Annotated in this window: 205 protein-coding genes, 2 tRNA genes and 1 pseudogene; 118 read left to right on the top strand and 90 right to left on the bottom strand. The window is 66.5% G+C overall.

What is annotated here, in order from left to right; translation table 11 throughout:
• The first annotated feature begins 173 nt into the window (after positions 1-173).
• From AZH51_RS17075 to AZH51_RS17060, 4 genes and pseudogenes are all read left to right on the top strand, one after another.
• Positions 174-1742: a hypothetical protein gene (locus AZH51_RS17075; RefSeq protein ID WP_291526056.1), complete on the top strand. Its 1569-nt coding sequence runs from the start codon at positions 174-176 to the stop codon at positions 1740-1742.
• A gap of 895 nt (positions 1743-2637) precedes the next feature.
• Positions 2638-3921, top strand: a pseudogene (locus AZH51_RS17070) (IS3 family transposase).
• An 84-nt stretch (positions 3922-4005) separates the two neighbouring features.
• Positions 4006-4824 carry an RDD family protein gene (locus AZH51_RS17065; protein WP_291526055.1) on the top strand — a complete coding sequence of 273 codons (819 nt, stop codon included), beginning with the start codon at positions 4006-4008 and terminating at the stop codon, positions 4822-4824.
• A 63-nt stretch (positions 4825-4887) separates the two neighbouring features.
• Positions 4888-6735, top strand: a complete 1848-nt coding sequence (locus AZH51_RS17060) for a 5'-nucleotidase C-terminal domain-containing protein (protein ID WP_291526054.1) — start codon at positions 4888-4890, stop codon at positions 6733-6735.
• A 2-nt stretch (positions 6736-6737) separates the two neighbouring features.
• Here the strand turns inward: AZH51_RS17060 and AZH51_RS17055 are convergent, their stop codons facing one another.
• Complete coding sequence (locus AZH51_RS17055) at positions 6738-7298, bottom strand: isochorismatase family protein (RefSeq protein WP_291526053.1); 561 nt, start codon at positions 7296-7298, stop codon at positions 6738-6740.
• A 1-nt stretch (position 7299) separates the two neighbouring features.
• Positions 7300-8607: a nicotinate phosphoribosyltransferase gene (locus AZH51_RS17050; protein WP_291526052.1), complete on the bottom strand. Its 1308-nt coding sequence runs from the start codon at positions 8605-8607 to the stop codon at positions 7300-7302.
• Positions 8608-8667: 60 nt separating this feature from the next.
• On the opposite strand from AZH51_RS17050, the gene clpS reads away from it, so the two are divergent.
• The 6 genes from clpS (at position 8668) to AZH51_RS17020 (ending at position 12093) form a co-directional block, all read left to right on the top strand.
• Complete coding sequence (clpS, locus tag AZH51_RS17045) at positions 8668-8949, top strand: ATP-dependent Clp protease adapter ClpS (RefSeq protein ID WP_291526051.1); 282 nt, start codon at positions 8668-8670, stop codon at positions 8947-8949.
• Entirely contained in the window at positions 8949-9560 is a 612-nt protein-coding gene (locus tag AZH51_RS17040) for a DUF2017 domain-containing protein (protein WP_291526050.1), read from the top strand. Before clpS ends, AZH51_RS17040 begins: the two co-directional genes overlap by 1 nt.
• 12 nt (positions 9561-9572) lie before the next feature.
• A complete protein-coding gene (gltX, locus tag AZH51_RS17035) occupies positions 9573-11099 on the top strand; it encodes a glutamate--tRNA ligase (protein ID WP_291526049.1) in 1527 nt (508 codons plus the stop codon).
• Positions 11096-11824 carry an HAD family hydrolase gene (locus AZH51_RS17030; protein WP_291526048.1) on the top strand — a complete coding sequence of 243 codons (729 nt, stop codon included), beginning with the start codon at positions 11096-11098 and terminating at the stop codon, positions 11822-11824. The genes gltX and AZH51_RS17030 overlap by 4 nt, the downstream gene beginning before the upstream one ends.
• A 48-nt stretch (positions 11825-11872) precedes the next feature.
• Positions 11873-11944, top strand: a tRNA-Gln gene (locus AZH51_RS17025).
• A gap of 76 nt (positions 11945-12020) precedes the next feature.
• Positions 12021-12093 (top strand) — tRNA-Glu (locus AZH51_RS17020).
• A gap of 58 nt (positions 12094-12151) precedes the next feature.
• Here AZH51_RS17020 and AZH51_RS17015 read toward each other — a convergent pair.
• The 3 genes from AZH51_RS17015 to AZH51_RS17005 are packed head-to-tail and all read right to left on the bottom strand — an operon-like array spanning position 12152 to position 14372.
• On the bottom strand, positions 12152-12577 hold the full coding sequence (locus AZH51_RS17015; RefSeq protein WP_291526047.1) for a cupin domain-containing protein: 426 nt from the start codon (positions 12575-12577) through the stop codon (positions 12152-12154).
• Positions 12578-12582: 5 nt separating this feature from the next.
• Positions 12583-13605 carry an aldo/keto reductase gene (locus AZH51_RS17010; protein WP_291526046.1) on the bottom strand — a complete coding sequence of 341 codons (1023 nt, stop codon included), beginning with the start codon at positions 13603-13605 and terminating at the stop codon, positions 12583-12585.
• Positions 13605-14372 (bottom strand): carboxymuconolactone decarboxylase family protein, encoded by a 768-nt coding sequence (locus tag AZH51_RS17005; RefSeq protein ID WP_291526045.1) that lies wholly within the window; start codon positions 14370-14372, stop codon positions 13605-13607. Before AZH51_RS17005 ends, AZH51_RS17010 begins: the two co-directional genes overlap by 1 nt.
• 101 nt (positions 14373-14473) lie before the next feature.
• On the opposite strand from AZH51_RS17005, the gene AZH51_RS17000 reads away from it, so the two are divergent.
• Both AZH51_RS17000 and AZH51_RS16995 read left to right on the top strand, forming a co-directional pair.
• A complete protein-coding gene (locus AZH51_RS17000; protein ID WP_291526044.1) occupies positions 14474-15379 on the top strand; it encodes a helix-turn-helix transcriptional regulator in 906 nt (301 codons plus the stop codon).
• 78 nt (positions 15380-15457) lie between these two features.
• Complete coding sequence (locus AZH51_RS16995) at positions 15458-15877, top strand: PPOX class F420-dependent oxidoreductase (RefSeq protein WP_291526043.1); 420 nt, start codon at positions 15458-15460, stop codon at positions 15875-15877.
• Here the strand turns inward: AZH51_RS16995 and AZH51_RS16990 are convergent, their stop codons facing one another.
• The 3 genes from AZH51_RS16990 to AZH51_RS16980 form a co-directional block, all read right to left on the bottom strand.
• A complete protein-coding gene (locus tag AZH51_RS16990; RefSeq protein ID WP_291526042.1) occupies positions 15878-16666 on the bottom strand; it encodes a formate/nitrite transporter family protein in 789 nt (262 codons plus the stop codon).
• Entirely contained in the window at positions 16660-17067 is a 408-nt protein-coding gene (locus tag AZH51_RS16985; protein ID WP_291526041.1) for a TIGR03667 family PPOX class F420-dependent oxidoreductase, read from the bottom strand. The genes AZH51_RS16990 and AZH51_RS16985 overlap by 7 nt, the downstream gene beginning before the upstream one ends.
• 67 nt (positions 17068-17134) lie before the next feature.
• Entirely contained in the window at positions 17135-17728 is a 594-nt protein-coding gene (locus AZH51_RS16980; protein ID WP_291526040.1) for a MerR family transcriptional regulator, read from the bottom strand.
• An 83-nt stretch (positions 17729-17811) separates the two neighbouring features.
• Here AZH51_RS16980 and AZH51_RS16975 point away from each other — a divergent pair, with 83 nt between their 5' ends.
• On the top strand, positions 17812-18306 hold the full coding sequence (locus AZH51_RS16975) for a DUF4188 domain-containing protein (RefSeq protein WP_291526039.1): 495 nt from the start codon (positions 17812-17814) through the stop codon (positions 18304-18306).
• A 24-nt stretch (positions 18307-18330) separates the two neighbouring features.
• Here the strand turns inward: AZH51_RS16975 and crcB are convergent, their stop codons facing one another.
• Genes crcB through AZH51_RS16960 form a run of 3 tightly spaced genes read right to left on the bottom strand, consistent with a single transcriptional unit; the run spans position 18331 to position 19941 of the window.
• Positions 18331-18708, bottom strand: a complete 378-nt coding sequence (crcB, locus tag AZH51_RS16970; protein ID WP_291526038.1) for a fluoride efflux transporter CrcB — start codon at positions 18706-18708, stop codon at positions 18331-18333.
• On the bottom strand, positions 18705-19178 hold the full coding sequence (locus AZH51_RS16965) for a CrcB family protein (protein WP_291526037.1): 474 nt from the start codon (positions 19176-19178) through the stop codon (positions 18705-18707). The genes crcB and AZH51_RS16965 overlap by 4 nt, the downstream gene beginning before the upstream one ends.
• Before the next feature lie 10 nt (positions 19179-19188).
• Entirely contained in the window at positions 19189-19941 is a 753-nt protein-coding gene (locus AZH51_RS16960) for an IclR family transcriptional regulator (protein WP_291526036.1), read from the bottom strand.
• A 97-nt stretch (positions 19942-20038) separates the two neighbouring features.
• Here AZH51_RS16960 and leuC point away from each other — a divergent pair, with 97 nt between their 5' ends.
• The 3 genes from leuC to AZH51_RS16945 all read left to right on the top strand — a co-directional run bounded on the left by leuC (position 20039) and on the right by AZH51_RS16945 (position 22987).
• The gene (gene leuC / locus AZH51_RS16955; protein WP_291526035.1) at positions 20039-21478 is read left to right on the top strand and encodes a 3-isopropylmalate dehydratase large subunit; all 1440 of its coding nucleotides are present in this window, start codon (positions 20039-20041) and stop codon (positions 21476-21478) included.
• 15 nt (positions 21479-21493) lie between these two features.
• Positions 21494-22090, top strand: coding sequence for a 3-isopropylmalate dehydratase small subunit (gene leuD / locus AZH51_RS16950; protein WP_291526034.1), 597 nt, complete (start codon positions 21494-21496; stop codon positions 22088-22090).
• Positions 22091-22369: 279 nt separating this feature from the next.
• Positions 22370-22987 (top strand): HU family DNA-binding protein, encoded by a 618-nt coding sequence (locus AZH51_RS16945; protein ID WP_291526033.1) that lies wholly within the window; start codon positions 22370-22372, stop codon positions 22985-22987.
• Between the two features lie 67 nt (positions 22988-23054).
• Here AZH51_RS16945 and AZH51_RS16940 read toward each other — a convergent pair whose 3' ends face one another.
• Together AZH51_RS16940 and cofC are read right to left on the bottom strand one after the other, a co-directional pair.
• The gene (locus AZH51_RS16940; RefSeq protein WP_291526032.1) at positions 23055-23267 is read right to left on the bottom strand and encodes a hypothetical protein; all 213 of its coding nucleotides are present in this window, start codon (positions 23265-23267) and stop codon (positions 23055-23057) included.
• A 1-nt stretch (position 23268) separates the two neighbouring features.
• Positions 23269-23922, bottom strand: coding sequence for a 2-phospho-L-lactate guanylyltransferase (gene cofC / locus AZH51_RS16935; RefSeq protein ID WP_291526031.1), 654 nt, complete (start codon positions 23920-23922; stop codon positions 23269-23271).
• Positions 23923-23982: 60 nt separating this feature from the next.
• Here cofC and AZH51_RS16930 point away from each other — a divergent pair, with 60 nt between their 5' ends.
• Positions 23983-24981: an NAD(P)H-dependent glycerol-3-phosphate dehydrogenase gene (locus AZH51_RS16930; protein WP_291526030.1), complete on the top strand. Its 999-nt coding sequence runs from the start codon at positions 23983-23985 to the stop codon at positions 24979-24981.
• Position 24982: 1 nt separating this feature from the next.
• On the opposite strand, the gene AZH51_RS16925 is transcribed toward AZH51_RS16930, so the two are convergent.
• Positions 24983-26050 carry a PLP-dependent aspartate aminotransferase family protein gene (locus AZH51_RS16925; protein WP_291526029.1) on the bottom strand — a complete coding sequence of 356 codons (1068 nt, stop codon included), beginning with the start codon at positions 26048-26050 and terminating at the stop codon, positions 24983-24985.
• A gap of 42 nt (positions 26051-26092) precedes the next feature.
• Between AZH51_RS16925 and AZH51_RS16920 the strand changes: the two genes are divergently transcribed.
• On the top strand, positions 26093-27208 hold the full coding sequence (locus AZH51_RS16920) for a D-alanine--D-alanine ligase family protein (protein ID WP_291526028.1): 1116 nt from the start codon (positions 26093-26095) through the stop codon (positions 27206-27208).
• A gap of 7 nt (positions 27209-27215) precedes the next feature.
• Here AZH51_RS16920 and AZH51_RS16915 read toward each other — a convergent pair whose 3' ends face one another.
• Both AZH51_RS16915 and AZH51_RS16910 read right to left on the bottom strand, forming a co-directional pair.
• On the bottom strand, positions 27216-27692 hold the full coding sequence (locus AZH51_RS16915; RefSeq protein WP_291526027.1) for a DUF3515 family protein: 477 nt from the start codon (positions 27690-27692) through the stop codon (positions 27216-27218).
• Positions 27674-27901 carry an Lrp/AsnC ligand binding domain-containing protein gene (locus AZH51_RS16910; RefSeq protein ID WP_291526026.1) on the bottom strand — a complete coding sequence of 76 codons (228 nt, stop codon included), beginning with the start codon at positions 27899-27901 and terminating at the stop codon, positions 27674-27676. Before AZH51_RS16910 ends, AZH51_RS16915 begins: the two co-directional genes overlap by 19 nt.
• A gap of 65 nt (positions 27902-27966) precedes the next feature.
• On the opposite strand from AZH51_RS16910, the gene thiL reads away from it, so the two are divergent.
• From thiL to AZH51_RS16895, 3 genes are read left to right on the top strand one after another with little or no spacing between them, the layout of a single operon-like run.
• Positions 27967-28938: a thiamine-phosphate kinase gene (gene thiL, locus AZH51_RS16905; RefSeq protein ID WP_291526025.1), complete on the top strand. Its 972-nt coding sequence runs from the start codon at positions 27967-27969 to the stop codon at positions 28936-28938.
• 42 nt (positions 28939-28980) lie between these two features.
• Positions 28981-30672 (top strand): sodium:solute symporter family protein, encoded by a 1692-nt coding sequence (locus AZH51_RS16900; RefSeq protein WP_291526024.1) that lies wholly within the window; start codon positions 28981-28983, stop codon positions 30670-30672.
• Between the two features lie 22 nt (positions 30673-30694).
• Positions 30695-30988, top strand: a complete 294-nt coding sequence (locus AZH51_RS16895; protein WP_291526023.1) for a hypothetical protein — start codon at positions 30695-30697, stop codon at positions 30986-30988.
• 11 nt (positions 30989-30999) lie between these two features.
• On the opposite strand, the gene AZH51_RS16890 is transcribed toward AZH51_RS16895, so the two are convergent.
• Positions 31000-31794: a class I SAM-dependent methyltransferase gene (locus tag AZH51_RS16890; RefSeq protein ID WP_291526022.1), complete on the bottom strand. Its 795-nt coding sequence runs from the start codon at positions 31792-31794 to the stop codon at positions 31000-31002.
• Between the two features lie 100 nt (positions 31795-31894).
• On the opposite strand from AZH51_RS16890, the gene AZH51_RS16885 reads away from it, so the two are divergent.
• Together AZH51_RS16885 and AZH51_RS16880 are read left to right on the top strand one after the other, a co-directional pair.
• Positions 31895-32716, top strand: a complete 822-nt coding sequence (locus tag AZH51_RS16885; RefSeq protein ID WP_291526021.1) for a CPBP family intramembrane glutamic endopeptidase — start codon at positions 31895-31897, stop codon at positions 32714-32716.
• 165 nt (positions 32717-32881) lie between these two features.
• Positions 32882-34207, top strand: a complete 1326-nt coding sequence (locus AZH51_RS16880; RefSeq protein ID WP_291526020.1) for an anaerobic C4-dicarboxylate transporter family protein — start codon at positions 32882-32884, stop codon at positions 34205-34207.
• A gap of 87 nt (positions 34208-34294) precedes the next feature.
• Here AZH51_RS16880 and rpmB read toward each other — a convergent pair whose 3' ends face one another.
• Positions 34295-34489, bottom strand: coding sequence for a 50S ribosomal protein L28 (gene rpmB, locus AZH51_RS16875; protein ID WP_109685549.1), 195 nt, complete (start codon positions 34487-34489; stop codon positions 34295-34297).
• Between the two features lie 193 nt (positions 34490-34682).
• Between rpmB and AZH51_RS16870 the strand changes: the two genes are divergently transcribed.
• The 11 genes from AZH51_RS16870 (at position 34683) to AZH51_RS16820 (ending at position 45348) form a co-directional block, all read left to right on the top strand.
• Positions 34683-36209, top strand: a complete 1527-nt coding sequence (locus AZH51_RS16870; protein ID WP_291526019.1) for a DAK2 domain-containing protein — start codon at positions 34683-34685, stop codon at positions 36207-36209.
• Complete coding sequence (locus AZH51_RS16865; RefSeq protein WP_291526018.1) at positions 36199-38418, top strand: ATP-dependent DNA helicase RecG; 2220 nt, start codon at positions 36199-36201, stop codon at positions 38416-38418. The genes AZH51_RS16870 and AZH51_RS16865 overlap by 11 nt, the downstream gene beginning before the upstream one ends.
• Complete coding sequence (rsmD, locus tag AZH51_RS16860) at positions 38418-38987, top strand: 16S rRNA (guanine(966)-N(2))-methyltransferase RsmD (RefSeq protein WP_291526017.1); 570 nt, start codon at positions 38418-38420, stop codon at positions 38985-38987. Before AZH51_RS16865 ends, rsmD begins: the two co-directional genes overlap by 1 nt.
• A complete protein-coding gene (gene coaD / locus AZH51_RS16855) occupies positions 38984-39487 on the top strand; it encodes a pantetheine-phosphate adenylyltransferase (RefSeq protein ID WP_291526016.1) in 504 nt (167 codons plus the stop codon). Before rsmD ends, coaD begins: the two co-directional genes overlap by 4 nt.
• Positions 39488-39589: 102 nt before the next feature.
• Positions 39590-40162 (top strand): DUF177 domain-containing protein, encoded by a 573-nt coding sequence (locus AZH51_RS16850; protein ID WP_291526015.1) that lies wholly within the window; start codon positions 39590-39592, stop codon positions 40160-40162.
• Position 40163: 1 nt separating this feature from the next.
• On the top strand, positions 40164-40358 hold the full coding sequence (rpmF, locus tag AZH51_RS16845; protein WP_291526014.1) for a 50S ribosomal protein L32: 195 nt from the start codon (positions 40164-40166) through the stop codon (positions 40356-40358).
• Positions 40359-40374: 16 nt separating this feature from the next.
• Positions 40375-41136, top strand: coding sequence for a ribonuclease III (gene rnc, locus AZH51_RS16840; RefSeq protein ID WP_291526013.1), 762 nt, complete (start codon positions 40375-40377; stop codon positions 41134-41136).
• Complete coding sequence (gene mutM, locus AZH51_RS16835; RefSeq protein WP_291526012.1) at positions 41129-42025, top strand: bifunctional DNA-formamidopyrimidine glycosylase/DNA-(apurinic or apyrimidinic site) lyase; 897 nt, start codon at positions 41129-41131, stop codon at positions 42023-42025. Before rnc ends, mutM begins: the two co-directional genes overlap by 8 nt.
• Complete coding sequence (locus AZH51_RS16830; protein ID WP_291526011.1) at positions 42022-43950, top strand: M3 family metallopeptidase; 1929 nt, start codon at positions 42022-42024, stop codon at positions 43948-43950. Before mutM ends, AZH51_RS16830 begins: the two co-directional genes overlap by 4 nt.
• Entirely contained in the window at positions 43947-44714 is a 768-nt protein-coding gene (map, locus tag AZH51_RS16825) for a type I methionyl aminopeptidase (RefSeq protein ID WP_291526010.1), read from the top strand. Before AZH51_RS16830 ends, map begins: the two co-directional genes overlap by 4 nt.
• 1 nt (position 44715) lies before the next feature.
• On the top strand, positions 44716-45348 hold the full coding sequence (locus AZH51_RS16820) for a nitroreductase family protein (protein WP_291526009.1): 633 nt from the start codon (positions 44716-44718) through the stop codon (positions 45346-45348).
• Between the two features lie 63 nt (positions 45349-45411).
• On the opposite strand, the gene AZH51_RS16815 is transcribed toward AZH51_RS16820, so the two are convergent.
• On the bottom strand, positions 45412-47016 hold the full coding sequence (locus AZH51_RS16815; protein WP_291526008.1) for a DHA2 family efflux MFS transporter permease subunit: 1605 nt from the start codon (positions 47014-47016) through the stop codon (positions 45412-45414).
• 129 nt (positions 47017-47145) lie between these two features.
• On the opposite strand from AZH51_RS16815, the gene smc reads away from it, so the two are divergent.
• On the top strand, positions 47146-50709 hold the full coding sequence (smc, locus tag AZH51_RS16810; RefSeq protein WP_291526007.1) for a chromosome segregation protein SMC: 3564 nt from the start codon (positions 47146-47148) through the stop codon (positions 50707-50709).
• Here smc and AZH51_RS16805 read toward each other — a convergent pair whose 3' ends face one another.
• From AZH51_RS16805 to AZH51_RS16770, 8 genes are all read right to left on the bottom strand, one after another.
• Positions 50710-52089, bottom strand: coding sequence for a GH1 family beta-glucosidase (locus AZH51_RS16805; protein WP_291526006.1), 1380 nt, complete (start codon positions 52087-52089; stop codon positions 50710-50712).
• Positions 52086-54050, bottom strand: coding sequence for a cellulase family glycosylhydrolase (locus tag AZH51_RS16800; RefSeq protein WP_291526005.1), 1965 nt, complete (start codon positions 54048-54050; stop codon positions 52086-52088). The genes AZH51_RS16805 and AZH51_RS16800 overlap by 4 nt, the downstream gene beginning before the upstream one ends.
• The gene (locus tag AZH51_RS16795) at positions 54047-54856 is read right to left on the bottom strand and encodes a carbohydrate ABC transporter permease (protein WP_291526004.1); all 810 of its coding nucleotides are present in this window, start codon (positions 54854-54856) and stop codon (positions 54047-54049) included. The genes AZH51_RS16800 and AZH51_RS16795 overlap by 4 nt, the downstream gene beginning before the upstream one ends.
• 25 nt (positions 54857-54881) lie before the next feature.
• Positions 54882-55814 (bottom strand): carbohydrate ABC transporter permease, encoded by a 933-nt coding sequence (locus AZH51_RS16790; RefSeq protein WP_291526003.1) that lies wholly within the window; start codon positions 55812-55814, stop codon positions 54882-54884.
• A gap of 1 nt (position 55815) precedes the next feature.
• The gene (locus tag AZH51_RS16785) at positions 55816-57126 is read right to left on the bottom strand and encodes an ABC transporter substrate-binding protein (protein ID WP_291526002.1); all 1311 of its coding nucleotides are present in this window, start codon (positions 57124-57126) and stop codon (positions 55816-55818) included.
• 136 nt (positions 57127-57262) lie between these two features.
• Complete coding sequence (locus AZH51_RS16780) at positions 57263-58291, bottom strand: LacI family DNA-binding transcriptional regulator (protein WP_291526001.1); 1029 nt, start codon at positions 58289-58291, stop codon at positions 57263-57265.
• Between the two features lie 111 nt (positions 58292-58402).
• On the bottom strand, positions 58403-59605 hold the full coding sequence (locus tag AZH51_RS16775) for a serine hydrolase (RefSeq protein ID WP_291526000.1): 1203 nt from the start codon (positions 59603-59605) through the stop codon (positions 58403-58405).
• 9 nt (positions 59606-59614) lie between these two features.
• Positions 59615-59911, bottom strand: a complete 297-nt coding sequence (locus AZH51_RS16770) for a hypothetical protein (RefSeq protein WP_291525999.1) — start codon at positions 59909-59911, stop codon at positions 59615-59617.
• Positions 59912-60030: 119 nt separating this feature from the next.
• Between AZH51_RS16770 and ftsY the strand changes: the two genes are divergently transcribed.
• Positions 60031-61470: a signal recognition particle-docking protein FtsY gene (gene ftsY / locus AZH51_RS16765; RefSeq protein WP_291525998.1), complete on the top strand. Its 1440-nt coding sequence runs from the start codon at positions 60031-60033 to the stop codon at positions 61468-61470.
• Here the strand turns inward: ftsY and AZH51_RS16760 are convergent.
• Entirely contained in the window at positions 61441-62424 is a 984-nt protein-coding gene (locus AZH51_RS16760) for an oxygenase MpaB family protein (RefSeq protein ID WP_291525997.1), read from the bottom strand. The genes ftsY and AZH51_RS16760 overlap by 30 nt on opposite strands.
• Positions 62425-62510: 86 nt before the next feature.
• Here AZH51_RS16760 and AZH51_RS16755 point away from each other — a divergent pair, with 86 nt between their 5' ends.
• From AZH51_RS16755 to AZH51_RS16730, 6 genes are all read left to right on the top strand, one after another.
• The gene (locus tag AZH51_RS16755) at positions 62511-63884 is read left to right on the top strand and encodes an ammonium transporter (RefSeq protein WP_291525996.1); all 1374 of its coding nucleotides are present in this window, start codon (positions 62511-62513) and stop codon (positions 63882-63884) included.
• Positions 63881-64219 (top strand): P-II family nitrogen regulator, encoded by a 339-nt coding sequence (locus AZH51_RS16750; protein WP_291525995.1) that lies wholly within the window; start codon positions 63881-63883, stop codon positions 64217-64219. The genes AZH51_RS16755 and AZH51_RS16750 overlap by 4 nt, the downstream gene beginning before the upstream one ends.
• Before the next feature lie 48 nt (positions 64220-64267).
• Positions 64268-66634 (top strand): [protein-PII] uridylyltransferase, encoded by a 2367-nt coding sequence (locus tag AZH51_RS16745; protein WP_291525994.1) that lies wholly within the window; start codon positions 64268-64270, stop codon positions 66632-66634.
• A gap of 48 nt (positions 66635-66682) precedes the next feature.
• Positions 66683-68284: a signal recognition particle protein gene (gene ffh, locus AZH51_RS16740; protein WP_291525993.1), complete on the top strand. Its 1602-nt coding sequence runs from the start codon at positions 66683-66685 to the stop codon at positions 68282-68284.
• A 361-nt stretch (positions 68285-68645) separates the two neighbouring features.
• Positions 68646-69047, top strand: a complete 402-nt coding sequence (locus tag AZH51_RS16735; protein WP_291525992.1) for a hypothetical protein — start codon at positions 68646-68648, stop codon at positions 69045-69047.
• A gap of 396 nt (positions 69048-69443) precedes the next feature.
• Positions 69444-70331 (top strand): hypothetical protein, encoded by an 888-nt coding sequence (locus AZH51_RS16730; RefSeq protein WP_291525991.1) that lies wholly within the window; start codon positions 69444-69446, stop codon positions 70329-70331.
• A gap of 2 nt (positions 70332-70333) precedes the next feature.
• On the opposite strand, the gene AZH51_RS16725 is transcribed toward AZH51_RS16730, so the two are convergent.
• Positions 70334-71356: a hypothetical protein gene (locus AZH51_RS16725; protein WP_291525990.1), complete on the bottom strand. Its 1023-nt coding sequence runs from the start codon at positions 71354-71356 to the stop codon at positions 70334-70336.
• Between the two features lie 88 nt (positions 71357-71444).
• On the opposite strand from AZH51_RS16725, the gene AZH51_RS16720 reads away from it, so the two are divergent.
• The 3 genes from AZH51_RS16720 to AZH51_RS16710 are packed head-to-tail and all read left to right on the top strand — an operon-like array spanning position 71445 to position 73990.
• On the top strand, positions 71445-71912 hold the full coding sequence (locus AZH51_RS16720) for a MarR family transcriptional regulator (RefSeq protein WP_291525989.1): 468 nt from the start codon (positions 71445-71447) through the stop codon (positions 71910-71912).
• Positions 71913-71939: 27 nt separating this feature from the next.
• Positions 71940-73028 (top strand): amidohydrolase family protein, encoded by a 1089-nt coding sequence (locus tag AZH51_RS16715; RefSeq protein ID WP_291525988.1) that lies wholly within the window; start codon positions 71940-71942, stop codon positions 73026-73028.
• Entirely contained in the window at positions 73025-73990 is a 966-nt protein-coding gene (locus AZH51_RS16710; RefSeq protein ID WP_291525987.1) for a GNAT family N-acetyltransferase, read from the top strand. The genes AZH51_RS16715 and AZH51_RS16710 overlap by 4 nt, the downstream gene beginning before the upstream one ends.
• Before the next feature lie 76 nt (positions 73991-74066).
• Here AZH51_RS16710 and aceB read toward each other — a convergent pair whose 3' ends face one another.
• Positions 74067-75740 (bottom strand): malate synthase A, encoded by a 1674-nt coding sequence (gene aceB / locus AZH51_RS16705; protein ID WP_291525986.1) that lies wholly within the window; start codon positions 75738-75740, stop codon positions 74067-74069.
• Between the two features lie 191 nt (positions 75741-75931).
• A complete protein-coding gene (aceA, locus tag AZH51_RS16700) occupies positions 75932-77227 on the bottom strand; it encodes an isocitrate lyase (RefSeq protein ID WP_291525985.1) in 1296 nt (431 codons plus the stop codon).
• A gap of 190 nt (positions 77228-77417) precedes the next feature.
• Between aceA and AZH51_RS16695 the strand changes: the two genes are divergently transcribed.
• A complete protein-coding gene (locus tag AZH51_RS16695; RefSeq protein WP_291525984.1) occupies positions 77418-78941 on the top strand; it encodes a helix-turn-helix domain-containing protein in 1524 nt (507 codons plus the stop codon).
• Between the two features lie 71 nt (positions 78942-79012).
• Here AZH51_RS16695 and phoA read toward each other — a convergent pair whose 3' ends face one another.
• On the bottom strand, positions 79013-80377 hold the full coding sequence (phoA, locus tag AZH51_RS16690; protein ID WP_291525983.1) for an alkaline phosphatase: 1365 nt from the start codon (positions 80375-80377) through the stop codon (positions 79013-79015).
• Between the two features lie 401 nt (positions 80378-80778).
• On the opposite strand from phoA, the gene AZH51_RS16685 reads away from it, so the two are divergent.
• Together AZH51_RS16685 and AZH51_RS16680 are read left to right on the top strand one after the other, a co-directional pair.
• The gene (locus AZH51_RS16685; RefSeq protein WP_291525982.1) at positions 80779-82389 is read left to right on the top strand and encodes a hypothetical protein; all 1611 of its coding nucleotides are present in this window, start codon (positions 80779-80781) and stop codon (positions 82387-82389) included.
• A 53-nt stretch (positions 82390-82442) separates the two neighbouring features.
• Entirely contained in the window at positions 82443-83534 is a 1092-nt protein-coding gene (locus AZH51_RS16680) for a peptidoglycan-binding protein (RefSeq protein WP_291525981.1), read from the top strand.
• A gap of 64 nt (positions 83535-83598) precedes the next feature.
• Here the strand turns inward: AZH51_RS16680 and AZH51_RS16675 are convergent, their stop codons facing one another.
• On the bottom strand, positions 83599-84114 hold the full coding sequence (locus tag AZH51_RS16675; protein ID WP_291525980.1) for a DUF4395 domain-containing protein: 516 nt from the start codon (positions 84112-84114) through the stop codon (positions 83599-83601).
• A gap of 216 nt (positions 84115-84330) precedes the next feature.
• Here AZH51_RS16675 and rpsP point away from each other — a divergent pair, with 216 nt between their 5' ends.
• The 4 genes from rpsP (at position 84331) to trmD (ending at position 86901) form a co-directional block, all read left to right on the top strand.
• A complete protein-coding gene (gene rpsP / locus AZH51_RS16670) occupies positions 84331-84867 on the top strand; it encodes a 30S ribosomal protein S16 (RefSeq protein ID WP_291525979.1) in 537 nt (178 codons plus the stop codon).
• Positions 84868-84869: 2 nt separating this feature from the next.
• Entirely contained in the window at positions 84870-85112 is a 243-nt protein-coding gene (locus AZH51_RS16665; RefSeq protein WP_291525978.1) for an RNA-binding protein, read from the top strand.
• 84 nt (positions 85113-85196) lie between these two features.
• Positions 85197-85709 carry a ribosome maturation factor RimM gene (rimM, locus tag AZH51_RS16660; protein WP_291525977.1) on the top strand — a complete coding sequence of 171 codons (513 nt, stop codon included), beginning with the start codon at positions 85197-85199 and terminating at the stop codon, positions 85707-85709.
• 1 nt (position 85710) lies between these two features.
• Complete coding sequence (trmD, locus tag AZH51_RS16655; RefSeq protein ID WP_291526062.1) at positions 85711-86901, top strand: tRNA (guanosine(37)-N1)-methyltransferase TrmD; 1191 nt, start codon at positions 85711-85713, stop codon at positions 86899-86901.
• On the opposite strand, the gene AZH51_RS16650 is transcribed toward trmD, so the two are convergent.
• A complete protein-coding gene (locus tag AZH51_RS16650) occupies positions 86882-87481 on the bottom strand; it encodes a TetR/AcrR family transcriptional regulator (protein WP_291525976.1) in 600 nt (199 codons plus the stop codon). The two genes, trmD and AZH51_RS16650, sit on opposite strands and share 20 nt — an antisense overlap.
• A gap of 75 nt (positions 87482-87556) precedes the next feature.
• On the opposite strand from AZH51_RS16650, the gene AZH51_RS16645 reads away from it, so the two are divergent.
• The 9 genes from AZH51_RS16645 to AZH51_RS16605 all read left to right on the top strand — a co-directional run bounded on the left by AZH51_RS16645 (position 87557) and on the right by AZH51_RS16605 (position 93997).
• The gene (locus tag AZH51_RS16645) at positions 87557-88603 is read left to right on the top strand and encodes an ABC transporter permease (RefSeq protein WP_291525975.1); all 1047 of its coding nucleotides are present in this window, start codon (positions 87557-87559) and stop codon (positions 88601-88603) included.
• On the top strand, positions 88600-89427 hold the full coding sequence (locus tag AZH51_RS16640) for an ABC transporter ATP-binding protein (protein WP_291525974.1): 828 nt from the start codon (positions 88600-88602) through the stop codon (positions 89425-89427). Before AZH51_RS16645 ends, AZH51_RS16640 begins: the two co-directional genes overlap by 4 nt.
• Positions 89424-90299 (top strand): ABC transporter ATP-binding protein, encoded by an 876-nt coding sequence (locus tag AZH51_RS16635; protein WP_291525973.1) that lies wholly within the window; start codon positions 89424-89426, stop codon positions 90297-90299. Before AZH51_RS16640 ends, AZH51_RS16635 begins: the two co-directional genes overlap by 4 nt.
• 144 nt (positions 90300-90443) lie before the next feature.
• Complete coding sequence (rplS, locus tag AZH51_RS16630; RefSeq protein ID WP_291525972.1) at positions 90444-90806, top strand: 50S ribosomal protein L19; 363 nt, start codon at positions 90444-90446, stop codon at positions 90804-90806.
• Between the two features lie 31 nt (positions 90807-90837).
• Positions 90838-91467 carry a signal peptidase I gene (gene lepB, locus AZH51_RS16625; RefSeq protein WP_291525971.1) on the top strand — a complete coding sequence of 210 codons (630 nt, stop codon included), beginning with the start codon at positions 90838-90840 and terminating at the stop codon, positions 91465-91467.
• Positions 91468-91478: 11 nt separating this feature from the next.
• A complete protein-coding gene (lepB, locus tag AZH51_RS16620; protein WP_291525970.1) occupies positions 91479-92192 on the top strand; it encodes a signal peptidase I in 714 nt (237 codons plus the stop codon).
• Positions 92189-92938, top strand: coding sequence for a signal peptidase I (gene lepB, locus AZH51_RS16615; RefSeq protein ID WP_291525969.1), 750 nt, complete (start codon positions 92189-92191; stop codon positions 92936-92938). Before lepB (AZH51_RS16620) ends, lepB (AZH51_RS16615) begins: the two co-directional genes overlap by 4 nt.
• Positions 92939-92948: 10 nt before the next feature.
• Entirely contained in the window at positions 92949-93689 is a 741-nt protein-coding gene (locus tag AZH51_RS16610) for a ribonuclease HII (RefSeq protein WP_291525968.1), read from the top strand.
• On the top strand, positions 93689-93997 hold the full coding sequence (locus AZH51_RS16605) for a DUF2469 domain-containing protein (RefSeq protein ID WP_291525967.1): 309 nt from the start codon (positions 93689-93691) through the stop codon (positions 93995-93997). The genes AZH51_RS16610 and AZH51_RS16605 overlap by 1 nt, the downstream gene beginning before the upstream one ends.
• Positions 93998-94004: 7 nt before the next feature.
• Here AZH51_RS16605 and AZH51_RS16600 read toward each other — a convergent pair whose 3' ends face one another.
• From AZH51_RS16600 to AZH51_RS16585, 4 genes are all read right to left on the bottom strand, one after another.
• Positions 94005-96422, bottom strand: coding sequence for a CHAT domain-containing protein (locus tag AZH51_RS16600; RefSeq protein ID WP_291525966.1), 2418 nt, complete (start codon positions 96420-96422; stop codon positions 94005-94007).
• A 102-nt stretch (positions 96423-96524) separates the two neighbouring features.
• Positions 96525-98120: a S8/S53 family peptidase gene (locus tag AZH51_RS16595; RefSeq protein WP_291525965.1), complete on the bottom strand. Its 1596-nt coding sequence runs from the start codon at positions 98118-98120 to the stop codon at positions 96525-96527.
• 46 nt (positions 98121-98166) lie between these two features.
• A complete protein-coding gene (locus AZH51_RS16590; RefSeq protein ID WP_291525964.1) occupies positions 98167-98628 on the bottom strand; it encodes a hypothetical protein in 462 nt (153 codons plus the stop codon).
• The gene (locus tag AZH51_RS16585; RefSeq protein WP_291525963.1) at positions 98625-99263 is read right to left on the bottom strand and encodes a sigma-70 family RNA polymerase sigma factor; all 639 of its coding nucleotides are present in this window, start codon (positions 99261-99263) and stop codon (positions 98625-98627) included. Before AZH51_RS16585 ends, AZH51_RS16590 begins: the two co-directional genes overlap by 4 nt.
• 135 nt (positions 99264-99398) lie before the next feature.
• Between AZH51_RS16585 and AZH51_RS16580 the strand changes: the two genes are divergently transcribed.
• The 3 genes from AZH51_RS16580 to AZH51_RS16570 all read left to right on the top strand — a co-directional run bounded on the left by AZH51_RS16580 (position 99399) and on the right by AZH51_RS16570 (position 101594).
• Positions 99399-99764, top strand: a complete 366-nt coding sequence (locus tag AZH51_RS16580; RefSeq protein WP_291525962.1) for a YraN family protein — start codon at positions 99399-99401, stop codon at positions 99762-99764.
• Positions 99765-99843: 79 nt separating this feature from the next.
• On the top strand, positions 99844-100089 hold the full coding sequence (locus tag AZH51_RS16575; RefSeq protein WP_291525961.1) for a DUF3311 domain-containing protein: 246 nt from the start codon (positions 99844-99846) through the stop codon (positions 100087-100089).
• Positions 100086-101594: a sodium:solute symporter gene (locus AZH51_RS16570; protein ID WP_291525960.1), complete on the top strand. Its 1509-nt coding sequence runs from the start codon at positions 100086-100088 to the stop codon at positions 101592-101594. The genes AZH51_RS16575 and AZH51_RS16570 overlap by 4 nt, the downstream gene beginning before the upstream one ends.
• On the opposite strand, the gene AZH51_RS16565 is transcribed toward AZH51_RS16570, so the two are convergent.
• Positions 101529-103049: a hypothetical protein gene (locus tag AZH51_RS16565; RefSeq protein WP_291525959.1), complete on the bottom strand. Its 1521-nt coding sequence runs from the start codon at positions 103047-103049 to the stop codon at positions 101529-101531. The two genes, AZH51_RS16570 and AZH51_RS16565, sit on opposite strands and share 66 nt — an antisense overlap.
• A gap of 173 nt (positions 103050-103222) precedes the next feature.
• Between AZH51_RS16565 and AZH51_RS16560 the strand changes: the two genes are divergently transcribed.
• The 5 genes from AZH51_RS16560 to AZH51_RS16540 are packed head-to-tail and all read left to right on the top strand — an operon-like array spanning position 103223 to position 105672.
• The gene (locus AZH51_RS16560; protein WP_291525958.1) at positions 103223-104284 is read left to right on the top strand and encodes a magnesium chelatase domain-containing protein; all 1062 of its coding nucleotides are present in this window, start codon (positions 103223-103225) and stop codon (positions 104282-104284) included.
• Positions 104281-104532, top strand: a complete 252-nt coding sequence (locus tag AZH51_RS16555; RefSeq protein WP_291525957.1) for a hypothetical protein — start codon at positions 104281-104283, stop codon at positions 104530-104532. Before AZH51_RS16560 ends, AZH51_RS16555 begins: the two co-directional genes overlap by 4 nt.
• Complete coding sequence (locus tag AZH51_RS16550) at positions 104532-104945, top strand: hypothetical protein (RefSeq protein WP_291525956.1); 414 nt, start codon at positions 104532-104534, stop codon at positions 104943-104945. The genes AZH51_RS16555 and AZH51_RS16550 overlap by 1 nt, the downstream gene beginning before the upstream one ends.
• Positions 104942-105514 carry a hypothetical protein gene (locus AZH51_RS16545; protein ID WP_291525955.1) on the top strand — a complete coding sequence of 191 codons (573 nt, stop codon included), beginning with the start codon at positions 104942-104944 and terminating at the stop codon, positions 105512-105514. The genes AZH51_RS16550 and AZH51_RS16545 overlap by 4 nt, the downstream gene beginning before the upstream one ends.
• Positions 105515-105519: 5 nt before the next feature.
• Positions 105520-105672, top strand: coding sequence for a hypothetical protein (locus AZH51_RS16540; RefSeq protein ID WP_291525954.1), 153 nt, complete (start codon positions 105520-105522; stop codon positions 105670-105672).
• A 135-nt stretch (positions 105673-105807) separates the two neighbouring features.
• On the opposite strand, the gene AZH51_RS16535 is transcribed toward AZH51_RS16540, so the two are convergent.
• The 7 genes from AZH51_RS16535 to AZH51_RS16505 all read right to left on the bottom strand — a co-directional run bounded on the left by AZH51_RS16535 (position 105808) and on the right by AZH51_RS16505 (position 108196).
• The gene (locus AZH51_RS16535) at positions 105808-106311 is read right to left on the bottom strand and encodes a hypothetical protein (RefSeq protein WP_291525953.1); all 504 of its coding nucleotides are present in this window, start codon (positions 106309-106311) and stop codon (positions 105808-105810) included.
• 11 nt (positions 106312-106322) lie between these two features.
• Complete coding sequence (locus AZH51_RS16530) at positions 106323-106676, bottom strand: hypothetical protein (RefSeq protein WP_291525952.1); 354 nt, start codon at positions 106674-106676, stop codon at positions 106323-106325.
• A 2-nt stretch (positions 106677-106678) separates the two neighbouring features.
• Positions 106679-106936: a hypothetical protein gene (locus AZH51_RS16525; RefSeq protein ID WP_291525951.1), complete on the bottom strand. Its 258-nt coding sequence runs from the start codon at positions 106934-106936 to the stop codon at positions 106679-106681.
• Entirely contained in the window at positions 106936-107211 is a 276-nt protein-coding gene (locus tag AZH51_RS16520; protein WP_291525950.1) for a hypothetical protein, read from the bottom strand. The genes AZH51_RS16525 and AZH51_RS16520 overlap by 1 nt, the downstream gene beginning before the upstream one ends.
• Positions 107208-107426 (bottom strand): hypothetical protein, encoded by a 219-nt coding sequence (locus AZH51_RS16515; protein WP_291525949.1) that lies wholly within the window; start codon positions 107424-107426, stop codon positions 107208-107210. The genes AZH51_RS16520 and AZH51_RS16515 overlap by 4 nt, the downstream gene beginning before the upstream one ends.
• 198 nt (positions 107427-107624) lie before the next feature.
• The gene (locus tag AZH51_RS16510) at positions 107625-107984 is read right to left on the bottom strand and encodes a hypothetical protein (protein WP_291525948.1); all 360 of its coding nucleotides are present in this window, start codon (positions 107982-107984) and stop codon (positions 107625-107627) included.
• Entirely contained in the window at positions 107981-108196 is a 216-nt protein-coding gene (locus AZH51_RS16505) for a hypothetical protein (RefSeq protein WP_291525947.1), read from the bottom strand. The genes AZH51_RS16510 and AZH51_RS16505 overlap by 4 nt, the downstream gene beginning before the upstream one ends.
• A gap of 518 nt (positions 108197-108714) precedes the next feature.
• Between AZH51_RS16505 and AZH51_RS16500 the strand changes: the two genes are divergently transcribed.
• From AZH51_RS16500 to AZH51_RS16465, 8 genes are all read left to right on the top strand, one after another.
• Positions 108715-109047 (top strand): hypothetical protein, encoded by a 333-nt coding sequence (locus AZH51_RS16500; protein WP_291525946.1) that lies wholly within the window; start codon positions 108715-108717, stop codon positions 109045-109047.
• Positions 109031-109978 carry a bifunctional DNA primase/polymerase gene (locus tag AZH51_RS16495; protein WP_367188069.1) on the top strand — a complete coding sequence of 316 codons (948 nt, stop codon included), beginning with the start codon at positions 109031-109033 and terminating at the stop codon, positions 109976-109978. The genes AZH51_RS16500 and AZH51_RS16495 overlap by 17 nt, the downstream gene beginning before the upstream one ends.
• Positions 109975-111228: an AAA family ATPase gene (locus tag AZH51_RS16490; protein WP_291525944.1), complete on the top strand. Its 1254-nt coding sequence runs from the start codon at positions 109975-109977 to the stop codon at positions 111226-111228. Before AZH51_RS16495 ends, AZH51_RS16490 begins: the two co-directional genes overlap by 4 nt.
• Positions 111228-111683: a hypothetical protein gene (locus tag AZH51_RS16485; RefSeq protein ID WP_291525943.1), complete on the top strand. Its 456-nt coding sequence runs from the start codon at positions 111228-111230 to the stop codon at positions 111681-111683. The genes AZH51_RS16490 and AZH51_RS16485 overlap by 1 nt, the downstream gene beginning before the upstream one ends.
• Before the next feature lie 14 nt (positions 111684-111697).
• Positions 111698-112093 carry a hypothetical protein gene (locus AZH51_RS16480; RefSeq protein WP_291525942.1) on the top strand — a complete coding sequence of 132 codons (396 nt, stop codon included), beginning with the start codon at positions 111698-111700 and terminating at the stop codon, positions 112091-112093.
• 511 nt (positions 112094-112604) lie between these two features.
• Entirely contained in the window at positions 112605-113012 is a 408-nt protein-coding gene (locus AZH51_RS16475; protein WP_291525941.1) for a hypothetical protein, read from the top strand.
• Between the two features lie 180 nt (positions 113013-113192).
• Complete coding sequence (locus tag AZH51_RS16470; RefSeq protein ID WP_291526061.1) at positions 113193-113768, top strand: recombinase family protein; 576 nt, start codon at positions 113193-113195, stop codon at positions 113766-113768.
• The gene (locus AZH51_RS16465) at positions 113765-114241 is read left to right on the top strand and encodes an HNH endonuclease signature motif containing protein (RefSeq protein WP_291525940.1); all 477 of its coding nucleotides are present in this window, start codon (positions 113765-113767) and stop codon (positions 114239-114241) included. The genes AZH51_RS16470 and AZH51_RS16465 overlap by 4 nt, the downstream gene beginning before the upstream one ends.
• On the opposite strand, the gene AZH51_RS16460 is transcribed toward AZH51_RS16465, so the two are convergent.
• Positions 114219-115859, bottom strand: coding sequence for a recombinase family protein (locus AZH51_RS16460; protein WP_291525939.1), 1641 nt, complete (start codon positions 115857-115859; stop codon positions 114219-114221). The two genes, AZH51_RS16465 and AZH51_RS16460, sit on opposite strands and share 23 nt — an antisense overlap.
• Before the next feature lie 26 nt (positions 115860-115885).
• Between AZH51_RS16460 and AZH51_RS16455 the strand changes: the two genes are divergently transcribed.
• Together AZH51_RS16455 and dprA are read left to right on the top strand one after the other, a co-directional pair.
• Entirely contained in the window at positions 115886-116494 is a 609-nt protein-coding gene (locus tag AZH51_RS16455; RefSeq protein ID WP_291525938.1) for an ATP-binding protein, read from the top strand.
• Positions 116491-117639, top strand: a complete 1149-nt coding sequence (gene dprA, locus AZH51_RS16450; RefSeq protein ID WP_291525937.1) for a DNA-processing protein DprA — start codon at positions 116491-116493, stop codon at positions 117637-117639. Before AZH51_RS16455 ends, dprA begins: the two co-directional genes overlap by 4 nt.
• Here the strand turns inward: dprA and AZH51_RS16445 are convergent.
• Positions 117636-118331, bottom strand: coding sequence for an HNH endonuclease family protein (locus AZH51_RS16445; protein ID WP_367188068.1), 696 nt, complete (start codon positions 118329-118331; stop codon positions 117636-117638). The two genes, dprA and AZH51_RS16445, sit on opposite strands and share 4 nt — an antisense overlap.
• A 95-nt stretch (positions 118332-118426) precedes the next feature.
• Between AZH51_RS16445 and AZH51_RS16440 the strand changes: the two genes are divergently transcribed.
• Genes AZH51_RS16440 through AZH51_RS16430 form a run of 3 tightly spaced genes read left to right on the top strand, consistent with a single transcriptional unit; the run spans position 118427 to position 121578 of the window.
• Positions 118427-119806, top strand: a complete 1380-nt coding sequence (locus AZH51_RS16440; protein ID WP_291525936.1) for a transaminase — start codon at positions 118427-118429, stop codon at positions 119804-119806.
• Positions 119807-119860: 54 nt separating this feature from the next.
• Positions 119861-120784: a tyrosine recombinase XerC gene (locus tag AZH51_RS16435; protein WP_291525935.1), complete on the top strand. Its 924-nt coding sequence runs from the start codon at positions 119861-119863 to the stop codon at positions 120782-120784.
• Positions 120781-121578 (top strand): DUF3152 domain-containing protein, encoded by a 798-nt coding sequence (locus AZH51_RS16430; RefSeq protein ID WP_291525934.1) that lies wholly within the window; start codon positions 120781-120783, stop codon positions 121576-121578. The genes AZH51_RS16435 and AZH51_RS16430 overlap by 4 nt, the downstream gene beginning before the upstream one ends.
• A gap of 20 nt (positions 121579-121598) precedes the next feature.
• Here AZH51_RS16430 and AZH51_RS16425 read toward each other — a convergent pair whose 3' ends face one another.
• The 10 genes from AZH51_RS16425 to AZH51_RS16380 form a co-directional block, all read right to left on the bottom strand.
• Entirely contained in the window at positions 121599-123233 is a 1635-nt protein-coding gene (locus tag AZH51_RS16425; RefSeq protein WP_291525933.1) for a fucose isomerase, read from the bottom strand.
• The gene (locus AZH51_RS16420) at positions 123233-124738 is read right to left on the bottom strand and encodes an FGGY-family carbohydrate kinase (protein ID WP_291525932.1); all 1506 of its coding nucleotides are present in this window, start codon (positions 124736-124738) and stop codon (positions 123233-123235) included. Before AZH51_RS16420 ends, AZH51_RS16425 begins: the two co-directional genes overlap by 1 nt.
• On the bottom strand, positions 124735-127212 hold the full coding sequence (locus AZH51_RS16415) for a GH116 family glycosyl-hydrolase (RefSeq protein ID WP_291525931.1): 2478 nt from the start codon (positions 127210-127212) through the stop codon (positions 124735-124737). The genes AZH51_RS16420 and AZH51_RS16415 overlap by 4 nt, the downstream gene beginning before the upstream one ends.
• On the bottom strand, positions 127209-128315 hold the full coding sequence (locus tag AZH51_RS16410; protein ID WP_291525930.1) for a glycoside hydrolase family 172 protein: 1107 nt from the start codon (positions 128313-128315) through the stop codon (positions 127209-127211). Before AZH51_RS16410 ends, AZH51_RS16415 begins: the two co-directional genes overlap by 4 nt.
• Positions 128312-129052, bottom strand: coding sequence for a hypothetical protein (locus tag AZH51_RS16405; RefSeq protein ID WP_291525929.1), 741 nt, complete (start codon positions 129050-129052; stop codon positions 128312-128314). The genes AZH51_RS16410 and AZH51_RS16405 overlap by 4 nt, the downstream gene beginning before the upstream one ends.
• Entirely contained in the window at positions 129049-129879 is an 831-nt protein-coding gene (locus AZH51_RS16400) for a carbohydrate ABC transporter permease (RefSeq protein WP_291525928.1), read from the bottom strand. The genes AZH51_RS16405 and AZH51_RS16400 overlap by 4 nt, the downstream gene beginning before the upstream one ends.
• Positions 129876-130808, bottom strand: coding sequence for a carbohydrate ABC transporter permease (locus AZH51_RS16395; protein ID WP_291525927.1), 933 nt, complete (start codon positions 130806-130808; stop codon positions 129876-129878). The genes AZH51_RS16400 and AZH51_RS16395 overlap by 4 nt, the downstream gene beginning before the upstream one ends.
• Entirely contained in the window at positions 130805-132130 is a 1326-nt protein-coding gene (locus tag AZH51_RS16390) for a sugar ABC transporter substrate-binding protein (RefSeq protein WP_291525926.1), read from the bottom strand. The genes AZH51_RS16395 and AZH51_RS16390 overlap by 4 nt, the downstream gene beginning before the upstream one ends.
• A 112-nt stretch (positions 132131-132242) precedes the next feature.
• On the bottom strand, positions 132243-133265 hold the full coding sequence (locus AZH51_RS16385; protein ID WP_291525925.1) for a LacI family DNA-binding transcriptional regulator: 1023 nt from the start codon (positions 133263-133265) through the stop codon (positions 132243-132245).
• 111 nt (positions 133266-133376) lie between these two features.
• Positions 133377-133862, bottom strand: a complete 486-nt coding sequence (locus AZH51_RS16380) for a M23 family metallopeptidase (RefSeq protein ID WP_291525924.1) — start codon at positions 133860-133862, stop codon at positions 133377-133379.
• 111 nt (positions 133863-133973) lie between these two features.
• Between AZH51_RS16380 and AZH51_RS16375 the strand changes: the two genes are divergently transcribed.
• Positions 133974-134771, top strand: a complete 798-nt coding sequence (locus AZH51_RS16375) for a tyrosine-protein phosphatase (protein ID WP_291525923.1) — start codon at positions 133974-133976, stop codon at positions 134769-134771.
• 4 nt (positions 134772-134775) lie between these two features.
• Here AZH51_RS16375 and AZH51_RS16370 read toward each other — a convergent pair whose 3' ends face one another.
• From AZH51_RS16370 to AZH51_RS16355, 4 genes are all read right to left on the bottom strand, one after another.
• Positions 134776-135639: a carbohydrate ABC transporter permease gene (locus AZH51_RS16370; RefSeq protein WP_291525922.1), complete on the bottom strand. Its 864-nt coding sequence runs from the start codon at positions 135637-135639 to the stop codon at positions 134776-134778.
• The gene (locus tag AZH51_RS16365; RefSeq protein ID WP_291525921.1) at positions 135629-136585 is read right to left on the bottom strand and encodes a carbohydrate ABC transporter permease; all 957 of its coding nucleotides are present in this window, start codon (positions 136583-136585) and stop codon (positions 135629-135631) included. Before AZH51_RS16365 ends, AZH51_RS16370 begins: the two co-directional genes overlap by 11 nt.
• Positions 136582-137934 carry a sugar ABC transporter substrate-binding protein gene (locus AZH51_RS16360; protein WP_291525920.1) on the bottom strand — a complete coding sequence of 451 codons (1353 nt, stop codon included), beginning with the start codon at positions 137932-137934 and terminating at the stop codon, positions 136582-136584. The genes AZH51_RS16365 and AZH51_RS16360 overlap by 4 nt, the downstream gene beginning before the upstream one ends.
• A 159-nt stretch (positions 137935-138093) precedes the next feature.
• Complete coding sequence (locus AZH51_RS16355; RefSeq protein ID WP_291525919.1) at positions 138094-139260, bottom strand: pyridoxal phosphate-dependent aminotransferase; 1167 nt, start codon at positions 139258-139260, stop codon at positions 138094-138096.
• A gap of 241 nt (positions 139261-139501) precedes the next feature.
• On the opposite strand from AZH51_RS16355, the gene rpsB reads away from it, so the two are divergent.
• Positions 139502-140404, top strand: coding sequence for a 30S ribosomal protein S2 (gene rpsB / locus AZH51_RS16350; protein ID WP_291525918.1), 903 nt, complete (start codon positions 139502-139504; stop codon positions 140402-140404).
• Positions 140405-140503: 99 nt separating this feature from the next.
• Positions 140504-141331 carry a translation elongation factor Ts gene (gene tsf, locus AZH51_RS16345; RefSeq protein WP_291525917.1) on the top strand — a complete coding sequence of 276 codons (828 nt, stop codon included), beginning with the start codon at positions 140504-140506 and terminating at the stop codon, positions 141329-141331.
• 178 nt (positions 141332-141509) lie between these two features.
• On the opposite strand, the gene AZH51_RS16340 is transcribed toward tsf, so the two are convergent.
• Positions 141510-142049, bottom strand: a complete 540-nt coding sequence (locus AZH51_RS16340; RefSeq protein WP_291525916.1) for a type 1 glutamine amidotransferase domain-containing protein — start codon at positions 142047-142049, stop codon at positions 141510-141512.
• Between the two features lie 281 nt (positions 142050-142330).
• Between AZH51_RS16340 and AZH51_RS16335 the strand changes: the two genes are divergently transcribed.
• The 4 genes from AZH51_RS16335 (at position 142331) to AZH51_RS16320 (ending at position 146817) form a co-directional block, all read left to right on the top strand.
• Positions 142331-143725, top strand: a complete 1395-nt coding sequence (locus AZH51_RS16335; protein ID WP_291525915.1) for an ABC transporter substrate-binding protein — start codon at positions 142331-142333, stop codon at positions 143723-143725.
• A gap of 91 nt (positions 143726-143816) precedes the next feature.
• Positions 143817-144830: a carbohydrate ABC transporter permease gene (locus AZH51_RS16330; protein ID WP_367188067.1), complete on the top strand. Its 1014-nt coding sequence runs from the start codon at positions 143817-143819 to the stop codon at positions 144828-144830.
• Positions 144830-145762: a carbohydrate ABC transporter permease gene (locus tag AZH51_RS16325; RefSeq protein ID WP_291525914.1), complete on the top strand. Its 933-nt coding sequence runs from the start codon at positions 144830-144832 to the stop codon at positions 145760-145762. The genes AZH51_RS16330 and AZH51_RS16325 overlap by 1 nt, the downstream gene beginning before the upstream one ends.
• The gene (locus tag AZH51_RS16320) at positions 145762-146817 is read left to right on the top strand and encodes a LacI family DNA-binding transcriptional regulator (RefSeq protein ID WP_291525913.1); all 1056 of its coding nucleotides are present in this window, start codon (positions 145762-145764) and stop codon (positions 146815-146817) included. Before AZH51_RS16325 ends, AZH51_RS16320 begins: the two co-directional genes overlap by 1 nt.
• A 9-nt stretch (positions 146818-146826) precedes the next feature.
• On the opposite strand, the gene AZH51_RS16315 is transcribed toward AZH51_RS16320, so the two are convergent.
• Positions 146827-148491: an APC family permease gene (locus AZH51_RS16315; protein WP_291525912.1), complete on the bottom strand. Its 1665-nt coding sequence runs from the start codon at positions 148489-148491 to the stop codon at positions 146827-146829.
• 127 nt (positions 148492-148618) lie between these two features.
• On the opposite strand from AZH51_RS16315, the gene pyrH reads away from it, so the two are divergent.
• The 4 genes from pyrH to rlmN are packed head-to-tail and all read left to right on the top strand — an operon-like array spanning position 148619 to position 152066.
• Positions 148619-149350 (top strand): UMP kinase, encoded by a 732-nt coding sequence (pyrH, locus tag AZH51_RS16310; protein ID WP_367188066.1) that lies wholly within the window; start codon positions 148619-148621, stop codon positions 149348-149350.
• Positions 149351-149410: 60 nt separating this feature from the next.
• Complete coding sequence (frr, locus tag AZH51_RS16305) at positions 149411-149977, top strand: ribosome recycling factor (RefSeq protein ID WP_291525911.1); 567 nt, start codon at positions 149411-149413, stop codon at positions 149975-149977.
• Between the two features lie 9 nt (positions 149978-149986).
• The gene (locus tag AZH51_RS16300; RefSeq protein ID WP_291525910.1) at positions 149987-150877 is read left to right on the top strand and encodes a phosphatidate cytidylyltransferase; all 891 of its coding nucleotides are present in this window, start codon (positions 149987-149989) and stop codon (positions 150875-150877) included.
• A 19-nt stretch (positions 150878-150896) separates the two neighbouring features.
• Positions 150897-152066, top strand: coding sequence for a 23S rRNA (adenine(2503)-C(2))-methyltransferase RlmN (rlmN, locus tag AZH51_RS16295; protein WP_291525909.1), 1170 nt, complete (start codon positions 150897-150899; stop codon positions 152064-152066).
• Between the two features lie 3 nt (positions 152067-152069).
• Here rlmN and AZH51_RS16290 read toward each other — a convergent pair whose 3' ends face one another.
• Positions 152070-152432 carry a YbjQ family protein gene (locus AZH51_RS16290; RefSeq protein WP_291525908.1) on the bottom strand — a complete coding sequence of 121 codons (363 nt, stop codon included), beginning with the start codon at positions 152430-152432 and terminating at the stop codon, positions 152070-152072.
• A gap of 9 nt (positions 152433-152441) precedes the next feature.
• Complete coding sequence (locus tag AZH51_RS16285) at positions 152442-153011, bottom strand: TetR/AcrR family transcriptional regulator (protein WP_291525907.1); 570 nt, start codon at positions 153009-153011, stop codon at positions 152442-152444.
• A gap of 101 nt (positions 153012-153112) precedes the next feature.
• Here AZH51_RS16285 and AZH51_RS16280 point away from each other — a divergent pair, with 101 nt between their 5' ends.
• Positions 153113-154162 carry an ABC transporter permease gene (locus AZH51_RS16280; protein WP_291525906.1) on the top strand — a complete coding sequence of 350 codons (1050 nt, stop codon included), beginning with the start codon at positions 153113-153115 and terminating at the stop codon, positions 154160-154162.
• Positions 154163-154204: 42 nt separating this feature from the next.
• Here AZH51_RS16280 and AZH51_RS16275 read toward each other — a convergent pair whose 3' ends face one another.
• A complete protein-coding gene (locus AZH51_RS16275) occupies positions 154205-156583 on the bottom strand; it encodes an FdhF/YdeP family oxidoreductase (protein WP_291525905.1) in 2379 nt (792 codons plus the stop codon).
• Positions 156584-156657: 74 nt separating this feature from the next.
• Here AZH51_RS16275 and AZH51_RS16270 point away from each other — a divergent pair, with 74 nt between their 5' ends.
• From AZH51_RS16270 to fdhD, 3 genes are read left to right on the top strand one after another with little or no spacing between them, the layout of a single operon-like run.
• Complete coding sequence (locus tag AZH51_RS16270; protein ID WP_291525904.1) at positions 156658-157236, top strand: NTP transferase domain-containing protein; 579 nt, start codon at positions 156658-156660, stop codon at positions 157234-157236.
• Complete coding sequence (locus AZH51_RS16265) at positions 157233-157490, top strand: DUF6457 domain-containing protein (protein ID WP_291525903.1); 258 nt, start codon at positions 157233-157235, stop codon at positions 157488-157490. The genes AZH51_RS16270 and AZH51_RS16265 overlap by 4 nt, the downstream gene beginning before the upstream one ends.
• Positions 157487-158344 (top strand): formate dehydrogenase accessory sulfurtransferase FdhD, encoded by an 858-nt coding sequence (gene fdhD / locus AZH51_RS16260; protein ID WP_291525902.1) that lies wholly within the window; start codon positions 157487-157489, stop codon positions 158342-158344. The genes AZH51_RS16265 and fdhD overlap by 4 nt, the downstream gene beginning before the upstream one ends.
• On the opposite strand, the gene AZH51_RS16255 is transcribed toward fdhD, so the two are convergent.
• A complete protein-coding gene (locus tag AZH51_RS16255) occupies positions 158331-159239 on the bottom strand; it encodes an LD-carboxypeptidase (protein ID WP_367188065.1) in 909 nt (302 codons plus the stop codon). The two genes, fdhD and AZH51_RS16255, sit on opposite strands and share 14 nt — an antisense overlap.
• 2 nt (positions 159240-159241) lie before the next feature.
• Complete coding sequence (locus AZH51_RS16250) at positions 159242-160348, bottom strand: LOG family protein (RefSeq protein WP_291525900.1); 1107 nt, start codon at positions 160346-160348, stop codon at positions 159242-159244.
• A gap of 48 nt (positions 160349-160396) precedes the next feature.
• Between AZH51_RS16250 and AZH51_RS16245 the strand changes: the two genes are divergently transcribed.
• Positions 160397-161614: an AAA family ATPase gene (locus tag AZH51_RS16245; protein ID WP_291525899.1), complete on the top strand. Its 1218-nt coding sequence runs from the start codon at positions 160397-160399 to the stop codon at positions 161612-161614.
• A 159-nt stretch (positions 161615-161773) separates the two neighbouring features.
• Positions 161774-162388, top strand: coding sequence for a hypothetical protein (locus AZH51_RS16240; protein WP_291525898.1), 615 nt, complete (start codon positions 161774-161776; stop codon positions 162386-162388).
• Between the two features lie 58 nt (positions 162389-162446).
• Here the strand turns inward: AZH51_RS16240 and AZH51_RS16235 are convergent, their stop codons facing one another.
• From AZH51_RS16235 to AZH51_RS16210, 6 genes are all read right to left on the bottom strand, one after another.
• Positions 162447-164156 (bottom strand): HNH endonuclease signature motif containing protein, encoded by a 1710-nt coding sequence (locus AZH51_RS16235; RefSeq protein ID WP_291525897.1) that lies wholly within the window; start codon positions 164154-164156, stop codon positions 162447-162449.
• A gap of 95 nt (positions 164157-164251) precedes the next feature.
• Positions 164252-164455 (bottom strand): hypothetical protein, encoded by a 204-nt coding sequence (locus AZH51_RS16230; protein WP_291525896.1) that lies wholly within the window; start codon positions 164453-164455, stop codon positions 164252-164254.
• 374 nt (positions 164456-164829) lie between these two features.
• On the bottom strand, positions 164830-165876 hold the full coding sequence (locus AZH51_RS16225; RefSeq protein ID WP_291525895.1) for a winged helix DNA-binding domain-containing protein: 1047 nt from the start codon (positions 165874-165876) through the stop codon (positions 164830-164832).
• The gene (locus tag AZH51_RS16220) at positions 165873-167075 is read right to left on the bottom strand and encodes a trans-acting enoyl reductase family protein (protein ID WP_291525894.1); all 1203 of its coding nucleotides are present in this window, start codon (positions 167073-167075) and stop codon (positions 165873-165875) included. The genes AZH51_RS16225 and AZH51_RS16220 overlap by 4 nt, the downstream gene beginning before the upstream one ends.
• Positions 167076-167106: 31 nt before the next feature.
• Positions 167107-168552 (bottom strand): aspartate aminotransferase family protein, encoded by a 1446-nt coding sequence (locus AZH51_RS16215; RefSeq protein WP_291525893.1) that lies wholly within the window; start codon positions 168550-168552, stop codon positions 167107-167109.
• Positions 168549-169019: an Lrp/AsnC family transcriptional regulator gene (locus AZH51_RS16210; protein ID WP_367188070.1), complete on the bottom strand. Its 471-nt coding sequence runs from the start codon at positions 169017-169019 to the stop codon at positions 168549-168551. Before AZH51_RS16210 ends, AZH51_RS16215 begins: the two co-directional genes overlap by 4 nt.
• A gap of 100 nt (positions 169020-169119) precedes the next feature.
• On the opposite strand from AZH51_RS16210, the gene AZH51_RS16205 reads away from it, so the two are divergent.
• From AZH51_RS16205 to AZH51_RS16185, 5 genes are all read left to right on the top strand, one after another.
• Positions 169120-170478 (top strand): L-serine ammonia-lyase, encoded by a 1359-nt coding sequence (locus AZH51_RS16205; RefSeq protein ID WP_291525892.1) that lies wholly within the window; start codon positions 169120-169122, stop codon positions 170476-170478.
• Between the two features lie 9 nt (positions 170479-170487).
• Positions 170488-171927 carry a gamma-aminobutyraldehyde dehydrogenase gene (locus tag AZH51_RS16200; RefSeq protein WP_291525891.1) on the top strand — a complete coding sequence of 480 codons (1440 nt, stop codon included), beginning with the start codon at positions 170488-170490 and terminating at the stop codon, positions 171925-171927.
• A 37-nt stretch (positions 171928-171964) separates the two neighbouring features.
• Positions 171965-173419: an NAD-dependent succinate-semialdehyde dehydrogenase gene (locus AZH51_RS16195; RefSeq protein WP_291525890.1), complete on the top strand. Its 1455-nt coding sequence runs from the start codon at positions 171965-171967 to the stop codon at positions 173417-173419.
• Between the two features lie 283 nt (positions 173420-173702).
• Positions 173703-175478 carry an oleate hydratase gene (locus tag AZH51_RS16190; RefSeq protein WP_291525889.1) on the top strand — a complete coding sequence of 592 codons (1776 nt, stop codon included), beginning with the start codon at positions 173703-173705 and terminating at the stop codon, positions 175476-175478.
• A gap of 44 nt (positions 175479-175522) precedes the next feature.
• Positions 175523-177220 carry an AMP-binding protein gene (locus AZH51_RS16185; protein WP_291525888.1) on the top strand — a complete coding sequence of 566 codons (1698 nt, stop codon included), beginning with the start codon at positions 175523-175525 and terminating at the stop codon, positions 177218-177220.
• Positions 177221-177244: 24 nt separating this feature from the next.
• Here the strand turns inward: AZH51_RS16185 and AZH51_RS16180 are convergent, their stop codons facing one another.
• The 3 genes from AZH51_RS16180 to AZH51_RS16170 are packed head-to-tail and all read right to left on the bottom strand — an operon-like array spanning position 177245 to position 179989.
• The gene (locus AZH51_RS16180; RefSeq protein ID WP_291525887.1) at positions 177245-179317 is read right to left on the bottom strand and encodes an MMPL family transporter; all 2073 of its coding nucleotides are present in this window, start codon (positions 179315-179317) and stop codon (positions 177245-177247) included.
• A gap of 25 nt (positions 179318-179342) precedes the next feature.
• On the bottom strand, positions 179343-179729 hold the full coding sequence (locus AZH51_RS16175; RefSeq protein ID WP_291525886.1) for a type II toxin-antitoxin system VapC family toxin: 387 nt from the start codon (positions 179727-179729) through the stop codon (positions 179343-179345).
• The gene (locus AZH51_RS16170; protein ID WP_291525885.1) at positions 179729-179989 is read right to left on the bottom strand and encodes a type II toxin-antitoxin system Phd/YefM family antitoxin; all 261 of its coding nucleotides are present in this window, start codon (positions 179987-179989) and stop codon (positions 179729-179731) included. The genes AZH51_RS16175 and AZH51_RS16170 overlap by 1 nt, the downstream gene beginning before the upstream one ends.
• 316 nt (positions 179990-180305) lie before the next feature.
• On the opposite strand from AZH51_RS16170, the gene dxr reads away from it, so the two are divergent.
• Together dxr and AZH51_RS16160 are read left to right on the top strand one after the other, a co-directional pair.
• The gene (gene dxr, locus AZH51_RS16165) at positions 180306-181493 is read left to right on the top strand and encodes a 1-deoxy-D-xylulose-5-phosphate reductoisomerase (RefSeq protein ID WP_291525884.1); all 1188 of its coding nucleotides are present in this window, start codon (positions 180306-180308) and stop codon (positions 181491-181493) included.
• Between the two features lie 26 nt (positions 181494-181519).
• On the top strand, positions 181520-182803 hold the full coding sequence (locus AZH51_RS16160; protein WP_291525883.1) for an RIP metalloprotease: 1284 nt from the start codon (positions 181520-181522) through the stop codon (positions 182801-182803).
• A 6-nt stretch (positions 182804-182809) separates the two neighbouring features.
• Here AZH51_RS16160 and AZH51_RS16155 read toward each other — a convergent pair whose 3' ends face one another.
• On the bottom strand, positions 182810-183148 hold the full coding sequence (locus AZH51_RS16155) for a VOC family protein (RefSeq protein ID WP_291525882.1): 339 nt from the start codon (positions 183146-183148) through the stop codon (positions 182810-182812).
• 58 nt (positions 183149-183206) lie between these two features.
• On the opposite strand from AZH51_RS16155, the gene ispG reads away from it, so the two are divergent.
• Complete coding sequence (gene ispG, locus AZH51_RS16150; protein ID WP_291525881.1) at positions 183207-184361, top strand: flavodoxin-dependent (E)-4-hydroxy-3-methylbut-2-enyl-diphosphate synthase; 1155 nt, start codon at positions 183207-183209, stop codon at positions 184359-184361.
• A gap of 92 nt (positions 184362-184453) precedes the next feature.
• Here the strand turns inward: ispG and AZH51_RS16145 are convergent, their stop codons facing one another.
• Positions 184454-184999: a DUF402 domain-containing protein gene (locus AZH51_RS16145; RefSeq protein WP_291525880.1), complete on the bottom strand. Its 546-nt coding sequence runs from the start codon at positions 184997-184999 to the stop codon at positions 184454-184456.
• 52 nt (positions 185000-185051) lie between these two features.
• On the bottom strand, positions 185052-185603 hold the full coding sequence (locus AZH51_RS16140; RefSeq protein ID WP_291525879.1) for a DUF402 domain-containing protein: 552 nt from the start codon (positions 185601-185603) through the stop codon (positions 185052-185054).
• Between the two features lie 61 nt (positions 185604-185664).
• Between AZH51_RS16140 and AZH51_RS16135 the strand changes: the two genes are divergently transcribed.
• Together AZH51_RS16135 and AZH51_RS16130 are read left to right on the top strand one after the other, a co-directional pair.
• The gene (locus AZH51_RS16135; protein ID WP_291525878.1) at positions 185665-186507 is read left to right on the top strand and encodes a DUF4081 domain-containing GNAT family N-acetyltransferase; all 843 of its coding nucleotides are present in this window, start codon (positions 185665-185667) and stop codon (positions 186505-186507) included.
• A gap of 17 nt (positions 186508-186524) precedes the next feature.
• Positions 186525-187046: a putative immunity protein gene (locus AZH51_RS16130; protein ID WP_291525877.1), complete on the top strand. Its 522-nt coding sequence runs from the start codon at positions 186525-186527 to the stop codon at positions 187044-187046.
• A 46-nt stretch (positions 187047-187092) separates the two neighbouring features.
• Here AZH51_RS16130 and AZH51_RS16125 read toward each other — a convergent pair whose 3' ends face one another.
• Positions 187093-187566 carry a hypothetical protein gene (locus tag AZH51_RS16125; RefSeq protein WP_291525876.1) on the bottom strand — a complete coding sequence of 158 codons (474 nt, stop codon included), beginning with the start codon at positions 187564-187566 and terminating at the stop codon, positions 187093-187095.
• 54 nt (positions 187567-187620) lie between these two features.
• On the bottom strand, positions 187621-188994 hold the full coding sequence (locus AZH51_RS16120) for an MFS transporter (RefSeq protein ID WP_291525875.1): 1374 nt from the start codon (positions 188992-188994) through the stop codon (positions 187621-187623).
• 80 nt (positions 188995-189074) lie between these two features.
• On the opposite strand from AZH51_RS16120, the gene AZH51_RS16115 reads away from it, so the two are divergent.
• The 3 genes from AZH51_RS16115 to AZH51_RS16105 are packed head-to-tail and all read left to right on the top strand — an operon-like array spanning position 189075 to position 190777.
• The gene (locus tag AZH51_RS16115; protein WP_291525874.1) at positions 189075-189536 is read left to right on the top strand and encodes a helix-turn-helix domain-containing protein; all 462 of its coding nucleotides are present in this window, start codon (positions 189075-189077) and stop codon (positions 189534-189536) included.
• Between the two features lie 43 nt (positions 189537-189579).
• Positions 189580-190233, top strand: coding sequence for a hypothetical protein (locus AZH51_RS16110; protein WP_291525873.1), 654 nt, complete (start codon positions 189580-189582; stop codon positions 190231-190233).
• Positions 190145-190777 carry an SDR family oxidoreductase gene (locus AZH51_RS16105; RefSeq protein WP_291526057.1) on the top strand — a complete coding sequence of 211 codons (633 nt, stop codon included), beginning with the start codon at positions 190145-190147 and terminating at the stop codon, positions 190775-190777. Before AZH51_RS16110 ends, AZH51_RS16105 begins: the two co-directional genes overlap by 89 nt.
• A 21-nt stretch (positions 190778-190798) precedes the next feature.
• On the opposite strand, the gene AZH51_RS16100 is transcribed toward AZH51_RS16105, so the two are convergent.
• Entirely contained in the window at positions 190799-192130 is a 1332-nt protein-coding gene (locus tag AZH51_RS16100; protein ID WP_291525872.1) for a hypothetical protein, read from the bottom strand.
• 114 nt (positions 192131-192244) lie between these two features.
• Between AZH51_RS16100 and AZH51_RS16095 the strand changes: the two genes are divergently transcribed.
• Genes AZH51_RS16095 through AZH51_RS16080 form a run of 4 tightly spaced genes read left to right on the top strand, consistent with a single transcriptional unit; the run spans position 192245 to position 194712 of the window.
• A complete protein-coding gene (locus AZH51_RS16095) occupies positions 192245-192652 on the top strand; it encodes a YciI family protein (protein ID WP_291525871.1) in 408 nt (135 codons plus the stop codon).
• Complete coding sequence (locus tag AZH51_RS16090) at positions 192649-193785, top strand: sigma-70 family RNA polymerase sigma factor (protein ID WP_291525870.1); 1137 nt, start codon at positions 192649-192651, stop codon at positions 193783-193785. Before AZH51_RS16095 ends, AZH51_RS16090 begins: the two co-directional genes overlap by 4 nt.
• Positions 193786-193842: 57 nt before the next feature.
• A complete protein-coding gene (locus AZH51_RS16085; protein ID WP_291525869.1) occupies positions 193843-194310 on the top strand; it encodes a DUF427 domain-containing protein in 468 nt (155 codons plus the stop codon).
• 18 nt (positions 194311-194328) lie between these two features.
• Entirely contained in the window at positions 194329-194712 is a 384-nt protein-coding gene (locus tag AZH51_RS16080) for a DoxX family protein (RefSeq protein ID WP_291525868.1), read from the top strand.
• On the opposite strand, the gene AZH51_RS16075 is transcribed toward AZH51_RS16080, so the two are convergent.
• Together AZH51_RS16075 and AZH51_RS16070 are read right to left on the bottom strand one after the other, a co-directional pair.
• Positions 194681-196009, bottom strand: a complete 1329-nt coding sequence (locus tag AZH51_RS16075; protein WP_291525867.1) for a CoA transferase — start codon at positions 196007-196009, stop codon at positions 194681-194683. The two genes, AZH51_RS16080 and AZH51_RS16075, sit on opposite strands and share 32 nt — an antisense overlap.
• Positions 196006-196641 (bottom strand): pyridoxamine 5'-phosphate oxidase family protein, encoded by a 636-nt coding sequence (locus tag AZH51_RS16070; protein ID WP_291525866.1) that lies wholly within the window; start codon positions 196639-196641, stop codon positions 196006-196008. Before AZH51_RS16070 ends, AZH51_RS16075 begins: the two co-directional genes overlap by 4 nt.
• A gap of 10 nt (positions 196642-196651) precedes the next feature.
• Here AZH51_RS16070 and AZH51_RS16065 point away from each other — a divergent pair, with 10 nt between their 5' ends.
• Complete coding sequence (locus AZH51_RS16065) at positions 196652-197332, top strand: copper homeostasis protein CutC (RefSeq protein WP_291525865.1); 681 nt, start codon at positions 196652-196654, stop codon at positions 197330-197332.
• On the opposite strand, the gene folP is transcribed toward AZH51_RS16065, so the two are convergent.
• Together folP and AZH51_RS16055 are read right to left on the bottom strand one after the other, a co-directional pair.
• A complete protein-coding gene (folP, locus tag AZH51_RS16060) occupies positions 197316-198227 on the bottom strand; it encodes a dihydropteroate synthase (protein ID WP_291525864.1) in 912 nt (303 codons plus the stop codon). The two genes, AZH51_RS16065 and folP, sit on opposite strands and share 17 nt — an antisense overlap.
• 7 nt (positions 198228-198234) lie before the next feature.
• Entirely contained in the window at positions 198235-199053 is an 819-nt protein-coding gene (locus tag AZH51_RS16055; protein ID WP_291525863.1) for a maleylpyruvate isomerase family mycothiol-dependent enzyme, read from the bottom strand.
• A 50-nt stretch (positions 199054-199103) separates the two neighbouring features.
• On the opposite strand from AZH51_RS16055, the gene AZH51_RS16050 reads away from it, so the two are divergent.
• Positions 199104-200750 (top strand): acyl-CoA dehydrogenase family protein, encoded by a 1647-nt coding sequence (locus tag AZH51_RS16050; protein ID WP_291525862.1) that lies wholly within the window; start codon positions 199104-199106, stop codon positions 200748-200750.
• On the opposite strand, the gene AZH51_RS16045 is transcribed toward AZH51_RS16050, so the two are convergent.
• Both AZH51_RS16045 and AZH51_RS16040 read right to left on the bottom strand, forming a co-directional pair.
• A complete protein-coding gene (locus AZH51_RS16045; protein ID WP_291525861.1) occupies positions 200747-201313 on the bottom strand; it encodes an HNH endonuclease signature motif containing protein in 567 nt (188 codons plus the stop codon). The two genes, AZH51_RS16050 and AZH51_RS16045, sit on opposite strands and share 4 nt — an antisense overlap.
• A 22-nt stretch (positions 201314-201335) precedes the next feature.
• A partial coding sequence (locus AZH51_RS16040) for a hypothetical protein (RefSeq protein ID WP_291525860.1) occupies positions 201336-201524 on the bottom strand: 189 nt, incomplete at its 5' end.

The following is a 201524-nucleotide window of genomic DNA, read 5'->3' as shown; positions in this document are numbered from 1 at the left end:
AACCGGCCCAACCCCACCGGGCAGATCGCCGGGTGGAAGAACATCCTGAACGTCCTGTCCCTGACCTACGGCGACCGCCTAGGTCTGAACTAGCCAATGCCACTTACACAAAGAATCCAACAGACCCGAACGGGGAGTACCGCGACCAAGCAACATCGGAAACGGTGACCGGGTTGGGCACGATCACCGCAACCTACGACGCTGATGGGGACCTGAACACGCAGACGTTGCCAAATGGGATGGTTACCAGGACGACTCGTGACTCGGCCGGGTTTGCTACATGGCGCACCAACGTCAATGGCGGACGAATCTGGCTGAACGAATACATGTCCCCGGATGCGCATGGCCGCACAGCGCTGGACATCGCTGCTGGTGCTAGCAGTTTCATGCGGGTGACTGGCTACACCTACGACCGTGCAGGCCGGCTCACCAAGGCGACTGATGCGTCGGCATCCCTTGGGTGCTATGTGCGCACCTACGGCTTGGACAATAACTCCAACCGCACCAGCCAAGCTGTGTACAACCCCACCAGCTCTCCGTACTGGAACGACACCTGCCAAACCACGGCCCCAGCCAGCAGCACCACCCACAGCTACGACACCGCCGATCGCCTCCAACCCTCCGGCACCGACACCGGCCTGGTATACGACGCATTCGGACGGATCAGCACCCTTCCGGCAGCCGACGCCCCCAACAGCGGCGGCGGGAACGTCACCAACAGTTACTACACCAACGATCTGGTCCGGTCGATGACCCAGAACGGAACGACCACCGCCTGGGCGTTGGACGCATCCGGCCGGTTCGCCAGCTACGTCACCACCGGAACCGGAGCAGGCACCAAAACCAACCACTACGACCAGGCATCCGGCGATTCCCCGGACTGGATCGCCGAAAACGCTGACGCATCCAACTACACCCGCAACATCACCGGGCTTGACGGCAACCTCATCGCGACCATCGACCAGACAGGAACCGCCACCTACCAAATCACCAACCAACATGGCGACGTCACCGCCACCGCAGCCGCCGGCGACACCGACCCGGCCAACTACTACCTCGCCGACGAATACGGCAACCCGGTTGGCGCCACCACCCAACCAGCCCGCTACGGCGCCCTCGGAGCAGACCAAAGATCCACCGAAACCCCGGCAGCGTTCACCCTTATGGGAGCGCGGCTCTACACGCCAGTTCTCGGTCTGTTTTTATCGGTCGACCCTATGGTAGGGGGTAACTCGACATCCTATGGATACCCATCAGATCCGGTTAACGACTCGGATCCGACCGGTAATTCAAAATGTACTACTTGTGAGGGGGGCGGCGGCGGCGCGAGCGGGCGCCATAGCGGTTGGTCGTGCGATTGGCGCTGTCGTGCTGCACACGCCGCAGCATGGATTGATCACTTCAACAATCATATATTCAGTGCGGAGTGGTGCGTTGGCTACTATTGCACCCTAGGTGCTGTAGTATTGAGATTAGTCGGAGCGGTGTTGTGGGGGGTTTATCACCGCGGCAACGACTGGCTGCGGTGGATGATCGGTGATCTTAGAGAAATTGGCATGGCTTTCTTGGGTGATAAAATGGGTGAGGGCGCTGAAGTATACACTTTTCGATACATTGGTAAACACCTGAGTCCGCTCTTAAAGAAGGTCGAAAGAGTTGCGAATTTCTTTAGGAACTGGATCGGAGGGGTGGCCATCAACAGGATCCTTGAGTTGGCTGACGAAGCGATGGACGTCAGATGAAGCCGCAGGATCAAATCGTTAAAATCCCACTCTCCGAGACTCGACTGTCCGGTTTCTCCTCAAGCTTCTCATTGGTCACGTTGGTATTCGTAGCTTTTTGCATAGTTGTTGGCTGGCTGCTTTCCGCAGTTTCTCCGGTCTTACTCGTTGTGGGACTACTGCCAGCAACCGGAGCGCTTTATGCAGCGGTCATCGCCGCACGGATTTTCAGAACCCGTGGCTACGTTATAGCAGATGCAGAGTCAGTCACCATCAACTCACCGATCTTTGCTTCCGATCTGATCGTCGACCGTCGATCAGTACTTTCTATCAGGTCGGATCGAAGCGTTGCGTCTATTTTTACGACTGATCTTTCATCTGGAATTGACCTTAATTCTCCGGACGTTGCCTGCTTATACTTAGGAGTAAACGTAGGCTTTCGATGTGAGATTCTGTTGAGTGCGGATATCGAATTGCCGGAAGTCAAGCGGGTGGTAAACATCATTGGGCTACTTCTTCAACCCGGACCTAGAGGTCACCATCTCCCCCGGGCGGGCAGGAGCTATTCCTGTGTGAGCTTGAAGCTCGCGACCAGGAGCCCGACCATAGATACGACCTGACTTGGCATTCGAATGGGCTTAGTGGTAATGCCGTTCAGTTAGGGTCCTGGTGCGGCGTGTTTGAATTATTCTGACGGTTGGCCATCGTAAGGGTTAGCCTCAATCTTTAATCCGGTGCTGGCTTGAGGTCGGCGCCGGCGTGATTGCTCGACTCGGTCAGGACGTTCGGGTTGGGGTGTGACGGTCGCCGGGGGGGGGGTGAACCGGCCCCAGGTTTGATGCCGCATCCTTTCGAGTTGAAAGTGAACCGGCCCAGGTTTGATGCCGCATCCTTTTGAGTTGGAAGGATGTATGCCATGCCGAAGAAGATCGATCCGAAGGTCAAGAAGCGGTGCGTGCGGCTGGTGCTGGAGCATAAGGGCGAGTACTGCTCGCTGACCGCTGCTGCTGAGGCCATCGCCCGCCGTGAGGGGCTGGGCAAAGAGACCGTGCGCCGGTGGGTGGTGCAGGCCCAGATCGATGGTGGCCAACGCCGCGGTGCGACCAGCGAAGAGCTGGGTGAGATCCGGGAGCTGAAGGCCAAGGTGCGCCGGTTAGAAGAGGACAACGAGATCCTGCGCCGGGCATCGATTTTCTTCGCGGGGAAACTCGGGCATCCCGCGCTCGTTGATCGTGGCGTTCATCGATCAGCTGCGCGCCGAGGGATTCGTGGTCGAGTCGATCTGCCGGGTCATGCGTGAGCAGGGCGTGCAGGTTGCCGCGAGGACCTACCGGGCCTGGGCAGCACCCAACCAGCACGTCGCGACCCGCACGATCAACGACGCCCTGGTCATTGACCGGGTCCGTGACCTGGTGTGGCAGGTCGATGAGCAGGGCGTGCGCCGGATGACTCCCGAAGGGTTGTACGGGCGGCGCAAGATGACTGCCCTGGTGCGGCGCACCGACCCCGCCACGTCGCGTGGGTCGGTCGACCGGGCGATGAGAACCCTGTGTTTGCAGGGGATCCGACGATCCAAAGGGACCCGGACCACGATCCCATCCAAGGATTGGTCGCCGTGCGGGGGACCTGCTGGATCGTGACTTCACCGCCACCGCCCCCAACCGGACCTGGGTGATGGACTTCACCTACGTGCGGACCTGGGCCGGATTCGTGTACACCGCGTTCATCGTCGATGTCTTCGCCCAGAAGATCGTCGCCTGGAACGTAGCAGCCACCAAAGCCGTCGAGCTGGTCGACGTCCCGTTGCGGATGGCGATCTGGGCGCGGGAACGCGACGGGCACCCCGTGGTCCGCGATGAGCTGATCGGGCACGCCGACGCCGGCTCGCAGTACACCTCGATCACCTTCACCGACCACCTGACCGATGAGGGCATCCGCCCCTCGATCGGGTCGGTCGCCGATGCCTACGACAAACGCGCTGATGGAATGCGTGATCGGTTTGTACAAGACCGAATGCGTGCGCACCACGGTCTTCCACCCCGGCCCTTACCGGAGCATCGAGCACGTCGAGTACGCCACCGCTGGATGGGTCGATTGGTACAACAACCGGCGCCTGCACACCAGCCTTGACATGATGACCCCACGGGAGTTCGAGCAAGCCCACTACGCGACTCTCACACCAGAGCCGCAACCCGCATAGGAGCGGCAAAGAACCTGGGCCGGTTCAATAGCGCTGGCCAGCGCCGATGGGCTGGTGCGCGCGCCCGAATGAGAAGATCGGCCCATGAACGATGCGCGGCCGTCCGGCTGGTACGACGATCCGAACGACCCGAACCTGCTGCGCTACTGGGATGGGGTGTCGTGGTCCAACCACACGATGCCGAGGGTAAAGCCCGACCTGGAGCGGTCGAGCATCGGGACAGCACCGGATGTCCCGGATCCCGCTCAGCAGCAACCCGGATACGGGCAGCCCGGGCAGCCGCCGCAGGGCCAGTGGGCGCCGTACGCACCGCCCATCGCTCAGGCGGGCACGCCCAAACGGCTCACGCCCGACGGTGCGGTGCTGGCGGGGTGGTGGAAGCGGGTGCTGGGCTACATCATCGACAACCTGCTGGTGTCGGCGATCGCCATCGCGATCACCTGGGCAAGTTTCAGCGACTGGCTGACCAAGTACCAGACATGGTTCGACGACACCATGGACCGCGCGTCCTCCGGTAGTTCGGCCACCCTCCCCGATCCGCCCGGCGTCCCGTGGCAGTCCTTGGCCGCGATCCTGATCATCAGTGCCGTCTACGAGATCGCTCTGGTGGCCTGGCGTGGTCAGACCCTCGGCCACATGGCGGCGGGGATCCGGGTACGCCGACTGGACAGTGACCGCCCGCCGGACGTGGCGTCGTCGGGGGTCCGGTGGGTCGTCAAACAGGCCGGCAGTCTCCTGGGTGCGCTCCCCGTGCTCGCGTTCTTCGGCAGCCTGTTCCAGTTGATCAACTACCTGTTTCCGTTGTGGGACAAGCTTTCTCAGGCATTGCACGACAAGGCGGCCAGGACCTACATCGTCCGCAACGATTCCCACCCTGGCGAACACCAGGCAAAGACTTGGTAAAAGGTGCGAACGGCTGCCGCGCTGGGACCCGGCGGCACCCGCGAACGCCTAGCCTCGGCGTACGTGACGAACTCACCAGAAACCCGCAAACTGCCGCACACCACGCGGCGCCAGATGCTCACCGCTGCCGTGGTCGGAGGTGCCGGCTTGGCCGGCATCACCGCCCCTGAGGCCGACGCCCACGGCTGGGGCGGCCATGACAAGTCCTTCAAGCTGACCGTGCTGGGCACCACTGACCTGCACGGTCACGTCTACAACTGGGACTACTTCAAGAACGCCGAGTACGACGACAAGGCGCACAACGACATCGGTGCCGCAAAGGCAGCGACGCTGATCAAGGCGGTCCGGGCCGAGCGCGGCCGGCACACCTGCCTGACGCTCGATGCCGGCGACACCATCCAGGGCACGCCGCTGGCCTACTACTACGCCAAGATCACGCCGATCAGCCGCTCCATCAAGCACCCGATGGCTGTCGCAATGAACGCGATCGGGTACGACGCGGCCGCGCTCGGCAACCACGAGTTCAACTACGGCATGGACATCCTGCGCACCTTCCAGCGGCAGCTGAACCACCCACTGCTGGGCGCCAACGCGCTGGACTGGAACTCCGGCCGATCAGTCTTCCCGCCCTTCACGTTCAAGCGGATCTGGGCGAACGGCCGCCGGCTCACGGTGGGCATCCTCGGTCTGGTCACCCCCGGCGTGGCCATCTGGGACAAGGCCAACGTCGAGGGCAAGGTCAAGTTCAACGGCATCGTTGAGCAGGCGAAAATTGTTGTGCCGCAGATGAAACGGCTGGGAGCCGACATCGTCGTCGTGTCCTGCCACTCCGGCGCCGACACCTCCTCGTCGTACGGCGATGCGTTGCCTTACCCGGAGAACGCCAGCACCCTGCTGGCCCAGCAGGTGCCCGACATCGACGCGATTCTCGTGGGGCACGCGCACGTGGAGATCCCGCAGCGGTACGTCGCCAACGAGAAGACCGGCAAGCAGGTGCTGCTGTCCGAGCCGTACTACTGGGGCAACCGCGTCACGGTCATGGACCTGGACCTGATCTGGCATCGCGGTCGCTGGTCGGTCGCCTCAGCCACCTCGACGCTGTTGAACTCAAACACCGTCGATGAGGACCCGCAGGTCGCCACGCTGGTGCGCTCGGCGCACGAGAAGGTGCTGGCCTACGTCAACTCCAAGATCGGTGTCTGCACCCAGGAGATGAGCGGCGCGACGGCGTGCTGGGAGGACTCGGCCGCGGTCGACTTCATCAACCTGGTGCAGGCCACGACGGTCAAGGCCGGTCTGGCCGGGACCGCCGACGCGAACACTCCCGTGCTGTCGATCGCCGCGCCGTTCAGCCGCGACGCCGACATCCCGGCGGGCGATGTGACAGTGCGTGACGTGGCGGGGTTGTACATCTACGACAACACGCTGTTGGGCATCAAGTTCACCGGCGCCCAGGTGAAGGCCTACCTGGAGCAGTCCGCGACCTACTTCAAGCAGGTCACCGGCACGGGTCCGTTCCCCTCGTCCGCGGTCACCAACGCGGTGACGGCGACGGCTCCGAACGGCACCCCGGACTACAACTACGACGTCATGGGCGGCCTCGATGCACGGCTGACCTACGACATCGACATCGCGCAGGCTCCGGGGTCGCGGATCAAGAACCTGCAGTACGCCGGCGCCGCCATCGGTGACGCCGATCCGTTCGTGATCGCGATCAACAACTACCGCCAGTCCGGCGGCGGTGGCTTCCCGGGTGTCACCACGGCACCGGTCGTCTACAACCGGCAGGGCGAGATCCGCCAAGCGCTGATCGACTACGTGACCGCCAAGGGTCAGATCGACCCGCCGACCTTCCACACCATCGACTGGAAGTTGGTGTCGAACGGCACCCCGATCACGGTGACCGCCTGAGATCAGGAGACTGTGACACCGGCCGCGCGGAGTTCGTCCACCGCGCGGTCGGTGCTTTCGGGAGCGACGCCGACGGTGAGCTCGCGCAGCACCGTGGTCGTGAACCCTTCGTGTACGGCGTCCAGGGCCGTGGCGCGCACGCAGTGGTCCGTGGCGATCCCGACGACGTCGACTGCATCGATACCGCGGTCGCGCAACCAGTCCGCGAGCTCTGCGCCGTCGTCACTGTGACCCTCGAATCCGCTGTAGGCAGCGTCGTGTTCGCCTTTGCGGAAGGTCGTCACGCCAACCAGAGCGGGAGCGATGTTGGGGTGGAAGTCCGCACCCGGCGTACCCACCTTGCAGTGCACGGGCCACGAGTCGACGAAGTCGGGGGAGTCCGACCAGTGGCTGCCCGGGTCGATGTGCCAGTCGGCGGTGGCGACCACCGCGTCCCAGTCGTTGGGTCGGTCCGCGAGGAGTCCGGCGATGTCCGCGGCCACCTGGGCACCACCGGTGACCGCCAGCGACCCGCCCTCACAGAAGTCGTTCTGGACGTCGACGACGATCAGTGCGCGCGCCATCTCAGGCTCCCTCGTAGACGGTGGGGATGCACGGTTCGCCGCGGGACATCTGCATCGCGGTCGGCGGCAACTCGGCGCGGGAGGCCTCGTGGCGCTCGCGGGCGTCCTGCAGGGTGGCGTCGTAGACCCGCTCGCCCGCGGTGATCAGCGGCACCAGTAGCTCCCGGTCGTCACCGTCGTTAGCTGGCGGCTCGCCGATACCGAGAACTTCGGCCTGGGCGACTCCGGAAGCGGAGCGGCGGCGCATCGCGTACTTGCGGCCACCCACCGACTTCTTGTCCTTGCTGGCCTTGGCTACCGACAGCATTGAGCCGTCGGCGGCCTCGTGGGCGACCAGTTTGTAGACCAGGCCGACGGTCGGGGCACCCGATCCGGTCACCAACGAGGTGCCCACGCCGTAGGAGTCGACCGGGCCGGCGGCCAGCGCCGCGATCGCGAACTCGTCCAGGTCGGAGGTCACGACGATCTTGGTGCCGGTGGCACCGAGGGAGTCGAGCTGGGCGCGCACCTCACGCGCCTGCACCAACAGGTCACCGGAGTCCAGGCGCACCGCGCCCAGACCCGGACCGGCCACCTTGATCGCGGTCTCGACCGCTTTGGGCACGTCGTAGGTGTCCACCAGCAGGGTGGTGTTCGTGCCGAGGGCTGCCACCTGCGCCGCGAACGCCTCCTCCTCGGTGTCGTGCAGGAGCGTGAACGCGTGCGCCGCGGTGCCCGTCGTGGGCACCCCCCAGCGCCGGCCCGCCTCCAGGTTCGAGGTGGCTGCGAAACCCGCGATGTACGCCGCGCGTGCGGCTGCCACGGCCGACCACTCCTGGGTGCGGCGCGAGCCCATCTCGATGCAGGGCCGCCCATCGGCCGCGGCAGTCATCCGGGAAGCGGCGCTGGCAATCGCACTGTCGTGGTTCAGGATCGACAGCAGCACGGTCTCGAGCAGGACGCCCTCGGCGAAGCTGGACTCGACCACCATCAACGGTGAGCCGGGGAAGTAGGCTTCCCCCTCGGCGTACCCCCAGATGTCGCCATTGAAGCGGTAGTCGGCCAGCCAGTCCAAGGTCGGGTCGTCAACCACGGATCGCGCTCGCAGGTCCGCCAACTCAGCGTCACCGAAGCGGAAGGCGGCCACGGCGTCCAGCGCCCGGCCGATCCCGCCCACAACGCCGTAGCGGCGCCCGTCGGGTAGCCGGCGGCCGAAGAGTTCGAAGACGCACCGGCGGTGGGCGGTGCCGGACTGCAGGGCCGCCTGCAGCATCGTCAACTCGTAGTGGTCGGTCAGCAAGGCGGTGTTCACAGGCTGCGTGGCGCTCACAGGCAACACTGTAGGCCCGACCGGCCCACACGCAGACGGCTCTAGGCTAGGTGGGTGCCCATGACCGAGACCGCCCCGATCGAGCAGACGGACGTGCTCTCCCAGGTCGATACCCCCTGGATCACGATCGTCTGGAACGACCCGGTCAACCTGATGTCCTACGTGTCCTGGGTGTTCCAGACCTACTTCGGCTACTCCAAGGAGGAGGCCGAGAAGCTGATGATGCAGGTGCACACCGAAGGGCGGGCGGTGGTCTCCCGCGGTACCCGGGAGAAGATGGAGACCGACACCGAAGCCATGCACGGTTACTCGCTGTGGGCGACCTTCAGTAAGGACGACTGATGGCAACCGCCTTCCAGCGCAAGGGATCGCGCATCGTCGGTACCCTCGCGCCGCAGGAGCGCGAGGTGATCGTGGGTCTGCTCGGCCAGGTGCGTGAACTCCTCGGCGGCGACGAGGTGGCACCCACGGGCGACCCGCTGACCGATCTGATCGGGGAGCTCGAACCCGCGCCCGAGCCCGGGCCTGCCCAAGACCGCGACCCGGCCCTGGACCGGCTGTTGCCCAGTGGTCACGAGGACGCCGAAGAAGCGGCCGAGTTCCGCTCGATGACCGAGCGCAGTCTGCGTCAGCGGAAGGTGGCGCGTATCGACACGACGATCGACACGTTGCGAGCCGTCCAGCGCGAGAAGCTCGAGCTCGACTTCGGCCAGGCCCAGGAATTCATGGTGGCGCTGACCGACGCGCGGCTCGTGCTGGCCGACCGGTTGGACCTGCACACCGAGGAAGACGCCGAGCGGCTGCACCACCAGACGACGCGCTTTCTTGAAGGCGGGGCGGACTTCAGCGACGTGGACGAGACCCTTGCGCTGTTCTATGACTTCCTGACCTGGTTACAGGAAAGCCTGGCAAACGCGCTGATGACCACTGGTGGGCGGCGTAGATCTCGTTAGGATGGCGCCGCTATGACTACGTCATCTTCTGCCCCCAGCGGGCCGCGGCTTCGGGTCGCTCCGTCACCGACCGGCGATCCGCACGTCGGCACCGCCTACATGGCCATGTTCGACCTGGCCTACGCCCGACAGCAGGGTGGACAGTTCATCCTGCGCATCGAGGACACCGACCGGGCCCGGCTCGTCGAGGGTAGCGAGCAGCAGGTCTACGACACCCTGCACTGGCTGGGTCTGAGTTGGGACGAAGGTCCGGACGTCGGGGGGCCCTACGCGCCGTACCGCCAGTCCGAGCGGCTGGAGACCTATCGCCCGTACGTCGATCGCCTCCTGGCCGACGGCCACGCCTACTACTGCTGGTGCTCGGCGGAGCGCCTCGCCAAGATGCGGGAGATCCAGCAGCGCACCAAGCAGCCCACGGGGTACGACCGGCTCTGCTACGGCAAGACCAAGGAAGAGCGCGCCGAACTGCCGGGCTTCACCGAGACGCCGGTCGTGCGGATGTACATCCCCGACGACGCGCCGCTGGAGTGGGACGACCTGATCATGGGCCACACCAGTGCCCCGCGCCCGGACGACCAGGTGATCCTCAAGGCGGACGGTTTCCCGACCTACCACCTGGCCGTGGTCGTCGACGATCACGAGATGGGGATCACCCACGTGGTCCGGGGGCAGGAGTGGATTTCCAGCACCCCCAAGCAGTTGCTGCTCTACAAGTGGCTGGGTCTGGAGACGCCCGCGTTCGCGCACATGCCGTTGTTGCGGGATGAGAAGAAGGCCAAGATCTCCAAGCGCAAGAACCCCTGGGCTCGTCTGACGTGGTTCCAGGAGGAGGGCTACCTGCCGGAGGCGCTGCTGAACTTCCTTGCGCTGCAGGGCTACCCGCCCATCGTTGAGGCGGATGGTTCGGAGCGGGAGGTCTTCTCCTTCGAGGAGTTCGTGCAGCGCTTCGAGTGGTCCAAGGTCAATAAGGCGGGCTCCGTGTTCAATCTCGACAAGCTGAACTGGCTCAACGGGCACTACATCCGCAACCTGTCGCCGGAGGAGTTGTCCCAGCGGCTGCTGCCGGTCCTGCAGGACAGCGGCGCGGTGCCGATGCCGGCAACGATCGGGCAGTTGGCGCTGCTGAAGGACATCACGCCCCTAGTGCAGACCCGGATCACGACGCTGAAGGAAGCGATCCCGCTGGTCGCGCCGTTCTACGTGGCCAATGACGCCGTGCCGATCAGCGACCAGGCCCGCGAGAGCCTGCCCGACAACGCCGACGAGGTGCTCGATGCAGCCATCGCTGCACTGGAGCCGATCAGTGGAGCGTTCCCGAAGCCGGACGGCACGGGTCGGGAGTGGCTCGCCCCGAAGATCGAGTCCTCGCTGCGTGAGGCGCTGGTCGACGGCCTCGGCCTCAAGCCGAAGGTGGCCTTCGGCCCGGTGCGCGTCGCCGTGTCCGGGCAGAAAGTCTCCACGCCGCTGTTCGAGTCGATGGAACTGCTCGGCAAGGAGCCGACGCTGATCCGGCTGCGGACGCTGCGCGCTTCGCTGTGACGGTGGTCGACGGCGTCCTGCTGGACGTCGACGACACCCTGCTGGACACCCGCTCGGCGATGATCACCGGCGCCGAGGCGGGGGTTGCGGCGGTCTGGCCGTCGTTGCCGGCGGCTGAGGCGCACGAGGTGGCGGTCGCGTTCTACGAGGACGGCGGGCGGCACTTCCCGCGCTTCACCCGCGGCGAGATCGACTTCCGCACCATGCGGCACTCCCGGCTGGAGTACGCCGCCTCGTTGCTCGGCCTGCCATCGGTGCCCGACGACGGGCCGGAGGTGTTCGAGGACACCTTCCGGCCGGCTTTTCACGACGCGCAGCGGGTCTTCGACGACGTGCGGCCGTTCCTGGCCTCCTGCCGGGACACCGGGGTGCCAGTGGGCGCGTTGACGAACTCTTCCGCGGTGATGACTGCCGACAAACTCGCCGTCGTGGGCTTGTCCTTTCCGGTCGTCGTCACCCGCGACACCCTCGGCTACGGCAAACCGGCGCCGGAGGTCTTCCATCACGCGTGCGGATTGCTGGGGACAGCGCCGGAGCGGACCGTCTACGTGGGCGATGAGTACGAGATCGACGTCGTTGGCGCGGCCGGTGCCGGGCTCATCGCCGTGTGGTTGAAGCGCGGCACGCAGCCCGACGGACGGGGGAGCGGACCCGCTGTCCATGCAGGCGCCGTACGTTCGCTGGACGAGTTGTCCGATTTGGGCTGGCAGGGTCTGAGCAGGTAACGTTTCCCCTCGGTTCACCCCACTCCTGGAGCGGCGGTGATACCCCCATGGGGTATGGTGTAATTGGCAGCACGACTGATTCTGGTTCAGTTAGTCTAGGTTCGAGTCCTGGTACCCCAGCGCTGATCGCGCTAGTCCTTCGGACCAGTCGATTCGCCGGAAGCCGCACCGCGCAGGTAAGGTCTTCCGAAGCCACGGCCCCGTTGTGTAGTGGCCTAGCACGCCGCCCTCTCAAGGCGGTAGCGCGGGTTCGAATCCCGTCGGGGCTACACCTGAAGGTCCCGTGACCAGCGCAAACGCTGGCCACGGGACCTTTCTCATGGGTTGTCAATCGCCGCCACTACCGCGCAGATCGGCGTAGGCGCCGTCGGTGACCGGCTCCAGCCATTCGTTGCTGACCTCGCCGCCGGGAGTGATGAAGGCCAGGTGGGAGAACCAGGAGTCGGCTTTCGCGCCGTGCCAGTGCTTGGTGCCGGCCGGCACCCGGATCACCACGCCGGGTGTCATGCTCACGGGTTGCTGGCCCTCGGCCTGGTACCACCCGGACCCAGCGGTGCAGATCAGGGTCTGGTCGCCACCCCCGTCGGTGCCGTGGTGGATATGCCAATGGTTGCGGCACCCGGGCTCGAAGGTCACGTTGCTGACCGTGACGCTTCCGTCGGTGAGGGGAGCCAGATAGCTCTGCCCGCTGAAGTACTGCGCGAACGCGTCGTTGGGTTCCCCGAGCGGGAACATCTGCTCGAATTCGGTCATCGGGATCATCTCCGTCGGGCCTTAGCGGCGAGTTCCGCTGCGCCGTAGCTGTTGTCGTCCGGGTTCATCGTCACGCCAGGTGCCACGATCTGATCAATCTGGTCGAGCACCTCGTCGCTGAGGGTGACGTCGAGCGCCGGCAGATAGGACTGCAACTGCTCCATCGTGCGCGGTCCTACGATGGCGGCTGACACCGCGGGGTGGCGGATCACGAACGCGATCGACAACTCGATCATGGAGATTCCCGCGTCGTCGGCGACCTGCTGCAGCGCCTGCACGGCTTCGAGCTTGCGCTGGTTGGCCGGCACCGACATGTCGAACCGCGCAGATGGCCGGGCGCTGGAGGCGGGGGAGGAGGTGCTGCCCCATTTGCCGGACAGCCAACCTCCCGACAGCGGACTGTAGGACAGGATGCCCATGCCGTGCCGCTGCGCCGTGGGAAGCACGTCCTCCTCGATCCCGCGCACGAGCACGGAGTACGGCGGCTGTTCGGTGGCGAAGCGTTCCAAACCCCTGTCATGGGAGACCCATTGGGCCTGCACTATCCCGCTCGCGGCGTACGAGGAGGAGCCGATCAGCCGGACCTTGCCCTGCCGGACCAGGTCGGTGAGTGCTCCGAGAGTCTCGGCGACGTCGGTGTCCGGGCTGGGCCGGTGCACCTGGTACAGATCGAGGTAGTCGGTGTCCAGGCGGCGCAGCGAGTCTTCGACGGCGCGGTAGATCCATTTGCGGGAGCCGCCGCGCTGGTTGGGATCGTCCTGGCTCATCGGCATGAAGAACTTGGTGGCCAGGACTATGTCGTCGCGTTGGCCCTGCCAGGAGTCGAGGGCCCGGCCGAGGATGCCTTCGGACTCGCCGCCGGAGTACACGTCGGCGGTGTCGACGAAGTTGATGCCCGCGTCGAGCGCCGCGTGAATCACCCGGATCGAGTCCTGCTCGTCGGCGTTGCCCCACGACCCGAACATCATCGTGCCCAGGCACAGCGGGCTCACGTGCAGGCCGGTGCGGCCCAAGGGTCGGTATTGCATCAGGTGGTCTCCTCGTACGGTGCGTTCTGGTTGATGGCGTTGATGGCGTTGAGAGTTCGCGGGTAGCCGACGAAGGGCAGCAGGTGCGTCACCACCGCGATCAGCGTCGCTCGGTCGTTGCCGACGTTGAGGTTGGCGCTCACGTGGGCCGCCAACTGCGCGTCTGCGCCGCCGAGCGCGGTCAGCATCGCCAGGGTGAGCAGCTCGCGGGTGGCCAGGTCCAAGCCGGACCGGCCGACGTGGTCGCCGAAACAGTGGGCGGACAGGTATTGCTGCAGGTGCAACAGGTCCGGGGGTGAAGAGTCGTACATGGCTGCGACGCGATCGGTTCCGACGATCCGTTCCTGTACGTCGCGCCCCACCTCCTGCCGGTTCTCCCGTGTCGTGGTGGCCTGCGAGGGGAGTGGTAGCTGCACGCCTCGCTCGATGAGCAACCCGTTCGTGGCGTGCAGGACGTCGAAGACCCGGCCCATCCCGGCGTACGGAACCGCCTGGTAAACAACTTCTTTCAGCTCGATGGGTGTCACTCCGACATTGAGGGCGGCGCCGGCCATCGCCCGGTACTCGGCCACCGACCCACCAGCGATCAGCGCTGCGCACTGCACCATGAGCCGAGTGGTTCGCGGTAACGGTGCGTCAAGCACGACGTCGTCGAACGCGAGGTTGTCGAAGATCTCGATCAGGTCCGGGTCGGTCTGCGCCAGCGTCGACACGTGATCAGGGAAGAGGGTCTCGTGCTCGGTGATGGCTGCCTCGGTGATACTCATGCCACCTACTGAACGCCGCCCCCATCCTCGCAACCAGTGACTGACGAAACCGGTACTGGCGGTACCTCCCTGGGACACGAACCGGCCCGTACCGTCAGAGCATGGACATCAAGGCCGAGGTCAGTCAGTTCCTGGCCACCCGGCGGGCCCGGATCACCCCGGACAAAGCCGGCCTACCCGCCTACGGTGGCAACCGGCGGGTGCCCGGACTGCGCCGCGAGGAGGTCGCGATGCTGGCCGGGGTCAGCGTCGACTACTACACGCGATTGGAACGCGGCAATCTCGCCGGGGCATCCGAGGAAGTTCTCGAATCCCTCTGCGAGGCCTTGCAACTCGACGAGGCTGAGCGCGGTCACTTGTTCGACCTGGCCCGCGCGGCCAACGCCTCCGGGGCCGCACGCAGCCGCGCCCGGCGTACCCCGGCGCCGACGCTGCGGCCCACGGTGCAACGGATCCTCGACGCCATGCCCGACACGCCGGCGTTCGTGCGCAACGGCCGGCTCGACGTACTCGGCGCGAACCTCCTGGGCCGGGCGCTCTACAGCCCGATGTACGACTCGCCGGAACGCATCGCGAACCGACCTGTCAACACTGCCCGCTTCCATTTCTTGGATCCCGGTGCGGCACAGGCGTTCTGGGGCGACCAGGCCCAACGGATGGCGCACGACGCGGTCGCCATCCTGCGCGCCGAAGCCGGACGCAACCCCTACGACAAGCACCTGACCGCTTTGGTCGGTGAACTATCCACCCGCAGCGAGCAGTTCCGCCAACTCTGGGCGTCACACGACGTGCGCTACCACCGCAGCGGGACCAAGACCTTCCACCACCCGGGCGTGGGGATGCTGACCCTCGACTTCGAGGCCCTGATCCTGCCCGCCGACCCCGGTCTGCAACTCAACGTCTACACCGCGCCCCCCAACTCGCCAGCAGCTGATGGATTGAAGCTCCTTGCCTCCTGGGCCGCGACCACCATCCTCGCCTCCGAATCGGTCCCGAACGATGCGTGACACTCAAGACAGGAGTTTGAGTCACGGGGAACAGCCCGGCTGCATCGTGGCGTTGCCAGGTTTATGGGCTATCACCAGATGACTGACGACGAAGCGCTGGACTGGTTGGCACGGGGGCGGGCCCGTCCTGGCGTCCTGGCCACCACCCGCGCCGACGGGCGGCCGCATGCGGCGCCGATCTGGTACGACGTGCAGGACGGCGTCGTCTACTTCAACACCGGCGCGGACACGGTCAAGGGCCGCAACCTGCGGCGGTCGGGTCAGGCGGCGCTGACCGTGCAGGACGACGTGGCTCCCTTCTCGTTCGTCACCGTGACCGGCGGTGTCGAGTTGATTGATGACCTGGATCAGGTACGCCGGTGGGCGGCCCGGATCGGTGGGCGCTACATGGGTGCCGATCGGGCACAGGAGTACGGCGATCGCAACGGCGTGCCCGGTGAGTTGCTGGTGCGTCTGACACCAGCGCATATCGTCGCGGCTACAGACGTCGCCGACTGACTAGCTTTCGCCGCGCTCTTCCTGCACGCGAGGAGCGGCCCGGACCAGGCGCAGGGCGGTCACCAGGCCGATACCGCCGACCAGGTTGCCCAGGGCCGCCCACGCCACCGCGCCCAGCCATTGACCGGCCGAGATGTCGCTGCCGGAGAAGATCGCGCCCAGCATCAGGATGCCGTCCAGCACACAGTGGAACAGTTGCGCTCCGACCAGGAGCGCACCGAACATGATCGCAGGAACCAGCTGGACACCCAGGCTCTCGGTGGCGTGCTGCATCCGGGTCATCAGCGTGATGACGACGCCGGCCAGGACCGCGAGCAGGAAGCTCTGCAGCGACACCCCGAGGTGGGCGTAGTGCTCGCCGGTCTCACGTGCCACGGGTTTGAGGTCGGGCCGCGCGGTGACGATGATCCAGATGATCAGTGCCCCGCCCAGCAGGTTGGTGACCAGGGTGACGACCCAGAGCCGGACCAGTTGGGGCCACGAATCACGTTGTGCGGCAACGGCAGTAACCGGCACGAGGAAGTTCTCGGTGAACAACTCACTGCGCGCAAGAAGTAGTGCGACAAAACCGGTGGAGAAGGCGAGCGAGGCTAGCAACTGGTTATCGGTCTTGTGCAGCACCACGAAATAGGCGAGGACTCCGACGCCGATGTCGATGCCGCCGAGAATCCCGGTGGGCACCAGCGAACGCAGCGGGCGTTCGAGGCGTTCCTGCCCTTCCTCAACTAGGCGGTCGAAAGCCTCGTCGATCTCGGGTTCGGGAGCTTGCTGGTCCTCGGCACTCACCACGTGCGAATACTCGTCGGGGTGATCCGCAGCAGATCGGAGTACGACGACTGGAACTTCTCCGGCGTCGATCCAAGACTCTTGATCCCGTCGGCGTACTTCGCCAGATAGGCCGACAACTCCGCGGCTGTCGCACCCTTCGCGTCCAGGTTCGCATCACCCTTGAGCGCAACGACATCGCCGCCGGATGGAGATGAGTTGAGGTTCAGAGCAACCCGTGGATTGGCGCTGATGTGCCGCAGCTTGCCGGTGTCGGGCTGGCTGAACACCAGGAAATGCTCGTTCTGCCAGAGGAACCACACCGGGGTCGACACCGGTCCGCCCTGCGCATCGACCGTGGTCAACCAGACGATCTGCTCGTCGGCGAGGCGCTGGGCGACGGGCTCCGGGATCTCGATGCTCATGCCGTAACCCTCCTCTGCATCGTGGGCCGCTCGCAACGTCCATGCGCGTGGTGCGCGAGTCTTCGCGTTACGCCTCCGGTCGCGCCGTGTCCTGCTGGGCGAGGCGTCTCAGTGTCGCCATGATCGGGTCAGTCAGAAGGGTGCCGATGGTGACCTGGCGGACCGCACCTTCGACGTCGTCGGGCAGCGACGCGACGTCCGCGTCCGCAAGTCGACGGATGATGCGGGCGTACCTCTCCAACTGTGCATCCGTGAGGACGACGCCGGCACGGCGCGCTATCTCCAGTTGCCGGTCGAGGGCCGCGAGCAGTGGCCCGTGCGGGTCGACGTACCACCCGAGCCTGTCCACCAACGTCTCCGCCGCTCCGGTGCTCGGCTCCGGCGTGAGGGGCAGGGTGGACGCTTGCGCCGCCGCCAACAGATCCTGCCGATCACCGGGCGGATCGTCGATGACTGCGAGCACCCGGCGCACCGTGGCCAGATCCAAGCCCGCCGAGTCCCTCAACGCCCGAATGGTTTTGACCCGTCCAACGTGGGACTCGTCGTACGTCGCCGTAGTGCGCGACGTGACGTTTCCCGGGTGCAGCAGCCCCTCGCGCAGGTAGAACTTCAGCGTCGCGGTGGACGTGCCGGTGTGCTCCGCCAGCTCTGATATCCGCACTTGGTCACCTCCGTTATCCCACCTCTTGACACTGGACACTAACACTATCTAGATTGGCGAGTGCCACTATCCAAGGAGACGAGATGGCCGATCAACTCGTGCATTTCACCCACGCCCACGACGGCGACCTCGCGGTCTTCCTGATCGGCGCTCGCCTGAACAAGCCGCTGCGTGTGCGCAATTGGTTTCCCGTCGTCACGGCGATGACCCGGATGCTCACGGAACTCGAAACCGATACGGCCAAGGGCGGTTCGCTGGGTTTTCTCGGCGCGCGGACCCTCGTGGGCGGGCGCGGTCCCACGGTCGTTCAGTACTGGCGCAGCCTCGATGACATCTATGCCTACGCCAACGCGCCCGATCTCGCGCACCGGCCGGCATGGCGCGAGTTCTACCAACGCGCACGGGATGCCCAGGGTGCCGTCGGGATCTGGCACGAGACCTACTCGGTCCCGGCCGGCCATCACGAATCGCTCTACGTCGACATGCCCGAAACGGGGCTCAGCAAGGCGTTCGGTTCGGTGCCGATGCGCCACCGCGGACGTACGGCGCGCGAGCGACTGGCGAGCACTCTGCCCTGATCTCGCGGGACTAGGACGCAGGGCCTAACCGCCCCGTCCGAGGTGCAGGCCGAGCCACGCCGCGAACATCGTCGCCGCAAGAATGCCGAGCCCGTTCACCACGGCCAGCACGTAGCGGCGCTCCTGGGCCAGGCGCACGGTCTCCATGCTCGCAGTGCTAAAGGTGGTGTAACCGCCCATCGCCCCGGTGCCCAGCACCAGAACCCAGTTGTGCCCCAGCGCCATTCGCAGCCCGAGCCCGGTCAACAGGCCGAGGATGAACGAGCCGGACACGTTGATGACCGCGGTGCCGACCGGGAAGCCGGACGGCCATCGCGCCCGCACGAAGCCGTCGATGACGAACCGCAGCACGGCCCCGAGACCGCCGGCGACGGACAGCGCGGCGAACACGGCCGGATTCATACCGCGCGTCCACGGGTCGTGATCGCGCCCACGATGATTCCGGCGGTGGTGGCCAGCGCGCCAAGGACGACCGTGGCCACCGCGTAGGTCCAGCCCGTGGCGTGCTGGCCGGTCTGCAGGAGCTGCACGGTGCCCACGGCGAAGGTGCTGTACGTCGTGTAGCCGCCGAGAAAACCGGTGCCCAGGAGCAACCGCAGCCGGCGTCGGCGCCCGGCGTCCGGGCCAAGGCGCAGCAACGCCTCCAGCAGTACCCCGAGGGCGAAGGCGCCGGTCAGGTTCACCAGGAAGATCGTCAGCGGGAAACCACCGCCCCCGGGGAAAGCCAGGCTCAGGCCTTCCCGGGCGGCCGTACCGCCCACGCCGCCGGCAAAGACCAGCCCGACGTACGGCGCGCGCAGATGCAGCGGGCGACTCACCCGGCCATCGCCGGAGTCGACGTCCGGATCAACCGGCAGGTCGTCGTACCTCACGGCTTGCGGCTCAAGCCGATTCGCTCCGGCGGGTTTGCGCGCTGGCGTTCGCGGACCGTCCCAGGACCTCGGTCAGCTTGTTCGCGCCGGCCACGACGGTCGCCGCGTGCAGCCGACCCGGCTGGCGGGAGACGCGCTCGATCGGACCGGAGATCGACACCGCGGCGATGACCCGGCCGCTGGGGGAGCGCACGGGCGCGGAGACGGAGGCGACGCCGGCTTCGCGCTCGCTCACGCTCTGCGCCCAGCCGCGGCGCCGCACGCCCGACAACATGGTCGCGGTGAACTTGGCGCCGTGCAGACCGCGGTGCAAGCGGTCCGGCTCCTCCCAGGCCAGCAGCACCTGCGCAGCCGAGCCGGCCTGCATGGACAAGGTGGCGCCGACGGGGATCGAGTCGCGCAGACCCATCGGGCGGTCGGCGGCGGCCACGCAGATGCGCTGGTCACCCTGCCGGCGGAAGAGCTGGGCGCTCTCGTTGGTGTGGTCGCGCAGGGCACCGAGGACCGGTCCGGCGGCGGCCAGCAGCCGGTCCTCGCCAGCGGCAGAGGCGAGTTCGGCCAGGCGTGGGCCGAGGACGAAGCGCCCCTGCAGATCGCGTGCAACCAGGCGGTGGTGCTCCAGTGCGACCGCCAATCGGTGGGCGGTCGGGCGGGCCAGACCGGTGTGCGCGACCAGTTGGGCAAGCGTGGAAGGTCCGGCCTCGAGTGCGGAAAGCACGATGGCGGCCTTGTCCAGAACGCCGACGCCGCTAGAATTGTCCATGCCTTGATATTGCCGTCTCAGTGGGCGAGACGCAACTTCATTCGCGGAATGTGCGAGAGAACCTCGTCACAACAGTATTGCCGACAGGAGAGAAATTATGGGACGCACCCTGGCGGAGAAGGTCTGGGATCAACACGTCGTGCGACGCGCTGAGGGTGAGCCGGACCTGCTCTACATCGACCTGCACCTCCTGCACGAGGTCACCAGCCCCCAGGCCTTCGACGGTCTGCGGCTCGCCGGCCGCGGCGTACGTCGCCTGGACCTCACGGTTGCCACCGAGGACCACAACGTCCCCACGACTCCGGGCCCGATCGTGGACCCGGTGAGCCTGACCCAGGTGCAGACCCTGCGCAAGAACTGCGAGGAGTTCGGTGTCCGGTTGTTCCCGATGGGGGACAAGGACCAGGGCATCGTGCACATCATCGGCCCGCAGCTGGGCCTGACCCAGCCGGGGATGACCATCGTCTGCGGTGACAGCCACACCTCCACCCACGGCGCGTTCGGCGCCCTGGCCTTCGGGATCGGCACCAGCGAGGTCGAACACGTCCTGGCCACCCAGACGCTGCCGTTGAAGCCGTTCCGCACGATGGCGATCAACGTCGAGGGCACCCTGCCCGACGGGGTCACCGCCAAGGACATCATCCTGGCCGTGATCGCCAAGATCGGCACCGGCGGCGGCCAGGGCTACGTGCTGGAGTACCGCGGCTCGGCGATCCGGAACCTGTCGATGGAAGCGCGAATGACCATCTGCAACATGTCGATCGAGGCCGGTGCCCGCGCCGGGATGATCGCCCCGGACGACACCACCTTCGACTACCTCAAGGGGCGCCAGTACGCACCGGCCGGCACCGACTGGGATGCCGCCGTCACCTCCTGGCGCGACCTGGCGACTGACGACGACGCGGAATTCGACGCCCAGGTCGACCTGGTCGCCGATGACCTGACCCCGTTCGTCACGTGGGGCACCAACCCCGGTCAGGGTCTGCCGTTGGGCGAATCCGTCCCGTTCCCCGACGAGTTCGGTGACGAGAACGCACGTACGGCGGCCGAACGAGCCATCGAGTACATGGGCCTGACGCCCGGAACCCCGTTGCGGGACATCGCCGTCGACACCGTGTTCCTGGGCTCGTGCACCAACGGCCGCATCGAGGACCTGCGGGCCGCCGCCGACGTCATCAGGGGCCACCAGGTCGCCGACGGCGTGCGAATGCTGGTCGTGCCCGGTTCGGCGCGAGTCCGCCTGCAGGCCGAGGCCGAGGGTCTCGATGAGATCTTCAAGGCGGCCGGTGCCGAGTGGCGCCTGGCCGGTTGCTCGATGTGTTTGGGAATGAACCCCGACCAGTTGACTCCGGGTGAGCGCAGCGCCTCCACCTCCAACCGCAACTTCGAAGGTCGCCAGGGCAAGGGCGGGCGCACCCACCTGGTCAGCCCTCTGGTGGCAGCCGCCACCGCCATCCGCGGACGCCTCTCGGCGCCGTCGGATCTGACTGCTGATCAACCGGATCCGGTTCGCCCGGTGCCGGCCGGCGTGCGCTGAGACAAGGAGATCGACATGGAAGCGTTCACCACCCACACCGGCGTCGGGGTCCCGCTGCGGCGCAGCAACGTCGACACCGACCAGATCATCCCCGCGGTCTACCTCAAGCGGGTGACGCGCACCGGTTTCGAGGACGGCCTGTTCGCCGCCTGGCGCGGGGACGATGAGTTCGTGTTGAACCAGCCTGCCTTCCGGGACGGTTCGGTGCTGGTCGCCGGTCCCGACTTCGGCACCGGGTCCTCCCGCGAGCACGCGGTGTGGGCGTTGATGGACTACGGCTTCCGGGTCGTGCTGTCCTCGCGTTTCGCCGACATCTTCCGGGGCAACTCCGGTAAGGCCGGACTGCTGACTGCGCAGCTGCGACAGGAAGACATTGAACTGCTGTGGAAGTTGCTCGACAACGACCCAGGCCTGCAGGTGACGGTCGATCTGCGTGAACGAACCGTCACCGCAGCCGAGTATGTCTTCGCATTCGAGGTCGATGACTACACCCGGTGGCGCCTTTTGGAGGGTTTGGACGACATCAGCCTCACCCTGCGCCATGAGGACGAGATCTCCACGTTCGAAGCGTCCCGGCCGTCGTGGAAACCCGCGGTCGAACCCGTCGGCTGATTCTCGAATGTCACGAATTCCATTGTGCTGAAAGGCCATTGAATTCGACCGTCACTGATGAACCAGGCGTGATGACCCACCGCTGAAGGCGTTCAGGAAAGCCCGCGACAGCGGATCAGCCCGCCAAAGATGTTGTGCGACAGTCAGATTCCTGGCGCGTCGGGTTGCAGTCGCGCCATTTTCCGGAATACCGTCGGTGTGTCAGAGCCGACCTCGGCCTGGCGAAGTTGTCACCGGATCGGCGAGGTGCCGCATCCACAGAATTAAAGGGGCATCATCGTGAACAAGGCTGAACTCGTCGACGCGTTGGAATCGCGCCTCGGCAGCAAGAAGGCTGCCAGCGACGCCGTCGAAGCCGTTTTCGACGTCATCGTGCGTGAAGTCGCCAAGGGCACGAAGGTCGGTATCACCGGATTCGGCACCTTCGAGAAGGTTTCGCGTGCAGCGCGTACCGGTCGCAACCCGAAGACCGGTCAGGCGGTTCGGATCCGCAAGACCACCGTGCCGAAGTTCAAGCCGGGTACCTCGTTCAAGACCGTTGTGGCCGACCCGCGCAAGCTGCCCAAGACCGGTAACGCCAGCGGCCGGCAGAGCACCGCCGCCGCAGCACCGGCCAAGACGGCTGCGAAGAAGACCACCGCGGCCAAGAAGACCACCGCCGCCAAGAAGGCGCCGGCCACCAAGACGACTGCGGCCAAGAAGACCACCGCCAAGGCGACCCCGGCCGCGAAGAAGACCACGGCGAAGGCCACGCCCGCCAAGACGACTGCGGCGAAGAAGACCACCGCCGCCAAGAAGGCGCCGGCGACCAAGACGACTGCTGCCAAGAAGACCACGGCGAAGAAGGCCACGCCGGCCAAGAAGACCACGGCGAAGAAGACCACCGCCAAGCGCTGATCAGACCGCCTATAGCCAAAAGCCCGGATACCGAGAGGTATCCGGGCTTTTGACTGCGTAGAGGCGGTCAGCGGATGGTCTGGCCCGGTCCGATACCGGCCAGCCAGAGGCGGCTGACGCCGTCCGGTCCGACTTCGATGTTGAGCCGCTGACCCACCCGCAGCAGGCGCAGCGCCGAGGCCTGGAACACCTCCGCGCTGAAGGGCAGCAGGCGTCCGTTATCGGTCAGCACCGACCCACTGCCGTTGCGGTCGTCGTACTCGTGCACCGTCGCTTGCATTTCAGGCCAACTCCCCCAGGTCGAGGTCGGAGTTCTGCAGGACGGCCGAGGTGTGGCGGCCCAGGCCGAGCACGGCGGCCAGGCGCAGCGACTCGAGATCGTCGACGTCGGTGCGCAGGCGTGGCAGATCGAGGTCGAGGCGCCGCGCGGTCTGTCCGTGCCGCACGGCCGAGCCGTGCCCGAACCGCGGCGCCAGCAGGGCAGCATCCTGATGGGTCAGCAACACCGTGCCGGCGCCGGACTGGTCGGGTACGACGGCCGATTCGGTGGCCGCGCACGCCGCGAGCGCGGTGCGCAGGTCGCCCGGTGTCAGCGCCGGAAGATCACCCAGCAGGATCCCGACCGGCGCCCCGGAGTCGCGGTCCCGCGCAGCACTGATCCCCGCTTCCACGGCGGGATTGAGTCCCCGGCCCGGATCGTCGACCACCTGCGCACCACCGACCCGCAACTGCGCGGCGATCTGGTCATCGGAGGTCACGACGATCAGCCGGTCGGAGGAGATGACTTCGGCGATCGCGGTGAGGGTATCCCGGGCGAAGGCGAGCGCCAGGTCGCTGCGGGATACCCCGTCCGGCGGCGCCAGGCGGGACTTGGCGGCGTACCGGGACTTCACAGGGACGACCAGTTGCCAGGTCGAGAGGCGATGGGCTCGCACAGGCATGATGGTGCCATGCACGGGCCGACGCCGTAGCATCCACCCCGTGAAAGGACACCGATGACCAAGGCCGCCGTACTGGGCAGTGGGAGTTGGGGGACCGCCTTCGCTGCCATCATGGCGGACGCGGGCACGCAGGTCTCCCTGTGGTGCCGACGCTTCGAGGTGGCCGAGGAGATCGCGGCAACCCGCCGCAACAGCGCGTATCTGCCTGACCTGATGCTGCCGGACCTGGTCGAAGCGACCAACGACGTGCAGGAAGCGCTGGCCGGCGCCGAGATCGTCGTGGTCGCGATCCCGGCACAGGAAGTGCGTACGGCGCTCGCTGCCTGGCTGCCGTACATCCAGGAGGGCGCGCTGCTGGTGTCCCTGATGAAGGGCATCGAGCAGGACACCGGGCTGCGCATGTCGCAGGTGATCGGTGAGGTCACCGGTGTCGAGGACGCCCGCCTGGTGGTCATCTCCGGCCCGAACCTCGCCAAGGAGATCGCGGCCCGGCAACCTGCGGCTGCGGTGGTCGCCTCGACCAGCCCGCGCGCCCGGGCGCGGGTCGCGGAGGCCTGCGCCGCGCCGTACTTCCGCCCCTATCTGGGCGCGGACGTGATCGGGATCGAGATCGCCGGGGCCACCAAGAACGTCATCGGCATCGCCGTGGGCATGGCTGCCGGGATGGGGATGGGTGAGAACACCGTCGCCAGCCTGCTGACCCGGGGACTGGCCGAAACCGTCCGGCTGGGAGTGGCATTGGGCGCCGACTCCCAGACCTTCCTCGGCCTCGCGGGCGTCGGTGACCTGGTCGCGACGTGCACCAGTCCGCTGTCGCGCAACCGCAGTTTCGGCTTCGAACTCGGCCGCGGCCGGTCGGTGCAGGACGTCCTGGCCACCAGCCATTCGACCGTTGAAGGTGTGAAGTCCTGTCGCTCCATCCTGCAGTTGGCGCGTGGGGCAGACGTCGACGTACCCATCGTGGAGAACATCGTCTCGGTGCTGTACGAGGACCGTGAGCCGCGAGAAGTGCTGGGCGCGTTCATGAGTCGCACCCGCAAGCACGAGATCTAGGTCAACCCTCCAGCGCCTGCAGCAGGTCGGCCCACAGGTCCTCGACGTGTTCGATGCCGACCGCGAGGCGCACCAGGTCCTCCGGGACCGTGTCGACCTCGAGCGCGTGCCGCCGGCGGCGTTCCAGCAGTGACTCGACGCCACCGAGGCTGGTCGCGTTGGTCCACACGGCCACCCGGTCCTCCAGTGTGAGGGCCGCGGGAAGGCCACCGGTCAGTTCGATCGACAGCATCGCGCCCACGCCGGGGTAGCGCACCCGGCTGACCGCCGGATGCTCGCCCAGGCGCCCGGCCAGAACCGCCGCGCTCTGGGCGCCGCGTTCCATCCGCAATGCCATCGTGCGCATCCCGCGCAGGGCCAGCCAGGTCTCCATCGGCCCGGGGATGGCGCCATGCAACGTACGCCGCGTGAGGAGCCTGGCGTGCAGCTCCGGGTCCGCGGTGACGGTCGCGCCCATCACCACGTCGGAGTGGCCGGAAAGGAACTTGGTCACCGAGTGCACGACCACATCGGCGCCCAGCGACAGCGGTCGCTGCAGGATCGGCGTCATGAACGTGTTGTCGCAGACCGTGATCACGTTGGCGGCCCGGGCGGCGGCGCACAGTGCGGCCAGATCGGCGACCTCCATCATCGGGTTGCTCGGTGACTCCAACCACAACAGGGTTGCGCCCGGCAGGGCTTCGATGACCGTCCGGGTGTCGTCGATCGGCACCCGCCGGACCTGGGTGCGTCCTTCGGCGGCCAGTTCCTCCAGGAGGCCGCCCGTGCCGCTGTAGACGTGGCGTCCGGCCACGACGGTGCCGCCCGGCGGACAGAGCGACATGGCGGCGGCAATGGCGCCCATGCCGCTACTGAACGCCAGCGCCCGCCCGCCTTCCAACTCGCCGAGAACCTCCTCGAAGGCTGTCCACGTGGGGTTCCCGGATCGGGCGTAGTCCGGTTCTGCTCCCGCGACGTACGTCGAGGTGAAGGTGACCGGTGCGCTAAGCGAAGCGCCGGGCACCTTGTCCGGCCGCCCACCGGCGACGAGAACGGTCTCGGGGTGCAGATCATCGGGGTGCTGTGGCATGCCGCCAGGATCCCAGACGCCGCACCGGTTACGCTCGGCGCGATGAATGAGAAGCGCACCGTGGCGATCATCTTCGGCGGCCGGTCCTCCGAGCACGCCGTGTCGTGTTCGACCGCAGCCAGTGTGTTGCGGGCGATCGACCGTGACCGCTACGACGTGGTGCCGATCGGGATCACGCCGCAGGGTCAGTGGGTGCGGATGGCCGACGATCCGGCGCCCCTGGTGCTCACCACGTCGCAGGTGCCGCAGGTGGACGGGTCGGAGCAGGTGCTGCTGCCGATCGCCCCGTCCGGCGATGCGCGTGCCGAAGTCGTCGTCCGCGACGCCAGCGGCCTGCCCGCCGAGTTGGCCCACGTGGACGTGGTTTTCCCGTTGCTGCACGGTCCGTTCGGCGAGGACGGCACGGTGCAGGGGATGCTCGAACTCATCGACGTGCGCTACGTCGGGTCCGGCGTCGCTGCCTCCGCGGTGATGATGGACAAGGCGCTGATGAAGGTGGTCTTCGCCGCGGCCGGTCTGCCGGTCGGACCGTACGTCGTGATCACCGACAAGGAGTGGCGCCGCGACCCGGAGGCCAGTCTCGACGCCGTTGCCGCCCTCGACTACCCGGTCTTCGTGAAGCCGGCCCGCGCCGGCTCCAGCCAGGGCGTGGTGAAAGTCGATGCGCCCGAGGACCTACGCGCCGCGATCGAGGTCGCGCGCCAGCACGACCCGAAAGTCCTTGTCGAGCAAGGGATCGTCGGCCGGGAGGTGGAGTGCGGCGTACTCGAAGGTCATGGCGCCGATCCGGCGCGGGCCTCGCAGATCGGCGAGATCGAGGTCGTCGGCGGCCAGCACAAGTTCTATGACTTCGAGGCCAAGTACCTCGGCGACGACGCCCGGCTGACCTGCCCGGCGGACCTGCCGCCGCACATCTCCGAACAGGTGCGGGAGTTGTCGGTCAAAGCGTTCGACACCGCTGGCTGCGAGGGCCTGGCCCGGGTCGACTGGTTCTACACCCCGCACGGTGACCTCTACCTCAACGAGATCAACACCCTGCCCGGTTTCACCCCGACCTCGATGTACCCGCGGGTCTGGCAGGAGTCCGGGATCGACTACACCGCGTTGATCACCGAACTGATCGAGTTGGCCGCCCAGCGCAACACCGGCCTGCGCTGAGTCACGTTCAATTGCAGCGGTGTGCGTTCTGCGGGACCTGCCCGGCGGCCTGGTCGAAAGCTGCCAGCACCAGCGGTTCGGGGGAGTACGCCGACGGCACGAGCACCTCGATCGCCGGCACCCGCCCGTAGGTCACGAATCGTTTGCCGTCGGACAGCGAACTCATCACCCAGTCGATGTCGTCCGCCTCGATGCAGTCGGTCGACGGGCCGGGCGCATCGACTCCGCAGCGCGCGATGATCGCCGGATCACCCCACGCCGCAACGGTTTTGGCGACGTTGGTTGAAGGGTTGCCGCTGACGTCCACGCTGACCCGGTCCTTGCTGCTCACGGTGCTCGGCCAGTGTGCAGCGACCTTGGCGCACAACGGATCCGCGGCGCCCGCCGCCGGGGTCGCGCTGGGGGTGTCCGATCCGCAGCCGGCCAACACCAGGCCGGCGGCGAGAACAGCGACCAGGTGTGCGGTCAGCGCACGACGCTGCACGTCAGTGTCCGGGTGATCCCGGGTACCTGTTGGATCTGGGTGATGATTTCCGCACCGAGCGCCTCCACTGACACGGCCTCGACCTTGGCGATCAGGTCATAGGGCCCGATGACCTCCTCGGCACTCAGGACGCCGGTCAGAGCACGGAGCGCGGAGGTCACGGAGGTCGCCTTCCCCACATCGGTCTGGATCAGGATGTAGGCCTGCATACGCCGAACGCTACTCTGCCGAGTGGTTACTGCCACCGGCGGCGTCTCACATGGGGAGAGGACACATGGCCCAGGATGAGGCTGCACTGCGCGGCCATACCGAGGCCCAGATCCTCTCGGTCATCAACGAGGGACTGGCCATCGGGGGGTCTTCTGATGAGGTGTTGACCGGTCCGGGTGACGACACGGCGTGGCTGCGGGTGCGATCCGGTGCCGTGCTGGTGACCACCGACGCCATGGTCCTTGGCCGGGACTGGCGCAACGACTGGTCCTCGCCGCGGCACGTGGGGCGAAAGTGCGTGGCGCAGAACGCTGCTGACATCGAGGCAATGGGCGGTACGACGACCGGCCTGGTGGTGACACTGGTTGCCGACCCGGCGACCCCACTGGCGTGGGTGCGCGAACTGGCAGTTGGCCTGGGGCAGGAGGCGGCGCAGGCCGGGGCCGTGATCGTCGGTGGGGACCTGTCGTCGGCCGGTCCCGGAGTCTGTGTCATCAGTGCGACCGCCCTGGGTGAGTTGCCGGTCGGCGCGCAGCCCGTGCTGCGCAGCGGTGCACGCCCCGGTGACGTACTGGCCGTGTCCGGGCCACTCGGGCGCGCCGCGGCGGGATTACTACTGCTGCAGGAGGATCGGGGCTATGAGGATCCCGAACTGGTGGGTTACCAACAAAGCCCACGACCGGCGTACGGCGATGGGCGGCGCGCGCTGGAGGCGGCGGCCAGCGCGATGCTGGATGTGAGTGACGGTCTGCTGCTCGATGCGGGGCGGATCGCGCAGGCGAGCGGGGTTCGGATCGACGTACACACGGCCGCGCTGGCCGCTGACATCGCGGCGTTGGCAGCGGTCGGCGACGAGGCGACGGAGTGTGTTCTGCGCGGGGGAGAGGAGCACGTTCTGCTGGCCACGTTCGCCGCCGGGGACGTCCCCTCGGGGTGGCGGGTGATCGGTACGGTCGCCCGGGGCGCGGGCGTTTCGCTGGACGGCCATGACACGCAAGGCGGTGGCTGGGAGCACTTCGCAGTCCAACAGGAGTAGCGTCTGGACGTTGGATAGCACTGCGATGCAAAGGAGCTGAGCGTGGTAGCGGACGCATCTTCGTCGTTACAACTGAATGCAGGGTTCATCGATTACACGCTGATTGCGCTGTATTTCGTGTTCGTCCTGGGCATCGGGCTCATGGCTCGGCGGCAGGTATCCAGCTCCATCGACTTCTTCCTGTCGGGCCGTTCGTTGCCCGCCTGGATCACCGGGTTGGCGTTCATATCGGCCAACCTGGGCGCGGTCGAGATCATGGGTATGTCGGCCAACGGCGCCCAGATCGGTATGCCGACGATGCACTACTACTGGATCGGCGCCGTCCCGGCGATGCTGTTCCTGGCCGTGGTGATGATGCCGTTCTACTACGGCTCCGGCGTGCGCAGCGTGCCGGAGTTCATGCACCGCCGGTTCGGCTCAACGGCCCACCTGGTCAATGCCATCAGTTTCGCTGTGGCACAGGTGCTGATCGCTGGCGTGAACCTCTTCCTGCTGGCGACGATCGTGCACACGCTGCTGGGTTGGGATCTGACCGTTTCCACGATCGTGGCGGCCGCCATCGTGCTGGCCTACATCACCCTCGGTGGTCTGTCGGCGGCGATCTACAACGAGGTACTGCAGTTCTTCGTGATCGTGGCGGCGTTGCTGCCGTTGACGCTGATCGCGCTGCACAAGGTGGGTGGCTGGTCGGGACTGACCGACAAGATGACCGCGGCAGGCACGAAGGGCGAACTCGCCTCGTGGCCGGGCGAATCGCTCACCGGCTTCACCAGTGCGTTCTGGTCGGTGATCGGCATCGTCTTCGGTCTGGGCTTCGTGCTGTCCTTCGGTTACTGGACCACGAACTTCGTCGAGGTGCAGCGGGCGATGGCCTCCAAGGACATGAACTCCGCCCGGATGGCACCGGTCATCGGATCGTTCCCGAAGATGTTCATCCCGTTCATCATCATCATTCCCGGCATCATCGCCGGCGTGCTGGTGCCCGAGCTGTCCGGGATGAAGGCGGGTAAGGACACCGGCGGTTCCTACAACGACGCATTGCTCTATCTGATGCGTGACCTGCTACCGAACGGCCTTCTCGGAGTGGCGATTGCCGGCATGCTGGCCGCGTTCATGGCCGGCATGGCAGCGAACATCTCGGCCTTCAACACGGTCTGGTCCTACGACATCTGGCAGACCTACATCAAGAAGGACCGCCCCGACAACTACTACCTCAAGGTCGGCCGTTGGGCCACTGTGGCCGCGACCGTCATCGCCATCCTGACGTCGCTGTTCGCCCGTCACTACAGCAACATCATGGATTACCTGCAGACGTTGTTCGGGTTCTTCAACGCTCCGCTGTTCGCGACGTTCATCCTCGGTATGTTCTGGAAGCGGATGACCCCGACCGCAGGTTGGGTGGGTCTGGTCTCCGGTACTCTCGCTGCGATCTTCGTGGCGATTCTGTCCAAGGATGCGCTGGGTCCGTTGTCCATCGGCGCGCTGAACCTGTCCGGTCAGGGCGCGAGCTTCGTGGCCGCGGGCGCCGCCTTTGTCGTCGACATCCTGGTCAGCATCGTGGTCACGATGTTCACCAAGCCCAAGCCCGAGTCGGAGTTGCGTGGGTTGGTCTACAGCCTGACGCCCAAGGAGGACTTCGGTGACCAGTCCGTGGCGCACTGGTGGCAGTCGCCGACCAAGATGGCCGGGCTCTCACTGGTGCTGGTCATCATCCTGAACATCATCTTCCGCTGAATCGGCTGAGAGGTTAGCCATCATGAGTGACAGTGACACCGACACCCCGGCGACGACCGGCCGCAAGACATCGGCGGGGTTGTTCGACGTCCGTAACATCATCGGCGCACTGCTGACGATCTACGGCGTCGTCCTGGCGGCGATGGGCTTGTTCAACTACACCGCCGACGACAAGTCCAAGACCGGCGGCTTCAACATCAACCTGTGGTCCGGTCTGATCATCCTGGTCTGCGGAATCCTGATGATCGCGTGGGCAGTGACCAGACCGATCCTGGTGCCCGTTGAGGAGGGCACCCAGGAGGACAACGACGCGTAGCCGGTTGAGCGTTACGGCGCGGCGATCAGCTCACCGCTCGGCACCATGAACCAGCCGTCCGGATCGGCCGCCCACTCGCGCCAGCCGTCGGCGATGCGCTCGAGGTCGTCGGTGCTGGCCCAGCCAAGGCTGGTGGCCTGGGTCGCGATCGCTGAGGCGGTGATCCGGTCCGCCCAGAGGCCACCCCACCATCGCCGGTCCGTAGCTGTCGCGTAGGTCCAGTTGCTCGAACTGGCCTGCAGCACCTGTAGATCCGCGGCGCGCGCCCAGGACAGCAGACGACGGCCGGCGTCCGGTTCGGCGCCGTTGTGCCGCGCAATGCGGCGGTAGAGGGCAAGCCATTCGTCCAGTGCTGGAACTCGTGGCCACCAGGTGAACGCGGCGTAGTCGGCGTCCCGTGCTGCGATCACGCCACCGGGCCGGGTCACCCGACCCATCTCCCGCAGGGCGCCCACGGGATCGACGAGATGCTGCAGGACCTGATGGGCGTGGGTCACGTCGTACGTGCGACTGGGCAGGTCGAGGGCGTGGACGTCGCCCACGACGTACGTCGCGTCAAGACCCTGGGCGTCCAACTCCGCCTTGGTCAGCGCGATGGCTTCGTCGTTCGCCTCGAGGGCTGTCACCGGCCCGGGCGCAACGATCCGCGCGAGGTCAGCGGTGATGGTGCCCGGGCCGGAGCCGATGTCGAGCAGGGACTGACCCGCATGCAGGCGGGGCAGGAGGTAACCGGCAGAGTTCTCGGCGGTGCGGGAGCGGTGGGAGCGCAGCACGCTCTCCGCGTGGCCGTGGGTGTAGGTCGGCATGTGATCCATCCCAGCATTTAGTCTCGCAATATGGAATGACTGGTCGCCATATGAGACGAAGGACCGAACGGGCGAACAGCAGGTCCGTAGGGTTTCGCGCATGACAACAGCCACTGAGGGTCGGGAACTCGCCGCGGGCGGTCGCCGTCTCGGGGTCTGGCCGTGGGTGGCGCTCGTCGTCGTCTACCTGGTGATCATCCATGTGCTGACCCGTTCTCTGACGTCCGGGATGGATGTGAAGTACGCCGCGCCCACGTCGGTCGAGGAGGTGGTGCGCGGTTACCTGGTGCCGATCGGGGTCTCCGCCCTCTTCGCGGCCGGGGTCGTGACCTATCTGCGGTGGTGGCGTCCGGCCATCGTGGACCATCAACCGGTCCAGCGCTGGGTCATCGTCGTGCCGGTCCTGATGGTGCTGGCGATCGTTGCGATGACCAACTACCCGGGGTTGGCGCGCAAGGGGTTGCTCTTCACCGTGCTGCTGCTCGTGTCCACGCTGTTCGTCGGTTTCGCCGAGGAGATGATGTTCCGCGGGATCGGTCTGACGATGTTCCGGTCCAACAACTTCACCGAGGGTCAGGCCGCGTTGTGGTCGACGGTCGCCTTCGGCGTGGCGCACGCGACCAACCTCTTCATCGAAGGCCCCAAGGCCTTCCTGCAGGTGCTGACCACGATCGTCGCCGGCTACTTCCTGTACCTGATCCGTCGACGCGCGGGCACCCTGCTGGCAGCGATGCTGGTCCATGGCCTGTGGGACTTCGCGCTGATCTCCAACTCGGTCGGCGGTTCACCCCGCGCGGTCGGTCTTCTTGGGCTGCTGACCATGCTGGTCCTGGTGATCGTGCTCGTCGTCCGACGCCACGAGATCGAGCCCGCCACCGACCACCCGGACCTGCGCCACGCCGCGGACGACCGGCCGCTGTGAACACAAGTTACACAATTACGCGGCGCGACCAGGCACGACCATAGGGTCGAATCAGAGTCCCTGGAACACGCAGGGGATCACGATGTCAGCATCGCCATCTTCCACGTGACGGCCGGAAGGGCCGGCCCGAGTTCGGGGTCGTCGGCCCGCACGCGGGCGGAGGAGATGAGCAGCGTGATCTGGCTGCACCTGGTGGTCGTTGTTGTGTTCATGGTGATCGGTGCCCGAATGGGTGGCATCGGAGTGGGGCTCGCCGGAGGCGCCGGTGTCGGCATGCTCGCTGCGACGGGCCTGGAGGTCGATCCGGGCGAAGATATCCCCTGGACGGTCATCGGCATCATTGTCCCCGTGGTCTGTGCCGTTTCGGCGCTACAGGCCTCTGGCGGTATGGACCATCTGGTCCACCTGACCGACCGACTACTGCGCAAGCATCCGGGTCAGATCAACTACCTCGGTCCGGGGGTGTCGTTCGTGCTGACGGCGCTGGTCGGCACCGGTCACACCGTCTACTCCATCCTGCCGGTCATCATCGACGTCTCGAAGGAGCGCGGCATCCGGCCCTCGCGGCCCTTATCGATGACGGTGGTCGCATCCCAGGTGGCCATCGTCGCCTCACCGATCTCTGCGGCAACGCTGATCATGGTGGGCATCCTCAAACCGCTCGGGGTCGGTTACCTGAAGATCCTTGCGGTCACTATCCCGACCACGTTCATCGGGTGTGCCGTAGGTGCTGTCGTCGCATCGAGGTCCGGTTGTGAACTTGCCGATGACCCGGTCTACCAGGAGCGGATGGCTCAGGGTCTGGTCAAGCAGCCCATCCATGTGGCCGACGAGGACTACCGCCCGGCCAAGGGCGCCATCGCCGCCCTGGGCATCTTCTTCGTGGGGATCCTGGCCGCCGTGACGTACGCGACCCTGGTGTCCAAGGAAGTCGGACTCATCAAGGACCCGCCCATGGAGGGGGTCGCCGGGGTCATGACCGTCATGCTGACCGTCGCCGCCCTCATCGTCCTGACCACGAAGAAGGACCCGGCCGAGCTCACCCAGCAGTCGACCTTCCGCGCGGGGATGACCGCCGTCGTCTGCATCCTGGGTGTCGCCTGGCTCGGCACCACGTTCATCGACGCCTACACCGACCAGATCAAGGACTCCATCGCAGGCACGCTGCAGGGGGCTCCGTGGTTGCTCGCGGTGTTCCTGTATTTCCTGGCGCCGGTGCTGTTCAGTCACGCGGCAGCGACGGCAGCGTTCATGCCGGTGGCCGCCTCGCTGGGGGTGAGCGCGGTCGCGATGCTCGCCTGCTATCCGGCGGTATCCAACTACTACCTGCTGCCCACCTACCCCACGACGGTGGCCGCGATCGACATGGATGACACCGGGTCGACCCGGGTCGGCAAGACGGTGCTCAACCACCCGTTCGTGATCCCGGGAACCGTTGCGATCGTGGTCACGGTGATTCTCGGATTCTTGTGGGCGCCGATCGTCCTGTGAGCACCGACCTGCCCGGAACTCGCAGGCTCCGACCGACGCAAACGGCCGGCTCCCAGGGGAGCCGGCCGTTCGTCGTACGGGAAAGAGTCAGCGAGTGACCTTGCCCGCCTTGATGCACGAGGTGCACACGTTCAGTCGCTTCGGCGTCGCGCCATTCTCACCCACACGGGCGCGGATGCGCTGGATGTTGGGGTTCCAACGGCGCTTGGTGCGGCGGTGCGAGTGCGAGATGGAGTGACCGAAGCCCGGACCCTTGCCGCAGACGTCGCAAGTGGCAGCCACAGTTATCTCCTACGAATAGTTTGGTCGGTGTGCGGGATGGTCCCGCGGCAGTCGCGACCAAGATCGTCGCGAGCAACCCTGAAATGGTAGCCGAGGCGGCACCGGACAACCAAAACGAGTCCGGCCGGCCGGGCATTGTCGGGGCCGCGCACTATTGTGCGGGACGGGTCCGAACAAGGCAAAGGGGCAGTCGATGGTGCGAGCGGAGCCGTTGCGTTCGCTGGACGCGACTGCCCTGCGCCGTTGGGCGGTCATCGCCCGCGCCGGTCTGGCCGCTGCCGCGAACACCATCGATGCACTCAACGTCTTTCCCGTCCCCGACGCGGACACCGGCACCAATCTGCTGCTCACCTTCGAACAGGCCCTGCTCGCGGAGCGGTTCGCGGTCTCCGCTGACGCCGGGATCGCCGAGTTGACCGATTCCTTCGCCCGGGCGGCGGTGTTGTCAGCACGGGGCAATTCCGGCGTGATCCTGAGCCAACTGGCCCGGGGAGTGGCCGCGGGAGCCGCCGAGGAGCACCTCGTCTGGGGGCCCGCCGAGGTCGCGGCCGCGATGCGGTTGGCGGCCGATCACGCTCGCAGCGCCGTAGCGCAACCGCAGGACGGCACGATCCTCAGCGTCGCCGACGCCGCTGCGGCCGCTGCGCAGCAGGCCGCTACCGGCACTCTCGCCGAGGTCGTCGATGCGGCCCTGGCCGCAGCGCACACCGCGCTCGACCAATCGACCTCGGCGCTGCCGGCGTTGCAGCGCGCCGGGGTCGTCGACGCGGGCGGCGCCGGGTTGCTGGTCCTGCTGCAGGCCCTCGCCTCGGTGGTCGACGGCCGCCCGGGGCTGGCGACGACGCTGGCCGAGTGGGCGGTCGCTGACACCGTGTCGGTGACCAGCGCCTGCGACCTGCCCGCGGATGACGCCGGCCCCGGATACGAGGTGATGTTGGTCCTGGAGAACAGCACCTCGGCCTCCGTCGCCGCGCTCGAAGCCGACCTGATGGCCATTGGCGACTCGGTCGTCATCGCCGGTGATGATTCGCTGCGCTCGGTGCACGTCCACACCGACCATGTGGCCGCTGCTCTGGAGCGGGCCGCGCGGGCCGGCACGGTCGGCTACCCCGAAGTCACCCGGTTCGCCGACCAGGCCGGCGATGCCGTCGGGCGCGTGCCCCTGCTGGTGATCACCGAGTCGCCCGGGCTGGCTGCGCTCGCGGCTGCGCTCGGCGCGGGGGTCCTGGAGCACCAGCGGCTCGATCCGACCGTGGGCGAGATGGTCGACGCCCTCGCCGCGGCCGGCGGTGGCCTCGTCGTTGCCTCGACCGCCGGCGGCCTGGCCGAGGCCCGGGCAGCCGGCGGGCTGGTCGACGACTGCTTCGTCGTGCCCGCGACGAGTCCGGTCACTGCCGCTCTGGCTGTGCAGACATGGGCAGAGCTGCCGCCAGGCACCGCCGGCGCCGAGGCGGCCAAGGAGTGCACCGAGGTCATCGCGGACACCGCGGTGGTGGACCTGCGGGTCGACGGTGGTGACCTCGCGGCCGCGACGCGGGCCGCATTGCAGCAGGTGGTCACCGACGACACCGAGATCGTGACGATCGTTCGCGGCGCCCACGCCGACTGGCGGGTGCTCGAGGAGGTGCTGGACGACGTACGTCGATCCAGGCCGCAGGTGAGCACCCAACTCCTGCTCGGCGGGAGTGCCGAGATCGCCGCCTCGGTCGGTGCGGAGTGAGGCCGTCGCCGTGACCGGGTGGGACACGCGGCTGGACCGCATCATCGGTGCGGCAGGCACCAAACTGGCCAAGGCCAAGAACCTGCACACCGCCGGCGACCTGTTGGACTTCCTGCCGCGGCGCTACCTCGACGTCAACCAGGCCGGCCTGCTGTCGGAGTTCGAGATCGGCGAGCAGGTCGTCCTGGTCGCGCGGGTCATCAAGGCCAGCACCCGCCCGATGCGCAACACCAAGCGCAAGATGCTGGAGGCGGTGATCGAGGATGCGGTGGGCCAGCGCGCCCGCCTGGTCTTCTTCAGTGCCTACGGTCATGAGAAGGCGCTGGTCCCCGGGGTGGGCGCGGTGTTCTACGGCAAGCTTGAAAGCTACCGCGGCGACCTGCAACTGGCGCACCCGTCGTACTCCCGGGGCGATCTGGACGCACCCGATCTCTACCCCGGCAACTTGATGCCGGTCTACCCCCACATCGACAAGATCCCGGATGTGGCGATCACCCGCTCAGTGACGTTGGTCCTGGATGCGCTTGCGGCACAAGGGGTCCGCGACCCGGTCCCGGACGACATCCTGGACCGGCACCACCTGCCCCGGCGTCTGGACGCCTACCGGGCGCTGCACCTGCCCGTCGACTACGCACAGGTCGGGCGGGGCAAACGACGGCTGCGGTACGACGAGGCCTTGGTCGTGCAGGTCGCCCTGGCCCAGCGCCGCGCCCAGTACGACGCCCTGCGCACGACCGCCCGCCGTCCCCGCCCCGCCGGACTGCTCGAGCGTTTCGACCAGCGGCTGCCCTTCGAGCTCACCCAGGGTCAGCGCGAGGTGTCGGCCACCATCCTGGCCGACCTGGCGCGCGAGCGCCCGATGCACCGGCTGCTACAGGGCGAGGTCGGCTCCGGCAAGACGGTCGTTGCGTTGCGGGCGATGCTGGCGATGGTCGATGCCGGCGCGCAGGCGGCACTGCTGGCACCCACGGAAGTCCTTGCGCAGCAACACTTCCGGTCGATCGAGACGATGCTGGGCGACCTCGCGCAGGGGGGCATGCTGGGCGGCGCCGAGCACGCGACCCGGGTGGCGCTGCTGACCGGGAGCATGCCCAAGGCGCGCAAACAGCAGGTGCTGCTCGACATTTTCACCGCCGGGGTCGGGATCGTCGTCGGTACCCATGCGCTGATCCAGGAGCAGGTTGATTTCGCCGACCTCGGGTTGGTGGTCGTCGACGAGCAGCACCGCTTCGGAGTGGAGCAACGAGATGCGTTGCGGATGAAGGCAATCTCGCCACCGCACGTCCTGGTCATGACGGCGACCCCGATTCCGCGGACGGTCGCGATGACGGTGTTCGGCGATATGGACATCAGCGAGCTGCGCGAGCTGCCGCCGGGGCGGCAACAGATCACCAGCCACCTGGTGCCGGCCGCGAAACCCGGGTGGCTGGAGCGCACCTGGCAACGGGTGGCCGAAGAGGTCGCCGCCGGTCACCAGGCCTACGTCGTGTGCCCGCGGATCGGCGAGGAGGGCGATAGCGCCCAGCCGGAGGAGGAGTTGCCCGAGTGGGCGCTGGAGGTCGAGGAGTCCGGGACCGCGGACACCACGCCCCGCCACCACGGCGTCATCGAGACCCTCGCCACGCTGCGTCAGGAGCCGGCGCTCGCGGGATTGCGGATCGAGATGATGCACGGCCGGATGAGTTCGGCCGAGAAGGATGCCGTCATGAGCGCGTTCAGCGCCGGCGAGATCGATGTGCTGGTGTCCACCACCGTGATCGAGGTGGGTGTCGACGTGCCCAACGCCACGATCATGGTGATCCTGGATGCCGACCGCTTCGGCATCTCCCAGTTGCACCAGTTGCGCGGCCGGGTGGGCCGGGGCAGTGGTGGCGGCCTGGCCCTGCTCGTGACCGACTCCAGCACCGAGGCGACCGTCGACCGGTTGGCCAAGGTCGCCGCAACCACGGACGGGTTCGCGCTGGCCGACCTCGACCTGGAGTTGCGCCGCGAGGGAGATGTGTTGGGGGCTGACCAGTCCGGTCGCGGCACCCATCTGCGGCTGCTGCGGCTGACCAACAGCAAGGACGTCGAACTGATCGAGTTGGCGCGTGAGGATGCGGCCCGGTTGATCGCCGACGACCCCGAGCTCGAGGTGCATCCGGCGCTTGCCGCGCTGATCGCCGGTCGGGTCGATGAGGAGCGCGCGGCGTTCCTGGAGCGTGGCTGATGACCCGCATCATCGCCGGCACCGCGGGCGGTCGGCGGCTGCAGACTCCTGCCGGATCCGGCACCCGGCCCACCAGCGACCGGGTTCGTGAAGCACTCTTCGCCCGGCTGGAGCACCTCGGCGCCCTCGACGGCGGCGCCGTCGACCTCTACGCCGGTTCCGGAGCCCTCGGCCTGGAGGCCGCCTCCCGCGGCGCGGCACCGGTGTTGCTGGTGGAGTCCGACCGCCGCGCCGCGGCCGTCATCAAGACCAACGTTGCGGCCCTGGGGTTACGGGATATCACTGTCCGCGCGGCCACGGTGGAGCGCACGCTGGCCGGTGGCGCGCCGTACGCCGCGGATCTGGTGCTCATCGACCCGCCCTACGCGGTCGGGGAGGAAGCGCTCGCGGGCGTCCTGGAGGCGCTGACCCATGGCTGGCTGGCCGACGAAGCCACGGTCGTCGTGGAACGATCCAGCCGCACTCCTCAGCCCACCTGGCCGGCCGGGCTGACCTGCGAGGATGAGCGCAAGTACGGCGAGACAACCCTCTGGTTCGCGCGTTTCGCAGGGATAGGGTCGGGTCTGTGAACGATCTGCTGCCCGGGGATCCGCGCCGCTGCGTCTGCCCCGGCTCCTATGACCCGATCACCATGGGCCACCTGGATGTCATCACCCGCGCGGCCTCGATCTTCGAGGAGGTCATCGTCGCGGTGCTGTTCAACCCGGCCAAGGCGGGCACCTTCACACCGGACGAGCGGGTCGCGTTGATCAGCGAGTCGACCGGTCATCTGCCCAACGTGCGCGCCCAGGCGTTCGAGCCGCAACTGGTCGTCGACGTGTGCCGCAGCGTCGATGCGGGCATTCTGCTGAAGGGTCTGCGTGGGGTCACCGACTTCGAGTACGAGTGGCCGATGGCGCTGATGAACGCCGAGATGGCCGGTGTGGAGACCCTCTTCATGCCCGGTGACCCGGCGATGGCGCACTACTCCAGTTCGCTGATCCGGCTGATCGCCAGCCACGGGGCCGACGTGTCGGCGATGGTGCCCTCACCGGTCCTGCGACCGCTGATGGACCGCCTCCGCCACTGAGTTTGGGGATTGCCGGTCCCCACCGGTAAAGTTGATCTTCGGTTTGTGTCGGCTTCCACGCCGTCCGGCCGCGCCGAAATCGCTCTACTTCTCGGACATGTGATGGCCTTCGAACCGCAACGCCCCCTGGTGCTCGACACCCGGGAGCTCGCGCGACGACCCGGTCAGATGGTGACCGAGCAGGTGCGCGTTCCGGCGCCGGATGCCCTGGGCAACGCCGTGATCGAGGTGCCCGCAGGTGAGCCCATGGGGCTGGACCTGCGCCTCGAGTCGGTGCTTGAAGGGGTTCTGGTGTCCGGGTCGGTGCAGGCCGAGGCCGTGGGTGCCTGCGTGCGGTGCCTGGATGACGTGACGTACGACGTCGATGTCACGTTCCAGGAGCTGTTCGCCTACCCCGACCGCGCCGCGCATCACCACGAGGTGGCGCCGGTGGACGACGAGGAAGAGATCTACGAGCTCGACGGTGACCTCGCCGATCTCGAACCGATGCTGCGCGATGCGGTAGTGCCCGCACTGCCGTTGCAACCGATGTGCCGGGAAGACTGTTTGGGTCTGTGCTCCGAGTGTGGAGCGCATCTGAACGATGACCCGGACCATCACCATGAAGTGTTAGACCCCAGATGGGCGGCGTTGAGCCAGTTGGCCAGCACGCCCGACGATGAGAAGAGGAACTGACGTGGCTGTCCCCAAGCGGAAGATGTCGCGCTCGAACACCCGCTCGCGCCGAGCCAACTGGAAGGCCAGCGCCACCCCGGTGCAGGCATGCCCGGTGTGCAGCTCGCCGAAGCAGGGCCACCAGGCCTGCCCGAGCTGCGGTGCCTACAACGGTCGGCAGTACTCGGCCGCGGTGCGCGCCGAACACCAGGACTGACACGCCCGACCAGGGCGTGAGCACCCAACGAGCGCGGCGGGACCCGACCGCCCGACCGGTCGAGGAACTCGCCGGAACCCTGCATGAGCTCAGCGGTACGTCGATCGACGTACCGCTGCTCTTGCGTGCCGTCACGCACCGCTCCTACGCCTACGAGAAGGGCCAGGGCAATGCGGTGCTGCCGCATAACGAGCGCCAGGAACTGCTCGGTGACTCGGTCCTCGGGTTGGTCGTCACGGACGAGTTGTACCGCCGCCACCCGGACCTGACCGAGGGCCAGCTGACGCCGATCAAAGCGTCGATCGTCAACGCTCGTGCCTGCGCGCAGGTGGCCCGCAGCATCGGCCTCGGCGCCTACGTCCTGTTGGGCAAGGGCGAACTGGGCAGTGGCGGCCGGGACAAGGATTCGATCCTCGCGGACGCCATGGAGGCGATCATCGGCACGGTCTACCTGTGCGGCGGTCTGCCCGCGGCTCAGCGATTCATCCTGGCGACCTTCGGGGACCTTTTCGAAGGCTCCCTCGAGCTGGGCCCCGGGCTGGACTGGAAGACCTCCCTGCAGGAGTTGTGCGTCGCCTTCGATGTGCCCGCGCCGCGGTACCTCGTCACCGAGGAAGGGCCGGACCACGACAAGGTCTTCACGGCGACCGTGGTCGTGGGGGAGGAGACCTTCGGCGCGGGTGTAGGACGCAACAAGAAGACCGCTGAGCAGAAGGTCGCCGAGATCGCCTGGCGGGAGATGTCGCAGCGACCGGTGCCCGACCTTCCGCGTGCCTGAGCTTCCCGAGGTCGAGGTCGTACGCCGTGGCGTGGCCGACCACGTGGTCGGCCAGCGGTTCACGCGGGCGCAGGTGAGCGGCGTACGCACAGCACGTCGGCACCTGGCCGGTCCCGCGGACCTGTCCGACCGCCTCACCGACCGATCGGTCGCGTCAGCGCAGCGCCGCGGCAAGTACCTGTGGCTCACTCTCGACGACGGGGACGAGGCGCTGGTCGTCCACCTCGGTATGAGCGGTCAGCTCCTCGTTGAGGAGCCGGATGCTCCGCTGGAGAAGCACGCCCACGCCGTCTTCGACCTCTCGGGCGGTCAGCAGTTGCGGTTCGTCGACCAGCGCACGTTCGGCGGGTTGCAGCTGACGCCCGTGGTGGCCTCGCAGGTCGACGGCAGGCCGGTGCCGGAGCCGGTCGCACACATTGCGGCCGACCCGTTGGAACGCGAATTTGACCAGCGCGCAACGGTTACGGCCATTCGACGGCGGCGTACCCAGATCAAACGGGCACTCCTGGATCAGTCGCTGGTGTCCGGCATCGGCAACATCTACGCCGACGAGGCGCTGTGGTCAGCCCGGCTGAACGGGTTGCGGGCCACCGACCGGTTGCCTGCCTCGAAGGTGGCCGAGGTGCTCGATGCGGCGTCCGGCGTGATGAACGCGGCGCTGGCCCAGGGCGGGACGAGTTTCGATGCCCTCTACGTCAATGTGAACGGGGCGAGCGGCTACTTCGACCGGTCGCTGCACGCCTACGGCCAGCAGGGCCGGCCCTGCGCCCGGTGCGGGACCATGATCGTCCGCGAGTCCTTTATGAACCGCTCGAGCCATTTCTGCCCGAAATGCCAGCCTCGCCCGCGCTCGGCGGGTTCAGCCACCCGGATTAGAGTCGGCCCGTGACGTCTGCTCCTGCCATCTTGTCCCCGCTCGCCCTGCCCGCACCGCAGGAGGCTCGCACCTGGCTGCTGCAGCGCTGCGACGACAGTCTTGCCAGCGCCGCACAGACCGTTGCGGATCTCAAAGCAGCCGACCAGCCATCCGCGCAGCAGGTGGTGGATGCGTGGAACGAGATCCAGATTGCGCTGAGCAACGCTTCGGCCGCGGCCTCGCTGCACTCCGAGACCCACCCCGACGAAGCCGTCCGGGAGGCCGGTGACGACGCCCAGCGCCGCATCGACGCCTTCTCCACGGATCTGGGCCTGGACCGCGAACTCTCCGACATCGTCAGTGCCGTCTCAGGCGATGGGCTCGACCACGACTCCGCGCGGCTGCTCAGCCGAATCCGCCGCGACTTCCATCGTTCCGGAGTTGACCGGGACGAAGCTACTCGTGCCCGGCTGAAGGAACTGGCTGAGCTGGAACTGGCCGCCAGCCAGGAGTTCAGCCGCAACATCCGCGATGGTGTGCGCCAGATCCGGGTGCGGCCCGAAGACCTCGCGGGACTGCCCGAGGACTGGCTGAACGATCATCCGGCCGACGACAACGGGCTCGTCACGGTGACCACGGACTACCCGGACTCCGTGCCGCTGATGAGTTTCTGCAACGTCCGGGCGACCCGTGAGGCGATGACCCTCGAACGACTCAACGTGGCGTGGCCGGTCAACGACGAGGTGCTGCTGCGACTGATCGCGTTGCGCCAGGAGCGTGCCGGTCTGCTGGGCTACGCGACGTGGGCCGACTTCGACGCCGAGGTCAAGATGATCAAGACGGGTACGGCGATCCGGGAGTTCATCGACAAGATCGCCGCCGCCGCGCACGACAGCGCGTTGCGGGACAAGGCGGTCGTGCTGCGCCGGCTGCAGGAGGACGAGCCCGGGGCCCGGGACATCACCTCGGTCGACCTCGCCTATTACGGCGAGTTGGTCCGTAAGGAGAAGTACGACGTTGATGCCCACCTGGTGCGCACCTACTTCGACTTCGCCGCAGTGCGCCAGGGTCTGCTGGACGTGACGGGCCGGTTGTTCGGCTTGTCGTGGGTCGCCGTACCTGATGCTCCCGTGTGGCATCCGGACGTCGCAGCGTACGACGTGGTCCGCGACGGTGAGCGCATCGGGCGGATCTACCTCGACCTGCACCCCCGGGACGGCAAGTTCAAGCACGCCGCCCAGTTCGACCTGGTCAACGGGGTCACCGGGCGGCAACTGCCCGAGGGGGCACTGGTCTGCAACCTCACCAAGGGGTTGATGGAGCACGACGAGGTCGTCACTCTGTTCCACGAATTCGGCCACCTGATCCACCACGTCGTCGGCGGCGACCAGCGGTACGCCCGGTTCTCCGGCGTGGCCACGGAGTGGGACTTCGTCGAAGCGCCCAGCCAGATGCTGGAGGAATGGGCCTGGGACCCGGCGGTTCTGGCGTCCTTCGCCAAGAACGCTGCGGGGGAGCCGATTCCGGCGGCGCTGGTTGAGCGGATGAAGAAGGGTGAGGACTTCGGCAAGGGCTACCAAGCCCGCACGCAGATGTTCTATGCCGGCCTGTCGCACGCGGTCTACACCGACCCGCAGACCGATGTGACCGCGACGCTGCGCGAGCAGCAGGAGCGCTACTCGGTCTTCCCGTACATCCCGGGCACCCACTTCCACTGCGCCTTCGGGCACCTGGACGGGTACAGCTCCGCCTACTACACGTACATGTGGTCGCTGGTGATCGCCAAGGACATGTTCAGCGCGTTCGACCCGCACGACCTGTTCGACCCGCAGGTGGCGGGGCGGTACCGCGACACGGTGCTGGCGCCCGGCGGGTCCCGGGACGCTGCGGATCTCGTGGCCGACTTCCTGGGCCGCCCGTATTCCTTTGACGCCTACGCGGATTGGTTGGCCCGATGATCGAACTCAAGTCGCCCGCCCAGATCGAGCAGATGAAGCCGGCGGGACATTTCGTCGCGTCGGTGATCACCGCGCTGGGTGAGGCTGCCGCCGTCGGGGTCAACCTGCTGGAGCTGGATGCCCTGGCGCACGACATGATCCGGGAGGCCGGAGCGGAGTCGTGCTACATCGACTACCACCCCAGCTTCGGGGCCATGCCGTTCGGCAAGGTCTTGTGCACGAGTGTGAATGACGCTGTGCTGCATGGACTTCCGCACTCCTACCGGCTCCGCGACGGGGATCTGCTGTCGGTCGACTTCGCGGCCTCGGTTGAGGGCTGGGTTGCGGACTCGGCGCTCTCGGTCGTCGTCGGCAACGCCCGGCCGGAGGACCTCAAGATCATCGACACCACTCAGCGGGCTCTCACCGCCGGCATCGAGGCGGCCCAAGCCGGAAACCGCCTCGGCGACATCTCCGCGGCGATCGCTGAGGTCAGCCGGGCGGCTGGGTACCGGATCAACACCCAGTTCGGCGGACACGGGGTGGGCCGCACGATGCACGGTGACCCGCACGTGCCCAACGACGGCAAGGCCGGGCGGGGACTCAAACTGCAGCCGGGTCTGGTGATCGCGATCGAACCCTGGCTGATGGAGGGCACCGACCAGATCTACACCGACAAGGACGGCTGGACGCTGCGCAGCAAGGACGGGTCCCGGGGTGCGCACAGCGAGCACACCATCGCCGTGACCGCTGACGGCCCGTTGATCCTGACCGCGAGGGACTGACGTGGTCTTCGATCTGGCCCAGACCGACGAGTTGCTCTCGACGACGCGGGCGGTCCGCAAACGCCTCGACCTCGAGCGACCCGTGGACCTCGACGTCCTGCTGGAGTGCATCGATCTTGCCCAGCAGGCGCCGACCGGTGGCAACCGGCAGGGGTGGCGCTTCGTGGTGGTCACCGACCCCGCGCAGCGGCAACTGATCGCCGATACCTACCGCCGGGTATCGCAGTCCTACTTTGCCTCTCGGGCAGCCACGCCGACCGACGACCAGACCGGGCGGGTGCGCTCCAGTTCGGACTACCTGCGCGACAACCTGGAACGGGTGCCGGCGATGGTGATCCCGTGCCAGCAGGGCCGGCCCGAGTCGCTGCCGCTCGCGGCGATGGCCTCCTACTTCGGCTCGATCATCCCGGCCACCTGGTCGATGATGCTGGCGTTGCGGGCCCGCGGACTCGGTTCGGTCTACACCACCTTGCACCTGGTCGACGACGGTGAGCAGGTCGTCGCCCGGGCCCTCGGAATCCCCGATGGGTGGACCCAGACCGCGCTGATCCCGGTGGCCTACACGATCGGCACCGACTTCAAACCGGCCAAGCGGCCGCCCGTCACCGAGATCGTCGGCGTCAACGGCTGGTAGGGCGCAACGGCAGACGCCCGCATCCGGAAGTCCGGATGCGGGCGTCTGCGTTTGCTGGCGGTGTCAGTGCACCATGACCGGTGGGACACCCTCGTCGTCCAGCAGGTGACTCTCCTCGTGCTTCTTGGGCAGGAAGAGTGACACCAGGAAGGTCAGTGCACACAGCGAGAACGCCACCATGAAACTGACCGCGAAGGCGTGCGCCATGTCCTTGTGCACCAGGTTCGTGAAGTTGGTCATCGCTTCCTGGGCGGTCTTGCCGAAGCTGGCGATGTACTGCTGGATGTCGGTCGGCACCGGCTTGCCCTGCTCCTGCGCCAACTGCGCGGCCTGTCCCGCGGTCACCGCCGGGCTGGCTTTGTACTGGTTGGTCAGGACCACCGAGATCACCGCAACACCAACCGAACTCGCGATCTGCTGAGTGATGTTCAGCAGGGTCGAGCCGCGAGCGATCTCATGCCCGTTGAGCGTGCGCAGGGCCGCGGTCATCAGCGGCATCATGGTGGCGCCCATTCCCAGACCCATCACGAACAGCACCGCGATCAGGTAGCCGTAGCTGGTGTCGGCCTGGATACGGGTCAGGCCGAACATGCCGGCCACGATGATCGCCAGTCCGACCGGCACGATGCGTCCGACGGGGAACTTGTCGGCCAGCGCTCCGGCGAGGGGCATCGTCAGCATGGCGCCCAGACCCTGCGGCGCGACCAGCAGACCGGACTGCAACGCGGACTCGCCGCGCACCTGCTGGAAGTAGGTCGGAACCAGCAGCAGTCCGCCGAAGAAGGCGGCCGCGAACAGGAACATCGTGATCACGGAGATCGACAGGTTGAAGTTCCTGAACAGACGCAGATCCAGCAACGGGTGTCGGGGTTTGAACGAGTAGAAGACGAAGGCGATCACCAGCGCCAGGCCGATGAGGCCAGGGATCAGCACCTTCGCCGACGCCACGCTGCCGGCCTCGGGGATGGAGGACACGCCGTACAGGAACAGAGCCAACCCGGGGGACATCAGCAACATGCCGATGAAGTCGAAGGATTCGCTCGGGGTCGGGTTGTCCTTGGGCAGGATGAACCAGGCGTAGACCAGAGCGATCAGCCCCAGCGGCAGGTTGATCAGGAAGATCCAGTGCCAGCTGGCGTGCTCGATCAGGTACCCACCGATGATCGGGCCGAGGATCGGCCCGAGCAGCATCGGCACACCCAGGATGGCCATCAGCCGGCCCATCCGTTGTGGTCCGGCGGCGCGGGTCATGATCGTCATGCCCAGCGGCATCAGCATGCCGCCGCCCAGGCCCTGCACCACGCGGAACGCGATCAGCATGCCGATGCTGTCGGCGGCGGCGCACAGCACCGAACCAAGGGTGAAGAGCAGGATCGCCATCATGTAGAGGCGTTTGGTGCCGAACCGGTCGGCTGCCCAACCGGTCAGCGGGATGACGGTCGCCAGCGCCAGGGTGTAGGCGGTGACGGTCCACGCGACGGTGGAGTAATCGGCGACCTGCAGGTCCTTCTGGAAGGTCGGCAGGGCGACGTTGACGACGGTGATGTCGAGGATCGACATGATCGCGCCCAGGACGACGACGCCGGCGATCTTCAGGACGGCGGCGTCGATCTTCTCGGGATACTCGTGCGGAGCGCCCGGGGTGACGGAGGAGGGGGCTTCAGACATGCAGACAACCGTACTCGGAACCGGTGACAGCCTCCGCATCGTTTTCGGCCGGTCGGTCACCGCTGCCGGGCCCTGCCCGCATTAGGCTCACCCCGAAGGATTGTCGCCATCGCACGAGACGGGCTGTCGTTGTACGTCAAGAACCTGACCCTGAAGGGCTTCAAATCGTTCGCCTCGGCGACCTCGATGCGCCTTGAGCCGGGTATCACCTGCATCGTGGGCCCCAACGGCTCCGGCAAGTCCAACGTCGTCGATGCCCTGGCCTGGGTCATGGGTGAGCAGGGCGCCAAGAGTCTGCGCGGCGGCAAGATGGAGGATGTCATCTTCGCCGGAACCCCGGGCCGGGCTGCGCTGGGCCGGGCAGAGGTGTCGCTGACCATCGACAACTCCGATGGTGCGCTGCCCATCGACTACACCGAGGTGACCATCACCCGGACGATGTTCAAGGGTGGCGGCTCGGACTACGCGATCAACGGCACCTCCTGCCGGCTGCTGGACATCCAGGAACTGCTGTCCGACTCCGGTATCGGCCGGGAGATGCACGTCATCGTCGGGCAGGGGCAGCTGGATGCCGTGCTGCGGGCCACCCCGGAGGAGCGGCGCGGTTTCATCGAAGAAGCCGCCGGGGTGCTCAAGCACCGCAAGCGCAAAGAGCGGGCCCTGCGCAAACTCGATGCGATGGAAACCAACCTGGCCCGCGCTACCGATCTGACCGCCGAGATCCGCCGTCAGTTGGGGCCGCTGGGTCGCCAGGCGCAGACCGCGCGCCGGGCAGCGACCATCCAGGCGGAGGTCCGGGACGCCCGGCTGCGGCTGCTTGCCGATGATCTGGTCCAGTTGACCAGCACCCTGGAGCAGGAGGTGGCCGACGAGCAGGCGGTGTTGCAGCGTCAGCACGCGGTCGAGGCGCAACTGGTCACGGCCAAGGGACGCCTCGAGGCGTTGGAGGCTGAAGCGGCCCAGCAGGCGCCCGCCGTGGATCAGGCAGCCGCCCGGTGGTACGCCGCGAACGCCCTGGCCGAGCGCGTCGCCGCGACCGGTTCGCTGGCCGCAGAGCGGGTGCGGCTCCTGGCCGAGCACGAGGCCAGCGAACAGCAGTCCTCCGGTCGTGATCCGGAGAAGTTGCGTGAGCAGGCCGCCCGGTTGCGTGAGGACCACGAGCGTCTCGGTGGTGAGATCGACCGCGCGGCAGCGGCCTTGGAAGCGGCGGTGCAACGCCGCACCGATCTGGAGCAGGCGCACCAGGAGGAGCAGCAGCGGCTGCAGCGGGTCGCCCGGGCGATCGCCGACCGTCGCGAAGGTTTGGCGAAACTCGAGGGTCAGGTTGCTGCCCGGCACAGCCGGATCGATGCGGCACAGGGGGAGTTGGACCGGTTCGACGCGTCGGAGGCCGACATCGCGCAACGGCTCGCCGACGCCGAGCGCGAGTACGCCGAACTCGAGGCGGGCATCGCCGCCGACGAGCAGGGTGAGGCCGATCTGGACACTGTCTACGAGGCGGCCGAGGCCAAGCGGGTCGAGGCGGCCGCGGCCCTGGAGGAAGCTCTCGAGGCCGAGCGCACTGCTGACCGGGACCGCTCCAGCCTGCAGGCGCGTCTGGATGCGCTGTCTCTCGGTCTGCGACGCACCGACGGTGCCGCGCACTTGCTCGCCGCGGACGACGCCGACGGGATCGCCGGGCGGTTGTCCGAGCAACTGACCATCGAGTCCGGCTCCGAGGCGGCGATCGCTGCCGCTCTGGGCTGGGCCGCCGACGCGATCCTCGTCGCGGATCTGGAGACCGCCGGTCAGGCCGTCGGGCGGTTGCGTCGCGAGGAAGCCGGCAGCGCCGGATTGGTGATTTCCGGTACGCCGACCCCCACCGTGGCTGCCCCGTCTCACCTTCCCGACGGCGCACGTCCCGCTCTCGCGGCGGTGACCGCTGCCCCGGAGGTCGCGGGGGTCGTGGATCAGTTGCTGCGCGACGTGGTGCTGGTGGATTCGGTCGATGTCGCGAAAGCTGTTGTGCGGCAGGACGACTCGCTGACTGCTGTGACGCTGGACGGGGACGTGTTCGCCCGGCGGTTCGTCCGGGGCGGATCGGCCGGTGCACCGAGTCTGCTGGAGATCCAGGCAGCGGTCGACGAAACACAGACGGCGCTGGACGAGGCCACTGCCCGTGCTGAGCAGGCCCGCTTCGCCAGCACGGGACTGCGTGCGAAGGTCCAGGAGCACAGCGAAGCAGCGGAGGCCGCCCTCTCCAGGCTCGGCGAGTCCGATGCCCGCATGGCGGCCATCGCGGAGCAACTCGGCCGGCTCGGACAGGTCATTCGGGGCGTGACGGGGGAGCGCGCCCGGTTGGAGCAGTCCCGCACCCAGGCGCAGGAGGCCGTGACCGCCCATCGCACCGAGTTGGCCGATCTGGAGCAGCGGTTGGCCGATGCGCAGGCTGATGGCGATGACCTGGCCGAACCCAGCACCGACGAGCGCGACCGGTTGGCCGTCGAGGCGGCTGCCGCACGGTCCGCCGAGACCGACCAACGGCTGAACCTGCGCACCCGTGAGGAGCAGGCGCGTTCGTTGAAGGAGCGCGTCGATGGCCTGGAGGCCGCTGCCGAGTCCGAACTGCGTGCCCGCGAACGTGCCCGCCAGGCCAGAGCGCGACGGGAGGCACAGGCCACCGTGGCACGCGCCGTACAGCACGGGTGCCGGCAGACCAAGGGACTGGTCGACACCGTCCTGACCGTCGCGAAGATCCAACGGGAGGAAGCAGAGGCCGCCCGCACGGTGCGGGACACCGCCCTGCGGGAGCAGCGCTCGGCCGTCGCGGCGATCGGCGACCAGCTGCGGGAGTTGACCGACACGGTCCACCGCGACGAAGTGGCGCGCGCCGAGCAGCGGTTGCGGATCGAAGCGATGCAGACGCGGGCCGTTGAGGAGCTCGGTATCGAACCCGACGTGCTGGTCGAGGAGTTCGGCCCGCACCAACTCATCGCGCACATCCCCGGACCGGACGAGGGTGCCGATGATCTGCCCGAGCCGATCCCCTTCGAGCGGGCCGCCCAGGAGCAGCGGTTGCGCTCGGCGGAGCGGCGGCTGTCGCAGCTGGGGCGGGTCAATCCGTTGGCGTTGGAGGAGTTTGCGGCGCTGGAGGAGCGGCACAAGTTCCTCACCGAGCAGCTGGAAGACCTCAAGAAATCCAAGGCAGACCTGCTGGACATCGTGGCCGAGGTCGACCAGCGGGTGCAGCAGGCGTTCGCGGATGCTTTCGTCGACACCGCCGAGCAGTTCGAGGGGGTGTTCTCCCGGCTCTTCCCCGGTGGCGAGGGCCGCCTGGTGCTGACGGATCCGGACGACATGCTCACCACCGGCATCGAGGTCGAGGCGCGTCCGCCGGGCAAGAAGATCAAGCGGCTGTCGCTGCTGTCCGGTGGTGAACGCTCCTTGGTGGCAGTGGCGTTGCTGGTATCGATCTTCAAGGCCCGGCCCAGCCCGTTCTACATCATGGACGAGGTCGAGGCCGCTCTGGACGACGCCAACCTGGGCCGGTTGATCACGCTGTTCGAGGAGCTGCGCGACTCCAGCCAGCTGATCGTGATCACCCACCAGAAGCGCACGATGGAGGTCGCCGACGCGCTCTACGGTGTCTCCATGCGTGGGGATGGTGTGACCACCGTTGTGTCGCAACGGATCCGGGACGTACAACCCGCCTGATCAGGCGACGGCGCTCGTTCGTTGCGCCGCGATCAGGTCGCGGTACCAGCGGAAACTGGTCTTCGGGATCCGGCGCTGCGTCGGGTAGTCGACGTAGACCAGCCCGAATCGCATCCGGTACCCCTCGGCCCACTCGAAGTTGTCCAGCAGCGACCAGCAGAAGTAGCCGCGCACGTCGACGCCCTCGGCGACCGCCGCTGCGACAGCGTCGAGGTGCTCGTGTAGGTAGCGCACCCGATCAGGGTCATCGACGCTTCCGTCCGGTGCGATGACGTCATCGCAGGCCCGCCCGTTCTCCGTGATGTAGATCGGCGGCAACGTCGGGTAGTTGTCCCGCAGCCATACCAGCAACCGCCGCAATCCATCGGCCTCGACGGGCCAGCCGATCTGCGTGGTCTCACCGCGCGGGTCGATGACATCGTGGATACCGAGGTCGGTGGCGGTCCGCCGTGCCGGGTCGGGTTCGTCATAGCCGACCGCTTCGACCCGGCTCGGGAAGTAGTTGTTCACTCCGAGGAAGTCCAGGGGTGCGCTGATCACCGGCAGATCCTCATCGCGCAGCCAGCCGAAGTCCGTGATGGGAGCGTAGGTTTCGCGTGCGAGGGCCGGATAGCGGCCCGCCAGGATCGGGTCGGTGAACAGCAGGTTGGAGTTCATCAGGGCTCGCTCGGCCGCTGCTTGGTCCTGGGCGCTATCGCTGGCCGGCTGGACCGGCTGCAGGTTGAGGGTGACCCCCACCCGGGCGGTCACGTCGGAGCGCAGCACCTGTGTCGCGAGGCCGTGTCCGAGCGCCAGGTGGTACGCCGCGGCGAGTGCACCGTCACCTTCCCTCGCCCCGGGTGCGTGCCGGCCGGTGCCGTAGCCGAGCATCGAGGAACACCACGGCTCGTTGAGGGTGATCCAATCCTTCACCCGATCCCCGAGGCGATCGTGGGCGATCTGCGTGTACTGCGCGAATCGCTCTGCGGTGGAGCGCATCCGCCAGCCGCCGGCGTCTTCCAGCGCTTGGGGCAGATCCCAGTGGTACAGCGTCACAACCGGGGTGATGCCGCGATCAAGCAACCCGTCGACCAACCGGTCATAGAAGTCCAGACCGGCGGTGTTACCGACGCCGGTGCCGTCCGGCTGGATTCGCGGCCAGGCCAGCGAGAAGCGGTAGGCGTCTACCCCTAACTGGTCCAGCAACTCCACGTCCTCGGCCCAGCGATGGTAGTGATCACAGGCCACGTCGCCGGTGTCACCGTTGAAGGTGCGACCTGGCGTATGACTGAACGTGTCCCAGATGGACGGTGTCCGTCCGCCCTCGGCCACCGCCCCTTCGATCTGGTACGACGCGGTCGCCGCTCCGAACACGAAACCGGCGGGTAGGGGGTGGGTCACGATGAGGCTCCTGGGGTGATGGGGTGGATCAGGACGTCGACGCCGTACGGCGCGAGGGTGCGTTGACCGGTCACCGAACCGCCCTGCAGCGTGGTCAGATCCGGATCGGGGTCATAGGTCACGGGCTCGTCGGAAGCGTTGACGTACCAGTGAAATTCGCGACCGTCCTCGTGGCTGAGGCGATCGGTCATGACTCGCGGATCGGCGCCTGCGGGCTGGTCGGGTAAGCCGGCGAGCAGACCCAGCGCCCGGTAGATGCGCCAGGTCGGATCGGGGTTGGCCCGCGCACGGCTGGCGGCGAAGTACTCCAGTGGAAGGGTGCACAGCACGGCCTGCCCTTCACCGCGCGCCGCGCGCAGCAACACAGGCCGCCCGTGCTGGTCCCGTGCCACCACGATCGCATCGGTCGGCTCGACCGGCAGGATCGCCCGGCCGTCCGCTGTACCCGCCACGGGAATGCGCACGGTCTCTCCGGCGGCGATGTCGCCGAAGTCCTCGTCGAAGTGCACCACCACCTCATCGTCGAGAACCGGCTCGACCAGTCCGTAACTCAAGGTGTGGCGTGCGCCGAAAAGCGGCTCCATCCCGGTCCACCAGGGGCCGCGCTGGGCTGTTGCGTCCCCCGTGCCGTACGACGCGAAAACCGTTGCGCCAGAGGCGGCCAGCTCGCGCAGCCGGCGCCAGGTCGGGGTGGTGACGGCCTTGGTCGACGGCAGGATCCACAGGGCGGGTTCCGCGGGCAGACCGTCGGCTTCGCGGATGACGGCCGGCGCCATCCCTGCCTCCCGCAGCGCGATGTACGCCTGCTCGGCGTGGCGGAACACATCGGTGCGATGCACCGGATCGACGAACCAGTTGTCCGGTGCATCCAGATAGGCACTGACCAGCAGGGCTACCGGACTGGGCACCCGTCGGCACCGGGGCAGGTCGATGGCGTCGAGGATCTCTGCGAAGCGGCGCATTTCAATCAACTGCGGTTTGGGCTCTCCGGTCACGTCGGTGAGACCGAAGTGCTGCTCGAACGGTTGGTGACGGTACGGGTCGAGATCCCCGAGGTTGTCGAAGTCGGTGTTGTTCCATGCCAACCAACCGGTCGACCCGGCAAGCAGGGACAGGTGCAGCACCTGTCGGTAGTAGTCGGCCGCGTGCTCGTCACTGGTGAAGTCGCTGGTGACGCCGAACTCCTCAAGCACCACGGGAAGGTTTGCGACAGAGGTCAATTCGCAGATGAACGCCGCGCGTAGATGTTGCCGGACGGGGTCGTCTCCCATCGGGTAGACGTGCGGACCGACGAAGTCACTCAACGCCGCCAGGTCGCGCACACTGAAGCCGTTGTCGGCGCCGGTCACCTCGACGCCCCAGGCGCCATCACCGAAGGAGAGCGGCTGGTCACCACCACCGGCTCGTACGGCGTTCGCCACGATCCGTGCCCATGAGGACACGGTCGCCCGGTCGGCGGAGCGGTCGTAGTTGGGCATCTCGTTGCTGATCAGCCAACCGCCGATCGCGGGGTGGTCGGCGAACCGCTCGGTCACCGCCTCGATGTACCAGGCCTGTTGGGCCACCATCCACACGTCGCCGTACAGGTCCCGGCCTGCTCGCCACGCCGGGTCCCAGTTCTGCCCGGACATGTGCCCGACCAGAAAGGTCGGGATGGTCTGCATCCCCAGTTCCTGGTGGGCGTCCAGGAAATCAGCGAACCGGTCCAGGACGTCCTGGTCGAGCACACCGGGCTCGGGGACCGCGTGCGGCCAGAACAGGAACGACCTGGTCACGCCGAGGCCATGCTCGTGCAGGGTGCGCAGTTCGGTCCGGACAAGACCGGCGTCGTAGGAATGCCACATGAACGGTCCGCCGCTGCGTGACCAGAAGTTGACCCCCAACCAGACCAGGGGTCGGCCGTCGGTGGATCGGACGCAGGCCGAGGGCCGGGGTACGGACCGGGTCATAGGTGTGCTCACTTCACGGCTCCTGCGGTCAGGCCGGCCACCAGATAGCGCTGCAAGAGCAGAAAGGCCACGACGATGGGCACGCTCACGACCAGCGAGGCGGCCATCACCTGGTTCCAGTAGACGTTGATCTGCGTGGAGTAGCTCTGCAGGCCGATGGACAGCGTCTGGGTATCGGTGTTGGTCATCTGGGAGGCGAACAGGATCTCGCCCCAGGAGGTCATGAAGGCGTAGACGGCTACGGCGATCACCCCCGGCCTGGCTGCCGGCAGGATGACCTGCCACAGGGTGCGCATGGTGCCGGCACCGTCCACCTTGGCCGCTTCGTCGAGTTCACGAGGAATGCCGTCGAAGTAGCCCGCCAGCATCCAGATCGAGAACGGCAGCGTGAACGTCAGATAGGTGACGATCAGGCCGAGGCGGGTCTGGTAGAACACCGTCGTCCCGAACACCTTGTCCAGGTTGACGAAGATCAGGAACAGCGGCAGCAGGAACAGGATTCCCGGGAACATCTGGGTGGACAGGATCGTGCCGGTGAACAGGCGTCGACCCCGGAAGCGCCACCGGGAGACCGCGTAGCCCGCCAGGATCGCGATCAGCACGCTGAACACGGTCGCGACGCTGCACACGATCAGGCTGTTGGTGAAGTATTTGGCCAGGGGGACGGTCTGCCAGATGTCCTTGAACGGCTGCAGCGTCGGGTGGCTGGGCCACCATTCGAACTCGCCCTGGACGTCACCCAGTGGTTTGATCGCGCCGGTCACCATGACCCACAACGGCACCAGGACGATCAGGCCCAGGACGAAGAGCACCACCACCCGAAAGATCCTGAAAGACAAGGGCTCACGCACGACGCGACCTCCGGTTGACGATGAGCAGATAGCACGCGGTGACCACCAGCAGGAACAACAGCAACAGCACCGACATCGCCGAGCCGAGTCCGAAGTTCCAGTTGATGAAGGACGCACCGTAGATGTGGATGGACACCAGATCGGCGCTGCTCGGCGGCTGGGAACCGAACAGGACGAACGGGGTGTTGAAGTCGTTGAACGTCCACAGGAAGAGCATCAGGATCAACACCACATTCACCGACCGCAACGCGGGCATGGTGATGTAGCGGACCTGCTGCCAGACCGAGGCACCATCCACCGACGCTGCGTCGTACTGGTCCTCGGACACGTTCTGCAGACCGGCCAGCAGCATCAGGAAGGCGAACGGCCACGAGCGCCAGATGGCGACGACAACCGCTGACCAGAAGGCATTACCGCCCAGCAGCCAGAAGGTGTTGCCGTCAGTCAGCCCGACCGACTTCAGGACGTGATTCACCAGGCCGTTGTCGCGCTGCAACATGAAGCTCCAGGTGATGATGCCGGCGTAGATGGGCATGGCGTAGGGCACCAGGAACAACGTCCGGAAGAACCCGCGGCCACGGAAACTGCGGTGCACGACCAATGCCGCGGACATTCCGAAACTCCACGAAACCCCAAGCACCAGAAGGGTGTACGCCGCGGTGATGAGGAAGGAGTGGGCCAGACCCTTGCCGACGGGGGAGGACACGTCCAACGCGATGCGGTAGGCGGTAAGGCCGTGGTAGGGCGCCTCGGACCAGTTGGCGATGTAGAACTGGGTCAGATCCACGAAGGACATCCACACCCCGACGAGCATCGGGATGATGTGGATCAACAGTTCGAGCAGGACCGCCGGAAGGATGAGCAGATAGGGGGCGAGCCGGCGGCCGGGACGCCGCCCGCCGGCTCGCTGAACGGAGACCGACATGTCAGCCGGCGGCCGCCATCGTGTCCTGGGCCTTCTGCAGAGCGGCCTTGATGTCGTCATCGCTGGGGGCCTTGCCCGTCGCCGCCTGGGCGGTCAGCTGAACCACGGCGTTGCCGACATTCGTCTCGTAAGCGGCCTCGTTGGGCACGAGCGGCAGGGGGACAGCGCGGGTGTTCAAGATCTCCTGGAAGGTCTTGGCCTCATCAGCGTTGTCCGTGAAGTTCGGTGTCACGCCCTTCAGGACCGGCAGGGCGGCGAAGGGCTTGTCGAAGATCTTCTGCTCCTCCTCGCTGGTCATGAAGTTGACGAACTTCAACGCCGCGTCCTTGTTCTTGGTGTTCTTGAACACCGACAGGTTGATGCCGGCCACGAAGCTGGCGGTGTTCTTCGGGGCGTTCGCCGGAGCAGGAATCGCCACGACGCCGTACTCGTCGGACTTCATCCCGTCGGCGACCAGGGTGTTGTCGGCGTTGTTCTGGCTCATCAGCATGGCGGCCTTGCCCTTGGCGAAGTCACCGGGTGCCTCCGGGCCGTTCTTGTACTGCGCGCTGCTCGGATTGACCACGCCGTCAGCCATCAGATCCACGTACTGCTTGACGCCCTGGACCTGACCGGCAGAGGTGAAGTCCGCCTTGCCGTCGGTGGTGAAGGGGTTGGAGTCCTGCTGCTGACCGAAGATGAAGGCGAAGTGCACGCCCTCGGTGTAGCTGCCGCCCTCCATGGCCATGCCGTAGACGCCCTTGCTCTTGTCGGTGAGCTTCTTGGCCGCGTCCTGCAATTCCTCCCACGTCGTCGGAGGCTTCAGTCCGGCGTCGGCGAACATCTTCTTGTTGTAGTAGAGGCCGTAGACCAGCGAATACAGCGGCACCGAGGTCGGATCCTTGCCGGCCATTCCGCCGGTCGCCAGTGACGCCGGCACGAACTTGTCCTTGCCCCCGATCGCTTTGAACTCCGCGTCCCCGAACGGCAGGAAGGCACCGGTCGCCTGCAGCGAGGGCGCCCAGGTGTTTCCGATGTTCAGCACGTCCGGTCCGTTGCCGGAGGTGGTGGCCGCGAGGATCTTGTTCTGCAGGTCGGGCCAGCCGATCACCTGCAGGTTGACCTTGACCCCGGTCTGCTTCTGGAACTTGTCCAGTTCCGGCTGCAGGACCTTCTGGTCGTCCTGCAACGACGCGCCCTGGTTGCTGGCCCAGTAGGTCAACGTGGTGCCACTGCCGCCGCTGCCACTGCTTGAACTGGATCCGCTTCCGCAGCCGGCGATTCCGACGAGGGCCGCCGACACCGCGACCGCCGTGATGAGACGTACTTTCACAAGAGTCCTCCTGCTGAGTCCGCGGCCCCGTCGCCGCAGTGAGATCTACATCACAACACTTACCCGGTTAAGTTGCCAGACCCAACAAATCGCCGTTATCGAATTGTTAACCGGGTAAGTGGAGGACCGAACGGGCTCAGCGCGCGGCGCGGGCCGGCCCGGTGCTGTCCCGGATGACGATGTCGGACGGCGTCACGCGCACCCGGCCCCGGTCTACTCCCGCGATGCGATCCAGCAGGACGGTGGCCGCCTGCTCGCCGTACGCCTCGGTCTCACGAGCCAGCGCCGTGATGGGGGTTGCGACCATCTCGGTCAACGGGGAGTCGTCCCAGGAAATCACTGAAACATCCTGTGGCACAGTGAACCCGGCGTTCTCGAGCTCTCGTTGTCCGGCGACGGCGTTGAGGTCATTGGCGTACACGATGGCCGTCGGTGCGGTGGTGGGATCGGCCATCAGCGAACGGGTCGCCTGCACTGCCGCCGCGGCGTCGTAGGCCGCCGACCGGCTCAGCAGGTCCAGGCCATGCCGCGCTGCAGCCCGTTGCATTCCCCGTTGCCGACCACGTTCGTGCGCAAACTCGCGCGGGCCCGCGATATGCGCGATGCGCCGGTGACCAAGTCCCGCGAGATAGTCCGTCAGCGTCTCGGCGTCGGCGGCCTGGTCGGTCCACAAACACGGCATCGTCGTGTCACGACGCGGACCCCCGCACAGCACGGCGGGTAGCCCGAGCTCATCGACGGCGGTGATGCGCGGATCGCGGTGCCGCTCGTCGACCAGGATCACCCCATCGATGCGGCCCTCGCCCCACCACTTGCGATATACCTCGACCTCCTGGTCGGGATGGTCACCGATGATCCGTAGCAGAAGACTCCAATCCCGTTTGGCCAGAGCGGTTTCCACCCCCACCAGGAACCGGATGAAGAACGATTCGATCGCAACCGTCTGCGCCGGTCGGGCCAGAGCAAGCCCGATGACCTTGGTGTGAAAGCCGCCGAGGGCCCGTGCGCTCGCGCTGGGCTGCCAGCCCAGATTCCGGGCGACGTCAAGGACTCGTTGGCGCGTCTGTTCCCCCACGCCGGGTTGTCCGTTCAGGGCGTAAGAGACCGCCGCCTTCGAGATCTGCAGTTCGCGGGCGATGTCGGCGATGGTCGGCCTGGTGGCCATAGCGGTCTCCTGTCGGGCCCGGAGGGGGTTCCGGCCGTGGTGGAGTCTACTTATCCGAGTAAGCCGGCGTCCGGAGAATGCGGACGAACGGCGGACGAACGACTGAGCCGATCAGTCCACCAACGCTGCGTAGGTGATCTGCTTCAGCAGCGGTCGGATCGGCAGGGCAGAGGACGGGATCAGTTGGGTCATGAAGATCGCGGTGAGGTCTTCGATCGGGTCGATCCAGAAGTACGTCGATGCCAGGCCGCCCCAGCCGTACTCGCCGGGGGAGGACGCGATGCCGGTTGCCACCGGGTCCAGGGTCACCGAGAAGCCGAGTCCGAAACCCACTCCGGTGAACGGAGTTTCGGCATACAGCGGGACGCCGAACTCCTCGAGGTCGGCGTCACCGGGCAGGTGGTTGGTGGTCATGAAATCCAGCGTCCGCGAGCTCAGCAACCGTGTGCCGTCCAATCCGCCGCCGCCCAGCAGGAAGTCGGCGAACCGCTGGTAGTCGGCCATGGTCGAGTACAGGCCGCCACCTCCCGACAGGAACTTCGGCGTGGACGCTGGGTCGGGCCCGAACTTCTCCAGGATCCGCGCACCGTCGGGGGTGTGCAGGTGCAGTGTTGCCAGCCGGGATGGGTCGACCGCGTGGAAGGCAGTGTCGGTCATCCCCAGCCGGGTGAGAATCTCCTCGGAGAAGAAGGAGTCCAACGACCGTCCGGAGGCGACCTCGACAACGCGCCCGAGGACATCGGTCGCGACGCTGTACAGCCAACTGGTGCCCGGCTCGAACCGCAGTGGCATCGCAGCGAAGGCATCGCACGCGGTCGCGAGGTCCTTGTCGGCCGGATTGAACTCGTAACCGGCGAGCCGGTAGATCTCGTCGGTGACGTGGGTGCGGTGGAACCCGTAGGTCAGCCCGGAGGTGTGCGTCAGCAGGTGTTTGATCAGCATCGGCCGCGCCGCCGGATGGGTGACGGGCGCGGTCGCCGGCCCCCCGGCGTACACGCGCAGATCGGCAAACGACGGGATGTACGCCGAGACAGGGGCATTCAGATCCAGGCTGCCCTGCTCGTAGAGCATCATCGCTGCCACCGAGGTGATCGGCTTGGTCATCGAGTAGATCCGATAGATCGCGTTGTCGAGCGCACGCGCAGCCCCGGTCTGTCCTGCGCTGCCCAGGCTTGCGACCACCTGGCCGCGACGCGAGACCTGGAAGGTCCAGTCCGGCAGGCCGCCGCGAAGTTGATACGGCGCCAGGGCCTGCGCGATATGACGGATTCGGTCGCGGTCCACGCCGTGGGCCGCAGAAGTGGTGTCAGTCACACGCGCAGGTTATGCGGCGGGTGAGTCCGAGTTGCCGGAGTCGCCGGCCCGGCGCCGGATGGGTCGACCGTGCTGGGTGACCTTCGGTTCAAGCTCGGTCTCGGTCTCGGCCTCGGCGCTGGAGCCATCCCGGCGCAGCACCTTCTCGGTCACCTTCTCCGTCTTCGATGTCACCGTGGAGACCAGTTCCTCGGCTCGATCGGTCAGGATCTCCCGGCCCTCGCGGCGGGCGGGAATGGCTACGACCGCGACCACCGCGGCCGCCAGGGCGACACAGAGCAGCAGGGCGAGAATCAACCAGACCATGGTCCTATTCTGCCTGGTGATCCTGGGGATTCCCGTGCAGGTCCTGGTAATGGGTGTGGCGTCGGCCAGCGGGTGATCGGGCCGAGCGGCGCTGGTCGCTCGTTTGTCATGATGGGCGGGTGGACAGTCTCTGGGTGATCCTCACCGTCATCACACTCCTCGTTCTCCTCGCGCTCACCGTCGGCGTGACGTTCCTGCGTCGTGGCAGCAGCCGTTCGACCTCGGCCCCGACGTTGCCACCGACCCAGGAGAGGGGGGAGTCGACCTCGACGCTGCCGTCGGCGAAGGATGCGCAACGCCGCGGGGCGAACACCTATCAGGCGGCACCGGCCAGCACGATCGACTTCAGCAAGGTGGCGGAGCCGCAGCAGCACGTGCCCGTGAAGGACCTACCCACCGAAACGGCAGCCGGCGGCAGCGCAGCAGCCGACGAGGTAGTGGTCGATGAGGTAATAGTCGATGAGGTAGTCGTCGATGAGGTAGTGCTCGACGAACCGACGGTCGAAGGTGTCGTCGTCGAGGATGCGCCGGGCGCGCAGGGCACTGCCGACCAGTCGGTGCTGGCTACTGCGGCAACGGACACCGCGGAACTGCGTGCCGACCAGGCCGCGCGGGCCCCGGCGGTCGAGAAGCCGGAGTCCGCCGTCGGCCGGATGGGCCGATTGCGCGGGCGCCTGGCCCGGTCCAACTCGGCCATCGGCAAGACCCTGCTGAGCCTGCTGGCCAAGGGCGAGCTGTCCGATGCCGACTGGGAAGAGGTCGAGGATGTCCTGCTCGGCGCCGACCTCGGCGCGTCGGCCACCACGGAGCTGGTCGACCGGTTGCGCTCCCGGGTGGCTGTGGAAGGCACCCCCACGCCGGAGCAACTGCACGACTGGCTGCACACCGAACTGCTCACATTGGTGGACCCGTCGATGGACCGCCGGATCGCCGCGACCCGCGTCGGGGACCGCCCGGCCGTGCTGATGGTCGTCGGCGTGAACGGCACCGGCAAGACCACCACCGTCGGGAAACTCGCGCGGGTCCTGGTCGCCCAGGACAAGCAGCCGGTGCTCGGCGCCGCCGACACCTTCCGCGCGGCCGCCGCCGATCAGTTGCAGACCTGGGGGGCCCGCGTCGGTGTGCCCACCGTCCGCTCCGACAAGGAAGGGGCCGACCCCGCAGCGGTGGCCTTCGATGCGGTCAAGGAGGGCAACGAACAGCACGCCGACGTGGTGCTGATCGACACCGCCGGCCGGTTGCACAACAAGGTCGGCCTGATGGACGAGCTGCGCAAGGTCAAGCGGGTCGTGGAGAAGCAGAGCCCGATCGACGAATGCCTGCTGGTGCTGGATGCGACCACCGGTCAGAACGGTATGCAGCAGGCCCGCATCTTCAGTGAGGCCGTCGACGTGACCGGGGTGGTGCTCACCAAACTGGACGGCACCGCCAAGGGCGGCATCGTCGTACTCGTGCAGCGCGAACTGGGCGTCCCGGTCAAGCTGGTCGGCCTGGGCGAAGGTCCGGATGACCTGGCGCCGTTCGACCCGTCAGCCTTCGTGGACGCCGTCCTGAACTGAGCGGTCGCCGTCCTGAACTGAACGGTCCTGGCGGCGGTCGGTGCGCACCATCGGATCGGACAGCATCCACCGGATCAGCCCGACCCCGACCTGACCCGCACTCCGCAACGGCACGGCGCCACCCGGGAGCAACCGGACCCCGAGCAGCCGGCGGGCGTGGGCAGGCAACGTGCCGAGCGCGCCGGCGACCAACGTGAGATATCCCGGGCGCACGGCCAGCGGCATCGGCGGGTCCGCTGCGATGAAGCGCAACGTCTCACGCGCGGCCGGAGTGCTGGCCAGTTCGGGGGTGAAGGCCTCCAGCGCCGCCGTGAGTTCGGCGACGGACTGCGGGGGGTCGATGACACCCAGCCGGGTCGCGATCGAGCCGGCCTGGGCGACATACCGATCCGCGTCGTACGCCGAGAGCGGGCTCGCGCCGTACGTCTGGTAACACGTCAGGAAGCTCTCGGTCTCCGCCAGGTGCACCCACATCAGCAGATGCGGGTCGCTCGCGGCGTACGCGCGCCCGTCGTCAGCGGTGCCGCGCACCCGGCGGTGCATACCCCGGACCCGGGCGATCAACCGCTCGGCATCGGCGGTGGTCCCGAAGGTCGTGGTCGAGATGTACGCGCTGGTCTGCTGCAGGCGCCCCCACGGGTCGTCGCGGTATCGCGAGTGCTGGTCGACCCCGGCCATCGCCAACGGGTGCAGCGACTGCAGCAGCAGGGCGCGGATCCCGCCGAGGAACATCGATGCGTCCAGGTGCACCCGCCAGATCGGATCCTCCGGCGTGAACCAGCGCTCACCCTCGGCGCCCCAGATGGCGCCGGCCCGCTCCGCAGCATGGTCTCCGGCGACCCTCGAACGCAGGGCCAGAGCGGCACGGTGGCGGATCACATCGTGCACCCGGCGAGCAGGCGCCAACACAGGTCGGGAGATCGCAACGGGGCTGGTCAGACGCGGTGCGAGCACCCCTCCAGTGTGCAACGGCACTTCGCAACACAGTGTTAACACACGACACGTTCGGGTGAAATGCGGCCTTGCGATTGTTCTGCCCCATGAGCGCACTATCACTTGTGGCGGCAGATACGCCGACACTCGACACCGGTAACACCGCGTGGATGCTGACGTCAGCCGCGTTGGTGCTGTTCATGACCATCCCCGGTCTGGCCCTGTTCTACGGCGGCCTGAACCGATCCAAGGGTGTCCTGAACATGATCATGATGTCGTTCGGCGCCTTCGGCGTCATCGGCATCATCTATGTGCTGTGGGGCTACTCGATGTCCTTCGGCCCCAACAACGTTGGTGGCATCTTCGCCAACCCCTTCGACTTGTGGGCATTGAAGGATCTGCTGCCCGGCGCGCCGGGGGCGGACGCGTCGCTGGCCTACACCGCGACCGGCGTACCCACGCTGGTGTTCGTGGGCTTCCAGTTCACGTTCGCCGCCATCACCGTGGCCCTGATCAGCGGTTCGCTGTCGGATCGCGTGAAGTACTCGACCTGGTTGGTCTTCTCGGTCCTGTGGGTCACCCTGGTCTACTTCCCGCTGGCCCACATGGTCTGGGGCGGCGGCCTGCTGAGCGGCTCGAAGGACGGTATCGCCGCCAAGTTGTTCGGTACGACGGGTGATGTGGCATCAGTGGCCCCGATCGACTTCGCGGGTGGAACCGTCGTGCACATCAACGCCGGTATGGCCGGTCTGGTGCTGTGTCTCTTCCTGGGTAAGCGCATCGGCTTCGGCAAGGTGGCCATGCGCCCGCACAACGTGCCGCTGGTCATGCTCGGCGCGGGCATCCTGTGGTTCGGCTGGTTCGGGTTCAACTCCGGTTCGGCGCTGGCCGCGAACGAGTCGGCCGGTCTGGTCTGGGTCAACACGACCACCGCGACCTGCGCCGCGATGATCGCCTGGCTGCTGGTGGAGAAGTTCCGGGACGGGCACGCCACCTCCGTGGGCGCCGCCTCGGGCATCGTGGCCGGCCTGGTGGCCATCACCCCGGCCTGTGGCAACGTGACGCCGTGGGGCTCGATCGCCGTGGGTGCGATCGCGGGCATCCTGTCCGCCTTCGCCATCGGTCTGAAGTACAAGTTCGGGTACGACGACTCCCTGGACGTCGTCGGCGTCCACCTGGTCTCGGGTTTCTGGGGCACCATCTCCCTGGGCTTCCTGGCCCGTGGCACCGGCCTCTTCTACGGTCAGTGGAAGCAGTTGATCGTGCAGTTAATCATCGCCTGTGCGGCGCTGCTCTTCACGGCGATCATGACGGCGATCATCGCGACGGTGTTGAAGTACGCCATGGGTTGGCGGATCTCCGAGGACGACGAAACGCAAGGTATCGACCAGACTGAGCACGCAGAAACTGCGTACGACCTGGCGACTACCTCCTTCGGTACCGTCGCCACGTTCGCCCACGAAGAAGGAGCGAAGGCATGAAACTGGTCACCGCCATCATCAAGCCGTTCAAGCTGGACGAGGTCAAGGAGGCCCTGGAGTCCTACGGCATCGCCGGGATGACCGTGAGCGAGGCCAGCGGCTACGGCCGCCAGCGCGGTCACAGCGAGGTCTACCGCGGCGCCGAGTACAACGTCGACTTCGTCAGCAAGACCCGGTTGGAAGTCATCGTCGACGACGCTGACGCCGCCAACGTGGTCGACGTGATCGTGAAGGCCGCTCAGACCGGCCGGATCGGCGACGGCAAGGTGTGGATCGTTCCTGTCGAGGAGGTAGTCCGCGTTCGGACGGGTGAGAAGGGTCCCACCGCGCTCTGACGCGGTGCCCTGCACCACCCATCCGACAACCGCAATAGAGAGGCTGTCATGAGTACCCACGCGGACCACATGACAGAGCGTCTCGACCTCGCCGGCACTCGCGACTTCACACGTCCGGGTGCCGGCGAGGCGCGTCGGACGCGCTTGGCCGCTTATGGCCGGCAGTGGCTCGGCGGCCTGTGGGACGAAGCGATCCGGCCGCTGCACTCTGGTTCGCAGGACGGTGTCGCTCTGGCCGCCGTCGGGAGCTTCGCCCGCGGTGACGGCGGACCGCTGTCCGACTACGACCTGGTGCTGTTGCACGACGGCCGCTCGTTGCGTCCGGAGGTCATCACCGCGCTCGCGGACCGGATCTGGTATCCCGTGTGGGACGCCGGTGTCCGGCTCGATCACAGCGTGCGCACGATGTCCGAATGCCGGGGCGCGGCCAGCGGTGATCTCACCGCCGCCGTCGGGATGCTCGACATCGACTGGGTTGCCGGCGATCCCGTGCTGGTCTCCGGGGTGCGGCAGATGATCGCCCACGACTGGCGCGCCAATGCCCGCAAACGGCTGCCCGAACTGATTGAAGCAACCCGTCGCCGGCACGAACGGCACGGTGACCTGACCACCTCGATCGAGCCCGATATCAAAGAGGGCCGCGGTGGTTTGCGCGACATGACCGTCTTGAAAGCTCTCACTGCTGCGTGGCTCTCGGACCGTCCGCACGGGGAGGTCGACGCGGCGTACAACACCTTGCTCGACGTACGTGACGCACTGCACGTGGCCACGGGGCGCGGTCGGGACCGCCTGGGCCGCGAGGATCAGGACGCGGTTGCCGCCCTCCTGGGGCATCCGGATCCGGACGCCCTGCTGACCGAGGTCGTCCAGTCCGCCCGGGTGATCAGCTACTCCTTGGACGGCACCGCGCGCCGTGCCCAGCAATCCCAACGCGCCCGTACGCCGCGGATCGGGCCGCGTCGCCCCGTCCTGTCCCCGGTCGGGTACGGGCTGTTCGAACACGACGCGGAGATCGTGCTCGGTCCGAGTTTCACGACCCGCCCGACGCCGCTGCTCTTGCTGCGTGCCGCGCGCGCAGCCGCCCGCCGTGGCATCCCGCTGGCCCCGGCCACCCTGACCAACCTGTCCAACGGCCTCGAACCACCCAGCGTCCCGTGGGAGCCGGAGATCCGCGATGCGTTCGTGGACCTGCTTGCGGCCGGCCCCGGTCTGACCCAGGTGTGGGAGTCCCTCGACCTCGGCGGGGTGATCGGCACGTGGATCCCGGAGTGGCGTGCGGTGCGAAGTCGCCCGCAGCGCAATGCGATTCACCGGCACACCGTCGACCGCCACCTGATCGAGACGGTCGTGGAGGCCGCTGATCTGCGGGTCGACGTCGAGCGGCCCGACCTGCTACTGGTCGCTGCTCTGCTGCACGACATCGGCAAGATCTCCGGGGTGCACGACCACGCGGTCGAGGGTGCGCCGGTCGCGGCCAACATCGCCCGCCGGATGGGTTTCCCCCGCGATGACGTCGACGTCATCGAACTGCTGGTGCGCGAGCACCTGTCCCTGGTCGATCTGGCAACCCGACGCGACCCGCACGACCCGCAGACCGTCAGCGCACTGGTGGCAGCCGTCGAGGAACGCCGCGACATCCTGGAGTTGCTGCGGGCCCTCACCCAGGCCGACGCGATCGCGGCCGGCCCGCGGGCCTGGACCCAGTGGCGCGCCTCGTTGACCGAGCAGTTGACCGAGCACGCCCGGGTGGCGCTCGGTGATCGGCACGTCATCGCGGCCGAACCCGCTGACATCGACCAGGAGCTCAACCCGCAGGTGCTGCGTGACCTGGCCAACGGTGTGCCCAGTGTGGATGTGGTCGCCACCGCCGCGGGCGCCCGGATCGAGATCGCCGATCGCGACCGGTTGGGCCTGTTCGCCGATTCAGCCGGGTTGCTGTCGGCCGCCGGCGTCCAGGTCCGGTCCGCCCGGGTGCGCACCATCGACGGGGTCGCCGTGAACACCTGGGAGATCGAAGCACCCTCGGGTGATCTGCCCCTGGCAACCAACCTGCAGCGCGGCCTCAGCGCGCTGTCCCGCGGCGACCGTTCGTCGTTACGTTCACTCGAGCGCCGACGCAGGACCGCGGCGCCGGCGACCGCCGGCACGCGCGCCACCGTCATTCCCGGTGCGTCCGCCGAGGCGACCGTTATCGAGGTGCGATCGCAGGACCGGCCCGGCCTGTTGCGCGATATCGGTATGACCTTCGCCCGGTTCGGGCTCGGGGTGCGCTCGGCCCATGTCGCGACGTACGCCGGGCAGACCCTGGACACCTTCTACGTCACCGCCGCGGGGGGCCAGCCAGTCACCCCGCCCCAGGTGGCCCAGGTGATCGCGGCGCTCATCGACGCCTGCGACGGTCCGGTGCCGGCGTGACGGTTCGCGATTCCTGACCCGCGGGGCCTGGAAGATACCCTGAACCTCGTGTTCAACACTCTGTCGGATCGTCTTACCTCGACGTTCAAGAACCTGCGCGGCAAGGGCCGGTTGTCCGAGTCGGACATCAACTCGACCATCCGCGACATCCGCCTCGCGCTGATCGACGCGGATGTCGCGACCCCGGTGGTGCGGGAGTTCACGGGCCGCGTGCGCGAGCGCGCCCTAGGCGCGGAGGTCAGCGGTGCACTGAACCCCGCCCAGCAGGTCGTGAAGATCGTCAACGAGGAGCTCATCGCGATCCTCGGCGGTCAGACCCGCAACCTGCAACTGGCCAAGTCCGGGCCGACCGTCATCATGCTGGCCGGTCTGCAGGGTTCGGGTAAGACGACTTTCGCCGGCAAACTCGCGCGCTTCCTGCGCGACCAGGGGCACTTCCCGGTCCTTGTCGCCGCCGACCTGCAGCGACCGAACGCCGTCACCCAGTTGGAAGTCGTCGGTGACCGCGCCGGCGTCCCGGTCTTCGCGCCGGAGCGGGGCAATATCGGCGGACACGACGTCGTTGCGGATGAGGTCGAAGGCACCCGCTCCTACGGCGACCCCGTCTGGGTCGCCCAGGCCGGTGTGGCCCAGGCCAAGGTGCGCCAGTACGACGTGGTCATCGTGGACACGGCCGGCCGGCTGGCCGTCGATGAGAACCTCATGCAGCAGGCCCGCGACATCCGCGACGCCATCCAGCCCGATGAGGTCCTCTTCGTCATCGACGCAATGATCGGCCAGGCCGCGATCGAGACGGCGCTGGCCTTCTCCGAGGGCGTCGACTTCACCGGCGTCGTGCTGTCCAAGCTCGACGGTGACGCTCGTGGTGGTGCCGCTTTGTCGGTCGCGTCGGTGACGGGTCGACCGATCATGTTCAGCTCCACCGGTGAGCAGGTCAAGGACATCGAGGTCTTCCACCCGGACCGGATGGCCTCCCGGATCCTCGATATGGGCGACGTGCTGACGCTGATCGAGCAGGCCGAGAAGGCGTTCGACAAGCGCCAGGCCGCCGAGATGGCGCGCAAGTTCATGGAGGAGGAGGACTTCACCTTCGATGACTTCCTCCAGCAGATGGCGGCCATCAAGAAGATGGGCAACTTCAAGGCGCTGCTGGGGATGATGCCCGGCATGGCCGGGATGAAGGATCAGCTCAACTCCCTGGACGAGCGCGAGTTCGACCGGGTCGAGGCCATGGTGCGTTCCATGACGCCGTTCGAGCGCACCCATCCCAAGCAGATCAACGGCTCGCGCCGGGCCCGGATCGCGCGCGGATCGGGTGTCTCGGTCTCCGAGGTCAACCAGTTGCTGGAGCGCTTCACCCAGGCGCAGAAGATGATGCGCCAGATGCGCCGCGGCGGGGGAATGCCCGGCATGCCGGGGATGCCCGGGCTCGGCGGCGGCGCTCCCAAGCGCGGCAAGCAGCAGGCCAAGAAGGGTAAGAGCGGCAACCCGGCCAAGCGGGCCCAGCAGGAGCAGGTGGCCGCGAAGAAGGCCGCGGACGCGCGGACCCGTGCCCTCGAGGGCGCTTTCGGGCAGCCGGAGGAAGAGCCGGATCTGGCGAATCTGAAGCTGCCGAAGGGCTTCGAGAAGTACCTCGGTCAGAAGGACTAGCCCGACTCCGCGACCCAAGACTCGTTGCCCACGCTGCGAATACGACGGTTGGTGCCGTGGGGTCTGCTGTTCGACATGGTCGAGGGCGGGTGGCCATGCGGAGAGGGCAGGCGTGCGTCTACGCGGCTTCCGAGGATTCTATGTGGGGGCGCTGAAGTAGTGCCACGATCGACTCATGCGAAGGGTTCTGTTGGCCACTGGACTATTCCTGCCGCTGATCGGCCTCTTTGGATGCAGTGGAGGAAGTACGCAAGTTGTCACCAAGACCGTGGTGGAGTCTTCAGCACCGCCGAGTACGTCCCCAACCTCAGCCTCCACGGCGACTACCAGTTTCACATCGGAGACGAGTGGGGCTCTCGCGGTGGGTGGCACGTTCAACACGGCCGAGGGAGGCAAAGTCACAGTGCTGTCGGTGCAGAACTCCAATGCTCGCACGACTTCGCTCATCGGTGCCGACCAGCACTTCGTGGCGGTGAAGGTGCGGAACTGCCTTGGGTCCGAAGCGGGCAATATCAGCCCGGCGCCTTGGCGCGTAGTGGACACGGACAGCGGAGAGTACGAGGCCATCGACGTGAAGCCCGCACCCACGGACTTTCCGCAGCCGACCTACCCGTCCGACGTCGAAGGGGACGCAGTGCGGCCGGCGGGCTCCTGCGTCTCTGGTTGGATGATGTTCGGCGTGAACAAAGATGCGAAAGTGAGCCGCATCGACTACCGCAACAGCCACGCCGGCTCCGCCTCCTGGAGCGCCAACCTGGGCTAATCCGACAACTCGATATTGGGTCGGGATGCGACGGACCCGCGCTGAGCGGACCGGGCCTAAGCCTGAGCGCGTCCGGCAGCCTTGTCCAGGATCGACCTGCGCCCGCGTTGGTAGGGACCTGGCGCAAGCGTTCGGGTCGGTGGGAGGCGTGGCTGATCGCGGTCACCGATGACGAGACCGTGACCCAGTTGTGGGCGCCGGCAGACCGGTTGCGACCGATCGTCACGAGTCGAGAAGTACCTGGGTCAGAAGGACTGATCAGCTCCTAGTACTGCTTTCAGTACCGCGCGACACGCCGGCGCAGCGCAGGTCCGTCGAAAATGTGACGGCTGGTGCAATAGTTATTGTTGGGATACAAGTGCCCATCTACGACTAAGTCGCGCTTTAATGGGGGCCATGCGCCGCCACGCTGCCACCCTCGCAGTCGTCCTCGCTTCCGCCGTCGGTTCCACGGCGATCGCTCCTTCCGCCCAGGCGTGGCGGCCACCGCCGGTCAAGTCGTGTGGGGCGACCGCCGCCGACAAGGCGCTCGCTGCGAAGCTGTCGCCCACCATTCGTTCGGCGGGACTGGCCGGTGTCAGCGCCGACCAGGTGTCCTGCGCCCGGCAGATTCTGGCCCAGGTCAAGGCGGAAGGCCTCTCGCCCCAGGCCGGCAAGATCGCGTTGATGACCGCGATCACCGAGACAGGTCTGCGCAACTACCTCGGCGGTGACCGGGACAGCCTTGGATTGTTCCAGCAGCGCCCCTCGATGGGCTGGGGCAGCAGGGCCCAGATCATCCGTCCGGCCTACAGCACGCACCGATTCCTGTCGGCCATGACCAAGCGCTATCCCAAAGGATCCTGGGCGACCAAAGATCCGGGTCGGGTCGCCCAGAGCGTCCAGCGATCGGCGTACCCCAGTCGGTACAACCGCGAACGCACGTCGGCCGCACGATTGGTGAGTGCGCTGTGGGCCGGTTCAACAGCGCCCGTGGCCCCGGCGCCTCCTGCCAAACCCAGGCCGCCGGCCAAGCCGACCAAGCCGGCTCCGGCGTCCGCCTCGTTGGCCCTGGTCGTGCCCGGCTCCGGGATCCGGGTGCGTTCGGGTGCGACGACCGCGGCCAAGCAGGTGCGCTTCCTGCGCAGCGGCAGCAAGGTGACCGCGACCTGCCAACGCCTGGGCAAGTCCATCACGATCGGCAAGTACCGCAGCGGGTACTGGCTGTACGTACCGGCCCAGAAGGGCTACCTGAGCGTGGCCGCGATGCACCGCAACGGTGGCACGTCCCTGAAGGCCTGCTGAGGTCAGCCGACGAGTTCTTCCTCGTTCTCCTCATCGATCATCTCGGTCTCGCTGAGCGGTGCGACGACCTCGCCAGCCCGGCGGGCGGCCCGCTCGCGCAGCGTGGCCAGGCCCAGCAGCAGACCACCGACAACAACCCAGCCGACGATCTTCAGCACGTCGGAGCCGATGCCCAGGTCGGGGAAGTAGATCAGGTTGCGGCCGGCTTCGTTCAGGCCCGCGCCGATCCAGAAGTGGTGCAGCGCAGCGAAGAAGCCCGGTTGCAGGGCGGGTGGGAACACGCCACCGCTGGTGGTGAAGTTCAGCCCGACGAAGAGGGTCACCATGGCCAGGGTCGTGAACCGGCCGATCAGCGAGTGCAGCGAGATGCCGAACGCCATGACCGCAAGGCAGTAGACGAAGGCCAGCAGACCGATCTGCCACTGGTGTGACGGCAGCGCGTGGAAGACGAGGGTCGCGATCCCGGTGGCCAGGATGGTGTTGACCGCGGCAGCACCGACGCCCAGGCCGATCCGGGTGCGCATCGGCTTGCTTGCCGCCGCGACACCGATAGCGATGGCGGTGCCGTACCCGCCGACGGTCAGGGCAACGAGGTAGAAGAAGAGTGACTGCCCACTCGGGTCAGCGTCGGGGTCGACCGGGACAACGTCCCTGATGTCCAGGGGCAGACCGGCGCCGGCAGCGACCGGCTGGAACATCCGCTCGACGGTGACCGCCTGGGTGTCCGAGGCCGCCGTGCTCACTAGCAACGCGGGTTTGGTGGGGGACAGGACGAACGCGCCGGCGAGGTCGCGGTGCTCGATGCTGTTGGTGGCCTCGGCCTGCGAGGACACCAGCTTCAGATCGGCTGCATCGCCGAAGGCGGTCTGCAGTTTCTGGGTGGTGGCGGTAGCGGTCGGGCCGGATCCCACGATGTCGATGCGCAGGTGGTCCGGCGACGGGTGGTGGAAACCGCCCAGGTAGGCCAGGGCCATGACCGCACCCATGATCAGCGGAACAGCGATGTGCGAGAGCACAGTTCGCATGGTGGGTGGAGTCTGCGCGGTGTGCGACACGGTCCTTCTCTCGTCCTGAGTTGTAAAGTGCAACTAATAGAGTTGTAATATACAACTCATGAGGACTGCAGCACAACCCAGGTCAGATACGTCACGGCAGGACCGGGAGCGCAACGAGGCGCGGGTCCTGGGTGGGTTGATCGCGTTCTCCCGCCGGGTGCGCGCGGATGCGCGCTACATGCATCCCGACCTCAGCTACGTCGATTTCACCCTGCTGCGCATCGTGCAGGACAACCCCGGGGTGCTGGCGGGAGATCTCGCCGATGCGGCGCGGATCGACAAGTCCACGGCCAGTAGGCAACTGACGGCGCTGGTCCGACGAGGTCTGCTGCAACGGACCGGGAGCGGCGGCCGAGAGGGCAAGCCGCTCGAGCTCACGCCGGACGGCGAACGCGTGACTGCGGAGGCTCTGGCCGCGCAGCAAGCCACGGTCGCCGAGCGGCTGGTCGACTGGAGTACGTCGGACGTTGCGGTCTTCGCCGACCTGCTGGCCCGATACAACGAGGCCGATGTGCGCTCAGCGTGACGCGAGCAGGTGACTAAGGTCGCGTTTATGGGTTCCGTTGCACCGCCGCTGCACCTGACCGGACCGGTTCTGCTCGGTCCTGACGAAGAGCGCGACGGTCTGTGGGTGATCGACGGGCGGATCAGTTTCTCGGCGCCCACCTCCGGCGAGGCGGTGTCCATCGATGGCTGGGTCCTGCCGGGTCTGGTCGACGCGCATTGTCACGTCGGGCTGGAAGCGACGGGCGGCGTACCTCCCGAACGCGCTGAGGAGCACGCGCTCGCCGACCGCGCCGCGGGGGCGCTGCTGCTGCGGGATGCGGGCAGCCCGTACGACACCCACTGGATCGACGAGCGTGCGGACCTGCCGCGGATCATCCGGGCCGGGCGGCACATCGCTCGTACGCACCGCTACATCCGCAACTTCGCGCACGAGATCGAGCCGGACGAACTGGTCGAGTACGTACGCCGAGAGGCCCGGCGCGGGGATGGCTGGGTGAAGTTGGTGGGGGACTGGATCGATCGCGATGTCGGCGACTTGTCGCCGTCGTTCCCACGCGAGTCGCTGCCGGCGGCGATCGCAGCTGCTCACGAGGAGGGCGCGCGGGTGACGGCGCACTGTTTCGGGGAGCAGTCGTTGTTCGACCTGGCCGATGCCGGGATCGACTGCATCGAGCACGCGACGGGTCTGACGCCGGACTCGATCGCCCTCTTTGCCGAGCGGGGGATCGCGATCGTGCCGACCCTGGTCAACATCGCCAACTTCCCGAAGTTCGCCGACGCGGGGCAGGCCAAGTTCCCGGGGTACGCCGCGCACATGCGTGATCTCTACGAGCGACGCTTCGAGACGATCGCCGCGGCCCACGACGCCGGGCTGGACATCTACGTAGGCACCGACGCCGGCGGCCAGCTGCCCCACGGCCTGGTGGCCCAGGAGGTCGAGGCGCTGACCCAGGCCGGACTGACGCCGCTGGAGGCATTGGACGCTGCGACGTGGAAGGCGCGTGCGTGGTTGATGCGACCGGCGATCGAGGAAGGTTCCAGTGCCGATCTGGTTGTCTACGAGTCCGATCCGCGCCGGGATGTGCGGGTGCTCGCCGCTCCGCAGCACGTGATCCTGCGGGGGCGGAGCTGGTGAGTTGGTGGTCGGGGCCGACGACGCAGTTGGCCGCCCACGGTGTCCGGGTACGGGTCGCACCCGCTACCTCCGCAGACGTTGCTGCCTACCGGGAGGCGGTGCGGCTGTCCAAACAACGGATCGGTCAATGGAATCCGGTCAACGCGGCCGACCTGGAGTGGCACCTGACCCGTCAGTCGCCAGAGCATCGCACCTTCCTGATCCATGCGCTGGATCCGGCCGGTTCGCACGGCATCGTCGGAAAAGTCAATGTCACCAACGTCGTTCGTGGCCGGTTCGATTCAGGCACCTTGGGTTACGACGCCTATGACCCGTACGCCGGCCGCGGACTCTTCGCCGAAGGGCTGCGGCTGGTCATCGGGCTGGCTCTGACCCCGATGCCGGACGGCATGGGTCTGCACCGGGTGGAGGCGAACGTCCGACCCGGCAACGAACGATCCGCAGGACTACTGCGCTCGTTGGGTTTCCGGCGTGAGGGGACCGTGCGCCGGATGCTGCGGCTGGACGGACCGGATGGGCAGGCGTGGCGGGACCATGACATGCACGCCCTGACGATCGAGGAATGGCCTGGCACGCCGTACGTCCCGCACGAGCCGGAACGCGTTGCAGTACTTGTCGATTCGAGCTTGGGCGCTGACTTCGCCTATCGGCTCGGCCAGGAACTTGGCGTTCCACTGTTCGACCAGCAGGTCGTCCCGCAGCCGGAGGTCATTAGCAGTCTGATGTCCGTGTCACCGGTGGGGGCGGTCGTCTGCGGCAGCGAGCTGCCCACGGCGGCGGACCTTCACCGGGCGGGCTTCGACCCCGCTCGTACAGCGCGCGTCGGTCGTGAGCCGACCGATGGGGTATCGATACAGGTCGACACCACACGGCCTATCGATGCCCGTCGGATCACCGCGATTGCCCTGCGCTGCAAAGCGATTGCGGTAGGGATGGCGCAGCTGCACCCCGAACGTTTTTGACGCCGTACCGACGCGAGAACTGGCGTTCCGCGTCGGTACGGCGTCAATAAGGTGGAGCGGTGGAGCAGATCGTGCGTCAGGCGGGGACGGAGACCTTCTCCGACTGGCGCAGATCCTCGGGAGCCAGCGTGCCGCTCATCTGCAGCGGACGCTCGGTGAGGTAACGCACGTAGGCGTACGGCGTGAAGAAGCCGGGCAGGTAGCTGCCGAAGGCCACTTCCTCCAGCACACCGCGCGCTGCCTCGTAGGCACTCTTCTCGGTCTGCGGAAGGCTGCGGGTCAGCTTGTTGACCTCTTCGGTCACGATCCGGTCCAGCAACTGACGGTTGACCTCCGGGCCTTCAGCCAGCTGCGACTTGTGGAACAGCCACTGCCACAACTGGGCCCGGCAGATTTCGACGGTCGCCGCGTCCTCGACGTGGTTGTCGATCGCGACGGCGCCGCGGCCACCGACCCACGCGGCGAGGTACTGCAGCGCCACCGAGATGTTGCTGCGCACACCTTCCAGCGTGATGGTCTGGACCAGGCCGTCAAGGGACACCAGGTCCTGCGCGGTGATGTTCACCGTCGGGATCTTGTCGCGCTGGTCGGGCTTGTCACCCAGCACCGCGTCGTACGCCTCCTGGCAGATCGCCACCAGCGCCGGGTGCGCGACCCACGAGCCGTCGTACCCTTCGGCCGCCTCGCGCTCCTTCTCGGTCTGCACCTGGGCCAAGGCTCGCATGCGGCTGGTCTCGTCCTGCCGCGAGGGGTTGACGTTGGCCGGACCGCCGATGGCGTGCGCACCACGCTTGTGGCACGTGGCGATCATCAGGTCGGTGCAGGCTCGCACGAACGGCGCACTGGCAGTAATGCGCTCGCGATCCGGCAGCACGAACTCCACGCCGCGGTGGGCGAAGGTGCGCACGTAGCTGAAGATGTAGTCCCAGCGTCCGGCGTTGAGGCCGGCGCTGTGCTCGCGCAGTTCGTAAAGGATCTCGTCCATCTGGAAGGCCGCGGTCATCGTCTCGATGTGCGCGGTCGCGCGGATGGTGCCGCGCGGGATCCCCAACTCGTCCTGGGCCAGGTTGAACACGTCATTCCAGAGGCGCGCTTCCTCGGCCGACTCGATCTTGGCCAGGTAGAAGTACGGTCCGAAACCCTGGTCGATCAGCTTCTGGGCGTTGTGGAAGAAGTAGAGACCGAAGTCCACCAGCGCTGCCGACAACGGGCGGCCGTCGACGCTCAGGTGCTTCTCGCACAGGTGCCAGCCGCGGGGGCGCAGCACGATCGTGGGCCGGTCGCCGGTGGGCTTGACGTCACGGTCCTCGTAGTCGACGTAGGAGAGCGTGCCGTCGACCGCGTCCTTGAGGTTGACCTGGCCGCCGATGACGTTGGCGAAGGTCGGCGCGGTGGAGTCCTCCAGGTCCGCGACCCAGACGTTGGCGCCCGAGGACAGCGCGTGCACGGCCATCCGGCGGGTCACCTGGGACACCAACTCGCAGCGGCGGTTGGTGAGGCCGGGAGCCGGCTCGGCGACCTTCCAGGAGGCGTCGTCACGGATTTCGGCGGTCAGCTCGGAGAAGTCGAGGTTGGCACCGGCATTGATGGCCCGGGCCTTCTCGCGCCGCAGTTGCAGCAGTTCGGCGCGGCGCCCGGCGAAGGCACCGTCGAGTACGGCGAGGAACTCCAGCGCTTCAGGAGTGAGGATCTCCTCGAATCGGGGTTGCAGCGCGCCACGGATCGTGGCGGTCCGACGCTGACCGTTCATAGCTCTTCCTTGCTGGCTCAAGGGCCGTTACTGGTGCCGTGTGGCGTATGGGTTGGGTTGTTCCTGGCTCGCGGGTCGAGATGTGTGACCCGGGCCCCCGCGACCGGAGCCAGGTTGACCGCGGGGGACCGGGTGGTGCGTGTCGGGGCGGCGTTCACCGATTGGTGTACGCCGCCCCGAACCGTTGCGGCTTAGTGGAACTGGGCCGCTTCGGTCGAGTTGGCGAGCGCCGTGGTGGAGCTCTCCGGGTTCAGCGCGGTGGAGATCAGGTCGAAGTAGCCCGTGCCGACCTCGCGCTGGTGCTTGGTGGCGGTGTAGCCGCGCTCCTCGGAAGCGAACTCCGCCTCCTGCAGCTTGACGTAGGCCGCCATCTGCTCACGGGCGTAGCCGTGGGCCAGGTCGAACATCGAGTAGTTCAGGGCGTGGAAGCCGGCCAGGGTGATGAACTGGAACTTGAAGCCCATCGCGCCGAGCTCACGCTGGAACTTGGCGATGGTGTCGTCGTCCAGGTGCTTCTTCCAGTTGAAGGACGGCGAGCAGTTGTAGGCCAGCATCTGGTCGGGGAACTTCGCCTTGATGCTCTCGGCGAACTTCTTGGCCAGCTCCAGGTCGGGGGTGCCGGTCTCCATCCACAGCAGGTCGGCGTACTCCGCGTAGGCCAGGCCACGGGCGATGCACGGCTCGATGCCGTTGCGCACCTCGTAGAAGCCTTCGTTGGTACGGCCACCGGTCAGGAACTCCTGGTCACGCTCGTCCACGTCGGTGGTCAGCAGGGTGGCGGCCTCGGCGTCGGTGCGCGCGATGACCACCGACGGCACACCGGCGACGTCCGCGGCGAGGCGGGCGGCGTTCAGGGTGCGCACGTGCTGCTGGGTCGGGATGAGCACCTTGCCACCGAGGTGACCGCACTTCTTCTCCGAGGCCAGCTGGTCCTCCCAGTGCACACCGGAGGCACCGGCCGCGATCATGGCCTTCATCAGTTCGTAGGCGTTCAGCGGGCCACCGAAGCCGGCTTCGGCGTCGGCGACGATCGGCACGACCCACTCATCGACGGTCTTGATGCCCTCGGAGAACTCGATCTGGTCGGCGCGCAGCAGAGCGTTGTTGATGCGGCGCACGACCTGCGGGACCGAGTTGGCCGGGTAGAGCGACTGGTCGGGGTAGGTGTGACCGGACAGGTTCGCGTCACCGGCGACCTGCCAACCGGACAGGTAGATGGCCTTCAGGCCGGCCTTGACCTGCTGCACGGCCTGGTTGCCGGTCAGGGCGCCGAGCGCGTTGATGTAGTCCTCGGTGTGCAGCTTCTCCCACAGCTGCTCCGAACCGCGCTTGGCCAGGGTGAACTCCTCCTGGACCGTGCCGCGCAGCTTGATGACGTCGCCAGCGGTGTAGTCACGGCGCACGCCGGACCAGCGCTCGTTGGTGTGCCAGTCGTTCTGCAGTGCAGCTTCCTGGTCGGCAATGCTCGGGGCGTTGGTGTTGCTCATGGCTCCCTGTCTTTCCCATCCTCGTCGGTGGTGCTTCGTTTCGTGATTAACACTGTGCATGGCGGCTGCGCCGATTACCGCAGAGTTTTCGAGTAAAGATCGTCGTTTTTTGCGCTATCGTCGTCGCATGGCGAGTATTTCCCGACCCAAGGGTGTTCGATCCGGCGTCAAGAGTGGCAATTCTGTCCGTATGACCTCGACAGCACCGACGCCTACCGGCCGGTTGACGACGCCGGACGAGACGCCGGTGGCCACGGCCGACAGTCGCGCCACGCCTGACCCGCTCACGCTCGGGCGGCGCCTGCGGCACGCTCGCCAGCAGTCCCAGCGCACTCTGACCGATGTCGCGGACGCGGTCGGAATGTCCCCATCGGCGCTCTCGCTGATCGAAACCGGAAAACGGGAGCCTCGTCTGTCGGTGCTCACTGCCCTCGCGCACGCGCTGGGAACCAGCGTGCCGGATCTGCTCGCGGCGGCGCCACCGACCCGGCGAGCCGCGTTGGAGATCAAACTCGAACGAGCGCAGCGCAGTGAGGCCTACGAATCTCTGGGCCTGCCGAAGGTGAAGATCGGCCCGCGGCTGCCCCAGGAGGCGCTGGAAGCGCTGGTCGGGATGCACGAAGCCATGACCGCCGCCCAGGCCGATCAGGCGGCCACTCCTGAGCACGCGCGCCGCGCCAACCTCGAACTGCGCGAGCGGATGCGCGCCGCAGACAACTACTTCGGCGACATCGAACGAGCGGCTGCCGAGATGCTTCGTTCGATCAACCACGCGGGCGGTCCGATCAGTCGGGCATCGGTGGACCGGCTCGCAGCCCACATGGGGTTCACGCTGGTACACACCTCCGATCTGCCCAGCTCGACCCGGACCGTGACCGATCTGCAGAACCAGCGCATCTACCTACCGCAACCTGAAGCGGGACAACACGATTCGCGGTCGCTCGCCCTCCAGGCGCTGGCGCACCTTGTGCTCGGTCACCGGGTCCCTGCTGACTACGCAGAGTTCCTCAGCCAGCGCGTCGAGATCAACTACTTCGCGGCTGCCCTTCTGATGCCGGAGAAGGAGACCGTGCAGTACCTGCGAACGGCCATGCAGGACAAGGACATTGCCATCGAGGACTTGCGCGACTTCTTCGCGGTGTCCTACGAGACGGCGGCCCACCGGTTCACCAACCTCGCGACCAAGCACCTGGGGTTGCCGGTGCACTTCATGCGGATCGCGCAGAACGGCGTGATCTTCAAGGCCTATGAGAATGACGGCATCCAGTTCCCCAGTGACCCCTCCGGGGCGATCGAGGGCCAGCGGGTGTGTCGGTCGTGGACGGCCCGCCGTGTCTTCGAGCAACCGGATCTGTCCCAGGCGTTCAAGGCCTACACCGACACCCGATCCGGGACCTACTGGTGCACCGCGTTGGTGGATCGGACACCGGACGGGTTGTTCTCGGTCAACGTCGGCGTGCCCTACCAACACGTGAAGTGGTTCCGCGGCAGGGAGACCCAGCATCGTTCCGTGTCACGCTGCCCCGACCCGGCGTGCTGCACGCAACCGCCGGCCCAGTTGTCGGAGCGGTGGGATGGGCAGGCCTGGCCCTCAGCCCGGGTGCACTCCCACCTGTTGGCCGCCATGCCGCCCGGGGTGTTCCCCGGAGTCGACGACACCGAGGTCTACCGCTTCCTGGAGCGGCATGCTCCGACGGCATCGCCCATCGACTGACCAACGCCCGGGTGAGCAGGAATCTCACCCGGGCGCTCGGCGTACGTCGATGATTCAGGTACGCCGATCGGTCACCGCAGACGCAGCGCGCGACCGACCGTGCGGAACAGGTCGGTCTGGTTGGTCACGCCCAACACGTTGGCGGCCTGCGGGCCGGCGGCAGCGATCCGCACCTGCGTTCCGGTGTGCTGCTGGGACTGACCGTAGGGCGCGGTGGCGTAGCTGATCGTCATGTCGGCGTCGTCGTGGGTGCGCAGGGTCGCCGTGACTCCCGTTGTCGTGGAACCGGTTTCGACGATCTGGCTGGTGTGCCCGTGGTCGGCCGTGACCACAACCAGGGTGTCGGGGTGGCGGCGCTGGTAGTCCAGGGCAAGCTTGACGGACTTGTCGAACTCCACCGTCTCACCGATCTGCCCACAAGGGTTGGCCGCATGGTCCTGCTTGTCGATGGATGCTCCCTCGATCTGCAGGAAGAAGCCCTTGCGCTGCCCCCAGCTCTGTCGGTCCAGGATGTTCAGCGCCTTGCCGGCCATCTGGGACAGGTGCGGCTGGCTCTGGTCCCGGGCGGCGTTGACCTGGCACGCAGTGCTGGGCGTCCCGGTCGTCGTCGGCGTCGGACCGACCCACTCCAGATCCAGGTTGTTCTTGCCGAAGGAGCCCAGCACCGGACCCTTGGGATTGTTGGGGAGGGCGGCCAGGCCGGCCGCGTCGGTCAACAACGTGTACCCCTGGGTCTGTGCCTGCTGCCACACCGACAGGCCCTGGTACTTGCCGGCCTGCACGGTCTGGTCGAAGTACTGCTTGCCACCGCCGAAGGTGACGTCGGCGCGGGTCTGCACCAACTGCTCGGCGATCGAACCAGCACCGCCGTTCTTCAGGTCGTTGACCGCGCACTTGGTCATGGACTGCGGCCCCTTGCAGTCGCGCTGGATGACATGGGAAGCAAGGACGGCGGGCGTGGCGTCCTGCAACTCGGCGGTTGTGACGTTGCCCGTGCGGTAGCCGTTCTTCTTGGCCAGCTCAAGGATCGTGGGGACCGGCTTGCCGTTGGGTAGCACCGAGATCGCCCCGTTGTAGGACTTGTGGCCGGTGGCCCAGCCCGTGCCCGAAGCGGCCGAATCAGTCACATAGTCAGGCTTGCTCGGATCGGACTGCTGCACGGAGTAGGTCGTGTAGGCGCCCGTCAGCGGCAGGGTGTCCAGAGCCAGGCGGCCGTTGGCGCCAACCTGGTAGTTGCGCGCGATGGTGATCTCGGAATCACCCATCCCGTCACCGATCAGCAGGATGACGTTGCGGGCGCTGCCACCGTTGATGGCATGCCGGGCGGCGCTGCTCCTGTCGCCGCTGGTGGAGGCGGCGACGCCGATCGAGGTTGCGCCGATCGCGGCGGCCAGGGCGCCGACGCAGGCGACGCGGGTGGTGGTGCGAAGGGACATGCGAGCTCCTTGGAAGTGACGGATGAAGCACCGCCATCTCAGCCCCAGTCGCCGACCCGTTGGGCAAATCGCCAGCGTACGTTCAGCAAATAGTCAGTGAACGCTCGGCCCGCAAATACGCACGCTACTAAAAGATAAGTAATGGTCGCTTTTGAATATGATTCCACCATAGCTAATCAATCAGGATCAGAATGCATCATCAATTTCAAACGATTTCGCCAAGTTTCGTTCTACTTTATCAAACTTGTTTCGGTACGCATCGTCTCGTTACTAGAGTCGCAAGTATGTGACCGACAACCTTGAGCGCCCTCACTGGACGCATGTATCTGGAGCATCTGTTCGGTCAGCGTGGAGCAGCGTTTTGCTGAGTCACGTTATAGCGCGAAACGAAGGATACTGGCATGGCTGATGACATAACGACTGGTGGCAAGCTCAACGTCTCCGACAAGGTCGCCCCCCGCGAATTTACCGTCCAGCGTCTCGTCGAGAAGCCGGTGGAGAAGGTGGTGGACAAGCAGGTCGACGTGCCGCGCTCGGTCGAACGGCTCGTCGTGACGACGGTGGACAAGGTGGTGGACCGACCGGCCAGCGTGAGCCGGCTGGTCGAGAAACCCGTGGTGACGATCCAGGACAACGTGGTCGATAAGCCACACACCGTGCAGCGATTGGTGGAGAAGCCGGTCGTCACCATCGTCGACAGCGTCAAGGACAAGCCGATCGAGGTCCAGCGACTCATCGAGAAGTTGGTCGTCACGGTCGTGGACAACGTGTCGGAGAAGCCGGTCGAGGTCCAGCGATTGGTCGAGAAGCTGATCGTCCAGGTCAAGGACAACGTCGTCGAGAAGCCGGTGACGGTCACCCGGCTCGTCGAGAAGCCCGTGGTCCAGGTCGTGGACAAGGTCGTCGAGGTGCCCGTCCAGCAGATCGTTGAGCGGGTCGTCGAGAAGCCGGTGGAGAAGATCGTCTACAAGACCGTTGAGAAGCCGGTCGAGAAGATCGTCGAGAAGATCATCGAGGTACCCGTCGAGAAGATCGTCTATAAGACCGTCGAGAAGCCGGTGGAGAAGATCGTCGAAATTACCGTCGAGAAGCCGGTAGTAAAGGTCGTCGAGCGGCCCAAGGAAATCGCGGTCGAGAAGATCGTCGAAAAGGTCGTCGAGAAGCCAGTGGATCGGGTTGTCGAGAAGGTCGTCGAGAAGCCGAACGTGGTGGAGAAGGTCGTCGAGAAGCCAGTGGATCGGGTTGTGGAGAAGGTCGTCGAGAAGCCGAACGTGGTGGAGAAGGTCGTCGAGAAGCCAGTGGATCGGGTTGTTGAGAAGGTCGTCGAGAAGCCGAACGTGGTGGAGAAGGTCGTCGAGAAGCCAGTGGATCGGGTTGTCGAGAAGGTCGTCGAGAAGCCGAACGTGGTGGAGAAGGTCGTCGAGAAGCCGGTGGATCGGGTTGTCGAGAAGGTCGTCGAGAAGCCGCGCATCGTGGAGAAGGTCGTCGAGAAGGCCGTCGACCGGGTCCTTGAGAAGGTCGTCGAGAAACCCCGCATCGTGGAGAAGGTCGTCGAGAAGGAAGTGAAGTTCTTCCAGGAGCGGGTCGTTGAGAAGCCCGTTGAGGTCGAAGTGGAGAAGGTCGTCGAGATCGTCGTCGAAAAGCCGGTCTACGTCCGCAAGGTGGTGGAGAAGGAGGTCAAGCGGGTCGTCGAGGAGAACCAGACCGTCGTCACCAACAGCAGGGAGCTGAAGGGCGCAGCAACGCAGACGACGGCCCGGTTCGTCGGCGGGGAGGCCACCACAACCCAGTTCGTCGATGCTCAGACCGGTCAGCATCCGCAGGACAACGTCGTGGGACGCAAGACCGAGCACCTCGCCGCCGAGGAGGTGCGCATTGTCGAGGGCACCCGCGCTGCGGGCCCGCGCGTCGAGGGCGCTCACGTCGAGGGCGCTCGCGTTGAGGAGATCGACGAGGACGAGACGAAACCCTCCTGGCGTCGACGCTTCAACCACAACAACCCCAACAAATGACAATCGGTCACCGAGGAAGAGGTGGGTTCGCCGTGGGTGAATCTCGTATGACGATGAGGTCTGGCTTTCTTGCCGCCGGAGCAGTGGTGCCGATCGCCCTGGCTGCGTTCGTCGGCGTCGGGTTGACCAGCGCGAACGCGCTACCGGCGGCGCCGGCAGTGTGCAGCGTGACGGGCCAACTCCGGGTGGGATCGGTGGGCCAGGAGGTCCGGGTCCTGCAAGGCGCCCTCGGCGTGCCCGTCGACGGCCGCTTCGGGCCACAGACGCTGGCGGCCCTGAAGGCATTCCAATCCGCGCACAACGTGGCGGCCTCGGGTGTCGTGGACAAGGCGACCCTTGGTGCGTTCGGTTGCACCGCTGCCGTGGCTACCTCGGCGGCGCCGACTACCGCTGCACCCACCGCGACAGCGACCGGTGGCGCTGCCGCGACCGCGACCACCACGACCAGCGCGGCGCCCACCACGACCGAGGCCACGACCACCACCGAGACCACGACGACGACGCCTGCGGCAACAACGGCCACTTCGGCGGCCACCACCGTGGCTGCTACTGGGGTTGCGACGGCCGGTGGCAAGAGCGGGGCGTCGCCCTGGTGGTGGTTGCTGCTGCCGCTGGTGTTACTGCCGCTCCTGGGGTGGCTCCTATGGCGCCGGCGGGCCGTGGAGGACGAGGTCACCCGGCACGCCGTACGTCCCGCTCCGGTGAAAGCGGCCGAGAAGCCGGTTGTCCGCGAGACGCCCGTCGTGCGTGACAAGCCCGTCGTGCGGGACAAGCCTGTGGTGCCCGCGAAGCCGGTCGTCCGCGAGCCCGTCGTGCGTGACAAGCCCGTGGCGCCCGAGAAGCCGGTGGTGCGTCAGACCCCTGCGCCGGTGGTCGACGCGTCGAAGACTCGCCCGGTCGTCAAGGATCCGAGCGTTGATCCACTGAAGTCGACGGTGCGTGAGACACCGGTGGTGCCCGACAAACCAGCGGTCCGACAGACGCCTACACCGCTGGTCGATACCACTCGCACTGTCGGCGGCACCGGTCCCGAGATCCACGATCTCACCGAGGAGGTCGGCACCGGCAAGGTCGAGATTCGCTACCTCAACAACGCCGTCGGCGAACACGAGCAAAGCCTCGAGGACAAGTCGGACGACGACTGATTCCGGCTGCGCCCACCCGACACGGCGGCCCCCACCTCTTCTCAGGAGGTGGGGGTCGTCGCCGTCAGTGGCTGGTCGCCTCCGCGGCCTCGGCGGCCAACCGGTCGCGGCGGGCCCAGATGTTGTTGCACTCCTCGCACACATCGGCCGGGATCACGCCGATCTTCATCAGTTGGCCGAAGACGAAGCAGCCTGCGCAGAAACCGAAGACGGATTCAAGAGTGGCGAAGACCGCCAGGATCGCGACAAGGACCAGGGCGAAGCCGGTCCAGCCGAACGCGAGGCCGGTGATGGCGGCGACGGTGGTGAGGGCCGCGCCGATGCCCTGGGCGAAGCGCTTCGGCGGCCCGGGGGTGTAGACCGGTTCACCGAGGCGCGGCGCGATGACCTTCATCGATAAGGCGCCGAGCGGGCTGAGCTTCGGGCCGGTCAGAACCCGGGCCCAGAAGCCGTAGGCCAGGGGGATGAGCAGCCACAGCCAGCCGGTCGCGAGGATCACGATGCTGGTGATCGCGACGACAGCAGCAACCGTGCGGGCTGCCTTCTCGTTCACGGGATTGGGAAAACCGATCAGACTCACCCCTCGATCATAACGATGACCAGGAGAGTCGATAACAAAATGTGATGATGACGGGGTCGTCCAGCCGCGGATTTCCGGGGACGCGCTCTCCTCTGGCAGACTAGGGAGCTGTACCCGCCCGGCGTCCGCCGGTGCGCCTACCCCCGACGTACGGTTCCCCGCACTCATCTGCGGTCTCGCCGTGCGCCACAAGATGAGGAAGCAGGAACCACGACAGTGGCTGTCAAGATTCGTTTGAAGCGGCTCGGCAAGATCCGCAACCCCCAGTACCGCGTCGTCGTCATGGACTCCCGCGCCAAGCGCGACGGTCGGGCGATCGAGGAGCTGGGCAAGTACCACCCCAAGGAAGAGCCGAGCCTGATCGAGATCGACTCCGAGCGTGCGCAGTACTGGCTCGGCGTCGGCGCCCAGCCCACCGAGCAGGTGCAGACCCTGCTGAAGATCACCGGTGACTGGCAGAAGTTCAAGGGCGAGCCGGGTGCCGAGGGCACGCTGAAGACCGCCGAGCCCCGCCCGGACAAGCGGGCCCTCTACGAAGCCGCGCTCGCCGCTTCGCAGAATGCCGCTGCCGGTGACGGCGCGACCACCGCCAAGAAGAAGGCCGCCAAGGCCGAGACCAAGGCTGATGAGAAGGCCGAGAAGGCGGACGCTGCCGACGAGGTCGCGGTGCCGGTCGAGGAGCCCAAGGCTGCCGAGCGCGCCGAGGTCGAGGAAGAACTGGCGACCGACGCTGCCGAGACCACCGAGGCCTGACCTTGCTGGAAGAGGCTCTGGAGCACCTGGTCAAGGGCATCGTCGATCACGATGAGGATGTCGTCGTGCAGGCCAAGAACGGCCGGCGCGGTGAACTGCTCGAGGTGCGCGTGCACCCCGACGATATCGGCCGCGTGATCGGTCGGTCCGGTCGCACCGCTTCGGCGCTGCGCACCGTTGTCGGCGCGCTCGCCGGCGGCAAGAACGTCCGGGTCGACATCGTCGACACCGACCGCGTGCGCTGACCGACGTGGATCGCTCCGGTCCAATGCTGATCGCCCGGGTACGACGTGTTCGTGCCCGGGCGTCATGCTGCCCGGGGGTGGCCGATGGCTGATGAAGTCCTGATCGCCCGGATCGGCAAACCACACGGGCTGCGCGGTGAAGTCACGGTCCAACTGCACACCGACCGCCCCGAGGATCGTTTCCTGGTAGGGGAGTCGTTCACCACGGAACCGGCCGCCGTCGGGCCCTTGGTGATCCGAACGGCTCGCGGGCACAACGGCATCCACCTACTGTCCTTCGAAGGTCACCCCGACCGCACCGCCGCCGAAGCGCTGCGGGGCGTGCGGTTGCTGGCCGCTGCGGATGAGGACGAGGACGATGCGTGGTACGCCGAGGACCTGGTCGGTCTGTCCGTCCAGGACACCTCGGGTCAGGTCGTGGGGACTGTGACGGATCTGCATTCGCGGCCGGTCCAGGATCTCCTGGAGGTCACCCTGGCCACGGGTGGCACGGCGTACGTGCCCTTCGTCGAGGAGATCGTGCCGGAGGTGGACACCGAACGAGGGGTTGTCATCATCGACCCACCGGAGGGTCTGCTCGAACTCGGTGAGCAGTGACGTGCAACTCGACGTCATCAGCATTTTCCCCGATTACCTTGCGCCACTTGATCTCTCACTGATCGGCAAGGCCCGCCAGGACGGGCTGATCGACCTGCGCGTGCACGACCTGCGCGACTTCACCCATGACCGGCACCGCACCGTGGACGACACGCCCTACGGCGGGGGAGCGGGCATGGTGATGAAGCCGCAGCCGTGGTCCGAGGCACTGGATCACGTTGCGGCACAAACTGACTCGCGGCCGATCCTGATCGTCCCGGGCCCTGGTGGTCAGCGCTTCGACCAGGCCACCGCTCGTGAACTGGCCGGACAACCGCATCTGGTCTTCGCCTGCGGCCGCTATGAGGGCATTGACGAGCGGGTCTACGACTACGCGGCCCGCGACTACGACGTGCGCATCCTGTCCCTGGGTGACTACGTGCTCAACGGTGGCGAGGTCGCCGTACTCGCCATGGTCGAAGCGATCGCCCGGTTGATCCCCGGTGTCATCGGCAACGCTGACTCCCTGGTGGAGGAGTCGCACGAAGATGGCTTGCTGGAGTACCCCGTCTATACCAAACCTGCCGATTGGCAGGGGCGTTCAGTGCCTGAAGTGCTGCTATCAGGCGACCACGGCAGGATCGCTGCGTGGCGTCATAAGCAGCGATTGCTCCGGACCGCGGCCCGGCGACCAGACCTGCTGCCGGAGGCTGCGGCGACCGCGGCCGGCGACCTGCAGATCCGGCTCGCGACTCCTGCCGACGTCGGGGAGTTGCTGACCCTCACCCACGCCTGCTGGCTGAGTGAAGGCATCGCCAACCAGACCTTGGATATTCCGGCGCAACACGAGACGACGCAGAGCCTGACCCAGTCGCTCGCGCAGTGGTCGACGTACGTTGCGCGATCAACGGACGGACGCCTGGTGGGTTCGGTCAGAGGCAAGCAGCAGGGCAGCGAGTGGCACGTCGGGCGGTTGATGGTCGCGCCCGATCTGCAGGGCCGGGGGATGGGTCGAGCTCTGCTCGACCACATCCAAGCGGTCGTGCCATCCGGCTGTGAGGCGATGGTGTTGTTCACCGGCGCGCGCAGCGAGCGCAACCTGCGGATGTATCGCCGGGCCGGGTTCCGTTCTACGACAGCGCCCGCGGGTACGCCCGACGACGTGGTCTACCTGCGCAAACCGATTCGCGCAGCTAGGAATCCGCGGTCGTGAGGTGCCGCTGGACCACCGGTGCGACCCGGCCGGTGAGTTCGTCCAGATTGGCACGCGCCACGTCCGGAAGCTGTACCACGTAGCGCAGGATCGCGAGACCGACCAGGTGCGACATGGCCAGGAAGAACCCGGTGCGCCGACCCTCCAGCAAGCGTTGGACGTCAGGGTCCGCGACCAGACCGATGAGTGTGTTCTGCAGGGCGCTCGACGCTTCCGGGTCGGCCAGCGCCGCTCGTACGATCGCCTGCATCTGGGGTCCGGTCTGCGGGTCTTCCCATAACGACAGGTACGCCGCGGTGAGCCGCCTGCCCTGGGTGCGGGTCGGACCGTCCAGCGAAGACACCAACAAGCCGTGCGACCTCTCCGGCAACTGCAGGCTGGCGGCGAACAGCCCCATCTTGCTGCCGAAGTGATGAGCGATGAGGGCGACGTCGACGTCTGCCTCGCCCGCAATCGAGCGCAGCGTGGCCGCACGAAAACCGTTGGTGGCGAACTGGTTACGTGCAGCCGCCAGGATCCGCTCACGCCCGTCGCCGGCGTTGGCGGCGGGGCGTCCGCGACGTTTTGACCCCTGGCTCACCCCTGGAGAGTAGCCCCATCGGCAACTAATCAACAAGTGTTGAATAAGTCGGCCGATGCTCGTACGGTGAAGAGTATGAGAGCGATGATCCGCAAGGAGTTCCGCGAGTTGTTCCGTGACAAGCGGACCGTCGGCCTCATCGTGGCGCTGCCGCTGCTGCTCCTCGTGGTCTTCGGTTATGCGGCCAACTTCTACGTCACGTCCGTGCATACGGCGGTGATCGGTTCGCAGTCCCAGCAGGTGAGCAGCGCACTGCCGGACTTCTTCGAAATCAGCAAGACCGAGTCGTCCGGAGGGGCTGAGCAGGCGCGAAACCTGTTGCGGGACGACTCGGTTGACGTGGTCTTCGTCGCCGACAGTGGCAAGCCGCAGGTCTACGTCGATGGCTCCAACCTGTTCGCTGCGCAGTCGACGGTCGGACGCCTCAATGCGTTGGGCGACAAGGTCTCGGTGCACGTGCTCTTCAACCCGGACCTGAAGACCTCGTGGGTGATGATCCCGGCCATCATCGGGCTCATCCTGACCTTTATCGGCACCATCATCACCAGCATCGGGTTGGTCCGCGAGCGCGAGGCCGGCACCCTGGAGCAGTTGGCGGTCATGCCGATCAGGCCCAGCTCGATCATCCTGGGCAAGATCACGCCGTACTTCATCCTCGGTGCCGTCGACATGATCATCGTGACGGTCCTGGGAGTGTGGCTGTTCGGAGTTCCCTTCAACGGCAACGTTCTTGTCTTCGCGCTCGGCGCCGCACTCTTCCTCTTCGTCGTCCTCGGGATCGGTGTCTTCATCTCGACCATCTCGCAGAACTCCGGGCAGGCGATCCAGACCGCCATCTTCTTCCTGATGCCGCAGATCCTGTTGTCCGGCATGATCTTCCCGCTGGAGGCGATGGCGGCGGGTGTCCGGTGGATCGGCTATCTGCTGCCACTGACCTACTTCACGATGATCTCGCGGGGCGTGATGCTGCGCGGAGCCTCGATCACCTCGCTCTGGCTGCCGTTCCTGGTGCTGGCGGTCATGGCCGTCCTGGTGTTCAGTGCGGCCACCCTGCGGTTCCGACGGGACCTCGCGCCTGAGCGCAAAGCCGACAAGCAGCCAGCCGGGGCGGTGACCTCATGAGCGCCGAATTGGTCGACGTGACAGTGCAGTTCGCAGACACCGTTGCCCTGCAGAACGTCACCGTGAAGGTCCCGGAAGGCACTGTGGTCGCCGTGGTCGGTGGCGATGGTGCCGGCAAGACCACGCTGCTGCGAACGCTGGTCCGGGAGGTCATCCCTACCGCGGGAACCGTGTCCGCGCCCGGTAAGGCGCAGATCGGCTACCTGCCGGCCACCGCCGGCAGCTGGGCGAATCTGAGTGTCGCTGAGAACCTCGACTTCGCTGCCGACGTCTACGGAATGGCAGGCAGCCAACGGGCCGATCGACGTACGCGCATGCTCACCGCCGCGGGCCTGGCCGACGTCCCGGACCGGCTCGCGCGGGACCTGTCCGGTGGGATGCGACGCAAACTGGGCTTCGCGATGGCGATCGTGCACGATCCCTCGCTCGTCGTCCTGGACGAGCCGAGTACCGGCGTCGATCCGGTCAGCCGGATCGACCTGTGGCGGATGATCTCCCGCTGCGCCGCGGACGGCGCTGCGGTCCTGATGTCGACGACCTATCTCGATGAGGCCGAGCGCGCGGGTCACCTGGTCATCCTGGATGAGGGACGGGTGCTGGTGCAGGGCACGTACGACGAGGTGCGGGCCGGGTTCGAGGGCACGGTGACGTCCGCGACCACGGCCGTTCGCGGGCCATGGTCGTGGCGGCGCGGGCGGCAGCGGCACGAATACTGGCCTGCGGGCGAGGGGCCGCCAGCCGGCTCCACCGTGATCGACCCGGACCTGGAGGACATCGTGATCGCGCTGTCCTTGCAGCGTGAACAGGCGAAGGTGTCGGCGTGAGCGCCCGGATCGTGCTGTCGGCAGATCAGGTGACCCGCCGGTTCGGTGACTTCACCGCGGTCGACTCCGTGTCCCTGCAGGTGCGTGCCGGTGAGGTGGTGGGCCTGCTGGGCGCCAACGGTGCCGGCAAGACCACCGTGATGCGAATGCTGCTCGGGCTCTTGCCGGTCAGTTCCGGGTCGGTGCGCCTGCTGGGCGGTCCACCGACCCGCGAGCGCCGTCGCTCGATCGGGTACGTGCCGCAGAGCCTCGGGCTTTACCGGGATCTGACGGTGCGAGAGAACCTGGCTTTCGTGGCCCGGGCCTATGGCACCCCGGTGCCGGTGCTGCACAAGGAGTTGGCGCCGTACGCCGATCGGCTGGTCGGGCAGCTACCACTCGGTGCCCAGCGCCGGGCTGCGTTCGCTGCCGCGTTGTCGCACGATCCGGCGGCGGTGCTGTTGGACGAGCCGACCTCGGGGGTGGATGCGTTGGCCCGCGCCCGCTTGTGGGACACGATCCGCGACCAGTCCGACGCCGGCGTCGGGGTGCTGGTGACAACGCACTACATGCAGGAGGCGCAGCAGTGTGACCGGCTGCTGTTGATGTCCCGCGGTCGGTTGGTGGCCCACGGCACGGAGTCGGACATCATCGACGGAACCACGGCGGTCGCGGTCCGATGTGCTGACTGGACCCGGGCGTTCGCGGCGCTCAGCGACGCCGGATTGGCTGCCACCCTGGACGGGCGCGCGGTGCGGGTCGTCGCGGCCGCACCGGACCGGGTCCGGGAAGTGCTGCGTGATGCGGGAGTCAGCGCCGAGCTGACGCAGGTGCCGGCCACCATCGAGGAACGCATGCTGCTGCTCGACCGCGATTTCGCGGATGCGGGCTGATACTGGCAGAATTGACCGGTACGTCCGGATACCTGACCCCCGCCACAGGGGGAGTGAACGTGAGTTCATGCGGTCAGCGGACTACTCCGACATCTCGATGATCGATCGCGTGCGACCTGTGGCGCCGCAAGGAAGTAGTACCTCATGCAGAAGTTCGACGAACTCGACGCACAGAGCCTGAAGTCCGACCTGCCCGACTTCCGCGCCGGTGACACCGTCAAGGTGCACGTGAAGGTTATTGAAGGCAACCGCTCCCGTGTGCAGGCCTTCCAGGGTGTTGTCATCCGCCGTCACGGTGGTGGCATCGGTGAGACCTTCACCGTCCGCAAGGTCAGCTTCGGCGTCGGCGTGGAGCGCACCTTCCCGCTGCACACCCCGGTCATCGACAAGATCGAGGTCGTCACCCGCGGTGACGTCCGTCGCGCCAAGCTGTACTACCTGCGCGACCTGCGCGGCAAGGCCGCCAAGATCAAGGAGAAGCGCGAGACCCCGGCCGCCAAGGCCTGAGCCACTGCCTACTCCAGCTACGGGCAGCGACGTGTCTACTGACGCGTCGTTGCCCGTTTCGCGTCCACGGCGTCGGTGGCCCTGGTTCCTCCTGATCGGCCTGCTGCTGCTGGTGGTATTACGAGGTCTGGTCGTGGAGACCTTCACCGTGCCGTCGGCCTCGATGAGCCCGACCCTGCACGTGGGTGACCGCATCGTGGTGTGGAAGCCCGGCGCGCACGACCTGCACCGCGGCGACCTGATTGTGTTCAACGGTGACGGTGTCTTCTCGCAGGCGCCGGCTGCTCCCGGTGGACTGGCGGGAGCGGTGCGTTCGGTGGGGACCGCGCTCGGCGTGCGCGTGGGGGAGTCCGACTACGTCAAGCGGGTGATCGGACTACCCGGCGATCACCTCACGGTCGGCAGCGACGGTGTGCTGATGGTCAACGGCACCGCGGTCAACGAGAGCTATCTGCCAGCGGGGATGAGTTCAAGTGCCACCTCCTTCGACATCAGGGTGCCCGCGGGCCGGATCTTCGTCATGGGGGACAACCGGATCGCCAGCGACGACTCCCGCGAGCACCTCGGCGATCCCGGTGGCGGCACCGTCCCGCAGGACCAGGTGATCGGAACGGTGACCTTCCGGTACTGGCCCCTAGGTTCGTGGGGCACACTGCGCTAGGTGATTAACGAATGACAACGGGGGAAATGCGCCCCGCCGCGAGGCGGTCGGGGTGGCGGTGGCTGCGCGAGGTTTTCATCGTGGTCGCCTGTTCGGTGATCTTGTCGTTGCTGATCAAGACTTTTCTGGTCCAGCCGTTCTGGATCCCGTCGGGCTCGATGGAGAACACGCTCATTCCCGGTGACCGCATCCTGGTCAGCAAACTGACGCCCCGTTTCCAGCACATCAACCGCGGCGACGTCATCGTCTTCTCCGACCCGGGCGGTTGGCTGGAGGGCGAGGATGACCCGCCGCAGCGCACCGGTCTGAGCGGGGCGGTGCAGAACGCGCTGGAATTCGTCGGGCTTTATCCCGCGGGCGACAACCATCTGATCAAAAGGGTCATCGGACTGCCTGGTGATCACGTGGTGTGCTGCAACGCGGCTGGTCAGATCACCGTCAACGGCGCGCCGCTGAAGGAGTCCCAGATCTACCCGGGCGATGCCGCCAGCGGCAGGAAGTTCAACATCACCGTGCCCGCTGACTCGGTGTGGGTCATGGGTGATCATCGCGGTGACTCCGCCGATTCGCGCTTCCACGACGACGGCACCGGTGCCACCGGGTCAGTGCCGATCTCCGACGTCACCGGCCGGGCCATCGTGGTCATCTGGCCGCTGGACCGTATCGGCACGCTGTCGGATTACCCTGACATCTACGACGTCGCATCGAAAGGGTCTGGCCCATGACGGACGCACCACCGGACGAGCAACTGCCGCCCGGCGCCGCACCGCCGGTTCAGACCGGTCGCAAGGAGAAGTCCCGGGGTTCCTTCCTGCGTGAACTCGTCATCATCGTCGTCATTGCCCTGGCGCTGTCCTTCCTGGTCAAGACGTTCCTGGTGCAGCCGTTCTCGATCCCGTCGGAGTCGATGGAGAACACCCTCGACGTCGGTGACCGGATCCTGGTCAGCAAACTGACGCCGCAGCATTCGCCGTTGCACCGCGGCGACGTGATCGTCTTCGAAGCGCCGCCCTCCTGGGGCGAGATGGGTCCGGAGAGCACCGGTCTCAAGGCGGTCGTGAAGAACGGCCTGGAGTGGGTGGGCATCCTGCCGGCCGGTGGTCATCACGTGGTGAAGCGGTTGATCGGCCTGCCGGGGGACAACGTGGTGTGCGACGCGACGTGCGCCGACTCCGGTGGACCGCTGAAGATCAACGGGGTCGCGATCAACGAGTCGTCCTACCTGAAGCCGGGCAATGCGCCCAGCGGCCAGAAGTTCGACATCACCGTGCCAGCGAATTCGGTGTGGGTGATGGGCGACAACCGGGGGGACTCGTGGGATTCGCGGGGCCACGACAACGGCACGGGCAAGACCGGTTCGGTGCCGATGAGCGACATCACCGGTGAGGTGGTTGCCATCGCGTGGCCGTTGAACCGTATCCAGACCGTGGGTTCGCACCCCGAGGTGTTCGCGAAGGTCCCGTCGCCATGAGCGGTACGCCGTGACCAGCGGTAGCGCGGTGGGCACCTCGGTGCGCACTCGGCGTACGGGAACCTCCAAGGTGCCCACGCTGCGCACCGAGCGGGCGCTGCAGCGGGAGGGCTACCGGCTGCTGGCCGGGATGGACGAGGTGGGCCGCGGCGCCCTGGCCGGTCCGGTGAGCGTCGGTGTCGTCGTGATCGATGAGACGTGTCGTACGGCGCCCCAGGGCGTGCGGGACTCCAAACTGCTCACGCCGGCGGCACGTGAGGCGATGGTGCCGCGGGTGCGGCGGTGGGCGCTCGCGTACGCCGTGGGGCATGCGTCCGCGGCGGAGATCGACCAGATCGGCATCATCGCTGCGCTTCGGCTCGCCGGCACCCGCGCGCTCGCGGCGCTGCCGGTCCGGCCGGATCTGGTGATCCTGGACGGCAACCACGACTGGCTGACCGATCCGGCACGGGTCGGGCTGTTCGCCGAGCTGGCGCAGCCGACCCTGCCGCCGGTCCGCACGCTGATCAAGGCGGACATGAAGTGTTCTTCCGTCGCAGCGGCCAGTGTGCTGGCGAAGGTGGAGCGCGACGGAATGCTCACGGAGTTGCACGAGCAGTACCCGCACTACCAGTGGGCCGCGAACAAGGGTTACAGCGCGCCCGAGCATCTGACGGCGTTGGACGAGCACGGCCCGTGCGAGTTGCACCGGCGGTCGTGGCGCCGCTTTGTTGCCGGTGACGCGGCCGTGGATCTGGAAGGAGTGAGCTGATGAGCGCCGAGGATCTGGAACGTTATGAGACGGAGCAGGAGCTTGCTCTGTATCGCGAATACCGCGACGTGGTCGGCCTGTTCAGCCATGTGGTGGAGACCGAGCGCCGGTTCTACCTGTGCAACGACGTCGACGTACTAGTGCGTGGCGAGGGCGCCGAGGTGTTCTTCGACGTGCGGATGAACGACGCGTGGGTGTGGGACGTCTACCGTCCCGCGCGCTTCGTGAAGAAGGTGCGCGTGCTCACCTTCAAAGACGTGAACGTCGAGGAGTTGCCGGCGCGCGAGATGGAGATGCCGGAGGCGTAATCGCCTTTCAGAACCCGGCGCCGAACGCCAGGAACGGCGCCCGCTCGTCCGGCCCGGCCGCGAGCAGTGCGTCGGACGGCGCCAGGCCGCTGGCCAGCCCGGAGTGGACGGCGGCAAGGTAGTCGCTGGTGGCGGCGTCGTTGACCGTGCAGGGCGCTGCGATCACACAGCGCACGCCGGAGTGCAGCCAGGCCCGCGCCATCCCGATCGTCTCCTCGCCCCACCGGGCCGTGGAGCGGCCCAGCTCGCAGGCGGAGAGTACGACGACCGATGGCACCATGGTCAACTCGGCGACGTCGTGGCCGAACCAGGGGCCGTCGAGTAGTTCCAGCCCGGAGAACATCGGGTTGCCGGGGGTGTGCCGACCGTGTGCCGCGACGTGCAGAAGATCGGTTTCCCTGGCGAGCGTGCGAACGTTGGCGGTCGTTGCTTCAGGACCCTCGAGGACTGTGGCCCCTGGCCATTGCTTCGCGGCGTGCTCGATCTCGGTGTCTGCACGAGGCACATTGGGGCCGGCGATGAAACCGACTTTCCGTATCGGGTCCATGGCTCCGGCGTGGTGCATCCAGTGCGTTGCACTGGTGACTACCGAAATAGACCGATCCTGCAGCGGTGCAAGGAGATTCCACGGCACTGCGGCCAGTGCGGCCGGTGCGCTCACTGCCACCCGCCGGGTGCCGACGTAGGACTCAAGCGGCGACCAGATGCGTTTGCTGAGTGCGCTCAGGCGGGCTCGCAGGCTGCGTCGGACGGCGTCACTGAGGCCGGGGCGCAGTTCGGCCGAGGTCATGTCCAGGTCGGCTTGAAGCCCGGCGAGCGCAGCGCGGATCGCGGACCGGCTGCCGATGGGGACAACATGGGCTCCGCTGCCGCCAATCACGACGGCACTGACCTCGGTGGGGTCCGATAGGTACGCAACGAGGGTGGCGTCGCGCTCCTCGAGGGCACGCTGGGTGTGCTCGATGTCGACGATGTCGATCCCGACGCGCGAGATGCGTTCCCGCGCCCACTGGCGTCGACGCACCCGGTCACGCAGCTGAACGACCTCGGGTGTGTCATGGCCGGCGCTGCCTGCGAGTACCCCACGCAGCGCTTCCAACTCCGCGGGTTCCACCTCGTCGGACTCGGTACCGCCGACTTCTACGTTGCCGACGACGAATCCGCGCGAGCGTTCCGACCACTCGAAAACGTCGCTAACGTCACCGCCGGACATAGCGACAGATGCGGCGTGTTCGATGATGCGATAACCGTGCATTGCCAGGCTGGAGCGCAGTTCCGGACTGTCCGTCGTGCCTTGCCAGGCGCGCAGCAACTCGACCGATGCCCGCGCGCGGTCAAGGGCCTCGTCTGTGTTGCCGGTCAGTTTCGCGATCTCGACGCGCACCTCGGCCTCGGCCAGACGGGAGACGAGGGGTGCCGAATCCGGTAGATCCGGGGTGCGTGGCCACGGTCGGCCGGCGCGGACGTGATGCAATTCCAACGCCAGTCGCAGTTGGTCGCGAGCGCTCGTGAGATCGTCACTCTCGAGGCGGTCCAGCAGTTCTTCGGCACCGCGCACGCTGGCCGTGTCCTTGCGACGGCTGTTCAGCGACGTTGCCAGGGCCAGGGCATCGGCGCGGTCGGCGTAGTTCTTGCCACCCAGCCGACGGAACCGTGCCGCCGCTCGCCGGGCGAGTCGGACTGCCTCTCTCGGATCAGTGTCCGCCAGGGTGCGGGCCAGCAGGTACTCCGCCTCGGCCTGATCGGTCCTCATCCGATGCCTGGCGAAGCTCGTCACACAGGTGCGCAGCACCTCGGTGCCTTCGTCGGGCAATCCTGCCGACAGCAGGAGTTCTGCACGCAGGAGTTCGGCCGAGGCGGCCAGTACCGGCGACTGGCGTTCGATGAGTGGCCGGGAGTCCTCCATCAGACGGAGTGCGTGCACCAGGTCCCCAGCCGCCATCGACGCCATGCCCTGGTTGAATCGAGCGTTCGCCGCGTGCCACTCCAAGCCGTGGGTAGTTGCCAACTCGGCCGCCCGGTCGAAATCGGTGCTGGCTCGTCGTGGGTCGTCCCGCAGAAGCCAGACGGAGCCCCGGTTGAACAGCACTGCCATCAGCCGCAGGGGATCGTGACTGAGGTGTTCCGCGGCAAAGTTCAGGTTAACCAGCGCGCGCTCACCATCGGTCTCGATGAGGATTCCGCCCCGTTGTGCATGGATGAGCACTAACGTCTCGAACGATAACCCAGGCTCCGCGAGCAGCTCATCCAATGTCCTGATCGCTGCGGGAACGTCGGTGTTGGCCTGTAGAAAAGCACCGGTGATCTTCGCGCGGGCCAGCAGATCGCGGTCCGTGGTTCGCCGTGCCGCGGCATCGAGATCCCGCCGGGCGGCGCGATTGCGTCCGGCCCGTGCATGCTCGACAGCGCGCTCATACAGATCCACTGCGGACAGCATTGGCTCGTCATTTCGTCGACTGGTCCCGGTGCAGGCCCGGGATGTCCCACGGTAGCGACGTTGCCGTCGCACTGTCCCGTGCTTTTCTGACTATCGCCGCACGCCGGTCAACTCGCTCACCACGTGCCAGACGGCGTCCATTCCCGCAGGCTGCGTCGGACGGTCGCTTGCTGGCAACTCGTCCTGCAGCCGGTCGGCGATCGCGCCCGCGACATAGGGCGCGGCGAACGAGGTCCCACTCCACACGGCGAATCCACTGGTCGAATCATCGGGATCGATCGTTTCCCGGATCAGTCCGTAGGCCTCCGCCCGAGCTACCGGTTCGAGCCCGCCTCGGGTAGCAGGCGTCGTACTCATCACCGAGGCACCCGGCGCGTAGCAGGTCACCCACGGTCCGGAGTTGGAGAAGAGCGCCACAGTGCCGTTCGGGTTGAGCGCACCCACCGAGATGAGCGGCGCCGCGTCCCGGACGGGGGAACCCATCGTATGGTCGTCGTTCCACGTCGCGAACGCGGCCGGATAGAACGGCGCGTCCGTGCAGTCGTTGCCAGCCGAACAGACAACCACAGTGCCTGCTCGACGGATCCGCAGCAGGGTCTCGAAGAGAAGGGCGCCGATCTGCGCGTACTCCGGTGACTCATGGTAAAAGCCGAGCGCCAGGACCAGCACGTCGAGAGCTCGCGTGCCCGACTCCAGCAGATCGGCAATCTGGTTCAGTGCCCGGATAAGTTCGGATTCCGCGATGGTGCCGTCCGCGCCCACCAGCCGCCACGACACGATGTCGGCCGATGGGCAGGTCTGCCGCACGATGCCAGCCATGAACGTTCCGTGGCCGGAAAAAACGTCAACGGTGTCGTCGAGCGGACCGTGCAGGTCCGGGTGTATCTCCGGGTCGGTGGCCGGGTCCGTCTCCCCGATCGGCTGACCACTCGCACCCAGGACATGCCGTCGCACATCGGTCAGCCACGCGTGCTCGCCGCAACCACTATCAAGGATTCCGACCGATGGCCGCCGAGTTGTGCGGCCGTGATCAGGACCACGATCCGGCGCCGGGCCGAGGAAACGAATGGGTTCACGGCCACCTTGCCCGGCAGCGAGGTAACTATCCGCCGGACCCGATCCCGAGCCACCGGTGGTAGTTACGGGCCATTTGGAGATCTTCCCCTGCGGGGTTATCGACACTGGCCATTTGGAGATTTTCCCGTGCGTCGTGACCGAAGTTGTCAGGAGTGCGTGGTCCAGTCCGACCGGAAGATCCGAGTTGGCACCGCTGATGGTCCGGACCCGTTGCAGGAGCTTCCACGCCTCGGGTTCGTTGACCGCGCGTCCGGGGTCGGTGCCGATGGTCACCCGGGTCACGGCCAACGGGCCGCTTGCCCAGGGCAGTCGTTGCTGACGATCGGCGACGGCGTCAGCGGAGTCAGGGGCTGACACCTGGTAGTCCTCGTCGGGGGTCACCGTCCACCCGAAGACCCGAGCGGCCTCTTCCAGCCGCTCCAGCAAGTTGTCGGCGTCCCCCCGCAGGTGCGATATCAGCAGGGTCTGCGGTGCATAGGCCGTGGCCGGCGCATCAGGAGTCGCGTCGGTGTCCAGTACGTGCCATCGGCTCGCGCTCGCATCAGCTGAAGCGCGGCGCGGCGCAACCGGGGCTGCAACGATCTGGAACGGCTCTTCACGTGAGGGCATGACACATACCTCCTGAACAGGGCCAACCCTGGGTTGGCCTGATGGGTCAGACGTCGAAGTGGGGGGTGGACGAGCGGTGACCGCCCGGACGGTCAAACCAGAGGCGGATCGCGCCGGCAGGATGTTCGGCGACCTCGAAGCGGCCGTTCTCATCGATGGGCACAGTGACCTCGCCGTCAGCGGACGGGATCCGCACCGTGCCTGCGGTGGGCGGGTCGGTCCAGCCGTCCAATCGACGTACGCCGGGGCCCACCGAACTGATCCGCACGACCACACTGAAGTCCTCGCCGGAGAACTCGACCACCGTGGGCGTTTCCGTCTGTCCGCCCCGGGTCCCCAGCAGTTCGCGGTCGGCGAACGACATGGCGAGAAGCTCGAATTCCTCTGCCATGCCTTCGGATTCGATCGCAACGATGCTGCTCTCGACCAGATCGGTCGGCACGGGGTCGCTCTGCGACCACATGGCACGCAACCGGGCGTACAGTTCCTCGTCTGTCCAGGCGCTCATGATTCTTCGTCCTCCATTGTCTCCCCCAGGTGAGTGCGAAGTTTTTGTAGACATCGCGACCGGGTCGGTCCGATGCTGCCGACTTTCATATCCAGTTCCGTGGCGATGGTGCGGTAGTCGGGCCGTTGCTCGAACGCCACGATCCGCAACAGCTTCTGGCATCGTTCGTCGAGTTTGGCCACGGCGAGCCACAGTCGTTGGTTGTCATCGCCGAGGGCCACGGTCTCGGCAGGATCGATGCTGTGGGTGGCCAGGTCGCTTCGATCCAGATCGGCGTCCTGCAGGATCTCCGGGTCGGTCGAGGTCTGGCTGCGACTGCGCCGGGCAACACGCCAGGCCTCCCGCCGGGCCGAGATGGTCAGCCACGAAGCGATGGCCTGCGGGTCGGCGATGTGGTCGCGGTTGCGCACCAGCGCCAGCCAGGTGCTCTGCACGACATCCCGGGCATCGTCCTCGTGCAGGCCGCAGGCGCGTACGACGTGCCAGAGCACCGGCGTCATGACCTGAACCAGTGGGTCGACCTTTGCCCCGCCGTCCACCCACTCGCGGAACGCGGCCGCTGCGAGATCCCACACCGGTTGTTCTTCATCTGAGGGTGATGGCGCCATGGCATCACTGACGTGACCGTCATCCATGCTCCGCATTGTCCTCACGTTCGGTTAAGAGGGATAGAACCGCCGCTCTGATACCAACTGTTGCGTGTGACGTGCCTCACGAGGTTGTCCACAGGCTGCGCTGCCGACGTCCGGGCGGACCGGCACAGTAATGGAGTGCCAACGCAGCGAGCAACCCTCGGCCAATGGGGTGAACAGGTGGCCGTGCGGTTCCTCACCGACGCCGGGTGGCAGGTCATCGAGCGCAACTGGCGGTGCAGGTACGGCGAGATCGACCTGATCGCGCACGATCAGCGAAGCGGGGTGCTGGCTTTCGTCGAGGTCAAGACCCGCCGGTCCGATGCCTTCGGTGGTCCGTTGGCTGCCGTCGATCACCGCAAAGCGGTGCGGCTGCGCCGACTTGCAGGGCAGTGGTTGCAGGAGCACTCGTACAGCGCGAACCAGGTGCGGGTGGACGTGGTAGCGGTGTGGCACCGAGCGGGACAGGTGCCACTGGTGCAGCACGTGTGCGACATCGCATGAACGGGGTGGCGCGCAAACCCCACTGAACTACTTTGCGTCTCTATGGTCGAACGAACCAGTGGTGAGCCAAGGAGAAGCGATGTCTCAGACCGTTCCGGCCACGCGGCGTACCGCAAGCAGTTATGTGCGATTCGCCCTGGGCGCGCTGCCCTTCATCGGGATCCTCGTGCTGGTCCCGTTCGCCAATCGGGATACGCCGATGATCCTGGGGATGCCGTTCCTGCTGGTGTGGATGGTCGCGTGGGTGATCCTGACGTCCGTCTGCATGACCATCGTGTATCTGATCGATCCGCAGAACCGCGACAACGAGCAGGACTCGCTGTGAACGCGGCGCTGGTTGTTCTGATCGCCTTCTTCGTCCTGGCGCTCGTCCTGGGACTGTGGTCGCGCCGGGGCAAGGAGATGGATATCGAGCAGTGGAGCGTGGGCGGGCGCAATTTCGGCGCCATCTTCGTCTTCCTGCTGCTGGCGGGAGAGATCTACACGACCTTCACCTTCCTGGGCGCCAGCGGGTACGCGTACACCTACGGCGGCGCGGCGTTCTACATCCTGGGATACGGCGCCCTGGCCTACGTCATCTCGTACTGGTTGGCGCCGGCGATCTGGCGGTACGCCAAGCGGGAGAAACTGGTCTCGCAACCTGACTGGTTCCGTCGCAAATACGACAGCCGCAACCTGTCGTTGATCGTCGCTCTGATCGGCATCGTGGCGATGGTGCCCTACCTGGAGTTGCAACTGACCGGGTTGGGGATCATCGTCCAGGAGACCTCCTACGGCTCACTGTCACGGACTGCGGCGATCTGGATCGGCGCCATCGTGATGGCGGTGTACGTCGTCGTCGCGGGGATCCACGCCGCTGCCTGGAACGCAGTGGTCAAAGACATCCTGGTGTTGGTGGTGGTTGTCTTCATCGGTATCTACCTACCGATGCACTACTTCGGCGGTGTCGGATCGATGATGCAGAAAATTCATGAGCAGAAGCCCGGCTTCCTCAGCGCGAATCTGCCCAGCCACGACATGGGCTGGTTCATCACCTCGATCCTGCTGTCGGCCTTGGGCTTCTTCATGTGGCCGCACTACTTCGGCGCGATCTACGCCTCCCGGGACACGCGTACCTTCCGGCGCAACGCGATGTTCCTGCCGCTGTATCAACTGGTGTTGCTCTTCGTCTTCTTCACCGGTCTGGCGGCGGTGCTGGTCGTGCCGGGCCTGAGCAACGGAGACCTGTCGCTGTTGGCGATCAGCCGCAAGACGTTCTCCCCGGTCGTGGTCGGTCTGATCGGTGCGGCGGGTATCTTCTGCGCACTCGTGCCCGGCGCGATGTTGCTCTCGACCTCGGCCACCCTGCTGGCCAAGAACGTGGTGCAGGAGTTCCGGCCCGGTCTGAGCGGTCGGCAGACGGCGATGGTCGCCAAAGCGCTGGTGCCGGTGATCACCCTGGTCGCGTTGTACCTCACCTTCGCCGGCGGCGACGCGATCGTGAATCTCCTACTGCTCGGCTATGCCTTCGTCACTCAGCTGTTCCCGTCGATGATCGCCAGCTTGCATCCGCGCAACCCGGTCACCACGTGGGGTGCGGGCGCCGGGATGGTGGTGGGCGCCGTACTCGTGACCTGGCTGACGCTGGGCAAGCACACGGCCGGCGATGTGCTGCCGTTCCTGCCGCAGTCGTGGCACCACGTGAACGTCGGCATCGTTGCCTTGGTGGCCAACATCCTTGTCTGCGTGCTGGTTTCGTTGCTGACGGCGCGGCGGCGGAGCCCGTCAGTCCCAGCAGCCGCCGGAGCGGATGCGCCACCAATCGGCGCTGGGGCCGCTGAAGGCCGGTGAGTGCAACAACGGATGCTGGCTCATCCCTGCGTAGTAGACCGCCATGGACGCTTTGGCCGGATCACTGGCAGCTGCCCGCAACTGCTCGTCGCCGATGTCGTGCCGCAGGTGCGCGCAGGCCATGAGGCCGATCCGGGCAAGGTCGGGCTCGGGCCGGTGGACCAGTGCGTCGACCGCGTCGGTGTTGTCCGATGATGCCAACCGGGACACGAGGTAGGTCGCCAACTGGAACGTCTCCGCCGGAGTATGCGGCAGGTCGATGAGGTGTAGCGCGGCGTCGGTGAGCGCGGTCGCATAGGGACTGACCTGCAAGAGGCTCGCGGTGTGGAACTGCACGCCTGGGCTGGCCGCCGACAGCACCACACGCAGCATTTCCCGCAGCACTGAGTCCGGGTGGCCGGGCCAACTGGCCGCCGCCGCAACGTCCAGGTAGACCTGCAGCTCGGCATCGATCCTGCGCCTCTCGCGGCCGCCGGACATCCGGGCCATCGGATGGACGGCGTCGATGGCCGCCAGGACCCGGTCGCGATGCCGGACCGGAAGGGCTGAGGCGAGCACCGCGATCGGCTCCATCGAGGACAGGGTCCAGGTCGCCGTACGGTCGACAAGGATGTCGGCCAACGCAGTGTTCAGGTGCCGGGGAAGCAGCCCGAGGTGGCTGTGCTGCCACAGGGCGAAGCAGAAACCAGCGAACTGGTCGTCCTCGCAGACGGGCAGCCGGTCGACGATGCTGGAAATCGTCGCGTGATCGGTGATGTCACCCAGAAGACCCCATGCGTCGCGGGTGCCGGATGCGCCAGGGGCAGTGGCAAGGGCCGTGACCGCATCCAGCAGCAGAGGGGCGGTCGCCGGGTGGCTCGCGAACATGGAGGCAGCCTCCATCCGGCAGTAGTACGCGTAGTTGACCGAGCGCATGAACTCATCGACCAGGCGGAATATCCACTGCCGCAAGAGCTCTCGCGGAAGATGGGTCGAGTCAGTCTTCGTGAGGAGCTGGGCGAGCTGGATCCAGCGATAGCCGGGAAGTTGGCCGCTGGCCAGGTAGGTGTCATAACACTCATCGACGACCGATGGGTCGTCGGGAAGTCGTGCCTGCTCCAGCAGGGTCGCCGACTCGGGCAGGTCCGGCTGCAGACGGGCCGCACCGCGCAGCGGCGCGAGCAGGGTCGCCGGCGCGAGTCCCAGCGCCACCTCGTACCCGGGGATCGCTCCTGCCCAGCCCGGTCCGCTGCCCGACTCCGCCCGCGAGATCACGAACGTCGACAACGACACCCCGACGGACTCGGCGTGGGCGGCAAAGGCCGATCCGGGAAGCGCGCCGAACGGCGAGGCCATCCGGTGGGTCCACAACAACCAACTGGCTGCACTCTGCAGGTCATCGAGCAGGGACCACGAGTGAGCGGCGTACGGACCCGCGGATACCCGGCCAGAACGCTCCACAACGGGCCAGGTCACCGGGCCATCGTGAACCCTTATCCGACCGATGTGAGCGGTGTTGCATGGCGAGTTGATCCGTGCAACATGTCGTCGGTCCTGTGGATGGCGATCTGGGAGGGACACGTTGTCCACACCGCTGGGCGCTTGGCTTTCGTCTGGCGCCCCTGGCCGTCCAGGCTGTTCTGCAGGGGGTGAGACGTGATGAGGAATTCGATTCACGCACAGTGACATTGGGGCGCACCCGCGCGGTGGCCGTCACGGGTATCGAGGGGGTGCCGATCGAGGTGGAGGCCGACTCTGCGCCGGGACTTCCGGCGTTCACGATCGTGGGCATGCCGGACACGGCCTGCCGTCAGGCGCCGGACCGGGTGCGTTCTGCTGCAGCCAACAGTGCGCTGCAACTGCCACGCCAGCGGGTGACGGTGAACCTCTCGCCCGCGTCGCTGCCCAAACAAGGCTCGGGTTTCGATGTCGCGATCGCGATCGCCGCATTGGCGGCTGCCGGCGTCGTGGACAACGCCCAGATCGCTGAGGTGGTGCATATCGGCGAGCTGGGTCTCGACGGCACGATCCGGGCGGTGCCGGGAGTGCTTCCGGCCGTGCTGGCGGCGGCGGCCGCCGGGCTGACGAAGGTGGTGGTGCCCACCGCCAATGCCGCGGAGGCCGCGCTGGTGCCGGGGATGGAAGTGCTGCCCGCGACCGACCTGGGTTCGCTGGTCAGCAGGTATCGGCTGCAACACAAGGGGAAGCCGGTGCCGCCGGTCGTTGTGCCGACCACCTCGGAGCCTGCCGCGCCCATAGTGCCGGACCTGGCAGACGTGGTCGGGCAGGTCGAGGCCCGCTTCGCCCTCGAGGCTGCCGCAGCAGGTGGGCATCACATGGCGATGGTTGGTCCACCCGGAGCGGGCAAAACGATGTTGGCCGAGCGCCTTCCGGGTCTGCTACCTGCGCTGGGTGTCGATGATGCATTGCAGGTCACTGCGGTGCATTCGGTGCTGGGAGCATTGGGTTCGGGGGAGGACGGCCGGTCGCCGTTGTTGACCCATCCACCCTTCGTCGCGCCGCATCACGGGGCGTCGATGGCCAGCGTGGTCGGCGGCGGCAGCGGCCGGATCCGACCCGGTGCGATCTCCCGGGCGCATCCAGATAGACCGGCATTGTTTCTTGAGCGATCAAGAGCAGGACGCCCGGTGGCTCTCGTCCCGTTTGCGCCGGGCGTCCTGCACGGGACGAACAGGAGAACAACCACATGAGTACCGATCCCAACAGCGCCGCGCCGATCGCAACGGACGGCGGCTGGCGCAGCCGCAGCACCAGTCCCCAGCCACGCAAGGTCGATGCGGACAAGCTGAACGCGCATTACCTGTCGGTGGATTCGTTGCTGACCGAGGCGGAGGACGCCACGGTTGAGCTTGGCAAGCGCGAAGCAGCGCGGGCCGCGATCTACGCCGACGACACCCAGTCCGATGCGGCGTTGGCCGAGAAGTACGGGGTGGCCTGATGGACATCAACCGCAACGACGTACTGACCGTGCTGGCGCAGGAGCAGCACGCGCAGGCCACCCGTGAGCTACACGCCGAGCTGGACGAGAAGGACGCCGAGCAGCAAGCCGAGTCGATCCGTACCCAGGCAATCGACAAGACGCACCAGTTGGCGCAGGCGGCCGAGCAGATCGAGAACGAGCTTCGCGAACTGAACAACGAAGCGCGCGAAGTGCTCGACGCGGCCAAGGCCGGACGGATCACTAAGGCTCAGGCGGTTGCCAGGCTCCGCAAGGCTCGTTCGCGCTACGCCGACCTAGCTGGACGGCGTCAGAGCTTCGAGGCTGATCTGGCCGCGACCAACGCCGTCATCGCGGACCCGGCAGCTGAACGCGACCGGCTACTCAGCAAGTACCCGGTGCTAGGGCGATGACGACGAAGCTGTCCGAGCAGTGGTGGCTGGAGCATCCCAACGCGACCCGCTGCCATGCCAAGAGTCGCCGCAGCGGCAACCAGTGCAAACACCTGGCGATGAAAGGCGGTGTCGTCTGCCGAACTCACGGCGGGGCGGCACCGCAGGTCAAAGCCAAAGCGGCCGAGCGGTTGATCATGGCCGCCGACGATGCGGTGTCCCGGTTGCTGCAATGGATGCGGGACGATTCCATCCCCATCCAGGAGCGGCGCAAGATCGCGGAATCGGTGCTCGACCGGGCGGGCTTGGGCGGTGCCAAGGTCGCGGAGATCGGCGTCACGCACAAGTTCGAGCAGACCTTTGCGTCGGCCACCGAGATCGTCATCGTCGATGACGACGACATCGAGGACGCGGTCATCGTCTCCGAACCGCCCGCGCCAGATCCATACGCGGACAGTGACATTCCCAGGTCACCGCGTGCTGACCTGGTGACGTTCGGTGACCAGATGGCCGAGGCCGTTCCGTTCCCGCCCGTGAATCCAACTGCCGCTGAGATGCGGCGACGACTGAAAGCGCAGGCACGACAATGAGCGAAATGGCCGACTTCTCCGGTGACGGCAACCTGCCGGAGGACGATTACACCAAGCAGCGCCGGTTGATGTTCGCCGACGTCAACGAGGGCCAGGAGGCTCCGATCAACTCCAGTCCCGAGGAACAGAACCGCGTCCGCGGTCTGGGGTCGTCGTAGCGGGCGCTGAGAGGCGTTCGTGTCGCCGACGGACAACCAACCGTCCGGGACGCGAGGGGGGCTGAGATAGCCTCTGAACACACGGGAAGCCCCGGCCAACACCTCTGGCCGGGGCTTCCTGTTGTGCTGCGCGGGCTAGCTGGTCGTGCAGGTCACCGCGCCGATTCCGACCTGGGAGACCGGAGCCATCTGGAGGCCGTCACCGGTCGCCAGCGAACCCGACCCGGAGTCGCCCGCCTTGATGGTGAACTGAACCGGCGTTGCCGCGCCTTGCACGACGGTCAGGCCGCACGAGTCCAACGACGAGGTCCAGCCTGCGGGCAGGGTGAACTTCGAGCCAACGATCCGCGCGTTCTCGGAGGCGGTCAGGATGATCGTCCCCTTCACCGTGCACGTGTCACCGGGGTAACCCTGCACGTTGATCGTCAGCTTGTCACCGGAGCCGCTGACGTTGCACACGGCGGCCGAACCGGACGCGGTGGCAACGGGGTTCGCGGCCCAGGTGTAGTTCATCGAGCGGGTCGCGACGGTGCCGTCCACCTTGGCCTGCAGCAGGTACGCGGCCAGTGCGGTTCCGCCACCGGCGATCAGCAAGCCACCGGCTGCGGTTACGGCCACGGTCTTCTTCTTCATCTTCATCATTTCCTCTTTCACTTCCCCGCGCTGGCTGCGCGGGTGTTCTGGGGCTTGCGGACGGGCGTCGTCCGCTTCCGGGCGGGATTGGTCGCAGGGGCCGGTTCCACAGGCTCAGGGGGCCCGTCGCGCAGGACCGCGCAGGCGTTGCACCACTCGGCGACCGCGGCGCGGGTGCCAGCGGTGCAGGCGGTCCGCAATGTGTCGGACCCGTGCTGGGTGTTGTGCTCCAGGCAGATGGTGACCCACCGTTGATCACAGGCAACTCCGGCGGTCGCGGTTCGGGCGACGCGGTACTCGGTTCCCCACGGCGTCTTGCGCGTCAGATCGACCTCGGCGGCTGCGTTGCGGGGCTTCTTGATGTGCGGCATGACTAGACCCCTGCCCGGGCGTCCATGACGCCCATGGTCCGGTGCATGCGGTACGTGTCCGGGTCGCCTGCGTTGGCCGAGATCAGCCGCGTCTCGGCGCGGTCCACGACCAGCGCCAGCGCTTCCAGGTCGCGGGTGAATTCGGGCATCTGGGACATTTCCATTGCGGCCAAAGCCGCTTCGGCTTCGTCGCGGATCTTGCGCAGCGCGTCGTACATTTTGGCCGAGTCGCGGCGGACCCATTCGGAGGTGGTAGCCATCAGCGGACCGTCCCGTCCCATGCGGCACGCGGCGCGTACGGGTCATCGAAGATCGAGTCACCCTCGACCAGCCAGACGACCGAGTCGTCCGTGCAGTCGTCGCACGAGTAGTACCCGTGCTCGTCGCATTGGGTCTCGCCGGCGATGCTGCTGCCGGTCGCGATCCCGCGTAGCTGGCTGGCCATGGGCCAGTGCGGTTGGGTCGCCATGCGGACCTCGGCGTCACCGGGCAGGTCCGCGAGCAGGTCGCGCAGTTCGGAGACGGTCATCTTCACAGCGACTCACCACCCTCGAAGTCCTTGCGGTCCAGGTAGACGACGACCTCGGCGCGGTTGGTGCCGCGCTTGACCAGACCGACGACGTTGTCGACGTCCGGGTCGAAGATCCACATGTAGTCGTGGGTCTGCTCGAAGTCCTCGACCTTGCGGACGAAGGCGGGAACGGCGGTCTCGTTCAGGACCTCGTAGGCGAGGTCGCGTGCTGTGGTCATTGCTTCCTTCCGGGTCCCGTACCTCGGGGCCAACAGGAGCAACAGAACTAGGAGAGTGACCCGTGTGCAACGTGAAACCCACTGCGGCACAGTCGGTTTCACCCACGAGACGGGTGAAGTTGCAGGTCCGGGCGGTGCGGGAACCCGAGAAATTCGTAGGCCGGTAGCCCGCCCTCAGAGCGAGAGCGGGCCACCGGTCTAGGTCCAGTCCGTCACGACCGGGTCGCCAACCTGCTCCGCGGTTACGTGCTGCGGGTCGATCTTGGCGATGCGGCTAATCCACCGCGTCAGGTCGGACGGGTAGCCACCTCGGACGGTGTAGACCACCGTCATCGTCAGCACGTTGTCGCGGACCTCGCCATCGGTGATCTTCTTGCTGCCGGGTTTGTCACCACCGGGGCCGAACCGCGCGAGCAGGTAGTCCAGCAACTCCTGCGGATTCGGATCGTTGCGGACCACGACATGCCAGGTCTTGCGCGTCACGAACTTGGTGTGTCCGTTCAGCGTCTTCGGCTGGGCGTTGCCGTTGTCGTCCGGGTCAGTCGGCCAGGAGGTCATACCGGTAGCCACTCGTCGAGCTCATAGATGCGTCCCTGCATTTCCACGTCGCAAGAGACCAGCACGGGTTCGTAGAAACCGGACTGGTCCACTGCGTCCGCCCACGCACGAGCCAACTGCTCCGTGATGGGCCGCTTGTCTGGGGTCACCGAACGACGTGCGATCCAGACGAGGAGGGTGTAGACGCCGTCATCGTCGGGTCTACAGGTCAAGCCGCGAACCTTAGATACGCGACTTCCGCCCATCGTGTTTCCTTGCAACTGGCGGAAGTAGGCGCGGTGAAATCTGGGCTTTCCGCGATACAGGACGCGGGCGTGAAAAGACCGAGTGATGGGTTGCATGATGGTGAGTTGCCTTCCGGGGCGTGGTGATAGATGGATCACCCAACAGACCGGGCAACGTCCTCAGCGCGGGTGCACGCCGGGTCTACCTCTTCGGTCTGGTCACGTCCGCGTCGTCCGGGCTCGGTGGCTGTCTCGGCTCAATCGGCGGTGTATGGAAGGGTCCACCACACCTATGCGGTTTGTCAAGCGTACCCAACTCGTTTGCGCAGCAACAGGATTCGGGTGGGTGCGTGGGGAGTGGAACGGAGTTTGTGTGACGGTGTAAGCGGGGGGCTACAGTAGTCCTTAGCGGAACCACACAGGGTGGAGAGACCCGAGTTCGGACCGCCGGTGAAGAGTGATCGACGTACCGGCCAGGACTCCAGTAGCTGAACTGGAGTCCCATCATGAATCCACCTTGGGTCGTGCAGCCTGCGCGCGACATCTTGTATGCACAGCGATGGAACGCATCGAGTGCGTCGGCCGAGATCAACGTCCCGTACCTGCATCTGAGAGCAGTGCTCCTCGGGAAGACGCGTCCGCGTCCGGAGGTTCTCGAACGATTGCCCAAGCTGCTTGGCGTTCCGGTCGAGGAGCTGTTTACCGAGGAGATGCTGGCCCAGCCGTTCGGCGTGGCTGGTGGTCGTCCGCCAAAAAGTGAAGCCCGCCGCAAGGGAGAGCTTGCGGCGGGCCGGAAGAAGATCACGCGTAGGCGGATGAGCGGTGGTCCTCGTGTCTGATTCTAGCCCAATCCCGTTGCCTAACACGAAGACTGGGTATCTGGAGGCCGCGCTGTGGTGGGTCTCTCGCGGGGTGGCGGTGATACCCATGATGCCAGGCAGCAACGAGTGTCACTACGACTGGTCGCGAGGGCGCACGTTCGATGAGGCGTCCTCGGCTAAGCCCTTCATCGGCATCCGGGACGTCGCGCAAGTCGCGGCGGTCTGGTCCGGCAGCACGCGTGTCTGTAACGTCGGCATGGTCTGCGGGATGCCTAACCGTGTGCTGGTTGTGGACTGCGACACGCACAAGGTCGGCCAGAACGGAGTGACGGCGTTCACCGCCTGGTGTCAGGTCAATTCCGTTGACCTGCAATCAGTTCCGCGAGTTCAGTCACCCTCCGGAGGCATGCACTTCTACTTTCGGTTGCACGCTCCGCAGCAATCGCGGATCGGGTGGCTGCCCGGCGTCGATGTCCTGGCCGACGGTAAGCCGGTTGCGCTGCCGCCGTCGATTCGGGAGATCTCGCTGGTGGGTGACTTCAAGACCCATCCGCGCGATATCGGCTCCGCGTTCGTCATGTACGAGTCGGAAGGTGACCTCCTTGCGCCGCCAGCGGTGCCAGGTGCGCTTCTGACGGACGTAGATGCCGTCCGGGTCCAGTCCGCCAGCCGGTCCTCTGAGGAGGTCCCTGAGCTGGATTGGTGGCTGGGCAACGGCTTCGGTGCGGTGTCCGGCTCGCGTGACACCGACTGTCTGGCTTGGTGCCGGTCAATGCTCAATCAACACAACGGGAATCGGGCGGTCGTCGAAGCGTTGATGAGCGCGGTCTGGAACGTGACTCCCCAGACGGGGCACTCGTTCCGTTGGCGCGATGCGCTGAAGTGCCTCCGCCAAGCGGAGCAGTACTACCGCGCGGACCTGTCGCGGATACCGAGGTGGCGAGGATGACCAATCCGGATGAACTGCTCCCACCCGAGGAATTGAAAGCCCTGTTTGACCGGGTGAGTGCCGACGACACGGGTAAGGCAAAGGCAGTGCAAGATGTGCTGCTATCCCTAGACGGCCAATCGGTTTCGCCCGTGACGGACTACGGACCGGCGAACCTGCTGGACCTGGTGCGGAAGCTGGCCGCTGAGAACGACACCCTGTCCACATCGGCGATGCAGTCCAGTTGGGCACCTGCCGATATGGCCGCCGTTCTGGCGGGGGATCTGGACGTGGCGAAGCCGACGTTGCTGGAGCGATCCGACAGCGAGCGGCTGATCTACGGCGAGTTGCTCAACGGCCTACATGGCGAGAGCGAGTCCGGCAAGACATGGGTCGCGCTGTTCATGTGTACCCAGGTCATGCAGGCGGGCGGCAAGGTGCTCTACCTGGACTTCGAGTCCAGCATGGTGGACATCGCGTCGCGGCTGATGGCGCTCGGCGTCGACGCCGCGGTGGTGGTCGATTGCCTGACCTACATCGGACCGTCAGACCGCTACTCGGACAAGGAGATGCGGGCGCTCGGTGACCTGATCGCGTCCGGCCAGTTCGAGGTCATCGTGCTGGACGGTGTGACCGATGCGATGAACGCGTTCGGCCTCAAGCCGCGTGACGAGAGCGACTACGCCGAGTTCAAGCGGGCTTTGCTGTTGCCGCTGACGTTGGCCGGTGGTGCATGCGTGACCATCGACCACATCGCGCGCGGATCGGACGGGCGCGAAGCGTTGGGCACCCAACACAAGCGCGCCAGTATCCGGGGCGCGTCGTTCTTGGTGGAGGTCATCACGCCGTTCGCTCGCGGCCAAAGCGGCTCAGCGCGGCTGGTGGTCTCGAAGGATCGGCCCGGGTGGGTTCGTGGCGTGTCGGAGCGACAACAGGACCGCAGCATCGCGGGCGTGTTCTCCCTGACCGCAACGGAAGACGGGCTTCTCGTGCCGTCGTTGGTGACAGTCGCGGAGTTCAACGAGCAACCCGTCTCGTTCGCGGACCTGTCCGCTCGCCACGCGGACCGGTTCGAGTCCGAACTGGCCAGCTTGGTTGCGGCAATCCGGGCCAATCCCGGCGCGGGCGTCAACGACCTCAAAGAGGCAACCAATCTGCGGGACATCAAGCCGTATGTCGAAGAGGCCGTAAAGCGGAAGCTCATCGTCACCCAGCAAGAGAAGCGCAAAAAGATTGGGCACTACCCGTTGCTCGGATCGGAGGAGGTCTGATGTACGTCTGCGAAAGCCGCAAGACCGGCTACCGCTTCGAGTCGGAACTGGAGCTGTACTGGGAGGTCTCGGGCGACCCGCTGTCAGACGACTACGCGCCCAGCCAGATCAGCGCTGCCCAGTTGTTCAGCCGCTATCTGGCGCGATGCTCAGAGCGCCCGCAGCGGCGTGTCTGGTGGGCAGTCAGCGGCATTGGGAACGGGAAGTTTGAAGCTGCGCCGTTCCAGGACGACCCGCTATATGACGGCAACTGGTTGACGCATTACACGTGGCCGGTAGATGTCATCACGGGGGAGCGAGTCAACTTCGCGACGCTGCCTGTGGTGGACAAATTGTGGCGGCCCGGTCGAGCAGACAAAGGCGGCTTCATTCAAGAAGCAACGGGCTGGAAGCCAGCGCCGTTGCAATCCAGCATCAACATCATCAATCTGGCTCGCGCTGCGGGCCTTGCGTAAAGGAGAACAGCATCATGGAAAGCTTCTACCATTCGCACGTCGTGTCTGCGCCGCCGAACTTGCGGTTGATCTCAACGAGGGTCGAGCAGGATTGGGGAAGGACAACCTTTCGTGCGTCGGCTCGTTGGGAGGCAGACGTCGTCGCTATTGCCGTCACGCCGGACGGGAGACCCGTTCCGATCACCAATAACGATGTCGCCGCTGGGTACAAGACGTGGGATTCGTTGGGCGATAGCGACGACGGGCGAACTCGCACGAACACGTACTGCATCGCTGCCGAAAAGGTCGAGGACGCGGTGGCTGAGGCGTTGGACCGAGCATTGAGCAAGTTCATGCCGCCCCAGAGGGACGACTACCGCGTCATCGGTAATAGCGCAAACTGGTCCTTGGAATATGTCCCCAGCGACTGATACTGCACCAGTGCGGGACTGGTACAGCGACTGGTACAGATGACTGGGGCGCGACTGGTCTATATAGACCAGTCGCCCCAGTCTGTACTGCTCCAGTCGTATCGCGGACTAGTGCAGACATATATAGGAAAGACCCCTTGGTGAACAGCTGTAGCCCAAATGGCCGTCTCACCTCCCCAGCGGAGCCCCCAGAAACGTGTCTACAAAGGAGAACGACGTGAAAGCACCGTGTGTTGTTTGCGGCCAGCCAGCTAACGGCCACTGCTTCCGAGAAGCGTGCGGCCAGGCGGTGCACTCCGCGTGCCGATCTGCCCACTCGGCGGTATGCGCTCACGACAACCGGAAAGGGAGTGGGCCGAGTTGCACGGTCTGCGGCGAGCCAACAGGATCGCGCAGATGCAAGCGCGAAGGGTGCAACGAACCGGTACACGCGAAATGCTCGACAGCGCATACGCCGCTATGCCGAGGCGAGCGCAAGAAACCGGGTCGGCCAACGGGAAACCACATAACGGTGCTGAAGACACTCAACGACGGCAGGCCGTTGCCGAAGTTCACCAAACAGCCGCGCCGGTATTCCTGCGTGCAATGCCGGGGCGTCATCAGCCAAGGCGTGCCGACCTGCCAGGACTGCGGCGCGCACGTGCACCAGCTGTGCGCCGAAGATCATGCCCGCGTTAGCTCGGCGCTACACCTGCGGTTCGCGTCGCAGATGAACCGGACCTACGAACGAAACCTACCGCCGGAGGACACCAGCGATTCGGACTTCGCGTCGGCGCTGGCACTGGAGGTGGCCGAGCATGACGCGGTGCTGGACTTGCTGGCGGGCGACTGGCCGGAGACATGGCCGACAGACGATCCGTTACTGGCCGGCAGGCGGCTCGGAGATCAGTTCCGAGCGGCGATTGCGCGCCGGGGGTAGCGACTAGCGGCAACGGTAGGAACGAGGCTCAGAACGCGTTACAACGCCGCGGGTAGCGGGCGTCTCGGTAACCCCGCGAGACTGTCCGATTAGGGTGTAATCCAGATGGCCAATCGTACAGGTGTTCGGATAGATTCGATTCGTCGTCAATCGAACACAACCGTCAGAGGATCTAAGACCATGCGAATCAGCTACATCCGCGTAAGCACCGCTGGACAGAACACCGCCAGGCAGGAAGACATCGAGGCGGACCGGGTATTCACCGACAAGGAAAGCGGCAAGGATCGGAACCGACCTGGGCTGGAGGAGATGTTGAGGTTCGCCCGCGAAGGGGACACAGTGCTGGTCCACTCGATGGACCGACTCGGCAGGTCCACCATCGACATACACAACATCGTTTCTGAGTTGACCGACAACGGCGTGACGGTCGAGTTCATCAAGGAGAAGTTGATCCTGTCGAAGGACAGCGGCCCGAACGCGAAACTCATGCTGTCCGTGTTTGCCGCCATTGCCGAGTTCGAGCGCAGCATCATCCGCGAGCGCCAACGTGAGGGGATCGCCAAGGCCAAGGCGCGCGGTGTCTACAAGGGCCGCCAGCCCGCGATGACGGCGGACCAGATCGAAACCGCGCGGCAGCGAAAGGATCTAGGCGTGCCGTTGTCCCGGATCGCGCGGGATCTAGGCGTCGCGCGTTCGACGCTCTATGCCGCGCTGGGCGGGGCAGGGGCGTACGCGGGTGAGGAAACAACCGCGTGAGCGTTCGTACCGGCGTGCCGAGCATGAAGCGGATTGCTGAGGCGCACGACCGGCCGAGGTTCAAGTGTTGGCGCTGCAATGACGGAGCAACGCGACTAGAGCGAGCGCACGCCGTTCCATCAATGCTGGGCGGATCAGACAGTGACCCGAGCAATTACGCGTTGTTGTGTCCGCAATGCCACGTGGACGCGCCCGACATTCTCGACGGCAAGGCGTTCTGGCGATGGGTTGAGCACGGCTCGGTGGTCGTCGAGATGTGGGATTCGTTTCGGTCCAGTGCGCTGCTTGAGGCCACCGCGATCAAGGGCGAGGACTGGGTCGTGGCGCAGTTCGACAACATGTATCGGATGGCGATCTTCGACGCGACCGGATTGCACGAAGGAATCAACCCGGCCACCCGTTCATGGGCGATGTATTCCGCCGCGCGGATCGTGCTGGCAATGGCGGCCCCTACACCCGCCACTCAATGGTGATCCGCGACGCGTCGAACGTGTTGCGACCACGGAACGCGGGACGTATGACGACACGCTCGATGACCCGCGCCAACGCAGCCCGTCGCCACGCCAACGACTCGGATTGCCATTCTTGCCACAATTCCTCGCGCGTGCTGGGCAGGTCCGCGAACGACGCGAAAACGCCTGCCGTCTTGACGACCATCTCGCGCTGATTGGCCAGCTCCTTGCTGAGGGTGTCCGACATGCGGAGCCACCTGTCGCGCGGAATCTCCTTTCGCACGTAATAGTCCTCGTCCAACTCGGAGATCTGAGACTGAATCTCGATGCCACGTGCGATCCAATACAGGTGCTCGGGATCGGCGTCGTCCGGCCACACCGGGCGTTCTGCGTCGCTTTCCTCCGGGCGCAGATGCCACAACCACGAAGCAACGACAAGGTCCTCCAGCGGCGCGCCCTTCACCCGCAACTTGCCGTTTCCGCAGCCGTGCCGACGAGCGCGGACCGAGTCGCAAACATACGACGGCATCCGAGTGCCGTCCTTCTCGTTCTGCTGCGGGCGCGACACCATTTTGCTGCCGCACATTGAGCACACCAGCAGGCCGGTCAACAACCGGCGAGTTTTCAACATGCCGCCGTTGGTCCTGCGCCGCGGATCGTCCAAAATCGTCCGCAGTTTGAGGAAGTCCTCCGGCGTGATGATCGCGGGCCACTGGCCTTTCACGGGCTGCCCATTAACGATGACCAGTTCGCCGTGCCGAAGACGCAAGCCAGCAATCCGGCCCGAGCGCAACATGCGGCGTAGCGAAACCCGCGACCATTGCGGCGGGTCATAGATCGGTACGTTCCGCGCGTTCAAGTCATGCATGATCGCGGTTGCGGATTCCCCGTCGGTCATCCGGCGGATTACCTCCTGCCCAGTCTCGGAGTCCGGCTCTTTGGCCGCGACACGGCGTACCTGCGGCTGGGTCCATTCCTTGCCCGTCACGGGAGGTTTGCCCTCGTCGTTCCAACGCGCGCAGATCGCTCCCAACGACGAACCGAGGTAGATCTGCTGCATGGCCCAGCGGATCATCTCCGCTTCGTCCTCAACGATGTTCTTCCGGTCGTACGTGTAACCGAACGGCCTCGTTCCGCCGCCGCCTTCTTTGCCTTCCTCGGCGAGTTGCAACGCCTTGCGCTTGATGCGATCCGACTTGGCTTCCGACTCGTATTGCGCCCATGCGCCGAGGGTCTTGGCCGTTGCCCGTCCAGCGGGCGTGCTGAGGTCCAGCAAACCCGCGCGGACGGTATGGACTGGCACGTCACCGATGACCTGGATGAAGTCCTCCAGTTCGCGGGTCGAACGATGCAGCCGGTCCGTGTGCCACGCGACGATCGCGACGTACTTCTTAGCGGCAACATCCGCCAGCATCTGCTGATACTGCGGGCGTGCCCTTCCGCTGAATGCCGAGATGTCGTTGTCCACATAGACGTGACCGACTTCCCAGCCGCGTTCCTCGGCCAGTTTCCGGCAGTCCTGCTCTTGACGTTGCACGCCGAGTCCGGCGCCCTCTCGGTCACTGGAAATCCGGCAGTAGATGGCACATACAGAGGCGGTCATACGATAGATTGAAACCAGCTCAGAACTATGCTGCAACCCTGGTCCATCGGGGGGTTCTGTTCATGGACGAGGCTCCGGAGTTCCGTCGGGACGTCCTGGACGCGTTGCGCCAGCCGTTGGAATCCGGTTCGGTCACCATCGCCAGGGCGGATCGGTTGGTGCGGTTCCCCGCGCGATTCCAACTCGTGCTGGCGGCGAACCCGTGTCCGTGCGGTGCTGCCCGGGACAACAACTGCACCTGCTCGGCGATGGTGCGCCGGACCTACCTCAATCGTCTGTCGGGACCGTTGCTCGACCGGGTTGACGTGCGTCTGAACCTGCTTCCGGTGTCGCGGGCTTCATTGGCCCAGGGTCGCGGGGAGTCGACGGCCACTGTGGCAGAACGGGTTACGGCCGCTCGAGCGCGTCAGGCGGCTCGTTGGTCGGCGTTCGGTTGGCGACTCAATGCCGACGTGCCGGGCACTGTGCTGCGGGCAATTCCGTGGCGCCTGTCCAAAGAGGTGTCCCGGCCGCTGGACGAACAGTTGGAGAAGGGAACCCTGACATTGCGTGGATACGATCGCTGCCTGCGCGTGGCGTGGACGCTGGCTGATCTTGCCGGGGAGAAGGCGCCCGGTCCCGCCCAGGTGGGCGGCGCGTCAATGTTGCGGACGGAGTTGCGGGCCGCATGAACGTCTCTGAAGCCGGTGTCGGCGTCGAAGCGCACCAGGTCCGCCAGGACGCTGAGTTGTCCGCCAGGGTTGCGTTGTCGGTGGTCGTGGAGCCGATGGACACCAAGCTCGCACCGTTGATCCGGGAGCTGGGCACGACGCGGGCCTGGTCGGCGATCAGCCGCAACGAGGGCGGTCATTTCGATCGCTGCCAGCCGCGCGTCCAGGCCCTGGACCTGGATCAGGTGCTGTTCAACACCCACCAGACCGGTGCCCGGTTGCTGTTTCCAGGTCTGCCGGGGTGGCCGGCCGGACTTGATGACCTCGAGTTCGCTCCGTTCGCGGTGTGGGCCCGCGGCTGCATCACGGACATCGACTGGGCCCGTAGCATCGCCGTCGTCGGGTCGAGAGCGGCCACCTCCTACGGTCTGCATGTTGCGGGCGAACTCGGCTACGACCTGGCCAGTTCCGGTTACACCGTCGTCTCGGGCGCCGCATTCGGGATCGACGCCGCAGCCCATCGGGGTGCGCTCGCCGCCGATGTCGCAACCGTTGCGGTGCTGGCCGGAGGGGTCGACAGACCTTACCCGGTCGCCCACAGTCAACTGCTGGATCAGATCCGGGCCAACGGATTGGTGCTGTCCGAAGCACCGCCGGGTGCCTCCCCGCGGCGCGAGCGCTTCCTGGCCCGCAACCGATTGATCGCGGCCCTGACCACGGGGACTGTGGTCGTCGAGGCCGGGCTGCGCTCCGGTGCGCTCAGTTCAGCCGGGCACGCCGAGCGGCTGGGTCGGGTGCTGGCTGCGGTCCCCGGGCCGGTCACCAGCGCCGCATCCGCGGGCACCAACGCGTGGATCCGGGACGGGCGAGCGGTCCTGGTCAGCAACGCCGCGCAGTGCGTGGAGTTGGTCGCCCCCGTGGGCGAGGGACTACTGGCACCGGAGCGGGACGAGCTGGCCTTGGTGTACGACGACCTGCCCGAGGTGCCACGGCGGGTCTTTGAATCGCTGCCGAAGACGCGCACCACGACAGTGGACCGGCTGGCGGTGATCGCCGGGGTCAGCGGGCAGGAGGTGATGGCCGCGCTGGGGTCATTGGAACTGTCGGGTCGGGTCGAGCGCAGCGCCGGAGGCTGGCGGCGCAGCAGGCAGGAGGTGACCGGTTAACGGCCGCCGGGCTCGCTGGGTAGCTTGATTCCCCTGCAGCCCTGCAGGATTCGGATCATCGCCGACTTCTCGGCCGCGGTGACCCACGCGCGGTACTTGGCTTTGACCGCGACCTGCAGCGCGACGTACCGGCACCGGAAACCCTTGTTCGGTGGCAACCAGGTAGCAGCGTCCCCGGCGCCCTTCTTCTGGTTGGTCGGACCGTCGACGGCCAGGAGGTTGAGCGGATCGTTGGCGAAGGCCACGCGCGTGGCAGTGCTCCATTGCTGGGCGCCTTTCTGCCATGCGTCGGCCAGCGGCACCACGTGATCGATCTGCACCTTGCTGGAGGTTCCTCGCCCGCGTACGAAATTGATGACCTTGCCGGTGTACGGATCGGTGATGCGTCCCGAGGTGACGACCTTGCTGCATCTGCCCGACTTCTTGAAGCGCAACTGGGTCAGGTCCCGGCGCAGGATGTCCTCGCGGGTGGAGCATCCGTTGTGGCCCCACGGCGCACTGTTGTTATCGGTCCAGGCGGTGCCGAACTTCGCGCGGTCGTAGCCCGTCTTGGGTGCCCGCCCCTTGACCGTCAACCGCTGCGCGACGCTCAGCGCGCTCGGAGTCGCCGCCTGCGCGGGAAGGTCAACGGGCAGGACGAGGGCAACACCGGCAGCGGCGGCCACGGCGAACGTCATCGGTCGGCGAGTCACCGGAGCAAGGTAACCCGGGGCGCGATCCGCTGATGCCGGTTCCACCAGATCCGACCCGCACCAGCACAGCGAGCAGCCGCACTAGAGTCGCCGCCATGAGCGTCTCGCCCGTGCCTGCTCCTGAGATCGACCGTGATCGGCTGAGAACGCTCTACCAGCGCGAGGTGGAGCGTTTCGCCGCTGAGCATCCGGCCTCGCACGCGGCGTACGCCTCCGCCGACCACTTGTTCGGCCGGGTGCCGATGACCTGGATGAACAAACTGGCCAGCGGGTTCCCGATCTACCTGGATCGCGCGGTCGGCAACCGGGTCGTCGATATCGACGGCCACGAGTACGTCGACTTCGCGCTGGGCGACACCGGCGCGATGGCCGGCCACTCGCCCGAGCCGACCGTGGCCGCGATCCAGCAGCGGATCGCCACCCAGGGTGGTCTGACCACGATGCTGCCCACCACCGACGCCGAATGGGTGGGCGCGGAGCTGACCCGCCGCTTCGGAGCGGCGAAATGGAGCTTCTCGCTGACCGCGACCGACGCGAACCGCTGGGCGATCCGCCTGGTGCGGGCGCTCACCGATCGACCCAAGATCCTCTTCAACGCCTACTGCTACCACGGCTCGGTCGACGAGTCGTTGATCGTCGTCGGCCCGGACGGTGACGGGATCGACCGCCCGGGCAACGTGGGCGCGCCGGTGCCGGTGACGGCCACCAGCCGGGTGGCTGAGTTCAACGACCTGGCCGGGCTCGAGCGGCAACTGGCGCATGGTGACGTGGCTGCCGTCCTGATGGAACCGGCACTGACCAACATCGGCATCGTGCTCCCCGAGCCGGGCTACCTGCAGGGCGTGCGTGAACTGACCCGGACGTACGGCGCGTTGCTGATCAACGACGAGACCCACACCTTCTCGGCGGGTCCGGGAGGGGCGACGGCGGCGTGGGGCCTGGAACCGGACATCGTCATCATCGGCAAGTCCATCGGTGGCGGAATCCCTTGTGGCGCCTACGGATTGAGTGAGGAACTGGCCGACCAGGCTCTGCGGCGTACTGACCTCGACCTGGTCGATATGGGTGGTGTCGGCGGCACTCTGGCGGGCAACCCGCTGTCGGTGGCGGCCATGCGCGCGACCCTCGAGCACGTGCTGACCGACGCGGCGTTCGAGCAGATGATCGCTCTCGCGACGCAGTTCACGGCCGACGTGCGGCAGGTGATTGACCACTATCGGCTGCCGTGGTCGGTCAGCCAGCTCGGCGCTCGCACCGAGTACCGGTTCGCCGATCCCGCGCCCCGCAACGGCACCGAGTCGGCCACTTCGGCCGACCCGCTGCTGGAGGACTACCTGCACGTCTATCTGGCCAACCGGGGGATCCTGCTGACGCCCTTCCACAACATGGCGCTGATGTGCCCGACGACCAGCGCGGACGATGTCGCACGGCACCGTGAGGTCTTCGAGTCCGCGGTTGGTTCCCTGATCGCCTGAGCAGCTTGGCGCGTCCCTGCTGACCAGCACCGGCACGGTTTGTAGCCTTCAAGGGTGACACCGCCGACCGGACTGCAGCCCGCAGCACTGCTGGGGGAGTTCGAGCGGTATCTGCGTCTGGAGCGCGGTCGCTCCGAACACACCATTCGTGCCTACCTCACCGATCTGCGACACCTGGAGTCGCATCTGCTGTCCGCTGGTCTCGACCAATGGTCCGAGGTCGGTCTGGCGGATCTGCGCACCTGGCTGGCCAGCATCGACGCGGCCGGCGGAGCGCGTTCCACCGTGAGCCGTCGGGCCGCGTCAGCGCGGGCCTTCTTCGGGTGGGCGGCCCGTACCCAGCGGTTGCCGGGCGATCCCGCTGTGCGGTTGATTTCACCGAGGCGACACCGCACGTTGCCCGGGGTCCTGCGGCAGGCCGAGGCCGATCGACTGCTCGACGTGGCCGCAGTCGCCGCCGACGATGCCGTCCCCACCCACCTGCGGGACCGGGCCATGCTGGAACTGCTGTACGCCAGCGGGATCCGGGTGGGCGAGTTGTGCGGCCTCGACGTCGATGACCTCGACCGCGACGCGCGCGTCGTCCGCGTCACCGGCAAGGGCAACAAACAGCGCGTCGTCCCGTACGGCGTGCCCGCGGCTGAGGCGATCGACCACTGGTTGACCCGGGGCCGGCCCAGCGTCGTCGCACCGACGAGCCCACCGGCGCTGTTCCTCGGCGCTCGCGGCGGTCGCATCGATCCGCGCACCGTCCGTCGGGTGCTGACGGCACTGCTGCAGGAGGTGCCCGACGCGCCGCACCTGGGGCCGCACGGGCTGCGGCATTCAGCGGCCACCCACCTGCTGGAAGGCGGCGCCGACCTACGCACGGTGCAGGAACTGCTCGGCCACGCGAGCTTGTCGACGACCCAGATCTACACGCACGTGTCCGTCGAACGCCTGCGATCCTCGTTCGCAAAGGCGCATCCCCGCGCATGAGTGAGCCCGTGCCACCGCGTGACCCAGACGAACGCGCGCATCAACAAGTGGTGCGCCGACGCGGGATCGTCGCTACCGCAGCAGTAGTCGGTGTGGTGGGACTCAGTGCGCTCATCGGATTTCTGCACGAGTCGGGTCGGGCCGAGCCGACTGCCCGCCCGAACCCCTCAGTCACGTCGTCCACCGCGCCGACCACCACAGGACCCGCCGCTGCCCCCAGTACGACGCCGATCGTCGTACCCACAAGGGGCACAGGCACGTTCACCACGGTGCGAGTCCCTCAGACCACCACCGCCAAGACCGGCCGCGAGATCACCTACATCCTGCAGATCGAGAACGGCCTGGGTGCGGATAACGCCTCCATCGCCAAGACCGTGGGAGCCGACCTGCTCAATGCCCGGGGTTGGCAGAGCGTGGACCACGTTCGCTTCGTCCAACTGAGCGCGGCCGAACTGGCGAGGGGCCAGAAGCCCATCCTGGCCATCACCCTGGCCAGCCCCGACACGGTCAACAAACTCTGCGCACCGCTGGATACCCACGGTGAGTGGTCCTGCGGCAACAACGGGCGGGCGACGCTGAACTACGAGCGGTGGATGCTCGGCGTGCCCTACTTCGGGACGGACCTGGCGACCTACCGGGCGTACATGGTCAACCACGAGGTCGGTCACATCCTCGGGCATCAGCACCAGCACTGCGCCAAGGCCGGCGACTACGCCCCGGTGATGCAGCAGCAGTCCATGGGACTTCAGGGGTGTAAGCCCTGGCCCTGGCCGCAACGACCCACCGCCGGCTGAACCGGCGGCGGGCCACTGGGTCACGGCGACTCAACCCCGCATAGGTGCACATTGATGCCGAGGGAGTCGAACATGGCCGCCTTCGCTGCCAGCGCCTTGTCCGCCGTCTCCTCATCGGGTGCGTAGGCGACGTTGAGGTGATTGGCGCGATGGCGGGCCATGAACTGATCGCGGCTGACGCCGTGCAGCACGGCGTGCATGATCGGCCACTGCGGGTTGGTTGCGGCGAGCCGTCGCTGGGTCTCCTCCTCCGGCAGTGTCACCGAAGTCGCTCTTCCGAGATCCGCATGAAGCACCCCGTCCATGATGAAAACCCTTGACCACACGACTGATCCGGGCTTGGAGACACCGCTCAGGGTGCCCCCGCCGAGCGGGAAGAACATGGGGGGCTGGCGCATACTCCACGACTTGTCGTACCCGCCGTTGTGCGATGCCGGCACCGCTCCGGAGATCTCCCACACCCAGACGAACTGCCCGTCGTACTCCTCGCCCCAGCGGATGTCGTGCAGCGTCGTGGCCGGGTCCAGACCCATCGCCGTCCAGATCCGGTTGGTGGCCAGCGAGTCAACCGCGACGCCCCAGTCCACCTCATTGAAGTGGGGCAGCGCCTTGCCGGCGTACAGCTCACGCGATCCGTCCCGGCTGAGGACCGGAGGGCGTTCGACGTTGTTCAGCAGACCCTCGGCGAGGTCGCTGGCCGGAACGGTGTCCTTCAACCCCTGCTGGTACTGGATGCCGACCGCGTCCAGCCCGAAGTCATCGGCGATCCGCAGCGCGGCGATGTACATCCGGAACTGACTGAGCAGTTGCGCTTCGGTTAGTTCGGTCTTCTCGTCGGTCCCCAGATGGAAGACCATCCCTCGGTCTTTCAGCCAGCTGTACACCGCCTGCGCCTCGTCATCGGAGACCCGGCTCATTTCGTAGACCAGGGCGCTCTGGGACAAGCGCTCCTTGTAGAGACCGAAGGCGTTGATGAGTTCGTCGTCGAAGATGGCGTTGTACATACCCATGCAGCCCTCGTCGAAGACGCCGGCGATCGCCTTCTGCTGCCTCAACTGCTGCGCCAACGCTTTGCCCAACGTGGTCTCGTCGCTCGTCGGCAGCTCGCCGAGGTCGTGCACGTGGCTGGCGTCGTGCTCGATATGCCCGGTGTCCAGCCATTCCTGGAGACGGTCGCGACTCCACTGGTCGGCGAAGTCGGGGCTCCACAGCACGGAGTATTCGATCCCCGCCTTGGTCATGCTTCCGGCGAGGTTGAGCAGACCCACCAACCCGGGGAACTCGCCCGCCCAGTTCGCGACAACCAGGATCGGGCCGCGGTGGCTGCGCAGCCCGGCCAGCACGTGGTGGCTGTACTCCCAGACCGCCTCCACCACCACGAGGGGGGCGTCTCGCGGGATGTTGCGGAAGGCCTCAATGCCGGCGCGTTGGCTGTCCAGGAAGCCGTGACCTTTGACCGGGTCGGGCTGATGACCTCGGATCACCTTGTAGCCCAGTGATTCCACGGCGGCGCTGAAGTCGGCCTCGAGTTTCTGCTGGACCGGCCAACAGGTCTCGTTAGCGGCGGGTCGCAGGTCTCCGCTGGCGACGGTGTAGACCGCGCCCTGCACGGCGGTGGGTGCTTCGTCGATGGTGGGAACAGCGTAGGCAGTCATCAATCCTCCTGGTGTGATGCGTCGGATGCGTCGTGCTGGAACCGGGTCAGGGCGTGGACTACGTCCCGTGACGCGAGATAGAGATCCCGGTAGAGCGGGTAGAGCCGGTCATAGGTCGCCTGGTAGTCGGGGTTGGGCTGGCAGACCCCGTCCGGGGGATTCCACTCGTCGATGTCGGCATCCCCTAGTGCGCGGGCGGCCAGGTACGCATCGCCGTACGCCGCGCCGATCGTGACCGACGGAACGACCTGTTCCCGGCCGGTCACGTCCGTGACGATCTGGGGCCAGACGGCTTGCTGGGCGCCCCCGCCCACGGCGATGATGCGCTCGATCCGGCCACCAGCATTCTCGAAGGCCTCGATGTTGTGCCGCACCCCGAATGCCGTTGCCTCCAGCGCGGATCGGTACAGATCGCCGCGGGTGTGCCCCAGGGTGAGCCCGGCAATCACCCCCCGCGCGTCTGGGTCCATGATCGGTGTCCGTTCACCGGCGAAGTAGGGAAGCGTCAGCAATCCAGCTGAGCCAGCGGCGGATTCACGCGCTTCGGCCATGAGCGTGGCGTGATTGACACCGGTCAGATCGGCGAGCCACCCGGTGATCGCTCCACTGGTCGCCATACCGCCGGCGAGGCAGTGCGTGCCCGCGAAGACACCGGCGGTGCCCCACAAGGAGACGTCGTGCAACGGCTGATCGACCGTCAGGACCAAGAACATGGTGGTGCCGTACATCAGCATCAGGTCACCCGGCCGGACGGCGCCCACGCTGACCTGCTCGGCCCACGCGTCGATGGTGCCGGTGAGGACCGGAATACCCTCAGGCAGAGTGGTTTCGGCCGCCGCCGCTGCGGTGATCGACCCGGCGACCTCGTCGGTCCACTGCAATGGCGGGAGGGCGATGTCACCGGCGAGATCGCCGGCCCAGGGCTGAAGCCACGAGCCGCCGGCAGCGTCGTACATCGGAGTGCATTGACTCGCGGAGTGCTGGTCGAGGACGTAGGCGCCGGTGAGGTGTCGGACCAACCACGAACTCGGCATGTACAGGCGGCGGGCGCGTTGAAACACCTCAGGCTCTTCCTGGGCCACCCACGCGAGTTTCGGTCCGACTGCCTGGGTGGTCAAGGCCGACCCGCACCGCGCCAGGATGGTGTCCTGCCCGTAGCGCTGGGTCAGTTCGTCGATCTGCCGGGTGGCCCGGGTATCGACGCCGTAGAGGATGGCTGGGCGCAACGGCCGGTCATCCTCGTCGGTCAACAGGACGCACGGACCCATCCCGCTGACACCGACGGCCGCGACGGCACAGTCCGGGTTGCCCGAGACCAGTTCGCTTGTGATGTCGACGAATTCGGTCCACCAGATGTCGGCGTCCATCTCGACGTGCCCGGGTCGGGGTCGCTGCGGTTGATGGGCGCGAGTACTCGAGGCCACCAGCGCACCGGTGGCGTCGACCAGCACACCCTTCGTGCTCGACGTGCCGATGTCGACACCGAGTGTCACAGTCGTGGTCATGAACGCACCTCCACACTCGAGAAGCCCGAACCGAGTCCGGGGATGTAGGTCGCCTTCCAGCCCGGTCCGTCAGCGGTGATCTCGACGATTCCGATCCGGCTGCCCGCGATCACCGGCCACCGCCCGGTGCGCGGTGCCACGCTCAGGTCGTCGCCCCGGACGACGGCACCGGACCATGCATGGGCCAGTCCGAAGGAGGCCATCGAGCGCACGTAGTGGTTGCCGCACTCGATCTCGTTGAACGGGTTGCGGCGCTCTCCGTTGTACCGGTCACGAACCTCGCCCGCGATCGTGCTCGCTGCATCGACATCGCCCTCGATCGCCAGGCCGACCGCTGCCGAATATTCCAGACCGGTCCACACCTCATAGCAATAGGGGAAGGGGCGCTGCGGACGCTGACCGCGGGGGAACGAGCAGTTGATCAATCCCCGCTCATCTGCCGTCGCGAACGTCCGCAGGTGGTTCAGCTGGTCTGTGAAGCCGTCGCGGTGGTTGTGTGCCACAACGGTGCGCAGGGCCTGGCGGACGTGCTGCGGATCCAACCCGGTGCCGAGCCCACTAAGCGCCAGCATGCTGTGGCCGACCAGTTGATCTGTCGTACAGCCAGATCCGATCTGCAGGTCTGGATGCTCCAGGTCATCAGACCCCACCGCGGGATTCTCCCCGGCGTACCGGATCCGTAGACCCTCGGCGATGTTGTCCACGCTCATCGCCGGCCGGACGTCCTGCTCGTAATAGCCGGCGACATAGAGCAATTCATCAGTCGACTTGGCTCCCGCCGCTGCCAACTGCGTGCATCGCGCGGCGAAATCGATGTCGCCGCAGGCCGTGGCCATGTCCGCGCACGCGACGAGCGCTGCGAGATACCAGGACTGGTCGACCCCGTTGGGTCCGTAGTACTCCACGTCCATCGTGTTGTGCTGGCAGCCCTCCATCAGCCCGTCCTGGTCGGCATCCCAGCCGTGCTCGATCCACGCGAACTCCATCGCCCTGCGCGCGTGCGGCCACAGGGCCTTCAGCCGATCGCGGTCCCCGGAGAGCAACCACGTGCGGTGCAGCCGCACGAGCGCACCCATCTGCCCGTCGGCCGCACCTACCCGCCATCGGTTGCCCTGCGTGGCCAACGGTAGGCCAGCGCGGAAACTCATCATCCCGCGATCGTCCAGACTCCAACGGAATTCGACGTCTCGCATCGACCAGGCCAGGTCGGGGAAGAGCTGTTCCAGGGCGTACTGGTAGTTCCACACGTGCGTACAACTGCCGTGGCAGCTACCCGTCGTCGGGTTGCAGCCCTCCCAAGCCAGGAAGGTGCCGCCGGCGATCCGGAAACAGGTCGGTGATTTCAGGACCGCCACGTTGGACAGGACCGCATCCTGTACCTCCACCGGTAGTCCACTGTCGGCGACACTGCGCACGTACCCTGCGGTGGCCGCTTCCAGTCCCGCCAACCGCGGCGCAAAGTACTCCACGACCGCACCCGCATCGGTGAACCGCTGCGCGTAGTGGTTACCCACCCAGTCGGTCGAATGGCTGCCCTGGGGCAGGCCCGCCCAATCATGTTGCCAGCCGTAGCGATTCGGTGTGTGCCAGGCGATCACGAAAGAGACCTCGCGCGCCTCGCCCGGTTCCAGGTCAACCGAGGTGACCAGGGACCCGGTGGGTACGGTGGCTCCCGGCTGCTCGGGTTCGGTCACCTGACCGTCGGCCGCGAAGTCGTCCCAGAAGTCCAGGAGGGAGTCACCCCAGGACCGGCGTGCCCACGTCGTACGCCGAGTGCTCACCTCATCCCCGAGGACGGCGAAAGCCAGGGTGCCCCAGGTCTCGTCGGTCTCATCCACAGTCGTGCTGTACCCACGCAGGCCGTCAAAGCCACCACCCGAGAAGGGTTCGAAGCGGTTGCCGTCAGGGATGCGATCCTCGCCATAGGGCGACTTGCGCCAGCCGATGATGTGTTGCACGTTGCCGCACACGTCGGCATGGACCGGTCGCTGGCTGAGGTTGGACAAGCGCACCCGGAACACAAACAGCGGAAGCCCACTAGCGTCGGAGTCGCCCGGAACCAGCGGGTTGAACGCTGACACCGTCGCCGCGATCGGTAGCTCGGGGTCAGAAAGTCGCACCCGGCCGAACGGATAGGCCGCTTCAAAGACCGCGTCGCTGAAACGCGGTAGACCAGCGCCGGACACCGCGCTGCCGAGGTGGCCGTCGCGTTCCCGTGGTGTGAGTGCGCCCTCCAGGACCCGGGTGATGCTCTGGCCGTCTGCGTCCTGGGTACGAACTGCGAAGAACGACAACGGGTTGAAACCCTTGGCCGGACGATTGAACAGCTCCCAGTCGATCAGCTGGCCGCGCCCGCCCAGACTGATGCAGCCGGTCCCGATCCCGCCGACAGGCATCGCGATCTGCTCCAGGCGCCGCCCGGAGTAGCGGGTGACGACCGGCCACTCGATGGCCTCCGTGTCGAGGTCGATCACGTCAGCGGATCCATCGGCTCACCGAGGATCTCCAGGTCATCGGCGCTCGGGAACTGCGGGCGGTGGGTGGTCGGACGGTCGAGGTAGAAGAAGGCGGTCGAGGCGATGTCGTCGTGCAGCGGGTTGTAGCGGTGTCCACTGCGCCAGCCCAGTGCCTGGATGTCGACGCTCAGGTCGTCGGCGAAGTGGATCGGGTCCAGGATGTGCCAGCGGTACATGCCGAATCGTTGCTGGGAGTAGTACAGACCGTCGGGCCGTAGCACCTGGGGCATGCCGAGGTACGGCGTGCTGAACGGTGTGTAACCCTGGCCGGGCACATCGAAGTTCCAGGCGCCGCCGAAGTAGTCCTCGGTGCCGGTGCCGCAGATGGTCGGGAAGGCGCCGTCGGCCTGGTCGCGATCGCCGTCGAGGTAGAACTTGATCTCGCCCTCACCCCACCACCCGGGGGAGTTCACCCCCCACGCAACGTAGGTCCCGACGTACTGCCCTTGTCCTTGAATGTCGCTGACGATCGGGTGGGTCTCCCTGTGCGGCAATGGATTCGAGCGACGGAACTGGGTGTGCAGGTAGCCGTCGTTCTGGTGGTCGCTGCCGATCTCGTAGGTGATCTGGTAGTACACCGTCGCCACCTGCGGCGCGAGATTCTCGATCGTCAGGCGTGCTCCGGTGCGGAACGGCATCGGCCAGTAGCCATTGAAACCGCCGTTGGGGTTGGCGGCGACCATGCTGGAGGACACCTGCGCGAAGCGTCCCCACCCGTTGGCGAAGAAGTCTCCGAGCGGGACCTCGATCGCCGGTTCGTCACTGCCGTCCCAATAGGCGCGCAGCACCAGAGAGCGCCAGTTGGACCGGTGGGTGGTGCACCAGATATGGGTGATCTTGGCCGGCCCGTCGATACCGGCCAGTTCGAACGTGTCGCCGGCGGCGATATCGACGCTCGGGGAGATCTTCCAGCCCACCCCGAGGTCACGGGCACAGTCAGCGCCCGTCCCTTCGGTGGCTCGTCCACCCTGGCCCTTGGCACCGGAGAAGTTCTCCGGCGAGATCGAACGGGTCTGCACCGAGCGCAGACTGGCCAGATTGCTGATGCCGCTGTCGGTCACGACGAGGCGGTCCTTTCGTCGAGGATGTGCTCTTCCGGGGATTTCAGATCGGTGGCGCCGAGTTCGACGGCGCTGGCCCAGAACGCGGCGGCGGCCAGAAGGAGGACCGGTCCGGGAACCAGGGGAAGCAGCGTGCCGGTGATCGACAGTCCTGCCCAGAGGCCGAGGCCGAGCACTGTGAGCGGCGCGACGAAGCGCACCGGCCATCGGGCCACCAGGTGCAAGGCGGTGGCCCAGAGCGCCACGCCCCGCAGGTCCGGCCGCGCGACAGTCGCAGGCAGGGCTGCCAGCAGGGTGAAAACCGCGAGGACGGTAGCACTGGCGCTGGCCGCCATAGGGGCCAGCCAGAGCGCCGAGCCGGTGCGTTCGTGCACGACGACGGCGACCATGAGCAGCGCGGCGGGGATCGCAGGCACGAGCAGCAGGCCGATGCCGGTGCGGGCGGTACGCCGGGTGGCCCGGGCCCATCCACGGATCGTCGCGTCGTCCTCGATCACGATGTCGTGGCACACCTGCGCCAGGCCGGTGATGGGTGGGCCGGCGAGCAGAGCGGTGAGCAGCAGCGACCATGGCGTGAAGCCACCGCCCAGCACGACACCCGCGGTGACCGCCAGGGTGAGAGCCACACTGCCAGCCAGCAGCGCCGGTAGTCCGGCCCAGATACCGCGGATCGTCCGCTGGATCACCAACCGCTGGGTGGCGTCCCGCTGGGCCGGATCGATGGTGTGGGCGCTCATCCGCGGATCCCCGCGGCGGCGACGCTGGCAATGAACGCCCGCTGGGCGAACAGGAAGACGATCAGGACGGGTACGACGACTGCGGTGATCGCAGCGAACACCACAACGCTCGAACCGCCCTGTCCTGCCTGCAAAGTCACTAGTCCGATAGGCAGCGTCATGTTTTCCGGCGAACTGAGAAAGATCAGTGGGCCGAAGTAGTTGTTCCATGACGCTTCGAAGGTGAGGATGCCCATGGCGGCGACTGCCGGTCCCGACAGCGGCACCAGCATCCGGAACAGGATCCAGAAGTGGCCGGCTCCGTCCATGGTGGCTGCCTCGTCCAGTTCCCGCGGGATGGAGTTGAAGTACTGCCGGAAGAAGAAGATCGAGAAGACGTTGATCAGTGCGGGCAGCCACAGCGCGGCCAGGTGATCGATCAGGCCCAGATGCCGCATCAGGATGAACACCGGGATGATCGTCATCTGCGCCGGCACCATGAGCGCAGCGAGCATGAGGCCGAACACCTTGTCCTTGCCGCGGAAGCTACAGCGGGAGAAGGCGTACGCCGCGAGCAGGCTGACCATGATCGATCCGACCGTGGTGATGACCGCGACGATGACGCTGTTCAGAGCCATCCGCCAGAACGGGATCAACCCACCGATCGCGCTGAAGTTCTCCGTGGTGAACGGGCGTGGAACCCAGTTGGGTGGCAGGTCGAAGGCGGCGGACTCCTGGGTGAAACTCTCGCTGATCAGCCAGACCAGCGGAGCCAGCATCAGGATGCCGAGCAGCACCAGCACCACGGTCAGCGCCGCGCGGCCGAGGTGGAGACGATTTCTGGTCACGACTGCACCACCCACCGTCGGCTCGCCCAGAACTGGAAGGCAGTCACGACAGCCATCACCGCGAACACCAGGATCGAAACTGCGGACGCGTAGCCGACCTCAAAAGCCTGGAAGCCCTTCTGGTACAGGTACATCACGATCGTGGTGGTGGCGTTCTCCGGGCCACCGTCCGGAGTGATGATCTGCACAGGGTCGAAGATCTGGAAGGCGCCGATGAAGGTGATGATCGTGGCGAAGAAGATCGTCGGTGACATCATCGGGATGATCACGTGCCACAGCCGCTGCCAGGCGTTACAGCCATCGATCTTCGCCGCCTCGATCAGTTGGGCCGGGACGGTCTGCAACCCCGCCAGCAGGATGACGAACGTGTAGCCGATGGTGTGCCACCAGTCGATGCCGATGATGGCGGGCAGCGCCCAGTGCGGATCGGTGAACCAGTCCGGTGGGTTGATCCCGATCTTCTTCAGGTAGTAGGTGCCCATCCCGAAGGTGGGATCCAGTACGTACTTCCACAGCAGGGCCACCGCTGCCCAGGAGATGACGAAGGGGAAGAACAACGACGTGCGCACGAAGTACGACGCCACCCGGCTGGTCAGCGCGTTCACGCCCAGGGCGAGCAGCAGACCGCCGATCAAGTGGGTGACGACCGAGGCGATCGCGAAGATGAAGGTGTTGGCCAGTGCCTTGTACAGCAGCGGATCACTGAACATCTGGGTGAAGTTGCCGAAACCGTTGAAGGTGGCCGGCGTCAGCATGTCCCAGCTGAAGAAACTCAGCACGATGGCGGCGATGAACGGGCCGAGCACGAAGACCAGGAACAGCAGCACCGCCGGGCTGACGAAGAACCAGCCCGCCAACCCGGCCGACCGCCCGGTGCCCCCCTCCCTCGAGGGGGTCCGGGCGGTCGCCTCAACCAGGGCAGTTGTCACAGCAGGGCTTGGATCGCCGTGTTCGCCTGGTCCAGCGCGTCCTGCGGAGACTTCTGTCCGAGGATGGCAGCCTGCCAGCCCTTGGTGACCTCGGTCTGGATCTGCGCGCCCTTGGCAGGGCTGGGGATCGGGGTCGCATAGTCGATCGCGCTGGCGATGAGCTCAGTGCCCTTGGGTGCGTCCTTGAGGAAGACCTCGCTCTGGGCGACAGCGGTCAGAGCCGGAACGTTGGTGCCGCCGACACTGGCATAGAACTCCGAGGCCTTTTCGGACATCATCCACTTCAGGAAGGTCCAGGCCTTGTCCTTGCGTTGGGAAGCCTTGAAGATCGGCCACGCATCCCAACCGGCCGCCGAGCCGTTGCTCTTCTTCATCGGCCACTTCACGATCTGGGTCTTGTCGACCATGTTGAGTCGGCGGATGTCCAGCGTCGGCCAGCGACCGCCACCGAGGGTCGCGAGTTTGCCTTTCTGGAACTGAGCGGCCGCATCGAAGGTGCCACCGGGCTTGGGGGAGTAGCCAGCGTCCAGCAGGCTCTTGACGTAGGTGACGGCCTCGACGGCCTCGGGCGAGTTGAAGGTCGCCTTCTTCCACTCTGCATCGATCGTGCTGGCGCCGTTGGTGAGCAGCCACGGCATGATGTCTACGAACGGGAAGCCGTAGCCGACACCCAACAGGTAGGCGCCCGTCTTGGACTTGATCTGCTCCCCGGCATTCTTGTAGTCATCCCAGGTCCAGTCACCGGTCGGCAGGTCGACGCCGGCCTTCTGGAACACCTCGGTGTTGCAGTACTGCACGGTGGTGTTGTAGCCACCGGGGATGTAGTAGGTCTTGCCGTCCGGCGAACCGTACTTCGCGCTCCAGGTCTTGAGGTTCGGAGCGATCCCGTTGAAGAAGGTATCAGTCTCGGCCTTGTCCTTGGCGATGCGGTCGTCCAGCGGTTCCAGCAGCCCCTTGGACGCCATCAGTTGCTGACCCTCGGTGGCGACATCGACAATGTCGGGCACCTTGCCGCCGGCGATCTGCGTGGAGACGGTGTTGACGAAGGTGGCCCAGTCGCCCGCCGCGATACCGGTCGCCTTGATCTCGATGTCCGGGTGTTCCTTGTGGAACGCGTCGAACAACTGCTGGAACGCTTTCTGCTGGGTGGCGTCACCCATGTAGAGCAACGTGAGGGGGCCGCTCGCGCCGCCACCGCCGCTGCTGCCGCCGGAGGATCCGCCGCAGGCAGCGAGGGAACCGAAGGCGGGAAGAGCCAACGCTGCCGCGCTGGCCTTGAGGATGGTCCGCCGCTGGATGCGGGCCTGACCGGATGCGGACATGGATACACCTCTTTGTGAATTTTGCCGGACGTGCGAGGAATCGATTACTCATCCTCGGGAGTGACACTATGTGGCCTGGGTCACTGCCGTCAAGCGGTTCTCGTCCAGCCGGTCAGGGGTGTCGCAGCGAGCTCTCGCGCACGGTCAGTGAGGTGCGCAGCAAGACCATCCGGGCGATATCAGAGGTGCGGGTCGTGGAGTTGTGCGGCGAGCGGTTGACCCGCTGGAGCAACAATCGGGTTGCTTCCGCGCCGATGTTGTAGGCGGGCTGGTCGATCACCGTCAACGGAGGTTCCACGAACGGCGCCCACGGGGTGTCGTCGAAACCCACCAGGCCGATGTCATGCCCGATTCGCATTCCGCGAGAGCGGATTTCCTCGATCGCACCGATGACCATCTCGGAGTTGGCGACGAACAACGCGTCCGGAGGCGTCGAGGTGTCGAGCAGGTCTGCCGCCGCTGCTCGACCGCCGGCAACGCGGTAATCCGCGTACCGGATCAGCGAGTCGGGGTGACGGTCGCCGGCGCGGGTCATGGCCTCCCGGAATCCACGGGCCCGCCGTTCTGCGGTGTCGGCCTCCCGGGGTCCGGTGATGCACGCCGGGCGTCGCCAGCCCTGCTCCAGCAGATGCTCGGTCGCGCTACGGGCGCCCTCGGAGGAGTCGACGAACACGCTGTCGATCGCGTCGTTGAGCGCGCGGTCGATGGCGACGACCGGGATGTTGGCGTTCAGCAGGGCTGACACATCAGAGCCACCGGCGTTGGGAGACAACAGAACTCCGGCCACCATGCTCCGTCGCGCGATATCGAGATAGCGCGATTCTTTCTGGGAGTCCTCGTCCGAGTTGCACAACAGGACCGAGTATCCGGCCGTCTGGGCGACGTCCTCCACTCCGCGTGCGACGGCCGTGAAGAACGGGTTGCCGATATCGGAGATGATCAGTGCCAGCAGATCTGACTTCTGGGTGCGCAGGCTACGGGCGACCGGATTCCCCTCGTAGCCGAGGGCTTTGGCCGCCGCGCGCACTCGGCGCGCCATCGCGGGATCGACGGACGCTACTCCGTTGAGCACTCTGGAGACGGTGGCGACCGATACGTCAGCTCGGGCGGCGACGTCTTTGATGGTGGTCGGCATGTTCGGTCTCCGGGGGATGAAGGCGGCGGGCTGCGATGACCCTATCGGCATTCCGTGGAAATCGATATCGCACGTCGCCGTTCGATTTTCCCGATGTTTCTCGCAGCGTGCTCAGCCCGTCGGGAGCAGGACGATCGGCGCAGTGCGAAGCAGTGACAACGGGTCCCGGTACTGGTCGTCCCCGACCAGCAATCCCCAGTGCAGGCACGCCGATGGCGCGCAGTGGCTACCGCTCACCGAGAGGCGACCGAGCGGCGTACCGGCGATCACCTGGGTGCCCGAGGTGACCCGGTCATCCAGAGGTTCGTACGTCGTGCGCCGACCGTCCGGATGCCGCACTGCGACCACGCCCCGGCCGGCGACCATCCCACTGAAGGTGACCACCCCGGGGCCCGCCGACACGATGGCCGTGCCGCCTGCGGCGGCCAGGTCGACCCCGCGATGTCCTGCCGACCACGGATGCGGTGGCGCTTCGAATGGTCGAAAAATACTGTGCGGCAACGGGATCGGCCAGGCGTAGGACGTAGCGGGGACGGCGGCCGGGGTCACCGCGAGGGCGTTGGCGATCCCCATCACGACCGCGAGGAGGACCTGCATGACGTCAGCCTGCGAGGGCGACGGGCGGATCCGCCATGTGAACGACGCGATGTGTGGACAACCGGCAGGGCTGCGATCGGTATCCACAACCGGTCCGGCCACAATGTGTTCATGGCACAGTCCGCACCCGGAGCCCCGATCGATCTACCGACCCTCGCCAACCTGCGCGACCTCGGCGGGTGGACCGCAGCGGACGGCGCAGTGGTCGCATCAGGTCGGCTCTACCGCTCGACCAAATTGGCCGGTATCGACGAGGCCGACACCGAACAGTTGGTGGACCGGCAGGTGCAGACGGTCATCGACCTGCGCACGAAGCTGGAGCGGGACGCCGAGCCCGACCCGGCGGTGCCCGGGGCCACGAACGTGTTCCTCGACGTGCTGGAAGGTAGCGAGATGGCGGCTTCCGCCGACCTGCGCGAGTTGCTGAAACACCCGCGCGAGGTCACCACTGCGCTCAGTGATGGCAAGGCGGTCGAGTTCATGTCGGTCGCCTACCGGGAGATCGTCGTCCTGCCCAGCGCGTTGACGGCCTACCGCAGCTTTTTCGACGTCATCGAGCAGGCGGTCGAGCCGGTGCTGTTCCACTGCACGACGGGCAAGGACCGCACCGGGTGGGGTGCGGCGCTCATCTTCACGGTGCTCGGAGTGCCCCGCGAGCAGATCGTGCAGGAGTACCTGCTGACCAATGAGCAGCTGTTGCCGAGGTTCAAGAAGTCGTTCGAGGCCTTCGAACTCGCCGGCGGTGATCCCGACGTGCTGCGGCCGGTGCTGGGGGTGGACCGGGCCTACCTGCAGAACTCCTTCGACACCGTCGACAAGGAGTTCGGGTCGATGGACCGCTACCTGGCCGACGGTCTGGGCATGAACCCCGAGCGGCAGCAGGCACTTCGGGCGAACTACCTGTCCTGAAGGCTCACTTGAACCCGGATGTCTTGATCGACTCCGTGATCTGTTTCTGGAAGAAGAAGAACAACGCCAGCGTCGGCAGCGCGGCGATCATGGATGCAGCGATGACGTATTGCTGGCTCGAGGCGTACTGCTGTTTGAAGGTGGAGATCCCGACCTGAACCACCCGCAGATCGGGGTCGGAGGTGATGGTCAGCGGCCAGATGAACGAGTTCCAGTTGGCCAGGAAGAAGAAGACGCCCAAGGCGGCAAGGATTGGTCGCGACAGCGGAAGCACGATGCTCCAATAGATCCGCCAGTAGCTGGCTCCGTCGACCAGTGCGGCTTCCTCCAGTTCGTCCGGTAGCGACAGATAAAACTGCCGCAGCAGGAAGATTCCGAACGCACTGAACAAGGGCGGGATGATCAGGCCGCCGTAGTTGTCCAGTAACCCCAGGGTGCGAGCCACGAGGAACGAGGGAATCAGCACGACGGGCAGGCTGACCAGCAGGGTTGAGAAGATGATCAAAAAGAGCGTGTCGCGACCTTTGAAGTGCAGCCGTGCCAGGGCGTAGGCAGCCATCGAATGGAAGAACAGCGCGACGACCGTGATGACCGCCGACACGACGAAGCTGTTGAGCAGGTATCGGGCGAACGGGACCTCTCGGAAGACATACACGATGTTGTCCACGGTCCAGTGCTTGGGCCATAGGGACGTCGAGTAGATCTCATCCGCCGGCTTGAAGGAGGACAGGACGAGATAGACGAGCGGAAAGATGGTGACGAGTGCAACGATCGCGCCAACCAGGAACAGCACCGCGGTCCTGCCGGTCCATCTGCGATCAGAACGACGAATCCTCTTGTTCTTCAACGGGATTGACTCACTCGTCATCGACCCGCCCTCCCTTCGTAATCTTGAACATGAACGCCGACCACATCAACAGCACGAAGACAAGCACCGATCCGATCGCTGCGGCGTATCCGTACTCGCCGAAGAGGAACGCTTGCTCGTAGACGTAATAGATCAGCAGGGAAGTAGAGCCGGCTGGCCCACCGCCGGTCATGATGTAGATCAGATCGAACCCACCGGTGATGACCGAGATCGTCACGGTGATGAAGACGAACAGCGACGTTGGTCGCAGCATCGGCCACGTGATGTGGCGGAAGCGCTGCCACGCGTTCGTGCCGTCGAGCCGCGCTGACTCGTAGAGTTCCTGGGGGATGTCCTGCAGCCCCGACAGAAAGATGATCATGTAGTAGCCCATCTGGAACCAGATGGAGATCACGATCACCGTGACGAGCGTGTAGTGCGGGTCGCCGAGCAGTGAGATGTCGTGAATTCCGAACTTCGACAGGAAGGTCGGGATGACGCCCACCCGGTCGGCGAGCATGAACTGCCATAGCAGGCCGATGACCACCAGGCTCACCACGTACGGCGCGAACAGGGCGCTGCGGATGACCCCGATGAAGGGGATCTTCTGCTGCACCAGGAGCGCCAGCAACAAGCTGATGATGAAGACGGACGGCACCAGGGCCACCAGGTAGAGGCCGGTGACTCGCACCGACTGCCAGAACGCGGGGTCGCCAGCCATCCGGGTGTAGTTACTGACCCCGATGAAGGAGGCGTGGCCGAAGCCGTCGACGCGGAAGAACCCCAGGACGATCGCCAGCACCATGGGGACGAACACGAAGATCGACAAGCCGAGCACGTCGGGCAGAAGGAACCAGAAGGCGGCACGGCCCTCGCGCCGTCCACCGCGCCGGGCGCGGGGTGAGGCCGAGGCACCGACGCCCGGTCGGGTGACGCTGCGAGCGTGGGTGGTCTGACTGGTGCTCATCGAAGTGAACCTCCGTCGTAGGTCTCAAGGAACGCCTCGATCGCCCCTTGGGCGACACGTACCTGGCCGGCCGCGTTCGCGCCTGCGCTCTGCACGTTCTGGATGGCGTTGGACAGGGCCTTGTACAGCGGCGGGGGATAGCGTGGTTCGCTGCGACCGGCGGGCAGGATCTTGTCCCGGAAGTAGCCGAGCATCGGATCCTTGGTGAACACCCCGGATGCGGCCATGTGCGCCTCGACGCTCTTGCGCGGCGCCATGTCGCTTTTGGCGACCGAACACCAGGTGGCGACGCGGGCGATCGAGGCGGCCGACATCGAGCCGATCGACTCCACGACGAACTTTGCCGCCGCCTCGGGGTTGCGGCCCCGCGCGTTGACGCACCAGGCCCAACCGCCAAGGACGGTGGCGGGTTTGCCGCCCGGCGGAGTCGGTAGCGGGAAAACGCCGTACTGGAAGTCCGGCTGGTTGGCGCGAAACCCTGCTACTTGCCAGATGCCGCTCTGCCACATGGCCGCGAATCCTTCGCGGAACGCACCTGGCAGGTCGCCGTTTGCTGGCAGTGTTCGCGGTGCAACTCCTTTGGCGATGGAGTCGCCCCACAGGGTGAGTGCCTGGACCGCTGCCGGGCTGTCGAAGGTGGCCTTCTGCGTCTGCGGGTCGATCACCTCGCCGCCGCCCTGCCAGAGCCAGGGGTACCAGGTGAAGTTCTGGAAGTAGCCAGGTGTGGTCTCGAAGACCAGACCTGACTGGGTAGCAGTCGTAAGCTTGCCGGCCACCTCGAGCAACTCATCCCAGCTCGTGGGGAGGTCCGCCTCGGACAGGTGCGCCTTCTCGAAGGCCGGCTTGGAGTAGAACATTGCCAACGGTTCGACCTCCATCGGCAGGCCAAAGATTTTGTCGCCGATCGTGCGGGTTGACAGCACGCTGGGGGAGAAATCGGCGATCGCTTCCTTGGTCATGAAGGGGGCAAGGTCGAATAGCGCGCCGCCGTTGGCGTATCGGAGGAAGTCGCCGGGGGAGATCAGGAAGATGTCCGGGCCGGATCCCGACGCGAACGCCGTCGCCAGGCGGGTGTTCGACGGATCGGTGAAGTTGGGGATGTAGACCATCTGGACCTTCGTCTTGTTCCGCGCGTTCCAGTCGGCAGCGGCATCCAGGAACCATTGGTTCTGGGCCTTGAGGTCGGGTTGGCTCAGGGATTGCGGAGCGTAGAACTGCCAGAACTGCAGCGGCGTGTCATCGCCGGTAGTGGATCGGCTGCCGCAGCCAACGAGTCCGCCCGCTCCTGCCACTGCTGTTGCGGCGACACCCGCGTGCAGGACGGCGCGGCGAGTAACGCGGTCGGACATGGTTCAGGTCCCCTGTCTGGTTTTCGGTGGCCGGGTCGGCTGCTGAGATCGTCTGTGTGAGTCACGTCACAGCGGAAAACGATTTCTAACATAGACCATGGAGAAGCCACAAAGGCCAACAAAGGCAGAGCGAATTTGCGGTTTAGAAAGTGGAAACGTTTACTTGTGGGTGGTCAGGTGCTCCACCGCGTCGTGGAGCACGTCGTCCTTCTTGCAGAACGCGAACCGCACCAACGTGCGGGCCACATCCTTGTCGTCGCAGAACGCCGACACCGGGATCGCGGCGACGCCGTGGGTGCGCGGCAACTGCCAGCAGAAATCGACCGCGTCGGTGACACCCAGCGGCGCGGCGTCCGCGATGACGAAGTACGTGCCGCTGGGCCGGGCGACCTCGAAGCCGGCGGCGGTCAGCCCCGCTGAGAGCAGATCGCGCTTGCGGCCCAGGTCCGCAGCGAATCGCGTGACGTAGTCGTCCTGGGTGTCCAGACCGAGGGCGATGGCGGGCTGGAAGGGCCCGCTGCCGACGTACGTCAGGAATTGCTTGACCGTCCGGCAGGCGCTGACCAACTCGGCCGGGCCACTGAGCCAGCCCACCTTCCAACCCGTCGTGGAGAAGGTCTTGCCGGCCGAGGAGATGGTGATCGTGCGCTCCTGGGTACCCGGCAGGGTCGCAAACGGTATATGCCGCGCGCCGTCGAAGGTGAGGTGCTCGTAGACCTCGTCGGTCACGACGTACGCGTCATGGGCGGCGGCCAGCTCGGCGATCAGGGTCAGCTCCTCGCGGGTGAACACCTTGCCGGTCGGGTTGTGCGGCGTGTTGAGCAGCACCAGGCGGGTCCGGTCGCTGAACGCGGCGCGCAACGCGCCCTCATCGACCGCGAAGTCCGGGAACCGGAGCGGCACGGTGCGCCGGGTCGCGCCCGCGAGTGCGATGCAGGCCGCGTAGGAGTCGTAGTAGGGCTCGAAGGTGACCACCTCATCGCCCGGCTCGCACAACGCGAGTACGGCGCTCGCGATGGCCTCCGTCGCACCGACCGTCACCAGGACCTGGGTCTGCGGATCGATGGTGAGGTCGTAGTACCGCTGCTGGTGGCGCGCGATTGCCTCGCGCAGCACGGGATAGCCCAGGGCGGGCGGGTACTGGTTGTAGCCGCCGGCGATGGCATCCTGCGCGGCCTGCAGTACCTCGTCGGGGCCGTCGGTGTCGGGGAAACCCTGCCCGAGGTTGACCGCACCGACCTGGGCAGCGAGCGCCGACATCTCACCGAAGATCGTGGAGCCGAACACGGACAATGCGGGTGCGATCGGCGGGCGGTTGGTGGTCACGAACGCCAGCCTATGGCGCACGGCAGGCGCCGATTCGCCGCACAGCCCGGGCTCGCCGTACGATAGATGCACGGTCAGTGTCGCAATCGCGGCATCGGCCGAATTCGCGTGTCCTTCTCCGGATCCCGATCCGGGCCGCGGTAGCAGCAGTCTGACCTCCGGGTCAGCGCGAAACGGCAGGACACCAGGGCGGCTCCTCGAGAGTCGCAGCCAACTGAAACGACAACGAAAGGACTTCGGCATGGCCGTCGTCACGATGCGCCAGCTCCTGGAGAGCGGCGTCCACTTCGGGCACCAGACCCGTCGCTGGAACCCCAAGATGAAGCGCTTCATCATGACCGAGCGCAATGGCATCTACATCATTGACCTGCAGCAGTCGCTGACCTACCTCAACGACGCGTACGAGTTCATCCGCCAGACCGTGCAGCACGGCGGCACGATCCTGTTCGTCGGCACCAAGAAGCAGGCGCAGGAGTCGATCGCCGAGCAGGCCACCCGCGTGGGGATGCCCTACGTGAACCACCGCTGGCTGGGCGGCATGCTCACCAACTTCGGCACCGTCTCCAAGCGCCTCGCGCGCTTGAAGGAGCTCGAGAACATCGACTACGACGATGTCGCCGGTTCCGGTCGGACCAAGAAGGAACTTCTCGTGATGAAGCGCGAGAAGGACAAGCTGCAGCGCACGCTGGGCGGTATCCGTGACATGGCCAAGGTGCCGTCGGCGATCTGGGTCGTCGACACCAAGAAGGAGCACCTGGCCGTCACCGAGGCGCGCAAGCTCAACATCCCGGTCATCGCGATCCTGGACACCAACTGCGACCCCGACGAGGTCGACTACAAGATCCCGGGCAACGACGACGCGATCCGTTCGGTCACCTTGCTGACCCGCGTGGTCGCCGACGCCGTCGCCGCTGGTCTGATCGACCGGTCCAAGGGTCGTGGCGGCGAGGCCGACGAGGCCGAGCCGATGGCCGAGTGGGAGCGCGAGCTGCTGGAGTCCGAGCAGGCTGCTGCGGACACCGACACCGCTGCCGGCCCGAGCCAGATCGACGCGGCCGCTGCTGAGACCGCTGCGGTCGACGGCGGCAACGAGGGCGTCGCCGCGGCGACCGTCCAGGCTGCCGAAGAGACCACCGAGGCCTGATTTAGCCCACGCCACGGTCCGCGCCTCGGTGCGGACCGTGGTCATGCGGGGGAACCCCGCATCTGATTCCACATTGCTGACGAAGGAGTCTCTGAACTCATGGCGAACTACACCGCCGCTGACATCAAGGCGCTGCGTGAGCGCACCGGTGCCGGCATGCTCGACGTCAAGAAGGCGCTCGACGAGGCCGACGGCGACCAGGCCAAGGCCGCTGAACTGCTGCGCATCAAGGGTCTGAAGGGCGTCACCAAGCGCGAAGGCCGCTCTGCTACCAACGGATTGGTCACCGCCCACACCGCTGGCGAGGCCGGCACCCTGGTCGAGGTCGCGTGCGAGACCGACTTCGTGGCCAAGAGCGAGCCGTTCATCGCGCTGGCCGACAAGGTCCTGGCGATCGCGGTCGCGACCGAGGCGAACAGCGTCAACGAACTGCTGAAGGCGGACCTCGATGGTCGCTCCGTGCAGGAGATCGTCGACGAGGCCAACGCCACCATCGGCGAGAAGATCGAGGTTCGTCGCGTGGCCCGCGTGCACGGCGGGACGGTCGTGTCCTACCTGCACAAGACCAGCCCCGACCTGCCCGCGCAGATCGGTGTCCTGCTGGCCGTCACCGGTGACCACGAGCAGGCCGCCCGCGACATCGCGATGCACATCGCCGCGTTCAGCCCGACTGCGCTGACCCGCGCCGAGATTCCGGACGCCGTGATCGCCAAGGAGCGCGAGCTGGCCGAGGCGACCGCCCGCGAGGAGGGCAAGCCCGAGCAGGCGCTGCCCAAGATCATCGAGGGCCGGGTCAACGGTTTCCTGAAGGACAACGTCCTGCTGGAGCAGCCGCACGCCAAGGAGCCGAAGAAGACCGTCGGCAAGGTGGCGGAAGAGGCCGGCATCACGGTGACGGGCTTCGCCCGGTTTAAGGTCGGCGTCTGACCAAGCGCGAGCCCGGACTTGTCGACGAGGCGCTAGCCGAGTCGGCGGCGGAGGGGGAGTGCGCAGGGAAGACGCCAAGAAAATACGGCGTCTGACGAAGCAAGACCAAGCCAGACGAGAACGTACGCCGCCCGCTCAACTGAGCGGGCGGCGTACGTGCGTCCGGATCCAGTTCGGCTCAGGCAGTAGCGCTCTCGATGGCGCGCAGGAGTTCCTTGTCGAAGTCGGGCAGATCGTCAGGTTTGCGACTGGTGATCAGGTTGCCGTCGATGACGACCGACTGGTCGACCCACTCACCACCTGCGTTGGAGATGTCGCTCTGCAGGCTCGGCCACGAGGTGACCTGTCGCTGACTGACGACGTCCGCCTCGATCAGGACCCAGGGCGCGTGACAGATGGCCGCGACCGGTTTGCCGGAGGCGACGAACTGGCGGACGAAGTTGACGGCGTCCTCGTCCTGGCGCAACGCGTCCGGGTTGGCGACGCCGCCAGGCAGCACGAGGGCAACGAAGTCATCAACGGTGGCCTCGGCAACCTTGCCGTCCGCCTGCTGATTCGACGCCTTGTCGAGATGGTCGAACAACTGGACGTCGCCACCGTCGGGGCTCAGCAGGAACGGCTCATATCCGGCATCGGTTACCGCCTGCCACGGATCGGTCAGCTCGACCCGCTCGACACCTTCGGCAGCGGTCAGGAACGCGATCTTGCCACTTGTCATCAAGGAACTCCTCCTGTCTTGGCGTCGCAATGTACGACGCTGGCCAGTTGCAACACCGGCCCCTTCGACGCTAAGCGGAGGATGGCCGAACCGGTTCACCCCCAAGGACCCGGGTCGTCTGTGACCCACGTTATGTAATCGTTATTACAAATTCGGCGTTCCAGCGCGACACGGCCATGTAAGCGGTTTTACAGTTCCGTGAGGCCCGTCACAGGGTCGCATCCTCAAGGAAGAGGGCTGGTCGTCTCGGCCACCCACATTCAGGTGAAAGGGAGAGACGAATGGCTCTCAGTTCCAAACGGACCGTCGCGGCGCTCGCCGGACTGGTCGTGGTGTCGTTCGGCACGGTCGCCTGTGGCGGCTCCTCGGACGACGGCAGTGGCTCCACCGGGGGCGGCGCCTCCGTGGGCGCGTCGCAGATCGACAAGACCGACTACTCCAAGTGGTGCGACATGAAGTCGCAGCTGCAGGGCAAGACGGTGACTGTCTACACCTCGATCATCGGACCCGAGCAGACTGCCCAGGTCGCGTCGTACAAGAACTTCGAGGCGTGCACCGGCGTCACCATCAAGTACCAGGGTGACAACGACTTCGAGAAGAACCTGCCGCAGCGGGCGCAGACCGGCAACCTGCCGGATATCGCCTTCATCCCGCAGCCGGGTCTGCTCAAGACCATGGTCTCCACCGGTAAGGCGATCCCGGCTCCGCAGACTGTCGTTGACGAGATCGACAAGGGCTGGCAGCCGATCTGGAAGACCTACGGCACTGTCAACGGCACCGTGTACGCCGCGCCGCTGGGTGCGAACGTGAAGTCCTTCGTCTGGTACTCCCCGAAGTTCTTCAAGGAGAAGGGTTACACCGTCCCCACCACCTGGGACGAGATGATGACCCTCACGAAGAAGATCGCCGCTGACGGCGGAAGCACGATGAAGCCGTGGTGTGGTGGCATCAGCTCAGGTACGGCGACCGGCTGGCCGGCGACCGACTGGCTCGAGGAGTCGATGCTGCGCTTCAACTCCCCGGAGGACTACGACAACTGGATCACCAACAAGCTGAAGTTCAACGACCCGAAGGTCCTGACCGCACTGAACAAGATCAGTGACATCTTCAAGAACCCGGCCTACGTCAACGGTGGTCACGGTGACGTGAAGTCGATCAAGTCCACGACGTTCCAGGACGCGGGTCTGCCGATCCTGAAGAACCAGTGCGCGATGTTGCAGCAGGCCTCGTTCTACGCCGCCAACTGGCCGGCCGGCACCAAGGTCGGCCCGGACGGCGACGTGTGGGCGTTCTACGAGCCCGGCCAGACCGCGTCGGATAAGCCCGTCGAGGGTGGCGGTGAGTTCACCGTTGCCTTCCGCAAGGCTCCCGAGGTGCAGGCGTTCCAGGCGTTCCTGGCGTCGGCCGACTGGGCCAACGACAAGGCCAAGGCGACCCCGGCCGGTGGCTGGGTCAGCGCCAACAAGGGCCTGGACGTCAGCAACCTGACCTCGCCGCTGGACCAGGAGAGCTACAAGCTCCTGCAGAGCGCGACGGCCTTCCGGTTCGACGCCTCGGACCTGATGCCCAGCTCGGTGGGCGCCGGCAGCTTCTGGACCGAAATGACCAACTGGATCATGGGCCAGAGCAACGAGCAGACGCTGGACAACATCCAGAAGTCCTGGCCGTCCAACTGATCCCTGCACGCAGCGCACCGGATCGCTGATCCAGACCGGGTGGACGAAGACGATCGTCTTCGTCCACCCGGTTCACATCGGAAGGAACGACGTGAACCCCGTAGCCCTTGTTGCGGCCGGCCCCACCACGACCGGCGGCAAGCTCACCCTGATGGTCATCGGCATCCTCGTGTTTGCCGCCGTCTTCGTCGGGATCCTGCTGATCGCAGCCTTGTTCAAGGGCCGGCTCGGCGAGAAGGTCCAGGCCGCAGCGTTCGTCGGCCCGACTATCGTCCTGCTGATCGTAGGTCTGATCTACCCGGCCATCCTCACCGTGCGCCGGGCGTTCTACGGCGGTCAGTTCATTGACACGAGTATCGGCTACGCGCCGTACGTCGGCATGCGCAACTTCCAGAAGTTGTTCACCACCCCCGGCCTGGGGGAGGTCTTCCGCAACACCGCGCTGTGGGTCATCCTCGTTCCGACCATCGCCACCGGCCTCGGCCTGCTGTACGCCGTGCTGATCGACCGCGCGCGCGGTGAAGCCTTCGCGAAGTCACTGATCTTCCTCCCGATGGCGATCTCCATGGTCGGCGCGACGCTGATCTGGAAGTTCGTCTACGCCTTCAACGGTGACCCGGGCGGCACGCAGATCGGCATCCTGAACGCCCTGCTGACCGGCGTCGGGCTCAAGCCGTTCGACTTCCTGAACGCCATCCCGTGGAACACCCTCTTCCTGATCGTCATCATGATCTGGATCCAGGCGGGCTTCGCGATGACCGTCCTGTCGGCGGCGATCAAGGCCATCCCGGACGAGATCGTCGAAGCGGCGAAGCTGGACGGTGTCGGCGGTTTCAAGATGTTCCGCTACGTGACGCTGCCGAGCATCCGCTCCGCCGTCATCCTGGTCACCACCACGATCGCCATCGCCACCCTGAAAGCCTTCGACATCGTGCAGGCCAATGACGGTGGTACCGGTGGCGACTCGGTGCTGGCCAACGAGTTCTACCGCCGCACCTTCGTCACCCAGCAGCCCGGACTCGGCGCCGTGCTGGCCATCCTGATCTTCGTCCTGGTGCTGCCGATCATCATCTTCAACGTCCGTCAGATGCGGAAGGACGCCTGATGACCAACATCACCCCCATCCCAGCCCAGCTCCCCGAGGGCTCCAAAGGGGCCCGGTTCGGCCGCAAGTCGGCCGTGGGAGATGCCGCCAAAGCGGTCAGTTCGCCGTGGGCTTCGATCGTCGCCATCGTCATGGCGATCCTGTGGACGATCCCGACCATCGGTCTGTTCGTCACCTCCTTCCGCAACCAGAGCGACATCAACAACACCGGTTGGTGGCACGGGCTGTTCGGGCCGTTCACCCTGGACAACTACAAACAGGCGCTGAACGGTGCGGGTAACCCGACCAACGCGTTGTCGAACTTCTTCGTCAACTCGATCGTCATCGTCATCCCCTCGGTGCTGCTACCCCTGCTCCTGGCGTCGCTGGCGGCCTACGCGTTCGCCTGGATCAAGTTCCCGTTCCGCGACTGGCTGTTCGTCGGCGTCTTCGCGCTGCAGATCGTGCCGTTGCAGATCGCACTGGTGCCGCTGACCCTGATGTTCCAGGATGTCGGCCTGGGCGGCAGTTACTGGTCGCTGTGGTTGTCGCACACGGCGTTTGCGCTGCCCCTGGCGGTCTACCTGTTGCACAACTTCATGAAAGAGATCCCGGGCTCGCTCCTGGAGGCCGCCCGCGTCGATGGTGCCGGCCACGTGCGGATCTTCTTCCAGGTCGTCCTGCCGCTGATCGTGCCCGCCCTGGCTGCCTTCGGCATCTTCCAGTTCCTGTGGGTGTGGAACGACCTGCTGGTCGCCCTGACGATGCTGGGCGGCGCGCCCGAGAACGCACCACTGACGATGGCGTTGAACCAGTTGCAGGGCAACTGGGGCAGCCAGTGGTACCTGGTGAGCGCCGGTGCGTTCATCTCGATCATCATCCCGGTTGTGGTGTTCCTCGCGCTGCAGCGTTACTTCGTCCGCGGCCTGCTCGCCGGTGGTACCAAGGGCTGATGAGCGCCAACGCCGGTCGCAGCAGCGCTGGGCGGTCCCGCGGCCACGCGACCATCCACGATGTCGCTGCGGCAGCAGGGGTTTCGGTCGCCACCGTCTCGCGGGCCCTCCGGGGGCTGGACCGGGTGAATGAGACGACCCGGGAGCGGGTTCTGGCTGCTGCCGACGAATTGCACTACGTGGCGTCGCCCTCGGCCAGTTCGCTGGCCTCGGGGCGGACCGGTGTCATCGGGGTCGCCGTTCCCTTCGGGGACCGGTGGTACTTCGCGACGGTGCTTTCCTCCATCGCGCGGCGCGTCCGCGCCGAGGGATACCAGGTCATGCTGCTGGACCTGGAGCAGCAGGGTCAGCACGAGGAGCGTCTGCCGCTGACCTCGGACATGCTGGCCAAGCGTCTCGACGGCATCATCACCGTCAACATCGCGGTCACGGGCGCGGAGACCGCGTTGATCGACCGACTCGGGATTCCGTTGGTGTCCGTGGGAACCCGCGTGCCAGGACGACCGCTGGTGCGCATCGACGATGAAGCGGCGGCACGGTTGGCGACCGAGCACCTGGTGAGCTTGGGACATACCAAGATCGGGTACGTCGGTCGGGTACCTCCGCAGGCGGTCGGCCTGACCACCCCTGCCCACCGGTTCGAGGCGTTCGCGGAGGTTCTGGCGCAGCACCGCATCCCGTTGCGGTCCACCTGGGTGCTGGAGTCGGACTGGACCATGGACGATGCGTTTCGGGACGCGACGACCCTGCTGACGCGGGCACAACGTCCGACGGCCCTGGTGGTGGGCTCGGATGAGATGGCTTTCGGCGTGATGAACGCCGCCCGCCGCCTCGGTGTGCAGGTGCCTGCTGACCTGTCGGTCGTGGGTATCGATGACCATCCGTTCTCTGCCGTGCTGGACGTGAGCACCGTGCGGCAGGACGTGGTGGGTCAGGGAGTGGCTGCTGCCGACATCCTGTTACCGGCCCTGCGCGGCCGGCGCCAGGACCCGGCGTTGATCCACACCGATGAGATCCGGTTGATCGAGCGGGGGAGTACGGCGCCCGCGGGCTGACCGCCTGCGTCACGCCGTGCTGGGTACGGCGTCCTTCGGGTGGTCCAGCACTTCGAGCATCTCGTCGTGGTCGCGAAGGAAGGTGGTCCCGGCGCGTACCGCCCAGGCGTAGATCACCAACGATCCCGCCGCGACCAGGATGCTGTCCCACGGCGCGGGGATGGTCCCGGTTCCCTTGAAACTGCTCAGCGCGGACAGACCATAGACGAACACCAGATAGACCACGAGCCACAGCCCACCCCACAGATCCCGCAGGTCCCGGTGGTGCGCGCGGACCAGGGTTACGGCGTACCAGACGACGCCAACGGCCACGATCGGGATGGTCTTGTACAGCGGATCCCACTCCTCCCAGAAGATGACCAACGAACTGATGGCGAAGGCGGCGGGGGCGATGAGACTCATCCCGCGCAGGTGGTCGTCCTCGTGGCCGTATCCGACCCGGCGGAACACCATCACCGAGACGGAGCCGATCGAGAACGTCAGCGCCGCCATGGCGCTCATGACCTGCACGATCTGCTGCCAGCTGGGCAACGGCAGCAGGAAGGCGATACCGATCACGAAGTTGAGCAGCAGCGCCACGATCGGAACGCCGCGGCGGGGATCGACCTTCATCACGGCGGAGGGGAAGAACCCGTTCTTGGCCAGTCCGAACACGTTGCGGCTGTTGGCGGCGGTGTAGACGATGCCCGAGCCGGACGGAGAGATCGAGGAGTCGGCGATCAGCAACCAGTACAGCCACATCATGCCCAGCAACTTGGCGAGGTCGGCGAACGGCGAGTCGAAGTTGACCAGGTGCCAGCCCTTGGCCGCGTCCGCGCCAGGCACCGCGCCGAGGAAGGCGAACTGCAATCCGAGATAGAGGACCACGGCGAAGACGATGGTCACGATCATCGCTCGCGGGATATCGCGGCGCGGATTCCTGGCTTCACCGGACAACTCGATGATGTTGCGGAAGCCGGTGTAGCTGAAGATCAGGCCGCCTGCGGCGATGGCGCCGAGCGCTGCGCTGTAACCGTACGGCGCGAAACCCGTGGCGGCGATGTTGTCGTGCAGCCCGCCGGCTTTGCTGGTGTGGTCGAAACCGCTGATCAACAGCAGGATCACGGTGAGCGTGGGGATGATCACCTTGACCGAGGTCAGCGCATTGTTGGCGCGGGCGAAGGCCTCCACGCCCAGGATGTTGATCACGACGAAGAGCGCCATGAGTCCGATGGCCACTGCGATGCCCAGAGGCGTCAGTTTGTGCGCATCGGAGTCGTAGACCGCCCCCCACCAGGTCGAGGCGTACTGCACCACGGCGGAGGCTTCCGAGGGCGGGTTCCCGACGTAGGACAACCACATCGCCCAGCCCACGACGCTCGCGGCGAGACGGCCGTTGGTGTAGAGCGGGTAGCGCACCAGACCGCCGGATTCTGGTCGCACCATCCCCAACTCGGCGAAGACCAGCGCGATCAGCAGCATGAGACCGCCGCCGATCAACCACGAGATGATCGCTGCGGGGCCGGCGAAGTTCGCCGCTGCGTTCGCCGCCAGCAACCAGCCGGAGCCGATGACCGATCCGATCCCGGTCGCCGTCAACGACCAGAAGCCGAGGGATTTCTTGAGGTGGCTGTCCTGTTCGCTGGCCCGGGCCTGCTGGGCCACCGAGCCAGCGTCGGATGATCTCGATTCCATAGCCTCAGTATTCGACTCACGAGGGCCGCATTGTTCCTAGCGCGTCTATGGAAACGCCCCGCAGGGCAAACTCCCCTCTAGCTGTGGAAAGATTGCGCGACCGCGCATCACCCCGCTGGGAGGCACCGTGACCGAGCAGACCGTTTCCACGCCGTACAACCGGGTTCTTCTCAAACTCTCCGGGGAGGTCTTTGGAGGCGGCACGGTCGGCCTCGATCCAGAGGTCGTCCGGCAGATCGCTGCCCAGATCGCCGAGGCAGTCCGCAGCGGCGTCCAGGTCGGCATCGTGATCGGCGGCGGCAACTTCTTCCGCGGTGCCGAGTTGCAGACCAAGGGGATGGACCGGGCCCGCGCCGACTACATGGGGATGTTGGGCACCGTCATGAACTGCCTTGCGCTGCAAGACTTCTTGGAGAAGGAGGGCGTCGACACGCGGGTGCAGACCGCGATCACCATGGGTCAGGTCGCTGAGCCCTACATCCCGCGCCGGGCCATCCGGCACATGGAGAAGGGTCGCGTCGTGATCTTCGGTGCCGGCGCCGGTATGCCGTTCTTCTCCACCGACACCGTCAGCGCCCAGCGCGCCCTGGAGATCAAGTGCGACGCCGTTCTCTACGCCAAGAACGGGGTCGACGGGATCTACACCGCTGACCCGAAGCTGGACCCGTCGGCCACCAAACTGGACCAGCTCACCTATGACGAGGCACTGACCCGCAATCTGCGCGTCGTGGACGCCGCGGCATTCAGTCTGTGTATGGACAACAAGCTGACGATGCGGGTGTTCAGCATGGACGGCGAGGGCAACATCACGCGTGCGCTGCGGGGTGAGAAGATCGGAACGTTGGTCACCGCGGACTGAGTCCACCAACGATCCGGCCGCCGGTGGCACCAGAACGTATAACCAAGGAGTATCAGTCCCATGAGCGACAGCGTCGACGAGAGCCTGCTTGAGGCCGAAGAGAAGATGGACAAGGCCGTCGAGGTCGCCAAGGAGGACTTCTCGGCCATCCGCACCGGCCGGGCGAGCGCCGCGATGTTCAACAAGTTGACCGTCGAGTACTACGGAGCGCCGACGCCGCTGCAGCAGTTGGCTTCCTTCCAGACCCCCGAGGCGCGCACCGTGCTGATCCAGCCGTTCGACAAGTCGGCGATGACCGCGATCGAGAAGTCGCTGCGGGAGTCGGATCTCGGCGTGAACCCGAGCAACGACGGCAACATCATCCGGGTGATCCTGCCCAGCCTCACTGAGGAACGCCGGCGCGACTACATCAAGCTGGCCCGGGCCAAGGGCGAGGACGCCAAGATCGCGATCCGCAACATCCGTCGCAAGGCCAAGGAAGAGATCGACAAGCTGGTCAAGGACGGCGACATCGGCGAGGACGAGGGCACCCGCGGGGAGAAGGAGTTGGAGTCGACCACGAAGAAGTACGTGGACGTCGTCGACGACCTGCTCAAGGGCAAGGAATCCGAACTCCTCGAGGTCTGACCCGGGGCCATGAATCAACCGCATCGCGATCCGGCGACGCGTCGTCGGCGTCGCGAGCAGCCGGTTGCGTCGCCCGACCCCTCGAACCCCACCCCGCGCGCGGGACGAAATCTCTACGCCGCTATCGGTGTCGGCGTGGGGCTGGCCGCCCTGGTTCTGATCACGCTCTTCACCCGCAAGGAGATCTTCCTGGGGGTCGCATCGGCGGCGTCAGCCCTCGCCGTATGGGAGTTGCACCGCGCCATGGCGCACCGGGACTTCCAGCCGCCGGTGATCAGCACGTACGTCGGGAGTGTGCTGATCCCCGTCGTCGCCTATGTCTGGGGCAGGGACGCGTTCGCCAGTGCGATCGTCCTGGTGCTGGTCGCGGTCATCGTCGAGGCTTCCGTGGTGCCGCACGCCGACGTGCAGCGCAACGCCGCGGTCGGTGCGCTGATCACGTTGTATGTACCGGCACTCGTCGGGTTCGCGGCACTGCTGTTGAAACCGGACGACGGTGCCTGGCGCATCGTCGCCTTCATCCTGGTGGTCGTCTGTAGCGACATCGGGGGATACGCCGTCGGTGTGATCTTCGGCAAGCACCCGATGGCCCCATCGGTTTCACCCAAGAAATCCTGGGAGGGCTTCGCCGGCTCCGCCACGACCTGCCTGATCGGTGGCGTCCTCGCGGTGACCCTGCTGTTGCACGGCCGCTGGTGGGTCGGGCTCCTGCTGGGAGCGTGCGTGGTGCTGACGGCCACGATCGGTGACCTGTGTGAATCGGTCATCAAGCGCGACCTCGGCGTCAAGGACATGAGCAACCTGATCCCGGGGCACGGCGGGTTGATGGACCGGCTGGACTCCCTGCTGGTCTCCGTGCCGGTCGTGTGGGCGATCCTCACGGTGCTGGTCCCGAGCTAGGAGTCCGTAGACTCAAGGGGTGCCTGAGACTCCCTTGCCGACACCCGCGGTCGGCCGACCCGTCCCAGGGCAACTGACGTTCAACGCCCCTCGCCGGGGCAAGCCGCCGGTGCACCTGGCCGATCTGGATATGCCCGGACGTGTCGAAGCGATGAAGGAACTCGGCTATCCGGGGTTTCGCGCCAAGCAGTTGTCGACGCACTACTTCGAACACTGCACCGTCGATCCCGCACAGATGACCGATCTGCCGGCGGACACCCGCGAGCAGATGGTGCAGCAGATGTTGCCGCCGCTGCTGACCAGCATCCGCTCGCTGGAGGCTGACCAGGGCCAGACGATCAAGCAGGTCTTCCGGCTCTTCGATGGTGCCTTGGTGGAGTCGGTGCTGATGCGCTACCCGGGTCGGGTCACGATGTGCATCTCCAGCCAGGCCGGGTGCGGGATGAACTGTCCGTTCTGCGCTACCGGCCAGGAAGGGCTGACCCGCAACCTGTCGACTGCCGAGATCGTCGAGCAGGTCGTCGCGGGAGTTCGCATGCTCAGGTCCGGCCAGATCGCCGGGGTCGACGCGGACGACCAGGCCAGCGCCGTACGCGTATCCAACGTCGTTTTCATGGGAATGGGGGAGGCCCTGGCCAACTACCGCCAGGCGATCAACGCGATCAAGCGCCTCGTCGCCCCGCCCCCGGAAGGCCTGGGGATGAGCGCTCGCGGTATCACGATGTCGACCGTCGGTCTGGTGCCGGCCATCGACAAACTGGCCGCCGAGGGCATCCCGGTCACCCTGGCCCTGTCGCTGCACGCGCCTGATGACGAACTGCGCGACGAATTGGTCCCGATCAACACCCGCTGGAAGGTCGATGAGGCCCTCGATGCGGCACGCCGCTATTTCGAGACCACCGGCCGCCGGGTGTCGATCGAATACGCCCTGATCAAGGACATCAACGACCAGGCCTGGCGGGCCGACCTGCTGGGTGAGAAGTTGGCCGCCCGCGGCAAGGGCTGGGTGCACGTCAACCCGATCCCACTCAACCCGACACCCGGCTCCAAGTGGACCGCGTCCCGCAAGGGCGTGGAGCAGCAGTTCGTGGAACGCCTACGCGCACATGGGATTCCGACGACCATCCGGGACACTCGCGGCTCGGACATCGACGGCGCCTGCGGTCAGTTGGCGGCCTCGACCGCCTGAGGCTTACGCGTCCGAGGCGGGTTCCAGGACGACCGCGGTGCCGTAGGCGAGGATCTCGGCCAGCCCGTCGGCGACCTCGCTGGATTCGAAACGTACGCCGATGACGGCGTTGGCGCCCATCGACCGGGCATGCTCGGTGAGCCGCTCGACGGCGTGACCGCGGGCGGTGTTGACCACGTCGGTGTACTCGCTGACCTCGCCGGCCCGCAGGGACTTGAAACTACCGGTGAGGCCCTTGGCGAACCCGACCGACCGCACCAGCGTGCCCCACACCAGGCCCAGCGGTCGGGCGACGCGGTAGCCGGGGACGTCGAAGGTGGTGGACAGGTAGAGCGGAGCTTGTTGCGGCGCAGGGGGATTGGTCATGGTCCCAACCTACTGCTGCGGGCGGAGTCCATGGAGATACACGTCGGTCAGCCAGTCGGCGAGGCCGTCCATGGGCAGGTCCGGGATCGGTGGCTCGGGCAGCGGCCGGGTCAACGTCGCGAGGCCGAGTTGGAAGCGCGCGGCAGTGAGGTCCTGCTCGACCAGCCGGGCGGCTTTCGCCTTCGTCAACACCTGCTCGAATGCCGCGAGGATCTCGCCACGGATGCGGGAGAAGTCGGCGCTCATCGTCTCGCTGGCGGCAACGTCCAGCAACCCGGGGATCAGGGCGCCCGGTTTGGTGCTGGCCAGGTCATGGACCAGGTTGACCCACGCCTTCTCCGGGTCGTCGTCGAACTGGTCCGTGTGTCGGTCGATGGTGGCCAGAGCTTGATCGTGCAGGCCCTGCGCCACGGCGAGGAACAGGTCCTCGCGAGTCGCGAAGTGCCGGTAGAGCGTGGCGATGCCAACCCCGGCATGTTGCGCCACCGCGCTCAGCGGGATATCGGCGCCGTGGGTCGCCAGTAGTTCCCTGGCGGCGGCGGTGATCGCTTCGACATTCGCGGCGGCGTCGGCGCGCATGGCGGCTCCTTCGGTGGTGTCGGGATTTACAGAAGTCTATACGGAGGATTATGCTCCATTTATAACCGGAGCAAATTACTCCACTTAGACGAGGAGCAACGATGGGTAAGCACGAGGTTCACCCGGCAGGGACCACCGCGCAGAGCGGACCAGTGAGTGACCCGCCGCGCGGTCGCATCTTCGGATTGGTGCTGGGCCTGACCGCGGCGGTGGCGTTGATGGTGCTGGCACTGGTTCTTCCGGCATCGCACTCCGGACCGGACAATCTGCCCATCGCGGTAAGTGGCCCGCAGGCGGCGCAGCGCGAACTGGTCGGCAAGCTCGACGCCGCCCACCCGGGCGCCTTCGACATCGTCACGAAGTCGGACGCGGCGGGCGTCGCCGCGGCGATCAAGGACCGGTCGGTGGTGGGCGGGATCTCCCTGACCCCGTCCGGCGTCACGGTGCAGACCGCCTCAGCCGCCGGAGCGCCGTACGTCACGCTGTTGCACTCGATCGGCACGGGCATGACCGACCAGGGCCTCAAGGTGACGTACGTCGATGTGGTGCCTTATCCCTCGGCTGACCCGGCCGGGTCCGGGCTGACCGCCCTGGGGCTTCCACTGGTCTTCGGCGGAATGGCATCTGCGGTAAGCCTTTCCACGCTTCTCAAGCGACGCTGGTGGCTGCGGGTGATCGCATCCCTCGCCTTCTCGGTACTCGCGGGGCTTGCGGCGACGGCCATTCTGCAGTTCTGGATCGGGACGTTGGAAGGCAACTTCTGGGAGGCGGCGCTGACCATGATGCTGGGCATCGCAGCCATCTCACTGACGGTGCTGGGGTTGGAATCGCTGTTCGGCTACCCGGGACTACTCGTCGGGGCATTGGTGATGCTGTTCGTCTCGAATCCGCTGTCGGGGATACCTACCGGCTCGCAGTGGTTGCCCCACCCGTGGGGCACGATCGGGCAGTGGCTGCCCATCGGAGCAGCGGGCAACGCGGTGCGCGGCGTGGGCTTCTTCGACGGAGCCCTGGCGGGCGGCTCCTTGCTGGTGCTGCTCGGCTGGGCGGTCTTCGGGGTGGCACTGACGACCATCGCGCACGTCCGCCACGCCCGGGCCCGTCAGCAGGCCGCCGCGGCGAGCGCGCAACCGGAGCTCGTTGCGGCCTGAGGCAGCAGTGGCCTGAACGAGCCGTGCCGGAGCCGGAGCGCCTCAGGACAGGTGCACCGGCTCCGGTCGGGCTTTGTGGCTGTCATCGGAGCCCACCTCGTCCTGGCCATCGACCGCCGCGTCACCGTCGAACGCTGTGCCGGCCGGCACCAGTCGGATGATGACGGCTTTGGAGGTGGGTGTGTTGGAGCCTTCGGCCGTGGAGTCCAGCGGGATCAACGGATTGGTCTCCGGGTAGTAGGCGGCGGCGCTACCGCGCGGGGTGGCGTACTCGACGATCCGGAATTGCTTTGCCACCCGGTCGATCTCGTCGTCCGCCCAGTGCGTGATGAGGTCGACCATGTCGCCCGGCTCGAACCCCAGCATCGCAATGTCCTCCCGGTGGATGAAGACCACCCGCCGCCCGTCGTGGATGCCCCGGTAACGGTCGTCGAGCCCGTAGATCGTGGTGTTGAACTGGTCGTGGCTGCGCAGCGTCTGCAGGACCAGATGCCGCTCCGGCACCTGCATCACCTCGATCGGGGCGACCAGGAACTCAGCCTTCCCGCTCTTGGTCGGGAAGGTCCGCGAGTCGCGCGGCGGGTGCGGGAGGGTGAATCCGCCCGGTTGCTTGGCCCGCTCGCTGTAGTTCTCACATCCTGCGACCACGCGGGAAATGTGATCGCGAATCACGTCGTAGTCGTCGCGCATCGCCGCCCACGCGATCCCGTAGCGGTCGCCCAGCGTCGCCTCGGCCAGCCCGGTGAGGATGGCGACCTCGCTGCGCAGGTGTTCACTGGCCGGCTCCAACGGCCCGTGGGAGGCGTGCACGGAGCAGACCGAATCCTCGACGGTGACCTGCTGCCGGCCACTGGCCTGCTCGTCGATCTCGCTGCGGCCCAGCGTGGGCAGGATCAATGCCGTGTCACCGGTGATCAGATGCGAGCGGTTCAGGGTCGTGGAGATGTGCGCGGTGAGATCCGCCGAGGACAACGCGGCGTAGGTCACCTCGGTATCCGGGCTCGCGTCGACGAAGTTCCCACCAAGACCCAGGAAGAACGACGCCTTGCCATCACGCAGGGCCCGGATGGAGTCGACCACGTCGTGGCCGTGCTCGCGCGGTGGTTCGAAGCCGAACTCCTTGGCCAGCGAGTCCAGGAAGTGCCCCGGCGGACGCTCCCAGATGCCCATCGTGCGATCGCCCTGGACGTTGGAGTGACCGCGCACGGGAAACAGTCCGGCGCCCTTCTTGCCGATGTCACCACGCAGGAAAGCCAGGTTGCACAACTCCCGGATGGTGTTGACCGCGTTGCGGTGCTGGGTCAGGCCCATCGCCCAGAAGTAGATGGTCGCGTTGGAGGCGGCGATCATGTCGGCGGCCTGTGCGATCTGAGCCCGGGTGAGCCCGCTGGACTCCTGCACCAAGGCCCAGTCCAGAGCGCGCAGGTGCTCGCGCCACTCCTCGAAACCCGTGGTGTGCTCGTCCAGGAAGTCGTGATCGATGGCGTCCCGCTCCAACAGCAGCGCGGCGATGCCCTGGAAGACCGCCAGGTCACCGTTCAGCTTCACCGGCAGGTGCAGATCCGCGATCTGCACTCCGTTGCCGATGACCCCCTTGGGCTTCTGCGGATCCTTGAAGCGCATCAACCCGGGCTCGTTGAGGGGATTGATCGCGATGATCTTGGCGCCGCGCTGTTTGGCGATCTCCAGGGCCGACAACATGCGCGGATGGTTGGTGCCCGGATTCTGTCCGGCGATGATCAGTAGGTCCGCGTCGTAGACGTCCGACATCCGCACACTGGCCTTGCCGATCCCGATGGCCTCGGCGAGCGCGACACTGGTCGACTCGTGGCACATGTTGGAACAGTCCGGCAGGTTGTTGGTGCCGTACGCCCGCACGAAGAGTTGGTAGACGAACGCTGCTTCGTTCGAGGCGCGTCCGGAGGTGTAGAAGATCGCCTCGTCGGGATCGACGGAGTTCAGGTGCCGGGCGATGAGGGCGAACGCCTCGTCCCAATCAATCGGCGAATAGTGTGTAGCACCAGGCCTTTTCACCATCGGGTGGGTGATCCGACCCTGCATCCCGAGCCAGTAGTCGTCGTGCGCTCGCAGGTCGTCCAGGGAGTGATCGGCGAAGAACTGCGGCGTCACCCGCTTCTTGTTGCCCTCGTGGGACACCGCCTTCGCGCCGTTCTCGCAGAACTCTGCGGTGTGCCGGTGGTCCGGATCCGGCCACGCACAACTCATGCAGTCGAAGCCGTCCTTCTGGTTCATCTTCAGCAGGGTCTTGGCGCTGCGCACCGGACCCATCTGGGTGAGAGCGGTCTTCATGGCGACGGCTACCCCCGGGACGCCGGCGGCCCAATCCTTCTGGTGGCCCACCTTCAGATCCGGCTCGGCCACGTCGGGAAAGACCTGCTCGACTGCATCCGGATCCGTCATAGCCGCGACGCTACCCCGGCGGGCTGACAGGATCATCCCCCTCTCGGTGTGAACGGTGTGCAACGGTGGGCGGCATGGGTGGCAACCGATCGACATACGACGCGATCGTGCTCGCGGGAGGAGCCGGCTCCCGCCTGGGCGGGCCGGGCAAACCCGACCAGGCGGTGGGGGGCCGATCCATGCTGGCTCGCGTCGTCGCCTCGGTCACCGACGCCGAACAGGTGATCGTGGTCGGCCCGGAACGTACGGCGATCGGCGGCGTGCGCTGGGTCCTGGAGGACCCGCCCGGCGGGGGACCGGTCGCTGCCATCGCGGCGGGTCTGCCGCTGGTCCGCGAATCCGTGACGCTCCTACTGGCGGCCGACCTGCCTTTTGTGGCGGCAGCGGTCGAACCCCTGCGGGCGGCCCTGGGCCGCGACGACGACGCAGTGGCGCTCGCGGACCGCACCGGCCGGATCAATTTCCTGGCAGCTGCCTGGTGGACGCAGCGACTGCGGGAAGCGATCGACGCGTTGCCCGACCCGGCGGGACGGCCGATGCGGGCACTGGGGTTCCCACGCGGCGTACCCGATCCGGCCGGGTGGGGGGATGATTGCGATACCCCAGAACAGTTGGCGGCAGCCCGGGCCCGGGCAGGAGAGGAACAGGCGTGACGCAAGAAGTACAGGAATGGTCCGATGAGCTGGCGGCGGCACTGGGGCTGGACCCCGGGGTAATCGATGTCGACGAGATCCTCGGGATGACCGGTGTCGTGGCGCACGCCGTGGTGCGTCCCGCTGCGCCGATGTCGGCGTTCCTAGTCGGCCTGGCGGCGGGACTGCAGGGCGGTGACCGCGCGGCGATCGAGCGCGCGGTTGCGGTCACCAAGGACCTGGCCCAGGCCCAACCTGACGGCCTGGGCCGGTGAGGAAGCAGGCCGCCCGTCGCCGGGTCACCCGGATCGAGGTCGGCGACGACGGCACGGTGGTGCGGCGCGCCGTCCGCGAGGATCACGTAGCGGCGGAGGAACCGCTGGAGATCCGCCTGGGCGGTCGGTCGTTCGTGGTCACCATGCGTACGCCGGGCCATGACGTCCAACTCGCCCAGGGCTTCCTGGTGGGCGAGGGCGTCATTCGCGGTCGCGATGATCTGCTGAGTGCGCGGTACTGCGCCGGCGAGGTCGAGGGGGAGAACACCTACAACGTGCTCGACCTGCAGCTAGCGCCGCACGTGCCGGCACCGCTGGCCAGTGCCGAGCGGCACACCTACACCACCTCGTCCTGCGGGGTCTGTGGGAAGGCGAGTATCGATGCGGTGCGGACGATTTCAGCGTTCGACGTGGCCAGCGATCCGCTGGAGGTCCAGGTGACCGAGCTGATCGGGCTGCCGGAACGGCTGCGTACTGAACAGCGAGTCTTCGATCGGACCGGTGGTCTGCACGGAGCCGCTCTCTTCGACGGTCGCACCGGTGAGTTGCTCGTGGCGCGGGAGGACGTTGGCCGGCACAACGCGGTCGACAAGGTCATCGGCTGGGCGGTCGAGCACGACAAGCTGCCGCTGGCCGGCACGATCCTGATGCTGTCCGGGCGTGCTGGCTTTGAATTGATCCAGAAAGCGTCTATGGCCGGGATTCCTTGTGTTGCAGCGGTTTCCGCGCCGTCCTCACTCGCGGCCGAACTTGCGCAGGAGGCCGGGATCACTCTCGTGGGGTTCTTGCGGGACCGCTCGATGGTGGCGTATTCGGGCGCGCATCGGCTGGTGGGTGAGGTCAACCCAGCGTGAGTGTCCTCGCATCGGCGTCCAGCGTGGCGGCGACGCCGATCGGGTAGCTCTGCACATGGCCACCGTGGCCGATGTTGGCACCTTCGATGGTGGGAATCCCCAACGGGCCCAACCGATCTCGGACCACGCGTGAGATGACGTCTTCGTCGCCGCTGTCGTGCCACGTGCCGCAGATGATGCCCGCCGCACGGTCGAAGTAGCCAGCCCGGCGCAGGTGGGTGAGCATCGTGTCGATGCGCTCAGGCGACTCGGTTTCGTCCTCGAGCAGCCAGATCCCACGCTCCGGTATCCAGGCGGTATCAGTGCCGACGGACCCGGCGAGCAACGACAGGTTGCCGCCACAGGTGGTGCCCGCCGCCTGGCCAGCGGTGACTGTGCGCGCATCGGAGAACTGCATGACGAGGTCGACGGGCTTGGTGGTGGCCAGGCGGAGCAGTGAGTTGAAGGAGTAGGACTCGGCGAACTCGTGCTCGCTGACCATCGGGCCCATGATGCTTGACCAGCCCAGGCGTGAGGCGATTGCCTCGAGCAGGCCGGTGACGTCGGAGTAGCCGACGACCAGTTTGGGACTGACAGCCTCGAGCCCGGTCCAGTCCAGCGCTTCCAGCGTGCGCTGTGAGCCGTAACCGCCGCTGACCAGGAAGATGGCGTCGATGTCGTTGTCCAAGAGCGCGTTTCGCAGGTCCGTGGCTCGTTCGGTATCGGAGCCGACCAGCCAGCTGAACCTCGTCCCGCGGCCGCGTGCGGTGGGGTACTCAACCGGCTCGAAACCCGCGAATCGAAGGGTGTCGAGACCCGCGTCCAAGCGGTCGAGATTGGACGGGCTGCTCACGCCGAGGACGCCAATGCGTGCGCCGGTCCGCAGGGGCGCTGGTTGGCGGAGCTCTGTGTTCATGATCAGTGGCTGTGATGCCGGTGTAGCAGGGGGAGCACCTCATCAACCGAGTCGACCAGGTGGGTTGCCCTGGCCATCGGACGGTCCTTGGCCAGTGCCTCGATCGCGGGCCACACGGGCACGTCCGTCGCCCATTGCTGGCGGCCCACGAGGATCAGGGATGGAAGCGGGCGTTCGTCGGCGACGTAGTACATCGGCGTGACCGCCTGGAAGATCTCCTGCACGGTGCCGGCGGTCCCGGGAAGGACCACGATCGCGGTCGAACTCCGGGTCAGCAGCGCATCCTCGCGCAGCGCGTTGGAGAAGAACTTCGCGATCCGTTGGGCGAACATGTTCGGCGGCTCGTGCCCGTAGAACCAGGTGGGAATGCCCAGACTGCGCACCTGCGGCGACATCCGGACCGATGCCGCAACCGAGGCGGACTCGCGTGCCCAGGCGTCGATGCCTTCGGACCAGTCCGGCGCCTTTGCCAGCCTCTCGACGGCATGGTCCAACGAATCCTTATCCCGCACGGCGGCACCGAGATTCGCCGCTTCCATCGCTCCTGGGCCACCGCCGGTCGCGACCAGGAAACCGGCCTCGGCGAGTTCGAATCCCAACCGGGCGGCATCGGCGTACTGGGGGCTGTTGGCCAGCACCGAGTGTCCGCCCATCACGCCCACTACCAACCGGTCGTCCAGCAACTCGACGAGCGCGTCGGCCATGGCGTCGTCGTGCATCGCGCGCACCAGCGTGGCGTAGGCGTCCCCCGCCGTACGTCGATCGCGCAGCCAGCGATAGGCGCGGGCGTCGGGGGTGGTTGAGTAGCCGCCCTCGGACAAACCGGCGTACAGCTCGGCAGGCGTGTACAGCGTGCCGCGGTAGGGGTTGACGGGCAGTTTCGGATCGGTCGGAAAGACCAGCGCACCGATCTGGCGCAGGTGGCGATCCAGCGCTGGGGTGGTCTCGCCGCCCAGCACGATCGTGCCGTTCGCATGGGTCTGGGCCAGCAGCACGGCCTCGCGATCGCGCAGGTCCAGATCCTGCAGACGCAGCCCGTCGAGCGAGCCGCCCGCCTGCAGGACAGCATCGAGGGCGCGTAGCGTGGCGATCTCCGTAGCACCGGTCACCCGGTCATTCTGCCCGCTGCCGTCGGTGCTCGACCGTAGGGTGCGAGCATGTTGCGCACGCTGGCCATCCGCGGGTATCGCTCGCTGCGTGACGTGACGGTGCCGTTGTCCGGTCTGACGGTCATCACCGGGCCCAACGGAAGTGGCAAGTCCTCTCTTTACCGGGCGGTGCGACTGCTGGCCGATGTCGGTTCCGGACGGCTGATCGGCTCGTTGGCGCGCGAGGGCGGCTTGGGCTCGGCGTTGTGGGCCGGCCCGGCCGAATTGCGTTCGGCGCGAACCAGTGGTGTCACCCAGGGCGTGTTGCGCAAGGGACCGATCAGTCTGTTGGTCGGGTTCGGCAGTGACGACTTCGGCTACCTGATGGATCTGGGTCTGCCGCCGCAATCACCCCAGGCGCGGGAAGCGCCCCGCCCCTCACTCTTCCTGCGCGACCCAGAGATCAAACGTGAGGTGGTCTTCGCCGGCACCGCGATGCGGCGCGCCAACGTCCTGGCCCGTCGCTCGTGGGGACTGGTCGAGGTGGCCGATGCCGACCTCGACGGCTCGGCGGGTTGGCAACGGTTGAGCGACAAGTTGGTGCCCTACCGATCGATGCTCACTGAGTACGCCGATCCCGCTCGTTCCGCCGAACTCGTCGCTGTCCGTGAGCAATTGAGATCCTGGCGGTTCTATGACGGCTTCCGCGCGGACGTGGACGCACCGGCACGCCACCCGATGGTGGGCACCCGGACCCCCGTCCTGGCTGACGACGGCCGCGACCTGGCGGCCGCGCTGCAGACCATCATCGAAGACGGCCGCCGCCACCTCGACGCAACGATCGACGACGCGTTTCCCGGGTCAGCCATCGAGATCGTCGAGAGCGACGGGTTGTTCGATATCGCGCTGCATCAACCGGGGATGCTGCGCGCGATGCGTGCTGCCGAACTCTCCGACGGGACGCTGCGCTACCTGTTGTGGGTGGCGGCCCTGCTCAGTCCAACACCGCCGCCGTTGCTGGTGATCAACGAGCCGGAAGCTTCGTTGCATCCGTCCCTGTTGGAGCCGCTGGCCCGGTTGATCGCGGATGCGGCCACCCGCTCCCAGGTGATCGTGGTGACCCACTCGGCGGTGATGACGGCTGCGTTGGACGCGGTGCCGGTGTTGGAGTGGGACGGATCGCAGCCGCTGTTGTTGCCGCTGAACAGGGATACGGGGGAGACGGTGGTCGAGGGTCTGGGCGCGTTGACGACACCGGAGTGGAACTGGGGATCGCGCCGATCATGACGTCCAGCTGAGTGAATGCTGGCAATTCACTGATGCACCCCCACAGGTGGTTACGGGACCGGTCACCCGGGGACAGGGTTCACATGGCTTACGCACAGGATGGCGGGCGAGGCCAGGCAGATTGATCCGCCGTCACCGTCAGAACAAGGGGTCGTTCACGTGCAGATGGTTCGAAAAGCAGCGGCGGGTGCCGCGGCCGCGGCGGTGGTCGCAATGATGTCCAGCGGTGCGGCGATGGCGGTGAGTACACCGAAGCCGATCACCTCGGGCAACTTCGAGTACACCGCTCCGCAGTATTACTGCAGTGGTCAGGTACCGGCGATCGCCGGATACTTCCGCACGCTGGGGCACGCGGAGAAGGCAGTGACCCTGACCCTGCCAGGAGTGGGTAGCAAGACCCTTGGGTCTGCAAAGCCTTATGAGCCAGGGGTTTACGCCGCTGCCGGCGTCAAGGGAGCCGACGGTGCGATCGTCGTCAGCGGGTCGAGCACCGGGTCGAAGTTCACCGTCCAGATCCATCTGCCCACCAGTTGCGCCGGGTTGCCGACCACCCGCCCCGCGCCACCGGCCTGGGTGGTCGCCAAGCCGACTGGCCCCAGCAGTCCGACGAGTTCTGGCCACCCGACCAGCGGGCCGCCGGTCGTCACCGATGGCCCCGTGGCCCCTGCGGTCACGGGTGCTAATGATCAACTGGTCGGGGGTGCCGCAGTCCTGGCCGCGGGTGCCCTGCTGACCGGAGTCGGTCTGCGTCGTCGCCTCAAGCGGCAACGTTAACGAGCGCCTGGCCGGCCCTGGCTCAGCTGGGGCCGGTCGGCTGCCGACGCAGGACCCGTCAGTCGCCGGGATTCGTGATGTAGGTGCGGCCGGTGGGGCTGGTCCAGGTGCAGACCCCGGTGGGGGACATGACGACTTTCCAGCCGCCTTCGTGTTTGGCGCGGTGGTGGTGGCGGCAGAGGCATTGCAGGTTGCCGGCGGTGGTTTCTCCGTCGGGGTAGCGGATGACGTGGTCGATGTCGGACAGTTTCGCGGGTCGGGTGCAGCCGGGGAAGCGGCAGTGTTGGTCGCGGGCTTGGACGAACCGGGCCAGGCGGGCACCGGGCCGGTAGGAGCGGTCACCGGTTTCCACCACGACACCTGTTGCTGCGTCGGTGAGGGCTCGGGAGAGTTTCACGCCGAGTAGGTGGGTCATCTCCACGATGCTGTCCGCGGGGATCACCCCGACCCGGGGTAGCAACAGGTCACCGATCATCCCGGCACCGGTGGCTTTGGTTGGTGGGCGGTGTTGGTGGGTGAGGTTGTCCGGCTCGGGCACGTGATCACAGCCCGGTGGACTAGCGCTTGGTGCATCCGGTGGACCGGTTCGTGCCTGCAGTTCCGTGGATCCACTGGCGATGGCGTTGAGTTCGGCGAGTTCGGCATCGAACAGCGCCCGTAGTTCTTCATCCATGAGGTCGCGGCCGTTGATCGGGACCAGGCCTTCGGCGCGCAGGTCCTGCTCGATCAGCGCTTCGTGGGCTAGCAGGGATGCCTCGATGAAATCCAGGCCATTGAACAGGTCCTCGCCGGGGTCACCCGCGAACGGGTCGTCCTCCTCAGATCCGACCGGATCGCCGGACGCCGCCGCAGCTGGCGGGTCAGCGTCGGCTGGGGCAGTGGTGTCGATCGGGATCAGGAACGTCAGCTGGGTGTCGACACCGACCCCGGCCAGGGTCAGGTCGGTGAGGGCGTCGACCCGGCACTCCGCCAGGGTCTTGTCCGTGGTGGTCACTGAGTGCAGGTCCCGGGCTAACTGGTCGATGGCGGCCATCAGTTTCGCCGCATCCAACGTCGGAAGCACCGCGGTCAGTTCCGACAGGCCGGGTTCGTGATGCTCCCGCACGAACACCCCCACCGCGGAGCGGCGCCGGGCAGCGGCGGCTGCATCTGCTCCGATCGGGTCCAGGCGCACCCGCAACCGACGCGCCTTCGCCCGCAGCTTCGCCGCCGTGGTGGCCTCGGGGTCACCAGCCAACACACGCTCTTCCACCGCAAGGGTGACGTGCTCGGGGGCACCGGTGGTCACGTCCGCGATCACGGTGGCTTTGAACGGGTCCAGCCCGCCGGCACCGACCCGGTCCAACAACCGGGGGCAGCGTTCGAGGGTGTCGATGGCGTCGCTCATCCGGTTGCCGGCTTGCCGGTCCGACCAGCCCAGGCGGGTGGATAGTTCGAGGGGGAACCATTCATCGACGTACGACCCCGGCTCATGCCGCACCACCCGCGACACCAGTCGCGGGAGAGCGTCTTCGACGGGGTTGGGGTCCTCGCGGTGTTCGATCGCCGCAGCCTGCGCGATCCGATGCGTTTGCACACCCCACGCGGAGTTCTGCACCCGCTGCGCAAGAGTCACGTCGGCAAGTAACTCATCCTCCGACAAGCCCGAGACGGCTTTACCGACCCGGTCGTAGGCGACCTGCAACAACTGCGAAGCAGCCGCCAACAGGTCCGCCACCGAGGCATCCGAGAGCGCCTTCTGGCGGATCACGGAGCGCGGCACGGACATACCCATAGTGTACAGGTGTTCGACACCTCGAAATCGATATGCACAGGTCCAGTTCTGCCCAATTCGATACGCTCACAGCGGAATTGGAGTCAGTGTCACATCACCAGCTGATCGATTCGGGTGGCGTGTGGTGAGCAGGCCAGGGCTGCTACAAACCCATGCAACTTCAGATCGTGAACTCGCAACGGTGGCAACGGATTGCCTGGCCACGCTGTAACCGCTCCCTTGCGAATCTCGATTTGATTCATCGGGATCCGCAGGCCGTCGCCGGTCAGTTTGAGCACCGCCTCCTTGCGCACCCAATCCACCAGGTCCGCGGCGCCCGAGTCGGGTGGCACCGCGCGACCGAGGGGTTCGAGATCGACACCGACGGGAGCATCGCTCACGGCAACCAAGGCGGTGCCGCACGCGTGCGCGATGCTGACGTGGGCGCCCGCAACGCGAGGTCGACCGTGCGGCCGGCCGCATCGCTCGCACGTCCGGTCGAGGGGGACCTCACCCTCGGGTACGCCGAGCCAAGCCCCGAGCGCGAACCTCGCGAGCGTCGTACCCACCAGGAAGTCCTGAGCGGCAGCGGTCGAACGAAACCGCGAAAGTCTCTGCCACTCAGTGTCATTGAGCCACTCCACGGGGCCAGCCGTCGAGCTGCACCAGACCTGGATGACGTCGGCCATCACGTAGGGAACGAGTCGGAGAGGCGGCGGAGCGCGCGGTCCACCGGACCACGAAGCTCACCGTGGAAAGGTGAGACTTCGATCGGACTGGTCGCTTTCCAGGTACCGACCACCGTTGCGCTATCCAGCACCGTCGGCAGGAAGTAGCCGTTACGACCCGGTACCACCTTCTCAAAATCGCCGGGAGACAACGTGGGAGACCGATCGGCGTACCCCAGGATCAGTTCGTCGAAGGCAGGCAACAGCATCGGCGCCCGCGCCGCCCGTCGCAAGGCGGGGAGGGAGTCCATGACGGCAGGGTCGACGAAGAGCGACCGTCCCTCCACGATGACCTCTTCGAATGACGAAACGATCTGCGGCCACAACGGTTTCACGTCACGCACCAGCAATTTGCTCCACCAGCAGAAGTCCGCCATGGTCGCCGGTCCGTGTGATCGCAGATAGCGTTGCGCGAATTCAACGATGGCGGCCTCACGGGCGAGAGCGCGCGGCGACGGGATCCAGAGGGAGCAGAGCACGAGTTGCTGCTGCCCGTCGATCACCGGTCCGAAACAGATGACCCCATCCAACGCGAGTCGTTGCAGCAGATGGATGAACCGCTGACCGGCTACGTCGACGCCGGCCTCAGCCCAGAGGGCCTTCAGAGCGTTGCGCGAGCGAGAACCGGCGGACAAGGCGGACTCCGTCAGCCGTCGCACTTCTTCCACATCCGAGTCGGCGATACCGAGTTGCCGATGCCGCCCCGCGGCAGCACGCACCGTCGAGGCGGCAGTGAGGGACAGCATCCATTGCAGATCCTGCGCCGGGAGCCAGTGCAACGTGCCGCGCATCGGCCAACTACGCACGATCGCAGCGCTGTTCGCGGCGTCGTCCACTTCTGCGGTCGAGCAACCTGCGCGCAGTGCCAGCGCCGATCGTGACGCCTTCCAGTCCTGCGCCTGCACGCACGTCAGGTGGGTGACTGCGTCGATGATCGACGGGGCCGGGGTCGCCAACTGCTGGGAGATGACCCGCAGCTGTGCGATCTCCGACCCGCTGCGGCTCACGCCGTGACCGGACCCGCAGTGATCGTGAACCCTTGTGCGCGTAGCCGATCCGACAGCACACTGCCGAAGGCGGTGGCTGGCGTGAGGACACCCCCGTGAAGCCCCTCGGGCAACGGCAGCTCATCGCGCTGGGTGGCCAGAGCGAGTGCGCTCTCACCGAGCATGACGCACGTCGCCGCATAACCGGGGTCGCCCTTGGCGGCGACCACGCTGCGGTGACCACCCGATCGGGCCTCGACGCTGAACCGGCCGTTGGTGCGGTCCTCTTCCGACGGACCCTCTCCCGGCTCCGGCACGACCTTGTCGACCAGCGGTGACAGCTTGTCGACCGACAGCGCAGCCATCCCGAGGGCCATACCCTTGGCGATCGCTTCGGCGCGCAGTCGCCCCTGCCAACCATCCCCGGTGGTGAGGGTCTCCCGATAACGGAACCCCTCGCCGTACTCGTGACCAAGCAGGGCATTGCTGCGCCGCACGATCCGGGTGTTGAAGGTGGACATGATGAACGGCGCTGCCCACGAGTGCATTTCGTCGCTGTGCCAGACCTTGAGGGAGTCCTTCCACTCGCCGTTGGGCTCTGCGGAGCGGTCGGGGGAGAGGGCGAACTTATCCAGGGCGATCGCGCGTTTGTCCTTGTCGGACCGCACCTGCGCCATCTGTTCGCGGGCCGAGGCCACGGTGCCGCCGCTGACGCCGCCCTTCATCCGCACGTAGAGGGTGGTCTCGCCCAGCGGAGCAGCGACCTGCGCCAGTTCGAACACGGCCAGGTCGGAGGGGACCGAATCGAAGCCGCAGGAGTGCACGATCCGCGCACCCGTCTCGCCGGCCAGGGCGTGGAAGCGGTCGATGGACTCCCGGACGAAGAGCACCTCTCCGGTCAGGTCGACGTAGTCGGTTCCCGCCGTCGCACACGCTTCGACCAGGGGCAGCCCGTATTTCGCGTACGGGCCCACGGTGCTGATCACGACGCGGGTGGACTCGGCCATCGCCCTCAGCGAGGCCGGGTCCGACGAATCAGCAGTCACGAGAGGCCAATCCACGCCGAGATCGGCATGCACCGCTTGCAGCTTGCTCGGTGAGCGTCCCGCCAGCGCTATCCGAACTCCCTCGGGCGCATGCGCCGCCAGGTGCTCGGCGGTGAGTTTGCCGACGAACCCGGTGGCGCCGTACAGGACGATGTCGTAGTCACGCTCGGTCATGCACCGAGCGTAACCACGCATCCGGCACGCGTCAGAGGATGTCCAGCGCCTCGGTCAGCACGCCCCGCAGGGTCTGCTCGATCCAGTCGAACTCGTCCTGGCCGATGATCAGCGGCGGGGACAGCTGGATGACCGGGTCGCCACGGTCGTCGGCGCGGCAGTAGATACCGGCTTCGAAGAGTGCCTTGGACAAGAAGCCGCGCAGCAGCCGCTCGGACTCCTCCTCGTTGAAGGTCTCGCGGGTCTCCTTGTCCTTGACCAGTTCGATCCCGTAGAAGTAGCCCTCGCCGCGCACGTCACCGACGATCGGCAGATCCAGCAGCTTCTCCAGGGTCGACCGGAACTTCGGCGCGTTGTCGTGCACGTGATCGGTCAGCTTCTCGCGCTCGAAGATGTCCAGGTTGGCCATCGCGACCGCCGCAGAGACCGGGTGCCCACCGAAGGTGTAACCGTGCCCGAACGCCTCGTGGCCCTTGCGGAACGGTTCGAAGAGCCGGTCGCTGGCCATCATGACCCCGAGCGGGGAGTAGCCGGAGGTCAGACCCTTGGCGGTGGTGATGATGTCCGGCACGTAGCCGAAGTCGTTGCAGGCGAAGATCTCTCCGATGCGGCCGAACGCGCAGATGGTCTCGTCGGAGACCAGCAGCACGTCGTACTCGTCGCAGATCTCGCGCACGCGCTCGAAGTAGCCGGGCGGCGGCGGGAAGCAACCGCCGGCGTTCTGCACCGGCTCCAGGAAGACTGCGGCGACCGTGTCGGGGCCCTCGAACTCGATGGCCTCACCGATGCGGTCGGCGGCCCAGCGGCCGAACGCCTTCGGGTCGTCGCGCAACTCTGGTTGCGCACGGTAGATGTTGGTGTTGGGCGCGCGGAACGCACCGGGGACCAGCGGCTCGAAGGGGATCTTCAGGTCCGGGATACCGGTGATCGCCAGCGCGCCCTGCGGGGTGCCGTGGTAGGCGATGGAGCGGCTGATCACCTTGTGCTTGGTCGGTTTGCCGGTCAGCTTGAAGTACTGCTTGGCCAGCTTCCACGCCGACTCCACGGCCTCACCGCCGCCGGTGGTGAAGAACGCGCGGTTCAAGTCACCGGGGGCATAGGTCGCGAGGCGCTCGGCCAGGTCGATCGCCGGCGCGTGGGCGTAGGACCAGATCGGGAAGAAGGCCAGCTTCTCGGCCTGCTTGGCTGCTGCTTCGGCCAGTTCGGCGCGGCCGTGTCCCACCTGGACGGTGAACAGGCCCGCCAGGCCGTCGAAGTACTTCTTGCCGTTGACGTCCCAGATCCAGGCGCCCTCACCGCGCTCGATGATCGGCACGTGCGCGCCGAGGCCACCCTCGGACACCGGTTCGTAGACGGACTGCCGGGTGAAGTGACCCCACAGGTGGTCCCGGGCGGCGACGTACCGGTCGGTGCCTCGGGGCGTCGTACCTGCGCCGGAAGTAGTTGCGGTAGTAGCGGTTTCGGGTGTGGTGCTCATCGCGTTCCCCAGTCGTAGCGTTGTTTCGTCAGGTTGAGATACATCAGGGTCTCGGTCTGCGCGACGCCGTCGACGGCGCGGATCCGGCTGCCCAGCAGCTTCAGGAGGTGATCGTCGTCCTCGCAGACGACCTCGATCAGGATGTCGTAGCGACCTGCTGTCACCACGACGTAGGCGGCTTCGTCCAAGCGGGCCAGTTGGTCGGCCACCTTCTGGATGTCGCCGCGCACGGTGATACCGATCAACGCTTGGCGCTGGAATCCCACCTGGGTGGGATCAGTGACCGCGACGATCTGCAACGTCTCGTTTTCCAGCAGACGTTGCACCCGGGCACGAACTGCGGCTTCCGAAAGGCCCACTTCGCGTGCAATGGTGGCGTAGGGCGCACGGCCATCGCGCTGCAACATGGCGATGATCGCCTTCGCGGTGTCGTCCATGGCGCCCGCGTCGCCGGCGCGGCTGCGCATAGCGTCTGTCACGAGCCCATCCTGACATCGAATCCGTTGTGAAACAACCTTTGAACGATGAATTCGTGTTTTTCCTCCCGCTCGTGGCTATTCTTTCCGTATGGCGCTCAGTGCGTTCGACCTCTATTCGATCGGCATCGGCCCGTCGTCATCCCACACGGTCGGACCGATGCGTGCTGCGCGGATGTTCGCGGGCGGTCTGCCCACCGCCCGCGTGAGCCGGGTGAGCGCGCAACTGTTCGGTTCGCTGGGCGCGACCGGTCACGGGCACGGCTCGGACAAGGCCGTGGTGCTGGGTCTGGAGGGCTCGGCGCCCGAGACCGTGGACACCAGGACGACCGATTCGCGGTACGCCGAGGTGCGGCAGACCGGCAAACTCACCTTGATGGGCGATCACCCCATCTCCTTCGACCCGGACACCGATCTGGTGCTGCATCGTCGCAAGACGTTGCCCACCCATCCGAACGGCATGCTCTTCGAAGCCTTCGATGCCGCAGGCGACTTGGTGGACAGCCACGTCTACTACTCCGTGGGTGGGGGCTTCGTGGTGGACGAAACAGCGACCGGAGCCGATCGCGTCGTGGAGGACGACACAGCGGTCCCGCTGCCGTTCAACACCGGCGCCGAGTTGCTGGCCATCTGTGAGCGGGAGAACTGCTCCATCAGCGAGGTGATGCTGCGCAACGAGATGGCCTGGCGCAGTGAGCAGGAAGTACACGACGGGTTACTGCACCTGTGGTCGGTGATGCGTGAATGCGTCACCAACGGATTCAACGCCCACGGCGTGTTGCCGGGCGGGCTACGGGTGCCCCGGCGGGCGCCGGCGCTCTTCGATGAGTTGATGCAGGCCGGAGCCCGGGATCCGTTGCACGTCATGGACTGGGTCAACCTGTACGCGTTGTCGGTCAACGAGGAGAACGCCGCTGGCGGCCGGGTGGTGACGGCCCCGACCAACGGAGCCGCCGGCGTCATCCCAGCAGTGCTGCACTACTACGCCCGGTTCGTCGAGGGTGCCGACGAGGAAGGCATCGTGCGCTTCCTGCTCACGGCGGCCGCGATCGGCATCCTGTTCAAGCAGAATGCCTCGATCTCCGGCGCCGAGGTCGGCTGCCAGGGGGAGGTGGGCTCGGCCTGTGCCATGGCGGCCGGCGCATTGTGCGAAGTCACCGGTGGCACGCCCACCCAGGTCGAGAACGCTGCCGAGATCGGTATCGAGCACAACCTGGGGCTGACCTGCGATCCGGTCGGCGGCTTGGTCCAGATCCCGTGCATCGAACGCAACGCGATCGCCAGCGTGAAGGCGATCAACGCCGCTCGGTTGTCCCTCAGCGGCACCGGCGTCCACGCCGTCAGTCTGGACAAGGCAATCAAGACCATGCGCGACACCGGTCGCGACATGTCCGTGAAGTACAAGGAGACCGCCCGGGGCGGTCTCGCAGTCAATGTCATCGAGTGTTGAGGTGGAGCTATGACCCGCATCCTGAAGAACTTCATCAACGGCGAGTACGTCGAGGCGCGCAGCGATACGCGCCAGGACGTGGTTGACCCGAGCACCGGACAGGTCGTCGCCTCCGCGGCGATCTCGTCCGAGGCGGACGTCGACGCCGCGTACACCGCCGCGGCCAAGGCGTTCCAGGAGTGGGGACAGACCACTCCGTCGGAGCGGCAGCAGGCGCTGTTGAAGTTCGCGGACGCCATCGAGAAGCGCGCCGACGACTTCATCAAGCTGGAGGCGCAGAACACCGGAAAGCCCTGGGCCCTCACGGAATCCGAGGAAATCCCGCCGATGCTGGACCAGCTGCGCTTCTTCGCGGGTGCCGCCCGTGTCCTGGAGGGTAAGGCCGCTGGCGAGTACATGAAGGGGCACACCTCGTGGATTCGCCGCGAGCCCATCGGCGTCGTCGGTCAGGTGACCCCCTGGAACTACCCGATGATGATGGCAATGTGGAAGATCGCCCCGGCCCTGGCCGCGGGCAACACCATCGTGCTGAAGCCCAGTGACACCACCCCGGAGACCACGCTGCTGTTGGCCGAGGTCGCCTCCGAGTTCCTGCCGGCGGGCACGTTCAACGTCGTGACCGGTGACCGCTCGACCGGTCAACTGGTGGTCGACAACAAGGTCCCGCAGCTGGTCGCGATCACCGGTTCGGTGCGCGCCGGTATCCAGGTGGCGTTGTCCGCGGCGGCCGACGTGAAGCGGGTCCACCTGGAGCTCGGTGGCAAGGCGCCGGTCATCGTCTTCGACGACGCCGACATCGAGGCAGCGGTCGAAGGAATTGCGATCGCCGGCTACTTCAACGCCGGGCAGGACTGCACCGCAGCCACCCGCGTGCTGGTGCAGGAGGGCATCCACGACGAATTCGTCGCTGCTCTGGCCGAATACGCCAAGAACGAGGCCAAGGTCGGTCTGCCGGACGACGCCGACGCGCTGCTCGGGCCGGTTAACAACAGTAACCAGTTGGCGCACGTCACGGGCCTGTTGGAGCGGCTGCCCGACCATGCGTCCATCGCCGCGGGCGGGTCGCGCCTGACCGCGCTGGGTGGTGGCTTCTACTTCGAGCCGACGGTTGTCTCCGGGCTCCTGCAGGACGACGAGGTCAGCCAGAACGAGATCTTCGGACCCGTCATCACCGCGCAGAAGTTCACCGACGAGGCGGAGGCGATTGCGTCCGGCAACGGCGTGCAGTACGCCCTGGCATCCTCGGTCTGGACCAGGGACTTCGGCCGGGCGATGCGCGTTTCGAAGGCGCTCGACTTCGGCTGCGTCTGGATCAACACGCACATCCCGCTGGTTGCCGAGATGCCGCACGGCGGCTTCAAGCACAGCGGCTACGGCAAGGATCTGTCGCTCTATGGCTTCGAGGACTACACGCGCGTGAAGCACGTGATGGCCAACATCGAGTCCTGAGCGTCCTGAAACCCTCTTACTAGCAAGGAGATTCATCGTGGCATCTTCGGCAGCCGTGGACGGCGTCGCCAAGCAGCTCTTCATCGGTGGGCAGTGGCGGGACGCCACCGACGGTAAGACTCTCGTCGTGGACAACCCGGCCACCGGGCAGGAGTTGGCCAAGGTCGCGGACGCGAGTCCGGCCGACGGTATGGCTGCGCTGACGGCGGCGGCGGACGCGCAGAAGGAGTGGGCACGCACCGACCCACGCGAGCGGGGTGAGTTGCTACGGAAGGCGTTCGAGCTCATCACGCAACGGGCGGACCTCTTCGCGGAGTTGATGACTCTGGAGATGGGCAAACCGCTGGCCGAGGCGCGCGGTGAGGTGACGTACGGCGGTGAGTTCTTCCGCTGGTTCTCCGAGGAGGCGGTGCGCATCTCGGGTCGCTACTCGGTGGCGCCATCCGGCGGCACGCGGTTGCTGACGATGAAGCAGCCGGTCGGGCCGGTGGTCATGATCACGCCGTGGAACTTCCCGCTCGCCATGGGAACCCGCAAGATCGGGCCGGCCATCGCGGCGGGTTGCACCATGGTGGTGAAGCCAGCTGCGGAGACACCACTGACCATGCTGGCCCTCGCCCAGCTGCTGGAAGAGGTGGGCCTGCCGGGCGGCGTACTCAACGTCATCACCACCTCGTCCAGTGGCCAGGTGATGGAGCCGATCATCCGTGACCCGCGCACCCGCAAGCTCACCTTCACCGGATCGACTGCGGTCGGTCGGAAGTTGATCGAGCAGTCCGCGCAGCAGGTGCTTCGGGTCTCGATGGAGCTGGGCGGCAACGCACCGTTCATCGTCTTCGACGACGCCGACATCGACGCCGCCGTCGAGGGGGCGATGCTGGCCAAGATGCGCAACATCGGAGAGGCATGTACGGCGGCCAACCGGCTGTACGTGCACGCCTCTGTGGCGGACGAATTCGCCTCAAAGATGGCGACCAAGATGGGTGGCCTGGTCGTCGCGGACGGGATGGACCCGAAATCGCAGGTGGGTCCGCTGATCAACCAGAAGGCCATCGACAAGGTCGAGGCACTGGTCAAGGACGCGGTGGATCGTGGCGCGCAGGTGGTGACTGGTGGTTCGACGACCGGTGAGGCCGGGTTCTTCTACGAGCCGACCGTCATCACCGACCTGCCGGCGGATGCGGACATGGTGCGTGAGGAGATCTTCGGCCCGGTCGCCGCGATCCAGACGTTCACCGACGAGGACGACGTCATTGCCAAGGCGAACGACACCGAATACGGCCTGGCGTCGTACTTCTTCACCCGTGACTTCTCCCGCGCGATCCGGGTGGCCGAGGCGTTGGAGTACGGGATGGTCGGGGTCAACCAGGGCATCATCTCCAACCCGGCGGCACCGTTCGGTGGCGTGAAGGCCAGCGGATTCGGCCGTGAGGGCGGGTTCGAAGGGATCGACGAGTACCTCGAGGACAAGTACGTCGGCATCAAACTCTGAGGAGCCCATCGTTCAGATCGCCTGGTAGTAAAGGGCGTTCGGGAACGGAGTGGTCCCGAGGCTCTCGTCGAACCGTCTGGCAGGAGCACGGAAGTCGATCTGGCGGGCGTCGTTTTCACGCGCGGTCATCGCGTAGTAGGGGTTCCGCGTCGCTCACCGAACGCGCGTGGCGTGATCGGGCAGACCGAAGATTCACTTTGTGGGGTCTTGTCTATCCGTGGCGCCCTTGAAAGGTTGGTACTAGACGGCGGGTATGCCGTCCTCGACGAGGAGAGGGCTGACGATGTACCACAGCAACGGCAATTTCGAGGCGTACGCGCAGGCGATCAAACCCGAGGGGGCTGAGAAGAAGCACGCGTATTTTGTTGGGTCGGGCCTCGCCTCGCTGGCCGGCGCCGCGTTCCTGATCCGGGACGCTGGCGTGCCCGGGAAGAACATCACGGTCTTCGAGGAACTCGCACTGCCCGGCGGCAGCATGGACGGAATCCTCGATGAACACAAGGGATTCATCATCCGCGGTGGCCGCGAGATGGAAGCGCACTTCGAGACGTTGTGGGACCTGTTCCGGTCCGTGCCCTCCCTGGCCAAGCCGGGCGTCTCGGTGCTGGACGAGATGTACGAGCTGCACAAGTCCGACCCGAGCAGTAACCCGATGCGCGCCACCTACGAGCGCGGCAAGGCCGTACCGCAGATGAGTGAGCTGACCCTGACGCCGAAGGCGGTCCAGGAGATCATCGACCTAGCGCTCACCCCGGAGTCGAAACTGGACGACAAGCGCATCGACGAGTACTTCAGCGAGGACTTCTTCGCCTCCAACTTCTGGCTCTACTGGGCCACCATGTTCGCCTTCGAGCCGTGGGCCAGCGCGCTGGAGATGCGCCGCTACCTGCTGCGCTTCATCCACCACGTCGCCACCCTGCCGGACCTCACCTCGCTGCGGTTCACGCATTACAACCAGTACGAGTCGCTGATCGTGCCCCTGGTCAAGCACCTGGAGTCCGAAGGCGTGACGTTCCAGTACAACACCCAGGTCGAGGACATCGGGCTGGACCTGAGTGGTGGCAAGAAGGTCGCGACCTCCCTCGACCTGACCGTCGACGGCACGCAGAAGACCATCGACCTCACCGTCGATGACCTCGTCTTCGTCACGAACGGTTCGATCACCGAGAGCAGCACGTTCGGGGACAACGACCACCCGGCCCCGATCGAGACGGATCACGGCGGTGCCTGGAAACTGTGGAAGAAGCTGGCCGCCAAGGACTCCTCCCTGGGTCACCCGGAGAAGTTCTGCGAGAACATCCCCAGCGACAACTGGGTCATCTCCGGCACCGTCACGCTCACCGACGACAAGATCTGGCCCTACATCCAGAAGCTCACCGGTCGCGACCCGCGGGACGGCAAGATCGTCACCGGCGGTCCCTGTAACTTCAAGGACTCCGGTTGGCTCTACGGCTACACCATGAGTCGTCAGCCGCACTTCGAGAAGCAGGACGTCAACAAGGACCTCGTGCTCTGGGTCTACGGCCTGTTCTCCGATCGCCCCGGCGACTACGTGAAGAAGACCATCAAGGAAGCCACCGGCATCGAGCTGACCGAGGAACTGCTCTATCACCTCGGTGTCCCGGTCGAGGAGATCCCCGACCTGGCGCGCAACAGTGCCAGCACGGTGCCGTGTCACATGCCGTACATCACCTCCTACTTCATGCCCCGCGCCGCCGGGGACCGGCCGCTGGTGGTGCCGGAGGGCTCGCAGAACCTGGCCTTCATCGGTAACTTCGCCGAGACGCCGATCGACACCGTGTTCACCACGGAGTACTCCGTGCGCACCGCGATGGAGTCGGTCTACACCCTGCTCGACGTGAACCGTGGCGTCCCGGAGGTGTTCGGATCGCAGTACGACATCCGGGTGCTGCTGAACGCGTTGTACTACCTCAACGACAAGAAGAAGCTGGCCGACGTCAAGCTGCCGCTGATGACCAAGGTCGTCGGGGCTGCTGCGATGCACAAGGTCAAGGGCACTTACGTCGAGGAGTTGCTGAAGGACGCGGGCCTGATCTGACGACTGGACATCGAACCGCTCGACCCAGGGCATACGGTAGGGACGTGTTTGACGATCGCCCGTGGCTGAGCAGCTATTCGCCGGGTGTCCCGGCTGATGTCGAGATCCCGCCCACCCTGCTGGACGGCCTGTTGCGGCAGGCCGCCCAGCGGTGGCCGGACCGGGTGGCCGTCGACTTCTTCGGCGCCCACACGACGTACCGCGAATTGGATGACCTCGTCGATCGGGCGGTCGCTGGCCTGCGGCAGCTCGGGGTAGGCGTGGGCACGCGGGTATCGCTGGTGATGCCCAACTGCCCCGCGCACATTGTCGCGTTCTACGCCGTATCCCGTTGCGGCGCAGTGGTCGTCGAGCACAACCCGACGTATACGACGGCGGAGTTGCACGAGCAGTTCGCGCTGGCGCAGTCTCACGTCGCTCTGGTGTGGCGCAACCGGGTCGCCGATGCGCAGGAAGCGGTGCGGGGCACCGACGTGCAGCACGTGGTGTCGGTGGACGTCGCTCAGGATTTGCCGCGCAAGATGCAACTGCTCCTGCGGCTACCGGTGAAGGCGGCCCGCACCAAACGCGCCGCGCTGACCGGCGGCCCGACGGGCGATGCGAAGGACTGGAGTGGGCTCTTGCGCACCGAAGCGGGTGCGCGGGTGCCGGTCGACCGGGAACCGACCGACGAGGCCCTGGTGCTGTTCACCGGTGGCACGACCGGGGTGCCCAAGGGGGCGAGCATCTCCCACCGCAATCTGGTGGCCAATGCGACCCAAGGTACGGCGTGGGCAGGCTTCCAGCCGGGCGCCGAGGTGGTCTGTGGTGTGCTGCCGTTCTTCCATGCGTTCGGGATGATCTTCTGCGTCGTGCTTCCACCGATGATCGGCGCGACGCTCGTGGCGTTCCCCAATTTCGACCCGCCGACCGTGATCGACGGACAGAAGCGGGCGTCGTACACCTTCATGCCGGCGGTCGCGCCGATGTTCAGCCGCATCCTGGATGCGGCAGGAGATGTTGACCTGCACTCCATCAAACAGGCGTTCTGCGGAGCGATGCCGTTGGACGCCGCGACCGCGGACCGCTGGGAGAACGCGACGGGTGGTTTGCTGATCGAGGGGTACGGCTCCACGGAGACCTCACCTATCGCGCTGGGCAATCCGGCGTCCGAGAAGCGACGCCATGGCGCCTTGGGAATTCCCTTCCCCAACACCGAGATTCGCGTCGTCGACCCGGATGATCACACCGCCGAGGTCAGCCCTGATGACGCTGGGGTGACGCGAGGAGAACTGCTCGTGCGGGGACCCCAGGTCTTTCTCGGCTACGTCGACCGACCGGACGAGACGGCCAACGTGTTGTCGCCGGACGGTTGGCTGCGCACCGGTGATGTCGTCGAGGTCGACCCGGACGGTTTCGCGGTCCTGGTCGATCGCATCAAGGAACTCATCATCGTGGGCGGGTTCAAAGTCTTCCCGACGGTCGTCGAGGACCACTTGCGCGCGATCCCCGGCGTCGAGGATGTCGCGGTGGTCGGTGTGCCGCGTGGTGTGAGTGGCGACGAACAGGTGGTCGCCGTCGTCGTCGCGAACGGCAAGCCGCCAACGTTGGAGCAGGTTCGTGAGCATGCGGCGCAGCGCTTGGCCAAATACGCCGTGCCGCGGCACCTGCACGTCGTCGAGGAGCTACCGCGCTCGATGATCGGCAAGGTGCAGCGCCGGTTGGTGCGTGAAGACGTCCTGAAGCGTCATCCCGACTCCTGAGGTCACTGCGCTGTGCGCTCCACGTCACTGCGCTCTGCGCGACAACGCGCTGGGCCACCAGGTCTTCGGGCCGATGTCGATGGTCAGCGCGGGCACGAGCAGGGTGCGCACGATGAGCGTGTCGAGCAGGACGCCGAAGGCGACCAGGAACGCGACCTGGACCAGGAAGAGCAGTGGGATCACCGCCAACGAGGCGAAGGTCGCCGCGAGGACCACGCCAGCAGAAGTGATCACACCGCCGGTAGAGGTGAGCGCACGCATGATGCCCTCGCGGGTGCCGTGCTGGAGGGACTCCTCGCGGGCGCGGGTCATCAGGAAGATGTTGTAGTCGATCCCGAGGGCCACGAGGAAGACGAAGGCGAACAATGGCACCACCGGATCGGCGCCGGCGAAGCCGAACGGGCCGTTGAAGAGCAGCGCCGCAACGCCCAGGGTGGCGGCGAACGACAGCACGGTGGTCGCCAACAGGAGCACCGGCGCGAGGATGCTGCGCAGCAACAGCATGAGCACTACGAGCACCACGACCAGCACGACCGGGATGATCAGGTTGCGGTCGTGGATCGAGGTCAGCCGGGTGTCCAGGTCCGTGGCTGTGGTGCCGCCGACGAGCGCATCGGAGCCGGGAACGGCATGTACGGCGTCCCGCAGCTTCTCGACGGTGGCTTGGGCGGGCAGCGACTCGGCGTTGTCTTTCAGGACTACCTGGACGGCGACGCGACCGTCCTTGACGACCGGCTGACCGTCGGCACTCAGGACCTCGGCGGACGCCACACCAGCAGTCGACTTCGCCTTAGCCACAACGTCGTTCGCGGTGTCTTGGGATGTGATGACCCAGGTGGGTGAGCCGCTGCCCGCGTCGAAGTGTTCCGCCTGCAGCTTTGCGCCTTCGACCGAGCCGACCGTGCCCATGAAGTAGTCGGTGGTGGCGATGCCGTCGGCTTTGAAGGTCGGTGCGAACGCGGCAGCCGCCACGAGAATGAGTGTCGTCGTGATCCAGATCTTGCGCGGCTTGGACGCGACCCAGTGCGCTACCCGTGACCAGAACTTGTGCCCCTGTCCGTCGGCCGCTTCATCGCTGACCTTGGGCTCGAACGGCCAGAACGCCTTGCGGCCCAAGAGGGCAAGGGCCGCAGGCAGGAAGGTCATCGAAGCCAGGAAGGAGGCCACGATGCCCAGCGCCGCAACCGGTCCGAGGCTGCGGTTGGAGTTCAGGTCAGACAGCAGCAGGCACAGCACTCCGAGGATGACGGTGGCGGCGGAGGCGGCGACGGGTTCGATGGTGGCGCGGTACGCCGACCGCAGAGCAGCGACCTTGTCCTGGGTGTGCATCAACTCTTCGCGGAACCGGGATATCAGCAACAGCGCATAATCCGTCGCCGCCCCGAAGACGAGGATGAACAAGATGCCCTGACTCTGACCGTTGAGGTCGAGGATGCCCTGTTTGGTGAGGAAATAGACTGCGCCAGAGGCCAATCCGAGCGCAAAGATCGCGGAGATCAGAACGACGAACGGCAGGATCGGGCTGCGGTAGACCACGATCAGGATGAGGATCACGACGCCGCCAGCGACCAGCAGCAGCAACCCGTCGATGCCCTTGAATGCTTCGCTCAGGTCGGCGATCTGCCCGGCCGGACCGGTCACCTTGACGGTCAGCCCGTCCGGCGGGCTGCGCAGCGCATCGCGCAGGGTGGTCACCGTGTCGCCCGGCTCGCCCGCGCTGTCGATCGGGACGAAGACCTGTGCGGCATTCTGGTCCTTGGAGGGGATCGGCGGAGAGATCTGGGCGCCGAAGCCGCTCTTGCCGGCGAACTCTTGGGTCTGTTTGGTCAGCCACGCCTTGTCCGCTGCGGTGATGCCGCCCTCGCGCACCGCGATCACGATCGCTGGCACCTCGCTGGTGTCCTGGAACTTCTCCAGTTCCTTTTGCGCCTTGGTCGACTCCGCCGACGCGGGCAGGAAGGCGGTGTTGTCGTTGGTCGAGACGGAGGCGAGCTTGCCGGCGTACGGTCCGGTGAAGCTACCCACCGCCAGCCAGGCCAGGAGGACCAGAGCTGGGATCAGCCAGCGTTTGCGGGACGTGCCGGACGATGCACTCATGGCGCCATCCTGCCAAGACGGCTTCTCAGGCGGGTGCCAACACCGTGAGCCCGAGTGCGCGCGCCGCGTCACCCAGACGCTCGTCATAGGTCAGCACGCCTTCCAACTCGTCACCCAGTGTCAACGCGCTCGCCAGATGTACTGCGTCCAGGCTGCGCAAGGTGTTGGGCTCCAGCACCGCTGCTGCGTCGAAGATTGCCGACGTTGCTCTCAGGAGAACCAACCGGGCCAGGACATCGCGTGCCGCGCCGACTGCTGCGGGCGCGATACGCCGAGCCGCACGCAACAATTCCGTCCGGGCGAGATCGCTGGAAACCAGCACGGTGCCTGAGGTGGCAAGCTGATGGACCTCGGAGGACTCTGGTTCGTGCACAACAAGTTTCACCAACGCTGAGGTGTCGGCGTAGATCATCAGTAGCGCTCGTCTTCACGCATCTCTTGCAGAATGGAACTGAGCTCAGCTTCGAGTTGTGGAGCGGGAAGATCGGCGAGAGAGCGTAGGGGTGCCCGTGCGGCCCCAGACGCAATCAATCGGTCGAGCAAGGATTCTTCGAGCGGAGTCAGGCGCGCCACCGGACGCCCACGATCGGTGATGGTGACCGACTCCCCGGCTGTGGCAGCAGCAACTACCTGTGACGCGTTCTGTTTAAGCGCGCGAATACCGACATCCATGTGCTACATCGTAGAACAAGACTACATCTGCTGCGATCCTTACCTGGCGATGAAGGCCGCCGCGAATTCACCACGCACTGTCGCGTGTCACCTGACGTAACGTCGACAGGTCCAACCGCAAAGGCTCAGTCGATGACCTGCGCAGTGAAGGGCGTCTGGTTCATCGGGTTGTCTTCGACCTTCGACCACGTCGAGATGGGAAGTCTTTTCAGGGCGGCGAGCGATCCCGCCACTGGGTTTGGTCACCGTTGGCTGGTTCGAACGACTCCGATGCGCCAATGACATCCGAACCCGGTGAAAAAGGGGCAGGGGGAGAATGGCGCCCGTGAGTTCACCACGCACCGTCGCGTTGCTCGGGTCGACTGGTTCCATCGGCACCCAGGCCATCCAGATAATCACCGCCAACCCGGACCGATTCCGGGTGATCGCTATCAGCGCGGGTGGTCGGGATCTTGACCTCGTGGCGCAGCAAGCCGTGCAACTGCAGGCCGAGCTGGTCGGGATTGCCGCGGGGGAGGAGCGAGACCTGGCCACGCGGATAGGTGAGGTCGCGCGGGAAGCCGGGCGATCGGCGTACGTGCCCCAGATCGTCACCGGACCGGACGCGAGCGTGGCGGTCGCGCAGAGTGGCGCCGACGTGGTCCTCAACGGCATCACTGGATCCATCGGGTTGCGTCCGACTCTCGCTGCGCTGCAAGCTAATTCCACGCTGGCCCTCGCGAACAAGGAATCGCTGATCGTCGGGGGTCCGCTCGTCAAGGCCCTGGTGAAGCCGGGTCAGCTGGTGCCCGTGGACAGTGAGCACAGCGCCATCGCCCAGTGCCTGATGGCAGGGACCAAACCCGAGGTACGCCGATTGGTCGTCACCGCGAGCGGCGGCCCGTTCCGCGGCTGGTCACCTGAGCGACTGAAGGAAGTGACTCCCGAACAGGCGCTGGCCCATCCCAACTTCGCCATGGGCAAGGTCATCACCACCAACTCGGCCACGCTGGTCAACAAAGGCCTGGAGGTCATCGAGGCACATCTGCTGTTCGACGTCCCGTTCGAGCAGATCGAGGTGGTCGTTCACCCGCAGCAGTACATCCACTCGATGGTCGAGTTCGTCGATGGCTCAACGGTTGCCCAGTGCGGGCCACCGAGCATGCTGGTGCCGATCTCGCTCGGGCTGGACTGGCCGCACCGGGTGCCGGACGCGGAGGCGCCGATCGATTGGACGCAGGCCCGCAGCTGGGATTTCGAGCCGCTCGACAACGACGCGTTCCCGGCGGTGCGCCTCGCCCGGCAGGTCGGGGAAGCGGGCGCGACGTACCCGGCGGTCTACAACGCCGCCAACGAGGAGTGCGTCGAGGCGTTCCACGCCGGACAGATCGCCTTCACCGACATCGTGCCGACAGTGCAACGCGTCGTGGATGAGCACACCCCTGACACGCAGCTGGATCTCGACACGGTGCTGGCCGCCGAGGACTGGGCGCGGGCGCGTACCCACGAAGTGTTGAAAGACTGACAGACCCGCGTGCGACACTGCCGGATGTGCTGTTCGTAGTCGGCGTCCTGCTCATCGCCCTCGGTGTGGCGCTGTCCATCGCGCTGCACGAGATCGGGCACCTGGTGCCGGCCAAGAGGTTCGGCGTGAAGGTGACCCAGTACATGGTCGGCTTCGGCCCGACCGTGTGGTCGCGGACCCGGGGGGAGACCGAGTACGGCATCAAGGCGATCCCGCTGGGCGGCTACATCCGGATGATCGGCATGTTTCCGCCGAAGCCAGGACATCGCGCCGCGAACGCGTCCACCGGTCGTTTCAGTCAACTGGTGGACCAGATGCGCGACGAAGCGCAGGCGGAGGTCAGTGAGGCCGATGATCAACGGGCGTTCTACCGGTTGAAGACCTGGCAGAAGGTCACCGTGATGTTCGGTGGGCCGTTCATGAACCTGGTCATCGCCTCGGTGTTGATGCTGATCATCCTGGTCGGGATCGGCACCCCGAAGATCACCGGCACCGTGCTGGGCGGGATCGCGCCGTGCACGAGCACGGCGTGCAGTCCGGCTGCCAAAGCCGGGCTGAAGGACGGCGACAAGGTCGTCTCGGTGGGCGGGGTCGCTGTGACGACGCCCACCCAGGTGACCCAGCAGATCCGTCCACATGCGAACGAGATGGTGCCGATCGTCGTACGTCGGGACGGTCAGGAGCTCACCCTCAACGTCACGCCCGAGGAAGGCACCCTGCCCAAGCTCGATGCCGACGGCAACGCGGTCACGGACGCGAACGGCAAGGCGGTCACCGAGAAGACCGGGATGGTGGGCGCCGCCCTGGCGTCGACGCACGTCTACGAGCGGCAACCGGTGACGGCGGTTCCGGCGACGATCGGCAACGGTCTGGCCCAGACCGCTGGCGTCTTCCTGAAGCTGCCGCAGAAGATGGCGGGCGTGTTCCAGGCCGCCTTCAGCGGGCAGCAGCGCGATCAGGACTCGCCGGTCTCGGTGGTCGGCGTCGGACGACTCGGTGGTGACGTCGCGAACGACTCGCGCGTGGCGTTGCAGGACAAGGTCGTGATGCTGCTCAGCCTGCTGGCCGGGCTGAACCTGGCGCTCTTTGTCTTCAACCTGGTGCCGCTGCTGCCGCTGGACGGCGGGCACATCGCGGGCGCGCTCTGGGAGGGAGTGAAGCGGCGGATCGCGCGGCTGCGCGGGCAGACCGGCGAGATCTACGTCGACGTGGCCAAGGGCTTGCCGGTGGCGTACGCCGTGGCGCTGGTGCTGATCGGAATGTCGGCACTGCTGATGTACGCCGACATCGTCAACCCGGTGAAGTTCTAGCCGCTGCTAGCCGCCGAAATTGTTGAGCTTGATCAGCAGGCCGCTGGGGGAGCGCAGGATCAGTTGCTGGCCGAAGCCGGTGCTCTCCACGTCCCCGGCGGCGTAGGGCGACGACGCGAACTCGGTCAACTCATCTGTGGTCGCCTCGAAGTTGAGCTCCACCTCGCCCTCGTGCTGCTCGGGGTTCGGCGGGTGCGCCAGGAGCGACAGTTCGGTGCCGTCGGCCAGTTGGAGGAGGGCAAAATCACCGTCCGGGTCGGCGTGCAGCACACTTCCGCCGAGCGACTGGTAGAACTCCAGGCTCGCGTTCAGATCCTCGACGTGCACCATCGGCTGCAGCTTCATAGGAGTGACGGTACGGCGGGTGGCTGGGAGCGGCGCCACCCTGGGGGATACTGGGTGCATGAGTGTCTCGCTCGGCATGCCGTCGGTCAAAGAAGCCCCGCAGCTGATTGCGCCCCGGCGCAAGTCCCGCAAGATCCGCGTCGGGAAGGTCGAGGTCGGCGGCGACGCCCCGGTCTCGGTGCAGTCGATGACCACCACGCCGACCACCGACATCAACGCCACGCTGCAGCAGATCGCCGAACTCACCGCGGCCGGCTGCGACATCGTGCGGGTGGCCTGCCCGAGCCAGGACGACGCAGACGCGTTGCCGATGATCGCCCGCAAGAGCCAGATCCCGGTCATCGCCGACATCCACTTCCAGCCGAAGTACGTCTTCGCCGCCATCGACGCCGGGTGTGCCGGCGTGCGCGTGAACCCGGGCAACATCCGTAAGTTCGACGACCAGGTCAAGGAGATCGCGCGCGCCGCCAAGGACGCCGGCGTCTCGATCCGGATCGGGGTCAACGCGGGCTCGCTCGACAAGCGTTTGCTGGAGAAGTACGGCAAGCCCACCGCGGAGGCCCTCGTGGAGTCGGCGGTCTGGGAGGCGAGCCTGTTCGAGGAGCACGACTTCCACGACTTCAAGATCTCGGTCAAGCACAACGACCCGGTCGTCATGGTCCGGGCCTATGAGCAACTGGCGCAGCGGGGCGACTGGCCGCTGCACCTCGGGGTGACCGAGGCCGGCCCGGCCTTCCAGGGCACCATCAAATCCGCGGTCGCGTTCGGCGCGTTGTTGTCGCGGGGGATCGGCGACACAATCCGGGTCTCCCTGTCGGCGCCGCCGGTCGAGGAGATCAAGGTCGGCAACCAGATCCTGCAGAGCCTGAACCTCAAGCCCCGCAAGCTGGAGATCGTCTCCTGCCCGTCCTGTGGCCGCGCGCAGGTCGACGTCTACACGCTGGCCGAGCAGGTCACCAAGGGCCTGGAGGGGATGGAAGTTCCGCTGCGGGTGGCCGTCATGGGCTGCGTCGTCAACGGTCCCGGTGAGGCCCGCGAGGCGGATCTCGGTGTCGCATCCGGTAATGGCAAGGGCCAGATCTTCGTCAAGGGCGAGGTCATCAAGACCGTCCCCGAGTCGCAGATCGTGGAGACGCTGATCGAGGAAGCGATGCGCATCGCCGAGGGGATGGAGCCGGTCGAGGGATCGGCCCCTGCCGTCACCATCAGCTGACCCGTTGCGCGCAGCAAACGCGCGGGTTATCGACATTTGCTCGGCTTATAACCCGCGCGTCTGTCGATAAGTCGCGCATCTGGGCGAGTTGGTCAGCCGAGGTTGCGCAGGGCGTCGACCCATCGGCGTACGACGTCCTGCCGGAAGGGCGCGCGCCCCGCCTGCACGTCGGCGAGCAACCCGTCAGCGTCCTTGCGGACCTGGGCGACGACCTCGTCCGGGTAGCCGAAAAGCCTTTGGTGGTCGAGGAATTCATCTTCATCATCGATGTACGGCGCCTGCCCACCGCGCTCGACCACGTCCAGATCGAAGTCGATCATCGACACCTCGAGCCCGACGTCTACCGAGGTCCAGACCGGCACGCTCGAGAGGTCGATGTAGTACCGGATCAGGCCCTCGGGGGCGGTGTCGTAGAGCCGCCCGACCCAACCCTCGTCGCGCGGGAACAGCAGCGTGTGATCACGCTTCGCCGTGACCCGTTTGCCCGGACGGTAGAACTCGCTGTCCGCGGAGAAGCCCACCCACACGCCGTACTCGTCCTCACCAAGCAGCAACCCGTCGGACTGCCAGTGCTGGCGCCCGTCCCACTTGGTGAAGTTGACGTGCACCGGGGTCCCGGGGCGCGCGACGGTGTCCACCTCACTAGCTAAGCAAGGCGGGGCAGCAGAACGCGGATGAAACTCCGTACCTTCAGAGACTTCGCAGTGTTCCCAGCCAGTTCTGGGTCGTGTCATCGTCGAAGGGTGGCCGATGGGCATGGACTTCCTCCAGGAGCGCATCGGCGTCGGCGCGCACTCGGGCGATGACCTCGGGCGGATAGCCGAACAGCGACTGGTGCTCGATGAACTCGTCCTCGTCGTCGATGAAGCAGTACCCGTCTCCGTTCTCTATGACATCCAGGTCGAGGTCGATCAACGTGGCCACGAGGCCGTTGTCGGATGCCGTCCAGGTGGTGGTGGATGACAGGTCGACGTAGATCCTGACACCGTCATCGGTGGGGGTGTCGTAGAGCCGCCCGACCCAACCTTCGTTGCGGGGGATGGCGATGACGTGATCGGGGGAAGCAGTGAAGGAATGGCCTGGTCGGTAGTGCCTGCACCCGGCACGGAAGCCCAGCCACACGCCGTACTCGTCCTCGCCCAGAAGGACGCCATCACTCTGCCAGTGCTCGCGGTCATCCCACTTGCGGAAGTTCAGGTGGACAGGAGTACCGACGACGAAGTCGGCGGGATTGACGGACACAGGAGCAACTTACTTGGGCGTTTCGCACCTCTGGCTGAGGTGGGGCAGGCACTCTTAGAGGGTGTTGCGGATCATGCACGGGGCGAGGGTGCTCGGTCGGGATGACTATCCCGCCGCTCTCGACGTGTGCGACCTGGACCCGCTGACCAACGTCTTCGTCGCCGCCCGGCTCCTGGAGGGCGGTGCGTACGCCACCTCGTCCGCCCTCGGTGTCGACGACGCCGACGGGCTGCGGTCGCTCTGTTGGATGTCCGCCAACGTCGTCCCGGTGAACGCCGACGACGCGGCCCTGGACGCGTACGCCGAGCGGTTGCGCCGGCACCAGCGGCGCACCTCCTCGCTGTTCGGCGACGCCGACCAGGTGTTGGGGCTGTGGGACCGTCTCCAACGGCATTGGGGCCCGCCGCGATCCCTGCGGCGCAGGCAGCCGATGATGGCGGTCAGTACTGCGCCCCTGGCCGACGGCCGGGAGGTCGACCCGCGGGTGCGCCCAGCCCGGCCCGACGAGGTGGATCTGGTGCTGCCGGCCTCCGCGCACATGTTCACCGAGGAGATCGGCTACCGGCCGTACGTTGGCTCCGACCGCGACTACCGGCGACTGGTCAGCGCGTTGATCGGGGCCGGCCAGACGTTCGTGCTGGTCGAACGGGGACGGGTGGTTTTCAAGGCGGACGTCGGGTCCGTGGCCAGCGGTGTGGCGCAGATCCAGGGCGTGTGGGTCGCGCCGGATCGCCGCGGCCAGGGCATCGCGATTCCTGCCATGAATGCCGTCGTGCAGCAGGTGCTGGACTTCTATGCGCACACCGTGACGCTCTACGTGAACGACTACAACGAGGCGGCCGTGCGCACCTATACGTCGGTGGGCTTCCGTCAGGTCGGCGAGTTCGCGACCGTCATTCTCTGACCTGGCGCTGGTGCGCAGTGATCCTGCCTCCGGTCCGTGATCCGCGGTTGATCACCATCCGACGGGGCGGCGCCCTGGTCGACGAGGACCACCACCTTCTGGGGTTGTGGGCAGCTGACTGCGCCGAGCACGTGCTGGGGTTGTTTGAGGCGCAGGTGCCGAGTGATCCGCGTCCGCGTGAAGCTATCGCTGCGATCAGGGCGTGGGCCAGTGGCGAGGTCGGCGTGATGATTGCCCGTGCGGCCGGTGGTCACGCAATGGGTGCCGCCCGCCCGCTGCGCGGAGCACCTCGGTGGGCTGCCTACTCGGCCGGACAAGCGGCCGTCGTAGCGCACGTCGCGGAGCACGACCTTGGGGCCGCTGCGTATGCCATCAAGGCTGTGATGGCGGCTGCCCCTTCGGATGGCGTCGAAGACGCTCGACTCGCTGAGAACGACTGGCAGCACGACCGATTGCCTACTCAGGTAAAGGCATTGGTACTAGAAGATCAGCGTCGGAGAAACCCGATCTGCTGGTCGGTGTTCGAGGTGGGTTTATGACCGGCACTACAAGCTTGCTTACCCGGAAACCAGCTGAGACTCTTGCTCAGCTGGGGCTCTGCTCGCCCAGGAGATCGATCGGCGTCCATAGGTGAGTCAGCCGACACTGCGCGGCGGGTTCGTACTCGGCTTCCTCGAAAACGGCTGAACTCAGCAGGTATCGGCCGCTCGCCGCTGGCACGCGGCTGCCCTGGTAATCATCGACCCGAACGACCTCTACATGGTCACCCGAGCGGACCAGGCACAGGCGGCGACCCTCGTCGACGGTCTGCTCCTTCCATCCCGCGGACGCAGGAAAGCGGTCTCGGTAGAAGGCGATCAACTCGCTCGTCGGGTGGTCAGCGATGTCAGCGACCACAAGCTGTGAGCGCATGGGATCGTCGACGTCGGACGCGTCGTCTGTGGCCACGGATCTCGCAAAGGCCGGTAGGGGCAGTTCGGCCGGGGCCGCCAGAGAATCGGAGCAACCGGCGACACCGCCAACCATCGCGAGCGCCGCGAGTAGCTCCTTCCAGGACATGGAGGAACCGTAGCGGGCCCTCGTTTTCGTGGTTGGCAGTGCTCGCGCGGCGCGTCACGCTGACAGCTGTGGAGTGGACGGCGCCGCCACCGGCTGGCGGTTGGGGCGCAGCATGAGAGTTGCGACGAGCGCCGCCGCCACGTGCATGCCCGCGACGACCAGCAGCGCTGTCGGTAGCGCGTCGCGTGGGACCTTGTTGGCGATGATGGTGACCAGGACCGCGATGCCGAACGCCATTCCGACCTGGCGGGCCATCGAGATCACTCCACCCCCTGTGGAGGTCGCCGCCGGGGGAAGTTCAGCCGTGCCCGCAGCGACGAGGTTGGGCATGGCCAGGCCGACGCCGATGCCGCCCAGCAGCCATCCGGGCAGTACGCCGATCCAATAGTTCCCGCCCGCCCTCAGCGAGACGGCGGTCAGGGCGGCGCCCGCTGCACAGACGATGCATCCGGTGCAGATCATGATCGCGGGCCGCATAGTCGGTGCGATGCGGTGCGCCAGTAGTGAGGTGATGGGCACCAAGAGGGGGCCAAGGGCCACGCCCAGGCCGGTGGTCAGTGCTGACCAGTGCCACACCTCCTGCATCCACAGGATCAGGGCCAGCAACGACCCGGCGAACCCGAGGTTGAAGACCAACGTCGTGGCGGCCGCAGAGGTGAAGCTACGGGTCGCGAACAGCCGGGTATCGATCATCGGCGACGCATGCCTGGCCGTGCGCCACGCGAACGCACCGCCAAGGACGAGAGCGACGACCAGTGCGGTGATCACCCCTGAACTGACCCACCCCCAGTCTGTGCTCTGCACGATCGCCAACACGAGAGCGGCGATGCATGCGGTGAGCAGAGCGGCGCCGAGGAGATCAGGTCGTGGGGTCGACTTGTCGTGGCGGACGTCGGGCACGTAGCGCAGCGCGGCTACCAGCATCAGGATGCCGACTGGCACGTTGATCAGGAAGGCCCACCGCCAGGACAAGCTGACCAGCCCACCGCCCAGGGCGGGACCGACCGAGGCTGCGAGGGCACCGGTCATAGCCCAGGCGCGAGCAGCCGGACGCCGTTGCGCTGCAGGCAAGCTCGCCAGCAGCAGACCGAGGCTGGTCGGTGTCATCGCAGCAGCGCCGACGGCCTGCACACCCCGGAACGCTACGAGCATCCACACCGAACCCGCAGCGGCACATGCCGCACTTGAGAGCGTGAACAGGCTCAGCCCGAGGATGAAGACCAGGCGGTTGCCGTAGCGATCGCCCATGCGCCCCATCGGGATGAGCAGCGCGGCGAACACCACGGCGTACGCATTGAGGATCCAACTCAGCTGACTCAGGGTGGTGCTGGCATTGCCGAGGTCCCTGGCGATGTCGTCAAAGGCGACATTGACGATGAACAGGTCGATGCCGGTCAGGAAGGCCGAGCCAACCAGGGTGGCAGTCACGATGCGCTGACTTTGCAGATGCATAGTCAGATGGTCACCGCTGTCTTTGGATACGTCAAGTCAGGGGTATCCTGGGGGGCATGACCGATGTTGAGCTGGCTGGGGCGCTCGCGAACCGCGGGGATCAGCCCCTGGGGCAGTGGTGCCCGATGGAGCGCTCGCTTGCGCTGCTCGGGAACAGGGTCTCTTTCGTCCTTCTTCGTGAAGTCGCCTATGGGACAACGCGATTCGACCACCTGGTCAAACGGGTCGGAGTCACCGAATCCGTCGCGGCCCGCCGCTTGCGCGAGCTCGTTGACGCCGGGGTGCTGACCAAGGTGCCCTACCAGGAGCCCGGGCAACGCCAGCGCTTCGAGTACGCGCTGACCGATGCGGGTCACGAGCTGCTGCCGGTCCTGTTGAGCTTGCACGCGTGGGGGAGCCGTCACATCCCCGGTCGGGCTCCGCGATTGCGCCACGAGGACTGTGGTGCGCCGGTGACGGTCAAGCTGGTGTGCGAGAACGGGCACGACCTCACCGAGGAGATCATCGAAGTCGGCTGATGTGCTCAGGTAACGCCCAGTCGCGTGAGCACAATGGGTCGGCGTGACAATCACAGACGAAGAACCGCTGACCCCGACTGAGGCGGTACGCCGCACAAGGCACAGCTGGACTCACGACATCGGTCGAGACGAACGGGCCGCCATCCTGGCGTGGGGATCGTTCACGGCGACGTTCGCCGGTGTTCGTGCTCTCACCCACTGGATCAAGGACGGCCACGGACCCAAAGGCGGAGGGGTCTCCCTCGGCGGCGAGCATTTCCACCACTACAACCTGGGTATTCTCGGGCTGTCGATCATCGGTAGCTTCGCGGTCCGTGCCGAGGCAAACAACGCGATGGGCGAACATGCGGCGATTCCGATCGGGTACGGCGTGGCCAATGCCCTCATCGCCGACGAGGCAGCGCTGTTGCTGGATCTGAAGGACGTGTACTGGGCGCCGCAGGGGCGTCGTAGCGTTGACGTCGCCGTCGGCACAATTGGCCTGGGTGGTTTGGCCATCGCGCTGACGCCCCTGGTGAAGGCGGTGCGTGGCGCGCGACGGAAGGGATCTACGGATGAGCACGAAGAAGGCGTTGGTGATCGGAGCATCCCGGACGTTGGGAGCAGCCGTGGTACGGGAACTGTCGGACCACGGCTGGGAGGTGACGGGGACGGTTCGCGGCGATCGGCGTACCGAACTGCACGACCTGGCCGATGAGCCAGGACGCACCATCCACATCGAGAGTGTCGATATCACCGATGACGCCCAGATCGACCGTCTGCGAGAGCAATTCAGCCCGGCCGAGCTCGATCTCATCTTCATCAACGCGGGTATCACCGATCCTGACGTCCCGGTAGGGGAGGTGTCGGCGGACGTCTTCTCCACGGTGATGGTCACCAACGCCCTCGCCCCGCTGCACGCCATCGAACGCTTGGCCGACCGCGTGTCCGACACCGGGACGATCGGCGTGATGTCGTCCCGTCAGGGCAGCATCGGGATGAACACCCGTGGCGGTCACGAGGTCTACCGGGCCAGCAAGTCGGCGCTGAACCAGCTCATGCGCAGTTACGCGACCCGGGCACCGTCAGGTGTCACGCTGCTCCTGATGCATCCCGGCTGGGTGCAGACTGAGTTGGGCGGTGAGGGGGCCACCCTGACCGTGGCCCAGAGCGCCCACGGAGTGGTCGGGGTCATGTTGGCGCACGCGCGTGATGGCGGGCTCCAGTTCCTGGACTACCAGGGCAATCCGGTTGCCTGGTAGCCGCATTGGTGCGTCTGTCGTTCAGATGTCGAGTACGCCGTTGACGGCGTCCTGCGCGGGCGGCACGTGGTCAGTGTCCAGGTCCTCCATCAGATGGATCGACGCATATTCGTGGTCCACCGGGTAGCCCTCGTCGTCGAAAATCCGAAGTTTCCGCCGCAGGACGAGGTCGGGGCGGCTGGTGTGCTTGAACGTCACGACGACGCGGGAGGTTGGCCAGTCACCCTCGACGGAGACCGAGGGTTCGGACAGGCCGCGGAGGAGCGGGTGAGAGCTTCCGTCGTCTGCCGTCCAGAAGCCGCCCAGGTTGCTGAACTGACCCCGCACCTTCTCGATTGCGTCGTCGATCTCCTCTTGAGATGGACGACGGGGGTTCGGCGAGAACTGGCTGATGTCGAGGGTGTCAGCCTTATACACCTCGCGGGCAGAGCCATCCGCGCGGACTACGAGCACATCCGCGCCCGGATTCTCCGGAGTGGGCTTTGACTGCGCACGAGCGACGGCGACCCACAACTCATCGCCGACTGCTTGGACGTCACGCACGAAGCCGATCCCGAGATCGACTCGGACTACTTCGTCACCAGAACTCGGCTCGTGACCGACGGCGTAGACCCGACGACGGATCGTGTCACTGCGCGGCTGCGAACCGGCCTGCCACACAAGCCCGTCCGCGGGAACGCCGTACCGTTGGACCTGCTCCCACGGATCCAACCAGTACCAGGCGTACCGCCGGTAGGCAGGTGTGTCCGGGACGTGCGAAGGATCGACCAGTTGCCCGTCGAGTTCACCGCCCAGCAGGGTTGCGCGGTCGGTTCGCAACACCCTCGTGGGATACCCGAACGACCATCCACCATCCCGCGGATACGCAACAACCGGATCGCTCAGCGTGACAAAAACATCGCCTCCGGCCACGTTGATGGCCCGCACAGGAGCGGGCGTGCCGACATCGACTGCGGTTCCATCGCGGCGTACGGCGACGATGCGTCCGGGCTCCAGAGGGGGCGCCGGCGCGGGCGGGTCGCCGGGATCGATGTAATACTCCGCGGTCAACCACGCCACTTCCGGATCGGCCGCGTCCAGACGCAACTTCGGGTCGATGTGGACAGCGACGCAGCCGTCCCGCCGTGCCCAGACGACCTGGGTGCCGTCGCGCACCACGATGCCGACCCCATCGGCGAGGCCCTCGTGGTCGAACTCGGACCCGTCCCGCTCGAGCGGCCACGGCCAGGCTTGGACGGTACGGCTCCCGTCGTCGGCGATGCCTAAGGCGACCGGCCACGTGGTGTCTAGCAGCCAGGTGCAGGTCCCGCTGCGCACGATCTGTTGTGGCTGGAAGTATCGAGGCAGCGGCATCAGAGGAATTCTAGGCGGGCGCGTGAGCCCTCGTCGCTGATGTAGAGAACGAGAGATCGGCGCCGTCTATGAAGTGAGGCGGCCGCACGGGCCGTTCCGATGAAGGAGACGACGATGGCCAAGTATCTGATGCTCAAGCACTATCGCGGCGGCCGACCGGCGCTGAACGATGTGCCCGGAGACCAGTGGACGCCCCAGGAGTGGAGTGACCACATCCAATTCATGCACGACTTCGCGGACAAACTCCGCGAAACCGGCGAGTTCGTCTCCGCCGACGGGCTGTCCATGGACGGCGTGTGGGTCAGGTACGACGGGGAGGGGCGCCCGCCGATCACGGACGGTCCGTTCGCGGAGACCAAGGATCTGATCGCCGGTTGGATGATCGTGGACGTGGACAGTTACGACCGGGCGGTCGAACTCGCGGGCGAACTGTCCGCTGCGCCCGCCGCTGGTGGACGTCCGCTCGGAGAGTGGCTCGAGTTGCGCCCAGTCATGGACGCGCCGCCGGTCATCACCGAATGATTCCCGATGACGACCTGCGGGCTCTGATCCCGCAGGTCGTCAGCGCCCTCGTCCGTCGTGGCGCTGACTTCGCCACGGCCGAGGACGCGGTCCAATCGGCTCTGGTGAGTGCCTGGCAGACCTGGCCGGATGACCCGCCGCGTGATCCACGAGCCTGGCTGGTGACGGCTGCCTGGCGGCGGTTCCTGGACGATGTGCGCAGTCGCCAGGCACGCGAGCGTCGCGAAGACGACGTGGCGCGCGAGCCGGCTGCGGGCGAGGTGTCGGCGTACGACGACACACTCTGGCTCTACCTGTTGTGTGCCCACCCCTCGCTCACCCCGGCGTCCGCGGTCGCCCTGACTCTTCGCGCCGTCGCGGGGCTCACCACCCGCCAGATCGCCAATGCCTACCTCGTGCCGGAAGCGACGATGGCGCAGCGAATCAGTCGCGCCAAGCAGAAGCTGTCGGGTGTCCCGCTTCAGGAACCGGGTGATCTGAGCACCGTCCTGCGGACCCTGTATCTGGTCTTCAACGAGGGATACACCGGAGACGTCGACCTGTCTTCAGAGGCAATCCGCCTGTGCCGCAACGTCTTCGACCAGGCCGACGAGCCTGAGGTGGCGGGGCTGCTGGCGCTGATGCTGCTCCACCACGCGCGTCGGCCCGCCCGATGGCGGGATGCGCAACTCGTCCCGCTGGCAGAGCAGGACCGGCGTCTGTGGGACACCGCCCTTTTCGCGGAGGGGATCGACATTCTGCAGGCCGCACTGGCGAAGGATCGGCTCGGCGAGTTTCAGGCGCAAGCAGCGATTGCGGCGTTGCACGCCGACGCGCCAACCGCGGCCGAAACGGACTGGCAACAGATCGTCGAGTGGTACGACGAGTTACTCGCCTTCAACGACTCACCGGTGATCCGGCTGAATCGTGCTGTGGCAGTGGGAGAGTGGCGCGGACCGCGGTACGGCCTCACGGACCTGCACCAAGTGGACCCGCGGGTTCCGCGATACGCGGCGGCATCGGCGTACCTGCATGAGCAAGCCGGCGATCGCGAGCAAGCCGCCGAGCTGTACGCCACGGCGGCGAGCCAGGCCACGACGGAAGCCGAACGCGACCATCTCTCGCGTCAGGCAGCCCGGCTGCGCGCGCAGTGACCGGCGGGTGGGTCGAGGGTGATGACGCGATGGCCGTGGGCGTGGTGAGGTCGGGGTATGTCGGTGGAATCGGTATGGGACTACCCGCGGCCGCCTGCGCTGCGGCACGTCCAACAGCACATCACCATCTCTCTGGGCGGCCAGCAGATTGCCGAGAGCGATCGGGCCATCCAGATCCTGGAAACCAGCCACCCACCGACCTACTACCTGCCCCGGGAGGCGTTCGAACCCGCCGTACTCCAACCGGCGCAAGGCAGCAGCTGGTGTGAATTCAAAGGAACAGCTAGGTATCTCGATGTGGTGGCCGGTGAGGTGACCGCGCCGTCCGCCGCCTGGTACTACCCCGATCCGACCTTGGAGTACGGGGATCTCCTGGGCCATGTGGCGGTCTATCCGGGCCGGATGCAGCAGTGCACCGTCGACGGCGAGGTCGTGCAGGCGCAGGAGGGCGACTTCTACGGCGGCTGGATCACCTCCGCGGTGTCCGGTCCTTTCAAAGGGGCACCCGGCACCCGAGGCTGGTGAATCTGAAAGGCTGCGCGCATGTCACTCCCGCTGCTGAGCAAGATCGTCGTCGGTGCGTTCGCCGGATCCGGTGTCATCCACTTGGTGCGCCCGCAGGTCTTCGAGCCCATCGTGCCCAAGATGCTGCCCGCAAAACGCGAGTTGGTCTACATCAGCGGCGTGGCCGAACTGGCCTGCGCGGCAGGGCTGGTGGTGCCGAAGACCCGGTCTGTTGCTGGTCTGGCATCAGCCGGTCTCCTCGTGGCCGTCCTGCCAGCCAACGTGCAGATGGCTGTTGACGCCTGGCAGGCGGCCGAGCGCAAACCGACGCCGCAGCGCCGGGCGATGCAGGTGGGCACGATCGCCCGCCTGCCGTTGCAGTGGCCGCTGATCAAGGGTGCGCTGGCGGCTCGTTCCAGCTGAGGTCTGCTGTCCCGTAGTCGTCCGGCGGCGCGGGGTAGTCGATCAATTCGCCGTCCACCACCACTGGCGGGCGTACGTAGCGCAATCGGCCGTATCCACAGTCGCATTCGCTGAAGAAGCGATCCTCGGTCACGTTCACGGGTTGTCCCGGATCGGTCGGGTGGTCCTGCAGCCAGGCTCCCGTGCGAGCTAGCGACAGGTGTGCAGCACGACCGCCCTCCGTCTCGCGGGCGGCAAGCAGCCGCATCGCCGCGGCAGCCATCAGGTAGCCGGTCGCGTGGTCCAACGCCTGGACGGGCAGGGCGCCGGGACGGCCATGATCGGCGTACGTCGTGCCAATCCCGGTCACGGCCTGGACGATGCTGTCGAAGCCGCGCTGGTGCGCCCATGGGCCGGTGGCACCCCACGCGGACAGGTCAACGCTGACCAGCCAGGGCCGCCGGGCGAGCAGTTCGTCGGCCGACAGGCCGAACCTGTCCAACGCGCCGGGCCGGTAGCCGGTGATCACCACGTCAGCCGTGTCCAGCAGTCCCGCAACGGACGTCTGCGACAGATCAACCAGTGCGGTCCGCTTGCCGAAATCCGTATCCAGGTGCTGGTCCAGCAACTCTGGTGTTGGGGGCGGGTCCAGCCGCAGTACGTCGGCGCCCAGTGCTGCGAGCAGCCGGGTGGCGGTCGGTCCGGCGATGACCCGGGTCAGGTCGAGCACCCGTATTCCGGTCATGGGTGCCTCATCGGCGAGCGTGGTCAGTTGTCGGGGGCTGCCGATCGGGGCGTCCAGGGTGACCAGGCCGCGGTCCTCGACCGCCTCGCGGTACTGCGGGTGGGCGCGCCAGACGTCCCTTGACCGTACGGCGCCCGCGATCCCCCCAGCGGCCCGCACGTCCCGCTCGACATCCAGAGCGGTTCGCGAGCGCAGCGCGGCCTGCACCCCGGCTTTGTCGTCGGCTCCGGTATAGCTGCGGATGACCGCCGCGTGGTGCGGGTAGTTGCCGTGCAACCGCACCCAGCCGTCGGCGGTCTCGAAGAAGCCGGACAGTTCCGCCCACGCGGGCACCGGTGCCCCGTCGCGACGGAGCAGCGCGATGGAGTTGAACGACGCACCCACCAGCGCACTGTCGACGGTGCCGTGCCATCGCGAACCACGCTGTACGGCAAGAACATTGGCGGCGGTAACGGCGGACCGGACTGCGCCGACTGCGAGCCCCTCAACGTCGAGCGGCCCGTTCCACCAGCGACGTGGACCCTCGACGGCGGCGTTCGTCGGCCACGGCAGATCGAGCTGCGGCCAAGTCACGATGTGGGGTACAAGCCAGCCTTGTACCGCTCGACGTCGTAATACTTGTCGAGTTCGGCCAGCGGGCTGTCCTGACGGACGAGTTCCTTGGCGATCACCGCATGCCGCGGCATCACCGTCGGATCCCAGCTCTCCGGCTCCCACAGCTGGGACCGCATGAAGGCCTTGGCACAGTGATAGAACACCTCCTCGACCTCCAGCAGCAGGGCCATCACTGGCCGGTGCCCCTTCACTACGAGGTCGTCGAAGAACGGGCCGTCGCTGACCAGACGGGCGCGGCCGTTGACCCGCAACGTGTCGCCGCGACCGGGGATCAGGAAGAGCAGTCCGACGTGCGGGTTGGTGAGCACGTTGTGGTACCCGTCGAACCGTTTGTTGCCGGCGCGCTCCGGCACCACCACAGTGCGGTCGTCGAGCACCTTGACGAAGCCAGGCGAATCACCCTTCGGAGAGGCGTCGCAGCGACCGTCCGGGCTCGAGGTGGCCAGGACGACGAAGGGGGAGTGCGAGATCCATTGCCGGTCCAGGTCGTGCAGATGGTCACGGACCTTGTCGCGTACGGCGGGTTGCGGCACGCCGTACTCCTCCAGGGCCGCCACCGTGTCGATCACGGGCAGGTCGTCGTAGGCCATGCTGTCCACTATGACAGTGCCCGCATTCGAGTTGATCGCCCAGGACCCGCACGGCTTCGAGGTAGCGACCGCCGTCGGGGCCGACCGGATCGAGTTGTGCTGTGCCCTCGAGCTGGGTGGTCTGACCCCGTCGGCTGCGCTCATCGACGCCGCCGTCGCGGCTCGCGAGACCGGCGGGCCGGAAGTGCACGTGCTGGTGCGTTCGCGCCCGGGGGGCTTCGAGTATTCGCCGGCGGAGCTGGATCTGATGGTCGCCGACGCGGTGACCGCGGTGCAGCGGGGCGCGGACGGTGTGGTGGTGGGCGCGAGTCAGTCGGGCGTGCTCGATCTGACCTTCATCGACCGTGTGGTCTCGTCGGTCGGGGACGCGTGCGTGACCGTGCACCGGGTCGTCGACAGCTTGGCTGATCCCGTCGGCGCCGTTAATGCTCTGCGCGACAAGGGAGTACGCCGAGTGCTCACCTCGGGCGGTGCCGACAAGGCGCCGGACGGTGTGGCCACGATCGCTGCGATGGTGCAGGCCACTGAGGGTCAGATCGAGATTATGGCGGGTGGCGGCGTGACGGTTGCATCGGTTCCTGCCTTGATCGAGACCGGGGTGTCGGCCGTCCACGCGTCGGCGAGTGGTCGTACCCAACCGGACCTGGACATCGCGCAGCAGTTCGCGGCCGCGATCAAGCAGACCCGCTGACGCCCCGCTCCTGGCGGACGGGCGGTCGGTCGCCTCGGATGGTGGCCACCATGTCGAGCACTCGCCGGGTGGGTCGCACGTCGTGGGTGCGAAAGACCGTGGCGCCCTGCCACGCGGCGATAGCGGTCGCCGCGAGGCTGCCCTCGAGGCGTTCGTCAGCGGGTAGATCGAGGCTCTCGCCGACGAAGTCCTTGCGCGAGATTGCTTGCAGGACAGGGAATCCGAGGTCCACGAAGTCCTGAGTGTGGCGCACGAGGGCGAGGGAGTGCGCTGTCGTCTTGCCGAAGTCGAGCGTGGGATCCAGCAGGATGCGATCACGGGGGATACCCACCGCCAGCGCGCGGTGCGCACCTTCGGCGAGCACGCGGCGTACGTCGGCCAGGAGAGCCTCCTCCTCGGACTGGTCCTCGCGCGCATAGTGCACCGCCACCGGGTCGGTGCGCGGCGGCAGGCCGCCACTGTGGGAGCAGACGATGCCGGCGCCGATGCGTCCAGCGACCTCTACCAACGACGGGTCGTGGCCCGCCCAGGTGTCGTTGACCAGGTCCAGGCCGGCCTCGGCTGCTGCCGCAGCCACCGGGGCGCGCCAGGTGTCCAGGCTCAGGATCGCTTCGGGGTGGCGGCGCCGGATCTCGATGAGGAATGGCACGACGCGCTCGATCTCCTGCTCGATCGAGACGTCTTCCCCCTCCTGTCCCGCGCGTACACCACCGACATCAATGATGTCCGCGCCGTCAGCGAGTGCGGATTCGACTGCGAGATAAGCAGATTCATCGTCATGGTGGCGATTGCCCGCATAGAAAGAGTCGCGGGTGCGGTTGACGATGGCCATGACCGCCGGCCGCCCGGCATCGAAAATGCGGCCGCGCAGCAGCAGAGGCGCCGGCGTCACCATGCGAACTTCACCATGCGACGGCCGCGCGCTCCCGCCACACGGACAGCACGTCCAGGCCGTCTTGCACGATCTGGTCGCCGCGGTTCCACAGGCCGGTGTAGAGCCCGACGGCCGTCCCGTGCCACGTCGAGTCCGCATCGCCGACTGCGCCGGTCGACACCTGCGGCGGCGCCGAACCGAAGCGCATGGTCCAGGTGTCGCCGGTGTCGGTGGCGTGGACGGCGACGGTGACGTCGCGGGTGGTGCGCATACCGGATTTCGAGCGGGGCAGGAACCCGCGAAGCAGCTCATCGACTCCGTCAGCGGCGAACTCGGCGGGAATGTCCAGGTCGCCGCTGTCGGGTGCGGAACCCAGCCGAGCGGCGTACACGTCGATCCAGTGGATGGTTGTCTCGTGCGCCTGCCGACGAGCCCACGCATCACGCGGGTTGCCGGCGTTCTTGAGGAAGAAGGGCAGTTCGGCGTCCTCCGGGGTGCCGCGCAGCACCCACTCCAGCGCCTCAGCGCCGCGCTGCAGCCATCCGCCGGGATCGGGGGTGTTCATGCCTTCGGCCTCGATCAGGTCGGTCACCTCCGGTCCGGCGGACATGTCGATGCGGCCGGTCAGGACGCCGGTGGCCCAGCGGTGCACCATGCCCTGGTGCGCGACGATCTGGCGCACGGACCACTCGGGCGCGGTGGGGCTGATCGCGTCCCAGTCCGCGTCCTCGCTGGTGGGTTCGTCGTCCCAGTCGACGTTGTCGGGTCGCGGCGGTTCGGTGGCATCGGCGATCATCCGGGCGGTCGCCGTACGTAGCGCGTCGAGGTACTCCTCCAAACCCAACATGAGGACAACCTACCCAGGGCGCCACACGGTGCAGGCATACGCTCGGACGCATGAGTGACCCGTTTGCCCGCCACCCCGAGAACCAGGCATCTGTGCTCGCCGGGCACAACGCCGTACTGACCGACCGGGCGCTGCTGGATGCTCTGGACGCGTACGCGCAGGAGGACGCCGCAGGTTTGGTGACGTCGCTGACCCCGCTGGGCTGGGTCGCTGGATCGCTGGAGGCGCGCGAGCACGGGATGCTCGCCAACGCCTACCCGCCGGTGCTGCGAACCCTTGACCGCTTCGGAGACCGGATCGACGAGGTGGAGTTCCACCCGAGCTGGCACTGGTGCATGCGCACTTCTCTGGAGCATGGGATGGGCGCCACTGCCTGGACTTCCACTGAACCGCTGCCGCACGTACGCCGAGCGGCCGGCTATATCGCGTGGGCCGCCATCGAGCCCGGACACATCTGCCCGATGACCATGACGTACGCCGCGGTGCCGGCTCTGGGTGCCTCGCCGGCGTTGGCTGCATCGCTGACGCCAGGTCTTGCCTCGACGGAGTACCACTTCGGATTGCGGCCGCTGGACACCAAGCGAGGGTTGCTGGCGGGGATGGGCATGACCGAGAAGCAAGGCGGGTCGGACGTCCGCACCAACGTCACGGTGGCTTCCGCCCAGCCGGACGGGTCGTACACGATCCGCGGGCACAAGTGGTTCACCTCGGCGCCGATGAACGACATCTTCCTCGTCCTGGCGCAGGCACCCGGCGGGCTGACCTGCTTCGTGCTGCCGCGGATCTGTCCGGACGGGTCGCGCAACAAGATCGCGATCATGCGGCTGAAGGACAAACTGGGCAACAAGTCGAACGCTTCCTCGGAGCTGGAGTTCCACGACGCGTTCGCCTGGCGGCTGGGCGAGGAGGGCGCCGGGGTGCGCACCATCATCGAGATGGTCGCGGCGACCCGGCTGGATTGTGTCCTCGGGTCGGCCGCGTTGATGCGGCGGTGCGTGGCCGAGGCGACCTGGCACGCGTCGCAGCGGTCAGCCTTCGGCGGCTTGCTGATCGACAAGCCGGCGATGTCAAACGTGTTGGCAGATATGGCGATTGAGTCCGAAGCGGCTACCCACGTCGGGTTGCGGTTGGCGCTCGCGGTGGAGCGGCCGGAGGACGAGCACGAGCGGGCATTGCGCCGGATGGCGTTGCCGCTGGCGAAGTTCTGGGTGTGCAAGCGGGCGTCGTTCCTCGCGGCGGAGGCGCTGGAGGTCTTCGGCGGCAATGGCTACGCGGAGGAGTCCGGGATGCCGCTGCTCTTCCGCGAATCGCCGCTGAACTCGATCTGGGAGGGGAGCGGAAACGTCAACGCGCTCGACGTGTTGCGGGTGCTGCAGAAGGTGCCCGAGGGGGTCGAGGCGTGGCATACCGAGGTGTCGCTGGCGGGAGACTCCCGGCTGACCGACGCGGTGGTCGAGGTGCAGAAGACGTTGGCGAACCTCTCCGACGCTGCATCGGCGGAGTATTCGGCCCGCTGGATCACGGCCCGGATGGCGGTGCTGCTGCAGGCGTCATTGCTGATCCGGCACAGCCCGTCGTACGTGTCTGATGCTTTCGTCACCAGCAGGGTGCTGGGCAACCACGCAGGGGTCTTCGGCACACTGCCTCCCGGTGTGGATACCGACGCGATTGTGCGGCGGGCACTTCCGGTGGCTTAGCGACGATCTCCAGCGAGGACCGCCTCTCGCGGCAGCCGGATGGTGACGGGTTTGCTGAGTCCGCGGATGGTGAAGGCGACCGGTCTTTCGGCTCCTGGTGGTGACGGTGGTGTGCTGGTTTCGCTCAGCCCGCGGGTGGTGGTGGTGCGTTGGTCGGCGTCGCCGGTGATGGTCAGGTCGGGGTGTTCTTTGGTGTAGTTGCAGCGGGCGCAGCCCCCACCGGCGTTCGAGACGCTGGTGGCTCCACCGTCGGCGTGTCGTTGGATGTGGTCGATGTGTTCGATGGGTTCGTCGCAGAACGGGGTGCGGCAGGTTCGGTCTCGTAATCGCACGAACGCTGCTAGCAGTCCTGGGTAGCGCCGGGCGCGGGAGTCCATTGAGATCAGCTCACCGGTGCCGGGGGCGGTGAACACCCGTCGGATCACGCCGCCGGCGGTGTCGTGGTCGGCCAGGAATTGCCGGGCTAGGTCCGCGGGGATCGGGCCGAACCCTTCCAGGTCCGCGGGGGCGTCTCCGGTGAGCGATTCGATCGGGACCAGCAGGTTGACCGCGACCACCGGCACCGGAGGCTTGTCTGTTGTGCCGTCAGCCTCGGGCTGCTCCCCGGCCGGTGCGGCCTGCGCATCGGCCTGGTTCGCAGCCGGCGCATCCTGACCCGGTGTGGCCGGTGTGGCCGGTGTGGATGGTGTGGATGGTGTGGATGGTGTGGATGGTGTGGATGGTGTGGATGGTGTGGATGGTGTGGATGGTGTGGATGGTGTGGATGGTGTGGAT

Source organism: Branchiibius sp. NY16-3462-2 (assembly GCF_001594145.1).
Classification (GTDB): domain Bacteria; phylum Actinomycetota; class Actinomycetes; order Actinomycetales; family Dermatophilaceae; genus Branchiibius.
The sequence above is the reverse complement of the archived record's forward strand: the minus strand, read 5'-3'. Positions and strand labels throughout refer to the sequence as shown.

What these genes read in the sequence shown, in the direction of transcription:
- rplS (WP_291525972.1), top strand. Translation starts at nt 90,444, where the DNA reads ATGCAGAAGTTCGACGAACTCGACGCACAGAGCCTGAAGTCCGACCTG.
- thiL (WP_291526025.1), top strand. Translation starts at nt 27,967, where the DNA reads ATGGCCCAGGATGAGGCTGCACTGCGCGGCCATACCGAGGCCCAGATC.
- AZH51_RS16430 (WP_291525934.1), top strand. Translation starts at nt 120,781, where the DNA reads ATGAGTGAGCCCGTGCCACCGCGTGACCCAGACGAACGCGCGCATCAA.
- AZH51_RS16175 (WP_291525886.1), bottom strand. Translation starts at nt 179,729, where the DNA reads ATGATCTACGCCGACACCTCAGCGTTGGTGAAACTTGTTGTGCACGAA.
- AZH51_RS17015 (WP_291526047.1), bottom strand. Translation starts at nt 12,577, where the DNA reads ATGACCGAATTCGAGCAGATGTTCCCGCTCGGGGAACCCAACGACGCG.
- AZH51_RS16320 (WP_291525913.1), top strand. Translation starts at nt 145,762, where the DNA reads ATGAGCGCCAACGCCGGTCGCAGCAGCGCTGGGCGGTCCCGCGGCCAC.
- AZH51_RS16880 (WP_291526020.1), top strand. Translation starts at nt 32,882, where the DNA reads ATGAGCAGCGTGATCTGGCTGCACCTGGTGGTCGTTGTTGTGTTCATG.
- AZH51_RS16280 (WP_291525906.1), top strand. Translation starts at nt 153,113, where the DNA reads ATGGGTAAGCACGAGGTTCACCCGGCAGGGACCACCGCGCAGAGCGGA.
- leuD (WP_291526034.1), top strand. Translation starts at nt 21,494, where the DNA reads ATGGAAGCGTTCACCACCCACACCGGCGTCGGGGTCCCGCTGCGGCGC.
- AZH51_RS16455 (WP_291525938.1), top strand. Translation starts at nt 115,886, where the DNA reads ATGGACGAGGCTCCGGAGTTCCGTCGGGACGTCCTGGACGCGTTGCGC.
- AZH51_RS16750 (WP_291525995.1), top strand. Translation starts at nt 63,881, where the DNA reads ATGAAACTGGTCACCGCCATCATCAAGCCGTTCAAGCTGGACGAGGTC.
- AZH51_RS16695 (WP_291525984.1), top strand. Translation starts at nt 77,418, where the DNA reads ATGACCTCGACAGCACCGACGCCTACCGGCCGGTTGACGACGCCGGAC.
- rsmD (WP_291526017.1), top strand. Translation starts at nt 38,418, where the DNA reads ATGACCCGCATCATCGCCGGCACCGCGGGCGGTCGGCGGCTGCAGACT.
- AZH51_RS16755 (WP_291525996.1), top strand. Translation starts at nt 62,511, where the DNA reads ATGAGCGCACTATCACTTGTGGCGGCAGATACGCCGACACTCGACACC.
- AZH51_RS16960 (WP_291526036.1), bottom strand. Translation starts at nt 19,941, where the DNA reads ATGGACAATTCTAGCGGCGTCGGCGTTCTGGACAAGGCCGCCATCGTG.
- AZH51_RS16920 (WP_291526028.1), top strand. Translation starts at nt 26,093, where the DNA reads ATGAATGAGAAGCGCACCGTGGCGATCATCTTCGGCGGCCGGTCCTCC.
- AZH51_RS16335 (WP_291525915.1), top strand. Translation starts at nt 142,331, where the DNA reads ATGGCTCTCAGTTCCAAACGGACCGTCGCGGCGCTCGCCGGACTGGTC.
- AZH51_RS16390 (WP_291525926.1), bottom strand. Translation starts at nt 132,130, where the DNA reads ATGTCCGCATCCGGTCAGGCCCGCATCCAGCGGCGGACCATCCTCAAG.
- AZH51_RS16285 (WP_291525907.1), bottom strand. Translation starts at nt 153,011, where the DNA reads ATGCGCGCCGACGCCGCCGCGAATGTCGAAGCGATCACCGCCGCCGCC.
- rpsB (WP_291525918.1), top strand. Translation starts at nt 139,502, where the DNA reads ATGGCCGTCGTCACGATGCGCCAGCTCCTGGAGAGCGGCGTCCACTTC.
- AZH51_RS17040 (WP_291526050.1), top strand. Translation starts at nt 8,949, where the DNA reads ATGGCAACCGCCTTCCAGCGCAAGGGATCGCGCATCGTCGGTACCCTC.
- AZH51_RS16850 (WP_291526015.1), top strand. Translation starts at nt 39,590, where the DNA reads ATGGCCTTCGAACCGCAACGCCCCCTGGTGCTCGACACCCGGGAGCTC.
- AZH51_RS16080 (WP_291525868.1), top strand. Translation starts at nt 194,329, where the DNA reads ATGTCACTCCCGCTGCTGAGCAAGATCGTCGTCGGTGCGTTCGCCGGA.
- AZH51_RS16255 (WP_367188065.1), bottom strand. Translation starts at nt 159,239, where the DNA reads ATGAACACAGAGCTCCGCCAACCAGCGCCCCTGCGGACCGGCGCACGC.
- AZH51_RS16595 (WP_291525965.1), bottom strand. Translation starts at nt 98,120, where the DNA reads ATGCCCTCACGTGAAGAGCCGTTCCAGATCGTTGCAGCCCCGGTTGCG.
- tsf (WP_291525917.1), top strand. Translation starts at nt 140,504, where the DNA reads ATGGCGAACTACACCGCCGCTGACATCAAGGCGCTGCGTGAGCGCACC.
- AZH51_RS16770 (WP_291525999.1), bottom strand. Translation starts at nt 59,911, where the DNA reads ATGGTCTGGTTGATTCTCGCCCTGCTGCTCTGTGTCGCCCTGGCGGCC.
- AZH51_RS16790 (WP_291526003.1), bottom strand. Translation starts at nt 55,814, where the DNA reads ATGTCGGTCTCCGTTCAGCGAGCCGGCGGGCGGCGTCCCGGCCGCCGG.
- ispG (WP_291525881.1), top strand. Translation starts at nt 183,207, where the DNA reads ATGAGTGTCTCGCTCGGCATGCCGTCGGTCAAAGAAGCCCCGCAGCTG.
- AZH51_RS16070 (WP_291525866.1), bottom strand. Translation starts at nt 196,641, where the DNA reads ATGGCCTACGACGACCTGCCCGTGATCGACACGGTGGCGGCCCTGGAG.
- AZH51_RS16745 (WP_291525994.1), top strand. Translation starts at nt 64,268, where the DNA reads ATGAGTACCCACGCGGACCACATGACAGAGCGTCTCGACCTCGCCGGC.
- AZH51_RS16490 (WP_291525944.1), top strand. Translation starts at nt 109,975, where the DNA reads ATGACCAATCCGGATGAACTGCTCCCACCCGAGGAATTGAAAGCCCTG.
- AZH51_RS16440 (WP_291525936.1), top strand. Translation starts at nt 118,427, where the DNA reads ATGAGCGTCTCGCCCGTGCCTGCTCCTGAGATCGACCGTGATCGGCTG.
- leuC (WP_291526035.1), top strand. Translation starts at nt 20,039, where the DNA reads ATGGGACGCACCCTGGCGGAGAAGGTCTGGGATCAACACGTCGTGCGA.
- AZH51_RS17005 (WP_291526045.1), bottom strand. Translation starts at nt 14,372, where the DNA reads ATGAGTATCACCGAGGCAGCCATCACCGAGCACGAGACCCTCTTCCCT.
- AZH51_RS16315 (WP_291525912.1), bottom strand. Translation starts at nt 148,491, where the DNA reads ATGGAATCGAGATCATCCGACGCTGGCTCGGTGGCCCAGCAGGCCCGG.
- AZH51_RS16115 (WP_291525874.1), top strand. Translation starts at nt 189,075, where the DNA reads ATGACCGATGTTGAGCTGGCTGGGGCGCTCGCGAACCGCGGGGATCAG.
- AZH51_RS16275 (WP_291525905.1), bottom strand. Translation starts at nt 156,583, where the DNA reads ATGACGGATCCGGATGCAGTCGAGCAGGTCTTTCCCGACGTGGCCGAG.
- AZH51_RS16585 (WP_291525963.1), bottom strand. Translation starts at nt 99,263, where the DNA reads ATGGATGACGGTCACGTCAGTGATGCCATGGCGCCATCACCCTCAGAT.
- AZH51_RS16535 (WP_291525953.1), bottom strand. Translation starts at nt 106,311, where the DNA reads ATGAAGATGAAGAAGAAGACCGTGGCCGTAACCGCAGCCGGTGGCTTG.
- AZH51_RS16085 (WP_291525869.1), top strand. Translation starts at nt 193,843, where the DNA reads ATGTCGGTGGAATCGGTATGGGACTACCCGCGGCCGCCTGCGCTGCGG.
- AZH51_RS16525 (WP_291525951.1), bottom strand. Translation starts at nt 106,936, where the DNA reads ATGGCTACCACCTCCGAATGGGTCCGCCGCGACTCGGCCAAAATGTAC.
- AZH51_RS16550 (WP_291525956.1), top strand. Translation starts at nt 104,532, where the DNA reads ATGGACATCAACCGCAACGACGTACTGACCGTGCTGGCGCAGGAGCAG.
- AZH51_RS16480 (WP_291525942.1), top strand. Translation starts at nt 111,698, where the DNA reads ATGGAAAGCTTCTACCATTCGCACGTCGTGTCTGCGCCGCCGAACTTG.
- AZH51_RS16645 (WP_291525975.1), top strand. Translation starts at nt 87,557, where the DNA reads ATGAGAGCGATGATCCGCAAGGAGTTCCGCGAGTTGTTCCGTGACAAG.
- AZH51_RS16170 (WP_291525885.1), bottom strand. Translation starts at nt 179,989, where the DNA reads ATGGATGTCGGTATTCGCGCGCTTAAACAGAACGCGTCACAGGTAGTT.
- AZH51_RS16215 (WP_291525893.1), bottom strand. Translation starts at nt 168,552, where the DNA reads ATGAGCACCACACCCGAAACCGCTACTACCGCAACTACTTCCGGCGCA.
- AZH51_RS16975 (WP_291526039.1), top strand. Translation starts at nt 17,812, where the DNA reads ATGGCCGATCAACTCGTGCATTTCACCCACGCCCACGACGGCGACCTC.
- AZH51_RS17000 (WP_291526044.1), top strand. Translation starts at nt 14,474, where the DNA reads ATGGACATCAAGGCCGAGGTCAGTCAGTTCCTGGCCACCCGGCGGGCC.
- AZH51_RS16325 (WP_291525914.1), top strand. Translation starts at nt 144,830, where the DNA reads ATGACCAACATCACCCCCATCCCAGCCCAGCTCCCCGAGGGCTCCAAA.
- AZH51_RS16155 (WP_291525882.1), bottom strand. Translation starts at nt 183,148, where the DNA reads ATGAAGCTGCAGCCGATGGTGCACGTCGAGGATCTGAACGCGAGCCTG.
- rimM (WP_291525977.1), top strand. Translation starts at nt 85,197, where the DNA reads ATGGCTGATGAAGTCCTGATCGCCCGGATCGGCAAACCACACGGGCTG.
- lepB (WP_291525969.1), top strand. Translation starts at nt 92,189, where the DNA reads ATGACGGACGCACCACCGGACGAGCAACTGCCGCCCGGCGCCGCACCG.
- folP (WP_291525864.1), bottom strand. Translation starts at nt 198,227, where the DNA reads ATGGTGACGCCGGCGCCTCTGCTGCTGCGCGGCCGCATTTTCGATGCC.
- AZH51_RS16515 (WP_291525949.1), bottom strand. Translation starts at nt 107,426, where the DNA reads ATGACCACAGCACGCGACCTCGCCTACGAGGTCCTGAACGAGACCGCC.
- dprA (WP_291525937.1), top strand. Translation starts at nt 116,491, where the DNA reads ATGAACGTCTCTGAAGCCGGTGTCGGCGTCGAAGCGCACCAGGTCCGC.
- AZH51_RS16210 (WP_367188070.1), bottom strand. Translation starts at nt 169,019, where the DNA reads ATGCGCAGCCGCGCCGGCGACGCGGGCGCCATGGACGACACCGCGAAG.
- AZH51_RS16095 (WP_291525871.1), top strand. Translation starts at nt 192,245, where the DNA reads ATGGCCAAGTATCTGATGCTCAAGCACTATCGCGGCGGCCGACCGGCG.
- AZH51_RS16780 (WP_291526001.1), bottom strand. Translation starts at nt 58,291, where the DNA reads ATGGCCACCAGGCCGACCATCGCCGACATCGCCCGCGAACTGCAGATC.
- AZH51_RS16940 (WP_291526032.1), bottom strand. Translation starts at nt 23,267, where the DNA reads ATGCAAGCGACGGTGCACGAGTACGACGACCGCAACGGCAGTGGGTCG.
- AZH51_RS16340 (WP_291525916.1), bottom strand. Translation starts at nt 142,049, where the DNA reads ATGACAAGTGGCAAGATCGCGTTCCTGACCGCTGCCGAAGGTGTCGAG.
- clpS (WP_291526051.1), top strand. Translation starts at nt 8,668, where the DNA reads ATGACCGAGACCGCCCCGATCGAGCAGACGGACGTGCTCTCCCAGGTC.
- AZH51_RS16910 (WP_291526026.1), bottom strand. Translation starts at nt 27,901, where the DNA reads ATGCAGGCCTACATCCTGATCCAGACCGATGTGGGGAAGGCGACCTCC.
- AZH51_RS16370 (WP_291525922.1), bottom strand. Translation starts at nt 135,639, where the DNA reads ATGACGAGTGAGTCAATCCCGTTGAAGAACAAGAGGATTCGTCGTTCT.
- AZH51_RS16485 (WP_291525943.1), top strand. Translation starts at nt 111,228, where the DNA reads ATGTACGTCTGCGAAAGCCGCAAGACCGGCTACCGCTTCGAGTCGGAA.
- AZH51_RS16555 (WP_291525957.1), top strand. Translation starts at nt 104,281, where the DNA reads ATGAGTACCGATCCCAACAGCGCCGCGCCGATCGCAACGGACGGCGGC.
- AZH51_RS16425 (WP_291525933.1), bottom strand. Translation starts at nt 123,233, where the DNA reads ATGACTGCCTACGCTGTTCCCACCATCGACGAAGCACCCACCGCCGTG.
- AZH51_RS16365 (WP_291525921.1), bottom strand. Translation starts at nt 136,585, where the DNA reads ATGAGCACCAGTCAGACCACCCACGCTCGCAGCGTCACCCGACCGGGC.
- frr (WP_291525911.1), top strand. Translation starts at nt 149,411, where the DNA reads ATGAGCGACAGCGTCGACGAGAGCCTGCTTGAGGCCGAAGAGAAGATG.
- AZH51_RS16510 (WP_291525948.1), bottom strand. Translation starts at nt 107,984, where the DNA reads ATGACCTCCTGGCCGACTGACCCGGACGACAACGGCAACGCCCAGCCG.
- AZH51_RS16870 (WP_291526019.1), top strand. Translation starts at nt 34,683, where the DNA reads ATGGTGCGAGCGGAGCCGTTGCGTTCGCTGGACGCGACTGCCCTGCGC.
- AZH51_RS17065 (WP_291526055.1), top strand. Translation starts at nt 4,006, where the DNA reads ATGAACGATGCGCGGCCGTCCGGCTGGTACGACGATCCGAACGACCCG.
- AZH51_RS16220 (WP_291525894.1), bottom strand. Translation starts at nt 167,075, where the DNA reads ATGACCGAGCGTGACTACGACATCGTCCTGTACGGCGCCACCGGGTTC.
- AZH51_RS16200 (WP_291525891.1), top strand. Translation starts at nt 170,488, where the DNA reads ATGACCCGCATCCTGAAGAACTTCATCAACGGCGAGTACGTCGAGGCG.
- AZH51_RS16985 (WP_291526041.1), bottom strand. Translation starts at nt 17,067, where the DNA reads ATGAGCATCGAGATCCCGGAGCCCGTCGCCCAGCGCCTCGCCGACGAG.
- AZH51_RS16590 (WP_291525964.1), bottom strand. Translation starts at nt 98,628, where the DNA reads ATGAGCGCCTGGACAGACGAGGAACTGTACGCCCGGTTGCGTGCCATG.
- AZH51_RS17055 (WP_291526053.1), bottom strand. Translation starts at nt 7,298, where the DNA reads ATGGCGCGCGCACTGATCGTCGTCGACGTCCAGAACGACTTCTGTGAG.
- AZH51_RS16360 (WP_291525920.1), bottom strand. Translation starts at nt 137,934, where the DNA reads ATGTCCGACCGCGTTACTCGCCGCGCCGTCCTGCACGCGGGTGTCGCC.
- AZH51_RS16540 (WP_291525954.1), top strand. Translation starts at nt 105,520, where the DNA reads ATGGCCGACTTCTCCGGTGACGGCAACCTGCCGGAGGACGATTACACC.
- AZH51_RS17010 (WP_291526046.1), bottom strand. Translation starts at nt 13,605, where the DNA reads ATGCAATACCGACCCTTGGGCCGCACCGGCCTGCACGTGAGCCCGCTG.
- AZH51_RS16890 (WP_291526022.1), bottom strand. Translation starts at nt 31,794, where the DNA reads ATGCCGACCTACACCCACGGCCACGCGGAGAGCGTGCTGCGCTCCCAC.
- aceB (WP_291525986.1), bottom strand. Translation starts at nt 75,740, where the DNA reads ATGAACGGTCAGCGTCGGACCGCCACGATCCGTGGCGCGCTGCAACCC.
- AZH51_RS16575 (WP_291525961.1), top strand. Translation starts at nt 99,844, where the DNA reads ATGTCTCAGACCGTTCCGGCCACGCGGCGTACCGCAAGCAGTTATGTG.
- AZH51_RS16385 (WP_291525925.1), bottom strand. Translation starts at nt 133,265, where the DNA reads ATGCCGACCACCATCAAAGACGTCGCCGCCCGAGCTGACGTATCGGTC.
- AZH51_RS16995 (WP_291526043.1), top strand. Translation starts at nt 15,458, where the DNA reads ATGACTGACGACGAAGCGCTGGACTGGTTGGCACGGGGGCGGGCCCGT.
- AZH51_RS16100 (WP_291525872.1), bottom strand. Translation starts at nt 192,130, where the DNA reads ATGCCGCTGCCTCGATACTTCCAGCCACAACAGATCGTGCGCAGCGGG.
- AZH51_RS16885 (WP_291526021.1), top strand. Translation starts at nt 31,895, where the DNA reads ATGACAACAGCCACTGAGGGTCGGGAACTCGCCGCGGGCGGTCGCCGT.
- AZH51_RS16930 (WP_291526030.1), top strand. Translation starts at nt 23,983, where the DNA reads ATGACCAAGGCCGCCGTACTGGGCAGTGGGAGTTGGGGGACCGCCTTC.
- AZH51_RS16065 (WP_291525865.1), top strand. Translation starts at nt 196,652, where the DNA reads ATGACAGTGCCCGCATTCGAGTTGATCGCCCAGGACCCGCACGGCTTC.
- AZH51_RS16375 (WP_291525923.1), top strand. Translation starts at nt 133,974, where the DNA reads ATGGCACAGTCCGCACCCGGAGCCCCGATCGATCTACCGACCCTCGCC.
- map (WP_291526010.1), top strand. Translation starts at nt 43,947, where the DNA reads ATGATCGAACTCAAGTCGCCCGCCCAGATCGAGCAGATGAAGCCGGCG.
- dxr (WP_291525884.1), top strand. Translation starts at nt 180,306, where the DNA reads ATGGCGCCCGTGAGTTCACCACGCACCGTCGCGTTGCTCGGGTCGACT.
- AZH51_RS16815 (WP_291526008.1), bottom strand. Translation starts at nt 47,016, where the DNA reads ATGTCTGAAGCCCCCTCCTCCGTCACCCCGGGCGCTCCGCACGAGTAT.
- AZH51_RS16380 (WP_291525924.1), bottom strand. Translation starts at nt 133,862, where the DNA reads ATGCAGGTCCTCCTCGCGGTCGTGATGGGGATCGCCAACGCCCTCGCG.
- AZH51_RS16290 (WP_291525908.1), bottom strand. Translation starts at nt 152,432, where the DNA reads ATGACCAATCCCCCTGCGCCGCAACAAGCTCCGCTCTACCTGTCCACC.
- AZH51_RS16125 (WP_291525876.1), bottom strand. Translation starts at nt 187,566, where the DNA reads ATGTCCTGGAAGGAGCTACTCGCGGCGCTCGCGATGGTTGGCGGTGTC.
- AZH51_RS16300 (WP_291525910.1), top strand. Translation starts at nt 149,987, where the DNA reads ATGAATCAACCGCATCGCGATCCGGCGACGCGTCGTCGGCGTCGCGAG.
- AZH51_RS16685 (WP_291525982.1), top strand. Translation starts at nt 80,779, where the DNA reads ATGGCTGATGACATAACGACTGGTGGCAAGCTCAACGTCTCCGACAAG.
- AZH51_RS16895 (WP_291526023.1), top strand. Translation starts at nt 30,695, where the DNA reads ATGAGTGACAGTGACACCGACACCCCGGCGACGACCGGCCGCAAGACA.
- AZH51_RS16470 (WP_291526061.1), top strand. Translation starts at nt 113,193, where the DNA reads ATGCGAATCAGCTACATCCGCGTAAGCACCGCTGGACAGAACACCGCC.
- AZH51_RS16545 (WP_291525955.1), top strand. Translation starts at nt 104,942, where the DNA reads ATGACGACGAAGCTGTCCGAGCAGTGGTGGCTGGAGCATCCCAACGCG.
- aceA (WP_291525985.1), bottom strand. Translation starts at nt 77,227, where the DNA reads ATGAGCAACACCAACGCCCCGAGCATTGCCGACCAGGAAGCTGCACTG.
- AZH51_RS16205 (WP_291525892.1), top strand. Translation starts at nt 169,120, where the DNA reads ATGGCGCTCAGTGCGTTCGACCTCTATTCGATCGGCATCGGCCCGTCG.
- AZH51_RS16245 (WP_291525899.1), top strand. Translation starts at nt 160,397, where the DNA reads ATGTTGCGCACGCTGGCCATCCGCGGGTATCGCTCGCTGCGTGACGTG.
- lepB (WP_291525970.1), top strand. Translation starts at nt 91,479, where the DNA reads ATGACAACGGGGGAAATGCGCCCCGCCGCGAGGCGGTCGGGGTGGCGG.
- AZH51_RS16730 (WP_291525991.1), top strand. Translation starts at nt 69,444, where the DNA reads ATGCGCCGCCACGCTGCCACCCTCGCAGTCGTCCTCGCTTCCGCCGTC.
- AZH51_RS16180 (WP_291525887.1), bottom strand. Translation starts at nt 179,317, where the DNA reads ATGAGTGCATCGTCCGGCACGTCCCGCAAACGCTGGCTGATCCCAGCT.
- AZH51_RS16270 (WP_291525904.1), top strand. Translation starts at nt 156,658, where the DNA reads ATGGGTGGCAACCGATCGACATACGACGCGATCGTGCTCGCGGGAGGA.
- AZH51_RS16530 (WP_291525952.1), bottom strand. Translation starts at nt 106,676, where the DNA reads ATGCCGCACATCAAGAAGCCCCGCAACGCAGCCGCCGAGGTCGATCTG.
- AZH51_RS16720 (WP_291525989.1), top strand. Translation starts at nt 71,445, where the DNA reads ATGAGGACTGCAGCACAACCCAGGTCAGATACGTCACGGCAGGACCGG.
- AZH51_RS16925 (WP_291526029.1), bottom strand. Translation starts at nt 26,050, where the DNA reads ATGCCACAGCACCCCGATGATCTGCACCCCGAGACCGTTCTCGTCGCC.
- AZH51_RS16055 (WP_291525863.1), bottom strand. Translation starts at nt 199,053, where the DNA reads ATGTTGGGTTTGGAGGAGTACCTCGACGCGCTACGTACGGCGACCGCC.
- AZH51_RS16715 (WP_291525988.1), top strand. Translation starts at nt 71,940, where the DNA reads ATGGGTTCCGTTGCACCGCCGCTGCACCTGACCGGACCGGTTCTGCTC.
- AZH51_RS16235 (WP_291525897.1), bottom strand. Translation starts at nt 164,156, where the DNA reads ATGTCCGTGCCGCGCTCCGTGATCCGCCAGAAGGCGCTCTCGGATGCC.
- AZH51_RS16190 (WP_291525889.1), top strand. Translation starts at nt 173,703, where the DNA reads ATGTACCACAGCAACGGCAATTTCGAGGCGTACGCGCAGGCGATCAAA.
- AZH51_RS16605 (WP_291525967.1), top strand. Translation starts at nt 93,689, where the DNA reads ATGAGCGCCGAGGATCTGGAACGTTATGAGACGGAGCAGGAGCTTGCT.
- AZH51_RS16420 (WP_291525932.1), bottom strand. Translation starts at nt 124,738, where the DNA reads ATGACCACGACTGTGACACTCGGTGTCGACATCGGCACGTCGAGCACG.
- AZH51_RS16640 (WP_291525974.1), top strand. Translation starts at nt 88,600, where the DNA reads ATGAGCGCCGAATTGGTCGACGTGACAGTGCAGTTCGCAGACACCGTT.
- crcB (WP_291526038.1), bottom strand. Translation starts at nt 18,708, where the DNA reads ATGAATCCGGCCGTGTTCGCCGCGCTGTCCGTCGCCGGCGGTCTCGGG.
- AZH51_RS16725 (WP_291525990.1), bottom strand. Translation starts at nt 71,356, where the DNA reads ATGCGAACTGTGCTCTCGCACATCGCTGTTCCGCTGATCATGGGTGCG.
- AZH51_RS16680 (WP_291525981.1), top strand. Translation starts at nt 82,443, where the DNA reads ATGAGGTCTGGCTTTCTTGCCGCCGGAGCAGTGGTGCCGATCGCCCTG.
- AZH51_RS16050 (WP_291525862.1), top strand. Translation starts at nt 199,104, where the DNA reads ATGAGTGACCCGTTTGCCCGCCACCCCGAGAACCAGGCATCTGTGCTC.
- gltX (WP_291526049.1), top strand. Translation starts at nt 9,573, where the DNA reads ATGACTACGTCATCTTCTGCCCCCAGCGGGCCGCGGCTTCGGGTCGCT.
- AZH51_RS16090 (WP_291525870.1), top strand. Translation starts at nt 192,649, where the DNA reads ATGATTCCCGATGACGACCTGCGGGCTCTGATCCCGCAGGTCGTCAGC.
- phoA (WP_291525983.1), bottom strand. Translation starts at nt 80,377, where the DNA reads ATGTCCCTTCGCACCACCACCCGCGTCGCCTGCGTCGGCGCCCTGGCC.
- AZH51_RS16500 (WP_291525946.1), top strand. Translation starts at nt 108,715, where the DNA reads ATGAATCCACCTTGGGTCGTGCAGCCTGCGCGCGACATCTTGTATGCA.
- AZH51_RS16405 (WP_291525929.1), bottom strand. Translation starts at nt 129,052, where the DNA reads ATGAGCGCCCACACCATCGATCCGGCCCAGCGGGACGCCACCCAGCGG.